207 protein-coding genes, 11 tRNA genes, 1 other RNA gene and 1 pseudogene (1 of these 220 running past the window's edge) are annotated in these 226430 nt (G+C 66.7%); 135 read left to right on the top strand and 85 right to left on the bottom strand.

What is annotated here, in order from left to right; genetic code table 11:
- On the bottom strand, positions 1-121 hold the beginning of the coding sequence (ald, locus tag AC3DEZ_RS08140; protein WP_488387748.1) for an alanine dehydrogenase. 995 nt of this gene lie to the left of the window's left edge; the window shows 121 of its 1116 coding nt (coding positions 1-121); the start codon lies at positions 119-121; its stop codon lies beyond the left edge, outside the window.
- Between the two features lie 78 nt (positions 122-199).
- Positions 200-1576: an omega-aminotransferase AptA gene (aptA, locus tag AC3DEZ_RS08135; protein WP_447102793.1), complete on the bottom strand. Its 1377-nt coding sequence runs from the start codon at positions 1574-1576 to the stop codon at positions 200-202.
- A 418-nt stretch (positions 1577-1994) separates the two neighbouring features.
- Here aptA and AC3DEZ_RS08130 point away from each other — a divergent pair, with 418 nt between their 5' ends.
- Positions 1995-2543 carry a cupin domain-containing protein gene (locus tag AC3DEZ_RS08130; RefSeq protein WP_488387747.1) on the top strand — a complete coding sequence of 183 codons (549 nt, stop codon included), beginning with the start codon at positions 1995-1997 and terminating at the stop codon, positions 2541-2543.
- Between the two features lie 58 nt (positions 2544-2601).
- Positions 2602-4104 (top strand): aldehyde dehydrogenase, encoded by a 1503-nt coding sequence (locus AC3DEZ_RS08125; protein WP_488387746.1) that lies wholly within the window; start codon positions 2602-2604, stop codon positions 4102-4104.
- A 531-nt stretch (positions 4105-4635) separates the two neighbouring features.
- On the opposite strand, the gene AC3DEZ_RS08120 is transcribed toward AC3DEZ_RS08125, so the two are convergent.
- Positions 4636-4920: a hypothetical protein gene (locus tag AC3DEZ_RS08120; protein ID WP_488387745.1), complete on the bottom strand. Its 285-nt coding sequence runs from the start codon at positions 4918-4920 to the stop codon at positions 4636-4638.
- A 414-nt stretch (positions 4921-5334) separates the two neighbouring features.
- Here AC3DEZ_RS08120 and AC3DEZ_RS08115 point away from each other — a divergent pair, with 414 nt between their 5' ends.
- The gene (locus AC3DEZ_RS08115) at positions 5335-6618 is read left to right on the top strand and encodes an MFS transporter (protein ID WP_488387744.1); all 1284 of its coding nucleotides are present in this window, start codon (positions 5335-5337) and stop codon (positions 6616-6618) included.
- Positions 6619-6698: 80 nt separating this feature from the next.
- On the opposite strand, the gene AC3DEZ_RS08110 is transcribed toward AC3DEZ_RS08115, so the two are convergent.
- The 3 genes from AC3DEZ_RS08110 to AC3DEZ_RS08100 form a co-directional block, all read right to left on the bottom strand.
- Entirely contained in the window at positions 6699-7160 is a 462-nt protein-coding gene (locus AC3DEZ_RS08110; RefSeq protein WP_488387743.1) for a bacteriohemerythrin, read from the bottom strand.
- A 99-nt stretch (positions 7161-7259) separates the two neighbouring features.
- Entirely contained in the window at positions 7260-8549 is a 1290-nt protein-coding gene (locus tag AC3DEZ_RS08105; protein WP_488387742.1) for an NAD(P)/FAD-dependent oxidoreductase, read from the bottom strand.
- Positions 8546-9940 carry a glutamine synthetase family protein gene (locus tag AC3DEZ_RS08100; protein WP_488387741.1) on the bottom strand — a complete coding sequence of 465 codons (1395 nt, stop codon included), beginning with the start codon at positions 9938-9940 and terminating at the stop codon, positions 8546-8548. Before AC3DEZ_RS08100 ends, AC3DEZ_RS08105 begins: the two co-directional genes overlap by 4 nt.
- A 210-nt stretch (positions 9941-10150) precedes the next feature.
- Between AC3DEZ_RS08100 and AC3DEZ_RS08095 the strand changes: the two genes are divergently transcribed.
- The 10 genes from AC3DEZ_RS08095 to AC3DEZ_RS08050 all read left to right on the top strand — a co-directional run bounded on the left by AC3DEZ_RS08095 (position 10151) and on the right by AC3DEZ_RS08050 (position 22418).
- A complete protein-coding gene (locus AC3DEZ_RS08095) occupies positions 10151-10930 on the top strand; it encodes a gamma-glutamyl-gamma-aminobutyrate hydrolase family protein (RefSeq protein WP_488387740.1) in 780 nt (259 codons plus the stop codon).
- A gap of 43 nt (positions 10931-10973) precedes the next feature.
- Positions 10974-12365 carry a glutamine synthetase family protein gene (locus AC3DEZ_RS08090; RefSeq protein WP_488387739.1) on the top strand — a complete coding sequence of 464 codons (1392 nt, stop codon included), beginning with the start codon at positions 10974-10976 and terminating at the stop codon, positions 12363-12365.
- A 745-nt stretch (positions 12366-13110) separates the two neighbouring features.
- Positions 13111-14475 (top strand): aspartate aminotransferase family protein, encoded by a 1365-nt coding sequence (locus tag AC3DEZ_RS08085; RefSeq protein ID WP_488387738.1) that lies wholly within the window; start codon positions 13111-13113, stop codon positions 14473-14475.
- A gap of 91 nt (positions 14476-14566) precedes the next feature.
- A complete protein-coding gene (locus tag AC3DEZ_RS08080; RefSeq protein ID WP_488387737.1) occupies positions 14567-15688 on the top strand; it encodes a polyamine ABC transporter substrate-binding protein in 1122 nt (373 codons plus the stop codon).
- Positions 15689-15848: 160 nt separating this feature from the next.
- Positions 15849-16985, top strand: a complete 1137-nt coding sequence (locus tag AC3DEZ_RS08075) for a polyamine ABC transporter substrate-binding protein (RefSeq protein ID WP_488387736.1) — start codon at positions 15849-15851, stop codon at positions 16983-16985.
- Positions 16986-17086: 101 nt separating this feature from the next.
- A complete protein-coding gene (locus AC3DEZ_RS08070) occupies positions 17087-18244 on the top strand; it encodes an ABC transporter ATP-binding protein (RefSeq protein WP_488387735.1) in 1158 nt (385 codons plus the stop codon).
- Positions 18241-19155, top strand: coding sequence for an ABC transporter permease subunit (locus AC3DEZ_RS08065; protein WP_488387734.1), 915 nt, complete (start codon positions 18241-18243; stop codon positions 19153-19155). The genes AC3DEZ_RS08070 and AC3DEZ_RS08065 overlap by 4 nt, the downstream gene beginning before the upstream one ends.
- Positions 19152-19994, top strand: a complete 843-nt coding sequence (locus AC3DEZ_RS08060; protein WP_454570421.1) for an ABC transporter permease subunit — start codon at positions 19152-19154, stop codon at positions 19992-19994. The genes AC3DEZ_RS08065 and AC3DEZ_RS08060 overlap by 4 nt, the downstream gene beginning before the upstream one ends.
- Before the next feature lie 67 nt (positions 19995-20061).
- Positions 20062-21423: an NAD-dependent succinate-semialdehyde dehydrogenase gene (locus AC3DEZ_RS08055; RefSeq protein ID WP_488387733.1), complete on the top strand. Its 1362-nt coding sequence runs from the start codon at positions 20062-20064 to the stop codon at positions 21421-21423.
- 134 nt (positions 21424-21557) lie between these two features.
- Positions 21558-22418, top strand: a complete 861-nt coding sequence (locus AC3DEZ_RS08050; RefSeq protein WP_488387732.1) for a pirin family protein — start codon at positions 21558-21560, stop codon at positions 22416-22418.
- A gap of 194 nt (positions 22419-22612) precedes the next feature.
- On the opposite strand, the gene aqpZ is transcribed toward AC3DEZ_RS08050, so the two are convergent.
- The 4 genes from aqpZ to AC3DEZ_RS08030 all read right to left on the bottom strand — a co-directional run bounded on the left by aqpZ (position 22613) and on the right by AC3DEZ_RS08030 (position 25732).
- The gene (gene aqpZ, locus AC3DEZ_RS08045; RefSeq protein ID WP_447102775.1) at positions 22613-23329 is read right to left on the bottom strand and encodes an aquaporin Z; all 717 of its coding nucleotides are present in this window, start codon (positions 23327-23329) and stop codon (positions 22613-22615) included.
- Positions 23330-23453: 124 nt separating this feature from the next.
- Positions 23454-24314 (bottom strand): pirin family protein, encoded by an 861-nt coding sequence (locus AC3DEZ_RS08040; RefSeq protein ID WP_488387731.1) that lies wholly within the window; start codon positions 24312-24314, stop codon positions 23454-23456.
- Positions 24315-24439: 125 nt separating this feature from the next.
- On the bottom strand, positions 24440-25147 hold the full coding sequence (gene nfi, locus AC3DEZ_RS08035) for a deoxyribonuclease V (RefSeq protein WP_488387730.1): 708 nt from the start codon (positions 25145-25147) through the stop codon (positions 24440-24442).
- A 54-nt stretch (positions 25148-25201) separates the two neighbouring features.
- Positions 25202-25732 carry a SixA phosphatase family protein gene (locus AC3DEZ_RS08030; protein ID WP_488387729.1) on the bottom strand — a complete coding sequence of 177 codons (531 nt, stop codon included), beginning with the start codon at positions 25730-25732 and terminating at the stop codon, positions 25202-25204.
- Positions 25733-25830: 98 nt separating this feature from the next.
- Here AC3DEZ_RS08030 and AC3DEZ_RS08025 point away from each other — a divergent pair, with 98 nt between their 5' ends.
- Positions 25831-27387 carry a phospholipase D family protein gene (locus AC3DEZ_RS08025; RefSeq protein ID WP_488387728.1) on the top strand — a complete coding sequence of 519 codons (1557 nt, stop codon included), beginning with the start codon at positions 25831-25833 and terminating at the stop codon, positions 27385-27387.
- A gap of 101 nt (positions 27388-27488) precedes the next feature.
- Here the strand turns inward: AC3DEZ_RS08025 and AC3DEZ_RS08020 are convergent, their stop codons facing one another.
- The 7 genes from AC3DEZ_RS08020 to AC3DEZ_RS07990 form a co-directional block, all read right to left on the bottom strand.
- Entirely contained in the window at positions 27489-27920 is a 432-nt protein-coding gene (locus AC3DEZ_RS08020; protein ID WP_488387727.1) for a hypothetical protein, read from the bottom strand.
- Positions 27921-28201: 281 nt separating this feature from the next.
- Positions 28202-31687: a transcription-repair coupling factor gene (gene mfd / locus AC3DEZ_RS08015; RefSeq protein WP_488387726.1), complete on the bottom strand. Its 3486-nt coding sequence runs from the start codon at positions 31685-31687 to the stop codon at positions 28202-28204.
- Between the two features lie 122 nt (positions 31688-31809).
- Positions 31810-32082, bottom strand: a complete 273-nt coding sequence (locus tag AC3DEZ_RS08010; protein WP_488387725.1) for a DUF4242 domain-containing protein — start codon at positions 32080-32082, stop codon at positions 31810-31812.
- Positions 32083-32098: 16 nt separating this feature from the next.
- Positions 32099-33148 (bottom strand): class I SAM-dependent methyltransferase, encoded by a 1050-nt coding sequence (locus AC3DEZ_RS08005; protein WP_488387724.1) that lies wholly within the window; start codon positions 33146-33148, stop codon positions 32099-32101.
- A gap of 110 nt (positions 33149-33258) precedes the next feature.
- Positions 33259-33810: a GNAT family N-acetyltransferase gene (locus tag AC3DEZ_RS08000; RefSeq protein ID WP_447102767.1), complete on the bottom strand. Its 552-nt coding sequence runs from the start codon at positions 33808-33810 to the stop codon at positions 33259-33261.
- Positions 33811-33863: 53 nt separating this feature from the next.
- The gene (locus AC3DEZ_RS07995; protein ID WP_488387723.1) at positions 33864-34817 is read right to left on the bottom strand and encodes a DUF808 domain-containing protein; all 954 of its coding nucleotides are present in this window, start codon (positions 34815-34817) and stop codon (positions 33864-33866) included.
- 89 nt (positions 34818-34906) lie between these two features.
- Positions 34907-35764: a 23S rRNA (adenine(2030)-N(6))-methyltransferase RlmJ gene (locus AC3DEZ_RS07990; protein ID WP_488387722.1), complete on the bottom strand. Its 858-nt coding sequence runs from the start codon at positions 35762-35764 to the stop codon at positions 34907-34909.
- Between the two features lie 102 nt (positions 35765-35866).
- On the opposite strand from AC3DEZ_RS07990, the gene creB reads away from it, so the two are divergent.
- The 8 genes from creB to AC3DEZ_RS07950 all read left to right on the top strand — a co-directional run bounded on the left by creB (position 35867) and on the right by AC3DEZ_RS07950 (position 43549).
- On the top strand, positions 35867-36544 hold the full coding sequence (gene creB, locus AC3DEZ_RS07985; protein WP_447102764.1) for a two-component system response regulator CreB: 678 nt from the start codon (positions 35867-35869) through the stop codon (positions 36542-36544).
- Positions 36545-36546: 2 nt separating this feature from the next.
- Positions 36547-37968 carry a two-component system sensor histidine kinase CreC gene (creC, locus tag AC3DEZ_RS07980; RefSeq protein WP_488387721.1) on the top strand — a complete coding sequence of 474 codons (1422 nt, stop codon included), beginning with the start codon at positions 36547-36549 and terminating at the stop codon, positions 37966-37968.
- Positions 37969-38155: 187 nt separating this feature from the next.
- On the top strand, positions 38156-39535 hold the full coding sequence (gene creD / locus AC3DEZ_RS07975) for a cell envelope integrity protein CreD (RefSeq protein WP_488387720.1): 1380 nt from the start codon (positions 38156-38158) through the stop codon (positions 39533-39535).
- Positions 39536-39544: 9 nt separating this feature from the next.
- Complete coding sequence (locus AC3DEZ_RS07970) at positions 39545-39997, top strand: hypothetical protein (RefSeq protein WP_488387719.1); 453 nt, start codon at positions 39545-39547, stop codon at positions 39995-39997.
- Entirely contained in the window at positions 39988-40314 is a 327-nt protein-coding gene (locus AC3DEZ_RS07965; RefSeq protein ID WP_488387718.1) for a hypothetical protein, read from the top strand. Before AC3DEZ_RS07970 ends, AC3DEZ_RS07965 begins: the two co-directional genes overlap by 10 nt.
- 39 nt (positions 40315-40353) lie before the next feature.
- A complete protein-coding gene (locus AC3DEZ_RS07960; protein WP_488387717.1) occupies positions 40354-40959 on the top strand; it encodes a GNAT family N-acetyltransferase in 606 nt (201 codons plus the stop codon).
- Complete coding sequence (locus AC3DEZ_RS07955) at positions 40956-41840, top strand: carbon-nitrogen hydrolase family protein (protein WP_488387716.1); 885 nt, start codon at positions 40956-40958, stop codon at positions 41838-41840. The genes AC3DEZ_RS07960 and AC3DEZ_RS07955 overlap by 4 nt, the downstream gene beginning before the upstream one ends.
- A 137-nt stretch (positions 41841-41977) precedes the next feature.
- Positions 41978-43549: a M28 family metallopeptidase gene (locus tag AC3DEZ_RS07950; RefSeq protein ID WP_488387948.1), complete on the top strand. Its 1572-nt coding sequence runs from the start codon at positions 41978-41980 to the stop codon at positions 43547-43549.
- A gap of 84 nt (positions 43550-43633) precedes the next feature.
- Here AC3DEZ_RS07950 and AC3DEZ_RS07945 read toward each other — a convergent pair whose 3' ends face one another.
- From AC3DEZ_RS07945 to AC3DEZ_RS07905, 9 genes are all read right to left on the bottom strand, one after another.
- Complete coding sequence (locus AC3DEZ_RS07945) at positions 43634-44185, bottom strand: phosphatase PAP2 family protein (protein WP_488387715.1); 552 nt, start codon at positions 44183-44185, stop codon at positions 43634-43636.
- Positions 44163-45305 carry a glycosyltransferase family 4 protein gene (locus AC3DEZ_RS07940; protein WP_488387714.1) on the bottom strand — a complete coding sequence of 381 codons (1143 nt, stop codon included), beginning with the start codon at positions 45303-45305 and terminating at the stop codon, positions 44163-44165. Before AC3DEZ_RS07940 ends, AC3DEZ_RS07945 begins: the two co-directional genes overlap by 23 nt.
- A 381-nt stretch (positions 45306-45686) precedes the next feature.
- Positions 45687-46658: an aldo/keto reductase gene (locus tag AC3DEZ_RS07935; RefSeq protein ID WP_488387713.1), complete on the bottom strand. Its 972-nt coding sequence runs from the start codon at positions 46656-46658 to the stop codon at positions 45687-45689.
- Between the two features lie 76 nt (positions 46659-46734).
- On the bottom strand, positions 46735-47982 hold the full coding sequence (locus AC3DEZ_RS07930; RefSeq protein WP_488387712.1) for an EAL domain-containing protein: 1248 nt from the start codon (positions 47980-47982) through the stop codon (positions 46735-46737).
- A gap of 177 nt (positions 47983-48159) precedes the next feature.
- Positions 48160-49689, bottom strand: coding sequence for an exopolyphosphatase (gene ppx / locus AC3DEZ_RS07925; protein WP_488387711.1), 1530 nt, complete (start codon positions 49687-49689; stop codon positions 48160-48162).
- A gap of 71 nt (positions 49690-49760) precedes the next feature.
- Positions 49761-51851 carry a polyphosphate kinase 1 gene (gene ppk1 / locus AC3DEZ_RS07920; protein ID WP_447102752.1) on the bottom strand — a complete coding sequence of 697 codons (2091 nt, stop codon included), beginning with the start codon at positions 51849-51851 and terminating at the stop codon, positions 49761-49763.
- Positions 51848-53188 (bottom strand): phosphate regulon sensor histidine kinase PhoR, encoded by a 1341-nt coding sequence (phoR, locus tag AC3DEZ_RS07915; protein WP_488387710.1) that lies wholly within the window; start codon positions 53186-53188, stop codon positions 51848-51850. The genes ppk1 and phoR overlap by 4 nt, the downstream gene beginning before the upstream one ends.
- 89 nt (positions 53189-53277) lie before the next feature.
- Positions 53278-53967 carry a phosphate regulon transcriptional regulator PhoB gene (gene phoB, locus AC3DEZ_RS07910; RefSeq protein ID WP_141456251.1) on the bottom strand — a complete coding sequence of 230 codons (690 nt, stop codon included), beginning with the start codon at positions 53965-53967 and terminating at the stop codon, positions 53278-53280.
- Positions 53968-54083: 116 nt separating this feature from the next.
- On the bottom strand, positions 54084-55730 hold the full coding sequence (locus tag AC3DEZ_RS07905; RefSeq protein WP_447102750.1) for a M48 family metalloprotease: 1647 nt from the start codon (positions 55728-55730) through the stop codon (positions 54084-54086).
- A 212-nt stretch (positions 55731-55942) separates the two neighbouring features.
- On the opposite strand from AC3DEZ_RS07905, the gene grxC reads away from it, so the two are divergent.
- The 4 genes from grxC (at position 55943) to AC3DEZ_RS07885 (ending at position 59303) form a co-directional block, all read left to right on the top strand.
- Positions 55943-56227, top strand: coding sequence for a glutaredoxin 3 (grxC, locus tag AC3DEZ_RS07900; RefSeq protein WP_447102749.1), 285 nt, complete (start codon positions 55943-55945; stop codon positions 56225-56227).
- A 59-nt stretch (positions 56228-56286) separates the two neighbouring features.
- Positions 56287-56622, top strand: coding sequence for a carboxymuconolactone decarboxylase family protein (locus AC3DEZ_RS07895; protein ID WP_488387947.1), 336 nt, complete (start codon positions 56287-56289; stop codon positions 56620-56622).
- 195 nt (positions 56623-56817) lie between these two features.
- Entirely contained in the window at positions 56818-57825 is a 1008-nt protein-coding gene (locus AC3DEZ_RS07890) for an isocitrate dehydrogenase (protein ID WP_141456255.1), read from the top strand.
- 152 nt (positions 57826-57977) lie between these two features.
- The gene (locus tag AC3DEZ_RS07885; protein WP_488387709.1) at positions 57978-59303 is read left to right on the top strand and encodes a Na+/H+ antiporter NhaC family protein; all 1326 of its coding nucleotides are present in this window, start codon (positions 57978-57980) and stop codon (positions 59301-59303) included.
- A 45-nt stretch (positions 59304-59348) separates the two neighbouring features.
- Here the strand turns inward: AC3DEZ_RS07885 and AC3DEZ_RS07880 are convergent, their stop codons facing one another.
- Entirely contained in the window at positions 59349-60113 is a 765-nt protein-coding gene (locus AC3DEZ_RS07880; RefSeq protein ID WP_488387708.1) for a Bax inhibitor-1/YccA family protein, read from the bottom strand.
- Positions 60114-60262: 149 nt separating this feature from the next.
- Here AC3DEZ_RS07880 and AC3DEZ_RS07875 point away from each other — a divergent pair.
- The 12 genes from AC3DEZ_RS07875 to AC3DEZ_RS07820 all read left to right on the top strand — a co-directional run bounded on the left by AC3DEZ_RS07875 (position 60263) and on the right by AC3DEZ_RS07820 (position 67847).
- A tRNA-Pro gene (locus AC3DEZ_RS07875) sits at positions 60263-60339 on the top strand.
- A gap of 43 nt (positions 60340-60382) precedes the next feature.
- Positions 60383-60459, top strand: a tRNA-Arg gene (locus AC3DEZ_RS07870).
- Between the two features lie 43 nt (positions 60460-60502).
- Positions 60503-60579, top strand: a tRNA-His gene (locus AC3DEZ_RS07865).
- 75 nt (positions 60580-60654) lie between these two features.
- A tRNA-Lys gene (locus tag AC3DEZ_RS07860) sits at positions 60655-60730 on the top strand.
- 87 nt (positions 60731-60817) lie between these two features.
- Positions 60818-60903, top strand: a tRNA-Leu gene (locus AC3DEZ_RS07855).
- A 228-nt stretch (positions 60904-61131) separates the two neighbouring features.
- A complete protein-coding gene (tig, locus tag AC3DEZ_RS07850) occupies positions 61132-62424 on the top strand; it encodes a trigger factor (protein ID WP_488387707.1) in 1293 nt (430 codons plus the stop codon).
- A gap of 94 nt (positions 62425-62518) precedes the next feature.
- Positions 62519-63145 (top strand): ATP-dependent Clp endopeptidase proteolytic subunit ClpP, encoded by a 627-nt coding sequence (gene clpP / locus AC3DEZ_RS07845; protein WP_141456259.1) that lies wholly within the window; start codon positions 62519-62521, stop codon positions 63143-63145.
- A 126-nt stretch (positions 63146-63271) separates the two neighbouring features.
- Positions 63272-64555 carry an ATP-dependent Clp protease ATP-binding subunit ClpX gene (gene clpX, locus AC3DEZ_RS07840; RefSeq protein WP_488387706.1) on the top strand — a complete coding sequence of 428 codons (1284 nt, stop codon included), beginning with the start codon at positions 63272-63274 and terminating at the stop codon, positions 64553-64555.
- A gap of 138 nt (positions 64556-64693) precedes the next feature.
- Positions 64694-67138, top strand: coding sequence for an endopeptidase La (gene lon / locus AC3DEZ_RS07835; protein ID WP_488387705.1), 2445 nt, complete (start codon positions 64694-64696; stop codon positions 67136-67138).
- Positions 67139-67357: 219 nt separating this feature from the next.
- Positions 67358-67630: an HU family DNA-binding protein gene (locus tag AC3DEZ_RS07830; RefSeq protein ID WP_141456262.1), complete on the top strand. Its 273-nt coding sequence runs from the start codon at positions 67358-67360 to the stop codon at positions 67628-67630.
- Between the two features lie 38 nt (positions 67631-67668).
- Positions 67669-67743: transfer RNA gene (locus AC3DEZ_RS07825), tRNA-Val, on the top strand.
- Between the two features lie 27 nt (positions 67744-67770).
- Positions 67771-67847: transfer RNA gene (locus AC3DEZ_RS07820), tRNA-Asp, on the top strand.
- Between the two features lie 175 nt (positions 67848-68022).
- Here AC3DEZ_RS07820 and AC3DEZ_RS07815 read toward each other — a convergent pair.
- Positions 68023-69018: a WG repeat-containing protein gene (locus tag AC3DEZ_RS07815; protein WP_488387704.1), complete on the bottom strand. Its 996-nt coding sequence runs from the start codon at positions 69016-69018 to the stop codon at positions 68023-68025.
- A gap of 466 nt (positions 69019-69484) precedes the next feature.
- On the opposite strand from AC3DEZ_RS07815, the gene AC3DEZ_RS07810 reads away from it, so the two are divergent.
- Both AC3DEZ_RS07810 and AC3DEZ_RS07805 read left to right on the top strand, forming a co-directional pair.
- A tRNA-Asp gene (locus AC3DEZ_RS07810) sits at positions 69485-69561 on the top strand.
- A 155-nt stretch (positions 69562-69716) separates the two neighbouring features.
- Complete coding sequence (locus AC3DEZ_RS07805; RefSeq protein ID WP_488387703.1) at positions 69717-71693, top strand: peptidyl-prolyl cis-trans isomerase; 1977 nt, start codon at positions 69717-69719, stop codon at positions 71691-71693.
- A gap of 54 nt (positions 71694-71747) precedes the next feature.
- Here the strand turns inward: AC3DEZ_RS07805 and AC3DEZ_RS07800 are convergent, their stop codons facing one another.
- The 3 genes from AC3DEZ_RS07800 to gloB all read right to left on the bottom strand — a co-directional run bounded on the left by AC3DEZ_RS07800 (position 71748) and on the right by gloB (position 74302).
- Positions 71748-71897 carry a hypothetical protein gene (locus tag AC3DEZ_RS07800; protein ID WP_488387702.1) on the bottom strand — a complete coding sequence of 50 codons (150 nt, stop codon included), beginning with the start codon at positions 71895-71897 and terminating at the stop codon, positions 71748-71750.
- Between the two features lie 405 nt (positions 71898-72302).
- Positions 72303-73529 (bottom strand): lytic transglycosylase domain-containing protein, encoded by a 1227-nt coding sequence (locus AC3DEZ_RS07795; RefSeq protein WP_488387701.1) that lies wholly within the window; start codon positions 73527-73529, stop codon positions 72303-72305.
- Complete coding sequence (gloB, locus tag AC3DEZ_RS07790) at positions 73526-74302, bottom strand: hydroxyacylglutathione hydrolase (RefSeq protein WP_488387700.1); 777 nt, start codon at positions 74300-74302, stop codon at positions 73526-73528. Before gloB ends, AC3DEZ_RS07795 begins: the two co-directional genes overlap by 4 nt.
- Before the next feature lie 54 nt (positions 74303-74356).
- Here gloB and AC3DEZ_RS07785 point away from each other — a divergent pair, with 54 nt between their 5' ends.
- Genes AC3DEZ_RS07785 through dnaQ form a run of 4 tightly spaced genes read left to right on the top strand, consistent with a single transcriptional unit; the run spans position 74357 to position 76784 of the window.
- On the top strand, positions 74357-75019 hold the full coding sequence (locus AC3DEZ_RS07785) for a hypothetical protein (RefSeq protein WP_488387699.1): 663 nt from the start codon (positions 74357-74359) through the stop codon (positions 75017-75019).
- Between the two features lie 18 nt (positions 75020-75037).
- Positions 75038-75490, top strand: coding sequence for a ribonuclease HI (gene rnhA / locus AC3DEZ_RS07780; protein ID WP_488387698.1), 453 nt, complete (start codon positions 75038-75040; stop codon positions 75488-75490).
- A 4-nt stretch (positions 75491-75494) separates the two neighbouring features.
- Positions 75495-76028 (top strand): GNAT family N-acetyltransferase, encoded by a 534-nt coding sequence (locus AC3DEZ_RS07775; RefSeq protein ID WP_488387697.1) that lies wholly within the window; start codon positions 75495-75497, stop codon positions 76026-76028.
- A 15-nt stretch (positions 76029-76043) separates the two neighbouring features.
- The gene (dnaQ, locus tag AC3DEZ_RS07770; RefSeq protein WP_488387696.1) at positions 76044-76784 is read left to right on the top strand and encodes a DNA polymerase III subunit epsilon; all 741 of its coding nucleotides are present in this window, start codon (positions 76044-76046) and stop codon (positions 76782-76784) included.
- 136 nt (positions 76785-76920) lie between these two features.
- Here the strand turns inward: dnaQ and AC3DEZ_RS07765 are convergent, their stop codons facing one another.
- Positions 76921-77625, bottom strand: a complete 705-nt coding sequence (locus AC3DEZ_RS07765) for a PP2C family protein-serine/threonine phosphatase (RefSeq protein ID WP_447102733.1) — start codon at positions 77623-77625, stop codon at positions 76921-76923.
- A 210-nt stretch (positions 77626-77835) separates the two neighbouring features.
- Here AC3DEZ_RS07765 and AC3DEZ_RS07760 point away from each other — a divergent pair.
- Positions 77836-77926 (top strand) — tRNA-Ser (locus AC3DEZ_RS07760).
- Positions 77927-77985: 59 nt separating this feature from the next.
- Here the strand turns inward: AC3DEZ_RS07760 and AC3DEZ_RS07755 are convergent.
- Entirely contained in the window at positions 77986-78675 is a 690-nt protein-coding gene (locus AC3DEZ_RS07755) for an SDR family NAD(P)-dependent oxidoreductase (protein WP_488387695.1), read from the bottom strand.
- Between the two features lie 101 nt (positions 78676-78776).
- Here AC3DEZ_RS07755 and AC3DEZ_RS07750 point away from each other — a divergent pair, with 101 nt between their 5' ends.
- Positions 78777-79184, top strand: coding sequence for a DUF6165 family protein (locus AC3DEZ_RS07750; protein ID WP_488387694.1), 408 nt, complete (start codon positions 78777-78779; stop codon positions 79182-79184).
- A 45-nt stretch (positions 79185-79229) separates the two neighbouring features.
- Here AC3DEZ_RS07750 and AC3DEZ_RS07745 read toward each other — a convergent pair whose 3' ends face one another.
- The 3 genes from AC3DEZ_RS07745 to AC3DEZ_RS07735 form a co-directional block, all read right to left on the bottom strand.
- Positions 79230-79505, bottom strand: a complete 276-nt coding sequence (locus tag AC3DEZ_RS07745; protein WP_447102730.1) for a DUF2798 domain-containing protein — start codon at positions 79503-79505, stop codon at positions 79230-79232.
- 185 nt (positions 79506-79690) lie between these two features.
- The gene (locus tag AC3DEZ_RS07740) at positions 79691-80755 is read right to left on the bottom strand and encodes an NAD(P)H-dependent flavin oxidoreductase (RefSeq protein ID WP_488387693.1); all 1065 of its coding nucleotides are present in this window, start codon (positions 80753-80755) and stop codon (positions 79691-79693) included.
- A gap of 52 nt (positions 80756-80807) precedes the next feature.
- Positions 80808-81845, bottom strand: a complete 1038-nt coding sequence (locus tag AC3DEZ_RS07735) for a glycosyltransferase family 9 protein (RefSeq protein ID WP_488387946.1) — start codon at positions 81843-81845, stop codon at positions 80808-80810.
- A 28-nt stretch (positions 81846-81873) separates the two neighbouring features.
- Between AC3DEZ_RS07735 and AC3DEZ_RS07730 the strand changes: the two genes are divergently transcribed.
- The 7 genes from AC3DEZ_RS07730 (at position 81874) to AC3DEZ_RS07700 (ending at position 86646) form a co-directional block, all read left to right on the top strand.
- Positions 81874-82617 carry a 3-deoxy-D-manno-octulosonic acid kinase gene (locus tag AC3DEZ_RS07730; RefSeq protein WP_488387692.1) on the top strand — a complete coding sequence of 248 codons (744 nt, stop codon included), beginning with the start codon at positions 81874-81876 and terminating at the stop codon, positions 82615-82617.
- A gap of 1 nt (position 82618) precedes the next feature.
- Positions 82619-83377, top strand: a complete 759-nt coding sequence (locus AC3DEZ_RS07725) for an MBL fold metallo-hydrolase (RefSeq protein WP_488387691.1) — start codon at positions 82619-82621, stop codon at positions 83375-83377.
- Positions 83374-84399, top strand: a complete 1026-nt coding sequence (gene moaA / locus AC3DEZ_RS07720) for a GTP 3',8-cyclase MoaA (RefSeq protein ID WP_488387690.1) — start codon at positions 83374-83376, stop codon at positions 84397-84399. Before AC3DEZ_RS07725 ends, moaA begins: the two co-directional genes overlap by 4 nt.
- Positions 84400-84462: 63 nt before the next feature.
- Positions 84463-84954 (top strand): cyclic pyranopterin monophosphate synthase MoaC, encoded by a 492-nt coding sequence (gene moaC, locus AC3DEZ_RS07715; RefSeq protein WP_488387689.1) that lies wholly within the window; start codon positions 84463-84465, stop codon positions 84952-84954.
- Complete coding sequence (locus AC3DEZ_RS07710; RefSeq protein ID WP_447102724.1) at positions 84951-85193, top strand: MoaD/ThiS family protein; 243 nt, start codon at positions 84951-84953, stop codon at positions 85191-85193. Before moaC ends, AC3DEZ_RS07710 begins: the two co-directional genes overlap by 4 nt.
- Positions 85194-85196: 3 nt before the next feature.
- Positions 85197-85625 (top strand): molybdenum cofactor biosynthesis protein MoaE, encoded by a 429-nt coding sequence (locus tag AC3DEZ_RS07705; protein ID WP_488387688.1) that lies wholly within the window; start codon positions 85197-85199, stop codon positions 85623-85625.
- Positions 85626-85647: 22 nt separating this feature from the next.
- Positions 85648-86646, top strand: coding sequence for a YncE family protein (locus AC3DEZ_RS07700; RefSeq protein ID WP_488387687.1), 999 nt, complete (start codon positions 85648-85650; stop codon positions 86644-86646).
- Between the two features lie 362 nt (positions 86647-87008).
- On the opposite strand, the gene ffs is transcribed toward AC3DEZ_RS07700, so the two are convergent.
- The 3 genes from ffs to AC3DEZ_RS07685 form a co-directional block, all read right to left on the bottom strand.
- Positions 87009-87105: signal recognition particle sRNA small type (ffs, locus tag AC3DEZ_RS07695), an RNA gene on the bottom strand.
- Positions 87106-87158: 53 nt separating this feature from the next.
- Positions 87159-87251: transfer RNA gene (locus tag AC3DEZ_RS07690), tRNA-Ser, on the bottom strand.
- Between the two features lie 82 nt (positions 87252-87333).
- Entirely contained in the window at positions 87334-88182 is an 849-nt protein-coding gene (locus tag AC3DEZ_RS07685) for a hypothetical protein (protein ID WP_488387686.1), read from the bottom strand.
- Positions 88183-88281: 99 nt separating this feature from the next.
- Between AC3DEZ_RS07685 and dnaX the strand changes: the two genes are divergently transcribed.
- The 5 genes from dnaX to AC3DEZ_RS07660 all read left to right on the top strand — a co-directional run bounded on the left by dnaX (position 88282) and on the right by AC3DEZ_RS07660 (position 92147).
- Positions 88282-90114 carry a DNA polymerase III subunit gamma/tau gene (dnaX, locus tag AC3DEZ_RS07680; RefSeq protein ID WP_488387685.1) on the top strand — a complete coding sequence of 611 codons (1833 nt, stop codon included), beginning with the start codon at positions 88282-88284 and terminating at the stop codon, positions 90112-90114.
- Positions 90115-90120: 6 nt separating this feature from the next.
- The gene (locus AC3DEZ_RS07675; RefSeq protein ID WP_141456287.1) at positions 90121-90441 is read left to right on the top strand and encodes a YbaB/EbfC family nucleoid-associated protein; all 321 of its coding nucleotides are present in this window, start codon (positions 90121-90123) and stop codon (positions 90439-90441) included.
- Positions 90442-90469: 28 nt separating this feature from the next.
- Positions 90470-91036 carry a hypothetical protein gene (locus AC3DEZ_RS07670; RefSeq protein WP_488387684.1) on the top strand — a complete coding sequence of 189 codons (567 nt, stop codon included), beginning with the start codon at positions 90470-90472 and terminating at the stop codon, positions 91034-91036.
- Positions 91033-91629, top strand: coding sequence for a recombination mediator RecR (recR, locus tag AC3DEZ_RS07665; RefSeq protein WP_488387683.1), 597 nt, complete (start codon positions 91033-91035; stop codon positions 91627-91629). Before AC3DEZ_RS07670 ends, recR begins: the two co-directional genes overlap by 4 nt.
- 155 nt (positions 91630-91784) lie before the next feature.
- Positions 91785-92147, top strand: coding sequence for a histidine triad nucleotide-binding protein (locus AC3DEZ_RS07660; protein ID WP_488387682.1), 363 nt, complete (start codon positions 91785-91787; stop codon positions 92145-92147).
- 228 nt (positions 92148-92375) lie between these two features.
- Here AC3DEZ_RS07660 and AC3DEZ_RS07655 read toward each other — a convergent pair whose 3' ends face one another.
- From AC3DEZ_RS07655 to AC3DEZ_RS07640, 4 genes are read right to left on the bottom strand one after another with little or no spacing between them, the layout of a single operon-like run.
- Positions 92376-92897, bottom strand: coding sequence for a Slp family lipoprotein (locus tag AC3DEZ_RS07655; RefSeq protein WP_488387681.1), 522 nt, complete (start codon positions 92895-92897; stop codon positions 92376-92378).
- An 11-nt stretch (positions 92898-92908) separates the two neighbouring features.
- Positions 92909-94861 (bottom strand): transglutaminase TgpA family protein, encoded by a 1953-nt coding sequence (locus tag AC3DEZ_RS07650; RefSeq protein ID WP_488387680.1) that lies wholly within the window; start codon positions 94859-94861, stop codon positions 92909-92911.
- Complete coding sequence (locus AC3DEZ_RS07645) at positions 94854-95813, bottom strand: DUF58 domain-containing protein (RefSeq protein WP_488387679.1); 960 nt, start codon at positions 95811-95813, stop codon at positions 94854-94856. Before AC3DEZ_RS07645 ends, AC3DEZ_RS07650 begins: the two co-directional genes overlap by 8 nt.
- 4 nt (positions 95814-95817) lie before the next feature.
- Entirely contained in the window at positions 95818-96744 is a 927-nt protein-coding gene (locus AC3DEZ_RS07640) for an AAA family ATPase (RefSeq protein WP_488387945.1), read from the bottom strand.
- 68 nt (positions 96745-96812) lie between these two features.
- Between AC3DEZ_RS07640 and AC3DEZ_RS07635 the strand changes: the two genes are divergently transcribed.
- Positions 96813-98654 (top strand): ArnT family glycosyltransferase, encoded by a 1842-nt coding sequence (locus AC3DEZ_RS07635; protein WP_488387678.1) that lies wholly within the window; start codon positions 96813-96815, stop codon positions 98652-98654.
- A gap of 93 nt (positions 98655-98747) precedes the next feature.
- Here AC3DEZ_RS07635 and AC3DEZ_RS07630 read toward each other — a convergent pair whose 3' ends face one another.
- Positions 98748-99317: a Maf family protein gene (locus tag AC3DEZ_RS07630; RefSeq protein WP_488387677.1), complete on the bottom strand. Its 570-nt coding sequence runs from the start codon at positions 99315-99317 to the stop codon at positions 98748-98750.
- A 123-nt stretch (positions 99318-99440) separates the two neighbouring features.
- Between AC3DEZ_RS07630 and AC3DEZ_RS07625 the strand changes: the two genes are divergently transcribed.
- The 19 genes from AC3DEZ_RS07625 to AC3DEZ_RS07535 all read left to right on the top strand — a co-directional run bounded on the left by AC3DEZ_RS07625 (position 99441) and on the right by AC3DEZ_RS07535 (position 116752).
- Complete coding sequence (locus AC3DEZ_RS07625) at positions 99441-99947, top strand: YceD family protein (protein ID WP_488387676.1); 507 nt, start codon at positions 99441-99443, stop codon at positions 99945-99947.
- A gap of 65 nt (positions 99948-100012) precedes the next feature.
- Positions 100013-100207, top strand: coding sequence for a 50S ribosomal protein L32 (gene rpmF / locus AC3DEZ_RS07620; RefSeq protein WP_097119893.1), 195 nt, complete (start codon positions 100013-100015; stop codon positions 100205-100207).
- A gap of 90 nt (positions 100208-100297) precedes the next feature.
- The gene (locus AC3DEZ_RS07615) at positions 100298-101290 is read left to right on the top strand and encodes a beta-ketoacyl-ACP synthase III (protein WP_447102709.1); all 993 of its coding nucleotides are present in this window, start codon (positions 100298-100300) and stop codon (positions 101288-101290) included.
- 353 nt (positions 101291-101643) lie between these two features.
- Positions 101644-102588, top strand: coding sequence for an ACP S-malonyltransferase (gene fabD / locus AC3DEZ_RS07610; RefSeq protein ID WP_488387675.1), 945 nt, complete (start codon positions 101644-101646; stop codon positions 102586-102588).
- Between the two features lie 63 nt (positions 102589-102651).
- A complete protein-coding gene (gene fabG / locus AC3DEZ_RS07605; RefSeq protein ID WP_447102707.1) occupies positions 102652-103395 on the top strand; it encodes a 3-oxoacyl-ACP reductase FabG in 744 nt (247 codons plus the stop codon).
- Positions 103396-103542: 147 nt separating this feature from the next.
- Positions 103543-103782 carry an acyl carrier protein gene (gene acpP, locus AC3DEZ_RS07600; protein ID WP_093297108.1) on the top strand — a complete coding sequence of 80 codons (240 nt, stop codon included), beginning with the start codon at positions 103543-103545 and terminating at the stop codon, positions 103780-103782.
- Between the two features lie 119 nt (positions 103783-103901).
- Complete coding sequence (fabF, locus tag AC3DEZ_RS07595; RefSeq protein WP_488387674.1) at positions 103902-105140, top strand: beta-ketoacyl-ACP synthase II; 1239 nt, start codon at positions 103902-103904, stop codon at positions 105138-105140.
- A 273-nt stretch (positions 105141-105413) separates the two neighbouring features.
- Positions 105414-106778, top strand: a complete 1365-nt coding sequence (locus tag AC3DEZ_RS07590; protein ID WP_488387673.1) for an aminodeoxychorismate synthase component I — start codon at positions 105414-105416, stop codon at positions 106776-106778.
- 363 nt (positions 106779-107141) lie between these two features.
- Positions 107142-108206 (top strand): endolytic transglycosylase MltG, encoded by a 1065-nt coding sequence (mltG, locus tag AC3DEZ_RS07585; RefSeq protein ID WP_488387672.1) that lies wholly within the window; start codon positions 107142-107144, stop codon positions 108204-108206.
- Positions 108203-108859, top strand: coding sequence for a dTMP kinase (gene tmk / locus AC3DEZ_RS07580; protein WP_488387671.1), 657 nt, complete (start codon positions 108203-108205; stop codon positions 108857-108859). The genes mltG and tmk overlap by 4 nt, the downstream gene beginning before the upstream one ends.
- An 18-nt stretch (positions 108860-108877) precedes the next feature.
- Positions 108878-109840 (top strand): DNA polymerase III subunit delta', encoded by a 963-nt coding sequence (locus AC3DEZ_RS07575; protein ID WP_488387670.1) that lies wholly within the window; start codon positions 108878-108880, stop codon positions 109838-109840.
- Positions 109841-109865: 25 nt separating this feature from the next.
- Positions 109866-110225 (top strand): PilZ domain-containing protein, encoded by a 360-nt coding sequence (locus tag AC3DEZ_RS07570; RefSeq protein WP_141456310.1) that lies wholly within the window; start codon positions 109866-109868, stop codon positions 110223-110225.
- A 188-nt stretch (positions 110226-110413) separates the two neighbouring features.
- On the top strand, positions 110414-111646 hold the full coding sequence (locus AC3DEZ_RS07565) for an SIR2 family protein (protein ID WP_488387669.1): 1233 nt from the start codon (positions 110414-110416) through the stop codon (positions 111644-111646).
- Entirely contained in the window at positions 111643-113517 is a 1875-nt protein-coding gene (locus AC3DEZ_RS07560; RefSeq protein ID WP_488387668.1) for an ATP-binding protein, read from the top strand. The genes AC3DEZ_RS07565 and AC3DEZ_RS07560 overlap by 4 nt, the downstream gene beginning before the upstream one ends.
- A 3-nt stretch (positions 113518-113520) precedes the next feature.
- Entirely contained in the window at positions 113521-113730 is a 210-nt protein-coding gene (locus tag AC3DEZ_RS07555; RefSeq protein WP_488387667.1) for a KTSC domain-containing protein, read from the top strand.
- A gap of 285 nt (positions 113731-114015) precedes the next feature.
- Positions 114016-114288 carry a hypothetical protein gene (locus tag AC3DEZ_RS07550; protein WP_488387666.1) on the top strand — a complete coding sequence of 91 codons (273 nt, stop codon included), beginning with the start codon at positions 114016-114018 and terminating at the stop codon, positions 114286-114288.
- A gap of 318 nt (positions 114289-114606) precedes the next feature.
- Entirely contained in the window at positions 114607-115383 is a 777-nt protein-coding gene (locus AC3DEZ_RS07545; RefSeq protein ID WP_488387665.1) for a hypothetical protein, read from the top strand.
- A complete protein-coding gene (locus AC3DEZ_RS07540; protein WP_488387664.1) occupies positions 115373-116089 on the top strand; it encodes a hypothetical protein in 717 nt (238 codons plus the stop codon). The genes AC3DEZ_RS07545 and AC3DEZ_RS07540 overlap by 11 nt, the downstream gene beginning before the upstream one ends.
- A 468-nt stretch (positions 116090-116557) precedes the next feature.
- Entirely contained in the window at positions 116558-116752 is a 195-nt protein-coding gene (locus AC3DEZ_RS07535) for a hypothetical protein (protein ID WP_488387663.1), read from the top strand.
- 42 nt (positions 116753-116794) lie between these two features.
- Here AC3DEZ_RS07535 and AC3DEZ_RS07530 read toward each other — a convergent pair whose 3' ends face one another.
- Together AC3DEZ_RS07530 and arsH are read right to left on the bottom strand one after the other, a co-directional pair.
- Positions 116795-117868: a serine hydrolase domain-containing protein gene (locus AC3DEZ_RS07530; RefSeq protein WP_488387662.1), complete on the bottom strand. Its 1074-nt coding sequence runs from the start codon at positions 117866-117868 to the stop codon at positions 116795-116797.
- A 210-nt stretch (positions 117869-118078) separates the two neighbouring features.
- Positions 118079-118780, bottom strand: a complete 702-nt coding sequence (gene arsH, locus AC3DEZ_RS07525) for an arsenical resistance protein ArsH (protein ID WP_488387661.1) — start codon at positions 118778-118780, stop codon at positions 118079-118081.
- Between the two features lie 38 nt (positions 118781-118818).
- On the opposite strand from arsH, the gene AC3DEZ_RS07520 reads away from it, so the two are divergent.
- The 3 genes from AC3DEZ_RS07520 to arsB are packed head-to-tail and all read left to right on the top strand — an operon-like array spanning position 118819 to position 120738.
- Positions 118819-119145 carry an ArsR/SmtB family transcription factor gene (locus AC3DEZ_RS07520; RefSeq protein ID WP_488387660.1) on the top strand — a complete coding sequence of 109 codons (327 nt, stop codon included), beginning with the start codon at positions 118819-118821 and terminating at the stop codon, positions 119143-119145.
- 14 nt (positions 119146-119159) lie between these two features.
- Positions 119160-119678 (top strand): arsenate reductase ArsC, encoded by a 519-nt coding sequence (locus AC3DEZ_RS07515; protein WP_488387944.1) that lies wholly within the window; start codon positions 119160-119162, stop codon positions 119676-119678.
- Between the two features lie 13 nt (positions 119679-119691).
- Positions 119692-120738 carry an ACR3 family arsenite efflux transporter gene (arsB, locus tag AC3DEZ_RS07510; RefSeq protein WP_488387943.1) on the top strand — a complete coding sequence of 349 codons (1047 nt, stop codon included), beginning with the start codon at positions 119692-119694 and terminating at the stop codon, positions 120736-120738.
- Positions 120739-120872: 134 nt separating this feature from the next.
- Here arsB and AC3DEZ_RS07505 read toward each other — a convergent pair whose 3' ends face one another.
- Positions 120873-122060, bottom strand: a complete 1188-nt coding sequence (locus tag AC3DEZ_RS07505) for an alpha/beta hydrolase (protein ID WP_488387659.1) — start codon at positions 122058-122060, stop codon at positions 120873-120875.
- Positions 122061-122231: 171 nt separating this feature from the next.
- Here AC3DEZ_RS07505 and AC3DEZ_RS07500 point away from each other — a divergent pair, with 171 nt between their 5' ends.
- The 4 genes from AC3DEZ_RS07500 (at position 122232) to AC3DEZ_RS07485 (ending at position 125345) form a co-directional block, all read left to right on the top strand.
- A complete protein-coding gene (locus tag AC3DEZ_RS07500; RefSeq protein ID WP_488387658.1) occupies positions 122232-122594 on the top strand; it encodes a bleomycin resistance protein in 363 nt (120 codons plus the stop codon).
- Positions 122595-122914: 320 nt separating this feature from the next.
- Entirely contained in the window at positions 122915-123181 is a 267-nt protein-coding gene (locus tag AC3DEZ_RS07495; protein ID WP_488387657.1) for a hypothetical protein, read from the top strand.
- Positions 123182-123275: 94 nt separating this feature from the next.
- Positions 123276-124019 (top strand): hypothetical protein, encoded by a 744-nt coding sequence (locus AC3DEZ_RS07490; RefSeq protein ID WP_488387656.1) that lies wholly within the window; start codon positions 123276-123278, stop codon positions 124017-124019.
- A gap of 813 nt (positions 124020-124832) precedes the next feature.
- On the top strand, positions 124833-125345 hold the full coding sequence (locus AC3DEZ_RS07485) for an HIT family protein (protein WP_488387655.1): 513 nt from the start codon (positions 124833-124835) through the stop codon (positions 125343-125345).
- A 264-nt stretch (positions 125346-125609) separates the two neighbouring features.
- Here AC3DEZ_RS07485 and mddA read toward each other — a convergent pair whose 3' ends face one another.
- From mddA to AC3DEZ_RS07455, 6 genes are all read right to left on the bottom strand, one after another.
- The gene (gene mddA / locus AC3DEZ_RS07480) at positions 125610-126344 is read right to left on the bottom strand and encodes a methanethiol S-methyltransferase (RefSeq protein ID WP_488387654.1); all 735 of its coding nucleotides are present in this window, start codon (positions 126342-126344) and stop codon (positions 125610-125612) included.
- 13 nt (positions 126345-126357) lie between these two features.
- Positions 126358-126630, bottom strand: coding sequence for a DUF4242 domain-containing protein (locus tag AC3DEZ_RS07475; protein WP_488387653.1), 273 nt, complete (start codon positions 126628-126630; stop codon positions 126358-126360).
- Positions 126631-126697: 67 nt separating this feature from the next.
- Positions 126698-127072 carry a DUF4242 domain-containing protein gene (locus AC3DEZ_RS07470; protein WP_488387652.1) on the bottom strand — a complete coding sequence of 125 codons (375 nt, stop codon included), beginning with the start codon at positions 127070-127072 and terminating at the stop codon, positions 126698-126700.
- 105 nt (positions 127073-127177) lie between these two features.
- On the bottom strand, positions 127178-129763 hold the full coding sequence (locus AC3DEZ_RS07465; RefSeq protein WP_488387651.1) for an ATP-binding protein: 2586 nt from the start codon (positions 129761-129763) through the stop codon (positions 127178-127180).
- Between the two features lie 121 nt (positions 129764-129884).
- On the bottom strand, positions 129885-130277 hold the full coding sequence (locus AC3DEZ_RS07460) for a RidA family protein (RefSeq protein WP_488387650.1): 393 nt from the start codon (positions 130275-130277) through the stop codon (positions 129885-129887).
- Between the two features lie 26 nt (positions 130278-130303).
- Positions 130304-130714, bottom strand: a complete 411-nt coding sequence (locus AC3DEZ_RS07455; protein WP_488387649.1) for a RidA family protein — start codon at positions 130712-130714, stop codon at positions 130304-130306.
- 131 nt (positions 130715-130845) lie between these two features.
- Between AC3DEZ_RS07455 and AC3DEZ_RS07450 the strand changes: the two genes are divergently transcribed.
- Positions 130846-131784 (top strand): LysR family transcriptional regulator, encoded by a 939-nt coding sequence (locus AC3DEZ_RS07450; protein ID WP_488387648.1) that lies wholly within the window; start codon positions 130846-130848, stop codon positions 131782-131784.
- A gap of 19 nt (positions 131785-131803) precedes the next feature.
- On the opposite strand, the gene AC3DEZ_RS07445 is transcribed toward AC3DEZ_RS07450, so the two are convergent.
- Together AC3DEZ_RS07445 and AC3DEZ_RS07440 are read right to left on the bottom strand one after the other, a co-directional pair.
- Positions 131804-132151: a response regulator gene (locus tag AC3DEZ_RS07445; RefSeq protein ID WP_488387647.1), complete on the bottom strand. Its 348-nt coding sequence runs from the start codon at positions 132149-132151 to the stop codon at positions 131804-131806.
- Positions 132117-133301 (bottom strand): two-component system sensor histidine kinase NtrB, encoded by a 1185-nt coding sequence (locus tag AC3DEZ_RS07440; protein WP_488387942.1) that lies wholly within the window; start codon positions 133299-133301, stop codon positions 132117-132119. Before AC3DEZ_RS07440 ends, AC3DEZ_RS07445 begins: the two co-directional genes overlap by 35 nt.
- 517 nt (positions 133302-133818) lie before the next feature.
- Between AC3DEZ_RS07440 and AC3DEZ_RS07435 the strand changes: the two genes are divergently transcribed.
- From AC3DEZ_RS07435 to AC3DEZ_RS07415, 5 genes are all read left to right on the top strand, one after another.
- Entirely contained in the window at positions 133819-134124 is a 306-nt protein-coding gene (locus AC3DEZ_RS07435; protein WP_488387646.1) for a hypothetical protein, read from the top strand.
- 104 nt (positions 134125-134228) lie between these two features.
- Positions 134229-134498, top strand: coding sequence for a hypothetical protein (locus AC3DEZ_RS07430; RefSeq protein ID WP_488387645.1), 270 nt, complete (start codon positions 134229-134231; stop codon positions 134496-134498).
- Between the two features lie 235 nt (positions 134499-134733).
- The gene (locus AC3DEZ_RS07425) at positions 134734-135366 is read left to right on the top strand and encodes a hypothetical protein (protein ID WP_488387644.1); all 633 of its coding nucleotides are present in this window, start codon (positions 134734-134736) and stop codon (positions 135364-135366) included.
- 46 nt (positions 135367-135412) lie between these two features.
- Positions 135413-135712, top strand: coding sequence for a DUF6959 family protein (locus AC3DEZ_RS07420; RefSeq protein ID WP_488387643.1), 300 nt, complete (start codon positions 135413-135415; stop codon positions 135710-135712).
- Between the two features lie 393 nt (positions 135713-136105).
- On the top strand, positions 136106-136249 hold the full coding sequence (locus AC3DEZ_RS07415; protein ID WP_488387642.1) for a DUF4279 domain-containing protein: 144 nt from the start codon (positions 136106-136108) through the stop codon (positions 136247-136249).
- A gap of 254 nt (positions 136250-136503) precedes the next feature.
- On the opposite strand, the gene AC3DEZ_RS07410 is transcribed toward AC3DEZ_RS07415, so the two are convergent.
- Positions 136504-137322, bottom strand: coding sequence for an aminoglycoside phosphotransferase family protein (locus tag AC3DEZ_RS07410; RefSeq protein WP_488387641.1), 819 nt, complete (start codon positions 137320-137322; stop codon positions 136504-136506).
- A gap of 203 nt (positions 137323-137525) precedes the next feature.
- Positions 137526-139589 (bottom strand): 3-hydroxyacyl-CoA dehydrogenase NAD-binding domain-containing protein, encoded by a 2064-nt coding sequence (locus tag AC3DEZ_RS07405; protein WP_488387640.1) that lies wholly within the window; start codon positions 139587-139589, stop codon positions 137526-137528.
- A 331-nt stretch (positions 139590-139920) separates the two neighbouring features.
- On the opposite strand from AC3DEZ_RS07405, the gene rpoE reads away from it, so the two are divergent.
- From rpoE to recO, 9 genes are all read left to right on the top strand, one after another.
- Entirely contained in the window at positions 139921-140541 is a 621-nt protein-coding gene (rpoE, locus tag AC3DEZ_RS07400) for an RNA polymerase sigma factor RpoE (RefSeq protein WP_447102668.1), read from the top strand.
- Complete coding sequence (locus AC3DEZ_RS07395; RefSeq protein ID WP_488387639.1) at positions 140538-141467, top strand: sigma-E factor negative regulatory protein; 930 nt, start codon at positions 140538-140540, stop codon at positions 141465-141467. The genes rpoE and AC3DEZ_RS07395 overlap by 4 nt, the downstream gene beginning before the upstream one ends.
- A gap of 90 nt (positions 141468-141557) precedes the next feature.
- Positions 141558-143084: a DegQ family serine endoprotease gene (locus tag AC3DEZ_RS07390; protein WP_488387638.1), complete on the top strand. Its 1527-nt coding sequence runs from the start codon at positions 141558-141560 to the stop codon at positions 143082-143084.
- 136 nt (positions 143085-143220) lie between these two features.
- Positions 143221-145029, top strand: coding sequence for a translation elongation factor 4 (gene lepA, locus AC3DEZ_RS07385; RefSeq protein WP_183637515.1), 1809 nt, complete (start codon positions 143221-143223; stop codon positions 145027-145029).
- 101 nt (positions 145030-145130) lie between these two features.
- Positions 145131-145925: a signal peptidase I gene (lepB, locus tag AC3DEZ_RS07380; protein WP_447102665.1), complete on the top strand. Its 795-nt coding sequence runs from the start codon at positions 145131-145133 to the stop codon at positions 145923-145925.
- Between the two features lie 36 nt (positions 145926-145961).
- Entirely contained in the window at positions 145962-146348 is a 387-nt protein-coding gene (locus tag AC3DEZ_RS07375; RefSeq protein ID WP_447102664.1) for a DUF4845 domain-containing protein, read from the top strand.
- Positions 146349-146351: 3 nt separating this feature from the next.
- Positions 146352-147029 carry a ribonuclease III gene (gene rnc, locus AC3DEZ_RS07370; RefSeq protein ID WP_447102663.1) on the top strand — a complete coding sequence of 226 codons (678 nt, stop codon included), beginning with the start codon at positions 146352-146354 and terminating at the stop codon, positions 147027-147029.
- Positions 147026-147949: a GTPase Era gene (era, locus tag AC3DEZ_RS07365; protein WP_488387637.1), complete on the top strand. Its 924-nt coding sequence runs from the start codon at positions 147026-147028 to the stop codon at positions 147947-147949. Before rnc ends, era begins: the two co-directional genes overlap by 4 nt.
- An 89-nt stretch (positions 147950-148038) precedes the next feature.
- The gene (gene recO, locus AC3DEZ_RS07360) at positions 148039-148770 is read left to right on the top strand and encodes a DNA repair protein RecO (RefSeq protein WP_488387636.1); all 732 of its coding nucleotides are present in this window, start codon (positions 148039-148041) and stop codon (positions 148768-148770) included.
- A gap of 13 nt (positions 148771-148783) precedes the next feature.
- On the opposite strand, the gene AC3DEZ_RS07355 is transcribed toward recO, so the two are convergent.
- Positions 148784-149446 carry a response regulator gene (locus tag AC3DEZ_RS07355; RefSeq protein ID WP_488387635.1) on the bottom strand — a complete coding sequence of 221 codons (663 nt, stop codon included), beginning with the start codon at positions 149444-149446 and terminating at the stop codon, positions 148784-148786.
- Between the two features lie 45 nt (positions 149447-149491).
- Here AC3DEZ_RS07355 and AC3DEZ_RS07350 point away from each other — a divergent pair, with 45 nt between their 5' ends.
- From AC3DEZ_RS07350 to AC3DEZ_RS07305, 10 genes are all read left to right on the top strand, one after another.
- Positions 149492-151501, top strand: coding sequence for a translocation/assembly module TamB domain-containing protein (locus tag AC3DEZ_RS07350; RefSeq protein WP_488387634.1), 2010 nt, complete (start codon positions 149492-149494; stop codon positions 151499-151501).
- Positions 151502-151519: 18 nt separating this feature from the next.
- Positions 151520-152152, top strand: a complete 633-nt coding sequence (locus AC3DEZ_RS07345; protein WP_488387633.1) for a YdbL family probable chaperone protein — start codon at positions 151520-151522, stop codon at positions 152150-152152.
- Positions 152153-152240: 88 nt separating this feature from the next.
- Positions 152241-153605: a 23S rRNA (uracil(1939)-C(5))-methyltransferase RlmD gene (gene rlmD, locus AC3DEZ_RS07340; protein ID WP_488387632.1), complete on the top strand. Its 1365-nt coding sequence runs from the start codon at positions 152241-152243 to the stop codon at positions 153603-153605.
- Between the two features lie 89 nt (positions 153606-153694).
- A complete protein-coding gene (locus tag AC3DEZ_RS07335; RefSeq protein WP_488387631.1) occupies positions 153695-154213 on the top strand; it encodes a CYTH domain-containing protein in 519 nt (172 codons plus the stop codon).
- A gap of 10 nt (positions 154214-154223) precedes the next feature.
- Positions 154224-155228 (top strand): beta-N-acetylhexosaminidase, encoded by a 1005-nt coding sequence (gene nagZ / locus AC3DEZ_RS07330; RefSeq protein ID WP_488387630.1) that lies wholly within the window; start codon positions 154224-154226, stop codon positions 155226-155228.
- Entirely contained in the window at positions 155228-155803 is a 576-nt protein-coding gene (locus tag AC3DEZ_RS07325; protein ID WP_488387629.1) for a hypoxanthine-guanine phosphoribosyltransferase, read from the top strand. The genes nagZ and AC3DEZ_RS07325 overlap by 1 nt, the downstream gene beginning before the upstream one ends.
- On the top strand, positions 155800-156546 hold the full coding sequence (locus AC3DEZ_RS07320; protein ID WP_488387628.1) for an S-methyl-5'-thioinosine phosphorylase: 747 nt from the start codon (positions 155800-155802) through the stop codon (positions 156544-156546). Before AC3DEZ_RS07325 ends, AC3DEZ_RS07320 begins: the two co-directional genes overlap by 4 nt.
- Before the next feature lie 91 nt (positions 156547-156637).
- Positions 156638-156844 carry a cold-shock protein gene (locus tag AC3DEZ_RS07315; RefSeq protein ID WP_141456387.1) on the top strand — a complete coding sequence of 69 codons (207 nt, stop codon included), beginning with the start codon at positions 156638-156640 and terminating at the stop codon, positions 156842-156844.
- Positions 156845-156915: 71 nt separating this feature from the next.
- Entirely contained in the window at positions 156916-158142 is a 1227-nt protein-coding gene (locus tag AC3DEZ_RS07310) for an FAD-dependent oxidoreductase (RefSeq protein ID WP_488387627.1), read from the top strand.
- A gap of 72 nt (positions 158143-158214) precedes the next feature.
- A complete protein-coding gene (locus tag AC3DEZ_RS07305; protein WP_488387626.1) occupies positions 158215-159840 on the top strand; it encodes an acyl-CoA dehydrogenase family protein in 1626 nt (541 codons plus the stop codon).
- Between the two features lie 118 nt (positions 159841-159958).
- Here the strand turns inward: AC3DEZ_RS07305 and AC3DEZ_RS07300 are convergent, their stop codons facing one another.
- Positions 159959-160369 (bottom strand): hypothetical protein, encoded by a 411-nt coding sequence (locus AC3DEZ_RS07300; RefSeq protein WP_488387625.1) that lies wholly within the window; start codon positions 160367-160369, stop codon positions 159959-159961.
- A 166-nt stretch (positions 160370-160535) separates the two neighbouring features.
- On the opposite strand from AC3DEZ_RS07300, the gene AC3DEZ_RS07295 reads away from it, so the two are divergent.
- A complete protein-coding gene (locus AC3DEZ_RS07295; protein ID WP_488387624.1) occupies positions 160536-161003 on the top strand; it encodes a L,D-transpeptidase family protein in 468 nt (155 codons plus the stop codon).
- A 25-nt stretch (positions 161004-161028) separates the two neighbouring features.
- On the opposite strand, the gene fabR is transcribed toward AC3DEZ_RS07295, so the two are convergent.
- Positions 161029-161673, bottom strand: coding sequence for an HTH-type transcriptional repressor FabR (fabR, locus tag AC3DEZ_RS07290; protein WP_447102648.1), 645 nt, complete (start codon positions 161671-161673; stop codon positions 161029-161031).
- Positions 161674-161781: 108 nt separating this feature from the next.
- Between fabR and AC3DEZ_RS07285 the strand changes: the two genes are divergently transcribed.
- Both AC3DEZ_RS07285 and AC3DEZ_RS07280 read left to right on the top strand, forming a co-directional pair.
- Complete coding sequence (locus AC3DEZ_RS07285) at positions 161782-162888, top strand: ferredoxin reductase (RefSeq protein WP_488387623.1); 1107 nt, start codon at positions 161782-161784, stop codon at positions 162886-162888.
- A complete protein-coding gene (locus tag AC3DEZ_RS07280; protein ID WP_488387622.1) occupies positions 162888-164054 on the top strand; it encodes a fatty acid desaturase family protein in 1167 nt (388 codons plus the stop codon). The genes AC3DEZ_RS07285 and AC3DEZ_RS07280 overlap by 1 nt, the downstream gene beginning before the upstream one ends.
- A 12-nt stretch (positions 164055-164066) precedes the next feature.
- Here the strand turns inward: AC3DEZ_RS07280 and AC3DEZ_RS07275 are convergent, their stop codons facing one another.
- The 7 genes from AC3DEZ_RS07275 to AC3DEZ_RS07245 all read right to left on the bottom strand — a co-directional run bounded on the left by AC3DEZ_RS07275 (position 164067) and on the right by AC3DEZ_RS07245 (position 169688).
- The gene (locus AC3DEZ_RS07275) at positions 164067-164639 is read right to left on the bottom strand and encodes a hypothetical protein (RefSeq protein WP_488387621.1); all 573 of its coding nucleotides are present in this window, start codon (positions 164637-164639) and stop codon (positions 164067-164069) included.
- On the bottom strand, positions 164630-165226 hold the full coding sequence (locus AC3DEZ_RS07270) for an HAD family hydrolase (protein WP_488387620.1): 597 nt from the start codon (positions 165224-165226) through the stop codon (positions 164630-164632). Before AC3DEZ_RS07270 ends, AC3DEZ_RS07275 begins: the two co-directional genes overlap by 10 nt.
- A 55-nt stretch (positions 165227-165281) precedes the next feature.
- A complete protein-coding gene (locus tag AC3DEZ_RS07265) occupies positions 165282-165515 on the bottom strand; it encodes a hypothetical protein (RefSeq protein ID WP_488387619.1) in 234 nt (77 codons plus the stop codon).
- A gap of 64 nt (positions 165516-165579) precedes the next feature.
- Positions 165580-167376: an ABC transporter transmembrane domain-containing protein gene (locus tag AC3DEZ_RS07260; protein ID WP_488387618.1), complete on the bottom strand. Its 1797-nt coding sequence runs from the start codon at positions 167374-167376 to the stop codon at positions 165580-165582.
- Between the two features lie 94 nt (positions 167377-167470).
- On the bottom strand, positions 167471-168067 hold the full coding sequence (locus AC3DEZ_RS07255; protein WP_488387617.1) for an IMPACT family protein: 597 nt from the start codon (positions 168065-168067) through the stop codon (positions 167471-167473).
- Entirely contained in the window at positions 168064-169173 is a 1110-nt protein-coding gene (locus tag AC3DEZ_RS07250; protein WP_488387616.1) for a hypothetical protein, read from the bottom strand. Before AC3DEZ_RS07250 ends, AC3DEZ_RS07255 begins: the two co-directional genes overlap by 4 nt.
- Positions 169170-169688 carry an RNA polymerase sigma factor gene (locus AC3DEZ_RS07245; protein WP_488387941.1) on the bottom strand — a complete coding sequence of 173 codons (519 nt, stop codon included), beginning with the start codon at positions 169686-169688 and terminating at the stop codon, positions 169170-169172. The genes AC3DEZ_RS07250 and AC3DEZ_RS07245 overlap by 4 nt, the downstream gene beginning before the upstream one ends.
- A 355-nt stretch (positions 169689-170043) precedes the next feature.
- Between AC3DEZ_RS07245 and AC3DEZ_RS07240 the strand changes: the two genes are divergently transcribed.
- Positions 170044-172887: a bifunctional diguanylate cyclase/phosphodiesterase gene (locus tag AC3DEZ_RS07240; RefSeq protein WP_488387940.1), complete on the top strand. Its 2844-nt coding sequence runs from the start codon at positions 170044-170046 to the stop codon at positions 172885-172887.
- Between the two features lie 36 nt (positions 172888-172923).
- Here the strand turns inward: AC3DEZ_RS07240 and AC3DEZ_RS07235 are convergent, their stop codons facing one another.
- The 4 genes from AC3DEZ_RS07235 to AC3DEZ_RS07220 all read right to left on the bottom strand — a co-directional run bounded on the left by AC3DEZ_RS07235 (position 172924) and on the right by AC3DEZ_RS07220 (position 178647).
- Positions 172924-174705 carry a vWA domain-containing protein gene (locus AC3DEZ_RS07235; protein WP_488387615.1) on the bottom strand — a complete coding sequence of 594 codons (1782 nt, stop codon included), beginning with the start codon at positions 174703-174705 and terminating at the stop codon, positions 172924-172926.
- 82 nt (positions 174706-174787) lie between these two features.
- A complete protein-coding gene (gene xseA / locus AC3DEZ_RS07230) occupies positions 174788-176116 on the bottom strand; it encodes an exodeoxyribonuclease VII large subunit (protein WP_488387614.1) in 1329 nt (442 codons plus the stop codon).
- Between the two features lie 768 nt (positions 176117-176884).
- Positions 176885-177427 carry a response regulator transcription factor gene (locus AC3DEZ_RS07225; protein ID WP_488387613.1) on the bottom strand — a complete coding sequence of 181 codons (543 nt, stop codon included), beginning with the start codon at positions 177425-177427 and terminating at the stop codon, positions 176885-176887.
- Complete coding sequence (locus tag AC3DEZ_RS07220; RefSeq protein WP_488387612.1) at positions 177424-178647, bottom strand: ATP-binding protein; 1224 nt, start codon at positions 178645-178647, stop codon at positions 177424-177426. The genes AC3DEZ_RS07225 and AC3DEZ_RS07220 overlap by 4 nt, the downstream gene beginning before the upstream one ends.
- 116 nt (positions 178648-178763) lie before the next feature.
- Here AC3DEZ_RS07220 and ispG point away from each other — a divergent pair, with 116 nt between their 5' ends.
- Positions 178764-180029 carry a flavodoxin-dependent (E)-4-hydroxy-3-methylbut-2-enyl-diphosphate synthase gene (ispG, locus tag AC3DEZ_RS07215; RefSeq protein WP_488387611.1) on the top strand — a complete coding sequence of 422 codons (1266 nt, stop codon included), beginning with the start codon at positions 178764-178766 and terminating at the stop codon, positions 180027-180029.
- Positions 180030-180033: 4 nt separating this feature from the next.
- Positions 180034-180717 carry a phosphatase PAP2 family protein gene (locus AC3DEZ_RS07210; RefSeq protein ID WP_488387939.1) on the top strand — a complete coding sequence of 228 codons (684 nt, stop codon included), beginning with the start codon at positions 180034-180036 and terminating at the stop codon, positions 180715-180717.
- Here AC3DEZ_RS07210 and AC3DEZ_RS07205 read toward each other — a convergent pair.
- Positions 180702-181052, bottom strand: a complete 351-nt coding sequence (locus AC3DEZ_RS07205) for a VOC family protein (RefSeq protein WP_488387610.1) — start codon at positions 181050-181052, stop codon at positions 180702-180704. The two genes, AC3DEZ_RS07210 and AC3DEZ_RS07205, sit on opposite strands and share 16 nt — an antisense overlap.
- A gap of 169 nt (positions 181053-181221) precedes the next feature.
- Between AC3DEZ_RS07205 and AC3DEZ_RS07200 the strand changes: the two genes are divergently transcribed.
- The 4 genes and pseudogenes from AC3DEZ_RS07200 (at position 181222) to AC3DEZ_RS07185 (ending at position 184805) form a co-directional block, all read left to right on the top strand.
- Positions 181222-182202: a DedA family protein/thiosulfate sulfurtransferase GlpE gene (locus AC3DEZ_RS07200; RefSeq protein WP_488387609.1), complete on the top strand. Its 981-nt coding sequence runs from the start codon at positions 181222-181224 to the stop codon at positions 182200-182202.
- Between the two features lie 281 nt (positions 182203-182483).
- Complete coding sequence (locus tag AC3DEZ_RS07195) at positions 182484-183653, top strand: DmpA family aminopeptidase (protein WP_488387608.1); 1170 nt, start codon at positions 182484-182486, stop codon at positions 183651-183653.
- A gap of 85 nt (positions 183654-183738) precedes the next feature.
- Positions 183739-184239: pseudogene (locus AC3DEZ_RS07190) on the top strand (serine hydrolase); the annotation flags it as partial.
- A gap of 26 nt (positions 184240-184265) precedes the next feature.
- On the top strand, positions 184266-184805 hold the full coding sequence (locus AC3DEZ_RS07185; protein WP_488387607.1) for a serine hydrolase: 540 nt from the start codon (positions 184266-184268) through the stop codon (positions 184803-184805).
- A 116-nt stretch (positions 184806-184921) separates the two neighbouring features.
- Here the strand turns inward: AC3DEZ_RS07185 and AC3DEZ_RS07180 are convergent, their stop codons facing one another.
- A complete protein-coding gene (locus AC3DEZ_RS07180) occupies positions 184922-186028 on the bottom strand; it encodes a helix-turn-helix transcriptional regulator (RefSeq protein ID WP_488387606.1) in 1107 nt (368 codons plus the stop codon).
- 325 nt (positions 186029-186353) lie between these two features.
- Between AC3DEZ_RS07180 and AC3DEZ_RS07175 the strand changes: the two genes are divergently transcribed.
- From AC3DEZ_RS07175 to AC3DEZ_RS07165, 3 genes are all read left to right on the top strand, one after another.
- On the top strand, positions 186354-187376 hold the full coding sequence (locus AC3DEZ_RS07175) for an N-acetyltransferase DgcN family protein (RefSeq protein WP_488387605.1): 1023 nt from the start codon (positions 186354-186356) through the stop codon (positions 187374-187376).
- A gap of 10 nt (positions 187377-187386) precedes the next feature.
- Positions 187387-188367 (top strand): N-acetyl-D-Glu racemase DgcA, encoded by a 981-nt coding sequence (gene dgcA, locus AC3DEZ_RS07170; protein ID WP_488387604.1) that lies wholly within the window; start codon positions 187387-187389, stop codon positions 188365-188367.
- Between the two features lie 133 nt (positions 188368-188500).
- Positions 188501-189802, top strand: coding sequence for a dicarboxylate/amino acid:cation symporter (locus AC3DEZ_RS07165; RefSeq protein ID WP_488387603.1), 1302 nt, complete (start codon positions 188501-188503; stop codon positions 189800-189802).
- Between the two features lie 107 nt (positions 189803-189909).
- On the opposite strand, the gene AC3DEZ_RS07160 is transcribed toward AC3DEZ_RS07165, so the two are convergent.
- Entirely contained in the window at positions 189910-191052 is a 1143-nt protein-coding gene (locus AC3DEZ_RS07160; protein WP_488387602.1) for a serine hydrolase domain-containing protein, read from the bottom strand.
- Positions 191053-191564: 512 nt separating this feature from the next.
- Between AC3DEZ_RS07160 and AC3DEZ_RS07155 the strand changes: the two genes are divergently transcribed.
- On the top strand, positions 191565-194441 hold the full coding sequence (locus AC3DEZ_RS07155; RefSeq protein ID WP_488387601.1) for a TonB-dependent receptor plug domain-containing protein: 2877 nt from the start codon (positions 191565-191567) through the stop codon (positions 194439-194441).
- Between the two features lie 108 nt (positions 194442-194549).
- On the opposite strand, the gene AC3DEZ_RS07150 is transcribed toward AC3DEZ_RS07155, so the two are convergent.
- Positions 194550-195437: a GGDEF domain-containing protein gene (locus AC3DEZ_RS07150; protein ID WP_488387600.1), complete on the bottom strand. Its 888-nt coding sequence runs from the start codon at positions 195435-195437 to the stop codon at positions 194550-194552.
- 98 nt (positions 195438-195535) lie between these two features.
- Between AC3DEZ_RS07150 and AC3DEZ_RS07145 the strand changes: the two genes are divergently transcribed.
- A complete protein-coding gene (locus tag AC3DEZ_RS07145; protein WP_488387599.1) occupies positions 195536-198247 on the top strand; it encodes a serine/threonine-protein kinase in 2712 nt (903 codons plus the stop codon).
- Positions 198248-198330: 83 nt separating this feature from the next.
- Here AC3DEZ_RS07145 and AC3DEZ_RS07140 read toward each other — a convergent pair whose 3' ends face one another.
- From AC3DEZ_RS07140 to AC3DEZ_RS07110, 7 genes are all read right to left on the bottom strand, one after another.
- A complete protein-coding gene (locus AC3DEZ_RS07140) occupies positions 198331-199239 on the bottom strand; it encodes a DMT family transporter (RefSeq protein WP_488387598.1) in 909 nt (302 codons plus the stop codon).
- A 187-nt stretch (positions 199240-199426) separates the two neighbouring features.
- Complete coding sequence (gene murB / locus AC3DEZ_RS07135; protein WP_488387597.1) at positions 199427-200467, bottom strand: UDP-N-acetylmuramate dehydrogenase; 1041 nt, start codon at positions 200465-200467, stop codon at positions 199427-199429.
- Positions 200464-201519, bottom strand: a complete 1056-nt coding sequence (locus AC3DEZ_RS07130) for a quinone-dependent dihydroorotate dehydrogenase (RefSeq protein ID WP_488387596.1) — start codon at positions 201517-201519, stop codon at positions 200464-200466. The genes murB and AC3DEZ_RS07130 overlap by 4 nt, the downstream gene beginning before the upstream one ends.
- Complete coding sequence (locus tag AC3DEZ_RS07125; RefSeq protein WP_488387595.1) at positions 201519-202289, bottom strand: class I SAM-dependent methyltransferase; 771 nt, start codon at positions 202287-202289, stop codon at positions 201519-201521. The genes AC3DEZ_RS07130 and AC3DEZ_RS07125 overlap by 1 nt, the downstream gene beginning before the upstream one ends.
- 10 nt (positions 202290-202299) lie before the next feature.
- Positions 202300-202584, bottom strand: a complete 285-nt coding sequence (locus AC3DEZ_RS07120) for a DUF4190 domain-containing protein (protein ID WP_488387594.1) — start codon at positions 202582-202584, stop codon at positions 202300-202302.
- Between the two features lie 25 nt (positions 202585-202609).
- Positions 202610-204142, bottom strand: a complete 1533-nt coding sequence (gene amaB, locus AC3DEZ_RS07115) for an L-piperidine-6-carboxylate dehydrogenase (protein WP_488387593.1) — start codon at positions 204140-204142, stop codon at positions 202610-202612.
- Positions 204143-204450: 308 nt separating this feature from the next.
- Positions 204451-204527, bottom strand: a tRNA-Arg gene (locus AC3DEZ_RS07110).
- A gap of 602 nt (positions 204528-205129) precedes the next feature.
- Between AC3DEZ_RS07110 and AC3DEZ_RS07105 the strand changes: the two genes are divergently transcribed.
- The 8 genes from AC3DEZ_RS07105 (at position 205130) to AC3DEZ_RS07070 (ending at position 215874) form a co-directional block, all read left to right on the top strand.
- Positions 205130-207247, top strand: coding sequence for a TonB-dependent receptor (locus AC3DEZ_RS07105; protein ID WP_488387592.1), 2118 nt, complete (start codon positions 205130-205132; stop codon positions 207245-207247).
- A gap of 351 nt (positions 207248-207598) precedes the next feature.
- On the top strand, positions 207599-210106 hold the full coding sequence (thrA, locus tag AC3DEZ_RS07100) for a bifunctional aspartate kinase/homoserine dehydrogenase I (RefSeq protein ID WP_488387591.1): 2508 nt from the start codon (positions 207599-207601) through the stop codon (positions 210104-210106).
- 11 nt (positions 210107-210117) lie between these two features.
- The gene (locus AC3DEZ_RS07095) at positions 210118-211053 is read left to right on the top strand and encodes a homoserine kinase (RefSeq protein ID WP_488387938.1); all 936 of its coding nucleotides are present in this window, start codon (positions 210118-210120) and stop codon (positions 211051-211053) included.
- 85 nt (positions 211054-211138) lie between these two features.
- On the top strand, positions 211139-212434 hold the full coding sequence (gene thrC, locus AC3DEZ_RS07090; protein ID WP_488387590.1) for a threonine synthase: 1296 nt from the start codon (positions 211139-211141) through the stop codon (positions 212432-212434).
- Between the two features lie 5 nt (positions 212435-212439).
- The gene (locus tag AC3DEZ_RS07085; RefSeq protein ID WP_488387589.1) at positions 212440-213459 is read left to right on the top strand and encodes a L,D-transpeptidase; all 1020 of its coding nucleotides are present in this window, start codon (positions 212440-212442) and stop codon (positions 213457-213459) included.
- Positions 213460-213515: 56 nt separating this feature from the next.
- Entirely contained in the window at positions 213516-214229 is a 714-nt protein-coding gene (locus AC3DEZ_RS07080) for a murein L,D-transpeptidase catalytic domain family protein (RefSeq protein WP_488387588.1), read from the top strand.
- A 20-nt stretch (positions 214230-214249) separates the two neighbouring features.
- On the top strand, positions 214250-214726 hold the full coding sequence (locus AC3DEZ_RS07075; RefSeq protein WP_488387587.1) for an OsmC family protein: 477 nt from the start codon (positions 214250-214252) through the stop codon (positions 214724-214726).
- Positions 214727-214806: 80 nt separating this feature from the next.
- The gene (locus tag AC3DEZ_RS07070) at positions 214807-215874 is read left to right on the top strand and encodes a LacI family DNA-binding transcriptional regulator (protein WP_447105270.1); all 1068 of its coding nucleotides are present in this window, start codon (positions 214807-214809) and stop codon (positions 215872-215874) included.
- 31 nt (positions 215875-215905) lie between these two features.
- On the opposite strand, the gene AC3DEZ_RS07065 is transcribed toward AC3DEZ_RS07070, so the two are convergent.
- Entirely contained in the window at positions 215906-217579 is a 1674-nt protein-coding gene (locus tag AC3DEZ_RS07065) for an alpha-amylase family glycosyl hydrolase (RefSeq protein WP_488387586.1), read from the bottom strand.
- Positions 217579-218970 (bottom strand): MFS transporter, encoded by a 1392-nt coding sequence (locus AC3DEZ_RS07060; RefSeq protein WP_488387585.1) that lies wholly within the window; start codon positions 218968-218970, stop codon positions 217579-217581. Before AC3DEZ_RS07060 ends, AC3DEZ_RS07065 begins: the two co-directional genes overlap by 1 nt.
- A 377-nt stretch (positions 218971-219347) precedes the next feature.
- On the opposite strand from AC3DEZ_RS07060, the gene AC3DEZ_RS07055 reads away from it, so the two are divergent.
- Both AC3DEZ_RS07055 and AC3DEZ_RS07050 read left to right on the top strand, forming a co-directional pair.
- Entirely contained in the window at positions 219348-220964 is a 1617-nt protein-coding gene (locus tag AC3DEZ_RS07055; protein ID WP_488387584.1) for an alpha-glucosidase, read from the top strand.
- 262 nt (positions 220965-221226) lie between these two features.
- The gene (locus AC3DEZ_RS07050; protein WP_488387583.1) at positions 221227-223977 is read left to right on the top strand and encodes a TonB-dependent receptor; all 2751 of its coding nucleotides are present in this window, start codon (positions 221227-221229) and stop codon (positions 223975-223977) included.
- Between the two features lie 480 nt (positions 223978-224457).
- Here the strand turns inward: AC3DEZ_RS07050 and AC3DEZ_RS07045 are convergent, their stop codons facing one another.
- Positions 224458-226212, bottom strand: a complete 1755-nt coding sequence (locus AC3DEZ_RS07045) for a PDDEXK family nuclease (RefSeq protein ID WP_488387582.1) — start codon at positions 226210-226212, stop codon at positions 224458-224460.
- Between the last annotated feature and the right edge of the window lie 218 nt (positions 226213-226430).

Genomic DNA, 226430 nt, shown 5'->3' with positions numbered 1-226430 from the left:
TGCCGCCATCCTTCTGCACCATCACCTGGTGGCCATGGGCGATCAACTCGCGCGCACCGGCCGGGGTCAGGCCGATGCGGTACTCATGGTTCTTGATTTCCTTGGGAACGCCGATCAGCATGTTTCTCTCCGTTGCGTGAGGATGGATGCGCGTGGGGAGCGCCGGGGCGTGCAGGAGGCGGGTGACGGAATCCGGTGGTCAGGCGGTGGTGCGGATGATATCGGCCAGGGTGGCGAAGATGCGATCGATGTGGCCGCGTTCGACGATCAGCGGCGGCGACAGGGCGATGACGTCGCCGGTGACCCGGGTCAGCAGGTTGCCCTCGTGGAAGGCACGGTTGAACACGTCGTAGGCGCGGGCGCCGGGCGCCCCCGGACGTGGCACCATCTCGATCGCGCCGATCAGGCCGAAGTTGCGGATGTCGGCCACGTTGGGCAGATCGCGCAGGCCATGAATGGCGTCCTCCCAGTAGTCGCTCATCTCCAGTGAACGCTGGAACAGGTTCTCCTCGGCATAGGTGTCGAGTGTCGCCAGCGCGGCGGCGCAGGCCAGCGGATGGCCGGAATAGGTGTAGCCGTGGAACAGGTCGATGGCGTTGTCCGGGCCGTGCGAGAACGCGTCGTGGATCTTCTCCGAGACGAACACCGCGCCCATCGGCACGCAGCCGTTGGTGAGGCCCTTGGCGGCGGTGATGATGTCGGGGGTGACGTCGAAGCGTTGCGCACCGAAGGCGCGGCCGAGGCGACCGAAGCCGGTGATGACCTCGTCGAAGATCAGCAGGATGCCGTACTTGTCGCAGATCTCGCGGATGCGGCGCAGATAGCCTTCCGGCGGGATGATCACGCCGGCCGAGCCGGAGATCGGTTCGATGATCACCGCGGCGATGGTGGAGGCGTCGTGCAGCGCGACCAGGCGCTCCAGATCCTCGGCCAGTTCGATACCGGATGGCGGCAGTCCGCGCGAGAACGCGTTGCGCTCCAGATCCAGGGTATGGCGCAGGTGATCCACGCCCGGCAGCAGGCTGCCGAACCACTTGCGGTTGTTGGGCAGGCCGCCGACCGAAATGCCGCCGAAGCCTACACCGTGGTACGCCTTCTCGCGGCCGATCAGGCGGGTGCGCTGGCCCTCGCCGCGCGCGCGGTGATAGGCCAGCGCGATCTTCAGCGCGGTGTCGACAGACTCGGATCCGGAGTTGGTGTAGAAGACGTGGTTGAGATCGCCCGGGGTCAGTTCGGCCAGCCGCTCGGCCAGCACGAACGGCAGCGGCGAACTCATCGAAAAGTTGGGCGCGAAGTCGAGCGTCTCGATCTGCTTCTTCACCGCCTCGACGATGCGCGGTCGCGCATGGCCGGCGTTGCAGCACCACAGGCCCGCCGTGGCATCGAGAATCTCGCGGCCATCGACCGATCGGTAATGCATGCCGGAAGCGCTCGCGAGCAGGCGTGGCGCCGCCTTGAACTGCTTGTTGGCGGTGAACGGCATCCAGAACGCATTGAGCGATTCGGGCGCCTGCAGGGCCTGGGTCTGGTAGAAATCGGCCAGCGCGCGGGAGGAGGAGGGGGCGTCGGCGCTCATGGCGGCTCCTGGCTGCGGGGGTAGGGCCGCAGCTTACCGCGTTGAATAAACTTTACAACTGCCGTTGATATGGCCTGGCTCCGGCTTTTGCTTCTGTGCTTTAGGGCCCCCTTTCAGGCCGGCGGATGGCGCGGGTCAAACCCCGCAGGGGCGGCGCGCAGGAAGCGCGCCGTTTCCGGCAGGCACATGGATGTGCCTTCCGGAAATTCCCGCGCTGTCCGCGAACCCGGCGCCTCTGGCGCCGGGCGGCCGACCGGGGGAGTGCTTTCTTTGGTTACTTTCTTTGCACGGGCAAAGAAAGTGACCCGCGCGCAGCGCGGAAGCTTTTCGAGTGGGACGACAGGGGGCACCCCAAATTGACGCCCTCCTCACCGGGTGTAAAGTATCCGCAACATCCGCCACCGGTACGCCCACGGGAATGGACATCGGCGCCCGCCTGCAACTCGTCCGCAAATCAAAGCACCTCAGCCAGCGCGAGCTGGCCAAGCGCGTGGGCGTCACCAACAGCACCATCTCGCTGATCGAACAGAACAAGGTCAGCCCTTCGGTCAGTTCATTGAAGAAGGTGCTGGACGGCATTCCGATTTCGCTGGCCGATTTCTTCACCCTGGACCTGGAAGCCGGCCTGCCCGACAACCCGTTCTATGGCGTGGACGATCTGCCGGACGTCGGCAGCAACGGCATTCACTACTTCCTGGTCGGCCAGCATCGCCCGCAGCGGCAGATGTGCATCCTGCGCGAGGTGATGCCGGCCGGCACCGACACCGGCGAGGCGATGCTGCGCCACGAGGGCGAGGAGGGCGGGGTGATCATCGCCGGCCGCCTGGAAGTGACCGTGGGCGACCAGGTCCGCGTGCTCGGGCCCGGCGAGGCCTACTATTTCGAAAGCCGGGTCCCGCACCGCTTCCGCAGCGTGGGCGAGGACGACGCGGTGATCGTCAGCGCCAACACCCCGGCCACATTCTGATTCTCCGCCGCCGCCCGCGTGGCGGCGGCGTCGCCACCCATTCCCCCAGGAGCCGACGATGAACGCACCCCGCACCCGCGAAGACTGGCTGGCGATGGCCGGCGGCCTGTCCATCCGCAGCCAGGCCTTCATCGACGGACGCTACGTGGACGCGGCCAGCGGCAGGACCTTCGACTGCGTCAGCCCCATCGATGGGCGGGTGCTGGCGAAGGTGGCCGAGGGCGCTGGCGAGGACATCGATCGCGCGGTGGCCGCGGCGCGGCGCAGTTTCGAGTCCGGTGCGTGGGCCAATGCGAAGCCGACCCACCGCAAGAAGGTGCTGCTGAAGTTCGCCCAGTTGATCGAGAAACATGGCGACGAGCTGGCGCTGCTCGAGTCGCTGGACATGGGCAAGCCGGTCACCGACGCGCGCCAGGTGGACGTGGCCGCGACGATCCGCTGCGTGAGCTGGACCGGCGAGGCGCTGGACAAGGTGTATGGCGAAATCGCCGCCACCGGCCCGGACGAACTGGGCCTGGTGACCCGCGAGCCGCTGGGCGTGGTCGGCGCGATCGTGCCGTGGAATTTCCCGATGCTGATGGCGGCGTGGAAGTTCGCGCCCGCGCTGGCGACCGGCAATTCGATCGTGCTGAAGCCTTCGGAGAAATCCCCGCTGAGCGCGATCCGGCTGGCTGAACTGGCGATGGAGGCGGGCATTCCCGCCGGCGTGTTCAATGTGGTGCCCGGATTCGGCAAGGAAGCCGGCGAACCGCTGGCACTGCACATGGATGTGGACGGACTGGTGTTCACCGGTTCCACCGCGGTCGGGAAGCGCCTGTTGCAATGCGCCGGCCTGTCGAACATGAAGCGCGCCTACATGGAATGCGGCGGCAAGAGCCCGAACCTGGTGTTCGCCGACGCGCCGGATCTGGACAAGGCCGCCGAGGCTGCGGCCGGCGGCATCTTCTACAACCAGGGCGAGGTGTGTACCGCCGCCTCGCGCCTGCTGGTGGAGCGTTCGATCAAGGATGAGTTCGTCGCCCGCGTGGTCGAGGCGGGACGGAAGATGCAGCCGCGCCACCCACTGGATCCCGGAGCGCCGATGGGTGCGATGGTCGATGAAACCCAGACCGCGCGCGTGCTGGGCTACATAGAGAAGGGCGTGGCGGAGGGCGCGAAGCTGGTGCTGGGCGGCGGGCGCGCCGAGGTGGTGTCCGGCGGCTGCTACATCGAGCCGACGGTGTTCGACGGCGTCGCCCACGAGCACACCATCTCGCGCGAGGAAATTTTCGGCCCGGTGCTGTCGGTGATCGCCTTCGACACCGAGGAACAGGCGCTGCGCATGGCCAACGACACCGAGTACGGTCTGGCCGCCGGCGTGTGGACGCGCGACATCGCCCGCGCCCATCGCGTCGCGCGCAGACTGCGTGCCGGCAGCGTGTGGGTGAACTATTGGGACGGCGGCGACATGACCGCCCCGTTCGGCGGCTACAAGCAGTCCGGCAACGGTCGCGACAAATCGCTGCACGCCTTCGACAAATACACCGAGGTCAAGGCGACCTGGATCAATCTGGCGGATTGAGGCGGTCCGGCAACTTTCCCTGTGGGAGCGACGTGAGTCGCGATGCTCTCGCTCCGGAACACGTGAGACTTCGCGAGTTTTCGCGACTCACGCCGCTCCCACAAGAACGTTTGCCCGGTTCACGGTCGCGACTGGCGTCGCTCTCCTGCAGGTACACCGAGGTCAAGACGACCTGGAACAACGTGGCGGATTGAGGCGGTCCGGCAACCTTCCCTGTGGGAGCGACGTGAGTCGCGATGCTCTCGCTCCGGAACACGTGAGACTTCGCGAGTCTTCGCGACCCACGCCGCTCCCACAAGAACGTTTGCCCGGTTCACGGTCGCGACTGGCGTCGCTCTCCTGCAGGTACACCGAGGTCAAGACGACCTGGAACAACGTGGCGGATTGAGGCGGTCCGGCAACTTTCCCTGTGGGAGCGACGTGAGTCGCGATGCTCTCGCTCCGGAACACGGGAGACTTCGCGAGTTTTCGCGACTCACGCCGCTCCCACAAGAACGTTTGCGCGGTCCACGGTCGCGACTGGTGTCGCTCCTACAGGTCCGGGTCTTCGGGAGTGAATGGCCGATGGGTGCGCGGCGCATCGGGTAGTTGCTGGTCCAGCGATTGCCGGTAGCGGATGCAGCCGCGCAGGAACTGTGGCCACTCGGGGACTTCCGGCTGCGGATCGCTTTTCTCGGGCAGCAGGCCCCACAGCGCGGGATGGTGCCAGCACAGATCGTGCCCGGTGCTGTCGCGGTGCTCGCGGATGCCGGCGCGCAGCCGGCGTACTTCTGAAATCAGTTCGTCGCGCGAGAGCGTGTCCAGATCTTCATCCATGGCGGGGCTCCTGCATGAAGGGGGAACGTGGGGAGGATCGCATGAAAGCGGGGAGGAGGTGTGTGGAATGGCGCCAGGAGCAAATTCCCCGTCGCCTGCTTCGCAGTCGCCCGCCCCCTTTTGCAAAGGGGGAAAGGGGGGCTGTCTTTCACTATCACGACAGTCCGCGATGACCTTCCCCTTTGCAAAAAGAAGGACCGAGGGGGATTTGCCCTTTGCGTCGGAGGCAAGCCAATCGAACGGCTGGTCCTCCCCCCTTGAAAAGGGGGACCGAAGGGGATTTACCCTTTGCATCAGAGGCAGGCCAATCGAACGGTTGGTCCTCCCCCTTTGAAAAAGGGGGACCGAGGGGGATTTGCCTTTGCTCACCCCCGGATCTGCCAGAATCGGGCCGTCACCCCCCTCCGCGCTCCCATGACCGCCACCGCCGTTGCCGATCCCGCCCTGCCGGGCAATTCTCCCCGTCGCGTCCTGTTCGCCAGCCTCATCGGCACCACCATCGAGTTCTTCGATTTCTACATCTACGCCACCGCCGCGGTGCTGGTGTTCCCGAAACTGTTCTTCCCGGAAGGCGATACCGGGGCGGCGACGCTGCAGTCGCTGGCGACCTTCGCGCTGGCGTTCTTCGCCAGACCGATCGGTTCGGCGATATTCGGCCATTACGGGGACCGGATTGGCCGCAAGGCCACGCTGGTGGCTGCCCTGCTGACCATGGGGCTGTCCACCGTCGCCATCGGGCTGCTGCCGACCTACGCCAGCATCGGCATCTTCGCGCCGCTGCTGCTGGCGTTGTGCCGGTTCGGCCAGGGACTGGGGCTGGGCGGAGAATGGGGCGGCGCGGTACTGCTGGCGACCGAGAACGCGCCGCCGGGAAAGCGCGCCTGGTATGGCATGTTCCCGCAACTGGGTGCACCGATCGGTTTCCTGTGCTCGACCGGCATCTTCCTGCTGCTGACCGAATTGATGACCGACGCGCAGTTCCTGGCCTGGGGCTGGCGCATTCCGTTCCTGGCCAGCGCGGCGCTGGTGATCGTCGGCCTGTGGGTGCGCCTGCGCATCACCGAGACGCCTGATTTCCAGAAGACCCTGGACCGCGACGAACGCGTGCGCCTGCCGATGATCACCGTGCTGAAGCAGCACCCGCGCGCGCTCCTGGCCGGCACCTTCGCGGCGATGGCGACCTTCGTGCTGTTCTACCTGATGACGGTGTTCGCGTTGAGCTGGGGCACCTCGCGGCTGGGCTATTCGCGCGAGCAGTTCCTGCTGCTGCAGATGGTCGGCGTGCTGTTCTTCGCCATCGGGATTCCGGCGGCCGCGCTGTACGCGGACCGGCGCGGGCGGCGGCGGGCGATGATTCTCGCCAGCGTCGCCATCTTCGCGTTCGGGCTGGCGTTCGCGCCGCTGTTCTCTTCCGGCAACGCCGCCGGCGTGTTGCTGTTCCTGGCGCTGGGCCTGGGCATCATGGGCCTGACCTACGGACCGTGCGGCACGATCCTGGCGGAGATGTTTCCCACCGAGGTCCGCTACACCGGCGCGTCGCTGGCGTTCAACCTGGCCGGCATCTTCGGCGCATCGCTGGCGCCCTACGTGGCGACCAAGCTGGCCGAACAGTTCGGACTGGCCTACGTGGGCTATTACCTCTGCGCCGCCGCGGCGCTGACCCTGCTGGCGCTGTGGCTGATGCCGCGTCCGCGTTGAGGCGCATGGCTTCGCCGCCATCGCGCAGCGGGGCAAAGCTCCGCTTTACGGGCAGCGGAACCGGCGGGGCAAGCCCCGCTCTACCGGAACAGCCGCTTGAGCGTGCGGCCCAGCCAGCCGCCTTCCTGGTGCTTCCGGGCGAACAGGTTGAGGTGGTGCTTCACCGCGTCGGCATAGTCCTTGTCGTCGCTGCGGATGTGGTTGTACAGCCACCGCGCGAGCATGGATCGCAGTTCGTCGCCGATGTCGTCGCCGGCCTCGAAGCGCAGCCGGTACTCGCCCACGCGCTTGGCGAACAGCTGATGCACGCGCTTGTGCGCGGCCGAGAACGGATAACCGGCCTCTTCCATCAGCTCCTCCTCGAAGGCGAAATGGGAGAGGGTGTAGTCGACCAGTTCCTCGATCACCTCGGCGACCGCGATCCGTTCCATCGAACGGTTGGCGATGTGCAGCCGGTTGATCATCTCGACGATGCGGCGGTGCTGGGCGTCGATCACGTCCACGCCGGTGTTCAGGTCGTCCTGCCAGACGAGTAGGGCCATGTCGGTACTTCCCGCACGCCGGGGTGTGCGTGCCTGGAAAACACTCTAGGAAGGGCCCGCCCGCGGGGCATTGATTCCGATCAAACCGGCGGGAAATGCCTACCAGAGTGCGTCGCGCAACTTGTACCAGGCCATCGCCGCCACCAGCATCGGCGTGCGCAGCAGGCGGCCGCCCGGGAAGGGGCGGTGGGGGATGCGGGCGAAGGCGTCCAGGCGTTCGGCCTGTCCACGGATGGCTTCGGCGATGACCTTGCCGGCCAGGCCGGTGGCCGCCACGCCGTGTCCGCTGAAGCCCTGGGCGAAGTAGACGTTGGGCGCCAGCCGCCCCCAGTGCGGCGCGCGGTTGAGCGAGATGTCGACGTAGCCGCCCCAGACGTACTCGATCCCGACCTCGGCCAGTTGCGGGAACACCCGCCGCATCCGTCGCGCCATGGTCCCGCGCAGGTTGGGCGGGGGCAGGGTGGAATAGCTGGCGCGGCCACCGAACAGCAGGCGGTGGTCGCGGCTCAGGCGGAAATAGTCCAGCGCCCAGTTCACGTCGGCCACCGCCATGCCGTTGCGGATGAGCGCGCGGGCGCGTTCCTCGCCCAGTGGCGTGGTGGCGCCGATGTAGGTGCCGACCGGCATGATCCGCGATTCCAGCTCCGGCGCGACGCCGCGCAGCCAGGCATTGCCGGCCAGCACGGCGAAATCGCAACGGACCTGCCCGGCGTCGGTGTGCAGGATCGGGGCGGCGCCACGTTCCATCCGGGTGACCCGCGAATGCTCGAAGATGCGCACGCCGGCCGCGAGCGCCGCGCGGGCCAGGCCGAAGGCGTATTCGAGCGGATGCAGATGGCCGCTGAGCGGGTCGTAGATGGCGCCGAGATAGCGATCGCTGGCCAGTTGCGCGCGCAGTTGTTCGCGGTCCCACCATTCCATCGGATAGTCGTAGTGCTCGGCCATGTGCGCCTGCCAGCGCTTCAGCGCCTGCTCCTGGCGCGGCTTGATCGGCACACTGGCGTGTCCATCGCGCCAGTCGCAGGCGATGGCGTGGCGATGGATGCGATCCCGCATCAGCGCCATGCCGTCGCGCGAGAAATCGAACAGGCGGCGCGCGTCGGCGCGACCGACCAGGCGCTCCAGGGTGTCCTGCTCGCAGCCGTAGCCGACGATCGCCTGGCCGCCATTGCGGCCGCTGGCGCCCCAGCCGATCCGCTCGGCTTCCAGCACCACCACGCGATAACCGGCTTCGGCCAGTTCCAGCGCCGCCGACAGGCCGGTGTATCCGGCGCCGAGGATGCACACGTCGGCCCGCAGTTCGCCTTCCAGCCGCGGCTGCGGCGGCAACGGCGCGGCGCTGGCCGCGTACCAGGAGGGCGGATAGGCGGCGGCGTCGCGCCGGCTCATACCGACCGCAGGTACCAGTCGTATTCCAGATCGGTGACCTGGGTGTTGAAGCTGCGCATTTCCTTGAGCTTCTGCTGGCCGTAGATATGCCGGAACGGGGCGCCGAACCATTCGGCGACGAAGTCGCTGGCGAGAAAGTCGTCGATGGTGTCACGCCAGAACGGGGTCAGGTTCTCGGTCTGCTCGTAGGCGTTGCCGACGATCGGTGGGCCGGGATCGAAGCCGTTCTCGATGCCGTGCAGCATGCCCGCCAGCACCGCGGCGGTGACCAGGTAGACGTTGGCGTCGGCGCCGGCGATGCGGTGTTCGACCCGTGTATTGGCCTCGCTGCCGTGCGGGATGCGCATGGCGACGGTGCGGTTGTTGTAGCCCCAGCAGGTATTGAGCGGCACGAATGCGTTGAGCACGAAGCGCCGGTAGCTGTTGGCGTTGGGCGCGAACAGCAGCAGGCAGTCGGCGGCGCTGCGCTGCAGCCCGCCGATGGCGTGGCGTAACGCATCGGCTGGCTGTCCGACCGGCGAGGCGAACACGTTGCGGCCCTCGCCGTCCAGCACGCTGACGTGGATGTGCATGCCGCTGCCGGCCTGATCGACCAGCGGCTTGGCCATGAAGCTGGCCAGCGCGCCCTGCTGCTGGGCGATCGCCTTGATCGCGCGCTTCAGGTAGATGGCGTCATCGCACGCCAGCAGGGCGTCGTCGCGATGCTTGAGGTTGATCTCGAACTGCCCGGGCGCGTATTCGGCGACGGCGGTGTCGGCGGGAATGCGCTGGACGCGGCAGGCGTCGGCGACCGCGTCGGTGAAGCCGCGATAGTCGTTGAGGTCTTCCATGTAGTAGACCTGCGTGCTGCGGTTGGGCGCGCCGGTGGCGGGATTGCGCGACGCCACCGGACGGCCGTCGGCGTCCGGGCGCTGCTCGAACAGGTAGAACTCCAGTTCCACCGCGACCACCGGCTTCAGTCCGCGCGCGGCGTAGCGCGCCAGCACCCGCCGCAATACCTCGCGCGGATTGGCCTCGAACAGGCCGCCGGCCGCGTCCTCCATCGCCAGCAGCAACTGCGCCATCGGCCGCGGCGCCCACGGCACGAATCGCAGCGAGCCCGGCACCGGCCGGCAGATGCGGTCTTCGTCGCCGATGTCGTAGCCCAGCCCGGTTTCCTCGACCGTGTTGCCGGTGATGTCGGTGGCGATCAGCGACATCGGCAGGCAGACCCCATCGGTGTAGACCTTGTCCAGCGCATCGCGGGTGATGCGCTTGCCGCGCAGCAGCCCGTTCATGTCCGGCAGGATCAGGTCGATCAGTTCGCAGCCGTGGATGCCGCGCAGGGTGGCGGCGTCGTCCTCGGGCAGACCCGCGGCGGCGGGTGATTCGGGGTGGGAAGGGAGGTTCATGCAGGCGCTCCGGAAGGCCGGAGCCAGCTTAGCAGAGGAGATGCATTGTCAAGAATACTCAACGATGCTCCCGGCGTCGGGTACGAAAAAATGCCCGAAACCGGTGCTGCTGCGCACCATTCAGGGGCGTGTGGCGGCTGATTGGCGCCCCGTGTTGTAAAAATAAAACGGCCGGGCTAAGGTGAGTCCAAGCCATCCCGAGCCCCCTGCATGACCAGCCAGCCGCTGGTCGGCCTGCCGACCGATCACAAGCAAATCGGCGCGCATCCCTTCCTCGCGGTCGGGGAGAAATACATCCGCGCGGTGGTCGACGGCGCCGGCGCGATGCCGGTGCTCCTGCCCACGCTGGACCCGGCGTTGCCATTGCGCGAGTTCCTGCGTGGCGTGGACGGCATCATGCTGACCGGCTCGGTCAGCAACATCGAACCGCATCATTACAGCGACGAATCCAGCTACGAGGGCAACCTGCTGGATCCGCGCCGCGACGCCACCAATCTGGCGCTGATTCCGCTGGCGATGGACATGGGCGTGCCGCTGCTGGCGATCTGCCGCGGTTTCCAGGAAGTCAACGTCGCCCTCGGCGGAAGCCTGTACCAGAAGGTGCATGAGCAGCCCGGCTTCATGGATCACCGCGAACGTCCTGACGATCCAGTGGACGTGCAGTACGGTCCCGCGCACGCCATCACGCTGGCGCCGGACGGCCTGCTGGCGCGCTGGGCGGGCGTGGAGCGGGTGAAGGTCAATTCGCTGCACGGGCAGGGCGTGCGCCGGCTCGGGCGCGATCTGATCGTGGAGGCGACCGCGCCGGACGGGCTGATCGAGGCCTTCCGCCACGACGGCCCGGGCTTCCTGCTCGGCGTGCAATGGCATCCGGAATGGCGGGTCACCGAAAACCCGTTCTATCTGTCGATCTTCCAGGCCTTCGGAACCGCCTGCCGGGAGCACGCCGATCGGCGCGCACGGGAACGCCCGCCGCCCCGCGCGGCGTGAAGCGATTGCGTCCTTCCCGTTCCCCTTTCCGAACCGTCTTCCCATGAGCCAGAAAAAAAACGCCCGAAAACAGACCACGCCGCAGCAGACCGAAGAGAGCGCGCTGCGGCGCTGGCTGAAGGAACGCCGCATCACCGAGGTCGAATGCCTGGTGCCGGACATCACCGGCAACGCACGCGGCAAGATCATTCCCGCCGACAAGTTCTCGCATGATTACGGCACCCGCCTGCCCGAAGGCATCTTCGCCACCACCGTCACCGGCGACTATCCGGACGACTACTACGAACTGACCTCGCCCTCGGACTCGGACATGATGCTGCGCCCGGATCCGGACACCGTGCGGATGGTGCCGTGGGCGGCCGATCCCACCGCGCAGATCATCCACGACTGCTACACCAAGGCCGGACAGCCGCACGAACTGGCGCCGCGCAACGTGCTGCGGCGCGTGCTGGCCGAGTACGAGAAGGCGGGCCTGCGCCCGGTGGTGGCGCCGGAGCTGGAATTCTTCCTGGTGCAGAAGAACACCGATCCGGATTTTCCGCTGCTGCCGCCGGCCGGCCGCTCCGGGCGCCCGGAGACCGCGCGCCAGTCGTACTCGATCGACGCGGTCAACGAGTTCGACCCGATCCTGGACCTGATGTACGACTACTGCGACGCGATGGAACTGGACGTGGATACGCTGATCCACGAATCCGGCGCGGCCCAGCTGGAAGTCAATTTCACCCACGCCGGCGCGATGTCGCTGGCCGACCAGGTGTTCCTGTTCAAGCGCACCATGCGCGAGGCCGCGATGCGACACGGCGTCTACGCGACCTTCCTGGCCAAGCCGATGGAGAACGAGCCCGGCAGCGCCATGCACATCCACCAGAGCGTGGTGGACGCGAAGAAGGGGCACAACGTGTTCAGCGGCAAGGACCCGGGCAGGTTCAGCCCGGTGTTCGGGCACTACCTGGCCGGCCTGCAGAAGTACGTGCCGATGGCGATGGCGTTCTTCGCGCCGAACGTCAATTCCTACCGTCGCCTGATGTTCGGCGAGGTCTCGCCCAGCAACGTGCAGTGGGGTTACGACAACCGTACCTGCGGCCTGCGGGTGCCGATGGACACCCCGGAGAACATGAGGGTGGAAAGCCGCTTCGCCGGTTCCGACGCCAATCCCTACCTGGCCATGGCGGCGACCCTGGCCTGCGGCCTGCTGGGCATCCGCGAGAAGCTCAAGCCGACCGCGCCGACTTCCGGCAGCGCCAAGGAAATCGGCTACGACCTGCCGCGTTCGCTGGGCGAGGCGCTGGACGGGCTGGAGGCCTGCAAGCCGTTGCAGGAGATGCTGGGGCCGCGGTTCGTGCGGGCGTATGTGTCGGTGAAGCGCAAGGAGTACGAGACCTTCTTCCGCGTGATCAGTTCGTGGGAGCGGGAATTCCTGCTGTTGAACGTCTGAGTGTTCATGGTGCGAGATCTTTTGGGCCATCGTGGGATGGGGCGTCGGGCGCTGGCGCGCGTGGGTGGTGCCGGCCGCCGGCCATGGCGCGCTTGCCGCGGGGCATCACTTTTCTTTGCTTGTGCAAAGAAAAGTAACCAAAAGAAAGCACACCCCGGTCCTCGCGCCCCAGCCGCTGCGCGGCCGGGGTCCGTGTCACCGATGGGAATTTTGGGAAGGCACATCCCTGTGCCTGCCCAAAACGCCGCGCGTCGTGCGCGGCGCCCTGAAGGGTTTACCCACCGATGCCACCGCTGCGGATGGGGGCCCAGGAGCAAGGGCCAAAGCCGAAGCCGAAGGGCCTCTGTGCTAGGTAGGAGTGGCCTCCGGCCGCGAACTCCTCGCGACTTTGCCTTTGCCTTTGCCTTTGCCGTTGCTTTTGCTTTTCGGGCCCCCGTTGAGGTGTGGCAAGCGGGCCGGGTAAACCCGCAGGTCGGCGCACAGGACGTGCGCCGTTTTCGGCAGGGGCAGGATGCCCCTTCCGAAAATTCCCGGACCGATTGCGGACCCGGAGCGAAGCGGAGGGTACGCCGTCAGGGGTGTGTTTCTTTGGTTCCTTTCTTTGCACAAGCAAAGAAAGGGACGCCTCGCGGCGAGCGCGCCATCGGTGAGCACCGACGACGCCATCATGCGCAAGCGCCCTGAGCGCTTCAGTTCGAATCCAGCGCTAACAACAAGCCATAAAGAACGTTATCCCGGAGTCCTCATGGAACACCTCGACATCCGCACTCTCCAGAAGCTCGACGCCGAACACCACCTGCACCCTTTCAACGACAACGCCGCCCTGGCGAAAAAAGGCACCCGCATTCTCACCCGCGGCGAGGGCTGTTATGTGTGGGACGCCGAAGGCAACCAGTTGCTTGATGCCTTCGCCGGCCTGTGGTGCGTCAACATCGGCTACGGGCGCAGGGAACTGGGTGAGGTCGCGTCGAAGCAGATGACGCAACTGGCGTACTACAACAGCTTCTTCCAGTGCACCACCGAACCGACCATCGAACTGGCGGCCAAGCTGGCCGAACTGGCGCCTGGCGACATCAACCATTCCTTCTTCGTCAATTCCGGCTCCGAGGCCAACGACACCATCCTGCGGCTGGTGCGGCACTTCTGGGCCGTGCAGGATCAGCCGCGCAAGAACATCTTCATCGGCCGCCACGACGGCTACCACGGCACAACCATGGCCGGCGCCAGCCTGGGCGGCATGAAGGGCATGCACAAGCAGGGTGGCCTGCCGATTCCGGACATCCACCACATCGATCCGCCGTTCTGGTTCGCCGACGGCGGCGAGTTGTCCGAGGACGAGTACGGCCGGGTCGCGGCGCGCCGGCTGGAGGACAAGATCCTGGAGCTGGGTCCGGAACGGGTGGCCGCCTTCATCGGCGAACCGATCATGGGCGCCATCGGCGTGTACATCCCGCCACGCACCTACTGGCCGGAAATCGAGCGCATCTGCCGCAAGTACGACGTGCTGCTGATCGCCGACGAGGTCATCTGCGGCTTCGGCCGCACCGGCGAGTGGTTCGGCTCGCAGTACTTCGGCTTCCAGCCGGACATCATGCCGGTGGCCAAGGGCATCACCTCCGGCTACATCCCGCTGGGCGCGGCGATGTTCAACGACCGTGTGGCGAACGTGCTGAAGGCGCAGGGTGGCGAGCTGGCGCACGGCGCCACCTATTCCGGACATCCGGTGTGCGCGGCGGTGGCGCTGGAGAACATCCGCATCCTGCAGGAAGAGAAGATCGTCGAACGCGCCAGGACCGAGATCGCGCCGTATCTGGCGCAGCGCTGGGCCGAACTGGGCGAGCATCGGCTGGTCGGACAGGCGCGCATCGCCGGCCTGGTCGGGGCGCTGGAACTGGTGCCGGACAAGGGCCAGCGCGGGTTCTTCCCGGATCGTGGTTCGGTCGGGGTGATGTGCCGCGACTTCGCCCTCAAGCGTGGCCTGATCCTGCGCGCCACCTGGGATGCGATGCTGCTGTCGCCGCCGCTGGTGATCACCCGCGAGCAGGTCGACGAGTTGTTCGACAAGGCCTGGAAGGCGCTGGACGACACCGCCCAGGCGCTGGGTCGCTGACGTTGGAGACGGCGGGCGGTCAACGGGTTCCCAGGCTGGCGGCGGGGCGTATCATGTCCGCCATCACCTTTCTGCTTCCAGGAGAAGCCCCATGAAGTTCCGAGCATTGACGATTGCGCTGGCCGCGGCCGGTGCGCTGGCGGCCTGTGGCGGCGCCGAGGAGAAGAAGGCGGCCAAGGCGGCCGACGAGAAGGTCGTCAACGTCTACAACTGGTCGGACTACATCGCCGAGGACACCATCCCGAACTTCGAGAAGCAGACCGGAATCAAGGTCACCTACGACGTGTTCGACAGTGACGAGATGGTCGAGACCAAGCTGCTGGCCGGATCCAGCGGTTACGACGTGGTGATTCCCTCGCTGAGCTTCCTGGGCCGGCAGATCCAGGCCGGCGTGTTCCTGCCGCTGGACAAGTCGAAGATTCCCAACCTGAAGAACGTCGATCCGAAGTTGCTGGAGCGCATCGCCCTGCAGGATCCGGGCAACCAGTACGCCGTGCCCTATCTGTGGGGCACCAGCGGCATCGGCTACAACGTGGACAAGGTCAAGGCGGCATTCGGCAACACCGACGTCACCGGCAGCTGGGACCTGGTGTTCAAGCCGGAGAACCTGTCCAAGCTCAAGGATTGCGGCGTGACCGTGCTGGACACCCCGTCGGAGCTGATCCCGATCGCGCTGAACTACCTGGGCGAGGATCCGCACAGCTTCGATCCCAAGGTCATCGACAAGGCCGCGGCGCTGCTGAAGGGGATCCGGCCGTATGTCCGCAACTTCCACTCCTCGTCCTACATCAACGATCTGGCCAACGGCGACGTGTGCCTGGTGGTGGGCTGGTCGGGCGACGTCATCCAGGCGCGCGATCGCGCCGACGAGGCGGACAACGGCGTGCACATCGGCTATTCGATTCCGAAGGAAGGCGCTCCGCAGTGGTTTGACATGATGGCCATCCCCAAGGACGCCAAGCATGTGGAGAACGCGTATGCCTTCATCAACACCATGCTGGATCCGAAGGTGGCCGCGGCCAACACCAACTTCGTGACCTATCCGAACGCGGTGCCGGCGTCGAAGCCGATGGTCGATCCGTCCATCGTCAACGATCCCACCATCTATCCGCCGGCGGAGGTCGACGCCAAACTGTTCACCTTCGCGGTGCTGCCGCCGGAAGTGGACCGCCAGTACACCCGGATCTGGACGGAGTTGAAGACGGGCAAGTAACCGGAGCAGGGCCGCCACGCGCGGCCCTGCTCTTTGGGGGGGATGGCCGGAACCATGGTTCCGGCCGGGAACAGGGCACGCCTTCGGGATGCCTGCAATCGAGATGCAAGAACGCACCACTCATCACTGCCATGCCTGGCCCAACTCTGGAGAGAGCTTGATGAAACTGCGAACCCTGGCCACCGCTGTCCTCCTCTGTACCACCCTGGCCGCCTGCGGTGGCAAGTCCGATGCCGACAAGGGCGCGGCCGGCGCCGCCAAGGCCGACGGGGCCAAGGAAGTGAACGTCTACAACTGGTCCGACTACATCGCCGAGGACACCATCCCGAACTTCGAGAAGCAGAGCGGGATCAAGGTCACCTACGATGTGTTCGACAGTAACGAAGTGGTCGAGACCAAGCTGCTGGCCGGGTCCAGCGGTTACGACATCGTGGTGCCGACCCTGAACTTCCTCGGCCGGCAGATCCAGGCGGGCGTGTTCATGCCGCTGGACAAGAGCAGGATCCCCAACTACGCCAATCTCGATCCGGAGTTGATGAAGCGCATCGAGCGGCAGGATCCCGGCAACCAGTACGCCATTCCGTATATGTGGGGAACGACCGGCATCGGTTACAACATCGACAAGGTCAAGGCGGCGTTCGGCAACACCGACATCGCCAACAGCCTGGACATCGTGTTCAAGCCGGAGAACGTATCCAAGCTGAAGGAGTGCGGCGTGACCCTGCTGGACACCCCGTCGGAGGTCATCCCGATGGCGTTGAACTACCTGGGCGAGGATCCCAACAGTTTCGATCCCAAGGTCATCGAGAAGGCGGCCGCGTTGCTGAAGTCGGTGCGTCCGTACATCACCAACTTCCATTCCTCGCAGTACATCGACGCGATGGCCAACGGCGATACCTGCCTGGTGGTCGGCTGGTCCGGCGACATCATCCAGGCGCGCGATCGCGCCGAGGAAGCCGGCAACGGCGTCAAGATCGCCTACGCCATCCCGAAGGAAGGCGCGCCGCAGTGGTTCGACATGCTGGCCATTCCCAAGGACGCCAAGCACGTCGACGGCGCCTACGCCTTCATCAACTACCTGCTGGATCCGCAGGTGATGGCGAACAACTCCAATTTCATCCATTACCCCAACGCCATTCCCAAGGCCAAGGCGCTGATGGAAAAGGCCATCGTCGACGATCCGACGGTGTATCCGCCGCCGGAAGTCGAGGCCAAGCTGTTCACCTTCGCCATCCTGCCGCCGGAAGTGGATCGCCAGTACACCCGGATCTGGACGGAACTGAAGACCGGCAAGTAGTCCGCGCGAAGGGGTGGGCGCTGCGCCCGCCCCGGATCGTCTCCATACCATTTTCCAAAGAAGCCAGGCGCCGCCCGCACGGCGCCGCACAGGGGAACCCGATGGCGGCTGACAACCCACCTCCCGGCAACGGCAAGGACACCACGAACGCAACGACCGCCAAGGCCGGGGCCGATGCCTATCTGCGCATCGTCGACGTGCGCAAGGAGTTCGACGGCTTCGTCGCCGTGGACGACACCAACCTGACCATCCGCAAGGGCGAAATCTTCGCCCTGCTGGGCGGTTCGGGCAGCGGCAAGTCCACCTTGCTGCGCTGCCTGGCGGGGTTCGAGAAGCCGACCGCCGGCAAGATCTACCTGGACGGGCAACTGCTCAACGATCTGCCGCCCTACGAGCGGCCGCTCAACATGATGTTCCAGTCCTACGCGCTGTTCCCGCACATGTCCGTCGAGCAGAACATCGCCTTCGGTCTGAAGCAGGACGGCCTGTCCAAAGAGGCCATCAGGAAGCGGGTCGAGGACATGCTGGCGCTGGTGCAACTGGGCAAGCTGGCCAAGCGCAAGCCGCACCAGTTGTCCGGCGGCCAGCAGCAGCGCGTGGCGCTCGCGCGGTCGCTGGCCAAGGGCCCGAAGCTGCTGCTGCTGGACGAGCCGATGGGTGCGCTGGACAAGAAACTGCGCTCGCAGATGCAACTGGAACTGGTCAACATCATCGAGAAATCCGGGGTGACCTGCGTGATGGTCACCCACGACCAGGAAGAAGCCATGACCATGGCCACCCGCATCGCCCTGATGGACCAGGGCTGGATCCGCCAGGTCGGCACCCCCGATGAAATCTACGAACAGCCGACCAGCCGTTTCGCCGCCGAGTTCATCGGCTCGGTCAATCTCATCGACGGCGTGATCGACGAGGACGAGTCGGACTACGTCACCATCCGCAGCCCGCAGCTGCCGGTGCCGGTCTACGTGGGTCACGGCATTTCCGGCTTCGAGGGCCAGGAAGTCTCGTTCGCGGTGCGTCCGGAGAAACTCGGCATCGGCAAGGAGGAACCGGCGCAGCAGTACAACAAGGCCAAGGGCGTGATCGAGGACATCGCCTACTTCGGCAGCCACTCGGTCTACCACGTGCGCCTGCCGGGTGGTTACAAGTTCATGGCCAACTTCGCCAACGTGCAGCGCTGGGCCAGCGAGGGCCTGACCTGGAACGACGAGGTCTGGGTGTGGTGGGGCGACAACGACGGCGTGGTGCTGACCTCATGAGATTCCGCGACCTGATCAGGAAAGCCACGCCGGGCCCGCGCTGGGCGGTGATCTCGGTTCCCTATCTCTGGTTGCTGCTGTTCTTCGCGATCCCGTTCCTGATCGTGCTGAAGATATCGTTTTCCAAGCTCGCCATCGCGATGCCGCCGTACACGCCGATCCTGGAGTACGTGGACGAGGCGCTGACGCTGAAGCTCAACCTGGGCAACTACGCGGCGCTGTTCACCGACTCCCAGTACGTGCAGGCCTACCTGAGCTCGATCCAGATCGCGGCCATCTCCACCTTCTTCGCCCTGCTGATCGGCTATCCCATCGCCTACGTGATCGCGCGCCTGCCGCCATCGAGCCGCAACATCGCGATGATGCTGGTGGTGCTGCCGTCCTGGACCTCGTTCCTGATCCGCATCTACGCCTGGATCGGCATCCTCAAGAACAACGGCCTGCTCAACAACCTGCTGATGAAGCTGGGCATCATCAGCGAGCCGCTGCAGATCCTGTACACCCCGATGGCCGCCTACATCGGCATCGTCTACGCGTACCTGCCATTCATGGTGTTGCCGCTGTACACCAACCTGGTCAAGCACGACCAGCGCCTGCTGGAGGCCGCCTACGATCTGGGCGCCAAGCCGTGGAGGGCGTTCTTCACCATCACCCTGCCGCTGTCGCGCGCCGGCATCATCGCCGGCTGCATGCTGGTGATGATTCCGGCGGTGGGCGAGTTCGTCATTCCCGAGCTGCTCGGCGGCCCGGACACGCTGATGATCGGCCGGGTGCTGTGGAACGAGTTCTTCAACAACCGCGATTGGCCGGCGGCCTCGGCGGTGGCGATCGTCATGCTCATCCTGCTGATGATCCCCATCCTGATCTTCAACCGGGTGCAGCAGCGCGAGCTGGAAGGGAGGCTGACATGAGCCGCCTGCGCCAACGCAGCCTGACCTGGCTGGTGCTGGGTTTCGGCTTCGCCTTCCTGTACCTGCCGATCCTGATCCTGATGGTGTACTCGTTCAACGAGTCGCGGCTGGCCACGGTGTGGTCGGGATTCTCGGTGAAGTGGTACGGCGAGCTGTTCCGCGATCAGCAGATGCTGGAAGCGGCCTGGATCAGCCTGAAGATCGCGTTCTGGACCGCGAGCGCGGCGGTGGTGCTGGGCACGCTGGCGGCGCTGGTGATGACCCGGATGCGACGCTTCCACGGCAAGACCTTGTTCGGGGCGTTGATCACCGCGCCGCTGGTGATGCCCGAGGTGATCATCGGCCTGTCGATCCTGTTGATGCTGGTGTCGATGGGGCAGGTGCTGGGCCTGCCGTCGAAGGGCGTGATCGCCATCTGGATCGCCCACGTCACCCTGACGGTCTCGTTCGTCACCGTGGTGATTTCCTCGCGCCTGTCGGAACTGGACAAATCGCTGGAGGAAGCGGCCATGGACCTGGGCGCCAACCGGCTGAAGGTGTTCTTCCTGATCACCCTGCCGATCATCATGCCGGCGCTGGTGTCCGGCTGGCTGCTGGCCTTCACCCTGTCGCTGGACGACGTGGTGATCGCCAGTTTCGTCGCCGGCCCGAGCTCGACCACGCTGCCGATGAAGGTGTTCTCCTCGGTGCGGCTGGGGCTGAGCCCCAAAATCAACGCCCTGGCCACCCTGATGATCGCGATCGTGTCGCTGGCCGCGCTGGTCGGCTGGTGGCTGATGTACCGCGAGGAAAAACGCCGCCAGCGCGACATGCAGCTGGCGCTGCAGGAGAACGGCTGACCGGGCCTACCCGGCACTAACACCGCGGGCGCCAGAATGGGCGCCTGCACGCGCATGCGAGATCGTCATGAAAGTAGATACCGTCAACCCCGCGACCGGCCAGGTCGAACATTCCCAGATCCTGATGGACGCCACCGCGGTCGAGGCCGTGCTGGCCGCATCGCAGCCGGCGTTCCACGCCTGGTCCGCGCGCCCGCTGGGCGAACGCGGCGAACTGCTGCGCCGGGTCGGTGGCGAGCTGCGCCGGCGTCGCGACGACATCCAGCGGGTCATGACCGCCGAAATGGGCAAGCTGCGCAAGGAGGCCCTGGCCGAAGTGGACAAGTGCGCCGGTGCCTGCGGCTACTACGCCGATCATGCCGGGGATTATCTGCGGGACGAACCAATCGCCACCGATGGCAGCCGCAGTTACGTGCGCTATGAACCGATCGGCTGCGTGTTCGCGGTGATGCCCTGGAACTTCCCGATCTGGCAGGTGTTCCGCTTCCTCGCGCCGGCGCTGATGGCCGGCAATGTCGCCGTGCTCAAGCATGCCTCCAATGTGCCGCGCTGCGCCGACATCATCGCCGAGGTGCTGCGTGATGCCGGGATTCCGGCCGGCGTGTTCGGCGTGCTGCATATCGACAACGACCAGGCCGCCGAGGTCATCCGGGATCCGCGCATCGCGGCGGTCACCCTGACCGGCAGCGAACGCGCCGGGCGCTCGGTCGCCGGCAACGCCGGCCAGCAGCTCAAGAAGAGCGTGATGGAACTGGGTGGCAGCGACGCCTTCGTGGTGCTGGCGGATGCGGATCTGGACAAGACCGTGGCCGGCGCGATTGCCTCGCGCTTCGGCAACGCGGGCCAGACCTGCATCGCCGCCAAGCGCTTCATCGTGGTCGAGGCGATCGCCGATCGCTTCGTGCAGCGTTTCACCGAGGCCGCGGCGAAGCTGAAGCTCGGCGACCCCGCCGACGACACCACCACGCTGGCGCCGATGGCGCGCCGGGATCTGCGCGACGAACTGCATCGCCAGGTGCAGGCCAGCATCGCCGCCGGCGCGCGGCCGCTGCTGGGGTGCGAACCGGATGCGTCGCACGCGGGCTACCCGGCGTCCCTCCTGGACAATGTCGCGCCCGGCATGCCGGCCTATGCGGAGGAACTGTTCGGCCCGGTCGCCAGCATCCTGCGCGTGCGCGACGAGGCCGAGGCGATACGGGTCGCCAACGACACCAGCTTCGGCCTCGGCGGCAGCGTCTGGACCGGGGATCCGGAGCGGGGCAACCAGGTCGCGCGGCAACTGCAGGTCGGCGCGGCGTTCGTCAACGCGATCGTGCGCAGCGACGTGCGCCTGCCGTTCGGCGGCACCAAGCGTTCCGGTTTCGGCCGCGAACTGGCCGGACACGGCATCCACGAGTTCATGAACATCAAGTCGGTCTACGTGGCCTGACACATCCTCGCGGCGCGGGTCTCCTGCAGGTCGACGGCCCTGTGGAGCCATCGCTGGAACAGAGGGTTACGGGCGCCGCCATTCCGAAAGCGGCGTCGCGCTGCCATCTTCCGGGCATTGCCCAGGAGGTTGCCATGAACACATCCGTCGATACCCATCCCGCCCGCGTCATCCGCAAGGTGCGTGGCAGCGCCACGTCCGACGGCGCCGGCGTCAAGCTGACCCGCGTGATCGGTGGACCCGACCTGCCGGATCTGGATCCGTTCCTGCTGCTGGACGAGTTCGGCACCGACCGCGCCGAGGACTACATCGCCGGCTTTCCCGAGCATCCGCATCGCGGTTTCGAGACCGTCACCTACATGCTTGACGGCCGCATGCGCCACCGCGACAACCACGGCAACGAAGGCCTGCTGACCCCGGGTTCGGTGCAATGGATGACCGCCGGGCGCGGCCTGGTGCACTCGGAGATGCCGGAGCAGGAATCCGGTCGCATGCGTGGTTTCCAGTTGTGGGTGAACCTGCCGGCGCGGGAGAAGATGACCGAGCCGAAGTACCAGGAATTCGCCCCGGAGCGCATTCCGGTCACCTCGCCCGCGCCGGGCGTGGGCATCAAGGTGATTGCGGGTCGGGTCGGCGACGTGGTGGGGCCGATCTCGCAGCCGGCCACCGATCCGGTCTACCTCGATATCGCGCTGGATGCCGGCACGACGTGGGACTACGTGCTGCCCGAAGGTCACAACGCCTTCGTGTATGCCTTCGAGGGTGCCTTGACCCTGGGCGAAGGCGAGGATGCCCGCGCGCTGGAAGTCCATGAATTGGCCGTGCTCGGTGGCGGCAGCGGCCTGGCCCTGCGCACCGGCAACCAGCCGGCCCGCGCGATCCTGGTCGCTGGCCGTCCGCTGCGCGAGCCGGTGGTGCGGCATGGCCCGTTCGTGATGAACAGCAAGCAGGAGATCATCCAGGCCTTCGTCGATTTCCAGGAAGGCCGGTTCTGATCCACCCCCATCTTGTGGGAGCGACGTCAGTCGCGATTCGGTAAGGGTACCGAAGTCGAATGGTGAGAGCGGGATTCCTGCTGATCGCTGCAACTGATCGTCATCGCGACTGACGTCGCCCCCACAGGGAAGAGAGGAAGGGAAAAAAAAGCCGGGCATCGCCCGGCTTTTTTCGTGTTGCAGGCAGGGCGAAGTCAATCCTTGCCCAGCGCCTTGTAGATCACGCCGCCCAGCAGGCCGCCGAGGATCGGCGCCAGCCAGAACAGCCACAGCTGGCTGATCGCGGTCGGGCCGGCGAACAGCGCCACGCCGGTCGAGCGTGCCGGATTCACCGAGGTGTTGGTCACCGGAATGCTGATCAGGTGGATCAGGGTCAGGGCCAGGCCGATCGCGATGGGCGCGAACCCGGCCGGCGCGCGGCCGTGGGTGGAACCCATGATGACGATCAGGAAGAACGCGGTCAGCACCACTTCGGTCAGGAACGCCGCCGCCACCGTGTAGCCACCGGGCGACATCGCCCCGTAGCCGTTGCTGGCGAACGCGCCCGCCGCGTTGGGATCGATGGCGAAACCGCTGGCGCCACTGGCGATATGGAACAGGATGAACCCGGCCGCGATGCCGCCCAGCACCTGGGCGACGACGTAGGGCACCAGTTCCTTGATCGAGAACCGGCCGCCGGCCCACAGGCCGAAACTGACCGCCGGATTGAAATGGCCGCCGGAAATGTGGCCGAACGCATAGGCGCCGGTGAGCACGGTCAGGCCGAAGGCAAGGGCCACGCCGAGGAAGCCGATGCCCAGTGGATTGGCGTCGCCGCCGAATTTGGCCGCCAGCACCGCGCTGCCGCAGCCGCCCAGCACCAGCCAGAAAGTACCCAGGAACTCCGCCGCGAGTTTCTTTCCAAGACTCATCTGTAATCCCCCAAGGAATGGATGGAACCGTCGTCCGACGGGCCGCACGCGCACGAGGATCGCCCGGGTGCGGCACCAGTATGCCTTGGGTGACTCAAAAAAGTGTGACGAACATCACCTTTGATTAATGATCGGGCAAGGGAATGAACTCGGTCTCGCCGGCGATCCGGCCGAACCGTCCTTCGCGCCAATCGTCCTTGGCCTGTTCGATCCGCTCCTTTGAACTGGACACGAAGTTCCACCAGATGTGACGGTGCGCGTCCAGCGGTTCGCCGCCGAGCAGCAGCGCCTTCACCGGCGTCTTCGCGCGCAACACCGGCCGGGTGCTGGGATCCAGCACCACCAGGTGCTTGTCGGGAATGTCGGCGCCGTCGAGCTGCGCATCGCCTTCCAGGATGTACAGGGCGCGCTCGGCATGGCGATCGTCGATGGCGTGCTCCGCATCGGGTTCCAGATCCAGCGCCACGTTGAAGGTGTCGGCGAATACCCGCACCGGCGATTCCTCGCCATACGCGCGCCCGGCGATCACCCGCAGCCAGGTGCCGTCCCGGCGTTGCTGCGGCAGGGTGTCGGCCTTGTGGTGGTGGAACTCCGGCGCGACTTCCTCGTACGCCTTTGGCAGCGCCACCCAGGTCTGCATGCCATGCAGCGGATGCGGATGCGCGCGCACGTCGGACGGCGTGCGCTCGGAATGGGCGATGCCGCGGCCGGCGGTCATCCAGTTGACATCGCCGGGCAGGATGACCTGCTCCGACCCCAGCGTGTCCTTGTGGTTGATCGCGCCGCTCCACAGGAAGGTCACCGTGGCAAGACCGATGTGCGGATGCGGACGCACGTCCACGCCGCGCCCTTCGTCGAAGGTCGCCGGTCCCATGTGATCGACGAACACGAACGGGCCGACGCTGCGCGCCTGCAGGCTGGGCACCGCGCGACGGACCTGGAATCCGCCCAGGTCGTGGGTGCGGGGGGAGATGATGGTGGTCATGGCGTCCTCCGGGGTAGCTGCGCGCAGGATGGCACAGCGCCATGGCGCGCGCAGGAGCGGCGCAGGCAACGGATTGTTTCCTCCACGTGATGCATCGGCGCTTGCGCGGCGCCATTCCGCCGTCGCTACGGCGGCGGCTCGCCCGCCGGCACCGGTGTCACCTCGCCGCGCCGCGAAGCCAGCCGGTCGGCCAGACGGGTGGGTTCCGGCAGGCGATAGCCGCGCAGGCAACGCAGGGTCCAGTCGAGCGCGCCGGCCATGGAGACCCGATGGCCGGGAGAAACGATCAGGGGCAGGCAGCGTGCCTTGCTGCGCAACGCCCAGCCGATCTGCTGTCCCTTGTCGAGCAGCGGCGTGCGGTCACCGGGATGATCGCCGGGCGGATCGAACCGGCCGCACAGCGGTTTCTTCGCCACGCCGATGCTGGGCAGACCGGTGACCACGCCGAAATGCGCGGCGATGCCGAGCCGGCGCGGGTGGGCGACGCCCTGGCCATCGACCATCGCCAGATCCGGCACCTGCCGCAGCAGCGCCAGCGCGGCCAGCAGCGCGGGCAGTTCGCGGAAACTGAGCAACCCGGGCACGTACGGCATCGAGGTCGGCACGCGGGCGACGTGGGTTTCCAGCGGGGCGAGATCCCGCGCATCCAGCAACACGACCGCCGCGCGCGTCGTCGCCCCGTCGTTTTCGAAGCCGACATCGAATCCGGCCAGATAGCGCGGCGCGTCGAAATCGTCCTGGAGCCGGACCTGACGGGCCAGTTCGGCCTGCAGTTGGCGCGCGCCGCGGACGCTGCCGTCCCAGGCGCCGAACACGGGCGTGGATTCGTTCATCCGGTCAGGTTAACCGAACCCGCTGCCGGGTTCGTGCAGACCGTGCGGGAATGCTCAGTAGCGCGTGACGTCGACCCGCGCGCGCCCATCGGCATCGAAACGGATGCGGGTCACCCGGTCGTATTCGGTCTCGGGCATCGGCGTGGCCGGTTGTCCCGACAGGGCGGCCACCAGATCCGGCACGGTGTTGCTGTGGCCGACGATCAGCACGGTGCCGTGATCATGATCGTGGCGCCAGCGCGAGGCGTTCTCGTTGGCCGGTCCACGCGAGAAGTACGCCGAGAGTGGAACCCGGTGAGCTTCGGCGGTGGGTTGCGCGGTTTCCCGGGTGCGCCTGAACTCGGTGGTGTAGATCGCGACGACCGGCGCGTCGGCCAACAGCCTGGCCAGGCGTTGCGCGCGCTGCAGGCCGACTTGGGACAGGCGGGGATCTTCCGGATCGTCGGTGGCCTTTTCCGCATGCCGCACCACCACGAAGGTCAACGCACCCGCGTCCCCGCCCGCACGCGGTGTCGCACAGCCAGCCAGGACGGTCACGGCGGCGAGCAGCAACAGGCCCAGGAAACGGTTCATCGATGTGGTCATGGCGGCCTCCGGAAGACGGCGCAGGATACCGCAGGCGCCATCACCGGGCGGGATGGCGGGCCGGCTAGAATTGGCCACGGCCTCACTGGAAAAGACGCATGGCCCGCAAGCTCCGCCTGCTGGGTTTGATCCTGCTGACCCTGGTGATCGCCAGCGTGGCGTCGCTCTACAGCTATGGCCGCTTCGCCGCGCGCGTGCAGGGGGAGTGCTCGCGGGCCCTGCCAATCACCGCCGAGGTGACCGCGCTGGACCGCGCCATCGCGCCGCTGACCGATGCCCATCCGCATCGCAGCGGTCTGGGCCTGGTGGCCGACAACCTCGATGCGTTCGCCATCCGCGCGCTGACCGCGCAGGCGGCGGCCCGCAGCCTGGATCTGCAGTACTACATCTGGCATGACGACCTCACCGGGCAGCTGCTCGACCGCGAACTGCTGCTCGCCGCCGATCGCGGTGTGCGGGTGCGCCTGCTGCTGGACGACATGAACGCCCACGGCCGGGATTCGGTGCTGGCTGCCTTGGACCAGCATCCGAACATCGAAGTGCGGATGTTCAATCCTTCGCGCAACCGCGCTGGCTTCCTTGGCCGTGGCATGGAGCTGCTGCTGCGGGGCATCAGCCTCAACCGGCGCATGCACAACAAGGCATGGATCGCCGACGGACGCATCGCGGTGGTCGGAGGACGCAACATCGGCGACGAGTACTTCGACGCCGCCACCGACACCAATTTCCTGGATCTGGATGCAGCGCTGCTGGGACCGGCCGTGGCCCAGACCGAGACCCTCTTCGATGGGTTCTGGAACAGCCATTCGGTGATTCCACTGCATGCGCTGGCCCGCGCGGATGCCGTTGCGCTGGATGGATTGCGGATTGAACTGGACAAGACCCAGCGCTCGCGGCGCGCGCATCCCTACCTTCAGCGCGTTGCCCAGGCGCCCGGTGTGCGTGGCTTCATGGAAGGCCGGATGCCGCTGCATTGGCCCGCGTGGGCGCAGGTGCATTCGGACCCGCCGGAGAAGGGGCAGGGGAACGGCAGCGAGGATTGGCTGATTACCCGGCTGGTACCGGCGATCTCCAAGGCGCGGAAGAAGGTGTGGTTGATTTCGCCTTACTTCGTGCCCGGACGCGAGGGCGTGGACTGGCTGCGCGGGCTGCGTCGGCGTGGGGTCGAGATCGGCGTACTGACCAATTCACTGGCGGCCACCGATGTGACCGCCGTGCACAGCGGCTATGCACCCTACCGGATACCGCTGCTGCGTGAAGGCGTGGCGCTGTACGAACTGATGTCGCGGGGGGCGCCGGAGGACGGCAGCCTGTTTGGATCCAGCGGAGCCAGCCTGCACACCAAGGCGTTCGTGGTCGATGGGGCGGCGGGCTTCGTCGGTTCCTTCAACCTGGATCCGCGCTCGGTCAGCCTCAACACCGAAATGGGTGTGTTCTTCGAGGATGCCGACACGGCCGCCGAACTGGCCCAGCGTTATCGCGACAAGACCTCCCCCGCGCACAGCTACCGGTTGCGGCTGGCGGACGGCCAACTGCGCTGGGACGATGGATCGGTGACGCCCACGCGGGTGTGGGAACACGAACCCGGCGTGGGGCTATGGCGGCGCGGTACGGTCAAGCTGCTGGAGTGGCTGCCGATCGAATCGCAGCTGTAGCGGAGCCGGTGACACGGAAGCCGTCAGATAGTCGTCCGGCTTGGGGGTGACCGTTTCCATTGGTTCGGAAATGTCGGGCAGTGCGGTTCCGAGGTTGCGAATCAGTCGTCAAATGCGGTCTGGAGGACGTCGGATACGTAGAAATTGACGACCCAGCCGTCCGCACCACGATAGAGAAAGAACCGCCAGACCAGGCCGTGTTTCTCCAGCCGCTGTAGATAATCGATGCGGATCAGGGATTCGCCGAGGGCCTGGGTGCGCAGCCGTTCATGGCCGATGCTCTTCCCGTAGCGGGTGTTCATCGCCGGAATCCGCAGCTCGGTCTGCTCGATGGCTGTTTCCAGTTCGGCATCCGGTATCTGGATGTAGGGCCGCGCGAGGTTGTAGCCTCCTCGCATGTCGCCCGCGGCAATCTTCTGCATGACCTGTTCGGCCATGGCCACCGCGGCTTCACGGGTCTGGAGCGCAGCGCCATGGGAGCGAAACGGGAAGAGCAGCACGGTGGCCAGCGTCAGCATCGCGATTCGCATCATTGTTTCTTTTCGTCCAGATGCCACCTAGGGAGAAGGCATCTTCCAGTCGAAGAAATGGAGCGCGAATAGGATTGTTCTGAAAAATGCGCGTGCGGGAACACGAACCCGGCGTGGGACTATGGCGGCGCGGTACGGTCAAGCTGCTGGAGTGGCTGCCGATCGAATCGCGGCTGTAGTTGACAATGATTCCTGCTGTGGGAGCGACGTGAGTCGCGAATGCTCTTGGAGGAATCCATCAAAAGCGTTCGCGACTCACGTCGCTTCCACAGGAAACTCGGTGATCAGGAGCTCTGCAGGGTGGTCAGCAGTCCCTTGGCCGCGTTGAAGCGATCCGCGGGTTCGACCATCGGCAGCTTGACCCGCAGCTTGTCCGGACCGTCCATGCTGAAGGTACGCGGCTGCTTCTGGATCAACTGGATGACCGCCATCGGATCGATGTTCGGCTTGGCCTCGAACACGATGCGGCCACCGGCCTCGCCCAGATCCAGCTTGCGGATGCCCAGCGCGTTGGCGTCGAGTTTCAGCTCGGTGGTCGCGAACAGGTACTTGACCGGATCCGGCAGCAGGCCAAAGCGGTCAACCATCTCCACCTGCAGGTCGCGGAGTTCATCGCGATCGCGCGCGCTGCTGATGCGCTTGTACAGGGTCAGGCGGGTATGCACGTCGGGCAGGTAGTCGTCCGGAATCAGCGCCGGCACATGCAGCTCGACCTCCGCGCCACGTGCCTCCTGGCCGAGATCCGCGTCCGGCAGCTTGCCCTGGCGGATCGAGCGCACCGCGCGTTCCAGCAGTTCGGTGTACAGGCTGAAGCCGATTTCGGCCATCTGGCCGCTCTGGTCCTCGCCCAGCAGCTCGCCGGCGCCACGGATTTCCAGATCGTGGGTGGCGAGCAGGAAGCCGGCGCCCAGTTCGTCCATCGCCGCGATTGCATCCAACCGGCGCCCGGCGTCGGCGGTCATGCTGCGTTTGTCGGGCACCACCAGGTAGGCGTAGCTGCGGTGGTGCGAACGGCCGACGCGACCGCGCAACTGGTGCAGCTGGGCCAGGCCGAAGCGATCCGCGCGATGGATGACGATGGTGTTGGCGTTCGGGATGTCGATGCCCGATTCGATGATGGTCGTGCACAGCAGTACGTTGAAGCGCTGCTTCTGGAAGCCCAGCATCACCTGTTCCAGCTCGCGCTCGGGCATCTGCCCGTGGGCGACGCCGATGCGCGCCTCCGGCACCAGTTCCTGCAGGTCGCGCTGCATGCGCGTGATGGTCTCCACGTCGTTGTGCAGGAAGTAGACCTGGCCACCGCGCGAGAGCTCGCGCTGGAAGGCCTCGCGCAGCAGCGTGCCGTCCCACGGAGTGATGAAGGTCTGCACGGCCATGCGGTTGGCCGGCGGCGTGGCGATGATCGAAAGATCGCGCAGGCCCGCCATTGCCATGTTGAGCGAGCGCGGAATCGGTGTGGCGGTGAGGGTCAGCAGGTGGACGTTGGCGCGCAGCGCTTTCAGTGCTTCCTTCTGGCGCACGCCGAAGCGCTGCTCCTCGTCGACGATGACCAGGCCCAGATCCTTGAACTTCACGTCCTGCTGCAACAGCCGATGGGTGCCGACGATCACGTCCAGTTTTCCCTCGGCCAGTTTTTCCAGCTCGGCCTTGATTTCCTTGGCGGTCTTGAAGCGCGACAACACTTCCACCCGCAGTGGCCAGTCGGCGAAGCGATCACGGAAATTGCGGTAGTGCTGTTCGGCCAGCAGCGTGGTCGGCACCAGCACAGCGACCTGCTTGCCGGCGCTGGCTGCGGCGAACGCGGCACGCACCGCCACCTCGGTCTTGCCGAAGCCGACGTCGCCGCAGACCACTCGGTCCATCGGCTGGCTGCTGCCCAGATCGCGCAGCACCGCTTCGATGGCAGCGTGCTGATCCGGGGTTTCCTCGAACGGGAAGGCGGCGGCGAACGGCTCGTACATCGCCCGGTCCACCGGCAGCGCCAGGCCGGCGCGGGCCTGGCGGCGGGCCTGGATTTCCAGCAGTTCGGCGGCCACGTCGCGGACTTTCTCGGCGGCCTTCTTCTTGGCCTTGGTCCAGGCCTCGCCACCCAGCGAATGCAGCGGCGCGGTCTCCACCGAGGCACCGGAGTAGCGGCTGATCAGGTGCAACTGCGCCACCGGCACGTACAGGCGATCGCCCTTGGCGTATTCGATTTCCAGGTATTCGCCGGGCAGGCCGCCGGCTTCCAGCACCACCAGTCCGCGGTAGCGGCCGACGCCGTGATCCTCATGGACGATCGGCGCACCTTCGCTCAGTTCGCCGAGGTCGCGGATGATGCTGTCCGGTTCGCGGCCGGTGCGCTTGCGGCGATAGGGCTGGGTGGCGCGCTCGGGGAACAGCTGGCGCTCGGTGAGCACCGCGATCGCCGGCGCGTCCAGGGCGAAACCGTCTTCCAGCGGCGCGACCGCGATGCCGAAGCGTTGGTTGTCGGCGAGGAAGGCGGGCAGGTCATGCAGCACCGCCGGTTTCAGTTCAGCCGATTGCAGCACTTCCAGCAATGCTTCGCGGCGGCCGGCGGAATCGGCCGCGATCAACACGCGACCGGGATAGTGATCCAGGAACGAACGCAGCGCCTGGCCGGGGGGCTGATCCTTCTGTGCCAGCGGCAGCGTCGGCGAAGGCTGATCGCCCAGCGGCGCCGCGTCGGCGTGGCGCGGGTGCTCCGGACCGCAGACTTCGATGCGTGGCGAATGGTTGAGGCGTTCGCGCAGGCTGTCCGGCGGCAGGTACAACTCGTCCGGCGGCAGCAGCGGCCGTTCTATGTCATGGCGGCGCTGCTCGTAGCGGCCCTGCGTCTGCATCCAGAACGCGTCGGCCGCCGCGCTGGCGCCGTCGGCCAGCAGCGGCAGGGCGCGGTCGCCGAGATAGTCGAACAGGGTGGCGGTCTGCTCGAAGAACAGCGGCAGGTAGTACTCCACGCCGGCGGGCGCCAGCCCGGACTTCAGATCCTGGTACAGCGCGCTGCGGCGGGTATCGACGTCGAAACGATCGCGCAGCAGGTTCATCGCCCGCGTCAGCGACGCGTCGTCCAGCGGCACTTCGCGGCCGGGCAGCAAGCGCACCGCGCCGGTCTTCTCCAGCGAGCGCTGGCTTTCCGGATCGAACTCGCGGATGGAGTCGATGGTGTCGTCCAGCAGTTCGATGCGCAGCGGCGCGTCAGCGCCCATCGGATACACATCGAGCAGGCCACCCCGGACGGCGAAATCACCCGGATCCAGCACCTGCGGCACGTGCCGGTAGCTGGCCGTTTCCAGGCGCCGCTTCTCGGCATCGAAATCCAGTACCTGCCCGACTCGGTAGTCGAAGCTGCCGCCGACCACGTGGCGCAGCGGCGGCAGTCGCTGCATCAGCGTCTGCACCGGCACCACCACGATGCCGCGCTTGAGGGCGGGCAGGCGGTGCAGCGCGGCCAGACGCTGGGAGACGATGTCCGGATGCGGACTGAAGCGGTCGTAGGGCAGGGTTTCCCAGTCCGGGAACGGCAGCACCGGCAAATCCGGATGTCCCCGCTCGCCCAACAGCGTGCGCAGATCGCCTTCCAACTGGTGGGCGTTGTGGTTGTCGCGCGCGATCGCCACCACCGGGCCGTCGTGCGCCAGCGCGGCGCGCATGAGGAACCAGGCCAGCGCGGACGGCGAGGCCGGCGCGCGCCACCAGGCGCGGGTCTGGGTGCCGGTGGGCAGGGGAGGAGCGGGCGTGGAGGAAGCGGAATTCGGGTCGGGAGTCATCGGCGCACAAAACAGCGGCAGCGCCGGAGGCGTCGTCGGCCACCAGCGCGAAGGACCGCCAGTTTACCGCGCCGCCGCCGCCGTCCGGGTAAACACCGGCGTCGGCGCGGTCATCATTGCCCTCATTCGGCGGTGATCGGGTCGATCACCGCGTGGACTTCGGCGATGCGGTCGGCGGGGAAGCCGCCCAGGCGCGCGTGCTCGCGAATCAGCGCCTCGTCGGGTGCCAGGTAGATGCAGTAGACCTTGTCGGCGGTGACGTAGCTCTGCAGCCATTGCACCCGCGGCCCGAGTCCTTCCAGCACCTGGCAGGACCTGCGCGAAATGGCTTGCAGTTCTGCCGCCGGGAGCTGCCCGGCGCCGGGGATGTCGCGTTCGATCACATAACGGGGCATGGTCATCTCCCGTGATTCAGGGGCGTGCTTCGAACACCAGGTTGAAGGGCGTCTGCGCCGCGCGCCGGAAGCGGCCGAAGCCACCGGCTTCCATCACCGCGCGCAGGCGCGCCTCGCCGGCCTGCGCGCCCAGCGCCGGACCATGGCGGGCCAGCGATACCGGCACGCAGATCTGCGAGGAGGCGCCGTAGTAGACGCGGCCGACCGGATTGAGGTTGTCCTCGACGTTGTCGCCGGCGAACGGCTCCACCAGCAGGACATGGCCCTCCGGCTTCAGCGCCTGGTGCGCGTGGCGCGCGGCACCGATCGGATCGGCCATGTCGTGCAGGCAATCGAAGAAGGCGATCAGGTCGAAGTCGCGCTCGGCGTAACTCGCCGCGTCGGCGACCTCGAAGCGGGCGTTTTCCAGGCCTGCCTCGCGCGCGCGTTCGCCAGCCACCCGGATCGACTCGGGATGGTAGTCGTAGCCGATGAAGCGCGAGGCGGGATAGGCGCGGGCCATCAGCAGGGTGCTGGCGCCGTGGCCGCAGCCGACGTCGGCGACCTGCGCGCCCGCGGTGAGCTTGGCGATCACGCCGTCCAGCGCCGGCAGCCATTCGCCAAGCAGGTGGGCGTTGTAGCCGGCGCGGAAGAAACGCTCCGTGCCGTGGAACAGGCAGGCGTGGTGGTCGCCCCATTCCAGCCCCGCGCCGGTGCGGAAGTTGTCCACGGTGCGATCCAGCGCGTGGAAAACCGCTTCGATGATGTAGTACGCGCCGGCCAGATCCACCGGGCTGGCCGGGTCGGCCAGGCACAAGGCCTGCTCCGGCTCCAGCCGGTATTCGCCGCTGGCCGGATCGTAGGTGACGTAGCCACCGGCGGCCTGGTTGGCCAACCATTCGCGCAGGTAGCGCTCATGGGTGCCGGTCCGTTCGGCCAGTGCGGCAGGGGTCAGGGGGCCTTCCGCCAGCGCCTTGTACAGGCCCAGCCGGTCACCGGCCAGGATCAGGGTGGCGCTGATCGCCGCGCCGAGATCCTCGACGGCCTTGCCGAGGAAAGTGTTGAGCCGGGTTTCGTCGATGCCCATCGGGGAGCCCTCCGATCGCGCGCGACAGCGCCTGCCGCAGGCCTCCCCAGACAGTCATGATGACGGCGATGCCGGTGGCGGGCGGCCGCCGCCGGTCGGATGTGGCGCGCTCAGGCGCTTTCGTTGAGGTCCAGCACCACCCGCACCAGACCAGGCGCGGCATCGGCTTCGCGGACCTGCTTGAAGCCCAGCGACTGGGCCAGCTGCAGCATCGGCAGGTTGCTGTCGAGGACATCGCCGTAGAGCCGGTCCAGCTTCTTCGAGCGCGCCCATTTCACCAGCCGGCGCATCAGGTGGCGGCCCAGTCCCTGGCCGGCGATGAAATGGCTGACCAGGATGGCGAACTCGGCTTCGCGGGTGCGGTTGACCACCGACGCCCGCGCCACCGCGCCGACCAGGGCATCGCCCGGCGGCAGGGATTCGGCGGCGACCAGGGCGAATTCGGTCTGCGGGTCCGGCTGGCTCAGGCGCTGGGCCATTTCCGGGGTCAGCTCGCGCAGCGCGTACAGGAAACGCTGGCGGATTTCGTCCGGTCCGAGCAGGGTGAAGGCACCCTGGATGGGGCCGGCGTCCTCGGGGCGGATCGGGCGAATCAGCAGCTCGCGCCCACTGGGCAGGCGGAAGTGTTCATGCCAGGGCGGCAGTCGTTTCGGCGCGGTCATGTGATCATGCTCGCATGAAATCCGCCGATCCGGCGAGATGCCTGAACAGCGGTTCAGGCAGCGTGGCGTTTGCCGCGCAGGCGTCCCAGCAGCGTCGTCACCGCCAGGATCACGGCCCCGGCGACGATCCCGACCCCGGCGTTGAACAGCATCGACAGCAGGCCGCCGAACGCACCGTGGGTATAGGGTTCGATGAAGTGGTGCAGCGCCGCGATCCCGTGGACCAGGATGCCGCCACCGACCAGGAACATCGCGGCGGTGCCGGCGATCGACAGGAACTTCATCAGGTACGGCGCGCTGTGCAGGATGCCGCGGCCGAGCGCGCGCTTGAAGCGCGGCCAGCCGCCGCCGCGCTCGTCACGGTTCAGGGCCAGACCGGCGTCGTCGAGCTTGACGATGCCGCCGACCAGCCCGTACACGCCCACGGTCATGATCAGGGCGATCGCCACCAGGGTGAGCAGTTGTTCGGTGAAGGTGCGTCCGGCCAGGGTGCCCAGCGAGATCACGATGATTTCCGCCGACAGGATGAAGTCGGTACGGACCGCGCCGCGGATGCGTTGCTGCTCGAACGCGACCATGTCGATCTGTTCGTCCTGCACCGCGCGCAGACGTTCGGCGTGTTCCTGGTCACCCTCCTGCTTGCCGTGCAGGAACTTGTGCGCCAGCTTCTCCACGCCTTCGTAGCAGAGGAAGGCGCCGCCCAGCATCAGCAGCGGGGTGATCAGCGGGATGTTCAGGCCGCGTCCGTGCAGCCAGGTTTCCAGCGCGCTGATGGCGAGCGCGGCCGGAACCAGGATCGCCTTGTTGACCATCGAGCCCTTGGCCACCGCCCACACCACCGGCAGTTCCCGGTCGGCCTTGATGCCCGAGACCTGCTGGGCGTTGAGCGCCAGGTCATCGCCCAGCACGCCGGCGGTCTTCTTGGTGGCGATCTTGGTCATCGCCGAGACGTCGTCCAGCAGGCTGGCGATGTCGTCGATGAGGGCGAACAGGCTGGATCCGGCCATGGAAGGAGGTGCGGGGAAGGGAAGGCGCGATTCTCGCACAGGCCCCGGCAACGATGCGGATGTCGCGGCGCCGGCCTGGAAGAAGGACGCTAGGATTCCCGCCGGATCCATTCCAGTCGGGTACTGGCGCCATCCTCGCCCAGGCTCGCCTGCAGGGCCGGCAACACCGGCGCGATGGCGGTGTCGAATTGCCAGGGCGGGTTGAGCACCAGCATGCCGCTGCCATTGAGCCGCAGCGGCGATTCGTCCGGGCGAATCTGCAGTTCGGCCACCAACGCCGCCTTGGCCGGCAACGCGGCCGCCTTGCGGAAGAACGGCTGCAGACTGCGGCGCTGCTTGATCGGGTACCACACCGCGTAGGTCGCGTTGGGCCAGCGTTGCAGGCTCTCGCGCAGCGCGCCGAGGATCTGCGGGTACTCCGCGTCCTGCGCCTCGTAAGGCGGATCGATGAGCACCAGCCCGCGCGCGAAGCGGGTTTCGCCGATGCGGGGAGGGAGCAGGGCGCGCATCGCGGCATAGCCATCGCGGGCATGCACCGCGACCCGCGGATCGTGGGCGAACAGCGCCTTGAGCTCGGCCGCCTCCTCGGCCTGGAGTTCGCAGGCGGCGAGCCGGTCCTGCGCACGCATCGCCTGCGCGGCCAGCAGCGGCGAACCCGGATAGGCCACCAGCGCGCCGACCGGGTTGTCGGCCTGCACCGCGCGCAGGTAGTCCTCCACCGGCGCGGGCAGGCGGGCGGCGTCGAACAGGCGGACGATCCCGCCATCGGCCTCGGCGGTCTTGCGGCTTTCGCTGGCGCCCAGCAGGTAACGGCCGCGGCCCGCATGGGTATCCAGCACGAAGAACGGCGCGTCCTTGCGCTTCAGGGCCTCCAGCAGGGCCAGCAGCAGGACGTGCTTGAGGACGTCGGCATGGTTGCCGGCATGGAAGGCGTGGCGATAGTTCATCGGCGCGGTTCGCGCCCCGGGCGCGGTGAGGGACGCACAGTGTATGCCGGGCGGTCGGAACGCGCGTGGCGGGCCGCGCGGGGGGCGACTATCCTGTGCGCCATGCCACTGATCCTGATCGCCGAAGACGAACCCGCCATCGCCGACACCGTGCTGTACGCGCTGCGCAGCGAAGGCCTGGAGACCGAACACTGCCAACTGGGCCGCGAGGTCGTGCCGCGCGTGCGCGCCGGCGGGGTGGACGTGGTGGTGCTGGACGTCGGCCTGCCCGACACCAGCGGCTTCGATGTCTGCCGCGAACTGCGGAGCTTCAGCGATGTGCCGGTGATCTTCCTGACCGCGCGCAACGATGAGATCGATCGGGTGCTGGGACTGGAGCTGGGCGCCGACGACTACGTCGCCAAACCATTCTCGCCGCGCGAACTGGTTGCCCGGGTGCGCGCCCGGCTGCGCCGCCTGCACGCCGCCGCGCCGGAGGCGGGCTGGATCCGCCAGGGCGACTTCGCCGTCGATCGCGACGGCCACCGCATCCACTACCACGACCGGCCACTGGACCTGACCCGCTACGAATACGTGCTGCTGGCCGCGCTGCTGCAACGCCCCGGCGCCATTCTCAGCCGGGCGCAGTTGATGGACCGGGGCTGGGACAGCGATGCCGAGAGCATGGATCGCACCGTCGACACGCACATTAAGACGTTGCGGGGGAAGCTGCGCGCGGCGGGCGCGGATCCGGATCCGATCCGCACCCATCGCGGACTCGGCTACGCCATCGAGATCTGACCGTGCGCCTGGGCGTCCGCCTGTTCCTCGCTTTCTTCCTGATTGTCGGACTCGCCGCATTCTTCGTGATGCGGGTCTTCGTCAACGAGGTGAAGCCGGGCGTGCGCCAGGCGATGGAATCCACCCTGGTCGATACCGCCAACCTGCTGGCGGTGATGGCGGCCGACGATCTGAAAGCCGGCCGCATCGCCGACGGCGAATTTTCGCGCAGGGTAGCCGAGGCGGCCGGGCGCGACCTGCGCGCGCGCATCTGGAGTTTCCCCAAGCGCCACATCGAGTACCGGGTGACCGTCACCGACGCGCGCGGCACGGTCGTCTACGACTCGCAGGGCCGTGACGTCGGCCGCGACAACTCGCGCTGGAACGATGTCTACCTGACCCTGCGCGGGCAATACGGCGCGCGCTCCAGTCCGGAGTCGGGCGGTGATCCGGAGCGCACGGTGATGCACGTGGCCGCGCCCATCCGCGACGGCGATCGGCTGATTGGCGTGCTCACGGTGGCGCAACCCAACCACACCATCGATCCCTTCATCACCGCCAGCCAGCGCAGCATCATGCGCCGCGGCGCCTGGCTGATCGGCCTGTCCGCACTGATCGGCGTGCTGATTACCTGGTGGCTGGTGCGCGGCATCAACCGGCTCAACCGCTACGCCCAGGCGGTGTCGGCGGGCGAGCCGGTGCCGCCGCCCAAGCCGCGTCGCGACGAGATCGGCGATCTGGGCCGCGCGCTGGAGGCGATGAGACGCAAACTGGAGGGCAAGGCCTATGTCGAACAGTACGTGCAGTCGCTGACCCACGAGATGAAGAGCCCGCTCGCGGCGATCCGGGGCGCGGCGGAACTGCTGCAGGAGCCGTTGCCGGAGCAGGAACGGCAGCGCTTCGCACGCAATATCCAGACCCAGGAACAGCGCCTGACAGAAACCATCGACAAGCTGCTCGCGCTGGCCGAAGTGGAACAACACGGCTGGCTGCAGAAGCGCCAGTCGCTGTCGGTGGACGAACTGCTGGAGGCGGCGCGCGAAGCGGGCGAAATGCGCGCGGCCGGCCTGGGCCTGCAGGTGCGGGCGACGCCCGGCCTGCGCCTGAGCGGCGACCCGTTCCTGTTGCGGCAGGCACTCAGCAACCTGCTCGACAACGCCATCGCGTTTTCGCCTTCCGGCATGGAGGTGGAGCTGGCGGCCGAGGCCATCGACGATCGCATCCAGCTGAGCGTGCGGGACCGGGGGCCGGGCATTCCCGATTTCGCGCTGGAACGGATCTTCGAGCGCTTCTATTCGCTGGCCCGGCCGGGAACCGGCCTGCGCAGCTCCGGCCTGGGCCTGCCGTTCGTGCGCGAAGTGGCGCGCCTGCATGGTGGCGACATCGTCCTGCGCAACCGGCCCGACGGCGGCGCCGAAGCCGTCCTTACCCTGCCGGCGGCCTGACCGGAACCCCAGCCTTGTAGGAGCGACGTGAGTCGCGACTCGACCCAGTGAGATGTCGCGACTCACGTCGCTCCTACAGGGGAGAAGGCGCCGGCCACCACTTCACACAGACTTCAAATCCGCTTCCACACCTGCCCACCGGCCGTCATCAGGCTATGCCCATCTCCACACCCGGATGGGCGAAGACATGAAGTCGTTGAAACTGTTGTTGCGGTTCCTGACCGTGGGCGGTCTGGTGCTGCTGTTGATGATTCCCCTGCTGATGGTGCGCGGCGTGATCAGCGATCGAGAACGCTATCAGGCCCAGGCGGTCGAGCGGATTGCCGAAAGCATGGCCGGCCCGCAACAGGTGATCGGGCCGCTGCGGGTGGTGCCCTGGCAGAAGAGCAGCAACACCACGGTGGTCAACGCCGAAGGCAAGCCGGAGATCCGCCAGGAAACCGTGCGTGGCTACGTGCTGCAGACGCCGAAGCGCCTGCAGGCCGGCGGCGGCCTGAAGCCTGCGCTGCGGCGCATCGGCCTGTACGACGTGCGCACCTACCAGTGGTCGGCAAGGATGAGCGCGCACTTCGAACCGCTGGCGCTGGAGCAGGCGGACGGCCGCACCTACGGTGAACCGACCCTGGTGATGGGCTTGAGCGACGTGCGCGGTCTGGTGGGTACGCCCGTCGTCAAGGTCGACGGGCGCACGCTCGCCTTCGAGGGCGGCACCGGCGCGATGTCCGCGCGGATGAGCGGTGTTCATGCGCCGCTGGGCGGCGAGGGCGGCATGCCCCTGCCGGCCAGCGACGTGCAACTGGAATTCGGACTGGCCGGCACCGAGTCGCTCGGCATCAGCCCGATCGCCGACAGCAACCGCATCGACGTGCATTCGGAATGGCCGCATCCGCTGTTCGGCGGACGCTTCCTGCCGACCCAGCGCACCGTCGAGGCCGACGGCTTCACCGCCAACTGGGAAATCTCCTCGCTGGCCAGCAACGCGCAGGCCCAGCTGGCCGGCGCCGAAGGCGATTTCACCCGGCGCATGCCGCTGACCGGCCAGGCCGCCATCGACACCTCTTCCGAAGGCCCCTCGCTGACCCGCATCGACAGCGCCGACATCCATCTGGTCGATCCGGTGGACATCTATACCCAGGCCGATCGCGCCAGCAAGTACGGCATCCTGTTCGTCGTGCTGACCTTCGTCGGCTTTGCCCTGTTCGAACTGATCAAACGCTTGCCCATCCACCCGCTGCAGTACCTGCTGGTCGGCCTGGCGCTGGCGATCTTCTTCCTGCTGCTGCTCAGCCTGTCCGAACACATCGCCTTCTGGAAGGCGTACCTGGTATCGGCGCTGGCGTGCATCGGCCTGCAGTTCTTCTATCTGTCCGGGGTGCTGCGCAGTTGGCTGCGCGCGGCCGGGTTCGCGGCGATGCTGACCGCGCTGTACGGCGTGCTGTACATGCTGCTGCTGTCGGAAACCAATGCGCTGCTGATGGGAACCTTGCTGCTGTTCGGCATCCTGGCGGTGATCATGTGGGTGACCCGCAAGGTCGACTGGTACGACCTGGGTTCCGGGTTGCGCTGAGGCCCCGCCATGCTGGATCCGCAGACCCTGCATCGCCGCGCGTGCCGCGTGCTGCCCGCCTGCCTGCACACCGAGACCGTGATCGCCCTCGACGGGGACGAGGGTCAGGTGCTCGGCACGAGCGAACGCACACTCGCCGCGCTGCTGCTGCCGCTGCGGCATGTGCGCCGGGGTCGGCTGGGATTCCGGCTGGCGGCGGACACGCGGGACGCGCTGCGCACCCGGGCGATGATGTTCCTGCAGGACGCGACGGAGGCCAGGGAAGGCCTTTCGCGGCATGCCGTTCCCATCCTCTGGGGACCCTGGCGGACGACAGCGGATTCACCGCGTGCCCATCGTTACACGGCGTGTTCGCGCGATGGGCACGCGCGCCTGTGGGTGCTGCCCGAACCGGGCATCGTGGTCTACGCCTGGGACGATCGCCGACACCTGTCGCCGGGGGACGTCGACCGATGCCGGTGATGCTGCTGGGGACGATCCTGGCCGTCCTGTTCTATGTCATGGCCGCGGTGATTTCGTGGCGCCTGTACGCCGCGTTGTTCCTGTTGCCGCAACTCCTGTTGTCGCTGCTCTGGTTGCAGCACTGCCATGCCTCATCGCAGCCGGGCCATGACGGTGGTCCCGGAGAAGCCCTCGGCGTACTGATGGTGATGGCGGCGCACGTGATGCTCGTGGTGGGCGGCCTGCTCGCCGGCGCGGCGGTGGCGGTGGGCCGCAGGATTGCCCGCGGGGGTGTCGAGCGGCCGCGGGACTGGCCCGGTGACGACCGCGCGCCGTGATCCTGCGTGGCCCTGCCGGCGCTGCGGTAAAGTTCGCGGATGGATTCTTCCCTCGACATCCGCGTATTGCGCGGGCCGGACATCGGTCCGTGGCTGGCCGACGTGGCGCGCCTGCGCGTGGCCGTGTTCCGCGACTGGCCCTATCTGTACGAGGGTGATTTCGACTACGAGCGCGACTATCTGGCGGCCTATGCGGCATCGCCGCGCAGCGTGTTCGTGCTGGCGACGGATCGGGATCGGGTGATCGGCGCATCCACCGGGCTGCCGCTGCTGGACGATGGCGAGGCATTCCGCCAGCCGTTCCAGGGATCGGACATCGCGCCCGGCGACGTGTTCTATTTCGGCGAATCCGTGCTCTTGCCGGATTACCGCGGGCACGGCATCGGCCACGCCTTCTTCGACCATCGCGAGGCGCATGCGCGCGCGCTGGGAAGTTTCCGCTGGACCGCATTCTGCGCGGTGGATCGCGAAGCCGATGACCCGCGTCGGCCGGCCGCGCATCGGGGCAACGACGCGTTCTGGCACAAGCGTGGCTACCGGCGCAGCGCGGGAATGACCATGCAACTGGACTGGAACGAAATCGGTCGAGGCGAAATCCCGCATGCGCTGACGTTCTGGCTGCGTCCATTGGAGGCCACGCCATGAAGGTCGCCGTCGCCAGGTATCCGATCCAGGCACCCGATCATTTCGACGTCTTCGCCGAGCGCGTGGCGCGACTGCTGGGCGAGGCGGCCGGGCGGGGCGCCAAGGTGGCGGTGCTGCCGGAATATCTGTCGCTGGAACTGGCCGCGAGCTTCGCGGCGGAGGTTCGCGGTGATCTGGTCGCCTCCCTGGCGGCGACCCAGGCCTTGCATGCGGACTGGATGAACCTGTTCCCGCGGTTGGCGGCGGAACTGCGCATGCACGTCGTGGCCGGATCGTTCCTGCTCGCGGTGGGCGAGCAGCGCTACCGCAACCGCAGCTACTGGTTCGCGCCCGAGGGCACCCACGGCTGGCAGGACAAGCTTCAGCTCACGGGTTTCGAGAAGGCGATCGGTGTGATCGAGGGCGGCGATGCGCTCAGGGTGTTCGATGTCGAAGGCGTGCGCGCCGGCATCGCGGTCTGCTACGACAGCGAGTTTCCGCTGCCGGTGCGCGCGCAGTACGAAGCCGGCGCACGCCTGCTGGCGGTACCCAGTTGCACCGACACCGACGCCGGCGCCACCCGTGTGCGCGTGGGGTGCCTGGCGCGCGCGCTGGAAAACCGTTTCTTCGTGGCCCAGGCGGTCACCGCCGGCATCGCCGACTGGAGCCCGGCCCTGGACGTGAACACCGGCGAGGCGGCGCTGTTCGCACCCGTGGATCGCGGTTTTCCGGCGGACGGCGTGCTGGCGCAGACCCGGGGTGACGAGGTCTGGGCGATCGCCGAACTCGATTTCGACGCGCTGGAAGCCAGCCGCGGCCAGGCGCAGGTCGCCAATGATCGCGACTGGGCCGGACAGGGCGTTCCCGCATTGCAACGAGCCCGCCGCGAGCCGTTCCGCTGAGCCAGGCTCTCGCTGGCTCTCCTCCGGACCATGACTGATGGCAGGGGGACCATGACCTTTGGCCGGGGCAGACTCGATCCTTTGTGCACATTCGGGGACAACCCGGGGAGAGCAGGGGCGTGTTGAAGCGGAGCGTGATGGCGTTGTGCCTGGGCCTGGCCGGAATGGCGCAGGCGAATGAGCCGGTGGACCTGGACATGGTCAACCGCATCCGCCAGGAGGCATTCCACCGGTCGCAGGTGATGGCGACCTTCGGCCACCTGACCGAGGAAATCGGGCCGCGCCTGACCAATTCGCCGGGCATGGCGCAGGCCAATGCCTGGTCGCGCGGCAAATTCACCGAATGGGGCCTCGCCAATGTCCATGACGAGGCCTTCGACGATTTCGGCCGCGGCTGGACGTATCGCTCCGCGAGCGTGGAACTGCTGGCGCCGCGGGTGACCTCGCTGCGCGCGGTGCCCAAGGCCTGGACGCCCGGCACGCAGGGTCCGGTGGAGGGCGAGGCGGTGGTCGTCACCCTCAAGACCAAGGCGGACCTGGACAAGTACAAGGGCAAGCTGAAGGGCAAGATCGTCCTGCTCAGCGAAGTCCGCGAGTACAAGCCCGGCACCGAGGCGGACTCGCGCCGCTACGACGAAGCCGGACTCACCGAACTGCTGTCCTTCAGCGTACCCAAGGACACCAACCCGGCGGATCGCGGCAAGCGTCTGGCCGAGTACCGGCAGCGCCAGGATCTGGTGCAGGCGACCAACCGTTTCCTGACCGAGGAAGGCGCGCTGGCGGCGCTGAGCATCAGCGGCTGGGACAACGGCATCATCCGGGTCGGCGGCGGCGGTTCGCGCCGCGCCGGCGAACCGGCCGGCATTCCCGAACTGGCGGTGGCGGCGGAGCACTACAACCCGCTGCTGCGCGCGATCGAGCGCAAGCAGGACGTGCGGCTGCGCATCAACGTGGATGCGCAGTTCACCAGCGAGACCAACGATCCCGGCTACAACACGATTGCCGAGATCCCGGGCAGCGGCAAGGCCGACGAGATCGTGATGATCGGCGCGCACATGGATTCCTGGCACGCCGGCACCGGCGCGGCCGACAACGCCGCCGGCGTAGCGGTGATGATGGAAGCCATGCGCATCCTCAAGGCGGTGGGCGCCAAGCCGCGCCGCACCATCCGGGTGGCGCTGTGGAGTGGCGAGGAGCAGGGACTGATCGGTTCGGCCGCCTATGTCGCCAAGCATTTCGCCGACTACCCGGAAGCCACCGATCCGGAACAGAAGAAGCTGCCGCGCTACTTCCAGGAACGCACCGGCCCGCTGCAGCGCAAGCGCGATTACGACAAGTTCTCGGCCTATTTCAACCTGGACAACGGCTCCGGCAAGATCCGCGGCATCTATGCACAGGAAAACCAGGCGGCGATGCCGATCTTCGAAGCGTGGCTGAAGCCGTTCAACGACGTGGGCGCCACCATCGTGACGGTGCGCAACACAGGCAGCACCGACCACGTCTCGTTCGATCGCGTCGGTCTGCCGGGCTTCCAGTTCGTGCAGGACGGTCTGGACTACTTCAGCAACGTCCACCACAGCGATCTGGACACCTACGATCACGCGTCGCCGGAGGATCTGAAGCAGGCCGCGGCGATCCTGGCCTCGTTCGCCTACCACGCCGCGATGCGCGAGCAGAAACTGCCGCGCAAGCCGCTGCTGGAAAACTGAGCATCATCCTCGTGATGTGAAGAAGGCCGGATTCTCAGGAATCCGGCCTTCTTCTTGCGTGTTGCGTGGATCGCGGCGCGCGATTCAGCCGAACAGCGACACGCCCGGCACCAGCCACAGCGACAGCCCGGCCAGCGCCGAACCGATCGCGGTGGCCGCCAGTACGTCGCTGGGATAATGCAGGCCCAGCACCACCCGCGACACCGCAACGCAGGCCGCGAACGGAATCAGCAGTATGGCCAGCGCGGGATAGTGGGCCAGCGCGACCACGGTGAAGGCGACCGCGTGCAGGGTGTGGCCGGACGGAAAGCTGAATTCGTCCAGCGGCGCGATCCAGGCGCGGATCCGCACGTCGGACGCGAACGGACGCGGCCGGCGGGTCCAGCGCTTGAGCAGCTTGTACAGGGTCAGCGCGATCACGCCGGTGGCGGCCAGATGCGCCGACGCGGCCAATCCGTCCAATCCGTCCACCACGATCAGCGCGCCCATCAGCACGTACCAGAACACGCCGTCGCCCAGCCGGCTGATCACCGCGAAGAAGCGTCGCACGCCGTGCCATTCGCCCCAGCGGTTGGCACGCAGGCACCAGCCCGCGTCGCGGCCCCGCAGCGCGTTACGCGGTAGCGACGTTCTCATGCGGCCTCCTTTGCGCGGCCAGACCGGCCAGCAGGTTGTCGAAATCGATGGCCACCTGTTCCGGCCGCAGCGGGCGCACGGCCTCGCAGGCGTTGGCGCCCAGGCGCTTGCGCAGATCATCGTCGGCGCCCAGTTGCATGGCCGCGTTCACGAAGGCATCGTCGTCGCGGACCGCGAAACCGTGCAGGCCGTTGCGCAAGTGTTCGCGCGCGGCGCCGTAGTCGAATGCGATGGTGGGCACACCGCTGGCCATCGCCTCCAGGGTGACGTTGCCGAAGGTTTCGCTGTGGCTCGGAAACAGGAACAGGTCGCCGCTGGCGAAATGCCGCGCCAGCGCCAGGCCGCGCTGCACGCCGCAGAACACGAAATCCGGATTGGCCGCCGCCAGCCGTTCCCGCGCGGGACCATCGCCGACCCACACGAAGCGGGCGTCGGGACGTTCGCGCTGGAGGGCGCGGAATGCCTGCACCGCCAGTGCCAGGTTCTTTTCGGCGGCGATGCGGCCGACGTAGATCGCCACCGGCGTGTCCGCATCGACGCCCCATTGCGCGCGCAGCGCCGGGTCGCGATGTCCGGGAGAGAACTGCGATGTGTCGACCGCGCGGGCCAGCCGTACGACCCGGGCGAATCCCTGCGAGGCCAGGAATTCCTGCAGTTCGCGGGTCGGGACCAGAGTGGCGTTGGCGCCGTTGTGGAAGCGCCGCATCCAGCGCATCGCGGTCTGTTGCAGGAACGCCGCGCCGTAGTCGCGCATGTACTCATCGAAGCGGGTGTGGAAGCCGGTCGCGACCGGAATGCCCAGGCGTCGCGCAGCGCGCAGCGCCGACCATCCCAACGGGCCTTCCGTGGCCACGTAAATCGCGTCCGGTGCCGATTCGCTCCACAGCCGGACCAGGCGCCGCGCCGCCGGCAGGCCGAATTTCAGTCCGGGATAGCGGGGCAGCGCCGCGCCGCGCACCAGGGTGACGTCGTCGAGCTCGCGCAGGTCGCCTTCCTGGCGTGGCCGGACCAGCGAAACCCGGTGCCCGCGCGCGCGCAGGCCCTGCTCCAGCCCCTGCACGGTCAGGGCAACGCCATTGACCTCGGGCGGATAGGTTTCGGTGACGATGGCGTACCGCATGCGCGACTCCACGTTTTGCGCATGGTGGAGAGCGGCGATGAAACCCGCATTGCAGTTACATGGCGTTCGCGTGACAGCGGCCGACGGGATTGGATTTCCGGGAAAGTGCCTTCAAGAAGCCAATGTGGACTCGCATATGGCGTCGCCGTTCCAGGTAGCCCCCTTTGAAAAAGGGGGGGCACCTGCGAAGGCAGGTGACGGGGGATTTTTTGCTTTTGGCGCAAAGAGCAAATCCCCCTCAATCCCCCTTTTTCAAAGGGGGGAGGCAAAAGCGGAAGATCCTGCCAATCCCCAATCCCCAATCCCCAATCCCCAATCCCCAATCCCCAATCCCCAATCCCCAATCCCCAATCCCCAATCCCCAATCCCCAATCCCCACGCTCAAGGCACCGGCCCGCCCCGCGCCGCGGTGAACAGCGTGTACCACTCCTCGCGGCTGAGTTCGATGCCATCGGCCGCGCAGGCCGCGGCCAGGCGATCGGGCCGGGTGGTGCCGATGACCGGCTGGATGCCGGCCGGATGGCGCAGCAGCCAGGCCAGCAGGACGGCTTCTGCGGAAACGCCGTGGCGCGCGGCGATCAGAGCGACGGCTTCGGCGGTGGGGCGCAGCGCGGGTTCGGCGGTTTCGGGATGCGACAGCCGGCCACCGGCCAGCGGTGACCATGCCTGGAGCAGGATCCCTTGGCGCCTGCATTCGTCCAGCGTATTGGCCGAAGCGGTGTATGCGGTGCCGGTGGTGGCGGCGATCACGCCTTCGTTGATCAGGTGGTGGTGCAGTAGGCTGATTTCGACCTGGTTGACCACCAGCGGCTGATCCACATGCGCCTGAAGCAGCGCGATCTGGCTGGCGGTGTGGTTGCTGACACCGAAATGCCGCACCTTGCCGCTGCGGTGCAGATCATCGAACGCGCGAGCGACTTCTTCCGGTACGCCCAGCGGATCCGGCCGGTGCAGCAACAACAGATCCAGGCGATCCGTGCGCAGCCGGCGCAGGCTGCCTTCGACGGAGTCCATCAGGTGCGCGTGGCTGAAATCGTATCGGCCGGGCGAATCCGGTTGCGGATCGTGGGCGAAGCGGATGCCGCACTTCGATTGCAGGATCAGCCCGTCGCGGCGCGAGGGCGAGGCCGCCAGCCAGTCGCCGAACAATCGTTCCGACTTGCCGCGCGCGTAGATGTCGGCGTGATCGAACAGGTTGATGCCCTGCTCCAGCGCCGTTTCAATGAGCAGCGCGGTCTGCCGCCGTTCCTCGGGAGTGGGATCGCTGTCGTCCCAGACGCGGCTCAGCTGCATGCAGCCACAGGCGATGCGCGAGGCGCGCAGGTCGGTGTGGGGAATCGGGTGGCGCCGCATGTCGTGGATTCCGGAAAGGATGCCGGATCATGCCAGAGCCCTGCGCGGGCCCGACGGGATCAGGGACGGGATGGAGTCAGTGGACGCGCTTGCCCGGCGGATGCAGCAGGGCGATCAGGGCCGCCAGCGATAGCGGCCGCGACAGGAAGTAACCCTGTGCGTCGGGTACCCCCAACGCGCGCAGCGCGGCCAGTTCGGCGGCGGTTTCCACGCCCTCGGCGATGATGCCGCTGTGGGTTTCGCGGGCGAAGGCGATCAGCGCCGCCGCCAGTGCGCGGCGGGGGGAATCGCTGTCGATGCCGCGGGTCAGGGTCATGTCCAGCTTGATGATGTCCGGGCTGGTGGCCAGCACGTGGCGCATGCTGGCATACCCCGCGCCGGCGTCGTCGATCGCGACGCGGACGCCCTGGCGCCGCATCGGCGCCAATTGCTCGCGCAGGACCGCGTAGTCCTCCACATAGGCGTGCTCGGTGATTTCCAGCACCAGCCGATGCGGCGGAAGCTCATCCAGATAGCCGGCGATTTCGCCGCTGATGATGGTCTGCGGGGAGACATTGACCGACACATAGAAATCACCGGGCACGTGGCGCAGGCCATCGAGCGCGGTGAGGATGGCGTTGAGTTCCAGGCGCACGCCCAGACCAATCTCGCGCGCTTCGTTGAACCACAGATCCGGCGGACGTGGGGGATTGATGTCGAACCGGGACAGGCATTCGATGCCGACGATGCGCTCCTCGGCCAGGTGGTAGATCGGCTGGTAGACGATGCTGGGCTGGCCCATTTCCAGCACCGAGGTGACCCGTTCGACCTTCTCCTGGTGTTCGCGCACGGCCTCCAGGTTGCCGTCGATCTGGTAGGCCAGCAGGTCGGCGAAGGCGCGCATCATGTGCAGGTCGCGATCGCCCAGTGACGGCTGCGGGCGCAGGCTGAAGCAGCAGAAGGTACCGTAGACGCGTCCGTCGCGCAGCCGGATTGGAACGCTGATGTGCGAACCGATCGGGACCTGCGCGGTTTCCGGGATCGCCGCCAGCGCGGGCACCGCGCCGGTGTCGGGAATCAGTTGCGGGATGCGGCCCTCGACCACCCGCAGGCAATAGCCTTCGTCGAGCGGACTGGTATCGCCGGGGCGAATCGGCATGGGATCGGCTGAACCGACCACGTGTCGGAAGGTCCGGTAGCGGCCGCCGAATTCGGAGATGAAGGCCACGTCCATGTCCAGATGGGTGCGTACCGCATCGAGCACGCGATCGACGTTGCGGCCGATGGCCAGCGCGCCGGGGCCGCCATCGGCCAGGATCGCATTCCAGGGACTGTCGTTCCGCATGACTTCCTCCTGAAGGCAAGGGCGGGAAACGATCGATCGGCGGACGCGACGGACGCATGGCGCAACGGAACGGTTCCCGCCCGGTCCGGCGTCGTCCGGCATGGCCTCGATGGATTCCCGGGCGGAGTCTAGCGCGGCCGGTTCAGGTTTGCAGAGGGGAGGGCCCCGGGCCGGGGCTCAGGCGACGAAGGGCTTGAAGGCGATGCCCAGGCCCTGCATGTCTTCCGGTTCGCCGACCAGATCCGATTTCAGCAGCGGGCGCGCCTCGATCCAGCGGCGGTCCACCACCAGCCGCAGTTCGTCGCCGTCGGCAGCCAGTTCGAGCCGTGGAATCGGCGCGGCCTCGTGGGCGCGGTGCAGCAGCACCGCCAGCCGCAGCAACGCGGCCTTGCGCCTGGCCGACACCAGCAGGCGGTCGGGCAGGGCATCGAACGCGGTCTTGGGAATGTTGCGGCGGTGCGTGCGGACCAGCGCCGCCAGGACCTGCTGCTCCTGCCGCGAGAAGCCCGCGATGTCCGAGTTCTCCAGCACGTAGGCACCGTGGGCGTGGTACTGGCTGTGCGCGATGACCAGGCCGATCTCGTGCAGGCGCGCGGCCCAGCCGAGCATGCGGGCGTCGTCGTCGTCCAGTTTCCAGGCTTCGGCGACCTGCTGGTGCAGGCGCAACGCGGTGGCCTCCACCCGAGCGGCCTGGATTTCGTCGATGCCGTAGCGCTGGATCAGCGCCGCCACCGACAGGTCGCGCGGATCATTGTCGCTGCCGCGGCCGAGCATGTCGTACAGGATGCCTTCGCGCATCGCCGCCTTGCTGACCATCAGGCGTTGCAGGCCCAGCGCCTCGAAGGCGGCCTCCAGCACCAGCACGCCGCCGGCGATGATCGGGCGGCGGTCGCTGGACAGGCCGGGCAGGTCGATTGCGTCGATGCGTTCGGCCTGCAGCAGTCGCTCGCGGACCTGCGGCAACGCCTCGGCGGTGACCGCGCCCTTGGTGAGTTTCATGGCGGCGCAGATCTCGCCGATGGCCTTGTTGGTGCCGGAGGAACCGATGGCTTCCTGCCAGCCGAGCGCGCGGTACTGGCCGGCGAACTGCTGGAACTCGGCGGCGATCTCGGTGAGGGCTTCCTTCCAGCGTTTCTTGGAAATCTTGCCGCCGGGAAAGAAGCGGCGGGTGCTGGCGATGCAGCCGGCCTGCAGGCTCTCGCGCTCCAGGGTCTCCATGCCGCGGCCGATGATGAACTCGGTGGAACCGCCGCCGATGTCGATGACCAGGCGCAGCTGTCCCGGCTTGGGCGGCTGCGCGTGGGCCACGCCAAGGTAGATCAGGCGCGCCTCCTCGCGGCCGGACACCACTTCGATGGGCTTGCCGAGGGCGGCTTCCGCCGGCACCAGGAAGGCTTGCGGATCGGCCAGCTGGCGCACGGTATTGGTGGCCAGCGCACGCACCCGGGTGGCGGGAACGTCGCGGATGCGCTGGCCGAAGCGCGACAGGCAGTCCAGCGCGCGTTCGCGCGCGGCCTGCGAGAGTCCGCCCTTGCCGTCCAGGCCGTCGGCCATGCGCACGGTCTCGCGCAGACGATCGACCACGCGCAACTGGCCCAGCGTGTAGCGCGCCACGATCATGTGGAAGCTGTTGGAACCGAGATCGATGGCGGCGAGCTGTTCGCCGTCATGAGGCGGCGGCGAGACGTGGGCGGAAACGGGCGGCATCGGAAAAGCCTAGAGGCAGGAGCCGCGGGTTGGCAACGCGGTTCCTGCCATTTCAGGCACTTGCATCACGCTCAGACCCCGGCCAGCAGGGTCGCCTGCGCCGAATGCGGGGCCTCGCCGTCGGCCGGCGCCACCTTGCGGTAGGTGCCGTCGACATCCAGCACCCAGGCGTTCTGGTTGTCGTCCAGATAGTTCTGCAGACCCTCGCGGAACACCCGCTTGGCCAGATCGGCGTCCAGGACCGGAAAGCAGGTCTCGACCCGGTTCAGCAGGTTGCGTTCCAGCCAGTCGGCGCTGGCGCAATACAGTTCCGGATTGCCGTCGTTGCCGAACCAGTAGATCCGGCTGTGTTCCAGGAAGCGGCCGACGATGGAACGGACATGGATGTTGTCCGATACCCCGGGAACGCCGGGTCGGAGCGCGCACGCGCCCCGCACGATCAGATCGATGCGCACGCCCGCTTGCGAGGCGGCGTACAGCGCGCGGATCAGGCGGGGTTCGTTGAGCGCGTTGATCTTGGCGATGATGCGGGCCGGCTTGCCGGCCTTGGCGAGTTTCGCTTCGCGTTCGATCTTGCGGATCAGGCCGGCATGCAGGGTGAAGGGGGACTGCAGCAGGCGCTTGAGCTTGGTGGACGGGGCCAGTCCCGACAATTGCTGGAACAGCAGATGCACGTCGCTGCCGATGTCCGGATCGGCGGTGATCAGGCCCAGATCGGTATAGGCGCGCGCAGTGCCGCTGTGGTAGTTGCCGGTGCCCAGATGCACGTAGCGGCGCAGCTTCTTGCCCTCGCGACGCACGATCAGCAACATCTTTGCATGGGTCTTGTAGCCCACCACGCCGTACACCACCTGCGCGCCGGCTTCCTGCAGGCGATCGGCCACTCCCAGATTGGCGTCCTCGTCGAAGCGCGCGCGCAGTTCCACCACCACGGTGACGTCCTTGCCATTGCGCGCGGCCTGAACCAGCGCGTCGACGATCGCCGAATCCTTGCCGGTGCGGTACAGGGTCTGCTTGATCGCCAGCACGTTGGGATCCACCGCCGCCTGCTTCAGCAGTTCCAGCACGGGAGTGAAGGCGTCGAATGGGTGGTGCAGCAGCACGTCGCCGTCATCGACCTTGTCGAAGATGGCATCGCTGTCGCGCAGGGTGCGCGGCGTGAATACCGGGTACTTCAATTCCGGGCGCTGGACCAGGTCGTACACCTGGATGACCCGGTTGAGATTGACCGGCCCGTCGATCAGGTAGACCGCGTTGTCGGGGAGGGCGAAGTTCTGCAGCAGGGTGCGGATGATCGGCTTCGGGCAATCCTGTGCGATCTCCAGGCGCACCGCGGGGCGGTAGCCGCGCCCGACCAGTTCGTCGCGCAGGGCCAGAGCCAGGTTCTCCACTTCCTCTTCGTCGACCACCAGTTCGGAGTTGCGGGTGACGCGGAACTGGTAGGAACCCTTGACCTCCATGCCCGGGAACAGTTCGTCCACGAACGCCGACAGCACCGAGGACAGCAGCACGAAGTCGTTCTCGCCGCCGGACACCCGCGATGGCAGGTGGATGATGCGGGGCAATGAACGCGGCGCGCGCACGATCGCCAGATGGCCGGCGCGACCGAACGCGTCCTTGCCCTTCAGCACGACCACGATGTTGAGCGACTTGTTGAGGATCTTCGGAAACGGATGCGCCGGATCCAGGCCCAACGGCGACAGCACCGGCATGATCTCGTTGCGGAAGTACGCGCGCAGCCAGCGGGTCTGGCGCGCGCTCCACGCGCCGCGGCCGAACACCCGAACGCCGGCTTCGTTCAGGGCCGGGCGCAGTACCTCGTTCCAGCACTTGTACTGCGCGTCCACCAGTTCCGCGGCGCGGTCGTGGATGCGGTTGAGCACGACCGTCGGGCTGAGCCCATCTGCCGCCGGCGGCAGACCGAAATCCTGCGCGTGGCGGACGGTGGCCGCACGGATTTCGAAGAACTCGTCCAGGTTGGTGCAGGAGATGCACAGGAAGCGCAGCCGCTCCAGCAGCGGAACCTGGGGATCCAGCGCCTGTGCCAGCACGCGGAAATTGAAATCCAGCTGCGACAGTTCGCGGTTGAGGTAGAGCGAGGGATCGCGCAGGGCGTCTTCGTTGCTCAGATGGTCCGGCGTCGTGTCGATGGCGGCGTTCATGCGATCTGGCTGTGCGGGAGGGAAGGAGGAGGCGCGGGCGTGCGCGAATGCACGCGCTCGCCACCGAAATGCACCGAGAACACGCTACCGTGGCCGACCTCGCTCTGGATGTCCAGCCGCGCCTGGTGCAGGTTCAGCACGTGTTTGACGATCGACAGGCCCAGGCCGGTGCCGCCACTTTCGCGCGAACGGCTGGTGGACACGCGATAGAAGCGTTCGGTGATGCGTGGCAGGTGCGCGGCGGGAATGCCGTAGCCGGTATCGCGCACGCTCAGCACGGCGCCGTCACCTTCGCGGGCGAAGCGCACGCTGATGGTGCCGCCGGCCGGGGTGTAGCGGACCGCATTGCTGACCAGGTTGGAGAACGCGCTGTGCAGTTCCTTGTTGGAGCCCCACAGATCCACGCCCGCGTCGTCTTCCACCGTCACGATATGGCGTTTCTGGCTCAGCGCCTCGGCTTCGCGACGCAGGGTGGCCAGCATCGGCGCCATCGCCACGCTTTCGTCCGGCAGGCTGTCCTGCGCTTCCAGCCGCGAGAGCGTCAGCAGATCCTCGACCAGCTGGGTCATGCGCTGGGACTGCTTCTGCATTTCCGCCAGCATCGGCGTCCATTCCGGGAAATCCTGCGGATCCAGCATGTCCAGGTAACCATGGACCACCGTCAGCGGCGTGCGCAGCTCGTGCGAGACGTTGGCGACGAAGTCGCGGCGCATCTGTTCCAGCCGCAGCATCTTGCTGACGTCGCGCGCGACCAGCAGCCAGTACTGATCGGAATAGGGAATCAGGCGCAGATTGAGGCGCAACTGCGGATCCACCGGCGAGGCGGCGTCCAGCATCGGCTCGGCGTTGCGGCCGGCGGCCAGCCAGTGCGACATCGGCAGCGGTTGCAGGCGATCGCCGACCGCCGCGCCGATATCGGTCGGATACTGCAGGCCCAGCAGACTGGTGGCGGCCTTGTTGAACCACTGCACGCGCTGGCTGTTGCGCTCCACCACCACGACCGCGTCGGGCAGCGCTGCGGCGGCGGCGCGGTAGGCGCGCAGCATGTCCAGCAGCCTGCGCTTGCGCGCGCGCATCTCCGCATGGCCGCGGAACAGCAACCGATCCAGTTCGTTCCAGACCCCGTTGCCGCGCGCGGGTTCCAGGCGCTGGCGGGCGGTCAGGCGCACCAGCACCTTGCGCAGCCGCCAGTAGTGCCAGGCGACCACGCCGAGCGCGGCCAGGGTGACGACCGGCCAGACATGGCCGATCAGCAATCCGATCACCACCGCAAGGGCCAGCACACCCGCCAGTTGACCGAGCGTCTTGAACCAGGCGGAGCGTATGTATTGAGGCATGGGCCGATTGTAGGCAGTTATTTATGACAGCCAGCGGGAGCAGGCGAGGGAAACATCGAATCCCGGATCCCCACCGCCGAATCCCATGCTCAGACCGATGCCGAGAACCGGTAGCCCGAACCGCGCACGGTCTGCACCATGTTCTCCAGGCCGTGCGGTTCCAGGGTCTTGCGCAGGCGGCGGATGTGCACGTCCACCGTGCGCTCTTCTACATACACGCTGCCGCCCCAGACGTGGTCCAGCAGCTGCGTGCGCGAATACACCCGCTCGGGGTGGGTCATGAAGAAATGCAGCAGGCGGTATTCGGTCGGGCCAATCGGCACCGGCGTGTCGCCGGCGAACACCCGATGGGCCGCACCGTCGATGCGCAGCGGACCGATGCCGACGCTGCCGTCCTCGTCGTCTTCGCGCGAGCGGCGCATGACCGCGCGGATCCGGGCGAGCAGCTCGCGGGCCGAGAACGGCTTGACCACGTAGTCGTCGACTCCGGCTTCCAGCCCGCCGACCCGGTCGTTCTCCTCGCCGCGGGCGGTGAGCATGATGATCGGAACGTCGCGGGTCATCGCGTCCTTGCGCCAGCGCCGCGCCAGTTCCAGTCCGCTGGTGCCCGGCAGCATCCAGTCCAGCAGGATCAGGTCCGGGACCCGGTCGGCGATGGCGTTCTGGGCCTCGCGGGCGTCGCCCGCATGCACCGGCTCGTAATCACCCTTGCGCAGGGCAAAGGCGACCATGTCGCGGATGGCGGGCTCGTCGTCAACGATCAAGATGTGCTTCTGCACGCGTTTACCGTCGTCTGTGGGGTACGGCTCCAGTAGACGACAATTTTATGACGGAAACGTGACATGCCGCGCGCCCGTCATATGACAGCCGGGTCCGCCAAGGCGCCGGACGGGACCTAGCGCCGCTCGATATCCGGGTCGCGCACGCCCTGGCGGCGCAGTTCCAGCACCTGGGGGGTGATGACGGCGATGCGGGCGTCAATGCGGGCGCGGGCGTAATAATCCAGGTCGCTGCGCTTCTTGAGATTCTGCAACTGGATCAGGGCCTGCTCCGGCCGCCCGTTCAGGAACGCCGCCTCGGCGAACGCTTCGCCGGCGCGCACCGGATCGCCGGCCAGCTCGTTGGCCCGGCCGAACTCCCGCTGGAACACGGGGTCGTTGCCGGCCCGGGAAAGCAATGGCCGCAGGACCGCCTGGGCGTGCCGGCCGGCCTCGGCGCCGCCCTGTTCGTTCAGCACGCGGGCGAAGGTCAGGGCGACAGGACGGTTGTTCGGCATTTGCTGGAGCAGGCGGGCCAGCCGCTGGTTGGCGGCGGCGGTGCGGCCGCCCCGGGACTCGGCCTCGGCGATCGCCAGCTCCAGCCAAAGGTTGCCCGGATGCTCGGCCAGCAGCGGCGCCAGTTCGGACAGCGCCACATCCGGGCGGCCGGCGCCCAGGTGCGCCAGGGCCAGGCCGTAGCGCTGGGCGTCGGTCAGCGCCTTGCCGGTCTCGCGCCGGATGGTCTCGTAATCGCGGGCGGCGCTGTCGGCGGTGGTCGCGCTGAGTACCCGCAGGCGCTCGCGGGCCCAGTCGAAATCACCGGTGGGGCCACGGCTGAACAGATCGCCCGGCAGGCGCACCGATAGTGGCAGCAGCGGGTTGTCGCTGTCCTTTTCCGGCGGAACCACCCGCTTGGGATCGAACTGCTCGACCCGCTCGCCGCCTCCCGGCACCCGGGTGATCAGGGTCAGATTGTCCTTGCGCATCTGCTCGGCCCGCTGCTTGGCTTCGCTGATGCGGGTGGTGGTGACCGGGTGGGTCATCAGGTAGTCGGGATAGGCCTCGCGGCCGCTGCCGCGGTTGGCCCGGGTCGCCTGGGCCATGCGGGCGAAGAAACCGGCCATGGCGTCCACGTCGTAGCCCGCGCGCGACAGGGTGCGGATGCCGAGGCGGTCGGCTTCCGACTCGTTGGAGCGGGTGTAGTCGATCTGGCGCTGCTGCATCAGGCCCATGCCGCTGGCGACCGCGGCCATCGAGGCGTCGCCACTGGAATTGCCACCGGCGCTCTGCGCCAGCACGATCGCCCCCAGCATGCCGAGCAGGATCGGAATCTGATCGCGCTCGGCCCGCTCGACGCCGCGCAGCACGTGTTGCTGGGTGACGTGGGCGATTTCGTGCGACAGCACCGCCGCCACCTCGTCCTCGCGTTCGGCGGTCAGGATCAGGCCCGCGTTGGTGCCGATGTAGCCGCCCAGGGTCGCGAACGCATTGATCTGCCGATCCTTCATCAGGAAGAAGGTGTAGCTCTGGCGCGGCGAATCGCTTTCCGCGCCCAGCCGGGTGCCGACCTTCTGCAGCCACTCGTCCAGCAGCGGGTCTTCCAGCAGATAACCGTAGTTGCGCAGCTCGCGCAGCATCATCCCGCCGTACTCGGCCTGGCGTGCCGGGCTGAGCACCTCGCCGGCGGAGGACCCGATGTCCGGCAGGCGCACCTCCTGTCCCTGTGCCAGCGGAGCGGCCAGGAGCAGGGTGAGCACGGCGGTGGAGAGCGGCGAAAGGCGCAAACGGAACTCCGTTGTCGGACAATGGCGGCAGGCTTGCGAGCGGCAGGATGACGCTTTGCCGATGGCAACGAGTGAACATGCGGTTAACCGGACCCCGGGCCGCACTGTTCCACGCGGTCGGCTGGAAAGCGGTCGATCCGCGACCCATATTGCCCGTGGCCCCATCTTCAATGACCTGATTCGGACCACTTGGTTCCATCCCGGAGGATTCCTTGAGCGACACCGCAACCGATGGCCCGGCCATCACCCTGTACACGACCGCGATCTGTCCCTATTGCGTGGCCGCGAAGAATTTCCTGAAGAGCAAGGGCCGGAGCTGGAACGAAGTCCGCATCGACCTGGATCCGGTCGAGCGCGATCGCATGGTCGCGCGCGCGCGCCGCACCAGCGTGCCGCAGATTTTCGTCGGCGAGACCCATGTCGGTGGCTACGACGACATGATGGCCCTGCATCGCGCCGGCAAGCTGGAGCCGTTGCTGGCGGGAGAGGGCGCGTGAGCGGCGGTGACGTCGACGGCAAGGATCGGGTGCGCGAATTCACCGAGTTCCGCCAGCGCATGAACGAGCGCATCCTGGCCGAACCCAACCAGGTGGTCCGTCGTTTCTTCGCACTGGATACCCAGACCTACCAGCCCGGCGCGCTGGATCTGAAGACCAAGGAACTGCTGGGACTGGTGGCGTCGATGGTGCTGCGTTGCGACGACTGCATCAGCTATCACGTCGCCCAGTGCAAGGAGGCGGGGGTCAATCGCGACGAGTTCTTCGAGGCGTTTTCGGTGGGCCTGGTGGTCGGCGGCTCGATCGTGATCCCGCACCTGCGCCGGGCGGTCGATTTCCTTGACCAGCTGGAAAACGGCGGCACCGGGGCGCCGCAGGCGCACGACCACGGTTGAGGCGTCCATCCGGCGCTTTCCGCGGCGCCGGGCCCCCTCCCGGGGCGCCCGACCGGCCCCCCGTACCGCCTCTCCGACCATGGTCGATTTGGGACCGTACGGGGGGTTCAGGCATAATTGGCGGACTTGAAACCCCCTCGCGCCTGCATCCCGGCTCCCGGCCCGCATGGCGCCCCTGTTCGGAATCCCAAGCAAATGACCCAGACGATTACGGTCATCCGCGGCGACGGTATCGGCCCGGAGATCATGGACGCGACCCTGCACGTGCTCGAAGCCCTGAAAGTGGGCCTGAGCTACGAGGAAGCCGATGCCGGCATGGTCGCGCTGGAAAAGCACGGCGACCTGCTGCCGCAGGCGACCCTGGACTCGATCCGCAAGAACGGCGTTGCCCTGAAGAGCCCGCTGACCACGCCGGTGGGCGAGGGCTTCAGCTCGATCAACGTCGCCCTGCGCCGCCATTTCGACCTGTACGCGAATGTCCGCCCGGCCAAGTCGTTCCCCAACACCAAGTCGCGCTTCCCCTCCGGCGTGGATCTGATCACCGTCCGCGAGAACACCGAAGGCGCCTACATCGGTGAAGGCCAGTCCATTTCCGAGGACGGCGAAACCGCGCTGCTGACCCAGAAAATCACCCGCAAGGGTTCCGAACGCATCGTCCGCTACGCCTTCGACCTGGCCCGCAAGACCGGCCGCAAGAAGGTCACCGTGGTGCACAAGGCCAACATCCTGAAGACCACCTCGGGCCTGTTCCTGAAAGTCGCCCGCGAAGTGGCCGCGCAGTATCCGGACATCCAGTGCAACGAGATGATCGTGGACAACACCTGCATGCAGCTGGTGATGCGTCCGGAGCAGTTCGACATCATCGTCACCACCAACCTGTTCGGCGACATCATCTCCGACCTGTGCGCCGGCCTGGTCGGCGGCCTGGGCCTGGCCCCGGGCGCCAATATCGGCGTCGATGCGGCGATCTTCGAGGCCGTCCATGGCTCGGCGCCGGACATCGCCGGCAAGGGCATCGCCAACCCGTGCGCGCTGCTGCTGGGCGCGGCGCAGATGCTCGACCACCTGGGCCAGCCGGACAAGGCCGAGCGCCTGCGCGCGGCGATCATCGACACCCTGGAAGCCAAGGATTCGCTCACCCCGGATCTGGGCGGGGAGGGCACCACGATGTCCTTCGCCAAGGCGATCGCCAGCCGGGTCTGATTCCGCCGCTCGCCGGGATTTCACTGGCCGCAAACACGAAAACGGGACGTCCAGCGTCCCGTTTTTGTTTGCGTTCGTCCCACCCGCGGGGCTTGGACCGGGTCGTGGCAAGCCGGACAATCGCGGGTTTTCCGCACCCCGCCGCTCCCACGATGACCGTCCGCCCCAGCGCGCTCGCGCTGACGCCCCTGCTGCTGTTCCTGGCCCTGTTCTTCGGCGCCGGCCTCTATTACACGTCCCAGGGCGACGCCATGGGGTTCTATCAGCTGCATGCGCCGGTCGCGATTCTGCCGGCCATCGCGCTGGGGCTGTGGATTGCCAGCCGTTCCGGCGCCCGTGCGATGGACACGCTGCTGCACGGCATCGGCGACGCCAACATCATCCTGATGTGTCTGATCTTCCTGCTGGCGGGCGCGTTCGCCATGGTGACCAAGCAGATTGGCGCGGTCGACGCGGTGGTGGCGCTGGGCGTGGGAGCGCTGCCGGCGGCGCTGATCCTGCCGGGCCTGTTCCTGGTCGCGGGTTTTCTGTCGCTGGCCGTGGGCACATCGATGGGCACGATCGCCGCGGTCACGCCGATCGCGCTGGGCGTGTCGGATGCCGCCGGCATCGACCGCGCGCTGGTGGTCGGCGCGGTGATTGGCGGCGCGACGTTCGGCGACAACCTGTCGGTGATTTCCGATACCGCAATCGCGGCTGCCCGCACCCAGGGCTGCAGTGTGCGCGACAAATTCCGCGAGAACGCCAGAATCGCGCTGCCCGCCGCATTGCTGACGCTGCTGGTGCTTGCGCTGGTCGGCGATGCCTCGCCGGTGACCACCAGCGAAGGCACTTCACCCTGGCTGGTGCTGCCTTACCTGCTGGTGCTGGTGCTGGCGGTGATCGGGCTCGACGTACTGGTCGTCCTCAGCATCGGGTTGATCGCCGCGGGCTTGTTTGGTTTCTTCCTCGGCGACCAGGACTACACATTGGCCACCTTCACCGGCGACATCTATGCCGGTTTCGAGAGCGTGGTGGAAATCACCCTGCTGGCGCTGTTCATCGGCGGCCTGGGCGCGCTGATCAAGGCCAGCGGTGGCCTGGCCTGGCTGGCCGCGCAGATTTCCCGCATCGCCCGCGGCAACACCGGACGCAGGACCGGCGAATGGAGCATCGCGGCATTGGCGACGGTGACCGACATCTTCACCGCCAACAACACCGTGGCGATCCTGATCAGCGGTGGCGTGGCCCGCGATATCGCCGAACGCCACGATGTGCCCGCCGCGCGTGCGGCGAGTCTGCTGGACATCTTCGTGTGCAGCGTGCAGAGCCTGCTGCCCTACGGCGCGCAGATCCTGCTGGCCGCGTCGCTGGCCAGCCTGTCGCCGCTGGCCTTGATCGGCAAGGCCCACTACTGCTGGATGCTGGTCGGCATGACCATCCTCTTCATGGTCTGGCCCTCGCGCCGGCACCGCGAGGAGCCGTTCCGGCAGGCATGAAAAAAGGGCGCCATGGGCGCCCTTTTTGGGGTCGGTGATGCCGACTCAGTTGCGTGACTGCAGCTTGGACAGCAGGCGCAGGAACTCGATGTACAGCCAGATCAGGGTGACCATCAGGCCGAACGCCGCGTACCACTCCATGTACTTGGGCGCGTTCTGCTCCACGCCGGTCTCGATGAAGTCGAAATCCAGCACCAGGTTCAATGCCGCCACCACCACCACGAACAGACTGAAGGCGATGCCGATCAGGCCGGATTCGTGGATGAAGGGAATGTTGATGTTGAAGAAACCCAGCACGATGGTGGCCAGGTAGATCAGGGCGATGCCACCGGTGGCCGCGACCACGCCCAGCTTGAAGTTCTCGGTGGCCTTGATCCAGCCCGAGCGATACGCCATCAGCAGCGCGAACAGGGTGCCGAAGGTCAGCAGCACGGCCTGCAGCACGATGCCGTTGAACTTGACTTCGTACATCGCCGAGATGGCGCCCAGGAACAGGCCTTCGGCCAGCGCGTACAGCGGTGCGGTGACCGGCGCCCAGGTTTTCTTGAAGATGGTTACCATCGCCAGCACGAAGCCGCCGATGGCGCCGCCCAGGATGTACAGCATGGCGCCCGGCGCGAGCTCGCCGGCCGGGGTGAGGGCGGTGTTCCAGGTGTAGGTGGCGGTCAGCACGCACAGCAGGAGCAGGATGCCGGTCCGGTTGACCGTGCCGTTCAGCGTCATCGCGCCGGCGTCGCGCGATACCACCGCGCCGCTGCCCAGATCGAGGAAGGTGGACTCCTTAAGAGCCGGATTGCCGCTGCGTATCATGGTTCCCTCATGGTTGATTCGGACTTCTGTCCCCAAGCCCGGAGCATAGCCGATGCCGGCGACCGCACGCGGCGTTTGACAGAAAGCCGGCAGATTCCGACAATACATGGCCTTGTCGACGCTGCCTGGCGCCGACGCCGGGCCCTCGTCGGGGTATAGCGCAGTCTGGTAGCGCATCTGCTTTGGGAGCAGAGGGTCGGGGGTTCGAATCCCTCTACCCCGACCAGTCTGGTTCGTCCCGACCTCCGGGATGCGACAATCCGGTCCGGGCGCCCGTAGCTCAACCGGATAGAGCACCGGCCTTCTAAGCCGGCGGTTACAGGTTCGAGTCCTGTCGGGCGCGCCATCCGGCGCAAGCGGCGGACGAAGCGGTAGAAGAAGTTTCAGTGGTGGCTGTAGCTCAGTTGGTTAGAGTACTGGATTGTGATTCCAGATGTCGGGGGTTCGAGTCCCCTCAGCCACCCCACCAAGCAAGGCCTCCGCGCATGCGGGGGTTTGTAAGAAAATAAGGATGCGGTTACACTACGCGTCCGGTTTTTTGGGGCCGTTAGCTCAGTTGGTAGAGCAGTTGACTCTTAATCAATAGGTCCAAGGTTCGAATCCTTGACGGCCCACCAAACAAGACGCCCGACCGCAAGGTCGGGCGTTTTTCTTTCCGGCGGTGCCCCGGGGCCATCCTGGCTGGGTAGAATGCCGGCGCACCTGCGAAAGTGGCGGAATTGGTAGACGCACTGGATTTAGGTTCCAGCGGGTAACCCCCGTGAGGGTTCGAGTCCCTCCTTTCGCACCACGCCTTCCCGGGCCGCTCCGGGAACCGCAGGGGATTCCCGGCGTCTCGCGGCGGATTCCCCTGGATTCCCCGCATTTTCCATTCCCCCGGCGCCTGTGGTTGGCAGGCAAGCCCGGAATAGGCGAAACTATTCCGTTCCGCCGGTCGACACGTCACGTGTTCGCGGGCGACCCGAATTCATCAACATCTTGCCCGGGCATGGGACCCGGGCAGCAGGAGCCAGTGAGTATGCAAGTTTCGGTCGAATCGGTCGGCAATCTCGAACGCCGCATGACCTTCAGCCTGCCGGCTGAGCGTCTGGATACCCATATCGGTGGTCGCCTGCGCGAAATCGCGCGCACCGCCCGCATCAAGGGTTTCCGCCCCGGCAAGGTGCCCGCCAAGGTGATCGAGCAGCGCTTCGGCCAGCAGGTCCGTGCCGAGGCCCTGGACGGCCTGCTGCGCGAAACCTTCAACAACGCCGTGCGCGAGAACGAGCTGCAACTGGCCGGCAATCCGCGCATCGAGAAGAATGGCGAAGGCGAACTGGATTTCGTCGCCATGTTCGAAGTGGTGCCGGACTTCGGCGACATTGACGTCGCCAAGCTCAACGTCATCCGCCACACGGCCGAAGTGGCCGACGCCGACATCGACCAGATGGTCGAGAACCTGCGCCTGCAGCGTCGCACCTTCGAAGTGGTGCAGCGTGGCGCGAAGGAAGGCGATCGCGTCGAACTGGAGACCTGGTCGCAGGCCGGCGACGAGCGCCTGCCCGCAGAAGGCGCGGAAAAGGGCGCCACCCTGATCGGTTCGGGCGTGATGTTCGCGGACATCGAGAAGGGCCTGATCGGCTTGGCCGCCGGCGAGGAAAAGACCATCCAGGTGCAGTTCCCGGCTGACTGGCGTGTGCCGCAGCTGGCGGGTCGCCAGGTGGACGTGTACGTGAAGGTCACGGAAGTGGCCGAATCCGTGATGCCGGCGGTGGACAAGGACTTCATCCGCAGCTTCGGCGTGAAGGGCGGCGACGCCGAACAGTTCCGCCGCGACATCCGCAGCAACCTGGAGCGTGAGCTCAAGGGCGCCCTGATGGGCCGCCTGCGCCGGGAAGTCGGCGAGCAGCTGATCGCCGCCTGGTCGCACGTGGAAATGCCGCCGCGTCTGGTCGAGAACGAGGCCCGCGCCATGGTCCAGCAGACCGCCGAGCAGGCCGCCCGCAATGGCCAGCAGGTGCAGATTCCGCCGAATGCCCATGAAGGCTTCATGGACGCCGCCCGCAAGCGCGTTCTGGTCGGCCTGCTGGTGGGCGAGGTCGCCCGTCGCAACCAGCTCCGCCTGGATCCCAAGCGCCTGAACGAGACCCTGCGCCTGATCGCCTCGACCTACGAGGAGCCGGAGCAGGTCATTGAGTTGTACCGCAACGACCCCCAGTTGATGGGAGGACTGCAGTCCCGTGTGATGGAGGAGCAGGTGATCGACTGGATCGCCGAGCGCGCCGAGCATACGGAGCAGTCGCTGAGCTTCCAGGAAGCCATCCGGAACTAACGGCGGTTCGCCGGGGTCGATGAGGTCCCAGCCCGCCCCGGTCCGGCTATCCTAGGCCGGACCCCTCCACGACAATTTGGGCGCGAATAAGCCGATGAGCATTGAAACCAAAGCCTTGAACCTGGTGCCGATGGTGGTCGAACAGACCAGCCGCGGCGAGCGCGCCTACGATATCTACTCGCGCCTGCTCAAGGAACGCATGATCTTCCTGGTTGGCGGTGTGGACGACCAGGTGGCGAACGTGATCGTGGCGCAGATGCTGTTCCTCGAGGCCGAGAACCCCGAGAAGGACATCAGTCTGTACATCAACTCGCCCGGCGGCGTGGTCACGGCCGGCATGGCGATCTACGACACCATGCAGTACATCAAGCCGGACGTCAGCACCGTCTGCATCGGCCAGGCCGCCAGCATGGGCGCGCTGCTGCTCGCTGCCGGAGCCAAGGGCAAGCGTTACGCCCTGCCCAACTCGCGGGTGATGATCCACCAGCCGCTGGGCGGCTTCCAGGGCCAGGCCACGGACATCGACATCCATGCCCGTGAAATCCTGACCCTGCGTTCGCGTCTGAACCAGATCCTGGCCAAGCACACCGGCCAGGCACTGGAGACCATCGAGCGCGACACCGAGCGCGACAACTTCAAGAGCGCCGCCGACGCGCAGGCCTACGGCCTGGTCGACCAGGTGCTGGAACGCCGTCCTGAAGAGACCATCCAACCGGCGTGAACCCCGGGCGCGGGGCCTGTTTTCCGCGTCCACTACCCCCTCCGCGGACCCGGCTGCAAGGCCGGGGCCGTGTGCTATTCTCCGACCGAGTCCGCCTAGCGGGCAGGGTGACCGAGTAATCGAAGCATGAGCGAAGACCGTCAGGGCCGTACCGGCGACAGCAGCAAGATCCTGTATTGCTCGTTCTGCGGCAAAAGCCAGCATGAAGTCCGCAAGTTGATCGCGGGTCCCAGCGTGTTCATCTGCGATGAATGCGTGGAGCTGTGCAACGACATCATCCGCGAGGAACTCGAGGAAAAGGCGCAGTCCGCCCGCAGCCACCTGCCCAAGCCGCGCGAGATCCTGGAGGTCCTGGATCAGTACGTGATCGGCCAGCAGCGCGCCAAGCGCACCCTGGCCGTGGCCGTGTACAACCACTACAAGCGCATCGAGAGCCGCCAGAAGAACGACGAAGTCGAACTGGCCAAGTCGAACATCCTGCTGGCCGGTCCGACCGGATCCGGCAAGACCCTGCTGGCCGAAACCCTGGCCCGCCTGCTCAACGTGCCGTTCACCATCGCCGACGCCACCACGCTGACCGAAGCCGGTTACGTGGGCGAGGACGTGGAGAACATCATCCAGAAGCTGCTGCAGAAGTGCGATTACGACGTCGAGAAGGCGCAGCAGGGCATCGTCTACATCGATGAAATCGACAAGATTTCGCGCAAGAGCGAAAACCCGTCGATTACCCGCGACGTGTCCGGCGAGGGTGTGCAGCAGGCATTGCTGAAGCTGATCGAAGGCACCGTCGCCAGCGTGCCGCCGCAGGGCGGTCGCAAGCACCCGCAGCAGGAATTCCTGCAGGTCGACACCAAGAACATCCTGTTCATCTGCGGCGGCGCGTTCGCCGGCCTGGACAAGATCATCCAGCAGCGCTCCACCGAGGCCAGCGGCATTGGTTTCGGCGCCAAGGTCCGCAGCGCCGAGCGCAAGACCGAGACCGGCAAGCTGCTGTCCGAGGTCGAGCCGGAGGATCTGATCAAGTTCGGCCTGATTCCCGAGTTCGTCGGGCGCCTGCCGGTGGTCGCGACGCTGGAGGAACTGGATGAGGTCGCCCTGGTCAAGATCCTGACCGAACCCAAGAACGCCATCACCAAGCAGTTCAAGAAGCTGTTCGACATGGAAGGCGTGGAACTGGAATTCCGGGCGGACGCCCTTTCGGCGATCGCCCGCAAGGCACTCAAGCGGAAGACCGGCGCCCGCGGCCTGCGCACCATCGTCGAATCGGTCCTTCTGGACACCATGTACGACCTCCCGTCGCTGGAGAACGTGAGCAAGGTGGTGGTGGACGAATCGGTCATCGAGCACAAGTCCGAGCCGTATCTCATTTACCAGAATCCGCCGGCCCAGAAGGTCGCCGCCGCGGAGTGAAGCGGGGTCGGCCATTTGGCCCAAGCTTTTGATTCAAATGACATTTCAAGGTTGCACTTGCATCCTCCTGCCAATGGCCCCATAACGGGGCCATTGGCTTTTTCAGCCCCCGTAATTCCGTAATCCGCTGGAGCCCCCATGCCCCGCCGTACCCCCACCGAAGTCCTCGACCTGCCGGTCCTGCCGCTGCGCGACGTAGTGGTGTTCCCGCACATGGTCATCCCCTTGTTCGTCGGCCGCGACAAGTCCATGCGCGCGCTGGAGCAGGCCATGGAAGCGGACAAGCGCATCCTGCTGCTCGCCCAGAAATCGGCCGAAACCGACGACCCGGTCGCCGCCGACCTCTACAGCATCGGCACTCTGGCCCAGGTCCTGCAGTTGCTGAAGCTCCCCGACGGCACCATCAAGGTGCTGGTCGAAGGCGTTTCGCGCGTGAAGGTGTCCAACGTCGTCGAGCGCGACGGTTCGCTGTATGGCGAAGGCGAGGAAATCGAGTCCACCGAAGGCCGCGAGCCACGTGAGATCGAGGCCGTGGCGCGCTCGCTGATGGGGCTGTTCGAACAGTACGTCAAGACCAATCGCAAGCTGCCGCCGGAGCTGTTGCAGACGCTGGCCGGCATCGATGAGCCCGGTCGGCTGGCCGACACCATCGCCGCCCATCTGGGCGTGCGGCTGAGTGACAAGCAGCGGCTGCTGGAAACCATCGGCATCGGCGAGCGGCTGGAACTGCTGGTCGGTTTCGTCGACGGTGAGATCGATGTGCAGCAGCTGGAAAAGCGCATCCGCGGCCGGGTCAAGTCGCAGATGGAGAAGAGCCAGCGCGAGTACTATCTCAACGAGCAGATGAAGGCCATCCAGAAGGAACTGGGCGAGCTGGACGACGCGCCGAACGAGCAGGAAGAGCTGGCCCGCAAGATCGCCGAAGCCGGCATGCCGAAGGCCGTCGAGACCAAGGCCAAGAACGAACTCAACAAGCTCAAGCAGATGTCGCCGATGTCCGCCGAGGCGGCGGTCGTGCGCAACTACCTGGATTGGCTGCTGGGCGTGCCCTGGAAGAAGCGCAGCAAGGTTCGCAAGGATCTGAAGGTCGCGCAGGAAACGCTGGACGCCGATCACTACGGCCTCGACAAGGTGAAGGAACGCATCCTCGAGTACCTCGCCGTGCAGTCGCGCGTGCAGAAGATGCGTGGACCGATTCTCTGCCTGGTCGGACCGCCGGGCGTGGGCAAGACCTCGCTGGGCCAGTCGATCGCCAAGGCGACCAACCGCAAGTTCGTGCGCATGTCGCTGGGCGGCGTGCGCGACGAGGCGGAGATCCGTGGCCACCGCCGTACCTACGTCGGTTCGATGCCGGGCCGCATCGTGCAGAACCTCAACAAGACCGGCAGCAAGAACCCGCTGTTCGTGCTGGACGAAATCGACAAGATGTCGATGGACTTCCGCGGCGATCCGTCATCGGCGCTGCTGGAAGTGCTGGATCCGGAGCAGAACAGCGCCTTCAACGATCATTATCTGGAAGTGGATCTGGATCTGTCCGAAGTGATGTTCGTGGCGACGTCCAACTCGCTCAACATCCCCGGTCCGCTGCTGGACCGCATGGAAGTGATCCGCATTCCGGGTTACACCGAGGACGAGAAGCTCAACATCGCCCTGCGCTACCTGCTGCCCAAGCAGATCAAGGCCAATGGCCTGAAGCCGGAAGAACTGACGATCGCCGCGGACGCCATCCGCGACCTCGTGCGCTACTACACACGTGAATCCGGCGTGCGAAACCTGGAGCGCGAAATCGCCAAGATCTGCCGCAAGGTGGTCAAGGAGATCGCGCTGGCCGGTCCGCAGGTGGCCAAGAAAAAGAAGAAGGGCGCGCTGGTGCAGGTCAGCTCGAAGAACCTGGACAAGTATTCCGGCGTGCGCCGCTTTGACTTCGGCCGTGCCGAGGAACAGAACGAAATCGGTCTGGTGACCGGCCTGGCCTGGACCGAGGTGGGCGGCGACCTGCTGCAGATCGAAGTCGCGCTGGTGCCGGGCAAGGGCCTGCTGACCCTGACCGGCCAGTTGGGCGACGTGATGAAGGAATCCGCGGCCGCGGCGATGTCGGTGGTGCGCGCGCGCGCCACCGCGCTGGGTATCGACGCGGAGTACCTGCAGAAGCACGACGTGCATCTGCACGTGCCCGACGGTGCGACGCCGAAGGATGGTCCGAGCGCGGGCGCCGCGATGGTGACCGCATTGGTCTCTACGCTGACCCGTACGCCGGTGCGCGCCGACGTGGCGATGACCGGTGAAATCACCCTGCGCGGACGCGTGTCCGCGATCGGCGGCCTGAAGGAGAAACTGCTGGCAGCGCTGCGTGGTGGCATCACCACGGTGATCATTCCGGAAGAGAACCGCAAGGATCTTGCAGACATTCCCGCCAACGTCACCCAGGGGATGAAGATCGTTCCGGTGCGCTGGATCGACGAGGTACTTGATCTGGCGCTGGAACGGCCGCTGGCGCCCACCGCGACGCCGGCGGAGGGGGGCAAGGCACGACGGGTGCCAACTCGCCGCAAGACGCCCGTACAGCCCGACGTGAAGCACTGAAACGCAGCTGACGCGCAAGTTAAAAAAGCCGCAAAACCCGCGCCATTATTGGGTTTTCGGCTTGCGTGCCTGTATACCCACTGGTATAACGGCGTCACCCGTGAGCGTGGCGGGCAATGTGCTCCCACGTTCGTGGAAGACGATCGGAAGCGCCGCGACCACAGGTCCGGCGCATTCCGGTTACACATTCCGCGGTTGTTCCGCAAAAGGAGTTTTTACATGAACAAAACCGAATTGGTTGATGCCGTCGCCGACGAAGCCGAAATGTCCAAGGCTGAAGCTGGACGCGCCGTCGACGCCGTGATTTCCAGCATCACCAAGGCCCTGAAGAAGGGCGACAGCGTGACCCTCGTGGGCTTCGGTACCTTCCAGGTGCGCAAGCGTGCCGCCCGTACCGGCCGCAACCCGAAGACCGGCGACACCATCAAGATCAAGGCTTCCAAGAATCCCGCCTTCAAGGCTGGCAAAGCCCTGAAGGATGCCGTAAACTAATCGGCTCGCTGCTGCCGAGTGAGTCCGATCGGTCGAACGGGTGCTTAGCTCAGCGGTAGAGCGTCGCCCTTACAAGGCGAGGGTCGGGGGTTCGAGCCCCTCAGCACCCACCAAACCGGATCAATGGTTTCAGTTTCCGCGGAGTGGTAGTTCAGTCGGTTAGAATGCTGGCCTGTCACGCCGGAGGTCGCGGGTTCGAGTCCCGTCCACTCCGCCACGAACATGAAAAACCCCCGAGAAATCGGGGGTTTTTTGTTGCCCGCAGTGCTGGGGCTTTTTGTCGATGCGCCGGTTTCGATCCACCGGAGCGATGCGGATGGCGCGGAACGGCCGCGTCGCTCATCAAGCCGCCGGCCTCCGGCGCCGTGGATGCGTCTTCATCTGAAACTCCGTCAGTCAGACGGGGATGATGCGCGGTACTCGCGCCCCCGCAAATCGACGTAGAACTCACGACCGCCAGCACGCACACGCGCGAGCCCGTCGCGGAACCTGAACTCGCCGTCATAGCGGAAAGGGATGACCAGTTGTCCGCGCGTATCGAGGGCTCCCCATTGCTTTTGCTCGTTGCTGGCCGCGATCAGACTTTCTCCCCAATTCGAAACATCGCCCAGACCACAATGGAGTTCCGCCCCCGCTCGATCGAGGAGGCATCGAGTGCCGTCGTCGCGCCGGACAACCAGTAGACGGGGAGAGAGATCAGGAGAGGTGTATCCCAGGTATTCGAAGCTTGGCCGATCCGCGCTCACGATCTCCACATTGCGCGCCGCATCCAGGATGCCCCAGCCTCCCGCGCGGTGAACCACGAAAAGGCCGTCATCCTGATATCGCAGGTCGTCATAGATGCCGAACGGGACGATTTGCCGGCCATCGGCATTGAACACGCCGGTGCTTTCGCCGGCCGCGGCCTGCACAACACGGAGTTGCCGGGAATCCGACGACTGCTCGCGGACGCGCTTGGATGCCACGTCATGGCGATCCGGATAGTCGCCGCCACAGGATCGTGCATGGCCGTCCGGAGAGATGAGATAACACTTCCGGCTTTCCGGGGAATGAAAAGGATTCAGATCGATGAATCCACTCCGGGTCGACGGTTTGACGATGGCGGCCCGGGCCTCGCCGTCTCTGAACGGATGGGCTTCGGTGAACCGGGGACGCATGATCCAACGTCCCCGGAGATCGATATAGCCCCATTTTCCCTTCGACTTCACTGCGGCCCGGCCTTCGGAAAACGGCTGCGCATCCTCGAAGGTTTTTACGAACGGCGTCTGCCCGTGGCCATCGATAAAACCGAACCGCCCATCGGCATGGAGGTAGGGGATCAAGGAAGTCGCGGCGTTCACCACATGTCCGGTCCTGGCGCCGTCGACGGGATAGCCGAAGACGAGCATCGGGATGGGCAGGAGTAGCCAGGTGAGCAGTCGAAGCAGGCGAGATGTTTTGACACAACGCATTTGCAGCGCGATCCATTTGCAGCGTGATCAGGGGTTGATTCTATCGGGATGATTCCAGGAGGCATTTGCGTTGTTCACGCTCAGGAGGACTGATGAGCGTTGGTTCTACCCGGGGAGCGCGAAGGATTCCGCGATCGCCTGCCGGATGGCGGGGGCAGCGTTCCGTCGTGATGGCTGAATCCGGGAGGGGAACCGGTGACGACCGGAATCCCGGGAGGGAAGAGTGTTTCGCGAGCAGACCAAGGGGATGACGGGATGTCCCATGTTTCCGTGGACGCCGGCAGCCGCGAGCCGAGGCGGCTGCCCCTTGGTTCGAAGCCGTCACGGGGCATCAAACCTGAAAAATCTGTTCGGCCGGTCTAGCGCAATTCCCGGAACCCCCGTACACTATCTGTCTCAGCGCGGAGTGGTAGTTCAGTCGGTTAGAATGCTGGCCTGTCACGCCGGAGGTCGCGGGTTCGAGTCCCGTCCACTCCGCCATTTATCCCGGAAAGCCCGCGAAAGCGGGCTTTCTGCTTTTCCGGGGACCAGCGGTCCGGCATAGATGAACGGGCGTGGCCAATCCGGAGGGATGGAGGCGGACCTCCCCGAAGCACGGTAAACTGCTTGGCTAACCGAAATCGAGCCACGCATCGATGCTGCAAAAACTCCGCGATAAGACATCCGGGTGGATCGCCACCCTCATCCTGGGCCTGCTGATCATCCCGTTCGCCTTCGTTGGCGTGAACGAGTACATGACCGGTGGCACGGCCAACGATGTCGCGACCGTCGAGGCGCCGCCCACCTGGTGGCAATCCGCGCCGCACTGGTGGCCGATGTCCAGGCTCTGGCAGCGCAAGGAAATCACCATCGACGAGTTCCGCAACACCTTCGAGACGGCGCGGCAGCAGCAGCGTCAGGCGTTGGGCGAGAACTTCGATGCGCGCGCGTTCGAGACCAAGGAAAACAAGCTCAAGATCCTCGAGCAGCTGATCAACCAGCGCGTGCTGGCATTGGCTTCCGAGCGTGCCGGAGTGGTGATCGGTGATGCCGCCGTGAACCAGGCGATTGCCGCCGAACCGGCGTTCCAGGTCGACGGCAAGTTCAACGCCGAGCGCTACCAGTTGGTGCTGGCCTCGCAGGTGCCGGCCATCCAGCCGCTGAAGTTCCAGGAGCAGGAACGCGAGCGACTGAAGATGATGGTGATGCCCGAAGGCATCGGCATGTCCGACTTCGCCACCCAGGGCGAGCTGGACCGCCTGTTCAAGCTGCTGGCGCAGACCCGCGACGTGGGTCTGGCGCTGGTGCCGCCGGCCGCGCCGGATACCGCGCCGGTGACCGATGCGGACATCCAGAAGTGGTACGACGGCCACAAGGCCAGCTATCGCCAGCCGGAGACGGTGTCGCTGGAGTACGTGGAGGTCAATGGCGCCAACCTGCCGGGGACCGCGGCGCCGGACGAGGCGACCCTGCGCAAGCGCTACGAAGCCGAAAAGAACCGTTTCGTGTCGCCCGAGCAGCGCGTGGTGTCGCACATCCTGATTTCCGCTCCCGCCGGTGCCGACGCCGCCACCCTCAAGAAGGCCGAGGACAAGGCCGCCGCGCTGGCCGCGCAGGCCAGGCAGGGAGCGGATTTCGCCGCCTTGGCCAAGGCCAATTCCGAGGACCCGGGTTCCAAGGACACCGGCGGCCTGCTGCCGGCGTTCGCGCGCGACGGCTCGATGGTCAAGCCGTTCGAGGATGCCGCGTTCGCGATGCAGTCCGGCGAGATCCGGGGACCGGTGAAGACCGACTTCGGCTATCACGTGCTCAAGCTGGGCGAGATCAAGCCGGGCCATGGCAAGAGCTTCGAGGAAGTGCGCGACGAGCTGGCCCGCGAACAGGCATCCGCCGATTCCGAGCGCGCCTACAACGAGCTGGCCGGCAAGCTGGTCAACGAGGTGCTGAAGAACCCGACCGCGCTGGAGCCCGCCGCCAAGGCCGTGGGGCTGCCGGTGCAGAAGGCGGGCCCGTTCTCCCGCGCCACCGCCGGCGGCATCACCGCCAATCCGGCGGTGCTGCGCAGCGCGTTCTCCGATACCTTGGTCCAGGACGGCACGGTCAGCGATCCCATCGAGATCGCCCCCAGCCACAGTGTGGTGATCCGGGTGACCGGACATACGCCCGAGCAGCCGCAGCCGCTGGCGCAGGTGCGTGATGCGGTGATTGCCGCGATCCGCGCCGACCGCCAGGAAAAGGCGACCGCCGCGACCGCCGACGCGATCCTGGCGCGCATCGGAAAGGGCGAGACGCTGCAGGCCATCGCCACCGCCGACAAGCTGCAGTTCAACGAAATGCCGGGCATGCCGCGCGGCATGCCCGTCCCGACCGCCGAGGGCAACGAGGCGATCTTCGCGGTGCCTCGCCCGGCCGCGGGCAAGGCTTCGGCGGGCAAGGTGGCGCTGGGCGGCGGCGCGTTCGCGGTGTTCGCGGTCACCAAGGTCACCGATGGCGAGGCCAGCAAGGTACCAGCCGAGCAGCGCGACGGCATGAAGCAGCAGCTGATGCAGCTGGGCGGTGGCGTTGCCACCCAGGCGTTCATCGAATCCATGCGCAAGCAGTACAAGGTCACGGTGATGGAAGATCGCCTGTAAGGCGTTCGACCCACACGTTGTCTGAAAAAAGCCCGGCATTGGCCGGGCTTTTTTTCATGCGCGCAGCGGGCGCCGCATGACGTTGGCTCGCGGGGGCATGCCGGCCAGTTGCAGGACCCGCGTGGGCGTCAGTTGTTCGAAGCCCTTTTTTTCGTAGGCCGGAACCAGCGCGTCAGAGCACTCCAGATAGAGGTGAGCCGCCATGTTCCCTGCGACCGGAATGGATGGAAGCACGGCGAGCGTCGCGTGCACCAGACGGTGTTCGACGCCCGGCGTTGATGAGCCTGGCTGGACCGCCAGGCATCCCAGGCAGGGACGAAGAAGCCGCTGCCACAGTGCACGGCCGTGCGGGTCCGGCGGGAACACCAGAACGGGGATAGCCGACGACTACCCGGTCCGACACGGCCACGTGGTTCAGGACGAAGTTTGCGTCCCGGCCCAGATTGTCCACGTAGCGGTATGGCTCATCGGGCAGGGCCCGGTCCAGCAGAAGGGCGATGTCGAAATGGTCCTGCTGACCGGCGCGACGCACCTCGAGTAGGGCCTGTTACCCCGGCACGGGGTCGTTTTCGCTGGATGGCCGCGCGTCCATGCAGCGTCCGACACCTGTCAGGGGTTCTTCTCATCCAGGGCCAGGACCATGCCTGGCCGCAGCACCGAATCGGATTTCAGGCCGTTGCGCGACAGCAATTGCTGGGGTTTCAGACCGTAGCGGCGGGCGATGGTCCAGACGGATTCGCCGCTGCGGACGGTGTGCGAACGACGGGCGGCCGCGGCCACGCGGGGCGTGGTCGCGGCGACCGTGGCGGCGCCGATTCCGCTGTCCATGGCGGAATCCTCGTCCGCGGGAACCGGGGCAGTGACCACCAGCAGGGACATCGGGGAGCCGGAGCCCGCGTCGATCGGCGTGGGCGCGAGTATCCGGACGGGTTTCTCCAGCCTGGGGATTCCCTGGCCCAGTCCGGGGTTGAGACGTTTGAGCAGCAGACTGTCGTGGCCGTTGGCGTTCGCCCAGCGCTCCAGGTTGATCGCGTCGCGGGGCAGGGCATGCGCGGCCAGACGGGGGACCGGACGGTCCAGCCGCTTCAGCCATTCACCGCGGTCGTCGGCCTGTTCGAAGATGCAGGCAAGCGCATGCAGCTTCTCCACGTAGGCGTAGGTGATGCTGGACAGGCCGGGCAGTTCGGCGGGGCGCGCGTTCTGCGCATTCATGCCCGCGCGCCGCATCGATTGCAGCACGCGGTACTCGCCCGCGTTGTAGGCCATCACCGCCAGCCGCCAGTCGCCGCCGAACATGCCGTGCAGGGTCTTGAGATAGCGCACCGCCGCCTGGGTCGAATCCACCGGCGAAAGCCGGCCGTCGTAGCCCGCGCGTACCGGCACGCCGTGGTTGCGCGCGGTCACCCCGATGAACTGCCACAGGCCGGCGGGGCCGCTGCTGTTGCGGGCACCGGGCTTGTAGCCGCTTTCGACGAACGGGATGAGGGCGAATTCGGTGGGCAGGTGCGCTTCACGCAATGCATCCACGACGTAGCCGAACAACGGCAGCACGTCGTCGGACTTCACCAGCTGGCCGGGCGCGTGGGCGAACTGCTTTTTCCAGCGCGGTCCGGTAGCGGCCGCATCGCACTGCGGTTCCGCCAGTCCGGCGCGGAAGCGCTGGTAGATCTCCAGCCCGCTTTCCCGCTGGCTGGGCGGCACGCTGACCAGTTCGATGGGCGGCTGCGCCGGCGGACGCGCGCTGGCGGGGGATGCGTGCACCAGCCCCACCGCCAGGCTGCAGGCCAATGCCAGCAAACCCGCGCCCCGGCCGCGTTGCGGGCGGCATCGGTTCATGCGCGGAACTGGTCCTTCCAGCGCCGCAGTTCGGCGAAGGTTTCGACCCGGTCGACCGGTGCGCGGCCCAGCCGATGGGTGACGGCCGCGCGTACGGCATCGCTGTCCACACGCAGGAACGGGTTGGTGGCGGCTTCCTGGGCCAAGGTCGACGGCAGGGTCGGGCGGCCGGCTTGGCGCATGGCGTGGACTTCCTCGGTTCGGCGACGCAGAGCGTCGTTGGCGGGGTCCACCGTGCGGGCGAACGCGGCGTTGGCCAGCGTGTACTCATGGCCGCAACAGACCGCGGTGGGGCCGGGCAGGGCGGCCAGGCGGTCCAGCGACGCCAGCATCCGGGACGGCGTACCTTCGAACATCCGCCCACAGCCCAGGCTGAACAAGGTATCTCCGCAGAACAGGTGGGCCTGGTCCTGGCCGCCCCCCAGATAGGCGATATGGCTGCGGGTATGGCCGGGAACCGCCAGCACTTCCAGATTCCAGTTCTTCAGCGCCAGCCGATCGCCGTCGCCTACCCGGTCGCAGGCAATGGCGATGCGGTCGTCCTCCGGCGCGTATACCGGCAGGGTCGGCCAGCGGGCGCGCAGGGCGGCCACGCCGCCGATGTGGTCGTTGTGGTGATGGGTCAACAGGACCGCGGCCGGCCACAGCCCCTGGCCGGCCGCGGCCAGCACCGGCGCGGCGTCGCCCGGATCCACGATGAGCGCGTCGCCGTCGTCGTCGGCCAGCGCCCAGATGTAGTTGTCGTCGAAGGCGGTCAGGGCGGTCAGGCGCATGGGCGATGATGGGTTGGGAGGGACGCTGGCGGGGTCGTCCACTACAATTTGAACATGCCTGCCTTCGCATTCCGCCGTCAACCCGACGCCCTGACGTGGTTCGGTGCCGGCCGTGGCCAGGCGCTGCTGGCCGCCGAGCTGGCAACGGCGGGGCTCTGGCTGGCCCGCAGGCCCACCCAGCCGGCGCTCTGGCTGACTCCCGCCGCCGCGCCGCAACCGCCCGTCGTCCTGCACGGTTTCAGCCGTCAGCTGTGGCTGTGGCGGCATCCGGAAGGCTTCAGCGGCGATCTGCGCTGCGAGCTGCCGCTGCCGCTGCCGAGCGAGGCCTTTGGCAGCATGGTCATCCAGCATGCCGTGGAAGGCCCGGCGGCTTCGGACCTGCTGGGCGAATGCGCACGCACCCTTGCCCCCGGCGGACGCCTGCGCCTGTACGTGCTCAATCCGATGAGTCCGTACCGGCTGCGCTGGCGCGGTACCGCCCTGCGGGTGCGCGACACCACCGGTTGGCAGGCTGCGCTCCGCCAGGCCGGTTTGCACCCGATCGCGACCGGGGCGACCTACCTGGGCCCCATCCTGCGCGGAACCGCGGCGGCCTCCCCGCCTTCCGCCAACCGGCTTCGCGCGGTCTGTGTGCTGGAAGCCGAAAAACGCGTCGCCGCCCTGATTCCCCCCGCGCCGGCCCGGCGCCACTGGAACACGGGCGCGGCCCCCGCCTGAAATCGACAACAGGAAGCAATGAAAGAGATCACCATCCATACCGACGGCTCCTGCCTGGGCAATCCCGGCCCGGGTGGCTGGGCCGCGCTGTTGCGTTACCAGAACAAGGAGCGCGCGCTGTCCGGCGGCGAGGCGCAGACCACCAACAACCGCATGGAGTTGATGGCGGCCATCGTGGCGCTGGAGACGCTGACCGAAAGCTGCAACATCGCGCTGTACATCGACTCCCAGTACGTACGCCAGGGCATCACCGAATGGATGCCGAACTGGGTGCGGCGAAACTGGAAGACCGCGGCCGGCGAGCCGGTCAAGAACCGCGACCTGTGGGAGCGCCTGCACGAGGCAACCCGCCGCCATCGCATCGAATGGCATTGGGTCAAGGGCCACAACGGCGATCCCGACAACGAGCGCGTGGATCAGTTGGCGCGTGCCCAGGCGCTCAGGTTCCGGGATCCGGCCGCGGTAAGGTAGCCGCATGAACCTGTCTCCCGTGCTCGAGACCGAGCGCCTGCGCCTGTACGAACTGTCGGAACACGCTCCCGGCGATACCGCGTTCGTGCTGGAACTGCTCACCGATCCGGACTTCCTCCGCTACATCGGCGATCGTGGCGTGCGCAACCTGGCGCAGGCGGCCGACTACCTGCGCGACGGCCCCGTGGCGAGCTACCGGCTCAACGGGTTCGGCCTGTATCGGGTGGAACGGCGCGAGGACGGAGTGGCGGTTGGGCTGTGCGGGCTGATCAAGCGACCACCGCTGGCCCACGTCGATCTGGGCTATGCCCTGCTGCCGAGGTTCCGCGGGCATGGCTATGTGGCCGAGGCGGCGCGGGCGGTGCTCGCGTCGGCGGGCGCGCAGGGCATGGCCATGGTGCTGGCGGTGGTGGACCCGGACAACGCGGCCTCGATCCGGACCCTGCAGGGATTGGGTTTCGAGTACCGTGAGATGATCCGGCTCTCGGCGGACGACATCGATCTGAAGTTGTTCGCCTGGCAATACGACAAGCAATAGGCAAGACAGGGAACCATGCGACAAATCATCCTCGACACCGAAACCACCGGCCTGGAATGGAAGAAGGGCAACCGCGTCGTGGAAATCGGCTGTGTCGAACTGCTCGAACGCCGACCCACCGGCCGCACCTACCACCAGTACATCCATCCGCGGCGCGAGTTCGAGCAGGGCGCGGCGGAAGTCACCGGCCTGAGCCTGGACTTCCTCTCCGACAAGCCCCTGTTCGCGCAGATCGCCGACGAATTCCTCGCCTTCATCGACGGCGCGGAACTGATCATCCACAACGCCGCGTTCGACGTGGGCTTCCTCGACTATGAATTGTCGCTGCTGGGCGACGGCTACGGCCGCCTGCTGGATCGGGTCACGGTGGAGGATTCGCTGTTGCTGGCCCGCCAGCGCTTCCCCGGCCAGCGCAACTCGCTGGACGCGCTGTGCAAGCGCCTGGGCGTGGACAACACGCATCGTCAGTTGCACGGCGCGCTGCTCGACGCCCAGTTGCTTTGCGACGTCTATCTGGCGTTGACCGCCGGCCAGCGTGAAATCGGATTCGCCGGGCTCGACGAACAGGCGTCCGGCGCGGTGGCGGCGGTGGCGGATTTCAGTGGCCTGGCCAGCGGACCGCGCCCGCGCGTGCGGATCGACGAAGCCGAACAGGCCGCGCATGAGGCGCGCCTGGAAAAGCTGCGCAAGAAAGCCGGCAAGGCGTTGTGGGACGACCTCGAGGCCCCGGCGATGACGGAAACCGCCGTCGCCTGAATCTCCGGGGCGGAGCAGGCGGCATACGCCCATGGCGCCGAGCTTGCGCGGCGAATCGGAGGTGGGGAATCCGAGGGCAGCGGAGCACGCTCCGCTCCGCGCGTGGTGCCGGGCGGCCCGGCGATGGGAAGCCGCGTCAGTGGCAGCGGACGAGGATCGCGGTGACGTTGTCGGAGCCGCCACCGTCCAGCGCGGCCGCGACCAGGCAGTCCACGCATTCCTGCGCGCTGCATTCGAGCAGACGCAGGGTCTCGGCGATGCTGCGATCGTCCACTTCCTCGGTCAGCCCGTCGCTGCACAGCAACAGCTGCATGCCCGGGCGCAGCTCACCGGTGAGGGTTTCCACGTTGAGGTGGGTCGGATCGGTCACGCCCAGCGCCTGCGTCACCACGTTGCGGTGCGGATGGGTACGCGCCTGCTCGCTGGTGAGCGAGCCCTGGGCGATCAGTTCCTGCACGTAGCTGTGGTCCTGGCTGAGCTGGGCCAATTGGCCGTCGCGCCACAGGTAGGCCCGGCTGTCGCCGACCCAGGCGACTTCGAACCGGTTGCCCTGGACCCGCGCGGCCACCACGGTGGTGCCCATCGGCAGAGTGTCGTTGCGGCGCCGGGAGGTACGGATGATCTCCTCGTCGGCGATGCGGATGGCCTGGTGCAGAGGCGTCCCGTCGCGAATTTCGCGCACGATGGTTTCGCGCGCCAACGCGCTGGCCACCTCGCCGCAGGCGTGCCCCCCCATGCCATCGGCCACCAGCCACAGCCCCAGCTCGCTGTCGCCGTAGTAGGTGTCCTCGTTCAGCTCCCTTCTGAGGCCTACGTGGGTGATATGCCCGAATTCGATCATTGAAGTCCTGAAAGTGGGAGCAGGGGTGTGTCCCTGCTGGTTGATACGGAATGATCCGGACGAAACGGACAGCCGGCAAGCAAAAGCGAGCCGCCGAGAGTTTCCATTCAGTGGGAGAGCACGAAACCTGCCGGGATTTTCAGCTTCGGCTTGTCGGCGGAGGGCCCGACCCGTATCATTCACGCCCCCGGCCACGCGCCGGGGACCACCGGAGAGGTGGCAGAGTGGTTGAATGTACCTGACTCGAAATCAGGCATACGTTAATAGCGTATCGGGGGTTCGAATCCCCCCCTCTCCGCCAGATACGCAAGGGCCCCCGCAAGGGGGCTTTTGCGTATCTGGATTTCCCGGACGTTCCCCTCAGACCCGGCCGGTCACCGGAATCAGCGCGCCGGTGATGGCCGCGGCCGGCTCGGACAGCAGGAAGCGGACCACGCCGGCCAGTTGCTCCGGAGTCACCCAGCGCGAAGCGTCCGCGTCCGGCATGTCGGCGCGGTTGGCCGGCGTATCGATGATGCTCGGCAGCAGGGCGTTGACGGTGATGCCGCGGTCCTTGAACTCCTCGGCCATGGCCTCGGTCAGGCGCGCCACGCCGGCCTTGGACGCCGCGTAGGCGCCCATGCCGGTACCGGCCTTCACCGCGCCGGCCGCGCCGATGTTGACGATGCGGCCACCGCTGGCGGCCAGAAGGAACGGCAGTGCCGCCTGGCTGGCGGCCACGGCGGTGCGCAGGTTCAGCCGGTACAGCTGATCCCAGGTGTCCAGGTTGCCTTCGGCCACGGTTTCCCAGCGGAAACCGCCGGCGATGTTGACCAGCGCGTCGATGCCGCCCAGCGCCTGGTTCGCCTGGTCCAGCGCGGCCCGCGCCGCCGCGCCGTCCGCCAGGTCGATGCCGCCGAAGGCATGCACGCCCGCGCCCGGTTCGATGGGTGCCGGTGCGTGATCCAGCGCCGCGACATTCGCGCCCGAGGCAGCCAGCGACCGCACGACCACGCGCCCGAGCGCGCCGAAGGCGCCGGTGACGACAACACGTTGGACCGATGAATTCATGGAGGACATCCCGGTGCGGAAAACGCCAATGGTAGCGCCGTGCGGCGGGGCGTGTATCCGCCTTCCGGTACACTGGCGACCCCGTTCCGCGGTATCGCGTCATGTCCGAAATCCTCGTCCCCGTTTCTTTCGGCGAACTGCTCGACAAGATCGCCATCCTGCAGATCAAATCGGAGCGGATGAGCGACCCGGCCAAGCTGGCCAACGTGCGCAATGAACTGAGCGCACTGGAAAAGACCTGGATGGCGCACCCGGCGGCCGTCGGCAACATCAGCGAACTGCGTGCGCAGCTCAAGGCGGTCAACGAACGCCTGTGGGTGATCGAGGACGACATCCGCCTCAAGGAAAAGGCGCAGGCCTTCGATGAGGAATTCGTCCGCCTGGCGCGCAGCGTCTATTTCGAGAACGACGAGCGCGCCCGCATCAAGAAGGACATCAATTTGGCGCTGGGTTCCAGCTACGTGGAAGAGAAGTCCTATCAGGACTATCGGACCGGCGCGGCGCCGTAAGCCTTGCCGGCGCACCGGGACGCCCGAGGCGTCCCGGTGGCTTGCTCACATGCGCGGACTCTCGACCATCCACGCGGTCAGGCGCCGCACCAGCGGCAGCATGACCAGCAGCGTCGGGAAGGCGACCAGCCAGGACAGGCCCCAGGCACTGAGCCACAGCCATCCCAGATGCGGATGCAGACCGGCGCTGCGCAGGGTGCTGATCATCGAGACCACGCAGGTCATCAGCACGGACAGCAGCAACGGCATCATCCATTGCGCGCAGCGGGCGGGGAGTTTGCGCGGGAGGCCGCGCTTGAGGGGTGTTGCGTCGGGTTTCATGACATCTCCGTAAGCCGGTCGATCAAAGGCGCCACCCGGCATGCACCGGGACAACAGCCCCGGACGTATCCGGCGGCTATGGCGCGTTGATTGACGTGAACGCTTACGGCGGGGCCCGACATGGACAACGCACGCGGGATGATAGCGATCTCCCCGGTGCCTGTCGCCTGCCGGCGAGGTTTCGATCAGACCAGGCAGGGCGGTTCCTGCGGCCCGAACCCGCGCGCCAGATCCCAGACCCGTCGCGCGGCCGGTATCGGGCGGGCGCCCGCGACGTTCTGGCCCGCCCACAGCGGCGAGTAGTCGTCGCTTCCGCGCGCTTCGGCGGCCTGCCGCAAGGGCGCCATCGCGGCGGTGGCCAGTGGAAACGCCGGCGCGTCATCGGCCATCGACCCCAGCGTGCGCATCGCATGGTTGACGATTCCGCGCGCGGGGCGACCGGTGAACACGTTGGTCAGCGCGGTGTGCGCCGCCTCCGGACGCAGCAGGGCCGCGCGGTGGAGCGCGCCGGTGTCGGCTTCCGGGCACAGCAGGAAAGCGGTGCCGATCTGCACGCCTGCCGCGCCCAGCGCCATCGCCGCCGCCACCCCGGCCGCATCGGCGATGCCGCCGGCGGCAATCACCGGACAGCGCACCGCGGCGACTACCTGCGGCAGCAACGCGAAGGTACCGATCTGGGTGGTGAGGTCCTCGCTCAGGAACAGTCCCCGGTGTCCGCCGGCCTCCAGGCCCTGGGCGATGACCGCGTCGACGCCATGGGTCTCCAACCAGCGCGCTTCGTCCACCGTGGTCGCCGAAGACAGCACCTTGCAACCCCATTCGCGCAGCGGCGCAAGCAGGGATTCTTCCGGCAGGCCGAAGTGGAAACTGATCACGGGCGGCCGCAACTCGCGTACCAGCGCCAGCATGTCGGCGTCGAACGGCCGGCGTCCCGGACCCGCCGGCATCGTCGAGGGATCCAGGCCGAAACGTGCATAGTCACCGGCCAGCTTCCGCCGCCAGGCCTCCTCGCGCACCGGATCCGGCGACGGTGGCGCATGGCAGAAAAAATTGAGATTGAAGGGATGGGTGCCCTGCGCGCGGATGGCGGCGACTTCCGCGTGGATGGCCGCCGCCGACAACATCGCGCAGGGCAGGGCGCCGAGGCCGCCGGCCTGGTTCACCGCGATGGCGAGGCGGCTGCCCTGCACGCCGGCCATCGGCGCCTGCAGCAGCGGCAATTCGGTTCCCAGCAACGTGGCGAGTGACATGGAAACGGGACCTTCCGGACGCGATGGCCGGAATTATGCGCCCGTGATCACGTCAGCGCGCCGTATCGGCGCGGTAGCGTTCGAACGCGGCGATCGCGTCCTCGACCGTGACCAGATTCATCACGTCGTCGAATTCGATCTTGGTACCCCATTTCAGCGCGTCGGCGGGCTTGCCCAGGTATTTGCGGGCGGCGTCGTCGTAACGATCCACGCAATACCGGATATCCGAATAGGGACCGCTGCGGCGCGGGTTGCTGGCCGCATGCAGGCCCAGCACCTTGGCGCCGACCGCGTTGGCGATGTGCATCGGGCCGGAATCCGGCGTGACCAGCAGATCCGCGCGTTCCAGCAGCGCGGGCAACTGCTTGAGGGTGTCCTTGCCGACCAGATCCAGCGCCGGTGCGCGCATCGCGGCTAGAATCGCGTCGGTGGTGCTGCGCTCCAGATCGCTGCGGCCACCACACAGGACCACCCGCCAACCCTGCGCGGCGGCGTGATCGGCCAGCGCGGCATGGCGATCGGCGTACCAGTTGCGACGCACGTGGCTCGAGCACGGAGAAATCATCAGCACCGGCGCGCCGTCCTCCGGCCACTGCGCGGCAGCCCAGTCGCGCGCGTCCTGCGGATAGGGCAGATCCCAGATCACCTGGTCCTGCTTCAGTCCCAGCGGTTCGCAGAAGCTGCCAATCGCGTCCAGCACGTGGATGCCCGGCCGATCCGGGATGCGTTCGTTGATGAAGAGGCCATGCAGGTCCTTGGACCGTGCGTGGTCGTAGCCGATGCGGCGCCGTGCGGGGATGAAGGCCGACAGCACGTTGGCGCGCAGCGCCACCTGCATCTGCAGCAGCACGTCGAAGCCATCGGCCGGCAGTTCCCGGCGCAGGACGCGCATGCCGGCCAGCCCGCTGCGCTTGTCGTAGGTGTGGAAGGTGACGCCTTCCAGGCCGTCCAGCAGCTTGTGCCCGGCCTTGTCGATGACCCAATGCAGGCGGGTCCGCGGCCAGTGCCGCTGCAGGGTGCGCACCAGCGGCACCACGTGGGTCACGTCGCCCAGCGCCGACAGGCGCAGCAGGCAGATCGATTGGGGGATGGCGGACAAGAGTTGTTAGACTCGCTGGATGGTCAGTTTCGACGCCACGGAATCCCTGACGCCGTTCCGCGAAGGCCGCGGATACGGTGCGATTCTGTTCGACCGCCAGTACCTGCGGCAAGCCAATCCGGACTGGTTCGTGCCGGAGAAGTGGGGCGAACGCGCCCAACCGGTGGGTGATGGCGGGCGCGGCGGAGCCTGGTTCATCGATGCGCCGTCCAGCCAATGCGTGCTCCGGCGCTATCTGCGCGGCGGCCTGGCCGCGCGCGCCAGCCGTGACCGCTACCTGTGGCGGGGACCGGACAAGACCCGCAGTTTCGCCGAGTTCCGGCTGATGCGCGCCCTGCTGGCGCGCGGCCTGCCGGTGCCGCAGCCGGTCGCGGCCCAATACGTCCACGAGGGCATGTTCTATCGCGCGGCCCTGCTGATGGAGCGGCTGGCGGGCGTGACCTCGCTGGCCACGCTCGCGCAGGAACTGCGCGCGCCCTGGGAAGAGGCCGGCCGGCTGATCGCGCGCTTCCATCGGGCCGGGCTCCAGCACGCCGATCTCAATGCCCACAACATCCTGTTCGACGAGCAGGGGAAAGGCTGGCTGATCGATTTCGATCGCGGTCGCCTGCGCATCCCGGCGACCGGCTGGCGCGAGCAGAACCTGGCGCGCCTGCTGCGCTCGCTGCTGAAACTGCGCGGTGCGCGGTCCGGCGAGGACGTGCGCCAGGAGTTCGGCCGCCTGCGCCGCGCCTATGACCAGGCCTGGGCACGGGGCGTCTGAGATGGACTGGCGGCTGCGCTTCCACGGGGTCGGCAGCGCGAGCGCGGTGGCGCTGGGCTCGGCCATGGCCACGGTGGAACGCGACGGCCGGCCGTGGCTGACCGTCGACTGCGGTGGCGAAGGCCTGACCGCGTTCCTCGAACACTACGGCGAATGGCCGCAGGCCCTGTTCGTGACCCATGTGCATCTGGATCACGTGGCGGGCTTCGAGCGCCTGTTCGTCGGTCACTATTTCGAGCCGGAACGGCGTGGCCGCGTGCGCCTGTACGTGCCCGCGCCGGTGGTGCCGCTGCTGCACCAGCGGGTGGGCGAATACCCGAACGTGCTGGCCGAGGGCGGCGCCAATTTCTGGGACGCGTTCCAGCTGATCCCGGTCGGCGGCGCGTTCTGGCACGAGGGTGTGCGCCTGGAGGTGTTTCCGGTGCGTCACCACTGGCCGGAAACGGCGTTCGGCCTGCGCTTGCCCGGCAGCGTGGTGTGGACCGGCGACACCCGTCCGATTCCCGAGATGCTGGCGCGCTTTGCCGATGCCGACGAACTGATTGCCCATGACTGCGCACTGCACGGCAATCCATCGCACAGCGGCGTGGAGGATCTCGAACGCGAGTATCCGCCCGCGTTGCTGGCGCGCTGCGTGCTGTACCACTACGCCAGTGCCGCCGACGGCGCGGCGATGCGCGCGCGCGGGCACCGGGTCGCCGAGCCGGGCCAGGTCCTGCCATTGACGCCTCCGCTGGAGATCGCGGAGGTGACGCCGTGAACGCCGTGCCCGGATTGGCGCCATTGCCGGTGGATCGCCTGGGACGCCCGCTGCACGATCTGCGGCTGTCGGTGATCGAGGCCTGCAACTTCCGTTGCGGCTACTGCATGCCGGCCGACCGGGTGCCGGACGACTACGGGCTGGATGCGGCCTCGCGCCTGTCCTTCGATCAGATCGAAATCCTGGTGCGGGCATTCGTGCGGCTGGGCGTTTCCAAGCTTCGCCTGACCGGCGGCGAACCGCTGCTGCGCAAGGGCCTGCCGGATCTGGTCGCGCGCCTGTCGGCGCTGCCCGGCCTGGACGACGTGGCGCTGACCACCAACGGCGCATTGCTGAGGGCACAGGCCGCGGCATTGAAACAGGCGGGCCTGCGCCGGCTGACGGTAAGCCTGGATGCGCTGGACGCGGACGTGTTCGGCGCCATGTCCGGCGGTCGCGGCCGCGTGCAGGACGTGCTGGCCGGCATCGACGCCGCGACGGCGGCCGGCTTCGAGCGGCTCAAGATCAACTGCGTGGTCCAGCGTGGCCTCAACGAGCGGCAGGTGTTGCCGTTGCTGGAGCATTTCCGCGGCAGCGGCCACGTGGTGCGTTTCATCGAGTACATGGACGTCGGCACCCGCAACGGCTGGCGGCGGGACCAGATGGTGCCGTCGGCGGAACTGCGCGAGCGCATCGCCGCGCGCTGGCCGCTGCACCCGGTGCAGGCCAACTACCGGGGCGAGGTAGCCGAACGCTACGCCTTCGACGACGGACAGGGCGAAATCGGCTTCGTCAGTTCGGTCAGCGCGCCCTTCTGCGGCGACTGCCATCGCGCCCGGGTCTCGGCCGACGGCCACCTGTACACCTGCCTGTTCGGCAGCGAGGGGGCGGACCTGCGTCCGGCGCTGGCGCAGGGCGAACAGGCGCTCGCCGCACACGCCGCCGCGCTGTGGCGGCAGCGCGAGGACCGCTACAGCGAACAGCGCGACGAAGCCGGCGCCCGCCACGGGCGCCCGGTCGAGATGTACCTGATCGGCGGATGAGCCCCGATGGGCGCGGCGCGCGCGGGACGCTACCATGAGCGGCCTGGACACTTCGCCGGCCCCATGAAGAAACCGAACCCCTCGCTGACCCATCTCGACGCCGACGGACGTCCGGCGATGGTGGACGTGTCCGCCAAACCGGTGACCGCGCGCGAAGCGAGCGCGGAATGCCGGGTGAAATTTCCGGCCGCTGTCGCCGATCAACTGCGCGCCAGCGGTCTGCGCAGCGCCAAGGGCGGCATCGTCGATACCGCGATCATTGCCGGCACGATGGCGGTGAAGCGCACCCACGAACTGATTCCGTTCTGCCACCCGCTGCCCATCGATGGCTGCCGCATCGCCATCGACTGGCACGACGGACGCAGCCTGGACATACGCTGCACGGTGCGCACCACCCATCGCACCGGCGTGGAGATGGAGGCGCTGACCGGCGCGACCGTGGCCGCGCTGACCGTGTACGACATGTGCAAGGCGCTGTCGCACGCGATCGTGCTGGGACCGGCGCGGCTGCTCGGCAAGCGGGGCGGCAAGCGTGACGTGGGGACGACGTCATGACCCGGCTGACGGTGCGCTACTTCGCCAGCCTGCGCGACGCCGCCGGCGTCGGCGAGGAAATCCTTCAGACGGCGGCATCGGATCTGCGCGGGCTCTATGCCGAACTGCAGGCGCGCCACGGCTTCGCGTTGCCGACGGCGCATCTGCGGGTCGCCGTCGACGGCGATTTCGCGCGCTGGGACGAAGCGCCGCGCGAGGACAGCGAGGTTGCCTTCATCCCGCCGGTAAGCGGAGGCTGAGCGATGCCGCGTTTTGCATTGAGCGAGAGTCCGTTCGATCCGACGCCGCTGCGCGCGGTCCTGCTGGACGAACGCGCCGGCGCCTTCGCCGCGTTCGAGGGCTGGGTGCGCAACCACAACGATGGCCGCGCCGTGGACGGTTTGCGTTATGAAGCCTATGTGGAACTGGCGGAGAAGGAAGGCGAGCGGATCCTGGCCGAAGCCTGCGCGCGGTTCGCCATCCATGATGCGCGCTGCGTGCACCGGATCGGCGAGCTGGCCATCGGCGAACTCGCGGTCTGGGTCGGGGTCAGCGCGGGCCACCGCGATGCCGCCTTCACGGCTTGCCGCTGGATCATCGATGAAGTGAAATCACGCGTTCCGATCTGGAAGCACGAACGCTATGTCGCCGGTGATGCCGGCTGGCTGCACCCGTCGCCCACGACGGATTGAGGAAAGGATGCACAAGCGGAACATGGGAAAGGGACGTCTGTTGTTCTTGTTGGCGCTGTGCGCGCCGCTGCCCGGATGGTGTGCGGACCTGCTGGTGAGCAATCAGGCCGCCGACAGCGTCTGGCGGCTGTCCGCCCAGGACGGGCGCAAGCGCGGGGAGTACCGCACCGGCGATTCGCCGCACGAGATCGCGGTCTCTCCGGATGGACGCACGGCCGTGGTCAGCAACTACGGCAGCGAAGTGGCCGGCAGCAGCCTGTCGGTGCTGGATCTGCAGCGCGGGCGCCCGACCCGCACCATCGATCTGGGCACCCACGGCGCCCCTCATGGCCTGCACTTCCTGGACGCCGACCGCGTGGCGGTCACCACCGAAGGCAGCGCCAGCCTGCTGCTGGTGGATGTGGACGAGGGCAGGATCACGCGGGCAATAGACATCGGCGACGGCATCGGGCACATGCTCGCGGTGAGCGCCGATCGTCGCATCGGCTACGTCAGCAAGTTGGGCCGAGGGACGATCAGCCGCATCGATCTGGTCGCCGGCAAGGTGCTGCTGGAGCGGCCGGCGGGCAAGGGCGCCGAGGGCATCGCGCTGCGTCCCGACGGACTGGAGCTGTGGGTCGCCAATCGTGACGAAGGCACCGTGACCGTCCACGATCCCAATACGCTGGCGGTGCGGCGACGGATGTCCAGCCGCGGTTTCCCGCTGCGCGTGGCCTTCACCCCGGATGGTCGCCACGCCTGCGTGGTGAACGCCCGCAGCGCCGAGCTGCAGATCTTCGACGCGCGCACCCGGCTGGCGCTGACCCGTGTGAAGTTGACGCGTGAAGACTTGGAGATCCGCGATACCGCACTGGGACGTGGCGCACTGCCGATTGGCATCACCATCGATCCGGTGAAGCCCCGCGCCTATGTCGCCCTCAGCGGCGGCGATCGCGTGGCCGTGGTGGACACACAGAAATGGAAGGTCGTGGATTACTGGGTCACCGGCCGCGAACCCGGCGCGGTTGTCCTGTTCCCGTAAGAGGGGCGCCTCGCGATAACTCTACGTCGACGGAAACGACGCCGTCGCGACCGGAATAAGCAATGAATGGCCGGGATGCTCTTTTTCCGCATCCCCCAAAGGGTGATGACCCCGCCGGTTGACCTCGGCGCCGCGCCCCGCGATAGCTCGCCGCCAATGGCAATGATGCCGTCGCAACGGGAGGAAGCAATGAATGGCTGGGATGCTCTTTTTCCGCATCCCCGAAAGGGTGATGACCCCGCCGGTTGACCTCGGCGCCGCGCCCCGCGATAGCTCGCCGCCAATGGCAATGATGCCGTCGCAACGGGAGGAAGCAATGAATGGCTGGGATGCTCTTTTTCCGCATCCCCCAAAGGGTGATGACCCCGCCGGTTGACCTCGGCGCCCGCATCAGTCGATACCGTTGCTGCCTTCCGGCCCTGGCGGAGTTTTCAACCTAGCGTCGCGAGGGACCGACGGGGTCACCATAGACGAGGGCCGCGCTGCGCGCGGCCCGTGCATTGCTCGAAATCTGGCGGAGAGAGGGGGATTCGAACCCCCGAAGCGCGGTTTAGACGCTTACACACTTTCCAGGCGTGCTCCTTCAACCACTCGGACACCTCTCCGGGTCCCCATGGACCGGCCGGTCCGCGGGGAGTCGGGCATTCTACGGAATTTCGCCGGGCAGGGCAAAAACATCCGGAGGGCTCATCGAGGGCCGCACTGGACGTCGTAGGCGGACACCGTGGGTGGTTCGTCGCCCACCGTGGTCACGTGCAATCGCGCGCCGCCGGCATGCGCATAGTTGACCGCGCAGAAGCCGTACCCTGTGCCGGAGCAGGTCTCGAATTCCGGCATTCCCTCGGCGCGGTAACCGGCGGCGGCGTCATATCCCTCTTCCTCGGGCGCTTCGGGCGGAGCGGGGCGCCAGCCTTCCCGGGCCAGGATCTTGCGGACCTCCGGAATGTTCTTGCCGCGCAGATTGGGCACCTCCACGCGGCCGCAGAACGTTTCCCGTTCAGCGACCGGCACCACCGCGATGACGTCGGCGCCGAAGCGCAGATCGGCCTGGGCGAAATCAGGAGGCGTCCGGTCCGTGATCCGGACCCGGTCCGGCAGCGTCGTTTCGGCGACGCCCCCGATCAGGCCCCCGCTGTACTCGTCCTCGGGAGGATCGCCGTAAACGATGGCGGCCAGTGCCTGGCCGCGAAAGACGAAAATGTTGCCGTCGGCGATGAAGCAGGTGCCGCTGGTGCCTTCGCCACCGCGGCTGAACGCACCCACGCTGGTATGGCCGGCGCGCTGGACCTCGCTGGTGACGTACCAGCCCCGGGCGGCGACGGCGCGGCCGGCGGCGGTCGTCGGCGTGATCACCTGCATCCGGCAGAAATGGCCGTCTTCCAGCACCTGCGGGTCGCGTGGCGGAGGTAATTCGTCGCGGGCGGCGATGTGCAGATCCTTGACCTGGCTGCCGACCGCCGGGCCGGCCGCGTCCGCGGGTGATGCCGCGAGCAGCAGGCAAAGGGCGGCCGGAACGGCCCCGAATCGATGAAACATGCGGATCCTTGTCATGGACGCGTCCCGCGCCCGTCCTGGCCGCCAGTGTAGCGGCCGGGAAGCGGCCTTGGCCGCGACCGGGTGTGGCAAAATCCACCGATGAGCTATCTCGTCCTCGCCCGCAAGTGGCGTCCGAAGCGCTTCGCCGAACTGGTGGGGCAGGAACATGTGGTCCGCGCGCTGACCAACGCGCTGGATACCGGCCGCGTCCATCACGCCTTCCTGTTCACCGGCACCCGCGGCGTCGGCAAGACCACCATCGCCCGCATCTTCGCCAAGTCGCTGAACTGCGAGAAGGGCACCAGCGCCGATCCCTGCGGCCAGTGCGCGGCCTGCCTGGACATCGACGCCGGCCGGTACATCGATCTGCTGGAAATCGACGCCGCGTCGAACACCGGTGTGGATGATGTCCGCGAGGTGATCGAGAACGCGCAGTACATGCCCTCGCGCGGCAAGTTCAAGGTCTACCTGATCGACGAAGTGCACATGCTGTCGAAGGCGGCGTTCAACGCGCTGTTGAAGACGCTGGAAGAGCCGCCGGAGCACGTCAAGTTCCTGCTTGCCACCACCGATCCGCAGAAGCTGCCGGTGACGGTGCTGTCACGCTGCCTGCAGTTCAATCTCAAGCGACTGGAAGAGCCGCAGATCGCAGGCCAGATCACCAAGATCCTGGGCGCGGAAGGCATCGAAGCCGATGACGGCGCGATCCGCCAGATCGCCAGGGCCGCCGACGGCAGTCTGCGCGATGGCCTGTCGCTGCTGGATCAGGCCATCGCCTATGCGGGCGGAGCGCTGCGCGACGAAGGCGTGCGCACGATGCTCGGCACCGTCGATCGCACCCAGGTCGGGGCGATGCTGGAGGCGCTGGCCGAAGGCGACGGCGAACGCCTGCTGCAGGTGATCGCGGCACTCGCCGATTTCTCGCCCGACTGGGACGGCGTACTGGAAGCGCTGGCGGAGGCGCTGCATCGCATCCAGGTGCGCCAGCTCGTGCCCGGCGCGGGTCAGGACGGCGAAGGCGTGGACGCGGATCGCTTCGCTTCGCAACTGCGTCCGGAAGTGGTGCAGCTGTGGTACCAGATGGCACTCGGTGGACGCCGCGACCTGCCGCTGGCGCCCAGCGCGCGCGCCGGTTTCGAAATGAGCGTGCTGCGCATGCTCGCGTTCCGTCCGGCGCCCGCGGGCGAGGGCAGGAGCGAGCCGCTCCCGGCAACCCAATCCGCGTCGACGCCCGCCGCGGCCTCCGCCGCTCCCGCTTCGAGTGAAACCGCGCCGGCGAGGCCCGCGGCACCTGTCGCGGCTCCGAAGCCCGAGCCGACACCCGTCAACGCGACCGCATCGGCGGCGGACGACGACACGCCGCCATGGCCGATCGAGACGCCGCGTGCGGCCCCATCCGCCGGACCGGTCGCCATTGCGCCGTCCCAGGCGATGACGCCGCCACCTCCGGCACCGACGCCTGTCAGCAGCGTGGCGCAACCGGCGCCGACGCAGGAAACCCATCCCGCCGATCGCGACTTCGCCTTCTCTTCCGATATCGGCATCACCAACGCCGACGTCTGGATGCATTTCGCCGGCAGCAGCGAATTGAAGGGCGCGACCCGGCAACTGGTCGAGAACGCGGGGTTCGTCGGCTACGACAGCGGCGTGCTGCAACTGTCGCTGGATCCCGGGTTCGACTACCTGCGCTCGGAACGCTCCCTCCGGGATCTGGCGGATGCCATCGCCCAGCGCTATGGCACGGCGCCGAAGATCGTGTTCCAGTCCGCGCCCGCCGCCGCGGAAACGCTGCGCCAGCGCACCGACCGCGAGCGTGGCGAACAGCAGAACGCCGCCGAGCAGGATTTCATGAACCACCCGGACGTGCAGCGCCTGATCCAGCAACATGGCGCGAAGGTCGTACCGGATTCCATCCGTCCATTCGAAGAGTAAGCAAACATGCGTGGAAACATCGCCCAACTCATGCAGCAGGCGCAGAAAATGCAGGAGAACCTGCAGCGCGCCCAGGAAGAGATCGCCAAGCTGGAAATCACCGGCAATGCCGGTGGCGGCATGGTCAGCGTGACCCTGACCGGCGCCAAGGAATGCCGCAAGGTCCGCATCGATCCGTCGCTGCTCGGCGATCAGGAAATGCTGGAGGATCTGGTGGCCGCGGCCTTCAACGACGCCTCCAACAAGATCGATGCCGAATCCAAGTCGCGCATGGGCGCGCTGACCGCGGGCATGCCGATGCCGCCGGGCATGAAGCTGCCGTTCTGAACCATCGAATCATCCGCAGACCGTCCCCATGTCCGCCCAGGCAACCTTCGTCTATGCGCGCTTGAATGCCCGTCTTCTTCCGCTTGATCGCGTGGAACTGTACGAAGATCCATTGCAGGAAGCCCTGCAGGCCTCCGGAGTCGCCGAGGTGACGGGAGGCGGAACGATGCAGCGGCAGACCGGTGAAATCGAGTACTGCGGCATTGATCTGGACGTGTACGACATGGACACGGCCGTGCCCGCGCTTTGCGACCTGTTGGAACGGATGGGCGCCCCACGGGGATCCCGGCTGGAATTCGAACAGGATGGCGAGCGGCGGGAGGTCGCCTTCGGCAAGCAGCAGGGACTGGCGATCTACTTGAACGGCACGGAGCTGAAACCCGAGGTCTATGCCGAATCCGACGTCAATCATGTCTGGTCGGAAATCGAGCGGCTGATGGATGGCATCGGCAGCATCCAGAGCTACTGGGAAGGGCCGACCGAGACGGCACTGTATCTTTACGGCGATTCGATCGACGCGATGCGGGAACGCATCGCGTCCTTCATGGCCGCATATCCGCTCTGCGAACGGGCCCGCTACGAAGTCATCGCGTGACAACCTCCCTGCTCGAACAACTGATCGAATCCCTGCGCGTGCTGCCGGGCGTGGGCCAGAAGACCGCCCAGCGCATGGCCTATCACCTGCTGGAGCGCGAGCGCGACGGCGGCAAGCACCTGGCCGGGACCCTGGCGGTCGCGCTGGAGCGGATTGGGCATTGCGGCCAGTGCCGTGATTTCACCGAGAGCGGGACCTGCGCGATCTGCGCCAGCGGCAGCCGGGACCGGCACCTGCTCTGCGTGGTCGAATCACCGGCGGATCGTCTGGCCATCGAGCAGGCGACCGGCTATCGCGGGGTGTATTTCATCCTGCAGGGCCGGCTGTCGCCGCTGGACGGCATCGGCCCGCGCGAGCTGGGCCTGGAGCAACTGGGCGAACGCCTGGCACAGGGCGAGGTCAGCGAACTGATCATCGCCACCAATCCGACCGTGGAAGGCGAGGCCACCGCGCACTATCTGGCGCAACTGGCGCGCCAGCACAGCGTCAAGCCGAGCCGACTGGCCCATGGCGTGCCGCTGGGCGGTGAACTGGAGTACGTGGATCGCGGCACGCTCTCGCATGCGTTCGGCTCGCGCAGCGAAATGCCCTGAGGCCTCCCCCTTCCTTGTGGGAGCGACGTGAGTCGCGATGGCTTCCGCGCTGACTTTTCCTCCGGCGTCCGCCATCACGACTCACGTCGCCCCACAGCGCCCCGGTGCCACCCGGCAGGCACTATGCTTGCACCCACCCCATTCCGGACCGCGCCATGACCCAGAACGACACCCTGTTCGGCAAGATCCTCCGCCGCGAGATTCCCGCCACCATCGTCTACGAAGACGACGACGTGCTCGGCTTCAAGGACATCGCGCCGCAGGCGCCGGTGCATGTGCTGTTCATTCCGAAGCATGTGTTGATTCCCTCCATGGACGACCTGCTGCCCGAACAGGCCGCGCTGGTCGGCAAGCTGGTGCTGGCGGCGGCCGAATATGCGCGTCGAGAAGGCTTCGCCCAGGACGGTTACCGGGTGGTCATCAATTGCCGCGAGCACGCGGGCCAGACGGTGTTCCACCTGCACCTGCATCTGCTGGCCGGCGCCCCGCTGGGCCACTTCGGCGTCCCGGGACGCTGACCGCTCACGCCGCCACCGAACCTTGCATCGTCACTCCAGCGCAAGCTGGAATCCATGTGGGCGCGGAGCTTCGCCTTTCACGTAGGTTCGCCACCACGGGAGAACGGATTCCGGCCTTTGCCGAATGACAGAGAAAAGAACAGGGCACGGAAGCATTCGCAAAAAAGAAAACGCCGCTCATCGAGCGGCGTTTTCGCATCACGGCGACCGGTCAGGCCGCGGGCCGGTTCACCACCAGCCCCAGTAGCCCCATCGCGGTCCCCAGTAGGGACCCCAGAACGGGTCGTAGAACGGCGACGGCCGGACTTCGACCTCGCGCACTTCCGGCCACAGGTAGACCACCTCGGCGTCCATCTTCGGCAGGCGGTAGTCGTACTCGCCGATACGGGTGTTTTCGTAGCTGTTGATGCGGCCCACGAAGGTCACTTCGCGGCCCGGCGCGAACACGGCCGGATCGTAGAAGCCGGAACGGCAAGCGATGAAACGCCCGTCGGTCGCATCCGGCGCCGATTCCATCGGCCGGCCGGTGGCGTTGAGCGGCCGCGAGACCAGTTGGAAGCAGGTGCTGTCCTGGCCGGGCTTGGTCTCGATGATGCGACCGCCCCAGCGGACCTGCGAACCCACCTGTGCGCCGGCGACGGCGTCGCGCGGGGTAACCGGGGTGAACGTCCCCTGCAGCGGCTGCGGGGCGGTGGCGCAGGCGGCGAGGGTAGCCACCGCGCCGGCAAGCATGAGGTGACGAAGCTTCATGGAAATCTCCTTCAGGGCCGATGGCGGCGCAGGTCGCGGACCAGCGCGGGAATATCGCTCACGGCGGCAGCGTAGCGCGCTTCGGCGAAACGTTGGCTGAGCGGAACCAGGGAAGCGCCCGCGGCGGGATGGCTGGCTGCCACCCGCTGCGCCCAGGCCAGCGCAGGCTCGTGTGGCTGTCGTGCCAGCCCGAGCCGGGTGTAGCGCACGCCCAGCGCATGCCAGGCCCGCAGCAGCGGATCGCGCTCGCGTTCGCCCCGGGCCAGCAGCCAGGCCATACCACCCAGGGCCAGCAATGCGGCCAGCGCGAACACCGTGCCCAGGCCCGTCGTGTCCAGGCGCGACAGGCCGACACGGCGCAACAAATCCTGCTGCCGGCGCGCGTCGAATCCCAGCACGAAGTCGTTCCAGCCGCGTCGCAGCCAGTCACCGGCATCGAACAGCGGATTGCGCTGCAGGGTTCCACCGCCCGCCGCGCCCATACGGTCTTCCAGGGTGTCGAAGATGCGCTCGGGGGCGACCGCGGCGGTGGGATCCACCCGCACCCAGCCGCGCTGCGGCAACCACACCTCGCTCCAGGCGTGCGCGTCCATCTTGCGCACGATCCAGTAGTCGCCGAAGCGGTTGCGATAGCCGCCCGCGTAGCCCACCACTACCCGCGCCGGCACGCCGGCCGCGCGCATCAACGTGGTGAACGAGGAACTGAAATGCTCGCAATAGCCACGCTGCTGGTCGAACAGGAACTCGTCGACCGCGTGGCGCCCCGGCAGCGGCGTTTCCAGCGTGTAGGCGAAATCGCGGCGTATCCACGTCATGGCGCGACGCACGATGGCCAGATCGTCGGTACCGGCCTCGCGGCGCCACTGTGCCGCCAGCACGCGGGTCCGTGGATTCAGGCCTTCCGGCAGCATCAACGCGCGCTCACGCAGGAGGGGCGGCAGGGCGACATCGAAGTCGGCTGGCGGCGTCGATTGCACGCGCCAGCGGGTCACGCCGTTCATGCGCTGTCGGGCCGTCAAGGTCCGATCCCGATCCAGGCGGGCATCGGCCGGTGCCGCCAGCGGCAGATCCAGCGCGACCAGCCAACGCTGTTCGGTTGGCTCCATCATCATTTCGTAGTCCCAACGCGGCGGAAGCGCGGGAGCGGCACGGTCGGGCAGCGGCGGCATCCCGCGCGCGCGCGTCCAGTCGCGGCCGTCGAAATCCCACAACACCAGCCCGCGCCAATACATTTCGTCCGGCGTCGGCGTGGCGCCGAAAAACTGCACGCGCAGGGCCGGATTGTCGTCGGCCATCAGATCCAGCCAACCGCCGGGCGACATCCGATCCGAGAGGCCCGGTTGCGCCAGGGCGCGTTCCGGCACGCCCCACAGCGGGGTGGGAAAACGCGGAAAAAGCCAGAACGTCGCCAGCATCAACGGCAGCCCGAGCAGAAGCAGGCGTCCCACCGTCCACAGGTGCTGGCGGGCGGGGAGCCGCGGTGCGTCGCTGGCGGGCACCTCCGTGTCGGCCAGCCGCGACAAGGCCAGCAGGGCGGTACTGACGCCGAGCGTGGCCAACAGCAGGGTCAGCGGCCCCTGATCCAGCAGGAAGGCCGAGAATGGCGCAAACAAGGCGAAGCCGAGCAGGCTGCGCGCATCGCGCAGGCTGACGGTTTCGGCGGGCTTGAGCGCGAGCATCGCCGCCAGCAGCGCACAGCCGGTGTCGCGGCCGAAACGCATGCCCATCACCGTCAGCACGCCACCAATGATCGCGACGGCCAGCAGCAGGCGCAGCGGGCCAGGCACTGGGCGGCGCCAGGACAGCCCGGCCATCGCCACGGCGAGCGCGGCGGTGCCCCATGCCAGCCCGGCCGGCAACTGGAGCAGCAACACCAGCAGGCACACGCCGGTGGCCGCCAGCGCCCACAGGCGACTGGTGGCATCCAGCGACGGCGCGGCGTGGGTGTTCCCGGCGCTACGCATCGGGCAGCAGCGCCAGCGCGCGCAGGCAGGCGTGCCGGTGCGCGGCTCCCTGCGAAGGGCCGAGCACGGTGTCGCCCGGCAGGCGCAACCGGTAGCGCCGACCTTCGCGTTCGGCCAGGTCCACCCAGTGCGCCAGCCGCCGGATGCGTTGTTCGCCGGGTAGCGCGGTCAGCGCACTCCATGCGAGTTCCACTTCCACGCCCACCGGCTGCTCGAACTCGCGCACCAGCAGCTGATCGCGACGCGCGGAAGGTTTCCAGGCGATCGCGCGCAGCGGATCTCCCGCGCGGTAGGCGCGCAGGTGATGCACATCCTCGCCGCTGGCCTGCTGCCGGGCGCGGGTGCCGCCGCCACCGGTCTCGGGCAGCGGTGGCCCATGCGATTCCGGCGCCGGATAGACCAGCAGGGGCTGGCGGGGCCAGAACCAGGCCCACGCCCGTGCCAGGCCCAGCGGCTGCGTGGTCCAGATCCGCAGGCGACCGGGATCCAGCCAGCCGCGCCGATGGGTGGGCAGGTTCAATTCCGCGACCACCGCATCCGTCGTCATGGGAGGCGCCACCCCGGACACTTCCTTGCAGGCCAGGCGCAGGCCTCGGCGCGCGCGGTGATCCCGCGCCGACAGTGCGATCTGCACCCGCATCGGTTGTCCGGCCGGCACCGGTTCGGCGGACAGCGCATCCAGGCGCAGGCCGGACAATTGCAGGTGCGCGACGATCAGGCTGGCCAGGCCCGCCGAAGCCAGCAGCAATGCCAACAGCAACGCCGGGTTGTTGTTGTAGTTCAGCGCGCCGACCAGCATGGCGCCGACCAGCACCGCGTAGAACAGCCCGAATCCGGTGGGCAACACATAGACGCGGCGGCGATCCAGCCGGATCGGCAACGGCTCGGGCTGGCGCGGCCGCGCCAACCGCTCCATGCGCCGGTCCACGCGTTGCCGCAGTGTCGTCGCCATGGACTCAGTCCACCGCCACCGCGTGCAGGATCGCCTTGGCCAGCGCGGCGGTGGAATCGGCTTCCGCCTCGGCGACCAACCGATGCGCGGCCACCACCCCGAACAGCGCCTGGATGTCTTCCGGCAGCACGTGCTGACGGCCGAGCAGCAGCGCATGCGCGCGGGCGGCGCGCAGCAGTGCGATGCCGGCGCGCGGCGACAGGCCCACCCGCACGCCCGGGTGATGCCGGCTGCGCGCCAGCAATGCCTGCACGTAGACGATCAGGGCGTCGCTGGCGTGCACCTGGCTCACCGCCGCGCGCAGGGCGATCACATCGTCCGAACTCAGCAGCGGCATCGTCTGCGCGATCAACGCGCGCCGATCCTCGCCGGCCAGCAGCGCACGCTCGGCGTCCGCACCCGGATAACCCAGGTTGAGCCGCAGCAGGAAGCGATCCAGCTGCGAGTCGGGCAGGGGATAGGTACCGGACAGATCCACCGGATTCTGGGTGGCGATCACGAAGAACGGATCCGGCAGGCCATGGGTGACGCCGTCCAGCGTCACCTGATGCTCCGCCATGGCTTCCAGCAACGCGCTCTGCGTGCGCGGCGGCGCGCGGTTGATTTCATCGGCCAGCAAGACCTGGGTGAACACCGGTCCGGGATGGAACTGGAACTGCCGCGCCGCGCCGTCGTAGACCGACACGCCCAGCACGTCGGCAGGCAGAAGATCCGACGTGAACTGCACGCGCTGGAACCCCAGTCCGAGCGTGGCCGCCAGCGCGTGCGCCAGCGTGGTCTTGCCGAGTCCCGGCAGGTCCTCGATCAGCAGGTGTCCGTCGGACAGCAGCGCCACGAACGCCAGCCGCACTTCGTATGCCTTGCCCAGCACCAGTGCATTGACTTGTTCCTGCGCGCGCTTCAGGGCTTCGCGCAGGGCATCGGATAGCATAGGCGGCGTGGGGATGGGCATCGCGTGCTCTGGACCTGACCGTTGAGATGAAGAGGAAGTGTAGCGGCATGCACGACGCAGCAAGTGCGAGAAAAGTGTTTCTGGCCGTGTGGCTGGTCGCATCCGTGATCAAGGTCGTGATCGCGGCCCGGCTGCCGTTGTTCGTCGACGAGGCGTTCTATTGGCAGGAAGGCCGCCACCTGGCCGCCGCCTATTCGGATCTGCCCGGGCTGACCGCCTGGCTGACCCGGCTCGGCACCGAACTGGGTGGCCAGCATCGCCTCGCCCTGCGCGCGCCGTTCCTGATCATGGCGGCGCTGATCCCCTGGTTGATCGCCCACATCACGCGCCGCTGGTTCGACGAGGCCGCCGGCTGGCGGGCCGGCACCCTGACCGTGCTGATGCCGCTGTCCGGCACCCTGGGATTGTTGGCCCTGCCGGACGTGCCGATGGCGCTGGCGGCGGTGCTGTGCCTGGATGCGGGCGCTCGCCTGCTGCGCGAGATCGACGCGACCTCGGCCGCCGAGCTCGCGCTCGGCCTGGCCATCGGCGCGCTCAGCCACTACCGCTTCCTCGGCGTGATCGGCGTGGGCTTCATCGCGCTGCTGTGTCTGCCGGAAGGGCGGCGGATCCTGCGCGATCCGCGGATCTGGATCGCGTTGGCGGTCGGCGTCGCCGCGTGGGCGCCGCTGCTGGCATGGAACCTGGAGTATGCCGACGCCGGACTGCGCTTCCAGTTGGTGGATCGCCACCCCTGGTCGTTCCAGCCCACCGGCGCGTGGTTCCTGATCATCCAGGCCTTGACGGTCACGCCATTGCTGTTCGTCGCGTTGATGGGCGCGGGCGTTCGCGCCAGCCGCGGAACCGCCGACGTGCCGTCGCAATGGCGCTACTTCGGCCTGCTCGGGATGGCCTCCACGCTGGGTTTCTTCGTGCTCGGCTTCTTTGCCGACGTCGAGCGGGTGAGCTTCCACTGGCCGCTGCCCGGCTACCTGGCGCTGATCCTGGCGGTGCCCGCGCTGATCGCCACCTGGCCACGCTTCTGGCGGCGCGCGCTGTGGGCGCTGGCCGGCGTGGGCATGGTGGCGATGCTGGCCTACTACCTGGTGGCCTCGGTGCCGTCATGGCGTGAACGTTTCGCCGCCGAGAAGTACTACCCGTACAACTTCGCCGGCTGGTCGCATCTGGCCCGCGCCGTGCGCGAGGAACGCGAGCGCCTGCCCGCCGACACCACGTTGCTGGCGGGCAGCTTCAAGGTCGGTGCGGAACTGGGTTTCGCGCTGGATGATCCGGATATCCGGGTGCTCGATCACCCGCTCAACCGCAAGCATGGCCGCGCGCCGCAGCTGAAACTCTGGAACCTGCAGGACGATGGCACGCGCACCACGCCGGTGCTGCTGGTGATCGGTCATGGCGACGTGCAGTACAAGCACCTGCTGGACTACTACCACACGCTGTGCAGGCAGGTGGGACCGCTGCCGCCGCCGCGCGTGGTCAACATCGATCACGGCCATCAGCGCTTCCTGCTGTTCGCCTTGCCGAAGCAGAAATCGGATGGCGCCTGCGTGGCGCCGGCGATGGCCTGGATCGACACGCCCGTATCGCGCGCCGGGGTTCCGCCGCGCTTCCCGGTGCAGGGCTGGGCATTCAAGGAAGGCGTGGGCCTGAAGGGGGTCGACGTGATGATCGATGGCAGACCGGTGGCCAAGGCCGGGTACGGAAAACCCGAACCGGGCGTCGCCGTGTTCTGGCGCATCTCCAACGATCCGCAGCATCCGCGGGTCGGATTCCGCGCCGAGGTGGATGCCTCCGGACTGCCGCCGGGCCGTCACTGGCTGGGCCTGCGCCTGCACGGCAACGATGGCAGCGTCGAGGATTGGGAAGAACGTCCGATCGATATCACGCCTTGACGCGCCGTCTGTTCGACGAGGGTGGGCCAGGACTCACCCTTGCGGCATCGGCGGCATCGCGACGTGAAGGATGCCGCCGTCGTCCACGCCCATTCAGGGCAACTGGAACCCCGCCTCGCGCAACAGCCGCGACAGCGCGATCAGCGGCAATCCGATCAGCGCGGTCGGATCCTGCGAGTCGATGGCCTCGAACAGGGTGATTCCCAGGCCCTCGCTCTTGAAGCTGCCGGCGCAGTCGAACGGCTGCTCGGCGTCCACGTAGCGCTCGATTTCCTCCGCCGACAGGGCGCGGAACCGCACCGTCGTTACATCGCTGGCCTCGTGGCGGACCTCGTCGCGCAGCAGGCACAGCGCGGTATGGAAACGGATGGCCCGGCCCGACATCGCGGTCAGCTGGGCGATGGCGGCGTCCCGGTGGCCCGGCTTGCCGATGGCCTGGCCGTCCACCTCGGCCACCTGGTCGGCGCCGATCACCCACGCTTCGGGGTGGTTGGCGGCGATCGCAGCGGCCTTGAGACTGGCCAGCCGGGCGGCCAGGAACGCCGGCGGCTCGTCCGGCCCGGTGGTCTCGTCCACGTCCGGGCGGGCCACATGGAACGGCAAACGCAGCCGTTCCAGCAGTTCGCGGCGGTAGCGGGAGGTCGAGGCGAGCAGGAGGGGCATCGTGGCGAGCCTGGGGGAGGGGCGGGCAGTCTGCCGAGCGGGGCCGCGTCCGGCAATCCCTTATCCTGCGATGACGGGACAGGTTTGACAGCTCGGCGCGCAGTCCTTAACATTCAGCGGCTTATGTCCGCGAATACGCCCGAGATGTTGGATGCTTGGCGCATGGTCGCGGCACGGCGCAGTTTCGAAGGTCGCCTGCCGCTGTCGTCCATGACGCGCCTGCAGGATCTGCTGAACGATACCGATGGCGAAGCACGCTACACGATCGAGTTCGATCAGGACGCGCTGCGGGTGCCGTACGTGGAGTTGAGGATCGAGGCGCAGTTGCCGCTGGTATGCCAGCGCAGCCTGCAACGATTCCTGCTTCCGGTCAGTCTCGTGCAGCGACTGGGTCTGGTGCGCGACGAGGCCGACGAGGCCGGGTTGCCACCGGACTACGAAGCGCTGCTGGTGCCGGAGGACGGCATGTTGCACCCGGCGGATCTGGTGGAGGACGAACTGGTCCTCGCCGTTCCGGTGGTTCCGGTGAATCCGGAGTCCGACGCGGTGGAACGTGACTGGCCGGCGCAGGAAGAAGAATTGGCAAAGGCCAACCCGTTCGCGGCGCTGGCCTCGCTGAAAAAGAACTAGCCGCTTCGGCGGTCTGGCACTACGAATCGCAGATTCATTTCAAGGTTTATAGCTGGAGCAATCCCATGGCTGTGCAGAAATCCCGAGTCACCCCGTCCCGCCGTGGTCAGCGCCGTTCGCACGACGCCCTGACCGCCAAGCAGCTGTCCACCGATCCGACTTCCGGTGAGACTCACCTGCGTCACCACGTGACCGCCGACGGTTACTACCGCGGCAAGAAGGTCATCGCGACCAAGACCTCGGCCGTCGAAGAAGATTGATGCGCCCCCGGCGCGTCCGCCCAGCGGACGCGCCCGCCATCATCGTCGTGGTATCCAGGGCCCCGTTGCGGGCCAGCAACGGGAGCAGGCATGAGCCAGCAATCCAACGGGCGTATTTACGCGCGTATCGCCGGAACCGGCAGCTACCTGCCTGAAAAGGTGCTGACCAACGACGACCTGGCCAAGATGGTCGACACCAGCGACGAATGGATTCAAAGCCGCACCGGCATCCGCGAGCGCCACATCGCCGCGGAAGGCCAGACCGCGGGCGATCTCGGCTACCAGGCCGCCCTGCGCGCGCTGGAAGCCGCCGGCGTCGACCCCTCCGAAATCGACATGATCGTGGTGGGCACCACCACCCCCGATCTGATCTTCCCGTCCACCGCCTGCCTCATCCAGGCCCGCCTGGGCGCCGAAGGCTGCGCCGCGATGGACGTCAACGCCGCCTGCTCGGGCTTCCTGTACGCCTTGAGCGTGGCCGACAAGTTCATCCGTTCCGGTGACGTCAAGACCGCCCTGGTCATCGGCACCGAAACCCTCAGCCGCATCGTCGACTGGACCGAGCGCACCACCTGCGTGCTGTTCGGCGACGGCGCCGGCGCCGCCGTGCTCAAGGCCGACACCGAGACCGGCATCATCAGCACCCACCTGCATGCCGACGGCAGCAAGAAGGAACTGCTGTGGAACCCGGTCGGCGTGTCCGCCGGCTTCGACGAGAGCGCGCCGAACAACGGCAGCCGCATCCACATGAAGGGCAACGACGTGTTCAAGTACGCCGTCAAGGCGCTGGACTCGGTCGTGGACGAAACCCTGGAAGCCAACGGCCTGGACAAGCGCGATCTGGACTGGCTGATTCCGCACCAGGCCAACCTGCGCATCATCGAGGCGACCGCGCGCCGCCTGGAGATGTCGATGGACAATGTCATCGTCACCGTCGACAAGCACGGCAACACTTCCTCCGGCTCGGTGCCACTGGCGCTGGACGAAGCGATTCGTTCCGGTCGCGTGCAGCGCGGTCAGCTGGTGCTGCTGGAAGCCTTCGGCGGTGGTTTCACCTGGGGCTCGGCGCTGCTGCGTTATTGAACGCAAGCGACGTCCCCCGTTCCGCAGTATCGCAAGGGCGCTCTTGGGAGCGCCTTTTGCTTTTGGAGAAGAGGCAACCCGCCGCGCGTGGAAACACCGCGTCATCGCGCATCCTGCCGCGCGTGTTGCCCATCGATGAATTCGCCATCGTTGCAGGCCGGCGAGGTGACTACATCGAGTGGCGTCATCGGGGCGTGGCGGGTTCGCGCAGGAAGCTCGCGACTGAAGCGAGGCGTATGGGGGCGATGGTTCCGGAGGCGCGGGGCCGGGGCGCGCAATACGCCTGGGTACAGACAATCCGGCGCTTTCGCACGTATCATCCCCGCTCGTTTTTTTTCACCGGATCCCCCCGCGTGACTTCCACCCCGCTCGCATTCGTTTTCCCCGGCCAGGGCTCGCAGTCGCTCGGCATGCTGGCCGAACTGTCGGAACTGAATCCGATCGTGCGCGAAGCGTTCGCCGAAGCCTCCGATGGCGCCGGCGTGGATCTGTGGGCGCTCTCGCAGGGCGGCCCGGAAGAGATGCTCAACCGCACCGAATACACCCAGCCGGCGCTGCTCGCCGCGGGCGTGGCGGTGTGGCGCGCGTGGCAGCAGCAGGGCGGCGCCAAGCCGGCCGTGCTCGCCGGCCACAGCCTGGGTGAATACACCGCGCTGGTCGCCGCCGGCGCGCTGACGCTGCGCGACGGCGCGCACCTGGTGCGCCTGCGTGGCCAGCTGATGCAGGAAGCCGCCCCCCAGGGTGTCGGCGCGATGGCCGCCGTGCTAGGCGCCGAGGACGCCGTGGTCGCCGAAGTCTGCGAACAGGCCTCCGATTCGCGCGTGGTCGTGCCGGCCAACTACAACTCGCCCGGACAGATCGTGATCGGCGGCGATACCGAAGCCGTGGATCGCGCCATCGCCCTGCTGGGCGAGCGTGGCGTGCGCAAGGTGGTCAAGCTGGCCGTCAGCGTTCCCTCGCACACCCCGCTGATGCGCGAAGCCGCCAACCGCCTGGCCGATGTCATGGCCGGCCTGAGCTGGCACACCCCGGCGCTGCCGGTGGTGCAGAATGTCGACGCGCGGGTGCATGCGGATCTGGACGGCCTGCGCGATGCGCTGGTGCGCCAGCTGTACCTGCCGGTGCGCTGGACCGAATGCGTCCAGGCGCTGGCCGGGCAGGGCGTCACCCGGGTCGCCGAATGCGGCCCCGGCAAGGTGCTGACCGGTCTGGTCAAGCGCATCGACAAGGCGCTGGACGCGCGCGCTATCGGCGGCGTCGGCGACTTCCAGGCCGCGCTGGCGGACTGGGCCGCCTGAGTCCCGCCGTACCATCCTTCCGGCGCGCGCTCCGCGCGTGCCCCTGATTCCGAGGACCCCGCAATGAGCAAACCCCTGCAAGGCGAAATCGCCCTCGTCACCGGCGCCAGCCGCGGCATCGGCGCGGCCATCGCCGATGAGCTCGCCGCCCAGGGCGCGACCGTCATCGGCACCGCCACCACCGCCGGCGGCGCGCAGGCCATCGGCGAACGCCTGGCCGACCGCGGCGGCCACGGCCGCGAGCTCAACGTCACCGACGCGGCCGCCGTCGAGGCGCTGATCGACGACATCGCCAAGCAGTTCGGTCCGGTCTCGATCCTGGTCAACAATGCAGGCATCACCCGCGACAACCTGCTGATGCGCATGAAAGACGAGGACTGGCAGGCCATCCTCGACACCAACCTCACCAGCGTCTACCGCACTTCCAAGGCGGTGATGCGCGGCATGATGAAGGCGCGCAAGGGCCGCATCGTCAACATTGCCTCGGTCATCGGCGTCACCGGCAACGCGGGGCAGGCCAACTACGCTGCCGCCAAGGCCGGCATCATTGCCTTCTCCAAGTCGCTGGCCAAGGAAATCGGCAGCCGCGGCGTGACCGTGAATGTCGTCGCGCCCGGCTTCATCGACACCGACATGACCAAGTCGCTGCCGGAAGACGCCAAGAACGCCATGCTCGGCCAGATCGCGCTGGGACGCTTCGGCGAACCGGCCGACATCGCCCGCGCGGTCGCGTTCCTGGCCGGCCCCTCGGCCGGCTACATCACCGGCGAGACCTTGCACGTCAACGGCGGCATGTACATGCCGTAACAAAAAATAGCGGTAAGTGGTTGATTTGGTGACGGATCCGGGCATCTGCCCGCCGCCGCCGGTTTCCACTACACTATGCACCGGTTTGCCATCGCCAAGCGTGGCAATATCAACTAGTCACCCAATCTCCGTCTGGAGCGATATCCAATGAGCAGCATCGAAGAACGCGTCAAGAAAATCGTCGTCGAACAACTCGGCGTGAAGGAAGAAGAAGTCACCAACAGCGCATCGTTCGTCGATGACCTGGGCGCCGACTCGCTGGACACCGTTGAACTGGTGATGGCGCTGGAAGAAGAGTTCGAGTGCGAAATTCCGGACGAAGAAGCCGAGAAGATCACTTCGGTGCAGCAGGCCATCGACTACGTCAAGGCCCACGTCAAGGCGTAAGCCCGGCGTTCTGAAGTCTTCGTGTCGGGGCCGCGCATGCGGCCCCGCGCGTGTCCGGGGTCGCACCGCCCGGCAAGCAAAACGGGCGTACCGAAACAAATGCATTTGAGGAGCGTGTTATGAGCCGGCGTCGCGTCGTCATTACGGGAATGGGTTTGGTGTCGCCGCTGGGCAACGACATGGCCACCAGTTGGGACGGCATCGTCAACGGCCGTTCCGGCATCGGTCCGGTCACCTCGTTCGATGTCTCCGCCTACACCACCCAGATCGCGGGTGAAATCCGCGACTTCGATCCCACCACCTTCGTCTCCCCCAAGGATGCGAAGAAGATGGATCCGTTCATCCACTACGGCATCGCCGCCTCGTTCATGGCGCTGGACGATTCCGGACTGGAGATCACCGAAGCCAACGGCGAGCGCATCGGCGCCATCATCGGCTCGGGCATCGGCGGCATCCACGGCATCGAGGAACAGACCATCAAGCTGCACGAAGGCGGCCCGCGCAAGGTCTCGCCGTTCTACGTGCCCAGCACCATCATCAACATGCTGCCCGGCCAGCTCTCGATCCTGAAGGGCATCAAGGGCCCCAGCTTCTCCGTCGTCTCGGCCTGCGCCACCTCCAACCATTCCATCGGCGTGGCCATGCGCGCCATCCAGTACGGCGATGCCGACGTGATGGTGGCCGGCGGCGCCGAACTCGGCTCCTCGCCGACCTCCATGGCCGGCTTCTGCACCATGAAGGCCATGTCCACCCGCAACGACGATCCCACCCGCGCCTCGCGCCCATGGGATCGCGATCGCGACGGCTTCGTGCTGGGCGACGGCGCGGGCGTGCTGATCCTGGAAGAGTACGAACACGCCAAGGCGCGCGGCGCGCGCATCTACGCGGAACTGGCCGGCTTCGGCGCCAGCTCCGACGCCCACCACATGACCGCCCCCAGCGAAAACGGCGAAGGTCCGGCCCGCTGCCTGGTCGCGGCCATGAAGGACGCCGGCATCACCGCCGAACAGGTCGAATACCTCAACGCGCACGGCACCTCCACCCCGCAGGGCGATCTGGCCGAAACCCTGGCCATCAAGCGCGCGCTGGGCGACCACGCGTACAAGATCATGGTCAGCTCCACCAAGTCGATGACCGGCCACCTGCTGGGCGCGGCCGGCGGCGCGGAGGCCATCTTCTCCGTGCTGGCGATCCACCACGGCATCATTCCGCCGACCATCAACCTGGACAACCCGAGCGAAGGCTGCGATCTGGACTACGTCCCGCACACCGCGCGCGCGAAGAAGATCGACATCGCCGTTTCCAATGGTTTCGGCTTCGGCGGAACGAACGGCACGCTGGTGTTCAAGCGCATCTGACCCCGGGCGACATCACGCGACACACGAACCCCTCGCTGGAAGGCGAGGGGTTTTTGTTTGCTCTCTAGGAAAAGCGCCCCATCCGCCCTCCGGGCACCTTCCCCCGCAGGCGGGGGAAGGGCCATGTATCAACACCTCTTTGAGTCCAGACGAAAGTTCCTTCCCCCGCACAGCGGGGGAAGGTGCCCGAAGGGCGGATGGGGGCAAGCCCGCAATGCCTCCCTCCACCACATCCGGCACAATGCACCCTGCTTCCCCGCGCCCTGCAAGACCATGATCGAAACCCGCGCGCTATCCCCCGACACCGATCTGCTGGCCCTGCACCGGCGCGATCCCGCGCGCTATCCGGTGCTGCTGGAATCGGTCGCTTCCGGCACCGTGCAGGGCCGCTGGGACATGCTGCTGATGGCCGCCGAAGGCGAGGGCTTCACCCTGCATCACGACGGCCGCGTGCGCGATCTGCGCGGCGCGCAACAGGACACCGGCTTCCTCGACACCCTCGACGCCCACTGGCAAGCCGCGCGCCTCGATCGTGAAGAACCGCGCTGGCCGTTCCGTGGCGGCTGGGCGCTGCTGCTGGCCTACGAACTGGCCGGCGAAGTCGAGTCCGTCCTGCAACTGCCCCCGCGCGACGACGACGCGCGCATGCCGATCGCCATTGCCCTGCGTTGCCCCGCCGCCATCCTGCGCGATCGCGGTACCGGCGACTGTGTGGCCATCGCCGAACGGGGCCACGCCGCGCTGCTCGAACACATCGCCGCCGACCTCGCTTCACCCGCACCGGAACCGCCCGCCTGGCACCCGCCGCTGCGCATCGACGAAGACGCCCCCGAACGCTTCACCGACGGTGTCGTCCGCATCCTCGACTACCTCGCCGCCGGCGACGTCTTCCAGGTCAATCTCTCGCGCGCCTGGAAGGCCTGGTTCGACGGCATCCTGGAACCGTCCGCGCTGTACGCGCGCCTGCGCACCGCCAATCCCGCACCCTTCGCCGGCCTGTTCGCGGGGCAGGGCTGGGCGGTGGTCAGTTCCTCGCCCGAACGCCTCGTGTCCGTGCGCGGCGACGTGGTCGAAACCCGCCCCATCGCCGGTACCCGCCCGCGCTTTCCCGGCGACGATGACGCCGCCCGCATCCGCGAACTCGTCGGTCATCCCAAGGAACGCGCCGAGCACGTCATGCTCATCGATCTGGAACGCAACGACCTGGGCCGCGTCTGCCTGCCCGGCAGCGTGCAGGTCGACGAACTGATGACGGTCGAAAGCTACGCCCACGTCCACCACATCGTCAGCAACGTGCGCGGCCACCTCAAACCCGACGCGACACCCGGCCAGGTCATCCGCGCCACCTTCCCCGGCGGCACCATCACCGGCTGTCCCAAGGTGCGCTGCATGCAGATCATCGCCGAGCTGGAACAGGTCGCCCGCGGCGCCTACACCGGCGCCTTCGGCTGGCTCAACCGCGACGGCGACCTGGACCTCAACATCCTCATCCGCAGCGCCGAAGTCCTCCCGCGCGAGGGCGGCACCGAAGTCCGCTTCCGCACCGGCGCCGGCATCGTCGCCGACTCCATCCCCGACCGCGAACTCGACGAAACCCGCGCCAAGGCCCGCGGCGTCCTCAAAGCCCTCGAAGCCTGACCGACTCCGTTCTCCGCTTTGGCGGGAAGGGACCAGCGTTGGGACTTTTGGCCGTCATTCCGGCGGAAGCCGGTAGGTGGGGCGGGCGCGGAGCGTGCCCCCGTCCGCCCTTCGGGCACCTTCCCCCGCTTTTGCGGGGGAAGGGGGGCGTCTCGGGATTTGGGGTCGTCATTTCGGCGGAAGCCGGCGTGACGATCCTGGATATCCGCAAAGAAAACTCCCTTCCCCCCCAACGCGGGGGAAGGTGCCCGAAGGGCGGATGGGGGCGCTCTTCCCACAGCCCCCAACCCCACCTGTCAACCCATCGCCCCCTTAACACCGAGCGGTTATCCTCCCCAGCTTCCGTCCCATTCCGAGACCTACGTGGCTTCAGGTTGCAAACGCGGGTGCCGCAACATCGTCATCGTCCTGATTCTGCTGCTGGCCGCGGCCGCCGGCGGCGCCTGGCTGTACCAGCGCTACCACGGCTTCGCCGATGACCCGCTCACCGGCCTGAAGGGCGATCAGGTCATCGAAGTCGCCAGCGGCGACGCCTTCGGCACCGTCCTGCGCAAGCTGCGCGCCCAGGGCGTCAACGACGGCCAGAACATCGAATGGCAACTGCTCGCCCGCGAACTCGATGTCGCCGGCAAGCTCAAGGTCGGCGAATACGCCCTGCAACCCGGCACCACCCCGCGCGACCTGCTCACCCGCATGCGCGACGGCAAGACCGTGCAGTACCGCTTCACCCTCGTGGAAGGCTGGAACATCCGCCAACTGCGCAACGCGCTGAAAGCCGCCACCCCGCTCAAGCAGGAAACCAGCCAACTCGACGATGCCGCGCTGATGAAGGCGCTCGGCCACGCCGGCCAGCACCCCGAAGGCCGCTTCCTGCCCGAGACCTACGTCTACACCCGCCGCGAAACCGACCTCGACGTGCTCAAGCGCGCCTACGCCGCCATGGACAAGGCGCTCGCCAGCGCCTGGGCCGAACGCGACCCGCAGGCGCCGCTGGCCTCGCCGGAGGAAGCGCTCATCCTCGCCTCCATCGTCGAAAAGGAAACCGGCATCGCCTCCGAGCGTCCCGCCATCGCCGGCGTGTTCGCCCGCCGCCTGAAAATCGGCATGCGCCTGCAGACCGATCCCACCGTCATCTACGGCCTGGGCAGCGGCTACGACGGCAACATCCGCAAACGCGACCTGCTGGCCGACACGCCCTACAACACCTACACCCGCACCGGTCTGCCGCCCACGCCCATCGCCATGCCCGGCGTGGACGCACTGCGCGCGGCGGTCAAGCCCGAGGCCGGCGACGCGCTGTACTTCGTCGCCGTCGGCGACGGCAGCGGCAAGCACGTGTTCTCCGCCTCGCTGGACCAGCACAACGCCGCCGTCGCCCGTTACCTCGTCACCCGCCGGGAAACCCTCGACAAGGCGGCCAAGCAATGACCCGGTCCGTCCTCAGCCATCCGCACTTCATCAGCCTGGAAGGCGGCGAGGGCGCCGGCAAGACCAGCGCCATCACCGCCCTGCGCGATCTGCTGCAGGCGCGCGGCCACGAAGTCGTGCTCACCCGCGAACCCGGCGGCACCCCGCTGGCCGAGCGCATCCGCGAACTCGTCCTCAACCCGCAGAACGAACCGCTGCACGCCGACACCGAACTGCTGCTCGTGTTCGCTGCCCGCGCCCAGCACGTGCGCCAGGTCATCCGCCCGGCGCTGCAACGCGGCGCGTTCGTGGTGAGCGATCGCTTCACCGACTCCAGCTACGCCTACCAGGGCGCCGGCCGCGGCCTGGACGCGCGCTGGATCGCCGAACTGGAACGCCAGGCCGTCGGCATCAAGCCCGGCCTTACCCTGCTGCTGGATCTGGACGTGCGCGAAGGCCGCGCCCGCGCCGCCGGCCGCGACCTCTGGCCCGATCGCATCGAGAGCGAGCAGGACGACTTCTTCGAACGCGTGCGCCACGGCTTCCGCCAGCGCGCCGCCGAGGAACCGCAGCGCTTCCGCCTGATCGACGCCAGCCAGACCCCGGCCCAGGTCGGCGCCGCCGTGCGCGACGCCCTCTGGCAGTGGCTGGAAACCCTAGAAACCCTGGAATGATGTGGAAGTGACCCCGGCATGACCGAGTTTTCCCCCTGGCAGCAACGCGCCTACGATCACGCCGTCGCCGCGCTGGACGGAGGCCGCATGGGCCACGGCCTGCTCATCTGCGGACCGGCCGGACTGGGCAAGCGCGCCGTCGCCGAGCGGCTGGCCTTGCACGTGTTGTCCGGTGGCAACGCCGCCCACGCCCAACGCACCGCCGCGCTGATGGCCGCCGGCACCCATCCGGATTTGCAGGTGGTGTCCTTTGGCTTGACCAAGGACGGCAGCAAGCTGCGCACCGAGATTGTCATCGACCAGATTCGCGAGCTCTCCCGCAAGCTCGCGCTCACCCCGCAATACGGCACCGCCCAGGTCGCCCTCATCGACCCGGCCGACGCCATCAACCGCTCGGCCTGCAACGCCCTGCTCAAGACCCTGGAAGAACCCGCGCCCGGCCGCTACCTGTGGCTGCTCAGCGCCCAGCCCGCGCGCCTGCCGGCCACCATCCGCAGCCGCTGCCAGCGGCTGGAATTCCGCCTGCCGCCGCGTGCCGAAGCACTGGCGTGGCTGCAAGGGCAGGGGCACTCCGCAGCTGTCGCGCAGGAAGCCCTGGACGCCGCCCGCGGCCATCCCGGCCTGGCCGACCAATGGCTGCGCGAGGACGGCTTGGTCCTGCGCAAGCAGATCGCCAGCGACCTGGACAAGCTCGCCCGCGGCCAGCTGGGCGTGGTGGAAACCGCGCAGAAGTGGGCCAACGACGATCTGGCCGACGCCCGCCTGCGCCACGCCGCCGATCTGGCCCTGGCCCGCGCCAGCGACGCCGGCTTGACCGACACCGCCCGATTGACCAAGCTGGCCGCGTGGTTCGACGCCGCCAACCGGACAAGGGATTTGCTGCGTACCACCGTCCGGGGGGATCTGGCGGTGGCCGAACTGCTGCTGCTGTGGACGCGACAGATGGGCGAACCGCGCCCCACCCGCGCCGCACGCGGCTGACGTCACAAGGAGCAAGGGGACACCGATGAACACACCCGCCGCCACCGGTCGCCAGGGCATCCTGTCGCTCGCCGTCAAGGACAAGGCCGCCCTCTACAACGCCTACATGCCCTTCATGAAGGGCGGCGGCATCTTCGTCCCCACGCCCAAGCGCTACTTCCTGGGCGACGAAGTCTTCCTCCTGCTCACCCTCCCCGAATCCACCGAACGCCTGCCCGTCGCGGGCAAGGTGGTGTGGGTGACCCCCGCCGGCGCCCAGGGCGCCCGCACCGCCGGCATCGGCGTGCAATTCCCGGACAACAGTGATGGCGAAGCCATCAAGAACCGCATCGAGACCATTCTAGCCGGCACGCTGAACGCGGATAAGCCGACGCATACGATGTAGCAAGGAACGCAATTAGTCGCTTAAGGAGGGCGACAGAACTGAGCATAGGAGAATCTGCGACGACCACCAGTCCTCTTTGAGAGCTGGTGTCGTCTGCATTAACTGCGTTCAAGCAAAGTGATATCTCCAATTGGCCGAAACGTGCAGAGAATGTCCTGAATGCGCAATGGAAAATCTGAGGAAAGGGAATGGCAGATTTCGCAAATACCAATCAACTGATACGGCAGCTATCTAGCATTCTTAGTATAGAGAAGCTTCCCGTTGGGTTCTTTGTCGGCGCAGGATGCCCCGTATCGATACGGGTTCCAATCGTAGTAAACGAGAGCGATGAGATGGGAGTCGGGCCCCTCATTCCCGATGTTGCCGGTCTAACAAACATTGTTAAGACTGAACTGGCGGGTGTAGAGGAAGTAAAAGATTCCTTTGCCAAGGTTATGAAATCTATCGAGGAAGATGGAAAAAAAGATCCCAACATAGAAGTCATCTTGGGGTTTGTGCGAACACTAGCCGCCGCCGCCGGAAACGGAGAGGCAAGGGGTCTTACGAAGGAGCAATTAGCTGGAATCGATAGGAGAATTTGTGAGTCAATCTCCGATAAAGTTAGTAAGAAGCTCCCGGAATCAGAAAGCGCCTATCAAAATCTTGCCTCATTCATTGAGCCAAGACGAAGTTGTGCAACAGAAATTTTTACGACGAATTATGATCTTCTTATGGAGCAGGCCTTGGAAAGGGCGGGAGTTCCATATTTTGATGGATTCGTAGGAAGTCATGAGCCTTTTTTTGATTTGGTTGCGATAGACCAGGATTTGCTTCCTTCACGCTGGGCGAGGCTTTGGAAGCTCCACGGGTCAATAAACTGGCGAAAAAATGAGGAGACTAAAAGGGTTTGCAGAACCATGTCTCCAGATTCTGGTGTCGAATTACTCATACACCCATCTCATCACAAGTACGACGATAGTCGTCGAATGCCGTATTTCGCATTGATAGACAAGCTAAAGGCATTTCTTAGGAATGATGGGAAGCCTGTCGCATTGTTCCTTCACGGGTTCTCTTTCTCGGATGAGCATTTGAATGCTGTTCTGGAGGAGGGTATGAGGGCAAACCCACAAGCCGCTTGCTTTGCTATCCAGTACGCTGCTCTTGATTCATATCCGGATGCAGTAAAGCTGGCAAATCGTTGCCCAAATCTGACCGTTTACGCGCGGGACGCGGAGTACTCTAAAGGGCAGAGAAAGACTTGGATGATATCCCCATCCCCGCAGAATTTTTCGCTCAAAGATATCTTCTCTTGGGATCAGGATGCGCTTGAGAAGACGGGTGGGGATGTGGTGGCTGCTCTAGAACTAGGGGATTTCAAGAAGTTCGGATCGTTCCTAAAGTCGCTTTCTGGCGTCGAACCTGAAATGGACAAGACGAAATGAATCGGGATGCAACGGCTCTTGGGCGTGTCGCCGATGTTGCAGGATCTACCGTAAGGGTAAGACTATTTCGCTCGACATCATCTGGCCTTAGCTTCATAGAAGGAAAGCCCTACCGAATTGGACAAATAGGTGGTTTTGTTAGAATTCCTTTGGGGTATGTAGACCTTTACGGAGTTGTGTCCAGCGTCGGTGCAAGTGCGGTTCCAGACAAGCTGGCTAACGAAGATGCGGATTCAAAATGGATGGAGGTGCAACTAGTAGGGGACGGAACTCCGCGAGAAGGATTTCAGCGGGGCGTATCCCAGCATCCAACGGTAGGTGATGTTGTTCATCTGGTTACGGAGAATGATCTAAAGATTCTGTATGGAAGGCCGGCGGATCCGGCATATGCAAGAATAGGATCTCTCGCGGGCTCGGAAACGATTCCTGCATTGGTGGACGTCAACAAACTCGTCAACAGGCACTGTGCGGTAGTTGGGACAACTGGTTCGGGTAAATCAACCACTGTCGCCGGCCTTCTATCGATACTTTCCGATCCTGAGAAGTATCAGTCATCCAGGATATTCGTGGTCGATGTACACGGAGAATATTCGAGGGCGCTTGCAGATCGAGGGAAAGTATTTCGGGTTGGAGCTGAAGAAGGACAGAGTGAACTTAGCATTCCTTACTGGGCATTGAGCTTTGATGAGCTCTGTGCTGCTGTCTTCGGTCAAGTAGACGAGCCAAGACACAGGGCTCTTTTAGTAGACAAGGTCGTAGACCTTAAGAGGCAGGCAAGTGCTGGTAAAGATGGTTTTCCAACGGAAGACCAAATTACCGCAGATACCCCCGTTCCGTTCAGCATACACAAGTTCTGGCTTGACCTTCATACAGAGGTCTATGCCACGCATGCGGTGAAATCCGGTGAAGTTCAGACCGATGAGAACATTGCCTACGTATCGAGTGCAAACGGGGTTCCCGTCCAAAAAGGCGATGCGATGGCGGGTATTCCTCCAAAGTTCCGCCCTGTGAAGGACGTCAAGGAGGATCCGGACAAGGTTAGATACCGGCAATCGCCATTCGGGGCTCTGTCAAAAGTGATTGATACGCTTGGTGCTAGATTGCGTGACAAGCGTATGGACTTTTTGCTGAGGCCGGGGGAATTTTGTCCGGACATAGAGGGGCATGCTGAGTCGGATCTGGATGTTTTACTTGAGAAATGGATTGGTCATGAGCAAGCAATAACAGTTCTTGACCTTTCAGGCACTCCGCCTCAGATCCAGTCGGAACTAGTTGGCGCACTGATTAGGTTGGTCTATGACGCTCTGTTCTGGTCTAGGAATCTCCCGGAAGGTGGGCGAGAAAGACCTGTCTTATTCGTCTTGGAAGAAGCGCATTCCTATCTTTCGGGGAGTTCTTCTGCGGTTGCCGTTAAGCGCATTGCAAAGGAAGGAAGAAAGTACGGTATATCAATGATGCTGGTTACACAGCGGCCGTCTGAAATAGATTCAACAATCTTGTCTCAGTGCGGGACAGTTTTCGCCATGAGACTAACAAATTCCTCTGATCGAGGGCACGTGAGTAGCGTGGTGAGCGACAACATGAGCGATCTGATGTCTATGCTACCAGTCCTCAGAACGGGCGAGGCGATTGTTGTAGGGGAAGCGGTTAACCTCCCTATGCGCGCACTTATTACACCCCCGCCGTTAAGTCGACGCCCGGAGAGCGGGGATCCCGTCGTTGCTGTTATGGTTACAGAGGAAGGTCCGATCGGTAATGCGGGATGGAACCAGCCAAGATTGAATGGGCGATATGATCTGGTCCTTCATGCTTGGCGTATGCAAGACGCAAAACTCATAAGCTTTAAGGCAGAGCAGATAAAAAAGGAGTGATGTATGGAACGGATGGCGGTTAGCTCAACCAATATAGCTTCAGTTGGGTACGATGAAGGGAGTCAAACACTTGAGATCGAGTTCGTCAGCGGGCAAGTATACGAATACTATGATGTGCCAGCTTCAGTGTATGCAGAATTCTTGGATGCTGGATCCTTGGGGAATTATCACCATGCGAATATCCGAGGAGTTTATAGATATCAGCGGATCTAACACTTGGGTGTGGTGATGTGAGTTTCAATGTTAGTCGACTCCAATCCCACCCTGTAGCAGACTCCTTCTCCGGAGTTTAGAAGCTCCTCTTACAGCGGAAGCCACCACCGAAACGCGGTGGCTTTTCCGTATTGCGTGTCACAATACGGGCCGACGCAAAGCTCTGCGTCGGGAGGGTGGCTAATACAACACCCGTCAGGGAAATACGCCCACCGTCTGTAAGCGGCTTCTAACCTCCCGACAACCACGCACATCCCGTGCGTGGAGAGCAGAAGGAGTGTTTGCATGAAAGGGAAGAAGAAGCCCGCCGCCGCCATCCCCGACGGGGACTGGGCCTACCTGTTCACCGAGGAAGCCGTGGCAAGCCTGCGCCGCATGCACGAACAGGTGCAGATGGCCGCCGTTCTGATCGCCCCGCGCAAGCACCTGGACGACGACCTCCACATCCCCGTCCACATCCTGCCCCTCACCGAACTGCTCTACGACCACGCCAGCCGCCTGCGCGAAGCCCTGCACGCCGCCCGCCGCATCCGACGCAAAGACCTCAATCCGCGCTGACGCAGCCCCGGACTGGCCGCGCCAACGCGTGGGCCGGCCAGTCCACCACGCGGCGCGCGCCGGCACCGGAACAGCGCCGCGCACGCACGGGCCGGATTCTCGCGCCGCCGAATGTTTCAGACGATTCCTATGGTGAGGGGCTTCTCCAGTAGGGCCACTTCGTACCCACTGTCTGTGTTGTCGAACCATTGCCGATGACCGTACTTGGCCATCGAGTCCAGCGACAAGACAGGTTGAGTGGAGCGCGCGCCTTGGGGGTCTTGATTCCAGGCACGCAGAAACGGCGAATCTCGAACAGGGGGCGGTATGAAGACTCCAATGGCGTTGGCCTTGCTGTTGCTCGTGGGCACCTATGCGGAATGCGCAATTGCGGGACAGACGTGTGTGACGGTTAGTGTGCAAGTGAAGGACCCGAAGACCGGTGATATGCAAATCTCCCAACAGCTTGTCTGCTGGGATAGTTCGGAGCCTGGGGGATGGGATGGCGGAAATCCCTTGTTCCCGGATCACCCGGAGAGAGGTCCGTACTGCAACAATCTCATGTTGAAAAAGCCCGAGAGCTGCCTGGGAGAGGAAGCGATAGTGGGGGCGCCCTTCGGAACGGGGCGATACCATCCGGGCTCCGGCTTGGCGGCCGCGATTTTCAACTCGACCAATAGCACCCTTGCGCTGCAAACGCGCACGCTGATATCCAATGCTCTTTCGGCTCATACTGCGTCTCTGGCGAGAGGCACGATCCCTGTCCAAACCGCAAACACCAATCTTCTCGGGGCGATGAGGTTGGCTTGCAGCTCTCAGGCCGCCCACGATGAACGAAATCCTCCACTGACGCCGTGGGTCGGAGGCATATCACCCGCCATGCGGGCCTGCTTGGGAATGCTGAGCCGTCTTAGTGGCGAAGCCGGCTTATCTTTTGGCGCGTTCTACCTGGACTGGTTGCATACGCTGGGAATAAATCTGGCGGACCTGAAAGTCCCCCAGACGTTGATCAATTGGTTGGCGCCCGAGAATTCGCTGCGGGTCAAGTATGAGCTCATCAATGGGCAGGTGAAATGCAACGCTTGGTATAAGGAGGTCGTCAGAAATGGCTGCTAACAAGAGAATTGCGATGTTGGTGGTGATGGCCTTTCTCGTCGGATCCGGCTACTGGTTTTTATTTCGCGGGTATGGCGAGCAGGCAGCGCCGACGGCCTCCTCGTTGGAGCAGGAATTCGAGCAAAAAATGACTGCACCATTGGAAGCCACCTCAAGAGTGGCAAGCGCCTCAATGCCGGCCGGATCTTCCAGTGTTTTCCTGCGCTACCAATGCCCGCCTGAAACGAAGGACTGCGAGCGCAATCCCAATGTGGCCTCCACTCCGGAGGAAGCCCAATGGTTGCTGACACACGGCTATCCCACGGTCAAACAGATTGAGGATCTCCGTACGCGTTCCACGGCGGACTACAGGGAGGAATACATGCGGACAGGCAGCAAGGTTGCCCAGTCGCTCTACGCGATGAGCTTGGCGCTGAATGGTCAGGCAAGAACCGCGATCGGCCTACTTTCTGACGGGGCGAAACAGGGAAACATCTACGCGTTTCATTTGCTGTCTGACATCTACCGCCTCACCGACGAGTTGGCCAACCTGACGACCAGCGCGGCTTACCTGCGTGCGGCCTACCTGGCAGGCGATTCCCGTGCGGCGGACCGATACGCCTACCAGTTCGGCATTCTTTCGCCACCGGAAAACCTGGTCGCCGACAAGGAGGCCTTCCAGCTTTTCAAGATCTTCGGGCGGGGACGCAACTATCTGCGTCCCTGACGGCGCATCAATGGGGACACGGGGTCACCACCTGCTTTCAAGAAAAAAAGCGTCACCGATGAGAAGGCGTGACCGTTGGATAGCGGTTGCCGCGACGGTTGTGGTGTAGTGGATGCTGTTCAATCTGCTGAGGTCGGTTGAACCCGCGGCGGGGCCAGGCATGGATTCCACGCCGTTGCGGGTGCGATACATCGCACGTGCGGAGCCACCGCCGCCCAGTCTTCGTACCGAAGTGCGGGTGATCCGGGCGTCCGCACAACAGGGCAGCATCCTTCTGTCCTGGTCAGACGCCTGCCTGATACGTCGGCGCGGCCGGAAACGGGCGAGGACATCGACACGACAGGGAAAGAGTCATTGACACCGCTCCGTCTTGAACTTTCGAGCGCACACGTTCCCGACTTTTCCCGGCAAGTCTTGAAAGGCGACACTCGCCTGGACCGCTTCGCCGCTCCTCCCGAGCGCATCCCCATGCGCAAACCCCTCACCGGCAAGGACGTCATCGAGGGTGCCGCCCAGATACTCGGCTTCTGGCCGCCGGGTTACACCACCGACCCCTGTCCTCGTATCCGTCGCAACATCGATGAGCTGAAGACGGATGCCAGCGCCGCTGGTCGCGAGCGTCTGGATCAGGAAATGGCGCGACAGGCGCGGTATTGCCCGTAGCCTTTCAGACTGGCCGCGCCAACGAGGGAATGGAACCATCCCTCACGGCGACGCCGGCTCCTCGTAGCTGGCGTCCAGCAGCGCGGTCGCCATGTCGCCGATGCGCATATGGTCGAAGCTGGTGTTGTTGGCGAGAATCACGCTGTGCCCGTCTTCCAGCACCCGCCAGGCGAGTACCCGGAACGCGCCGTTGGATCCGTATTCCCACGCCACCTGGCGCGGCTTTCCCGCCACCGGCAACGTCTTGACGCGACCGCCCAGCGCGTAGCTTTGCGCGGGCCGAACCACTTCCATCAACGTGACGACGCTGGCGGCGGACAGGACGCGATGGTCGAAGACCGCGTCCATCAGCCGTTGCAGGTCACCGATGCTGGTGTAGTAGCCGCCGGCCAGCATCATGAAATCGGGCACCGGATTGAGCCGGGGCGTCACGACCGGTTGCAACGCCGCATAGCCCACGGCCATGCCGGTGACGTTGATCGAGTCGCCGGAGAAGGTGCCGCTGTCACGCAGTGCCAGCGGGACGGTCAGCAGGGTTCGCACGAGCGCGGCATAGGGTTGCCCGCTGACGCGTTCGACAATCGCCTTGACGATCAGCCAGTTCGAGTGCGAATAGTCCCAGTCGGTCCCCGGCTCGAACGCCAGGTCGCCGCTGGCGTAGGTGCGTACCGCCGTAGCGTTGTCCAGTGACCGCTGTTTGAGCGAAGGGTCGCCCTTGACCGCGGCATCCCACTGGTTGGGCACGCCACTGGAATGGCTCATCAGCCAGCGCAGCGTGAGCTTGCGACCGGTATCGGGCCGGTAGTCCGGCAGATACGTGGTAATCGGCTCGTCCAGCGCCAGGCGCCCCTGTTCCACCATCCGCAGCGTCACGATGGCCGCGATCCACTTGGAAATCGAACCGGCCTCGAAGCGCGTCAGCGGCGTCATCGGCGTTCCGGCCTCCGCGTCCGCCGTGCCGAAGGTGCCGCTGTAGATTTCCTGGCCATCCCGCGTGACCAGCACGGTGCCGTTGAAGCCTTCCTCGCGGGCGAATTTCTCCGCGATTTCCTTGCATTTTCCGCAGTCGGCGCGGACTTGGCCGGGCAGAAGAAGGGTGAACAGGGCAACCGCCAAACCTGTCAGAACGCGGGGTGGAACACCGATGACGGACGAGGGCATGGGCGCGGCAAGGTGAGGAAGACTGGCATTGGATGCCGAGGGGGCGTCGAGGGTTTAAGAGCCCGTTGACGACCTTCGCCGCGTCAGTGTCGGAAAGGCCGGGTAGACGCATCGCGAGCCGGCCCGTCCGGCGCCATCCGGGTATGTCGGTGTCACCGCACGCCGCTACATGTTCCGGTTGATTTCCCGCACGTCCGGAACCGCACTCTTGCGTTCACTGTACCGATCGACCAGATAGTCGCTCCGGTCCCTGACCAGCAGGGTGAACTTCATCAGTTCCTCCATGACATCCACCACGCGGTCATGGAAGGGCGATGGCTTCATCCGACCGTCGTCGTCGAACTCCTGCCATGCCTTGGCGACCGAGGATTGATTGGGAATGGTCACCATGCGCATCCAGCGTCCCAGCACCCTCAGCGCATTGACCACGTTGAACGACTGCGAGCCGCCGCAGACCTGCATGACCGCAAGGGTCCGCCCCTGTGTGGGTCGAACGCTGCCATCCTCCAGCGGCAGCCAGTCGATCTGGTTCTTGAACACGCCGGTGATCGTGCCGTGGCGCTCCGGGGAGACCCAGACCTGTCCCTCCGACCATCGGGACAACTCGCGCAGTTCCCTGACCTTGGGATGGTCTTTCGCCACGCTGTCGAGCATCGGCAGGTCATGCGGATCAAAGACGCGGGTCTCGGCGCCGAGATGGCGCAGGATGCGTTCGGCTTCCAGGGCCAGCTTGCGGCTGAAGGATTGCGGCCGCAGGGAGCCATAGAGCAGCAGGATGCGTGGTGGGTGGCCTTGGGCCGCGCCCAGCAGCTCATGACGGGGAAGGGGCAGGAGGTGATGGGCGATGTGGGGGAGTTCGGAGGTCATGGCTTGTTCTGCCCTATTTATTCGATTATTCTAGAAATATGGAAACTAAACAAGCAATAGCCGCCCTGACCGCACTGGGGCACGCCTCGCGCCTTGCCGCGTATCGCCTGCTGGTGGAAGCCGGGCCGGCCGGCCGCATGGCGGGGGAGATCGCCGAGGCGCTGGCGATTCCGAACGCCACGCTGTCTTTCCATTTGAAGGAACTGGTCCAGGCGGGCCTGGCGGAAAGCGAGAACCGGGGCCGGAATGTCTGCTACCGGGCCAACTTCGACGCCATGAACGGGCTGGTCACCTATCTCACCCACAACTGCTGCGCCGGTTCGAATGACGATGCGTGCGCCCCTTCTCCCGGCTGCGATTGCTGATTCCAGAGGTCCCCATGAAACGTCGTGTTCTTTTCCTTTGCACCGGCAATTCCGCGCGCAGCGTTCTGGCCGAGGCCACGCTGCGGGCCTGGGCGGGCCACCGGTTCGAGGTGTTCAGCGCCGGCAGCCAGCCCGCGGGCGAAGTGAATCCCCATGCGCTGTCGCTGCTGTCGGCCGAAGGCATTTCCACGGCCGGACTGCGGAGCAAATCGTGGGACGAGTTTGCGGGCGAAGGCGCGGCACCGATGGATCTGGTGGTCACGGTGTGCGATTCGGCCGCCGCTGAAACCTGTCCGGTGGTGTTCGGCGACTTCCTGCGCGTTCATTGGGGGCTGCCGGATCCGGCGGCGGCGCAGGGGAGTGACGAAGAGAAGCGCGAAGCCTTCAGACAAGCGCATCGCGTCATCAAGGCCAGGTTGCTGGCGTTTCTGGCGTTGCCGGCGGACGCATGGAATGACCGGCAAGCGCTCAAGGCTCAACTGGATCGGATCGGCTTCGTGGAGCCCGAGGACGAGGTCATTCCTCATGGCTGAGGCCGCCCCGCGCATCGGCTTCTTCGAGCGCTACCTGACGATCTGGGTGGCGCTGTGCATCGTGATCGGCACGGGGCTGGGGCACTTCTTTCCCGCCGTATTCGCGCGGCTGGGCGCGATGGAAGTCGCCAAGGTCAATCTGCCCGTCGCCGCGCTGGTCTGGACGATGATCATTCCGATGCTGCTGAAAGTGGATTTCAGCGCGATGAAAACGGTGGGACGGCACTGGCGCGGTATCGGCGTCACGCTGTTCATCAACTGGGCGGTCAAGCCGTTCTCGATGGCGCTGCTGGGCTGGATATTCCTGCGCCACGTGTTCGCGGATGCATTGCCGGCCGGGCAAATCGATTCGTACATGGCGGGCCTCATCCTGCTGGCGGCCGCGCCCTGCACCGCGATGGTGTTTGTCTGGAGCAACCTGTGCCGCGGCGATGCGAACTTCACGCTGAGCCAGGTGGCGCTGAATGACGCCATCATGATCGTGGCGTTCGCTCCGCTGGTGGCGCTGCTGCTAGGGCTTTCCGCCATCACGGTTCCCTGGGACACGCTGGTGATTTCGGTGGGGCTCTACATCATCGTCCCCGTCGCCATTGCCGTCGTGATGCGCCGCTGGCTGCTGGGGCGGAGCGGGGAGAAAAGGCTGGAGAAGGTGCTGCATGCGCTGGGGCCGTACTCGCTGGCCGCGCTGCTGCTGACACTGGTTCTGCTCTTCGGCTTCCAGGGCAGGCAGATCATCGAACAGCCGCTGGTGATTGCCATCCTGGCCGTTCCCATCCTCATCCAGGTCTATTTCAATTCCGGGCTGGCCTACCTGCTGAATCGTCGCCTTGGCGTCGCCCACAACGTGGCGGGTCCTTCGGCGCTGATCGGGGCGAGCAACTTCTTTGAACTGGCGGTGGCCACCGCGGTGGGCCTGTTCGGCGTCCACTCCGGCGCGGCGTTGGCGACGGTCGTCGGTGTGCTGATTGAAGTTCCCGTGATGCTGTCCGTCGTCGCCATCGTGAATCGTTCGCAGGCGTGGTACTGCCTCGGAACTGGCCGCGCTCTTCAAGCCAGGTGAAACCGGATGCGCAGGGACGCGGCTGCCACGTTCATTGCGCGGCGAGCACGGGATGTTTTCTTCAGGGGGAGCGGCAGGAGGCTTGGCATCGCTCACGGGCAGCGTTTCCAGACGCGCCAGTCCTGCCTCGTTTGCTATGAACCGCTGATCACGGTCGGTTCTGGCGTCCCGTGCTCCAGAACGCCGATATCCAGCAACCACGCCTTGAGCAGGGCGGGCCACATTCCGACCACGGGATGAACCATGCGCCGCAACCCGAACGCGTGGCCGCCCCTGGCGAACAGATGCACTTCGGCGGGGACGCCCGCGGCATTCAGGGCGCGGGCGTACAGGGTGCTGTTGCAGACGGGATCCACGTCGTCGTCCCAGGCCTGCAGCAGGAAGGTGGGGGGCGTGTCCCGGGTGACCCGGATGCTGGTTTCCAGGGTGTCGCCATCCCGGCACAGGTGGCCGGGATAGAAAGCGATGGCGAAATCCGGACGACTGCTCAGCTTGTCCACCGCATCGACGGGTGGGTAGGCGGGCACAACGATGTTGCTGGTCTGCGCCACCAGGAATCCGCCGGCGGAGAAACCCATGACGCCGATCTTGCCCGGGTCGAGACGCCGTTCTTCCGCCTGGGCGCGCACCAACCGGATCGCGCGTTGCGCGTCCTGAAGTGGAAAGCACGGGCATTCCGTGGGCCAGTGATGGTTGTCCCGCGTCGGCACCCGGTACTTCAGCAGGAAGCAGGTGATGCCTTGCGACGTCAGCCAATCGCAGATTTCGGTGCCCTGCTTGGTGACCACGACGGCCCGGAAGCCACCGCCGGGCAACACGATGACGCCGACACCCGTGTTCTTTCCTTTGGGCGGAAAGACGGTCAGGGTTGGGCGAGAAACATCCCACGCCGCTTCGGAGGTGGTCCCATGGAGCGCGTCGGGCGTCCGGGCGATCTCGATGCGTTCCGGCGCGGGTGCGCCCGGTTTCATGTCCGGCGCGGCGCCGGGCCATATCGGGATTTGCTTCAGCCCTTCCGGCGGCTGCCACGGACCGGATGCCCAGGTGCTTTCATCTTTGGAATCCGGGGACGCTTTTGTCGCCTTGGCGGCGTCCCGCGTGCTTTGAGCCAGCGCGGAAGAGGCCATGAGGGCGGCGACCGTCAGCGTGCAACAGAAGAGCATGAGATTACGCAGCACTTTCCATTCTCCATGGGAGCGGGCAGTGAGTCGGCGCGAAATGGACTCGATGCAGCCGGAGCAACATCGCGCCGGAAACGGTGCGTCGGGATTCTGGAGTCCTCCATGACAACACGTCAACGCATCCCGGAACGTCGCGCGCAAGCAGCAACGCTTCTTCGAAGAAGCCAATGACCGGCACCTGTAGTTTGATGAAGCGGGCGAGCATCCGAGTCCTGGACGCCCGCCGGAAGCGTGCGATTGACGAGCTGGCGAGGGCATGTCCAGAATCCGCGTAGTAGGGGCAATCGTAGTTCGCCAGCATGGAGGGACGTCATGACCCAGACCGTTGTTCCCGTTCTTCGCGCGACCGACGCGGCGATCAGCCTCCCGTTCTATACCGAAGGCCTGGGGTTCACTGTCGACTGGGAGTATCGGCACGAACCAGGCTTTCCCGTCTTTGCGCAACTCACGCGGGAGGGGCAGTCGATCTTCCTGACGGAACACGCAGATGACTGCCAGGTCGGTGGCGCCGTTCACTTCATGGTTCCGGCGGTGGACGAGTGTTATCGGGCGTTTCAGGCAACGGGACTTGTCAAGGCCAAGCCGCCCCACAACACCGCGTGGAAGACGCGCGAACTCCAGATTGTCGACCCGGATGGCAACCGGCTTACCTTCTCCACCGAGCTTGCCGGCTGAATCTTCATTCGAGCCGGAGCCGCTTCCGGGTCTGGCTTGATTCACGCGTCGGGAGAAAGGGCGGTGTGGTTCGAGGTGCCCGCTATCGACCCGAAGCCGGCATTACACGCGGTGCGGTAGCGATGGGGACGAGACCCTGTCGACCGCCCGGAGGCATTGGAACCGCGGTTTTTGATGGCGACGGACGGAACCGGGCCGCAACGCTCGCGGGTTGACGCATCTTCACAGTCCATCCACATACGCCAATGTCGCCTGAAGGCTACTGATGACTCCGCCAAAAAGGCCGCTATATTTCGAGCTCCCAGACGAAGGAGGTTGGAATGTTTATGACCCAGCAACATCTGAAAATGGCACGTGCGCTCGGCGTGGCGATCGTCGCTCTGAGTCTTGGCGCCTGCGCCACCTACAAGGACGAGTTCGCAACGATCAACTCGCGCCTCGATCAACTCGACACGAAGGTGCAGGGTGCGGCTCAAAGCGCCGAATCCGCCAATCAATCCGCGCAGCAGGCCAACCAGCGGTTGGATCAGATGGAAGGCCGTCTCCAGCGGCTGGAAAGCGCGCCCCGCCGTTCGCCGCGCGGTTGATCGCGCTTGCACCGTTTGTGACGAACGGTTTGCATCCGGGACCCGGCGGCCTTGCTGGCCGCCGGTCTCCTTTCTTCCCCCAGTTTTCGTTCTGATGAGCCGTCCTATCCGTACGTATCTACATCCTGCGATCCGGGCCGCCTGTGGCGCGCTGGCGCTGACGCTGGCGTTCACGAGCGTTGGCGTGGCCAGCGCCAGGGATGCCGCCGCGCAACCGATAACCGCCGCCGATCAGCTTCCGCGAGGACAGGAAGTGTCCGATACGGTGATTGAGCTCGCGGGCTGGGTGGTCGCAAGCAAGGACAACCTGGGCTATCCGTTCGCGATCCTGGACAAGGCCGCCGCGCAGGTCCTGGTGTTCGGCGGAGACGGCCGGCTTCGCGGCGCCGCGCCCGGGCTCTTTGGCTCGGCGATCGGCGATCACACGGCCCCCGGTATCGCCGGCCTCGCGCTTCGCGAAATTCCGGGCCGGGATCGCACGACGCCTGCTGGCCGCTTTGTCGGGGGCTTCGGCCCGTCGATCGATGCGGGGCGCGTGTTGTGGGTGGACTACGAGTCCGCGGTCTCCATCCACCCCACCGCGACCGGCGTCCCGGCCGAGAAACGCCCCGAACGCCTCGCATCGCCTTCGCCGGACGACAACCGCGTCACCCATGGCTGCATCAACGTCTCGCCCGAGTTCTACGAGCAGATCATCGGTCCGACGTTCGAGCGGGGCGGGGTGTTCTACATCCTGCCGGAGAAGGAATCGCTGGCGGAGACTTTCCCCGAGTTCGCGCAAAGTCGCGCGACTGCGCAAGGCAACGATGGAAAACGCGCACGGCGCGCCCGCAAGTGAAGGACGCGTCAGCGCGTTTCCTTTGATGTGCGGCACATGCGTTCTTGACTCAGACATCCATGTCCTCGACATCGCTTCGCCCCGTTCGCCCCGTTCGCCCCGTTCGCCCCGTTCGCCCCGTTCGCCCCGTTCGCCCCGTTCGCCCCGTTCGCTCAGTGAACGGGGCTGACCATTCATTCAAGTCGAAGCGTCTTCGCGGGTCAGCTTGATCCCGGAATGGGGCCGTGTCCGTTCGAGGTCGGAAGCGGACATCAACCAGCGATTCCGCTGTCGTTCCCAAGGTTGGCGTCGTCGCATCTCCCGCACCGCGTTCCGGTCCGCTTCGCGCCATGTTGGCCGCGTCCGTCATCCGTCGGCTTGCTGGCCTGCCCCTGCGCCCCTAAGATCGACACCTTGTTGCGTTGTAGGCGGACCACGGGGGCCGTCATCGGGCCGTTGGGCGAAAGGAAGCATCGTGCGGAAGGACAATTATTGGTTTCCAGCACGGAAATACGGCTGGGGCTGGGGTCCGCCGGTCCGGTGGCAAGGCTGGGTGGTCTATGGCCTGGCCTTGATACTTCTGGTTTCCACCTTCTTCGTGTTTCCACCCGCCACGGATCTCGTGCCATTCCTGACCAGCACATGGGGCGTTCTCCTGGTACTCGTTGCCATATGCTTCATCAAGGGCGAACCTCCGCGCTGGCGTCAGGGCAAGTAAAAGCCGGCTACATCCATCTGAAACCGAATCAGCGGCTCGCCGAAGGCGGGGCGGCAGGTCAACAATGAATGGGTGGGCCATACGGCTCTGCAGCCAGAAGTGTTTGGAGATGACCGATGATTGAACTGCCCGTAAGAGATCCCTGTGACCTGTGTGAAACGGCGGGCCGCGAAGACAGGTGGGCGATTATCGATGAGAGCGAACATACGCTCACCGTGATCAATCCATGGCAGTTCGAAGTTGGCCAGTGTTGCGTCATCACGCGTCGACATATCGCGACGCTGCTCGATCTTTCCCGCCAGGAATGCGAGGAAATACTGATCTCCGCCAAGCGGGTCGCCGAGGCGCTCGTCAGAACGTATCAGCCCCTCGGAATCCTGACGTTCCAGAACAACGGGGTCTACAGCGGACAGGAAACACCACACTTCCATTTTCACGTCGTGCCCCGGCAGAAGGGGAGCGACTGGGGCATAGGCCCGCCGCAACTTGCGACATTCGATGGTGCCGGGCGTCAAAGGGGCACACCCCATGATTCCGGCGGAGATGCGCAGCGTTTGGCGCGCGTTCGGGTTTCCGCCGGACAACTGGCTGAAACCGCGGGCCTGATTCGTTCGAATCTGCCGAAGTAGGCCGGTGTAGCCGCGCTGCGGATTCGATGTTCGTCTTCCAGGGGGGGCGGCCCGTGGAGAGTCTCGCCAAGGTGTTCGTCAAAGACGGCAACGGATACTTCGGGTGAGATTGAAGGCCAGTTCATCCCATTGCCCTGAAAGGGACGTCGCCCGATTCAGGTGTTGGCGTTGCATACGCCACGCTGCTGCTTGTCGCATCCGGAATGAGGTGCGGCGGGAAATCCCCGCCGCACCGGAACGGAACCAGGCTTGTACCCCACGGGCTCAAACACGCTTCCGCAGAGGCAACAGCATCGGGACCCTGCGTTGGTAGTCGCGATACGCATCACCGTGGATGGCAACCAGATCGCGTTCCTCCAGGAACTTGACCGCGACCACGATGTAAGCGGTGACCACGACGGCGAACAGCAGATGTCCCAGGCTCATGCCGGGCGTGACCCAGAACGCGATCAGGAATCCCAGCATCAGCGGGTGGCGCACGATCCGGTACATGGCGCGCAGGACGAAGGGCTCGTCCTTCGGGGAACGCCGCCGCGCGTGAAGCCACACTTGCCGCAGGCCGAACAGTTCGAAGTGATTGATCGCGAACGAACTGGTCAGCACCAGCAGCCAGCCCAGCAGGGAGATCGCCCATAGCAATCCCCTCGCCAGACCGTTGTCCACCTGCCAGATGACCTGCGGCAGGGGACGCCACTGCCAGAACAGCAGCGCCAGCACCAGGCTGCTCACCAGCACGAAGGTGCTGCGTTCAATCGGTTGCGGCACGAAACGCGTCCACCACCGCTTGAACGCGGGCCGCGCCATGCCGCTGTGCTGGACGGCGAACAGGGCCAGCAAGGCGATATCGATCATCAGTGCGGTCGCAAGGGGCGTGGCCGCCCCGTTGTCGATGTGTTTCGGCACGCCCATGCCGGCGACAAAGGCGATGGCGTACAGAAACGTCACCAGGAATGCCGCGTAGCAGACGCCGCCGTACAACACGGCCAGTGAACGGGACATGGTCGGTTTCCTCCTAGCGGTAGAAGTAGGGGGCCAGGACGTTCACCTGGGTGATGCGTTCCAGCGGCAGGTTGTTGTCGCCCGCGGCCCGGCGGATGGCTTCGGGATCCGGACCGTCGTAGATGCAGAACGTCTTGCTCTTGTCGGCACTCACATAGGAGTGCACCCAGGTCACGCCTTCCCTGGCGTTGGTGGCGACCACGCCGAGGCAGGCGCGGGCGCCCACTTCGGTCATGGGGATGTTGAGGCCTGTGGGGAAATTGCGTTCGATGACGTAACGGGGCATGGGAGTTTCTCCGGAAGGATGGCGAATGCCGTGGTGGCGCGACCGTGCGGCCGCGCACCTGGCGGGCTCAGTGGGCTTCGAGGGTGACGGGCACTTCGGTGATGGTGTCGACCGGCAGGTGGTTCGCCTGCGCCGCCTGGCGGATGGCGGCTTCGGTCGGACCTTCGTAAACGCAGAAGGTCTTGGTCTTGTCGCCGTTGGCGAAGGACATCAGCCATTTGACGCCGAACCGGGCATTGGTCTGGTTGACCTTGGCCTTGGTGTCGGCGTCCAGACCGTCAAGCGCGCCCTTGGGGAAGGAACGCTGGATGAGATAGCGGTGGTTGGCGCCGGTCGCGCCGCTCTTGGCGCTCGTGGCGTTCGCCGCCGCGAAGCCGGTCAGGGCCAGGGCGCACAGGGCGGCGACGGCCAGCGCGTGCAGGGGATTGAGGGCGGTTTTCATTTGGGGATTCCGTAGTGGGCACAGCGGATTGCTGTGCTGGAAAGGTTACGGAGCCCCCTTGCGCGCCGCGTCGGCGAGCCTGCCCAGATTGCGCGGGGCGATTGCCTATTTTCTGGCGCGGATGCCCATCGCCAGCGCGGCGGCCACGGCTTCGGTGCGGGTGCCGACGCCGAGCTTGGCGAAGGCGGCGGCGACGTGGTGGTCCACCGTGCGCACCGAACGCGACAGGCGCTGGGCGATCTGGGCGTTGCGCAGGCCGCCGCACAGCAGTTGCAGGACTTCGATTTCGCGTGAGGTCAGGGCGCAGGGATTGGCCTGGGTGGAGGCGCGCTGGCCGCGCGGGACGCCGCGGACGCCCGCTTCGCGCAACGCGCGGCGCAGGCGCGCGACCATCGGGTTGGCACCGAGGCGCTCGAAAATCACCAGCGCGGCGCGCTGGTCCGCTTCGTCACCCTCGGCCAGTGCACGCGCCTGCTCGTACGGGCAACCGAGTTCGCGCCATGCCTCCGCAGCCTCATGCCATCGGCCGGCGAACTGCAGGGCAAATGCCGGCGTATGCGCGGAGGATTCGTCCCGGCTCTCACCCAGGCCGCGGTAATACGCGATTTCATCCATCAGGTCACGGTGATAGCGCGACCGGGTATGCGTCGATACCAGCGCGGCCATGGCCGCATTGGCGCGTGGCTCATCGCCTTGCAACCACGCCGCTTCCAACTGCGCGGCCACCACCGGCGCGATGCGAAGGAAGGATTGCATGGGCAGCGCGAGTTGCAGTGCTTCCTCCAGCACCACCGAAGCGTCCGGATCCCCACGGCGTACGCGCACGTGACCCAGCACCGTGAGCGCGATGACGCGGCTGATGGGCGCGAGGTTGGGAATCCGCAGGAGCTGCGTCGCCTGGCCGGCGGCCCGATCCCACTGGCCTTCGGCGAACCAGGCGCAGGCCTGCATCGCCGCCAGATAGCCTCCCCATGCATCGAGGTCGCGTGCTTCGCAGTAAGCCAAGCCGTGCGTGAGCCAGTCCTGCGCGGCGGGCAGGCGTCTGCACATGACCGCGTCGTACGAAAGGTTCACGTAGGCGCGCGCCGCGTGTTCCTCGAAGCCCCGGGCCAGAGAGGTCTTCAGGCTCTGCTCCAGGGTGAGCGCGCCGGCCGCGTCGCCGCTGTCGAGTTGCGCGGTGCCGATGTTGTTCAGCGCATGCGCCTCGATTTCCCCGTCGCCGAGTTCGCGGGCCAATTGCAGTGCCCGACCGCCCCAAAGGATGGCGTCCCCGTTTTCGCCTTGCAGCATGTGCAGTTGCGCGCGATTGCTGTAGGCCATCGCCAGTTCGCGGCAGGGTGGCTGGTCGCCCAGCAATTGGATGGCTTCATCCGCATACGCCTGCGCGGGCACGGTCTGGCCGTTGTACCAGCTCAGGCGCGAGAGCCAGCGGGTGGCGTCCCCTTGCTGGACGGTCGCACCCAGACGGCGCCAGAGATCGCGCGCCGCGTCACGCGCGGTCAGGGCTTCGCCGATCTGCTCGGTCAGGTAGCACTCGTAGGAGAGGCGTTCCAGCAGCGCGGCACGGACCGCGTCCGGTTGCGCGTCGGCGAACGCCAATGCGGTCCGGAAGTGCGCGGCGGCCTCGCGATGGGCGCCGCTGCGCTGCGCCTCGCCGGCGGCGGCGGGTGCCAGGCGCAACACCGCTTCGGCGTCGCCGGCGCGGGCGGCATGGTGCACGCGCCACGCCAGTGGCGCACGGCTCGCGGGTACGTCCTCCAGCGCCGCGAGAACGCGCGCGTGGAGCCGCTGCGCACGTGGACCCGACAGCGACTGCTCGATCGCCACACGCGCCAGTTCATGCCGGTAGGCGAACACCTCGCCATGGGCGACCAGCAGCCCGGTATCCAGGCATTCCTCGATCGTATCGACCGAAGGCGCGAGCACGGCTTCCAGCAACCAGCCCTGGATATGCCGGGGCACGATCGCCGCCAACTGCGCGAGTTCCTGGGCCACGGGGCCGAGCCGGGCGAAACGCGCCAGCACCAGATCCTCCACGCCATGAGGCACGGTCTCGGTGCCTCGCCGCAGCATTTCGCTGACGAAGAAGGGATTGCCCTGGGTGACCTCGTACAAACCCTCGTGTGAGTGCAAGGAGTCTTGGGCCATGGCCTTCACGGCCTGCGCGGTCAGACGCGGCACCTGCATGCGGGTGAGGGATGCCCGCGGGAGATCTCCCATCAGTCGACGCAAGGGATGCTGTGCGGACACTTCGTCGTCACGGTAGGTCACCACGAGCAGGCAAGGCACCTGCTCCAGGCGCCTGCCCAGGAATCTGAGCAGATCGAGTGTCGCTTCGTCCGCCCAGTGCGCATCTTCGACCACGAAAAGCGTGGGCGCCGCCTGCAGCTCGGAGAGGACGACACCGAAGAGCTGCATGCGCTCCAGCTGATCGACGCGGGCACCGAAAGAGACCGGGTTGTTGCGGATGATGTCGTGCAGGGGGGCGAGCGGATGTGGTGTCTGCAAGGCATCGCAGGCTCCCCGCCAGAGGTTCATCGTGTCCCGTCGCTGGCGCAGCGCGGTCACCAGACTGGTCTTGCCGATGCCCGCTTCGCCGCCAACGAGCGCAATGCTGCCGGTGCCGCCCCGCGCTTTCTGGAGCAAGTCCGCCAGGGCGTCCAGCTGCGATTCGCGTTCGAACAGATTCATCGTGGGCGGCGGGGGCCATCCGGACAGGGATGCCCTGGAATAGTCCTGTCAACGCATTGCGCGCGTCGCGCAGGACAGGCCCCGGCGACCGCCGACCGCCGGCCCGAAGCGGGATCCCCCTTCAGCCGGGAATCCGCGCAATCACCTTGATCTCGAAGTCGAAGCCCGCCAGCCAGTTCACGCCGACCGCGGTCCAGTTCGGATAGGGGGCCTTGGGGAAGATTTCGCCCTTGATCTTCATGACGGTGCCGAATTGACGCTCCGGATCCGTGTGGAAGGTGGTGACGTCGACGATATCGTCCAGCCCGCCGCCTCCGGCTTTCAAGGTCGCTTCGAGGTTGACGAATGCCAGCCGGACCTGCGTCTCGAAGTCCGGTTCGGGCGAGCCGTCCTCGCGGCTGCCGACCTGGCCGGACACGAACAGCAGATCCCCAGATCGGATCGCGGCGGAATAGGTCTGGGACGCATAGAGGTCGTGCCGGCCTGCGGGAAATACGGGATCACGCGGTGCCATGGGGAATGCTCCTGTTGTCGTTGAGGTCACGCGGCCCGGCGCGGGACGTCCGGCAGCCTGGCGGTGGCCTTGATTTCGAAATGGAAGCCGTACAGCCACGTCACGCCAATCCCGGTCAGCGCGGGATACGGCGCCTCGCCCCAGAACTCGGGCACGATCTTCCATGCCCGTTCGAAGTGTTTCTCCGGGTCGACGATGAAGACCGTGACGTCCACGATGTCGTCGAAGGTGCAGCCGGCTTCGGCCAGGATGGCGTTGAGGTTGCGGAAAGCCTGCCGCACCTGTTCCTCGAAGTCAGGCTCCGGCGAGCCGTCCTCGCGGCTGCCGACCTGGCCGGACACGAACAGGAGGCCGTTGGAACGCACGGCCGGGGAATAGCGGTTGCGCTCGTACAGGGCGCGGCGGCCCGGGGGGAAAACGACATCACGGGTATTCATGGGAATCTCCTGGCGGGGGATGACCCCGGGTTCTGCCGATCACTCTAGGCAGCCGCGCCAAGGCGATAAACACGCCGAACGCGGGATCACTGTTTGTAGAATCCAAACAATCCCAACGTCCGGAACCCCCCATGGACCGTCTCGATGCGATGCAGGCCTTTGTCCGCGTGGTGGAAACGGGCAGCTTCACCAGGGCGGCCGAGACCTTGCTGGCCAGCAAGACCCGCGTCACCCAACTGGTGCAGCAACTGGAGACCCATCTGCGGGTGAAGCTGCTCCACCGCACCACGCGCAAGGTCAACGTCACCGCCGATGGCGCCGCGTACTACGAGCGGGTGGTGCGCCTGCTAGGTGACCTGGACGATGCCGAAACCAGCCTGTCCGCGGCCTCCGCATCGCCGCGCGGCCGGCTGCGCGTGGACGTGCCCGCGCCGCTGGCCAGTCTGGTGCTGGTGCCCGCGCTTCCCGATTTCCACGCGCGCTATCCGGAAATCCAGCTCGATCTGGGCGCGAGCGATCGCAAGGTGGATCTGATCGACGAGAACGTGGACTGCGTGGTGCGTGGCGGCGAACTCACGGATCCGTCGCTGCGCGCCCGCCATGTCGCCGATCTGCCGCTGGGCGTGTATGCCGCACCGTCCTACCTCGCGCGTGCGGGTACGCCGGCGCATCCGCAGGCGCTGGAAGACGGTCAGCACCGCATCGTCAGTTACCGCAGCTCGCGCATTCGCAGCACGTTGATGTCCCCGCTGCACCGGGGCGGGGAAGAGGTGCGTGTGCAGGGACGCCACGCGCTGTCGGTGGACGATGGCAACGCCTATCTCGCGGCGGGCGTGGCGGGTCTGGGCGTGCTGTGGCTGCCGCACTACATGGCGCACGCACCGCTGGCCCGCGGCGAACTGGTGCGGCTGTTCGAGGACTGGCGGCTCGACGCGATGCCGTTGTACGTGGCATTCCCGCCCAACCGGCATGTCAGCCGCAAACTGCGCGTGTTCATCGACTGGATCGTGGCGCTGATGGCGCGGCACGCGCCGGCCATCCAGCCACCGCGGGTGCCCGCGCAGACCTGAGGCGCCGCGGCCGCGCAACTCAGCCGATCGCGTTCAACAATCCCGCCAACCGGTACGGCTTGGGAATGAACTGGAAGCGATCCGGCAGTTGCGGCAAGTGACCGAGTTGATGACCTGAGGCGACGATGATTCTGGCTTCCGGGTTGAGCCGTGCAGCCTCATGCGCGACGTCGATGCCGGAGACGCCGTCCGGCATGCTCACGTCGGTAATCACGGAGTCGAACGGGATGCCCGCGCGGAGCAGTTCCAGTGCGTCGTGGCCGTTGGATGCGACGCGGACTTCATAGCCTTCGGAAGCCAGGGCGTCCGCCACGACCTCCGCGATGTCGACCTCATCCTCGACGAAGAGCACCCTGCGAACGTTCACCAATCTCCTCCTCCCCGTGTGCGGGCAACCAGATGCGGAGCACCGCACCCTGGCCCGGATTGCTCACCAGTTGGACAAAGCCACTGGACTGCGTGGCCAGCCCGAACACCTGGCTGAGCCCAAGGCCGCTTCCCTTTCCTACTTCCTTGGTCGTGAAGAAAGGGTCGAATACCTTGGCCTGCAGTTCTGGCGGGATGCCGGGTCCGTCATCGGCGACCTCCGCGCAGACGTGAAGGCATTCGCTGGCGTCGGCCCGCAGGGGATTTTTCATCGGACTGGCGAACGTCCGGACGACGATGTTGCCGGTTCCCTCCAGGGCATCCCTGCTGTTGGAAACGAGATTGAGGATGGCGGCCTCCAGTTGGGCCCGGTCCACGAGCACGCGCGGCAGACCGTCGGCGAGCTCGAAACGCAGGCAGATCTGTTCGGCGCAGGCCCGTTCGAACAGATCGCCGGATTTGCGAATGAGTTCGCCGAGATCGGTGGATTGCGGAAGCAGGTCCTGCCCGCGGCCGAAGGTCAGCAGCTGGCGGGTGAGCAGCGCGCCCCGATCGCAGGCCCGGATCGCGGCTTTCAACGGGGAAGTGATGTTGTCGTTGCCCGCGGTCCTGGCGGCGATCACGTCCAGGCTGTTGAGGATGACCGTGAGCAGGTTGTTGAAGTCATGCGCGAGACCGAGGGTGAGCTTGCCGATGGCTTCCATCTTCTGCGCCTGGAGCAGCGCATCCCGGGCCTCCTCCAGGCGCTTCTGGGAGGAGTGTCGCTCGGTGACATCACGGGTGACCTTGGCGAATCCGATCAGATTTCCGTTTTCCCGGATGGGCTCGATGACGATGCTCGCCAGGAACCGGCTTCCATCCTTGCGCACGCGCCAGCCTTCCGCGGAAAGGCCGCCTTTCTCCGCGGCGGCCAGAAGATTGTTCCGCGGAACACCGGCGACGGCATCTTCGGGCGTGTAGAACCGGGAGAAGTGTTCGCCGATGATTTCCTGGGCGGTGTAGCCCTTGATGCGTTCACCGCCGGGATTCCAGGAGCAGATGTAGCCATCCGGATCGAGCATGTAGATGGCGTAGTCCGTGACGCTTTTGATCAGCAGCGACAACTGCCGGGATTCATCCTCGAGCGTTTTCGGTTGACTGAGTCTCAGCATGTGGATATCCCGCAGCCCTGAGTCCCACGCTAGGGCGCGGTTTGTTAAAAGACGGTGAGTCCGGACGCCTCGTTCTTGCAGGACCCGCGCCAAGAGCGTATATGTGTAGGACTTGCTGAGCGGCAGCTCATTCTCGCCATTCGTCCAAGGCGACCACACTTCCTTTCGGCACACACGCATAGCCCTGTGGCTAAGGATGCCTCGTGTCCCAAGGTCGTCGCCAGGTGTTTGTCCTGCATGTAGGTGCCGCCCAATCCGTCGGTCCCGATGAACTTCGGGTCATGTGGGCGACGGCGTGCGGATCGTTGGATATCAACGTGACGCGGCAAGTGCGTGGAGGTACCGAACCTGCCCGCCCGAGTTACGGGTTATGGGTGGGGGAGGCGTTCGACAGGCATGGGGCGGAGGCCAGGATGCGGCAACTCCTCATGACGCGTGGCTATCTGTTCACGCTTAGACATACTGCCCAGTAGGAGGCTGCATGGCGTTCGATATTGGAATCGGGAAGTGCCGTTCGATGACGGACGACACCGTGGATGTCTGGGTCGACAGTTCCGTCGTCCGCAGGATTCTCCCCGACGTGGCGTGGAAACAAGCCGGCATCAGCGTGCTGCGGATTCCGCAGGCGGTGTGCAGTACGGTCAGGCCGCTGGTCGTGGGCGAAGAAGTGTTTCTCGGCAGCGATGCGCTGAATGCGAAGAGTTTCGGCCAGCTTGATTTCCATGGCACGGGCGAGTTCAGCCGTGTCGGCCTGGGCAAGCTGGTGCCCGTCATCGACGAGAATCTGGCCCCGCCACCCAGTCGCAAGAACACCTGGCGCTGAGAGGATGGGGATGGTCCTTCGCGGGTTGCCGACGGAATCGAAAGGGATTGCGGACGGGACAGGCTTCGACATCGCGCCGACGGTAGCGGGATCTGGAGATGATGGTGCGGCATAGACACGAACTTACTTTCACGCTGCACGTGGGACACCGACAGTCGATCGGGCCGGCCGAACTCCAGGCCATGTGGCAGGAGGCCGCGCAGTCCTCCGATGTGAGCGTGACCAGACGGACACCGGTCTACAACCAGGCCAAGCAACCCTACTACGAGTTGTGGTCGTGGCGGCTTCGCGACAAGGATGCGGCGGAAAAGCGCCTGCGTGGTCTGCTGGAGGCGAAAGGCTATCTGTTTGGCCTCGCCGACATGACCACGTGACCGACTGGCACCGAGTGGGACAGGCATTCGGGATCCTCATCCGGATCATGTAGTTCTTCCGTGGACTCGTGTGTTTTTTGCGTCGCCGCCGGGATCTGGATGGGGAACGGCAAGTCTCCGGAAGCAGGCCATTTGACCCGGGCGAATGACTGCCCGTGCGGGAAATGTCCATATCGGCTCCACGCATTGTCTGCCTGTTCCGCGTCGGCTAGAGTGCCGCGATGGAGGACGGGCGATGACATGGGCGTTGGAGAGACGGATCATCGGACTGGCTTGCCTGCTGGCCGTCCTGTGTGGCCCGGCATCGGCGCGGGCACTGGACAGGATCACCCTCAACGCACGTGAGCTGTCCTCGGGGGGCTACACGTGGGAAGCACCCGCCGCCCGCATCGAAGAAAGCCTGGATCTGGGTGACGAAATCTACGGAGGCACCCTGAATCTGATGCCCAAGGGGCAGCAGGGGCAGTATCGCGTGCGGGTGCAATTCGAAACCAGTCTGGGCATCAGCGGAGAAGGACCGCATGTGGATCTGGTCGATTTCCACCATTGCGTATCGGAGTGGCATCCCGCCGAGACCGATGATGGCGGCAGCTTCATCGTGCCCACGCCGACCGAAGCCGAAGCCAACTGCGTGCCCCGGGCCACCATGGGCGAAGTCCGCAACGCGACCCGCAAGGCATTGACCGGCTGGGAGGACTCATCGGAAGCCGAGGATTACTGGCTGGGTCTCATCAAGGATCTCAAGTCACCGGCGGATTTTCCGATGTATTCCACCATCAGCGAGATCCGCATCCAGGTGGAAGCGCAGGTCGGCGACCGGTGGATACCGGTGACACTGCTGGTCTTTGAAGTGCCGATGGGATGTTGACTGGAGCAACGCGGGCGCCTGGAACGTCAGGACCTTGGGAGGGGGAATGTACGAAGAACGAGTGGAAATCTATTCCGATCGCACCAATGCCGTCGTGCTGCGCCACCAAGGACGCAAGCATCCCGGCATACTGGTGCAGGGCGACGCATTGTTCACGCTGTTCCAGCGCGCCGACGCCGTCTGTGAAGCCGCGCGCGGCGCGCTCCCTGTCGATGCGTACCAGGGGCTGACCGATCTGCGTGACACACTGCTTGCTTATCTGGACCACTATCGGACGGTGCTCTGTGAGCATGGACTGGGGCTTCCATTCCATGAATCCACCGGATTCGATACATCGCATGGGTGAGTCTTTTTTACATCCCCTTTGCGTGTATGCCTTCATTTAGGCGGACACCTGGTTGTCACAATTGCTGTGGTTGCTCTTCTGACGGCCGTAGTGGCGTTGGTGGAGGGAAGCCTTTCATGAGAATCGGAACGCTGCTGGCGATATCACGCAGGATTTTTTCGCTATTTTGAGATCGAGAACGAGCAATGAGCAGGCTGGACGAGACTCAGGTATCGGTTCGACGGAATCCTGCCGAAAGGGACAGCCTGTCCATTGGGCTGGGCAGGACGCGAATCGCGAAGGGCGGAAGCTGGCGGCGGCGAGCTGTGCACCGTCAGCCAGGGGATATGAAGGCCCGGATTCTCGAGCTGTTATCGGGACTGACGCAGGACATGGCAATCTGGCAGGAACTGAGTGAGCTACGATCCGGACGTTTTCTGCGGGTTGTTCATGGCCAGCGGAAATGATGAATTCGATTTGTCGAACGCCGTGCTCGATGCCTTGGCTCGACGCGGTTTGAGACTGAGGTTCGATCTCTATGATCACATCGAAGAATGAGAGTGGGTGCAGATGGCTCGGCTTGTCTGCGAAATGAAAGCGCAAGGGATATGGCGGTTGCATAGATGAGGGAATAGGACATGCGGATGGCAGGTTTCTGCTTTCGCTGCATACCGCGCAAGCGCAGGCCGCGGATGCGTTGATCAACCATGCCATTGCGATGGTCAATGAAAAAGGCGATCAATGCATGTGAGCTGGATTGGCCAGCGGTATGAGTTCAGCGGACGCCCTGCTCCCTCCGCAGGCCTCGCCCCTCAACCCTCCAGCATCGCCTGTGCCAGATCCGCTACGGCGAAATCAGAGGCGACGCCTTCCTCGTCCTGGTCTTCCAGGAACCAGGCGGCCGAAAGGCCGGCAAAAGCGACCACCCAACGCAGCAGGCGCCGTGGCTCCAGGTGCGCGGCCTCGGCAATCACGCCGACCTGGTGATGGAAACGGTCGGGTCGGGTGACGGTGGGCAGGTCCGGGTTGGTCAGCAGATTGGCGTAGTCGAAACCACGCTCCCCGGTGACGCATTTGGGATCGACGGCGAGCCAGCCGCGTTCGCCGAAATCCAGCACATTGCGATGGTGCATGTCGCCGTGAAGGACCACCGGATCGCGCGGATCCTCCAGTAGTTCCCGCGCGGTGGCCCAGGAGCGGGCGAAGCGCGCTCCTTCTTTCGACGTCGCTTCCAGTGATCGGAACCACGGCCCCAGCGGCACCAGATGCGCGGGCGGTGGGGCGGCACGCGGCGCATGCAGGCGGGCGAGGGTGGCGCAGAGGATGCGACTGGCCTCGTCGTCTCGACCGTCCAGCGCCATCGCGAACAGGTCACGCGATCCGGTGGCGCGCTCCATCAGCACGGTGTCGCCTTCATGCGCATACACCTGAGCGGCGCCGTCGCCATTCCACCAGCGCAGCAGCGCGCCGCCGGATTTTTCCTCGGGTGTCAGTGCCCGCTTGAGCATGGCGGGACGGCCCTGCGAGCGCACCGGCAGCAGCTGACTGCCCGGCGTGGCGAAAGCGTCGCCGTCCACGGTGAGTCGCCACTGGTCGAGCAGGGGCCGCCAATTGAAGGGAGGATGGTTCATGCAATGGAATCATAGCCAAACTCGTCGACACTGCCGGAGCCCGAGGCGGTATCCCTGTGGGAGCGACGTCAGTCGCGAACCTGTCAATCCGGTTCGACTGACGCCAAGGCGCGTTTGACATCGCGAATCGCGACTGACGTCGCTCCCACAAGCGGGCTTGAGGGTTGAAAAGAAAAAGGCCGCATCGCGGCCTTTTCTTCCATTCACGCGGCCGGCTGCCGCAGCGCCTCCGAATCCCAGCCGGGACGTGGTGCGAAGCGATCGCCATGGCGCGATTGCAGGGCCTCGAGTCTGGCCAGCAGCGCGTCGGCGCCGGCGCTGCGAATGCACTGGATGGGGCCGCCACGGAACGGGGCGAAGCCGGTGCCGAAGATCACGCCAGCATCCAGCAGATCACCGTCGGCGACCACGCCGTCGTGCAGGCAGGCCACGGCTTCGTTGAGCAGCGGCAGGATCAGGCGATCTTCCAGATCTTCCGGCGCCTTGTAGTCCTGCGGCACCTCTGGCTTGACCGCCTTGCCGTTCTCCCACTTGTACAGGCCCTGGCCGTCCTTCTTGCCGCGCTTGCCGTTTTCCACGTTGCCGAGCGCGGCGGGAACGGTCAGGCCGAGGAACGGGGCCAGTTCCTTGCCCACGCCGGCGGCGACGTCCAGGCCCACCGTGTCGATCAACTCGATCGGTCCCATCGGCATGCCGAACTTCACCGCGGCCTTGTCGATGACCGGACCGGGAATGCCTTCCGCATACGCGTTGGCCGCTTCCAGCATGTACGGGAACAACACGCGGTTGACCAGGAAACCCGGCGTGCCGGCGACCGGCACCGGCAGCTTGTCCAGCGCCTTGCAGAACGCGGCCAGGCGTTTTTCGGTTTCCGGCGCCATCGCATCGTGGTGGATGATTTCCACCAGCGGCATCAACGCGACCGGATTGAAGTAGTGCAGGCCGGCGAACTGCGCGGGACGCTGAATGTGTTCGCGCAGCTCGGTCAGCGGAATCGAAGAGGTATTGGTGGTCAGCAACGCGTCGGGCTTCAGGCGCGGTTCGACCGATTGATACAGATCGCGCTTGGCTTCCGGATTCTCGATGATCGCCTCGATCACCAGATCGGCTTCCAACACGCCGTCGCCGGCCAGATCACTCTTCAACCGCGCGGCCACCGCCGGACGCTTGGCGTCGTCCTTCACCCGCTTGGCGAACAGCTCCTGCGCGCGCGTCATCGCGCCGTCGATGAAGCGTTGCTCGCGATCCTGCAGGGTGACCTCGAAGCCCTTGTAGGCCGACCACGCGGCGATATCGCCGCCCATCACGCCGGCGCCGACCACATGCACGCGCTGGATGCCGTGGTCCTTGCCACCCAGGCTCTTGAGCCGTTCGGTGAGGAAGAAGATCCGCACCAGGTTGCGCGCGGTCGGGGTGGAGGCCAGCTTGACCACGGCCTTGCGCTCTGCGTCCAGCCGGCCCTGGATGCCCTTGCCGCCGGAATGCAGCCAGGTGTTGATGAGGGCATAGGGGGCGGGGTAGTGCGCGCGCGGCGCCTTGCGGGCAACCTGCTTGGTCATCTGCGGCGCCAGGATCCGGCGGGCGATCCAGGTGTTGCTGATCCAGCCCAGGAAGCGTTGCTGGAAGGGACGCTGCACGCCGTTCTGGATCAGGCCCACTGCCGTATCCAGCAGCACCGCCGGTTCCACCACCTTGTCGACCAGGCCCATCGCGCGGGCAGCGCTGGCGGACAGCGTGCGGCCGGTGAGCATCATGTCCATCGCCTTGGGCGAACCGACCAGCCGCGGCAGGCGCGCGCTGCCGCCCCAACCCGGGAAGATGCCCAGCTTCACCTCGGGCAGGCCGATGCGGGTGGATGCGTCGCTGGAGGCCACGCGGTACCGGCAGGCCAGTGAGATCTCGGTGCCGCCGCCCATGCAGAAGCCATGGATGGCGGAGACGGTCGGGCAGGGCAACTCGGCCAGCTTCTGGAACACGCTCTGGCCACGACGGATCGCGTCGTTGACGGTGCCGCGGCGATCGAATTCCTGGAACTCCTTCAGGTCCGCGCCGGCGATGAAGCCGGAGGCCTTGGCCGAGCGCAGCACCACGCCCTTGGGCGGGTCGATGGCGAGGCGTTCGAGCAGGTCGGACAGCTCGATCAGGGCGTCCTGGGAGAACGCGTTGACGCTGGCACCCTGGCGGTCGAAGCTGAGGACGACGATGCCGTCGCTGCGCAGTTCGGTCTGCCAGTGACTGAATCGAAGCCCATCGAAGTTTGCGGCCATGATCGGACCATCCGTTTACGTATGGACAAGACCGCTATCATCCCGAGGTTGTTTAACCCGCGTCAAATCCGCATATCCGGGAGAGGGGTTGATCGGCGGCCGGGGAAATGATCCCGTGCCGGCGGTTAAATTCTTGATATCCCGCCGGTTTTTCCCGGCTGATGCGCCGGTTCCGGTCGCCGTTGTCCGGAACCGCGCGATGGTCCGGCCGGGAGTGGCGGCGGGACGGGAGACGGGGCTGGTCGGGCCCGCGACCCACTCGTGAACTTTTTTCCGCGGATGCGGTCACATTGCCCGGCTGATGGCCGAGCTCACAGGAGTGCAGCCCGGCATGGCCGGAACCGATTCAACACAGGAGTTGGACCTCGAACTGGTCAGGCGGGTGCAGCGCGGCGACAGCGCGGCCTTCGATCTGCTGGTGCGCAAGTACCAGCATCGGGTGGTGGCCCTGATCGGGCGCTACATCCACGACTGGAGCGAATGCCAGGACGTGGCCCAGGAGACCTTCCTGCGCGCCTACCGCGCGCTGGGGAACTTCCGGGGCGATGCCCAGTTCTATACGTGGCTTCATCGGATTGCAGTGAATACCGCCAAGAACCACCTCGTAGCCCACAACCGCAGGCCGCCGACGGATGACGTCGACGCCGCCGACGCCGAACAGTACGACGCCGGCAGCCGCCTTCGCGACACGGACACCCCCGAACGCGAATTGATGCGCCAGGAACTGGAACGCACGGTGATGAAGGCGGTGGATGCATTGCCCGAGGAATTGCGGACCGCCATCACCCTGCGCGAGGTGGACGGCCTGAGTTACGAGGAAATCGCGCAGAAGATGGATTGCCCCATCGGCACCGTGCGTTCCCGCATTTTCCGTGCGCGTGAAGCCATCGATGCCGAATTGCGACCCTTGCTCGATACAGACAGTGCCACCCGGGAGCGTAGCCGCCCATGACCGTAGAACTCGACAAACTGGACATCCACAACCGCCAGCAGCTTTCGGCGTTGATGGACGGCGAGTTGTCGCCCGATGAAGCCCGTTTCCTGCTGCGCCGCCTGCGGCACGACGGCGAACTGAACGCCTGCTGGGAACGCTGGCAGCTGTGCGGCGATGTGCTGCGCGGACAGACCCAGGCGCCGGCGCCGGAAGGTTTCGCCGCGAAGGTGGCGCTGGCCGTCGCGGCTGAAGCGCGGCAACCGGCGGCCCACCAGGATTCGACGGGCGCGTCGCGCGGTCGTCTGGCCCGTTGGGGCGGTGGCGCATTGGCCGCTTCGGTGGCGTTGGTCGCCTTGTTCATGGCCCGTCAGCAGGTGCCGCAGGAAGACGCGGCGTCCGCCGCTCCGTCGGTGGCGTCGGTGCCGAGCGCGCCGGCCGAAGGAAATGGTGTTCCCGCGACCGCCGAGACCGGCACCCTGGCCGATGGTGCCGGGGCGGCAGAACAGGCCCTGGCTTCGGCGGCGACCGCCGCGGTGGCCGTGGCCAGTGTGCCGCGCCGCACCGACACCGCTTCCCGCCGCAGCGCCACCCGCACCCAGCAGGCGGCCCGCAGCGCCGCGACGCGGGTAATGCGTGAACCGGTCCGCGCGGTGGCCAGTGCCGGCAGGCCGCCGGTTGCGATCCCCCCGAGCACGGCAGTCGGCGCGCCGGTGAACGCACCGATCGCCACGTTGGCCCGCAATACCGATCCGTTCTCGCAGACGCCGGCGGTCACCCCGCAGGCCCGGCCGTGGCCGCGCTCCACGCTGTCGCAGTACCCGGCCAGCGGTGCGTTCAATGCCGGTTTCTCCAGCGATTCGGGCGGGCGCACGTTCTACCCGTTCGAACCTTCGCCCTCGTCGGTGTCGCCACCGGCCGAGCCGGCCCACGCACCGCAGCGCTGAACCGCGGTCGCATCGTCATTCCCCGGCGCGGTCCGCGCCCGGGGTTCCACTCCAAGATCCGTCACCACCTGTAATCGAGGCCCGCATTCGATGAGCCTGAGTGCCCGTTCCAACGTGTTGTCCCTGTTGTTCCTCACCGTGCCGCTGGCCGCCTGCGCGCGTCCCGCCGACCCAGCGCCGGCGGGGCCGGCCGCCACCACCGTGCCCGCGGTGACGCAGTCGTCCGCCCCGCAGCTTGTGAGCGGCCTGCCGGATTTCACCAATCTGGTGGAGCAGGTCGGTCCCGGCGTGGTCAACATCGAAGCCCAGATCGGCAGCCGTCGGACCGCCGATGCCGGCGAGGCGATGGGGGAGGACGAGATCCCGGAATTCTTCCGTCGCATGCTGCCGCCGGGCTTCCAGATGCCGGGCCCGGGTGATCGCGGCCGCGGACCGCGCGGTGTCTCCGCCGGTTCGGGCTTCATCATTTCCGCCGACGGCTACGTGCTGACCAACCACCATGTCATCGATGGCGCCGACGAGGTGAAGGTGAAGCTGCCGGATCGCCGAGAGTTCACCGCCAAGGTGATCGGCAGCGACCAGCAGTACGACGTGGCGCTGCTGAAGATCGAGGCCAAGGGCCTGCCGGTGGTGCGCCTGGGCGACTCGAAGACGCTCAAGCCGGGCCAGTGGGTGGTGGCGATCGGTTCGCCGTTCGGCCTGGACCATTCGGTCACCGCCGGCGTGGTCAGCGCGGTCGGCCGCAGCACCGGCGGTCAGGAACAACGCTATGTGCCCTTCATCCAGACCGACGTGGCGATCAACCAGGGCAACTCCGGCGGCCCGCTGCTCAACACGCGCGGCGAAGTGGTCGGCATCAACTCGCAGATCTTCTCCGCCTCCGGCGGCTACATGGGCATCAGCTTCGCCATCCCGATTGATCTGGCGATGGGCGCGGTGGACCAACTGAAGTCGACCGGCAAGGTAAGCCGTGGGCAACTGGGCGTGGTGGTCGAGCCACTGACGACGGAAAAGGCACGCGGCATGGGGGCCGCCGACTCGCGCGGTGCGCTGGTCAACCAAGTGCTGGAAGACAGCCCGGCGGCAAAGGCAGGCCTGGTGCCGGGCGATATCATCACCGGCTTCAACGGCGCGCGTATCAATGATTCCTCGGACCTGCCGCCGCTGGTGGGGGCGCTGACCCCGGGCACCAAGGCCACCATCACGGTCATACGTGACGGCAAGTCCAAGGATCTGAGCGTGACCCTGACCGAGCTCAACGAGGAATCCGCTTCGGCCAGCGGTCTCCCGGCCGTCCCGGGCAAGCCCGCGCAGACTGTCGGCAACAATCCGCTTGGCATTGTCGGGCAGGACCTGGACGCGAATGCGCGCAAGCAGATGGGTCTGAAGGCGGGTGAGGGCGTGCTGATTTCCCGCATCAACGGCAATGCCGCCCGCGAGGCAGGGCTGGCTCCGGGTATGGTGGTGCTGCAGGTCGGACGCACTCCGGTCGGTTCGGCGGCGGCGCTCAATGGTCAGCTCAAGGACGTCAAGTCGGGCCAGACCGTGATGCTGCTGGTCCGGCAGGGCGGGGTGACGCGTTTCCTGGCGGTAACCGCCGGCGACGACAAGCCGTAAACCCGTTTACACCTTTTCCTTGACGCCCGCCGGAGCTCCCGGCGGGCGTTCATGTTTGTGGGGTGGAGGTCGGGATTGCCCCAGCCATGCGATAATGCCCCGTTATCCTGACGACGGCCGTGGCCGCCGCCCCCTCATGTCCTCTGATTCCATGCGGAACATCCGCAATTTTTCCATCATCGCGCACGTCGACCATGGCAAGTCGACCTTGGCCGATCGCATCATCCAGCTTTGCGGCGGCCTCCAGGCCCGCGAAATGGAAGCGCAGGTGCTCGACTCCAATCCGATCGAGCGCGAGCGTGGCATCACCATCAAGGCGCAGTCCGTGTCCCTGCCGTACAAGGCCAAGGACGGACAGACCTATTTCCTGAATTTCATCGACACCCCCGGCCACGTCGACTTCAGTTACGAAGTCTCGCGTTCATTGGCGGCCTGCGAAGGCGCGCTGCTGGTGGTCGATGCGGCACAGGGGGTGGAGGCGCAGTCGGTCGCCAATTGCTACACCGCGGTGGAGCAGGGGCTGGAAGTGGTGCCGGTGCTGAACAAGATCGACCTGCCGACCGCCGATATCGAACGCGCCAAGAGCGAGATCGAGGCGGTCATCGGCATCGACGCCGAAGACGCGGTGCCGGTCAGCGCCAAGACCGGCCTGAACGTGGATCTGGTGCTGGAAGCCATCGTCCAGCGCATTCCGCCGCCGCAGCCGCGCGATACCGACAAGCTGCAGGCGCTGATCATCGACTCCTGGTTCGACAACTACCTGGGCGTGGTCTCGCTGGTGCGGGTCATGCAGGGCGACATCGTCCCGGGCAGCAAGATCCTGGTGATGTCGACCGGCCGTACCCACCAGGTCGACAGCGTTGGCGTGTTCACCCCCAAGCGCAAGGTGCTGTCGAAGCTGGGCGCGGGCGAGGTGGGCTGGATAACCGCATCCATCAAGGACGTGCACGGTGCGCCGGTCGGCGACACCCTGACCCTGGCTTCCGATCCGGCGCCCAAGCCGCTGCCGGGTTTCCAGGAAATGCAGCCGCGCGTGTTCGCCGGCCTGTTCCCGGTGGACGCCGAGGACTATCCGGCGCTGCGCGAAGCGTTGGAAAAGTTGCGCCTCAACGACGCCGCGCTGCGCTTCGAGCCGGAAAGTTCCGAAGCGATGGGGTTCGGTTTCCGCTGCGGCTTCCTGGGCATGCTCCACATGGAGATCGTGCAGGAGCGCCTGGAGCGCGAGTACGACCTGAACCTCATCAGCACCGCGCCGACGGTCGTGTATGAAATCCTGAAGACCGACGACACGGTGATGCCGCTGGACAACCCGGCCAAGTTGCCGCCGGTCAACCAGATCGAGGAAATCCGCGAACCGATCATCCGCGCCAACATCCTGACGCCACCGGACTACGTGGGCAGCGTGATTACGCTGTGCGAGGAGAAGCGCGGCAGCCAGATCGGCATCACCTACATGGGCAGCCAGGTGCAGATCAGCTATGAACTGCCGATGGCGGAGGTGGTGCTGGATTTCTTCGACAAGCTCAAGTCGGTGAGTCGCGGTTACGCTTCGCTGGACTACCACTTCCTGCGTTTCCAGGCCGGCCCGTTCGTGCGGGTGGACACCCTGATCAATGGCGACAAGGTCGATGCGCTCTCGCTCATCGTCCATCGCGGCCAGGCCGACCGCAGAGGCCGCGAGCTGACCGAGAAGATGCGCGAGCTGATTCCCCGGCAGATGTTCGACGTGGCGATCCAGGCCGCGGTCGGCTCGCAGATCATCGCCCGCAGCACGGTCAAGGCGATGCGCAAGAACGTGCTGGCCAAGTGCTATGGTGGCGACATCACCCGCAAGAAGAAACTTCTGGAGAAGCAGAAGGAAGGCAAGAAGCGGATGAAGCAGGTCGGCCGGGTGGAAATCCCGCAGGAGGCCTTCCTGGCGGTGCTGCAGGTCGACAACAAGTAAGCTGGGCGTCGGGGACGCGGTGAGGAACCGGGCCGATGGTGGGCCCGCTCCAGACGAATCCCCACTCCCGAATTCCCAATCCCGTTCCGAAGGAACACTAGATGGTCTGGTTCGAAACTATCCTGGTCGTGTTGACGCTGCTCACCGGCGTTATCTGGCTGCTCGACAAGCTGTTCTTCGCCAAGCGCCGTGCGGCGCGCGGCGGACTGCTGGACGAGGAACCGGTGCTGGTGGACTACTCGCGGGCGTTCTTCCCGGTACTGGCCATCGTGCTGGTGCTGCGCAGCTTCGTCGCCGAGCCGTACAAGATCCCGTCCAGTTCGATGATGCCGAACCTGCTGATCGGTGACTTCATTCTGGTCAACAAGTTCGCCTACGGCCTGCGCCTGCCGATCAACAACCGCAAGTTCGTCGCCATCGGCGAACCCAAGCGTGGCGACGTGGTGGTGTTCAAGCCGCCGCACGATCCGGAAAACAACTGGATCAAGCGCGTCATCGGCCTGCCGGGCGACCGCATCGGCTTCCAGGGCAACACCGTTTCCATCAACGGCCAGCCGCTGGCCTACCAGACCCTCGGCACCTACGCCGGGCGCGGCCTGCCGATGGGTGCCGAGAGCGCGACCCTGCTGGAGGAACAGCTGCCGGGCCGCCCGCACAAGGTGCTGGAAGTGCTGGACCGGGCGACCGGCGAGGGCGAGTGGATCGTGCCGCCGGGCCACTATTTCGTGATGGGCGACAATCGTGATAATAGCGAGGACGGCCGGCTGTGGACGCAGACCCACTTCCTGCCGGAGGAGAACCTGCGCGGCAAGGCCTTCCTGATCTGGCTGAACTGCGAGGACTGGTTCTGCAAGGGGAGTTTCGAACCGTCCCGGATCGGCAACAGCATCCAGTGACGGCAACATCCAGGGCGTGCTAACGGGGGAATGGCAATGAACTACAAGCGTCAGGGCGGCATCACCTTGATCAGTTTCCTGATCGTGCTGGGCGTGGTCGGTTTTGCGGCCTTCGTCGGCATGAAGCTGTTTCCGATGTACCAGGAGTACTACTCGGTCAAGAGTTCGATGAAGGGCCTGGAGAGCGAGCCCGGCATCGGTGACATGGATCCGTCCAAGATCCAGGACCTGTTCTTCCGTCGCCTGTACATCAACTACTCCGAGAACGTGAAGCCGAACAACGTGAAGTTCGAGCGCACCGATGGTGGTTGGCTGATGCGGGTGAACTACGAGGTGCGCCGTCCGCTGGTGGGCAATCTCGACGTGGTCGGCCGGTTCGATACCACCCAGGAGCTGACTCGTCGCGGCGGCGGTCTGGAATAAGGTTTGAGCGCGCTCCGGCTCACGCACGCGTTCGTCAATCAGGGTTTGCTGGGGCAGGCCCTGACCCATCGCAGTGCTGGAGCGCCGCACAACGAACGACTGGAATTCCTCGGCGACGGCATCGTCAACCTGCTGGTCGCCGAGGCGCTGTTCCAGCGCTGGCCCAAGGCCGATGAAGGCGCCTTGACCCGCGCGCGCGCCGAACTGGTGCGCGAAGCCTCGCTGGCCATCATCGCCCGCCGCCTGGATCTGGGCGCGCAGCTGACGATGGGGCCGGGGGAAATGAAATCCGGCGGCCATCGCCGGGACTCGATCCTCGCCGATGCGCTGGAGGCGCTGGTGGCGGCCATCTACCTGGATGCCGGCTTTGAAGCCTGCCGCGAAGTGGTGCTGCCGTGGTTCGAGGAATCGCTGGCCGCGCTGCCGGTCGGCAAACCGGAAAAGGATGCCAAGACCCGCCTGCAGGAATGGCTGCAGGCACGCCAGCGCCCGTTGCCGCTGTACGAGCTGGTGTCCGAGAGCGGCGACGATCACGCCAAGCAATTCCTGGCCCGTTGCAGCATCCAGGAGCCGCCGCTGTCGGCCGAGGGCGAGGGCACGTCCCGCCGCATCGCCGAACAGGCCGCGGCCGCCGCGGTGCTGGACCGGCTGGCCGAGACCAAACGGATTACCGTCGAATGAGTGACACCCCCCAGACGCACAGCGGCAGCGTTGCCGTGATTGGCCGCCCCAACGTGGGCAAATCAACCCTGACCAACGCCCTGGTCGGTGCCAAGGTCAGCATCGTTTCGAGCCGACCGCAGACCACCCGACATCGGCTGCTGGGCATCGCGACGTTCCCGGAAGGGCAGATCGTGTTGGTCGACACGCCCGGATTGCACAAGCAGCAGGGCAAGTTCTCCGCCTCGGCGATGAGCCGGGTGATGAACCGCGCGGCACGCGGCGCGCTGGAAGGCGTGGACGCCGGCCTGCTGGTGATCGAGGCGGGCCGCTGGGAAGACGAGGACACGCTGGCCTACAACGTGCTCAGCGACGCCGGTATTCCGGTGGTGCTGGTGATCAACAAGGTCGACCGGTTGCGTGAGAAGAGCGCGCTGCTGCCGTTCCTCGCGCAGGTGTCCGAGGGCCGCCAGTTCGCCGCCGTGCATCCGATCTCCGCGCTCAAGCGCAATGGTCTCGACGCGCTGGTGAAGGATGTCCTGAAGCTTCTGCCGGAAGCGCCGCCGATGTTCGGCGAGGACGAGATCACGGACCGCAGCGAACGCTTCCTGGCCGGCGAGCTGATCCGCGAGCAGCTGATGCGCCAACTCGGCGCCGAGCTGCCCTACGCGACCACGGTGGAGATTGAACGCTTCACCGAGGAAGTCTCGCCCAAGCAGGGCGAGCTGCTGCGCATCGGCGCGGTGGTGTGGGTCGAGCGCGAAAGCCAGAAGGCGATCGTCATCGGCAAGGGCGGCGCGCGGCTGAAGGAAATCGGCAGCAAGGCGCGCATGCAGATGGAACACCTGTTCGGCCGCAAGGTTTTCCTGGAAACCTGGGTACGCGTACGCGAAGGCTGGTCCGACGATGAAACCGCCCTCAAGGCGTTCGGCTATGAGTGAGCCTGAGCGACTCGCGCAGGCAAGTCCCGATTCGCGTCCCTCCGCTTTCGCGAATCCCCACTCCCCACTCCCCAATCCCGGCCCCTGAAATGCGCATCACCGGCGAACATGCGTTCGTCCTGCATGCGCGGCCCTGGCGCGAGACCAGTCTGCTGGTCGAGGTGCTGAGCGAGGACCACGGTCGGTTGGGCCTGGTGGCGCGCGGGGTGACCGGACCGAAGAAGCAGGCACTGCGCGCCGCGCTGCAACCCTTGCAGTACATCCGGCTCGACGCGGAGCCGCGCGGCGAACTGGCGAGGCTGGTGGCGGCCGAGGCGCTCGACACCGCGCCGCGGCTGGGCGGCGACACGATGCTGGCGGGCTTCTATCTCAATGAACTGGTGCTGCGGCTGGCGCCGCGGCATGACCCGCTGCCGGAACTGTTCCAGGCCTATGCCGGGGCGCGCGAGCGGTTTCGCCTCGGCGACGCGCTGGCGTGGACGTTGCGGCAATTCGAGCGGGATCTGCTGGAGGCGCTGGGGTTCGGTTTCGCGCTGGACCAGGACAGCGATGGCCGGCCCATCGATCCGGCGGCCCGCTACCAACTGGATCCGGAACAGGGGCCACGCCGCCTGCTCAGCGATCGCGGCCATGCCGAGCGCAGCGCGGCGGCCACCGGCCGCGCATTGCTGGCGTTGGCCGCCAACCAGCCGCCCCCCTCCGAGGATCTGGCCAGCCTGCGGCTGGCGCTGCGCGGTGTGCTGGCGCACCACCTCGGCCCGCGTGGCCTGAAATCGTGGGAACTCATCGGCGAACTGGGGCGGCTGAAGCCACGCCCCTGACGCGTGAGGCGGATCAGGCGCGGAGCGCGTCGGCCGCGGCGCGGAAATCCATCAAGGCTTCCAGCGAGGCGGGGGCTCCGTGCAGTTGTTGCGCCGCGCTCGCCAACCGGCTCGCGCCGACGAAACCGCAACTGGCGCGGAGCTTGTGCAGGACCGCGCGCAATGCCTCCTGATCGCCGGCCCGGAACGACTGTTCGACCGCGCCGATGCTGCCGGGGAGCTCGTCCAGGAACAGGCGGCGCAATGTGTCCACGTGTTCGCGGCTGCCATTCAGGGCCCTCAGCGCGGCGGCTTCATCCCAGTCCTGCGCGGGCGCCGCAAGGAGGGGGAGGTGCGCGCGCACGGCGGATTGCAGATCGGCCGCGGACAGGGGCTTGACCAGCACCGCGGTGAAACCCGCTTCCAGCAGCGACCGGTGCATGTCCGGCGACGGATCGGCGGTGTGGGCCAGCGTGGGTGTCCGGGCGCGCAGGCGCCGCAGGCCCGCCAGCAGTTGCGCGCCGCTGCCGTCGGGCAGGTTGGCGTCGATGAGCCAGAGATCGTGCTGGTCTTCCGCACGCAGGGCCTGCGCGATGGAACCGGCGCTGTCGACCCGGGCGGGCAGGGCTTCCAGCGCGGCCAGCATGAAGGCGTGGCTGATCGGATCGTCCTCGACCAGCAGCAGGCGTGGCTTCATTCCTTCGTCCCGGGACATCGTTATGCTGCCTCCATGTGCGTCCGCATGTTAACGCTGCTGGTGCTGCTCGGGTTGACACCGGTTGTCCCCGCGCATGCGCGCGCCGCCAGCGCGCACATTGCGCGGATAAGCACGCCCGTGGCGGTGCTGGAGGATGTGGAGGTGCGCCTGGACTGGCCCGCCGGTGCGGACACCGGTGCGCTGTCCCTGCGGGCGCGCCGGGTGCGCGCGGATGATCTGGGCTATCGCTGGCGTGACCTGCGTTGGACCTGTCCGCTGGAGCATGGCGAGCAGGGACGGTGGCGATGCGACGGCCAGGTGAGCCAGGCTGGCGGCGCACCCCTGCGGCTGGCAGTCGCCATCGATGTCGCGCACACGGAAGCGCGTCTCGCGACCGGGCAATCATCACTGGCGCTGTCGCGCAACGCGGCCGCGCCGGACCTGACCCGGGTGGATCTGGTGCAGGTACCGGTGAGCTGGGCGCAGGCGCTGGTCGCGCAGGCCTGGGCCGATGCGCGCCTGAAGGCGGGGCGGCTGGATGGTCGGCTGGAACTGCGCGTACCCGAAACGGGACCGCTCCAGGTATCCGGCCCGCTGCGATTGGGCGGTCTCTCGCTCGACACCCCGGATGGCACGCTCGCGGCCGAAGGTGTTTCAGCCGCGATGCGGCTCGACTACCGGCAGTTCCCGCGTCAGCGCCTGATCACGCTGGAAGGCGAACTGCGCGGGGGCGAAATGCTTGCGGGCAATGCCTACATCGCGCTGCCGGCCACGCCGGTGGGCGTGACCGTGGCCGCGCGTCGATGGCCGGACGGCACCTGGGAATTGCCGGAACTGAGCTGGGACGATGGCACGGCGCTGCAGGTCCGGGGCGGCCTGAGCCTGGATCCGGCAATGAACCCGCGTGAGGCCACGCTGCAACTGCGCAGCGAGGATCTGGCGCCGCTCCAGGCCCGCTACCTGTCCGGCTGGCTCGGCCTGGCCGGATTGGCGGATCTGCGCATGAGCGGAGCCATGGTGGCGGACGTGGACCTGCGAGCCGGAGCGCTGCGCGAGATCGGGATGACGCTGGACGAAGTGGATCTGCGTGATGGCCGCGATCGTTTCCAGCTGCTTGGCGTCAGCGGACATCCCGTACTGTCCGGCGACGGCCGGCACGACAGCACCCTGGGTTGGCGCGGCGGGACGCTGCATGGCCTGCCGTTCGGCGCCGCGGTGTTCCCGTTGCGAAGCGAAGCCGGCGAGATAGCGCTGAGTCGGCCGGTCACGGTGCCCGCGCTGGGCGGTGGCCTGACCTTTGAAGCGCTGAATCTGCGCCCGCCACGGCAGGAACGCGGATTGGCATTCGATTTCGGCCTGAGCGTGGACAATCTGGACATCGGCCAACTGGCCGCCGCCATGCATTGGCCGGCGTTCCAGGGCAACCTCAGCGGGCGGATCCCGCGTGTGCGCTATGCAGAGGATCGCCTCGACTTCGACGGTACCTTGACCGCGCACATGTTCGCTGGCCGCGTCGAAGTCTCCGGCCTGTCGATGGAACGCCCGTTCGGGACCGCTCCCACGCTGTCCGCGGACATCGTGCTGGAGGATCTGGATCTGCAGGCGCTCACCGGCGTATTCGGCTTCGGCGAGATCACCGGCGCGCTGGATGGCCACATCCGCAGCCTGCGCCTGGTGGACTGGAGCCCGCAGGGCTTCGACGCGGACCTGCATTCCGATCCGCAATGGCGCGGACGCCAGCGGATCAGCCAGCGCGCCGTGCAGGATCTTTCCAGCGTTGGCGGCGGCCAGGGACTGGGGAGCAGCCTGCAGGCACAGGCGCTCAAACTGTTCGACGACTTCGGCTATCGCCGCATCGGCATCCGCTGCCACCTGTCCGAGGAGGTCTGCCGGATGGACGGGCTGGGTTCAGCCGGAGCCGGTTTTATCATTGTCGAAGGCCAGGGCCTGCCGCGCCTGACCGTGGTGGGATTCAACCACCGGGTCGACTGGCCGACCCTGGTCAAACGGCTGGGCGATGTGACCCGCGGCGAAAGCAAACCGGTATTCCAGTAGCCATCAGGAGAAACACACATGCATCGTTGGTTGGGAACCTCTGTCGCCGCCGCGCTGCTGTTGACCGCGTGCGTCACCATCAATGTCTACTTCCCGGCGGCCGAGGCCAAGGAAGCGGCGCGCGAGTTCGTCGAGAAGGTCATCGGAGACGATGCGAAGGCAACACCGGCCAAGCCGGCACGGCCCGATTCCAGTGTGCCGGCCACCCCGGGCGGCAGCGCTTCGCTGACGCCGGTGTCGCGTCGCGGTTTCGACTGGCTGTCGCTGGTCGGCATCGCCAGCGCGCACGCGCAGGAAAACGCCGACATCAACATCAAGACGCCCGCTATCCAGGCCATCCAGGGCCGCATGGCCGAGCGTTTCCGCAGCCAGCTGCAGGCCGGTTTCGATGCCGGCGCGCTGGGCCTGACCCGCGACGGCATGATCGAAGTGCGCGACGCCGGCAAGCTGGCGCTGAAGGACCGGGTCACGACGACCCAGGCCGTGGCCGACGACAACCGCGACCGCAAGGCGGTCTATCGGGAGATTGCCGTGGCCAACGGCAATCCGGAGTGGGAAGCGCAGATCCGCCAGACCTTCGCCCAGCAGTGGATCGCCAGCGCCCGCAGCGGCTGGTGGTACCAGGATGCGGGTGGCTGGAAGCAGAAGTAGCTCGCGACCCCTGGGCGGGAAGGCGGGAAAGGCCCGCCCCCGCTCATGCGACAATGGTGCCCCGCAACCCGCACGCAGCTTTCGCCACGTGGCCCGCAGCCGTTCTCCCCGCATTGACAAGACCCCCTTTGAAGCCGACATCCTCGACCTGACCCATGACGGCCGGGGCGTGGCACGCCGCGCCGCCGCGCCCGGCGAGAGCGGCAAGGCCGTGTTCGTTGCCGGCGCGTTGCCGGGCGAGCGGGTGATGGCCGAACAGACCGCCAAGAACCGCCATTTCGACGAAGCCCGCGCGCTGGAAGTGCTGCAGGCTTCCCCGGACCGGGTGCCGGCGCGCTGCGCGCATTTCGGTACCTGCGGCGGTTGCGTCCTGCAGCACCTGGACGAGGACAAGCAGATCCACGCCAAGCAGCGCGTGCTGATGGAAAACCTGGAGCGCATCGGCCACGTCTCGCCGACTTCGGTGCTGGCGCCTCTGGTGGACGCCAGTTGGGGATATCGGCGCAAGGGCCGTTTCTCGGTGCGCCGGGTCGACAAGAAGGACAAGACCCTGGTCGGTTTCCGCGAACAGGATCCGCGCTTCGTCGCCGATCTGTCCGAGTGCCATACCGTCATCCCCGAAATCGGCGGGCGCATCGCCGATCTCGCCGCGCTGGTGGATGGTTTGCACGCGCGTGCCGATATCCCGCAGATCGAATTCATCGCCGGCGACGCCACCGACGCGTTCAGCGGCATCGCGCTGGTGTTCCGGCACCTCAAGCCCCTGGACGAGGCGGATCGCGCCGCGCTGATCGCGTTCGGCCGGGCACATGCGTTCGCTATCTTCCTGCAACCCGGCGGTGTGGACAGCGTGCATCCGCTGTGGCCGGAGGCGCCCGCGTTGGCCTTCGCCCTGCCGCAATGGAATGTCGAACTGGCGTTCCAGCCGCTGGACTTCATCCAGGTCAATGCCGGGCTGAACCAGAAAATGATCGCGCGGACCTTCGAGCTGCTGGATCCGCAGCCGCGGGACCGGGTGCTGGATCTGTTCTGCGGCCTGGGCAATTTCACCCTGCCGATGGCGCGGCTGGTCGGCGAGGTGGTCGGCGTGGAAGGCGATGCCGGCCTGGTGGCGCGGGCGCGCGGGAACGCGCAACGCAACGGACTGGCGAACGCGCAGTTCCATGCCGCCGATCTGACCGAGGATCAGCGGGGCACGAGCTGGATGCGCCAGGGTTTCGACAAGCTGCTGCTGGACCCGCCGCGCTCCGGCGCGATCGAGGTGCTGAAGCAACTGCCGTTGAAACAGTTCGACCGTATCGTCTACGTCAGCTGTCATCCCGGCTCACTGGCCCGGGACGCCGGTTTCCTGGTCAACGAGCAGGGTTACGAACTGAAGTCGGCCGGGGTGATGGACATGTTCCCGCACACCGCCCACGTCGAATCGATTGCGTTGTTTGAACGGCGGGAATAGGGAATAGGGAATCGAAAGCCAATGCGCTTGTTCCCCGCTCCTGCTTCAACGATTCCCGATTCTCCACTCCCCATTCACGGCTCCATCCCATGCCTATAGAAATCGAACGCAAATTCCTGGTCACCGGTGACGGCTGGCGCGAGGCCGCGCACGAGGTCGTGCCGATGGCGCAGGGCTACATCAACGACATGGCCGTGATGGACGAGGGCCGGCAGAAGGCGTCGGTGCGGGTACGCATCCAGGGTGATGCGGCCTATCTCAATCTCAAATCGCGCGAGCTCGGCCACACCCGGCAGGAGTTCGATTACTCCATTCCCGTGGAAGAAGCGCGCGCGCTGCTGGACCTGTGCGTCGGCGGGCTGATCGACAAGCGCCGCCACCATGTCCGCGATGCAGGCCATCTATGGGAGGTGGACGAGTTCCTGGGCGGGAACGCCGGCCTGGTGGTGGCGGAAATCGAACTGGAAAGCGCCGATGAAGCCTTCGTGAAACCAGACTGGGTCGGCAAACAGGTCACCGACAGCCCGCGCTATTACAATCTGGCCCTGGCATCGCGCCCGTACGCGCAGTGGTCCGCGGACGAACGCGACGCCAACGACATTCCCTGAGGACCCCACCATGCTCGTCATCGGCATCGCCGGCACCGAACTCAGCGCACAGGAGCGCGACTGGCTGCAGCACGACGCCGTCGCCGGCGTCATCCTGTTCACCCGCAATTTCGCCTCGCGCGCGCAGGTCACCGAACTGTCCGCCGCCATCCGCGAAGCGGCGCCGCGTCCGCAGCTGATCTGCGTGGACCAGGAAGGTGGCCGCGTGCAGCGCTTCCGCGAGGGCTACAGCGCGCTGCCGCCGCTGGAAGGCTTCGGCAAGCGCCATGCGGAAGACCCGCAGGGCGCGCTGCAACTGGCGCGGGAACATGCCTGGCTGATGGCCAGCGAAATCCGCGCCAGCGGCATCGACCTGAGTTTCGCCCCGGTGGTGGACCTGGCGCGTGGCAACCGCGCGATAGGCGACCGCGCGTTCGACGCGGATCCGCAGGTGGTCGCCGCCTTCACCCGCGCCTATGTGCAGGGCATGCACAGCGTGGGGATGCCGGCCACGCTCAAGCATTTCCCGGGCCACGGCACGGTGCTGGAAGACACACATTTCGACGATGCGGCCGATCCGCGCACGCTGGAGGAACTGCGCGGGCAGGATCTGCTGCCGTTCGCCGCCGGCATCGAGGCCGGTGCGGACGCGGTGATGATGGCGCACGTGAAGTATCCGGCGGTGGCGCCCGAGCCGGCCGGCTATTCGCCGCGCTGGATCCAGGACATCCTGCGCGATGGCATGGGATTCCGGGGCGTGGTGTTCTCCGACGACATCGGCATGGCCGCGGCGTTCTCCGCCGGTGGCGTGAAGGCGCGCATCGAACTGCATCTGGACGCCGGCTGCGACGTGGTGCTGGTGTGCTCGCCGAAACTGGTGGAAGAGTCGCTCAAGGCGGTGGAAGGGCGCGCCCTGAACACCGCGGCGCTGCTGGGCCTGATCGGCCGTGGCGCATTGGGCTGGGATGGCCTGCTGGCCGATCAACGTTATGGGCAGGCGCAGGCGCGCGTGCTCGGCAATACAGGAGTGGTGTGATGAGCAAACTGGGAACGACGCGTCCTTCGCTGGCCGATGCGCTGGCCAATGCCGAACTGCTGGTGGACCGCGCCACCCTGGACCATGCGATCGCGGGCATGGCCGCACCGATCGCGCGCGACTATGCCGGCGAAGTGCCGGTCTACCTGACCATCATGCATGGCGCATTGCCGTTCGCCGGCCAACTGGCGCTGGAACTGGGCGCGCGCGGCCTGGATCTGGAATTCGACTACCTGCACGCCACCCGTTATCGCGGCGAGACCGCCGGCGGCGAACTGGTGTGGAAGCATCGCCCGGCCACCGCGCTGTACGGCCGCCGTGTGCTGTTGGTGGACGACATCCTCGACGAGGGTCACACGCTGCTGGCCGTGCGCCAGTGGTGCCTGGAACAGGGCGCCACCGACGTGCGCATCGCCGCGCTCAGCGTCAAGCGCCACGACCGCTGCGTCGAAGGCGTGCAGGCCGACTACATGGGCGTGGAAGTCGCCGACCGCTACGTGTTCGGTTTCGGCATGGACTACTACGAACAGGGCCGCAACCTGCCGGCCATCTACGCGCTGAAGGAAGACGCATGAGCGGGATCGCGCTGGCCGTGATCGGCGGCACCGGCGTCTATCGCCTGGCCGCGCTGGCCGATGTCGAAACCCGCGAAGTCGAGACCCGCTTCGGCAAACCCTCGGGTCCGATCCGCATCGGCCATCTGCTGGGGCAGAAGGTGGCGTTCCTGGCCCGCCATGGCGAAGGACATTCGGTGCCGCCGCACCAGGTGAACTACCGCGCCAACCTGGCCGCGTTGAAGGATATCGGCGCCACCCGGGTGCTGGCGCTCAATACGGTGGGCGGCATCACCGAACGGTTCGGGCCACGCGTGCTGGCATGCCCGGACCAGATCATCGATTACACCTGGGGACGCGTCTCCACGATCTGCGAGGAGCCGGGCAGCGAGGTGCTGCACGTGGACTTCGGCGATCCCTATACGTCGCTGCTGCGGCACAAGATCATCGCCGCCGCGCGCGTGACCGGCGTCAAACTTGTGGCCGATGGCTGCTATGGCGCGACCCAGGGGCCACGCCTGGAAACCAAGGCGGAAATCGCGCGGATGCGCCGTGACGGCTGCGATCTGGTGGGCATGACCGGCATGCCGGAGGCGGGCCTGGCGCGCGAGCTTGGCCTGGATTACGCCTGCCTCGCCATCGTCGCCAACTGGGCGGCCGGCTGCGGCACCGGCGAGGAGATCACCATGGCCGAGGTGCTGGCCAACGTCGAAGCGGCCTCGGCGGGCCTGCCGGAACTGATTGGCGAACTCGCGCGCGGGTGATTGTCAACACGGCAAAGCCTTTGCATACTCCGCGGGTGCGGTTGCCGCCGCACGTTAACCACCCGCACCTTACAAAGGAAACGCAAGCGCTATGCCGTACGGTACCGTGAAATGGTTCAACGATGCCAAGGGCTTCGGATTCATCGCGCCAGAAGATGGCAGCGCCGATGTCTTCGTGCATCACTCCGCGATCAACTCCAAGGGCTTCCGCAGCCTGAAAGAAGGCCAGCGAGTGACCTATGAAGTGACCCAGGGCCCGAAGGGCGCACAGGCCGGCAGCGTCACGCCGTCCGACTGATTGCAACGCTGCGAGATTTCTCGAACCCCGCTTCGGCGGGGTTTTTTATGAGTCACCGGGGGCACACAGGGATGCGCAAGCGACACATCGCCATCGCCGGATACGGCACCGCGGGCCAGGCGCTGGCGCTGCTGCTGTCGCGCGACGGGCACGCGGTGGAGGTGTTCGAGCGCGCACCGCAACTGGGACCGGTGGGCGCGGGATTCCTGCTGCAGCCCACCGGTCTGCAGGTGTTGTGGGAGCTGGGATTGCTGGATGCCGCGCTGGCGCATGGGCGGCGGGTGCGCCGGCTCTACGGGGAAACGCCGTGTGGCCGCGCGGTGATGGACATGCGCTACACCCGGCTGGATGCGGGATTGTTCGGCCTCGGCATGCAGCGCGGCGCCTTGTTCACCCTGCTGGCCGACGCCTGGCCGGGAAGGGCCGACGTGCGTCAGGGCGTGTCCGTCGCGTCGGTGCAGGAGGACACCGGCTGGCTTGTCGACGAGCAGGGCGCGCGTCATGGTCCCTACGACCTGGTGATCGCCGCCGACGGCGCGGCTTCGCGCCTGCGTCGGCACACGGGTGCGGTGAAGCTGGACGCACCTTATCGATGGGGCGCGCTGTGGTGCCTGGTGCCGCAGGCCGACTGGCCGTTTCCGGACGAACTGCGCCAACGCTATGTCGCCGCGCGCAAGATGATCGGCATGCTGCCGGTGGGTACGCGACCGGATGACGACACGCCGCGGCTGAGTTTCTTCTGGAGCCTGCCGGCGGCCACCTTCGAGCAGTGGCACGGCGGCGGCATCCAGGGCTGGAAACGGGAGGTGGCCGCGATCTGGCCCGAGATCGAACCGCGGCTGGCCGACCTGCGGGAGCCGGGGCAACTCGCGCGCGCGAGCTATCGCGACGCGGCCCTGCGCCGATGGTCGCGTGGCCGGTTGGTGCTGGCCGGGGATGCCGCGCACGCGATGAGTCCGCAGTTGGGCCAGGGCGTCAACATGGCGTTGATGGACGCGCTGGCATTGCGCGATGCGCTGCGCGCCGAAACTGATCTGGAGGCCGCGCTCGCGCGCTATCAGGACGAGCGCGAGGCGCATGTTCGCATCTACCAGTTCTGGAGCCGCTGGCTGACTCCGGTGTTCCAGTCCGAGCACGACGGGATAGCGCGCCTGCGCGACATCGCCTTCCTGCCGTTGGGCCGCATGCCCTGGGGAAGCCGGCACATGCTGCGCGTGCTCAGCGGCACCCAGCACGGTGTGCTCGGCCAACTGGCGTTGAATCCGGAATTCCTCGCCGCACTCGCGGCGCGCGGCTGAAGTGGGCGCGGCGGCCACACCGGTGCCGCTTTGGGCGAGAATCGACGGGCAACCACCGACCGGAGCCCCGCGATGAATGGACTGCCGCCCTTTGAAACCCATCTGGTCGAAAACCAGCCGCCGCCCTTCGAGCCGCGCGATCTGTGGGAGGACGACGCCGCGCTGCGCGAAGCGGTCGCCCGTGAAGGCGCCGGAGGCTTCGCACCGCGACTGGCGGTGTACGGCGCGCTGGCGGGTGACGAACTGTATCGCATCGGCTTCGACGCCAACCGGGATCGGCCGCGCCTGCGCACGCATGATCGCTTCGGCCATCGCATCGACATGGTCGAATTCCATCCGGCCTATCATCGGTTGATGGAGGTCGCCAAGACGCATGGCGTGGCCGGGCTGTCATGGCATGAACCGGAGCCCGGCGCGCACGTGGCGAGGGCGGCGTTGAGCTATCTGCACCATCAAGCCGACGCCGGCACGAGTTGTCCATTGACGATGACCCACGCGGCGGTGCCGGTGCTTCGACGCGAACCGGCGCTCGCGGTCTGGGCGGAGCGGGCCGCGACCCCGCTGTACGACCCGCGTGATCTGCCGTTGGCCGAGAAGGCCGGCATCACCCTGGGCATGGGCATGACCGAGAAACAGGGCGGCTCGGACGTGCGCGCCAACACCACCACGGCGACGCCGGAGGGCGATGGCTACCAGCTGGTCGGACACAAATGGTTCTTCTCGGCGCCGATGTGCGACGGTTTCCTGGTGCTGGCGCAGGCGCCGGGTGGATTGACCTGCCTGTTGATGCCGCGTCGCCTGCCTGACGGCGCGCGCAACCGGTTCGCGCTGATGCGGCTGAAGGACAAACTGGGCGATTGGTCCAATGCCTCCAGCGAGGTCGAGTTCCGTGGCGCGTTGGCCTGGCGGGTCGGAGAAGAAGGACGCGGCGTGGCGACCATCATCGAGATGGTGATGTTGACCCGGCTGGACTGCATGCTGGGGTCGGCGGCTGAAATGCGCATGGCGCTGGCGCAGGCGCTGCATCACGCGCGTCACCGGCGCACCTTCGGCAAAACTCTGGTCGAGCATCCGCTGATGGCGAACGTACTGGCGGATCTGGCGATTGAATCCGAGGCGGCGACCACGTTCGCGCTGCGGGTGGCGCGCGCGGTCGATGCCGCGCCGCGTGATCCGGCCGAAGCCGCGTTCGCGCGGATTGCCACCGCCATCGGCAAGTACTGGATCTGCAAGCGCACGCCTGCCTTCGTCAACGAGGCGCAGGAGTGCCTGGGCGGCGCGGGCTACGTCGAGGAATCCATCCTGCCACGGCTGTATCGGCAAGCGCCGCTCAACTCCATCTGGGAAGGCAGCGGCAACATCCAGTGCCTGGACGTGTTGCGCGCGCTGGCACGCGAGCCGGAAACCCGCGCGGCGCTGGTCGCCGAACTGGCGTCGATGGCGGGCAGGGAGGCGGGTTTCGATGCCTTCATGGCGGAGTTGATGGCGGATCTGGCGCGTGCCGGCGAAGCCGGCGCGCGCAACCTGACCGAGCGGCTGGCGCTGGCCCTGCAGGCGGCGGTGTTGATGCGCGCCGGCAGTCCCGCCGCGGGCGCTTTCGTCCGCGGGCGGCTCTCGCGGGAACAGGGATGGGCGTTCGGAAGCCAGCCGGGCATCGATGTGGCCGACATCCTGTTGGCACGCGCGCTCCCCGCATAGGCCGGCCTGGTTCGCCGGCATCATCCGGGAACGTACCGGCAAAAGGGTGGGCAGACGAGGCGGCGGAAAGAAAAGCCGCCGGCTCCTGCCATCGCGACGTGGCGGGCGCCCGCCCGCGCTAGTCGAACGCCGACCAGTCGCAGGACAGGGCGAGCCGGCGTGTCGGTGATGTCAGTATTCCCCGGGCGGCCTCCGCTCGCAGTTCCAGCACCTCGTTGCGTGGGGTGTCGCCATTGCGCGCCCGCAACGAGAGAATCTGCGCGCGCGGGTCCACGCGGGCACGCTCCACCCGCCAGGTCTCCGTGGATCGGAGAGCGGGGTGATCGATGCGCAGGCCATAGACACCATCGCCCGCCGCCTCCTGCGTCAGGCTGATCGCGACGGTGACCTCGGCGCCCGTGTCGGTATCGCGGCAGACGATCGCCTCGGTCGCAACCGCTTGCCGCGACAACCCCGAAAGCGAGAGCAACGCGAGCGACACAAGAGAGGCGGGAATCTTCATCGCGTCATTGATGCCGGTGGAATCCATGGAATGCAATCGCGGCGGAGCCATCTGGCAAGAAGGGCAAAACAGACGAGGGGGAGACGCCGCGTTCCCCGCCATTGCCTGCGCTAGGATGGCTTTCATGATGGCATCGACTCGGACAGGCCCGCGGTTGGCCGGCTTTCGCGGCCGCGCGGGACTTTGGCTGTGGATGTGGTTCGCATTCGCCGGGAGCGCGATGGCCGTCGAGCCGCCGGATCTGCTGCCCACGGCGCAACGGGCGGACGCCATCCGGGTGTACAAGGCGCAACGACGCATGGACCTGCTGCGCACGGGTCGGGTGATCGCCACCTACCGGATCGCACTGGGCGACGCGCCGGTCGGACACAAGCGCCAGCAGGGCGACGAGAAGACCCCGGAAGGCGACTACCGCATCACCTACCGCAATCCGCGCAGCCGTTTCCATCTGTCGCTGCGCGTTTCCTATCCGGACGAGGCGGACCGCAGGCAGGCGCGGGCGCGTGGCGTGGATCCGGGCGGCGACATCATGATCCATGGCGCGACGCCACCGGGTTACCGCAGCGACTGGACCGATGGCTGCATCGCCGTGACCGACGCGGAGATGGACGAGATATGGCGCCGGGTGCCGGTTGGCACACCGATCCGGATCGCACCCTGATTGAGGCTGTGCCCGGGTGTTGGTGTCAGCGGCCGGCGGCGAGCGCGCGCGAGCCGGTGATGATCATGCGCACCATCTGCGACATCTGCTCGATCAGCTCCGGGTCCTTCTCCGGCGGCAGGTCCATCGCGGTGGCGCCCATGGCGAACACCAGGCGGGTGATGGCCTTGGAGACCAGCGCCGGCTCGTGCAGCGGCGCATGGTCGCGGATCGCCAGCCGGATCAGATCGATGCGCAGTTCTTCCTCGAAGAACTCCAGTTCGCGGTCCACCGCCTGCTTGAAGGCGTCGGAACCCACGGTACCTTCGCGCAGCAGCACATGCAGCAGCTTGTCGTCGGCGCGCAGCTGTTCGATGAACGCCTCCACCGAACTGCGCACCACGCTGCGATCGCTGCTCGCCGCACGTTGGCGGGCTTCACCGATGATCTTGCGCAGTGAGCTGCCGGCCACGTCGATCAGCGCCACCGCCAACTCGTCCATGTCGCGGAACTGGCGGTAGAAGCTGTTCGGCGCGATGCCGGCCTCGCGCGCCACCTCGCGCAGGCTGAGGGTGGAGACGCCGCGATGCGGGCCCAGCAGTTTCAGCGCCGCGGCCAGCAGATCCTCCCGTGAGATCGTCGCCTTGCGGCCGGGGCCGTGGTCGTCGTGGGGGAGGGCGGTCGATGACATGGATTGGAGCGTACGGGGCTGAATGGCGGGAGACTGGCCCGCATCATAGCGGCAAGAATTAATATACGGTTGTATACACGACTGTATCGATATCGGTATAGTGCCCCCATGAACGCCCGTGTCCTCCCCGCCCCGCGCCGTCCCGCCGGTGCGCTGCGCCGGTTGATCAGCCCGCTGGTCGCCGCCGATGTCTTTGATTTCTGGGCCGGACGGCTCAATCGCAACTGGACCTGGGACCGGCCCCGCGCCCGCCTGGTTGCCCGCGAGGAGGCCGCGAAAGGCGCGGTGACGCTCTGGCTCCGGCCCAACCGGCACTGGACCGGTTTCCGGCCGGGCCAGCACGTCAACCTGGGCGTGGAAATCGAGGGCGTCCGCCATACCCGCAGCTACAGCCTGACCGAGCCGCCGCGCGCGGACGGCCTGCTGGCGATCACCGTCAAGGCGGTCGAAGCGGGGCGGGTCAGCCAGTACCTGCACGGGCAGGCACGGGCCGGCGAAGTGTTCGAGCTGGGTCAGGCCTTCGGCGAGTTGTGCCTGCCGGCGCGTCCCGAGGGTGGCTGGCTGTTCCTGGCCGCCGGCAGCGGCATCACTCCGCTGATGGCGCTGACCCGGCAACTGGCGGCCGCGGGCATGCCGGTCGATCTGGACCTGGCGTACTGGGCGCGCACCCGCGAAGAGTTGTGCTTCCTCGGCGAACTGCGCGCGCTGGCGGCCCGTCACCCGGGCTTCCACCTGCATATCGGCTTGACCGGCGAAGCCGCGCGCGATGCCGGGGAGCGCGCCGGCCGCATCGATGCCGATTGGCTGGCGGCACGGATTCCAGCGCTGGCCGGGCGCCGGGTGATGGCCTGTGGTCCCGGTGGTTTCGTCGAGACCGCACGCCAATTGCTGGAGGGCCGCGTGGCGGGCTTCCAGGCCGAAGCCTTCAGCCCGCCGCCGCATGCGGTGGAGGACGATGGCGAAGTCGAGGTGCGCCTGACCCGCAGTGGCCGCCGCCTGCAGGTGGCGCGCGGGCAGTCGTTGCTGGTGGCGCTGGAAGACGCGGGGCTCAAGCCCGCCTCCGGCTGCCGCATGGGCATCTGCAATACCTGCGCCTGCGGCAAGGCCGCCGGCAGCACCCGTCACCTGCCCAGCGGCGCGCTGGCGCATGCTCCCACCCAGGCGCTGAAGCTGTGCATCAACAGCGCCGTGACCGATCTGGAACTGGATCTCTGATGAGCGCTTCCCGCAACCGGGCCCTGACTCCGGCCGAACTGGATCGCTTCGGCGAAGAACTGGACGCGCTGCGCGCACGCACGGTGGCCATGGTGGGCGACCGCGACGCGCGCTACATCCGCCGCGTCATCACGGCGGTGCGCTATACCGAAGTGGCGGCGCGCGCACTGCTGTTCGCCTCCGCGCTGCTGGGCGGCCTGCTGGTGGCCGGACAGGCCTGGGCGTGGCTGTTCTGGCCGTGCTGGATCCTCGGTGCGCTGCTGCTGGGCGGGGCCAAGATCCTGGAGAACATGGAGCTGGGCCACAACGTCATCCATGGCCAGTACGACTGGATGGGCGATCCGCAGATCAACGGGCGCAGCTACGAGTGGGACATCGTCGCCACCAGCGAGAACTGGCGGCACACGCACAATTTCCGCCATCACACCTACACCAACATCCGGGGCCTGGACGACGACATCGGATATGGTCTGCTGCGAATCTTCCCGGAACAGAAGTGGAAGCCGTTCTACCTGGTGCAGCCGATCGTCGCGATTGTCTTCGCGCTGTATTTCCAGTGGGGCGTGGCGATCCAGGATCTCAAGCTGGGCCGCTGGTGGCACGGCAAGATGACCGGCGCGCAGCTGCGCCGCAAGGCGCGTCCGGTGCTGCGCAAGATGTCGCGCCAGCTGATCAAGGACTATCTGATTTTTCCGGCACTGGCCGGCCCGTTCTTCCTGCCGGTGCTGCTGGGCAACCTGGTCGCCAACGGCATGCGCAACGTGTGGACCTACGTGATCATCTTCTGCGGCCACTTCACCGCCGATGCCGAGACCTTCCCGAAGGAATGCATCAAGAACGAGTCGCGCGGCCACTGGTACCTGCGCCAGTTGCGAGGCTCTTCCAACATCGGCGGCGGCCGGTGGATGAACGTGATGTCCGGCAACCTGAGCCACCAGATCGAGCACCATTTCTATCCCGATATCCCGGCCAACCGCTACGCGGAAATGGCGGTGGAAGTGCACGAGATCTGCACGCGCTATGGCCAGCACTACAACACCGGTTCGTTGCCGCGCCAGTTCGGACAGGTGATCTGGCGGATCCTGCGGCACGCGTTTCCGAGCCGCGCGCGCATCAAGGTGCCACTGGTGCTGCCGGAACCGGAACCCGCGCCGGAAGCGGCGTGAGCCTTCGCCGGTTCAGGCCGGCCGGGTGAATCGCAGCCAGAGGCGCGTGCACAGGAAAGCCGGCAGGCCACCCAGCACGGCGGCGATTCCGAGGGCGAACAGACTGCCCCACCCGTTCGGGTCCGGCTCATGCAGGACCGGCGTGATCCACGCCAACCCGGTGACGATGATGCCGATCGGTACCATCCACAGCTGGGCTTTCCAGTTGCCGAGCCAGGGTTTCAGGATTCCCGCCAGCACGCCGGTGAGCAGGGCCGGGATGCCGCCAAACAGGTAACCGAAAATGGCCATGCCGATGTGGGCGGCGGGATGGAAGGGGTTGCGCAGGTCTTCGGACATCAGCAGCAGGGCGAATACCTGCAGGTATCCGAGCAGTGGTCCGACCAGCAGGAACGCGACACCGCCCAGGAACGCATCGCGCGCCGTATCAAACGTGGCGATCCGCCAGTCCGGATGGGGATCCGGATCGTGGCGCAGGATCCAGCGGACCCGCACCCGGCCCGCGACGAGCAACAACACGAGTACGGCGAGGACCGGCAGCAGGTAGAGCGGCATGGTCCCGGCCTGCATGGGGTTCAGCGCCACCAGGGCTCGCCGCGGTACCACGCCTCGTGCGCCAGCCCGAGCATCGCGTGATCCTCGCGGGTATCGCCGTAGGCGTGGATGCGTTCGTAGCGCGGGAGATCGTAGCGTTCGCGGATGCGACGCACTTTTTCTTGGCCCACGCACTGCGCGCCGCGGTAGCGGCCGGTCATGCGTTCCTCCCGGACCTCCAGGCGTGAACAGAGCAGATCGACTCCCTGCGTTTCGCACCAGTGCGAAAGGTAGATGTCCAGTCCGCCGGACACCACGGCCACCGTATCGCCACGATCGCGATGCCATTGCAGTCGCGCCATCGCATCCGCGCGCAGCACCCCGGGCAGCACATCGTTCGCGAACGCCATGCCCGCCGCCTGCAAGCGGGCTTCCGGCACGCCACGGAAGCCGAAATCCACGATGCCCGCGCGTACCCGGTTGCCCGACACCCAGCCGGCCCGATAGCCGAGCACCAGCGGCGCCAGCACGACCCTGCCGATGGCCAACCGCGTCGGCGCGACGGCGGCGTACATGAAGCCCGGCATCATTTCACGGACCGTGAGGGTGCCGTCGAAATCGAACAGGGCGAGGTTCATGGCCGCACCGCGCAGGCGGCGGGATTCGACCCGCGCGACCGTACAGGCAATGCGCTCAGCGACAGGCGTAGACGGGTTTGTCCGGCGTGCTGTCGGAACGGCAGGACGGGCACCAGGACTGCACGATTTCCTGGCCATCGGCCATCGTCCGCCTGCCGAAGCTGGCAAGCGCATGGAAGATATGCCGGCCCGCCTGCACCGAGCAGCGCGGGCAACTCTTCAGTGTCTGTCCGCCCCGTTCCATGTATTGGGAATCGTTGAGGGGATGGTCGCAGGTGCAATCGGTCATGGCAGGTCCTTCGCGATGGAATCCGGATCCGGATGTTAGCCGGCATGCCCCGGCGAAGACAGCGTCAGTCGAGGAACTGCAGCCGCGCCAGTTCCGCGTACAGGCCGTCCTGCGCCAGCAGTTCTTCATGCGTGCCCTGGGCGATGATGCGGCCGCGATCCATCACCACGATGCGATCGGCCTTGAGCACGGTCGCCAGGCGGTGGGCGATGACCAGGGTGGTGCGCCCACGCATCAGGCGCTCCAGCGCATGCTGCACCGCCCGCTCGCTCTGCGCGTCGAGGGCGCTGGTGGCCTCGTCCAGCAACAGGATCGGTGCGTCCTTGAGCAGTGCGCGGGCGATCGCGATGCGCTGCTGCTGTCCACCGGACAGGCGTGCGCCGCGCTCGCCCAGCTGGCTGTCGAATCCCTCCGGCAACTCGTCAAGGAAGTCGTCGGCCTCGGCGGCGGCGGCGGCGGCGCGCACCTGCTCGTCGCTGGCTTCCAGGCGGCCATAGCGGATGTTGTCGGCGGCGCTCGCGGCGAAGATGGTCGGCTGCTGAGGCACCAGCGCGATCTGTTCGCGCAGCGCCGTCGGGTCCAGTTCGCGCACGTCGACGCCATCCAGCCGGATGGCGCCGGACTGCACGTCATGGAAGCGCAGCAGCATGGAGAACACGGTGCTCTTGCCGGCGCCGGACGGACCGACCAGGGCGACGGTCTCGCCGGGCCGGATGGTCAGGTTGAAACCATCGAGCGCGGGCAGGTCCGGACGCGAGGGATAGTGGAACGCGACCTGTTCGAAGCGGATGTCGCCGTGCAGCGGCGCGGGCAGGGCGAGCGGATGCGCCGGCGCGGTGACGCGCGGCGATTCCTCCAGCAGTTCGGCGATGCGCCCCATGCCGCCGGCCGCGCGCTGCAGTTCGTTCCAGACTTCCGCCAGCGCGCCCACCGAGCCGCCGCCAATCAGCGCATAGAGGACGAACTGCGCCAGCGTGCCGGCGGTCATCGAGCCTTCGACCACGTCATGCGCGCCCATCCACAGCACCGCGACGATGGTGCCGAAGATCAGGGTGATGGCCGCGGCGGTCACCCAGGCCTGGGCCCGGATGCGTCGGCGCGAGGTATCCACCGCGACCGCCACCGCCGCGTCGAAGCGTCCGGTTTCATAGCCTTCGCGTGCATGGGACTGCACGGTGCGCACGGCGCCGAGGGTTTCGCTGGCCAGGGTATTGGCATCGGCGACCCGATCCTGGCTGGCGCGCGAGGCCTTCCCCAGCTTGCGTGAGCCGAGCACGATCGGCAGCACGGCCAGCGGAATGCCCAGCAGCGCGAACGCGGCCAGGCGCGGGCTGGTGACGAACAGCATCGCCAGGCTGCCAATCACGGTCACGCTGCTGCGCAACGCCACCGACATGCTGCTGGCGACCACGCTGCGCAGCAGTTCGCTGTCGGCCGACAGTCGCGATATCAGTTCGCCGCTGCGGTTGCGATCATGGAATTCGGCGTCCAGTCCGATGAGATGTGCATACAGGCGCTGGCGCAGATCCGCGACCACCTTTTCGCCCAGCAGTGAAACGAAGTAGAAGCGCGCCGCGCTGGCCAGGGCCAGCACCACCACCACCACGAACATCGCGCCGAAGGCCTGGTTGATGCCGGCGCCGCCGGCCCCGAAGCCCTGGTCGATCATCTGCTTGAAGGCGGTCGGCAGGCTCAGGGTGGCTGCCGACGCGAGCGCCAGCGCGATCAGCCAGGCGGTGAACAGTCCGGAGTGCTGGCGGATGAACGGCCACAGGGCGCGCAGGCTGCCCAGTTTCGCCTTGGGGCGGGGCGCGCGGGTGTCATCGGTGCCGGCATCGGCCGGCGCTTGGGCGGCAGTCATGAAGGTTCCATCGGAAATGCTGTGGAAGCGGTCCGGCACCGGGCCGCTTCCACAGTTCTTCCGGGTCATGCCTCTTGAAACCGGTACGTCCGACTCAGGTGTCCGGATCCTGCTCCGACCAGCGCACCCGGTTACGGGTGGCGTCGCGCAGATGGATTTTCAAGGCGTCCCCCTGTTCCGCCGGCAGACGCAGACGCAGGAGGGCGCCATGCTCGTCGAAGGATTCGTCCAGTTTTTCGGCGCCGAATCCCGACAGCGCGGCGTGCACCGCGCCCAGATCCTCGAACGGCGCGGTCAGCGCCAGTGTCCGCATCACGATCAATGGGCGGCGTTCGGCCAGCCGCAGGCATTCGGCGGCGGCTCCGCCGTAGGCGCGGACCAGGCCGCCCGCGCCGAGCTTGATGCCGCCGTACCAGCGCGTGACCACCACCATCACCTGGTCGTAGCCCTGGCCGTCGATCGCCGCCAGGATCGGGCGGCCGGCGGTGCCCGCGGGCTCGCCGTCATCGCTGGAGCGGTATTCGGCGCCGATCCGGTAGGCCCAGCAGTTGTGGGTGGCGGCCGGGTCGGCCATCCGGCCCAGGAACGCCAGCGCGTCCTCCGGTCCGGCCGTCGGCGCGGCGGCGACCAGAAACCGGCTGTGCTTGACCTCCAGCAGATGAGAGGCCGGGGCGGCCAGGGTGTGGCTCATTCGCCCAGCAGTTCCTTCAGATCGTCCGGAATCTTCTGGAAGGGGTGGTTCTGCCTGAAGCGCACCAGGCTGTCGGCGGCGCTGGCGCGATCGCCCAGATCCCGGCGCAGGCGGATGCGTTCCAGCCAGTCTTCCGGAGGCAGCTTGGTGTCCTCGACGACCGGCAATTGCAGGTCGGTGCGCTTGAGCGCGTTGCGGGTGGCGCTGGCGGGCGCCGGCGCGACGGGGGCCGAGGCGGTCAAACCGCCGGGTGGAAGCGGCGCGGGCTGGGCCGTGGCCTTGGGGGGAGCGGGACTGCGCACGCGCACGTCCGCGACGCTCCGGGCGGCCTCGGCAGCATCCGCCGCATCGCGGGCCAGTTCGGCGCGCGCCTTCTCGCGCCTCGCGGCAATCGCGGCGGTGGTTTCCGGCGCGGCGACGAAGCCCGGGCGATCCTCGTCGCTGGTGACGATGCCGTAGGCGGCGGCCGATGCGGGCGCCGCGACCGAGTCCAGCGAATCGGCGTCCGCACGGATGGCCGCCGGTGCCGGAGGAGCGGGCGGCGCCGGCGCGGCGGCCACCCGACCCGATTCAACGGCGAGGGTATCCGCCGCTTCCGCCGCCGGGGGCTGACGCGGAACGGGGACGGAATGCGGCTTCACCGGCGTGGCCGGCTGGCGACGGGCCGCCGCGGTCTCCGGCTTCGGCATCCTCGCCGACTGTGGCGCCGCGATGGATTCGAGGGGGGCCGGCTCGGCGGGGGGAGGCGGCAGGGGTGCCGCCGTCGGTGTCTGCGCCGCCGCCGCCGCATCGGCCGCGGCGGGTTCGTCGAGAATGACGCGTGCGACCATGGGGCCACTGGTTTCGCTGGCGGCGGGGAGTTCATCCACCGGACGCAACTGCCAGGCGATGCCGACCGCCAGCAGGGCGCTGGCGGCCAGGCCCATCGCCACCGGCCAACGCGGTTTGCGCCGGACGGCCGGACGCGCGGCCACGGCGTCATGCGCGGCGGCCAGGATGCGGGCATCCAGGGTGGGCGAAGGCTCGCCGTGCGGCCCCAGCCGCGCCAGCTGATCGGCCAGCAGGCGTTCTTCGGAATCCAGTGGTTCGGTGGGACGGCGGTTCATTCGTTCAGTCTCGCGCGCAACTTGTCCATCGCGTAACGCAGCCGCGATTTGACGGTTTCCCGACCCACGCCGGTGATGTCGCCGATTTCCTCCAGGCTCAGTTCCTGCTCCAGCCGCAACTGCACCACCTGGCGCTGCTCTTCGGGCAGTTCGGCCAGCGCCAGCTGCAGGCGCCGACGCTGCTCGAATTCCGACAGCTGCCGCTCCGGCGTGTCCGGATCCGGCACCTTCGCGGTGCGTTCGTCCGCGTCCTCGGGAGCCGGCGGACGATGACGGGCGGCCCGCCAGTGGTCGTTCAAGCGATTGTGGGCGATCCGGAACAGCCAGGTGGTGAAGGCGGCCTCCGGCTTCCAGCCCTGGCGTGCGGTGATGACCCGTTGCCAGACATCCTGGAAGAACTCGTCCGCCAGCGCGCCGTCACGCAGGTTGCGCAACAGGAAGCGGTAGAGGGGACCCCGATGGCGGGCGTAGAGGTGCTCGAAAGCCGATGCATCGCCGGCGGCGTAGGCCAGCATCAACACTTCATCGGCGGGTTCGGCGGCATCGTTCACTGCGATCAGCGTAAGGGCTTCGCGCTTTTCCGGGAAGCGGGCGGCCGTCAGATTGCTGAACGAAAACGCGGGCTGGCCGGGGCGATGCACGGCGGGAACCAGGGCGGGCGAGGGCGCGGGATGCATGACCCGACAAACGGATGGGCGGGAAATCCGGGGTTTGCGTGATGGGCATGCGGGATCGCGGCGTGGTTTGCCGTTCATGGACCGCATTGGCGTTATGCTCGGCACGGGGAACTTTCATCAGAAGCCAATGTTGTCCGGAACCGGGGTGCCCAGCCAGAACGAGCGTGTCGGCACCTTGCCCGGTGAAGGAGAGGTGGCCGCGCCCGAGAGGATCCTGAGCGTGTTGCTGGAGGGCTTGCCGCCCGGGGCGGAACTGGCGGTCAGCTGGCGCGACTGGGCCCTGGGCGCGGGCGGCATCGCCTCCGTGGACGCATCGACAGGCCTGCGCCGCCGCGCCGAACAGGCGCTGGGCGAAAGCACCCCGGGCGACCCGGAGGACGGCTGGCTGCTGGCCTGGGAAAACACCGACGGCAACGCGCGGATGGCGCTGGCGGTGGCGCTGCCGCAGGCGGTGCCGGAAGCGCGGCGCGAATCCTGGTGCCGGCTGGCCAAGGCGATGATCGGCGCGACCCTCGACACGGCGCGCGCGCACGCCCGGATCGTGTCGCTGGAGAAATCCAAGCGGCTGCAGCAGGCCTTGTACGAGATCGCCGATCTGGCCGGGACCGGACTGGAGATGAGCGAGATGCTCCGCCGCATCCACGCGGTGGTGAACTCGCTGATGTACGCGGAGAACTGCTACATCGTCTCGTACGACGATCAGCGCCGGACCATCCGTTTCCTGTATTTCGCCGACCAGAAGGATCCATACGTCGCCGAGCCGGAACGGGAATTCACCGAAGAAGAAATGGTCAACAGCATGACCTTCTCGCTGCTGCGCCACGGCCAGCCGCTGCGGGGGCCATCGACGGTCATCCGCCAGAAACTGGGGGTGATCCGCGACCCCAGCCATGGCCCGGACAGCCTGGACTGGCTGGGCGTCCCGATGCGCCGCGACGATCGCGTCTGCGGAGCCATCGTGGTGCAGAGCTACGATACGCCGGCCAGTTACGCGGACGAGGATCGCGCGCTGCTCGGCTACGTCGCCCAGCACATCCTCACCGCGCTGGACCGCAAGCATGCGCATGCGGATCTCGAACACCGGGTGGAGGCGCGCACCCACGAACTGCAACGCGCCAACCGCGAGCTGCAGGCGGAAATCATCGAGCGCAAGCGCGCCGAGAAGCTGCAGAGCGCGCTGTTCCGCATCGCCGATCTGGCGATCACTTCCGAAAGCCTGGAGCGCTTCTACGCGGATCTGCATGCGGTGGTGGACGAACTCATCGACGCGCGCAACTTCTACATCGCGCTGCGCAGCGAGGATCACCAGACCCTGACCTTCCCGTATTCGATCGACGAGCGCGACCCGATGCGGCGTTCGCGCCGGAGCGGCAACGGCCTGACCGAGTACGTCATCGAGACCGGCAAGCCGCTGCTCGCCGATCGCGGCGTCATCGCCCAGCTCAGCGACGAGGGCAAGGTGGTGCAGCACGGGCCGCCGGCGTACAGCTGGCTGGGCGTGCCGCTGTTCCAGGGCGACCAAGTGCAGGGCGCGGTGGTGGTGCAGAGCTACTCGCCGGAGGTGAGGTTCACCGTGCACGACCAGAGCCTGCTGAACTTCGTGGCCCACAACATCGGCAACGGCCTGGGCCGGCAGCGCGCCCAGGAAAATCTGCGCGCCGCCCACGCGGAACTGGAACGCCGGGTGGACGAGCGCACCCGCGAGCTGGCCGACGCCAATACCCAGCTGCGCGCGCAGATCAACGAACGCCTGCGCGCCGAACAGCGCTTGACCTACCAGGCCACCCACGACGCCCTCACCGGCCTGCCGAACCGGCCGCACCTGCTGGATCGGCTTTCCGCGGCCATCGAGCGCGCGCGCCACGGCGACGGACAGGCGTTCGCGGTGCTGTTCCTGGATCTGGATCGCTTCAAGCTGGTCAACGATAGCATCGGTCATGCGGCGGGCGACGAACTGCTGATCGAAGTGGCGCGCCGCATCACCATGACCGTGCGCGGCAACGACGTCGTCTCGCGCCTGGGCGGCGACGAATTCGCGATCCTGATGGAATACGTCGACGGCGAGGAGAATGTCCGCGAACTCGCGCAGCGCCTGCTCGCGGTGCTGAGCCGTCCGATGTGGGTGGCCGGGCGCGAACTGTATCCCTCCGCCAGCCTCGGCATCGCGGTGTGGCATCCGCGCTACCGCAACGGCGAGGAGCTGCTGCGTGACGCCGACGCGGCGATGTACCGCGCCAAGGAACAGGGCCGCGATCGCTGCGCCATGTTCGACGAGGCCATGCGCGAGGCGGCAATGCAGAGCCTGGATCTGCAGGCCGACCTGCGGCGGGCGATCAACAACCGCGACTTCGTGCCGTACTACCAGCCCATCCTGCGACTGGACGATGGCGAGGTGGTGGGTTACGAGGCGCTGCTGCGCTGGCAGCATGAGCGGCGCGGCCTGCTGGCGCCGGCGGAGTTCATCAGCCTGGGCGAGGACAGTGGCCTGATCGAGCAGGTCGACTGGTTGATCTACGAGCAGGTCGTGCGCCAGATCGCACGGGGCGGCGAGGGCTACGTGTCGGTGAACGTGTCGCCACGGCATTTCCGTTCGCCGGACTTCGCCGACCGCCTGCTGGCGCTGTTCGATTCACTGGGTGCGGATCCCGCGCGCTTGCGGGTGGAGATCACCGAGGTCGCGCTGCTCGACGACGCGCCGCGCACCCTGCGCATCCTGAGCACGCTGCGCCAGCATGGCATCCTCGCGCAGCTGGATGATTTCGGTACCGGCTTCTCGGCGCTGTCTTACCTGCATCGCTTCCCGATTTCGGTGCTGAAGATCGATCGCAGCTTCGTTGCCGGCATCGGTGACGAGACCCGTCCGGAAAGTCCGGGCCTGGTCCGCGCCATCCTGGCGCTGGCCGGCACGTTGGGCATCGATACGATTGCCGAAGGCATCGAGACCGAGGAGCAGCGCAGCGCGTTGCTCGAGCTGGGCTGCAACTTCGGCCAGGGCTACCTGCTGGGGCGGCCCGGCGCGCAGATGGGCGCGCGCTGAGACGCTGGACGGCTGGCGCCGTCCAGCGCCCGTACCTCATTCACCGCCCGCGATGGCCGGCGTGCTGCCCTTTTCCCGCGCGTCCCGCGCCGTCAACTGTCGCGCCTGTTCAACCAGACCGGTGAACTCGCGGCGCAGGCCGAAACGGTCGTCGCCCTGGGCGCCACGGGCCGCCGCCGCCACTTCCGGCCAGCCCCAGCCGTCGATGTGCTTGCCACCGCGCAGTAGATCGGCGTATGCGGCCACCGCGGTGGCGAAGCGGAAGCTCTCGCCCGGCGTGCGGGTGAGCGTGTCGGCCTTGATCGGGGTTTCGATCAATCGGCTGCGCTCCTGTCCGGGCGCCTTGTAGCGCAGTGCGAGGTGGGCGATCTCGCCGTTCCCGCGCGTGGCGTCGCCGCCGGTGGCGGCCTGCCCGTAGCGTAGCGACGGCAGGCGATCGGCACCGGACCCGGTGGGCGTGATCTCGTACAGCGCGGTGACCTGGTGGCCGGCGCCGATATCGCCGGCATCCACCTTGTCGTTGGCGAAATCCTCGCGGTTGAGCAGGCGGTTCTCGTAGCCGATCAGGCGGTATTCGGAAACGTAGGCCGGATTGAATTCGATCTGGATCTTCACGTCGCGGGCAATGGTCAGCAGGGTCGATTGCATCTCGTCCACCAACACCTTGCGTGCTTCCTGCGGGGTGTCGATGTAGGCATGGTTGCCGTCACCCACGTCGGCCAGCCGCTCGGCCATGGCGTCGTTGTAGTTGCCCTGGCCGAAGCCCAGGGTGGTCAGGGCGATGCCGGACTCGCGCTGATCGCCGACCAGTGTTTCCAGCGCGCCCTGATCAATCGTGCCGACATTGAAATCGCCGTCGGTGGCCAGGATCACCCGGTTGACACCGTCCTTCACGAAGGCCTGCTTCGCCATCGAATACGCCAGACGGATGCCGTCGCCGCCGTTGGTGGAGCCACCGGCCTGCAGGCGCTCCAGCGCACCCAGGATGTCGTCGTGGCGGTCGCCCGGCGTGGGCGGCAGCACCAGGCCGGCCGAGCCCGCGTAGACGACGATGGAGACGCGATCCTGCGCGCGCAGTTGCGGCACCAACTGGGCGAAGGCCTGCTTCAGCAACGGCAGTTTGTCCGGTGAATCCATCGAACCGGACGTGTCGATCAGGAAGACGAGGTTGGCCGGCGGCAGCGTCGCCTTCGCCACGTCGTAGCCTTTGATGCCGATCATCAACACCTGGCGCGCGCCGTTCCAGGGAGCCGGCGCGAGTTCGGTGGTGACCCGGAACGGGGTGTCGCGATTGGCCGGTGCGGGATGCCGATAGTCGAAGTAGTTGATGAATTCCTCCGCGCGCACGGCATCGGCCGGCGGACGGACACCGTCGCGCAGCATCCGCCGCACGTTGCTGTAGCTGCCGGTATCCACGTCGATGGAAAAGGTCGACACGGATTGTTCGGTGGTGCGATGGACCGGGTTGTCGTCGCGGGCGGCATAACGCTCGGTGTTCGCCACCTCGGCGGGCATGGAGAGGAGTCCCGGGCTCTGCATCGCTGCATACCCGGCCGTCATCATGGGGGCGGGAGGCGGCGGCGCGGGGGCCGCGGCGGGCATGGCGCGAGCATGCTCGGTGCGGGTCCTGGCTTCGGCCTTGCGCCGGGTCTGGACCGTATCGAGCGTGGTGGCATCGGCCGCGGCCGCATCGGCGGCCGCCATGTTCGCGGCGACCTCGGCTTCGTCGGCAGCGGAGGATTTGGCCGCCGGCTGCGACTGGCAGGCGGCGAGCAGGGCGACGGCGAGCAGGGTGAGGGTAGGACGTAGGTGGCGCATGGCGGTTCTCCCGATGGGTCGGAAGGGCAAACGCGCATGGCCGGGAAACGGGGTTGAACGATGGCGCGTTGGCGCCGTCGGGTCATTCCACCCGCAGTTTCAGTTCGCCGTCGGCCAGCCGGGCCTGTACGGCGTCGCCGGGAGCCACCTGATCCACCGAGCGCACCAGCGCGCCGTCGGCGCGGGTGACGATGGCATAACCACGAGCCACCGTCGCCAGCGGGCTGACCGCTTCCAGCGAACGCGCCAGCCCGCGCAGTTTCAGCGCCTCGCGCTGGAGCTGCCGGGCCACGGCCGCCTGGGGGCGGGCGCGCAGGGCTTCCAACCGCGCCTGCAACTGCGCGAGCCAGCGTTGCGGCTGCGCCGCGCGCAGGATGGCGGCGGCATGGCGCAGGCGCGCGCGCCGTTGCTCCGACTGCTCGCGCCACAGTGCCTGCAGGCGACGCATGGCATCGTCCTGGCGGCGGCGGATGAGGGCCAGGCGCGCCTGCGGACGCAATGCATTCAGACGCAGGGCCGCGCGGTCGGCGCGCTGCATGGCCTGGCGAAGGTGGTGGCGCTGCAACTCGTGCAATCGCCGTTCAAGCGTGCGCAGGCGGGTCGAAAGATCGCGTGCGTCCGGCACCAGCAGTTCAGCGGCGACCGATGGCGTGGGCGCGCGCAGATCGGCGGCGAAGTCGGCGAGGGTGAAGTCGGTTTCGTGGCCGACCGCCGATACCACCGGCACCGGTGACGCGGCGATCGCGCGCGCCAGCTGTTCGTCGTTGAAGGCCCACAGATCTTCCAGCGAACCGCCACCGCGGGTCACCAGGATCACGTCGTAGCGGCCACTGTCGGCGGCGCGCCGGAGCATCGATACGATCTGCGCCGGCGCGGCTTCACCCTGGACCTGCACTGGAAGAATGTCGACTTCGAGCAGGGGAAAGCGTCGCCCGAGCACGCTCACCACGTCGCGTACGGCGGCGCCGCTGGGCGAGGTGATGACCGCCAGCCGGCGTGGGTGCGCGGGCAGGGCGCGCTTGCGTCCTTCGTCGAACAGGCCTTCAGCCGCGAGTTTGGCTTTCAACGCCTCGAACGCCCGCCGCAGCGCGCCTTCGCCGGCTTCCTCCAGATGATCGATGACCAACTGGTAGTCGCCGCGCGCCTCGTACAGGGTCAGGCGACCGCGCGCGAGCACCCGCAGGCCTTCGCGCGGAACGAAGCGCAGCCACTGGCTCTTGGGTTTGAACATGGCGCAGCGGACCTGCGCGCGGGCGTCCTTGAGGGTGAAGTACAGGTGGCCGGAGGCGGGGCGGGTGACGTTGCCGAGTTCGCCTTCCACCCAGATCAGCGGGAATGCGCCTTCAAGGAGGTCGCGGGCCAGGGTGTTGAGCTGGCTGGGGGTGAGGACGTCGCGGGTGGGGTCTTGCATGGGGCATACCGTAGCGCAGTGGGGCGGTTTCATAAACCCGACATAGAGCGGAACTCGTTCCGCTGCGGCGGTTTGGGTTTCTGGCTTCTATGCGTGACCGGGGATTGGGCGCCGACGCGCGTTGTTGCTATCGGTTGGCGTAGATGGCGCGCTCGCCGCGGGGCGTCCCTTTCTTTGCTTGTGCAAAGAAAGGAACCAAAGAAACACACCCCTGGCGGCGTGCCCTCCGCGCTACGCGCTCCGGGTCCGCAATCGGTCCGGGAATTTTCGGAAGGGGCCTCCTGCCCCTGCCGAAAACGGCGCACGTCCTGTGCGCCGCCCTGCGGGTTTTACCCGGCCCGCTTGCCACGCCTTCAAGGGGGCCCGAAGGGCAAGGGCAAGAACAACAGCAACGGCTCAGCGGGCAATTGCCTGCCTCTGCTCTTCGCTTTGGCATTTACTCTCGGGCCCCTTCCGCAGCGGTGGCGACGGTGGGCAAACCCGAAGGGCGCCGCACAAGGATGTGCGGCGTTTTGGGTCGGCACAGGGATGTGCCGTCCCAAAATTCCCGCCGGCGACACGAACCCCGGCCGCGCAGCGGCTGGGGCGCGAAGGCCGGGGTGTGCTTTCTTTTGGTTCTTTTCTTTGCACAAGCAAAGAAAAGAATGCCCGCGGCAGCGAGCCGTCAAGGAGCGCCGATAGCGACCCCGCGCGGCAGCGCCCGATACCGATGATGTATAGAAGCCAGAAACTAGAAGCAAAAAACAATGCAGCAGAGCAAGCTCCGCTCTACTCGTCGACCTGTCGACGCTCGGGACCGGGACGCTTCAGCAGCTTGCGCTGCAGGGAGCGGCGATGCATCCCCAGCAGCCGGGCCGCGGCCGAGATATTGCCGTCCGTCTCCGCCAGCGCCTGCTGGATATGTTCCCACTCCAACCGGTGCAACGGTGTCATCGTGTCTTCCGGCTCCAGCGGCTCGCTCTTCTGCTCGATGCCCAGCGCGCGCAGGATCGACGTGAGCGAGGCCGGCTTGGGCAGATAGTCGTCGGCCCCGCGCTTGATCGACTCCACCGCCGTGGCCACGCTCGCGTAGCCGGTCACCAGCAGGATCCGCATGTCCGGACGCAACGCGCGCAGGGGTTCGATCAGGGTCAGTCCGGAGGACTCGCCCAGCTTCAGATCGACCAGCGCGAAATCCGGCGCCTGCTCGCGGGCCAGGCGCAGGGCGTCGCTGCCGTCCAGGGCGATGCGGGTTTCGATGCCGCGCCGCGCCAGGCTGCGCTGGAGCGTGCGCGCGTACAGTTCGTCGTCGTCGATCAACAGGCCGTTCATGGGAAATCCTTGGCGCCGCGCAGCGGCAGGCGGAATCGGACCCGTACGCCGCGCGGCGACGCGGTCTGCAGGGTCAGCGAACCGCCCAGGCGTTCGACCGTCGCGTGTGACAGCGCCAGACCCACGCCCATGCCATCGGGCTTGCTGCTGCGGAACAGGGTATCCGAATGGAAACGCAGGGTGTCCTGGAAGCCGTCGCCCTCATCGCGGACTTCGCCGATCAGTTCGCGGCCATCGCTGCGCAGGTGCAGTTCGACCCGGGTGGAGCCGGCCTGCTGGCTGGCGTCGGCGGCATTGTTGAGCAGGGCCTGCAGCAGGTGCCCGATCGAGGGATCCACCCGCAGCCGCGCCGGCAGTTCGCCTTCGCGCTGAAGTTCGATGGTCGGCCGCACCAGTTGCCAGCGATGGATGACCCGTTCCAGATCGACGCCGGTGTTGTGGCCCATCTCGGCCGAGGCGGCCAGTTCGCGCACGCGGTCGCGGCAGATGTCGACCAGTTCGCGCAGGGTGGTGGCATCCTCGCGGATGGTTTCATCGTCGCATTGCTCGGCGATGTCCTCGCTGAGCAGGGTCATCGTCGCCAGCGGCGTGTTGAGCTCGTGCGCGACCGCCGCGGCGTGTGTGGCCAGGGCGACGATGCCTTCGTTGCGCGCGAAGCGTTCGCGCAGCACGGCCAGCTCGCGTTCGCGCTGGCGCAGGGCGGCCACCAGCCGGGTGGAGAAATACAGCACCACCCCGACCGAGAGCAGGAAGTTCACCGCCATGCCCCAGAGATGCAGGTTGAAGGCATTGCCGTGGAAGGCGGGCAGCGGCCGCCCGAACACCGCCATCAGCGCGTATCCGATCAGCGAGGCGCCGGCGGTGGCCAGTACCCAGCGCAACGGCAGCGCCAGCGCGGCCACCGCGATCAGCAGCAGGAACATCGGGCTGAACGGGTTGGTGATGCCGCCGCTCCAGCCCACCAGCCAGGCCAGCACGGCCACGTCGACCAGCATATGCAGGAACGCCACGCCGGCCGAATCCGGCGCCAGCCGATGGCTGCGCCAGGTGGCATAGACGTTGAATGCGGCCAGCAGGCCGATGCCGCCCCACAGCGGCACGGTGGGCAGCGGGATGTGCATCAGCTCGGTGGCGACCAGGACGGCCACCGCCTGGCCGATGATGGCGACCCAGCGCAGGTTGCACAGGGTCCGCAGGAAGCTGGGGGAGGAAATGGGCATGCGTACATGCTAGACGATGCGGCAAGACCGGCCGCCCGCGCGGATTGGACCGCGCGTGAACGGGGAGGCCGCCGGTCGCCGCAGCGGGACGGGGTTCCCGGTCTAAAATAGGCGCCATGCACGACGCCGTCAGCCGCCCCACGCCCCCCGCCAACGCCGCCGCCTGGCCCCGCCGCATCACCCACGCCGTCGGGATCGGCGGGGTGAAGGTCGGTGGCGGGCAACCGATGGTGGTGCAGTCGATGACCAATACCGACACCGCCGATATCGCCGCCAGCGTCCGCCAGGTGGCGGAGCTGTGGCGGGCCGGATCGGAGCTGGTCCGGCTGACCGTCAACAATCCCGAATCCGCCGCCGCCATCCCGCGCATCCGCGAGAAGCTGGAGATGATGGGCATCGCGGTGCCGCTGATCGGCGACTTCCACTACAACGGGCATCAATTGCTGGCCGGTGAACCCGCCTGCGCCGAGGCCCTGGCCAAGTACCGCATCAACCCGGGCAACGTGGGCTTCGGCAAGAAGAAGGACACCCAGTTCGCCCAGTTGATCGAATTCGCCATCCGCTACGGCAAGCCCGTGCGCATCGGCGCCAACTGGGGGTCGCTGGATCAGGCGCTGGCCGCGCAGCTGATGGACGAGAACCACCAGCGCGAGCAGCCGTGGGACGCCGGCCGGGTGCTGCGCGAAGCGCTTATCCGTTCCGCGGTCGACTCGGCCGAGCGCGCGGTGGAGCTGGGCCTGCCGCGCGATCGCATCGTGCTGTCGGCCAAGGTCAGCGGCGTGCAGGAACTGATCGCGGTCTATCGCGACATGTCCCAGCGCACCGAGTTCGCGCTGCACCTGGGCCTGACCGAGGCCGGCATCGGCAGCAAGGGCATCGTCGCTTCGGCGGCGGCGTTGTCGGTGCTGCTGCAGGAAGGCATCGGCGACACCATCCGCATCTCGCTCACCCCTGAGCCGGGCCAGTCGCGCACGCAGGAAGTGATCGTCGCGCAGGAACTGCTGCAGACCACCGGCCAGCGCGCTTTCACCCCGATGGTCACCGCCTGTCCGGGCTGTGGCCGCACCACGTCGGAGTTCTTCCAGGAGCTGGCCAAGGTGGTGCAGAACCATGTCCGCGGCAGGATGCCGGAATGGAAGATCAGCCACCCCGGCGCGGAGAACATGACCCTGGCGGTGATGGGCTGCGTGGTGAATGGTCCGGGCGAATCACGCCACGCCAACATCGGCATTTCCCTGCCGGGCACCGGCGAGGCGCCGGCAGCGCCGGTGTTCATCGATGGCGAGAAGGCGGTGACCCTGCGCGGCGAGAACATCGCCCAGGAGTTCATCGCCCTGATCGACGGCTACGTCGAGCGCAAGTACGCGCGTGGCGCCCTCTGAGGTCCTGGCCCAGGGCCTGAACGCCCTGTTCGCGCTGTTGCGTGAGCGCGCCCTGCGGATGCTGCTGCTGTTCGCCGGCGTGCTGGCGCCGCTGTGGCTGTTCGTGGAACTGGCCGACGAAGTCCACGAGCTGGAGGACTTCTTCTTCGACGATCCGCTGCTGTGGCGGATGCACGCGCTGGCGTCGCCGGCGCTGGACCGGTTCTTCATCGGGGTGTCGGCGGCCGGCTACCAGTACGGGGTGATTCCGGTGGACATCGCCATCGTGCTGGCGCTGCTGGCCCGGCGGCGCTGGCGCGAGGCGCTGTTCGCGGCGTCCTCGTTCATCGGCTCGGCATTGCTGAACCTGGCGACCAAGCAGTTCTTCCAGCGTGACCGCCCGTCGCTGTGGGATTCGGTCGCGCCCGAGCACACCTTCAGCTTTCCCAGTGGCCACGCGATGGGTTCGATGACCCTGGCGATGGTGGTGTTCCTGCTGGCCTGGCGGACCCGCTGGCGCTGGCCGGCGGCGCTGGCCGCGCTGGCGTTCGTGCTGCTGGTCGGCCTGTCGCGGGTCTATCTGGGCGTGCACTACCCATCGGACATCCTGGGCGGATGGGCCGCCGGCATGGTCTGGGTGGCCGGCCTGTATATCGTGCTGTACCGCAATGGCGGGCCGTGGAAGCGTGGCGCTCAGGCGAATTCGTAGAACTGGAAGCACACCCCGGGTGGCACGATCAGGTGGAATTCCCGCCGCCCCCATGGCTTCATTTCCAGGGGCCCGACCTGGGCGGGCAGGTCGCGGTACTCCGCGTACAGCGCGTCCAGCCCGGCCACGCCGATGCTGAAACTGGCGTTCCGTGCCCACAGGGGTTCGGCGTTGCGGACCAGGTGGAAGCCGACACCGTCGCGTTCGATGCCGGCCATGTCGCCTTCCTGCCAGAGCGCGTGGAAACCCATCCGGCCGACGTAGAAATCCAGGGCTTCGGCCAATGAGGGGCCGGCGGGCACCATCGGCGTCACGCTGGCGAATCGACTGGTCATCGGCGTCTCCCTGCTGCGGGTCCAGCGTAGGAGAACCGCCGCCGACGTCGCAAGACCGCCGCGTGCAAACGTAACGGATTGTTGCGAGCCGGCCGGCTTGTCGCGGGCGGCCCGTGGCGGGAGGATTACCGCGGGTGGATGGGGCGCGCCGGGCGCCCACGGTGAGGACATGCAGGATCTGGTCGAGCGGTATGGAATGGCGCTGGTGTTCGTCAACGTGCTGGCGTTGTCGCTGGGCCTGCCCGTGCCGGCGATGCCGACCCTGATCCTGGTCGGGGCGGGCATCGCCCTGCACGCGGATCCGGCCTGGCCGGCGTTGCTGGGCGTATTGGCGGTGTCGGTCTCGGCCAGCCTGCTCGGCGACACCGCCTGGTTCTACGCCGGTCGCCGTTATGGCGGCCGCACCCTGCAGTCGCTGTGCCGGTTGTCGCTGTCGCGCGACAGCTGCATGAAGCAGACCGAACGCGTCTACGGCCGCTTCGGCATCCGTGTGCTGGCGGTGGCCAAGTTCGTTCCGGGCCTGTCGATGGTGGCGGTGCCGATGTCGGGCGCGATGCAGGCGGGTCTGCCGCGCTTCCTGCGTTACGACGGCTTGGGCGCGGCCCTGTGGGCGGCGGTCGGATTGGCGCTGGGCGTGATCTTCGCCCGCCAGGTGGAAGGGCTGCTGATGGCGCTGTCGCAGCTGGGCATCGGCGCGGCGCTGCTGGTGGCGTCGGCGCTGGTGCTGTACGTCGGCCATCGCTGGTGGCGCCGGCGCGCGCTGTTCCGGATGCTGGAGTCCACGCGCATCGATCCATCCGCACTGGATGCGCTGATGCGGGCGGGGACGGCACCGGCGGTGCTGGATATCCGCGCGCCGGGTTTCCGCGACATCGATCCCTTCGTCATTCCCGGCGCGGTCTTCGCCGACGAGCGCCGGCTGGACGAGATCGCCGCGATGTTCCCGCGTGAACGCAAGATCGTCATCTACTGCGCGTGCCCGGACGAAGTCTCCGCCGCCTGGCTGGCGCGCCAGTTGCGCCTGCGGGGATACGGCGATGTGCTGCCGCTGAGGGGGGGCATCGATGCCTGGCGGGCGGCCGGGTTGCCGGTCGAGGGCATCGCTGGAAACGCGGAAGCCGCGGGCGGACTGCTCGCCGCGGGACGCTGACGCGTCTTCCACTTTTTCGCGCAGGGTCGAATCCTCCGCGGTCCACGCGTCCGATTCGCTCCTGGACTCCCGCATGCGTGTCGCCATCCCGTGCCGGGGCTGCGCGGCAATCCAGACAAGAAGCAGGGTTTTCCCCGATGCGCCATCGGGGAGGCTGGCCCAGCATCGCCGACGCACATCCGCCACCGGCGGGTTCACTGGCAAAGGCAGCCGGCGTCAGGGGGGGAGATGTTTCCGCACTCATGGCAAGGCTCGCCTCTTTGATGAAAGGTCGTTCATTGATGAAATGCTGGCATGTCCTGTTCGTCCTGTTGGCCGCCGGGCTGGTGTCGACGGCGACGGCCTCGGACCCGCGGCCGCGCGCGCGCGCGGCCGGCGTGGTGATCGGCACGTTGCCGACCGGCGCGCGCAACGCGATCACCGATGTCGCGGGCGTGGGTGTCGGCCATGCCACGCTGGCCGAAGGCCAGCGCCTGCACACCGGCGTCACCGCGATCCTGCCGCATGCCGGCAACCTGTACCGGCAGCGGGTGCCGGCGGCGATCGTCGTCGGCAATGGTTTCGGCAAACTGGCCGGGATCACCCAGGTGCAGGAACTGGGCGAACTCGAGACGCCCATTCTGCTGACGGGCACGCTCAGTACCTGGAAGGTCGCGGATGCCACGGTGGACTGGCTGCTGCGGCAGCCGGGCATGGAGGAGGTGCGATCGATCAACCCGGTGGTGGGCGAAACCAACGATGGCTACCTCAGCGACATCCGTGCGCGGCCGTTGAACCCGGCACTGGTGGAGCAGGCGTTGACCCATGTCTCCTACGGTGATGTCGCGGAAGGCGACGTCGGCGCCGGCGCGGGCACGGTCGCCTTCGGCTGGAAAGGCGGTATCGGCACGAGTTCGCGACGACTGGCCACGATCGATGGCGGATACACCGTCGGCGTGCTGGTCCAGAGCAACTTCGGGGGAGAGCTGACCATCGCCGGTGTGCCGGTCTGGAAGGTGCTGCCTGACCCCGCCGAATACGCACGCAGCCAGGCCGTGCCGCCCCCGAGCACCGGCGATGGCAGCATCATGATGGTGGTGGCGACCGATGCGCCGTTGGACGCGGCGCAATTGCAGCGCCTGGCGCGACGTGCGCTGGTAGGGCTGGCAAGAACCGGATCCGTGATGTCGAACGGATCGGGCGACTATGTCATCGCGTTCTCCACGGCAAAGGACAACCGGCGCGATCCGGCGGTCCCGGTGCAGCCCGCGCGCAGTGTCAGCGGCGAAAGCCTGTCGCCACTGTTCCAGGCCGCCGCCGAGGCGACGGAGGAAGCCATCGTCAACTCGCTGTTCCGCGCGCGCACCGTGCGTGGCCATCGCGGCACCGCCGCGGCGCTCCCGCTGGAGCCGGTGCTCGACGCGATCAGGCGGACGCGAGCGCAGGAACGAGCAACGCCGGCCGCGCCGTAGGCGACACACCTCCACGCGAGGAAGCCGGAACCGCTCCCGCGAGGCCGCCACGAATGGCGGAGATGAACCACCGACGGAGAACCCCATGCGTGAATCCGCCCCATCGCCTCCACGGCGCCCTGTGATCGCCTGTTTGACCGCGCGTTTTCCGATGCGGGCGGCCATTGCCGCCCTGATCCTCCTCCTGTTCTGCGCCACGTCCATCGCGGCGGATCTCCCGCGCACCCGCGCCGACGGCTTGCAGCGGGAACTGGAGCGCCTGACGTCGTCGTTCGACGGAACGGTGGGTTTCCATGCACTCGATCTCCGCAGCGGGCGGACCGCGCAACTGAATCCGGATGTCGGCTTTCCGATGGCCAGCACGGTCAAGGTGCCGGTCGCGGTGCACATCCTCGGGCTGGTCGATGAAGGCAGGCTGGACCTGCGCCATCCGGTGTTGCTGCGGGAGGGCGACATCTATCCCGCGATGGGAGGGCCGCTGGATACACACCTGACGCCCGGTTCGGCCGTGACCATCCACGATCTGCTGCACATGATGCTGACCGTCAGCGACAACAACGCCACCGACATCCTGATCCGGCTGGGGGGGGCGCCGAAGCGGTGGACGCGCGGATGCGAAAGCTGGGCGTGGCGGGAATCCGGGTCGACCGCTACATATGGGAAATGCTCTCGCACTATCTGGGGAACCTGGAAGCCTCTCCCCGAAAGCCGGTCAGCCCGGCGGACTACGCCCGGCTGGATGTGGCGGAACGGAGCGCGGACGAGCGTCGTCGATTGACCCGGCTGTACCACGAGGATCCCCGTGATACCAGCACGCCAGCGGGCATGGCGTCGCTGCTCCGGCTGATCTGGGAAGGCAAGGCGCTTGGGCCCGACACCACCGCCGTGATCAAGGCGATCCTGCTGGATTGCCGCACCGGGCAGGGACGGATCAAGGGCCTGTTGCCCGACTCCACGCCGGTGGCGCACAAGACCGGCACGGTCGGCGAGGTCATCAACGACGTGGGCGTGATCACGCTGCCGGAAGGCGAGGGGGATGTCGTGGTCGTGGTGTTCCTGAAGTCGGGCGAGAGCGATCAGGCCAGGGATCGGATGATCGCGCAGATGGCGCGCGCGGCGTACGACTATTTTCTGTTCGTGCCCGGCGGCTGAGCCCGTCGCGGGCTGTCCACGGGTCATTCAGTGGCTTTTCCGTTTCCACCCGAACTGGCGTGATCGCCGCGCCACCGCGGGATGCGCGACGACGGACTCGGGCAACCGCGGCGGTCTCAGTTGAGGAGGCGTGCCAGCTGGGTGCGGTTGGCGACATCGAGCTTGCGGAAGATGGAGCTTATCTGGCTTTCGATCGTCTTGCGGGAACGGCACAGTTGCTGCGCGATCGCCTCGTTCCTCAGGCCCGCGGCGACCAGGCCGGCGACCTTTCTTTCGCTGGGCGAAAGGCATTTCAGCAGCGGCAACACGCGTGGTGAATCGATGTCGACCTGCGCATTTTCGTCACCATCGGGCGCCAGTATCAGCAGGTGCTGGGCGTGGCGGGAGGTGTTTGCCGGTGCGGAACTGATTTCCAGGCGTAGGCGCTGGCCGGGGCGGCGCGGATGCTCGAGCGTGAACGTGGCGCGGTTGCCGGGTGGCGGCGGCGCGGCCGGCACGCCGTCCATCCACCGGCGCAGGGGCGCCTCCAGCACGCGCGGCAGATATCCGTTCCTGTCGGTGTCCTCGCTCCAGAGGCGACACACGCGCTTGGCTTCCCGCGACATGTAGGACGGCACCAGGTTTCCGTCGACAAGCACGGCGGCGAGCGGCAGATCGTACAGAAGCGCCTCGATGGCCTTGTGCCGCACGCGATCGGATTCCAGCAGGCGGATGCGATGCAGGCTGGCATCCAGCAGCGTGTACAGGTCCGTCAGGAACGACAGTTCGGGCTCCGAAAGGCCGGTGTGTTCGGGAAGCAGGCGGATGCTCAGTACGGCCTCCAGGCGGGTGCCGTCCCAGAACGCGAGATGGATGAAATCGCGCCAGCCCGGAGTGGGGTTCTGCGCCCGGAGCCGTTCCGGCGCAAGCGCATCCTGCGACGCGATCTGCGAGAACGTGTACCAGCGGATCCGGGGGTTCGCATCCAGATAGGGCGCCGCGACATCGAGGCTGGTGACCAGGCGGGCGCCGTCGTCGCGGGTCTCGGTCAGGTGATGGCGGCCCTGGTTCGGCTGGTAGCCGTCGATATCGAACAGCAGGCTGCAGGAATGGCAAGGCAGCGCCTTGTTGATCAGGGACGAACAGGATTGCCACAGCGCCCCCATGTCGAGCGACTTCACCAGCGCCGCGCGTTCCATCGCCATGCCGTCGATGGGCGTCGGCGGGCTGAGGGAATCAAGCATCAACATGTCGTCTCCTTGAGGCGGGCTGTCGTACGCGGGACAGGCAAAACACTTGTTCCGGACACGATCGCGCCCCGTCCCCCGTGATGGCAATCGTCGTTCTTTTAACACCCTGTCACCAGACCGGCAAGCCACGGGAATGCCGGGATGACGGAACGCCGGAACGCGGGAATATCCGGGTTTTTTCTGATTCCAGCGCGTAGCCGCTGTGGTCGAATGACATGGATTCCGGGACGGCCGGGCAAGGGCAAGCAGGATCATGGACTACACAAGTGCGGAACGGGATCAGCAGCGGTCCACGGGGAGCGGGAAGGGCGAGGACGCGATGGGCCGGTCATCCGGCAACGTGATCCTGCGCCAGCCATATCTGCTGTTTCTGGGCGAGGAGACCAATCCGCTGAAGGCGAAGACCGCATTCGGATTGCGTGACTGGGCCGCGGAAAGCTGCATCGGCCAGACACGGATGCCCGGTGGCACGATCGATCTCGGATTGCCGGAACTGGATCCGGCCAACGCCGCGGCGGCCGGTGTGCGCTCGCTGGTGATCGGTGTCACGCCGCCAGGCGGTCGGATTCCTCCGCATTGGAGCCGGTTGCTGGTCGTCGCGGCGGAAGCCGGACTGGATATCGTGAGCGGCCTGCACACGCCGCTGGAGTCGGTTCCGGGCCTGGTGCAGGCGACAGCCGGAACGGGCGCGCGACTGGTGGATGTACGGCGTCCACCGGAAAACCTGCCGCGCGCCACCGGCAAGCGCCGCAGCGGCAAGCGCGTGGCGATGGTCGGCACGGATTGCGCGCTGGGCAAGAAGTACACCGCGCTGGCGCTGGCCAGGGCGATGCGCGGACACGGCGTTGACGCCGACTTCCGCGCCACCGGCCAGACCGGAATCATGATCGCCGGCGCAGGCATCGCGGTCGACGCGGTGGTGGCCGACTTCATCGCCGGTGCGGCCGAGTGCATCTCGCCGGCGGCGGCGGCGGATCACTGGGACGTCATCGAGGGCCAGGGTTCGCTGTTTCATCCCGCCTACGCCGGCGTCACGCTGGGCTTGCTGCACGGCTCGCAACCGGATGCGTTGATCCTGTGCCACGACCCGGAGCGCACGCACGTGGTCAGTTGGCCGGAGTATCCGCTGCCCGGCCTGCGGGAGGCCCGCGATTTGTATCTGCGCATGGCCCGGATGACCAATCCGGATGCGCGGTTGGCGGGCATCAGCCTGAACACCGCGGCGCTGGACGAGACGGCGGCGCAGGATGCGCTGGCCCGGGCCGAGCGTGAACTCGGCGTACCCGCGTTCGATCCCTTGCGTACGCCGCTGGACCGCGCGATCGACGCGATCCTGGGCTGACGCGGTGACGGTGCGCACGCTGCGTGCCAGGCAGCACGCCTGGAAGCTGAAAGAGCCGTTCGCCATCGCGCGGGGTGTGCGCAGCGAGGCGAGGGTGGTGATCGTCGAACTGCACGAGGCCGGCGAGATCGGCCGGGGAGAGTCCAGCGGTGTCGCCTATCACGGCGAGACACCGGAAAGCATGCTCGCCCAGATCGAACAGGTGCGTCCCGAACTGGAACGCGGCTGCGACAGGCAAGCGCTGCTCCGGCTGTTGCCGGCCGGCGGAGCGCGTCACGCCCTGGACGCGGCGCTGTGGGATCTCGAGGCCCGACTTACCGGCGTGCCGGTCTGGCAGCGTGCGGGTGTCGCCAACTGGAGACCGGTCGAAAGCACCGTGACCATCGGCATCCGCGATATCGCGGCCTACGAGGCCACCGCGCGGCTGCATGCGGATCATCCCTGGCTCAAGGTGAAGGTAGGGCGGGAATCACCGCTGGAAGCGGTGGCGGCCGTGCGCCGGGGAGCGCCCAACGCGCGCCTGATCGTCGATGCGAACCAGTCGTGGAGCGTCGAGGATCTGCTGCGCCACGTACCGGAGTTGCAGCCCTATGGCGTGGACATGCTCGAACAACCGGTGGCCGTGGGCCACGATCGGGGCCTGTCCGGGTATGCCGGGCCCATTCCGATCTGCGCCGACGAGTCGTTGTCCACACGGGACGATCTGGCGGGACTGGTCGGGTGCTACCAGTTCGTCAACATCAAGCTGGACAAGACCGGCGGCCTCACCGCAGGACTGGAACTGGCGGCCGCGGCGCGCGCGGCGGGCTTCCGCCTCATGGTGGGCTGCATGCTGGGCGGATCGGTTTCCGTCGCGCCGGGCATGGTGCTGGCGCAGCAGTGCGAAATCTGTGATCTGGATGGTCCCTGGCTGCAGTCCGAGGACTGGCCGCGGGGCATCCTCTACCGGCAAGGACGCATGTCGCTGCCGGCACCGGTGATATGGGGCTGACGCCCGCAAGCAACCGCGATACGCCGCTCATCCGTGATCCGGGACCGCACCGGTTTTCCGCACCGGCCCGGTCACTGCACGCTGCGCGCCGTCCGTTGTCCTCCAGTCGATTCCAGCCACAGCCGGGTATGCCATGGCCGAAGCAGCCGCACATCAGTTCAAGGGCTTTCCCCTCCACTGGAAGATGGCGATCGGCTTCGCGCTGGGCCTGGTGCTGGGCTTGCTGGCCCACGCCACCTCCGGTGCGGACAGCGCCTGGGTACAGTGGCTGACCCACTACGTCACCCAACCCGCGGGAACCCTGTTCCTGCGCCTGATCTTCATGCTGGTACTGCCGTTGCTGTTCTCCGCGCTGATCGTGGGCGTGGCGGAGATGGGGGATGTCCGCGCGTTGGGCCGCATCGGCATCAAGACCCTGGCCTACACCATTGTCGTTTCCGGCATCGCCGTGATGATCGGTCTGTTGCTGGTCAACCTGCTGAAGCCTGGCGCAGGCGTCGATCCGGCCGTCGCGCAGCAACTGCTGTCGCAAGGCAGCGAACGCGCGCAGGCAATCGTCGGTGGAACCCTGCAGAAGCCGGGCGCGATGGATCTGCTGCTGTCGCTGGTGCCCGACAACGTGATCCGCGCGGCGGGCAGGAACGAGATCCTGGCGGTGATGTTCTTCGCCCTGATGATGGGCGTGGGGCTGGTGCTGACGAAGCGCAACGAGGCCACGGCCACGTTCCTGGGGGCGATGGAGGGCCTGCTGGGGATTTCGATGACCTTGATTGGTCTGGTCATCCGGCTGGCGCCCTACGCGGTGTTCTGCTTCATGTTCAACCTGGCCGCGCTGTTCGGCTGGGACTTGCTGGCCCGGCTGGGATCGTATGTATTCGTGGTCGTGCTGGCGCTGGTCCTGCACATGGTCGTGGTCTACTCGGCGGTGCTGAAGCATGCCGGATGGTCGCCGCTGGACTGGTTCTCGCGGGCGCAGGAATCGATGGTGATGGCCTTCTCCACCGCGTCCAGCAATGCGACGCTGCCGACCTCGCTGCGGGTGGCGGAAGAGAAGCTGAAGCTGCCCAACAAGGTCTCGCGCTTCGTGTTGACGGTAGGCGCCACCGCCAACCAGAACGGCACCGCCCTGTTCGAGGGGGTGACGGTGCTGTTCCTGGCCCAATTCTTCGGCATCCAACTCGACATCGGCCAGCAGCTGCTGGTGATGTTCGTCTGCATCCTCGGCGGCATCGGCACCGCGGGCGTGCCGGCGGGCTCGCTGCCGGTGGTCGCGCTGATCTGCGCGATGGTGGGCGTTCCGCCGGAGAGCATCGGCATCATTCTCGGCGTTGACCGGTTTCTTGATATGTGCCGAACCACCTTGAACGTCACCGGCGATCTGGTGCTGGCGACGGCGGTATCCAAGGGGGAGCGGGACGAACACCCGTCCGGCTGAACAGGTGCGATCCGGAAGCGTCGGGATTGCGGGTCCGGCAGGCGATCATGGAACCGCCGCACCGCGTCCCGCGCGGCGCGGCGTCGACTCGCGGCACGGGGAATCGCTCAGCTCTGCGCGCGTGCCCAATCAATGGCGGGGTAATCGTTTTCTCCCAGGAACAGTTCCAGCACCTCCCGGTAGGTCTCGAGCCCGTTCTCGCTGTTGGTGAACAGGACGATGCTGTCGCCGGTGGCGGGATCCAGCATGAAGAGCGCCTTGAATCCGGGATTGTCGCCCCAGTGCCATACGAACTGCCGGCCGTTCGCGGACTGGATGCCCACACCCAGTCCCCAGTCGAGGAAAGGATCCGCGGGACTGGGAATGGATTGATCGTCAGCGTCGCTCGAGGGGGCGAACATCATCCGGTGCGTCGACGGTTCAAGTCCTTCGCCCCTGTACAGGGCCGACTGGATGAAATTGTTGTAGTCGTGGGCATTGGTGACCAGCGTCCAGGCGGTGTTCGCCCATGCGAATACCCGATCCGGCCGGGTGGAACCATCCTTCTCGTGGCCCGCGGCGTTGAGCGCATCGAAGGTCGGGTCGGTCAGGTAACGGCTGCTTGGCATGTCGAGTTTCGCGAAGACTTCCCGTTCCGCCAGCGCGTTCCAGCCCAGTCCCGTGACATGCTCGAGCGTTCGCTGGAGCAGGTAGAAACCCTCGCCGGAGTAGGAGAATCGCGCGCCGGGATCGAACTGGCTGACCAGCGGCGTGCTGTCGATCACCGGATTCGAAGGGGAGACCTGCCAGTTCGGCAACCCGGTGGTGTGGTTGAGCACCATCCGGGCGGTGATTTTCCGGGCGGCCGCGTTGCCTTCCGTCCGGTTCGAGTGCCAGTAGTCCCATAGCGGGGTATCGAGATCGATCCTGCCCTGGTCGACCAGCCTGAGCGTGATGTAGGCACCTACCACCTTGGAAAGCGAAGCCGCCTGGAACACCGTCTGATCGGTGACTTTCAGGCCGGTGCGATTGCTCATCACTCCATGGACGTATGCGTCGTATGCGCCATCATGGGCATGCGTCAACTGGGCGCCGGGGATGGCGTGGCGTCGCATGATCTCGTCGAACTTCGCCGAAACGGTGGCGGTGCCTGCGGAATGCGGCGATGCCGATGCGATGCTCCGTTCCTCACTTCCCGCCGCGCGACCTTCCGGTTGCGACCAGGCCGCGCACGTGGACGACAGGGCAATCGCGAGAACGGTGGAACGCAATACGTGAATCCTCATTTCTCCCCCGGATGATGGACGCGGAGTATTCGAACATGGCGTCGAATCACGGCACCGCGATCATGAAATGGATCAGATTGTTTTGCCCGTGATTCCGTGGCGCTGGCCGATCCGGACGCCGGAACGATAACCGATCCCATGCCAAAGTGAAGCTGCCTTCGCAACGCGGAGCATGGTCGCGACTCGGGCACCATCGCACCGATCGAGAATCGGGGTTTTTACCGATGCATCGGAAGATTCCCGCCGCCTAGCATCGCCGGTGTCATTTCGTGAGCGTCTGGACGTTCCCGGCATGACGATGTCCGGTGCGTTCATCGCATGACGGACATCGCGCCTGGACGGTCATCGAATGGGGACACATGACCGCCGTCCGCACGAATGCATCGCCAGCGATGGCCGCGTTCGCTGCGGAAGCAGGCGATCCTTCAAGCGCTTGACCGCATCGCCGCATCGCCATCCACCACTCCCTGCCGAGCAAACCGGAGAGACGAGCCACCATGTCCATTCGCCATACCCAACCGCAGCGGTGCCGCCTGCGAGCCGCGGTCCTCCTGGCCCTTGCCCTGCCGGCCACGGCATTCGCAGACGATCGCGCCGGTGGGCAGGAAGCCGTTCCGGCCTCGCAGCCGACCGCCGACGCCGGTCCGGCCAAGACCCTGGACAAGGTCGAAGTCACCGGTTCGCGCATCAAGCGGGCCGAGGTCGAAGGGCCGTCGCCGATCGTGATGATCACCGCCGAGGAGATCCGCAAGCAGGGCTACAGCACGATTTCCGAAGCGCTGCAGACGCTTACCCAGTTCAACGGCGATGTCGTCGCCGGCGAATGGAACGCGGACTCCTCGCAGCCGGATGCCTCATTCCTCAACCTGCGCGGACTGGGTGTCGGCTACCAGTTGATCCTGCTCAACGGCAAGCGCATGACCGAGTACGCGGCAAGCTCCGGCGCCGCCTCCACGGGTGTCAGCATCGGCAGCATTCCCGCCGCGGCGGTCGAGCGGATCGAGGTGCTCAATGGCGGCGCATCGGCCATCTATGGTTCCGACGCGATCGCCGGCGTGGTCAACATCGTGACCAAGGACAACTGGGAAGGGCACCATCTGCGCGTCCGCGGAGGAGGCACCACCCGCGGCGGCGGCGACACGGGGCAGATCCAGTTCAGCGGCGGCAAGGCCTGGGAACGAGGAAGCGTCACCTACGCGTTTGAACAATTGAACCGCGAGCCCATCCTGTCCGGCCAGCGCGGCAACATCATCCGCACCGGCATGGACGCCCCGGGCAACGCCGGCACGAACCGTCCCACCTTCGGTCTGGATACCGCGCTGATGGATGGTGGCTACAACGGCAACTACTGGATGGATCGGAGCGGCGAGCTGGTCTATTCGGGCGACATCGACCCCTCAGCCGCAGCCGCGGCACTGGAATACTCCTGCAGGAATGCCGACCCGGCGTACTTCCCGATGTACTGGTCCGCCGACGATGCCCTGCCAGGCGCGTGCGGAAACGCGAACTACTACGATGGCGACACGCTGGCGAACAAGTACAACAAGACGTCGGCCTACGTTGCGGGTCACTATCGCTTCACCGACGACATCGAAGGTTACGGGCAGGTGCTCGTCCAGCGCTCCAGGAGCGAGGCCGCGCACAGGACAAGCATGTACCTGTACAACGCCGGCAGCGCGTATGACGTGGACATCGGGCAGTTCGAGTACTGGCGCGCACTCAACCCGAACAGCATCGGGGGCGCGCCGATGCGGCTGTGGGAAGAAACCACCATCAGCGCCAACGCGGGGATACGCGGCACCCTGGGTGGTCGTTTCGACTGGGACGCCAGCCTCAGCATATCGCGCGATGAAATGAAGAGCAGTTGGAAACAACTGCTCACCGACCGCGTCCATCGCTACCTGTTCGGCACGCCGGTGGGCACCATCGACGGTTCGCCGGTGTACGACATCGATCCTTCGGTGTTATTTGGCCCGGTGGGGCCCGCGCAGTATGCGGGGATGGTGGATACCATCCGCAACAGGAACCTGTCGCAGACCTCGCAGGCGCAGTTCGTGTTCAGCGGACCGCTGTTTTCCCTGCCGGCAGGCGACGTTCAGATGGCGGCGGTGATCGAGGCCTCGCACTCCAAGTACGAGCTTCGCCCCGACAGGCGCAGTGTCAGCACCTACCAGGGTGCCGACAGGACGTTCAACCACACCGGCGTCATCGGCGGCGGACCACGGGATCGCTATGGCGCGGGTGTCGAGTTCCGCGTTCCGTTGCTGGATAGCCTGACCGCCAACGTCGCCGGACGCTGGGACAAGTACGACGACATCTCCGACGTCGGCGACGCCACCACCTGGCAGGCCAGCCTGGAATGGCGTCCCCTCGACAGTCTGCTCGTCCGCGCCAGCCACCAGACCAGTTTCATGGCTCCGAACATCATGTGGCTCTATGGCGAGCCGGTCACCAATTACGACGACTACGTGACCAATGAATACCTGTGCCGGGTGAACGGACTGGACCTGACCACCACGGCGGGCATGAGCCAGTGCGGCAGCGACTACACCCAGGGCGCCTGGTACGTCGAAGGCGGCAACAATACCCGTCTGCACGAGGAAACCGCGGAGTCGAACGGATTCGGCGTTGTCTGGGATGTCACCGATGGACTGTCCTTGAGCGCCGACTACTGGGAAATCGAGCTCAAGGGCAAAAGCCAGTACCTCGACAAGGCGACGCTGCTGAGCGCCGATGCGGATTGCCGGCTCGGCCGGCGCGTCGATGGCTCCGCGGTGAATCCGGATTCGGCGGCCTGCGCGCTCTATGCCAGCTATGTGCGCAGGGATGCGGACGGCAAGGTCACCGAGTACTTTCTCGACGCCATCAACCAGGCCGGTGTCCGTACCCGCGGTTTCGATGCGAGCCTGAGGTATGCCTGGGACTGGGGGACGCTGGGCCGGTTCAGCCTGAATGCCGGTCTGAGCCGCACCCTGGCCTACGACGTCAAGATCACCGCCGGTGATCCCTGGCAGGACTACATGGCCTGCTCCTACTCATCCACCTACAGTTGCGGAAGCCAGCCACTGGCATTCCGCAGCCGCACCAACTGGACCCTGAGCTGGAATCGCGGCGACTGGTCGGGCAGCCTGTACGGCTATCGCAACGGCGCGCGCGTCAACTACCAGGCGACCAGCCATCTGCCATCGTACATGCAGTGGAACGCCAACCTGTCGAAGCAGATCACGGAGAAGCTGCGCCTGGGCGTGGACGTGACCAACCTGTTCGACAAGTACGGCTCGCGCGACGCGACCATGACCTGGTATCCGTTCTATCAGAACATCTACGGAATCCAGGGCCGTGCGATCTACGTGAACCTGGACATCGGTTTCTAGCGCGCAATCACGCGCGGCGGGTCCAGCGCCAGGGTCCGGCATCTCCGGCCCTGGCCGATGGCCAACACCACATGGCGGGCAACCGGGAGCGGTCGGCGTGCGCCGACCTCAGTATTCGATGCAGACCCGGTTGCGACCTTCGCTCTTGGCGCGGTACAGCGCGGCATCGGCGGCCGCCATCATCCGGCTGCAGGTGTCGCGATGGGGCATGAGCGCGGCGATGCCGATGCTGACGGTGATGGACTGCTCGTCGCCACCCGGCTTGAACACCGCATCGGCCACGGCCTGGCGCAGGCGCTCGGCGAAGCCGAACGCGGCATCGACGTCGCACTCGGGCAGCAGCACCGCGAACTCCTCGCCGCCGATGCGGGCGGCCGAATCGTCGTTGCGGACGTGCCGGCGCAGGATGCCGGCAATCTGGCGCAGTACGTTGTCGCCGGAGATGTGGCCGTAGCGATCATTGATTGGCTTGAACAGATCAACATCGATGATGCACATCGCCAGTGGCCGCTGGTGACGCATGGCGCGTGCGATCTCGCGATCGACCGCCTCGATGAAATGGCGGCGGTTGTAGAGATCGGTCAGCGCGTCGTGGGTGGCGAGCTGATAGATCTCCTCGTGATAGTGCGCTTCGACGCTGGCGTGGCTGATGAACTTGAGGATGCATTCGCCCAGGGTCAGGTGATCGCCATCGGCCAGCACCGCTTCCTGGATCGGACTGTCGTTGAGGCGGGTGGGGTTGGTCGCGTCCAGATCGCGCACCCGATACAGATCGCCTTCGCGCCAGATCTGGCAATGCAGGCGCGACACGCTCCGGTGCGGAATGTGCAGGTCGGCCTCGCGCGAGCGTCCGACCACCACCGGCTGCGCGTCGATGTCGGCCCGCCGGCCCAGGCCTTCGCCCTGGATCACCACCACGCAGGCCGAGCGCGAGCGGGACGGACGCGGTCCATCGCTGAGGATCGTGCGCTGGGTGGTCTCGTGTTCGGGGGCCATGCATCCGGCCGCGGGGAAGGAGGTTGCCGAGTGTAGCGGTTCCGTGCCGCGCCTGCCGACGCTTCCGCTACCATGGTGGCACTCCAGGGGGACGTGCCATGAATCCAGTACCGCCATCGGCGGACCCGGAAGCCACCGAGCTTCTGGCGACACGGTTGTCCGGACAGATGCCCGCCGACGGCCAGGTGTTCCCGTCCGGCGCGCGGCTTGGCCGCTATCGCCTGGACACATTGCTGGGACGCGGCGGCATGGGCGAGGTCTATCGCGCCGAGCAACTGGAACCGGTGCGCCGCGTCGTGGCGCTCAAGCTGCTGCGCGGCCATCGCGTGGAAGCGCGCCACCTGGCCTACTTCGAGATCGAGCGCCAGTTGCTTGCACAGATGCGGCATCCGGCCATCGCCCAGATTTACGACGCCGGCGCCACCGACGACGGCGTGCCGTTCTTCGCCATGGAATACAGCGAAGGCCGGCCGGTCACCGTGTTCTGCACGCAGGAGGGGCTGGACCTGCGCGAACGGCTGGCGCTGTTCATCCGCATCTGCGAAGGCGTCCAGCACGCGCACCACAAGGGCGTGATTCACCGGGATCTGAAGCCGGGCAACATTCTGGTCGATCGCATCGACGGCCGCGCGTCGCCCAAGATCATCGATTTCGGCATCGCCACCGCCACTTCGCGCGCGCTGGCTGGCGTGCAGGAGCGGGCCGGCACGCCGGATTACATGAGTCCGGAACAGGCCGAAGGCGATCTGGCCACCCTCGACACCCGCAGCGACGTGTACTCGCTGGGGGTGCTGCTGCATGAACTGCTGGTCGGCGGCCGTCCGTGCGTACGCGAAGGCGGCACCGCCGACAGCAGTGTGCTGCAGTTGCCTTCCGAACAACTCGCCACCCAGCAGATGGCGGCGACGCCCGCCCATGCCCCGCGCGATGACCGCGGACTGCGGCGCGCGCTGCGCGAGGAGCTGGACTGGGTCGTGGCCAAGGCGATGTGCCACGATCGCGATGGCCGCTACGCATCGGTCGCCGAATTGGCCGCGGACCTGCAGCGCTTCCTGGATGGCGCGCCGCTGGCGGCGGTGCCGCCTACCCGTCGCTATCGATGGTCGCGCTTCTTCGCCCGCCATCGCACCGCGCTGGTCGCCGCGGCGGTGGTCGGACTGGCGTTGCTGGGCGGCCTGGCGGTGTCCCTGTACGGATTGATGCAGGCGCGCCAGCAGCGCGCCATCGCCGAGCTGCGCAGTGTGGAACTGGAAAAGATGGCGGGCTTCCAGCAATCGATGCTGGAGGACATCGACATCGAGGCCATGGGCAGCGGCCTGGCCAGCGGACTGCGCGGGCAGATCGCCGAGGGCGACCCGGCCAACCGCGCTTCGCTGGAACCCCTGCTGGCCGAAGTGAACACCGCGGATCTGGCGCGCGGCATGATCGATCGCGAACTGCTCGCCAATGCCGAAGCCGCCATCACCCGCGACTTCGCCGGCCAGCCGGCGCTGGCCGCCAACCTGCGCGAATCGGTCGCGCGCGTCTACGCGGCGCTGGGCATGAGTCCGCAGGCGGCGAAGGAGTTCGGCAAGGTCGCCGACTACCGCGCCCGCCAGGCGGGCGAGGCCGCATCCTCCACGCTCGCCGCGCGCCTGGCGCAGGCCGAGGCGCTGCTGGGCGCGGCCGACGTGGATGCCGCCGCCGCGCTCGTGGACCGCGCGCGCCCGCTGGCGCAGCCGTTGCCGCTGAACAATCCCACCCGCGCCGGCCTGGAGATCGCCCAGGCCAGCGTGTTGTCCGCGCGCGGCGAGCGCGAGCGCGCCAAGACCCTGCTGCAATCGCTGTACGAGCGGTTGTCGAAGCAGGCCAGTGACCGGGATCCGGCGGCGATGGACGCCCTCAACGCGCTGGCCGACATGCAGCGTGCGGTCGGCGAGATGGCCGAGGCCCGCGCCAACATGGAGAAACTGCTGCCGCTGCGGGTGGCGGTGCAGGGCGCCGAGCACAAGGACACCCTGGCAGCCACCAGCAACCTGGCGGTGATGCGCATGCTCACCGGCGAGAAGGAAGGCGCGGTGAAGCTGCAGCGCGAACTGGTGGCGACCCAGATCCGCCGGCTCGGCAACGACCATCCGCTGACCCTGCACGCGCGCGGCACGCTGGCGAGCATGCTGGCCGATTCCAACGCCGCCGAGGAGGCCCTGCCGATGATGAAGGCGGTGCTGGCCGGGCGCGAACGCGTGCTTGGTCCCCTGCATCCGCAGACCATCCGCGCGCGTCTGAACCTGGCGACCACCTATGCGCGGCTGGACGACTACGCCGCCGCGTTGCCGCTGGAGCAGCAGGTGCTGGAGCAGCGGACCCGCCTGCTCGGCGCCAGTCATCCGGACACGCTGTCGATCCTGATCAACCACGCCGGCACGCTGCTGCGCGACGGGCATCCGCAGCAGAGTCTGGCGCTGCTGCGCGACGGCCTGCCGCTGGCGCGCGACGTGCTCGGGCTCAAGCATCCGCAGACCCAGCGCGCGCTGCTGATCCGCGGCGATGCCGCACGCACGCTGGGCGACGCCGCGGTGGCGCTGGCCTCCTATCGCGAAGTGGTCGAGGCGCGCAGCCGCCTGCTGGGCGAAGGGCACCCCGAGACCCTGCAGGCGATCTGGGCCCTGGCCACCGCGGAATCGGGTTTTGGCCATGAAGCGCAGGCGCAGGCGTTGCGCCGGCAGTACCTGGAACCGCTGCTGGCGGCCAAGCCCGAAACCCTGAGCGAACCGCTGGCCGCCCTGGCCGACGCCATCCGCGAAGGACGCCCGCCGACCGGATTCAAGTAGGCCGGTTTGCGGTGGCGGCGCGCGCGGACACGCGCGGGCGCGCGGAGCCGGAAGCCCTCGGCGTTCCGGATTCAGGCGCTTGCTTACTCGCCCGGCTTGGCGGCCGAGGTCGCCGCCTCGGAGGCGGCCTTGCGCGACAGCACCGCTTCGCGGTGGGCGATGTAGGCGTTGGCGCCGAAGATGATCGCCGCGCCCAGCAGGGTCCAGCGATCCAGGCTCTCGTCGAACAGCACCCAGCCGAACACCGCCACCACCGGCAACTGCATGAAGCTGATCGGCGTCAGTGCCGAGACCTCGCCCAGTTTCAGCGCGCGGGTCCACAGCATGTGCCCGCCGGTGCCCATCACGCCGGCCGCGATCACCCACAGCCAGGTGATGCCCCGCGGCCATTCCCACACGCTCAGCGCCGGCACCAGCGACATCGGCACCCACAGCAGGGTGGTGTAGAGGACGATGCGATCGGCCGGCTCGGTCTGCGACAGCTGCTTGATCTGGATCGCCACCAGCGCGCTCATCACCGCGGCCAGCACCGCGATCATGGTGTCCATGCTGAACTCCGCGGTGCCCGGGCGAACGATGATCAGCACGCCCAGGAAACCCAGCCCCACCGCGGTCCAGCGGCGCGCGCGGACCTTCTCGTTGAGCATCGCGGCAGCCGCCAGGGTGACGAACAGCGGCGTGGAGTAGGACAGCGACACCGCCTGCGCCAGCGGCAGATGGCCGATCGCCCAGAAGCCGGCCAGCATCGAGCAGATCCCGATCACGCAGCGGAACAGGTAGCGCGGGAAATGCTGGGTCTTCAGCAGGCCCGGACCGTGTTTGATCAGCAGCGGCAGCGCCGCGAGCAGGCCGAAGAAGTTGCGGAAGAACGCGATCTCGAACGTGTGCAGGCTGGCCGAGGCGAGGCGGATGGCGACCACCATCAGGGCGAAGAACATCGTGCTGGCCAGCATCAGCGCGGCGGCGCGGAAGTGGACGGGAATGGCGGGCATCAGATTTCCACGGAGGACGAACACACCCGGCCGGGCGCCGGCATGCGGAAGAAAAGGCGAAGGGTGCGCATCCGGCGCGCGGCGACGCCGCCGGCGCGCCGGGCACGGATGCCGTCCCGCCCTCCGCTCCGCGCGCTCCGGGGGAGCGGGCGAGGACGATGCGGGGCGGAAACGGGGGCGCGCATGGCTACCAGCGCGCTCCGATGATGCGGGGCTCGGGTTCGATGGCGACGCCGAACCGCGTCGCGACCGATTCCGCGATGCGCCGGGCCAGCACGAGCAACTGCATGCCGCTGGCGTTGCCATGGTTGACCAGGACCAGCGCGTGCGAGGCGGCCACGCCGGCATCGCCGTCGCGATGGCCTTTCCAGCCGCAGGCATCGATCATCCAGGCGGCGGAAATCTTGCGGGTATCCGCCGCGTCGCCGCGGAACACCGGGAGGCCCGGGTGCGCGGCCTGCAGGGATTCGGCCAGCGCCACCGGCACGATCGGATTCTTGAAGAAGCTGCCGGCGTTGCCGATGACCACCGGATCCGGCAGCTTGCGGCGACGGATGGCGATCACTGCTTCGGCGACATCGCTCGCATCCGGATCGGCGATGCCCATCGCCGCCAGTTCCTCGCCGAGACCGGCGTACTCCAGCCGTGGCGCGGGGGCGCGCAGCAGATCCAGCTCCACCGCGGTGACGATGTAGCGATCCGGGGCATGCTTGAATACGCTGTCGCGGTAGCCGAATGCGCAGGCGGCGCGATCCAGGCGTTGCAGGACGCCTGCATCGCGATCCCAGGCCTCGACCGCGTGCACGAATTCGCCGACTTCCACGCCGTAGGCCCCGATGTTCTGGATGGGCGCGGCGCCGGTCGTACCGGGAATCAGCGCCAGGTTTTCCAGCCCGCACAGGCCTTGTTGCAGCGACCACATCACCAGGGCGTGCCAGGGCATGCCGGCTTCGGCGCGCACACGCGCGTGGGTCGAATCCTGCGCCAGCACGCGGGTGGCCGCGTTGGCCAGCGCCAGCACCGGACTTTCGGCGTCACCGGCGAACAGCAGATTGCTTCCGCCACCCAGCACCAGCGGCGAGGTTCCTGCCAGTTCCGGCCGCGCCAGCAGATCCGCCAGGGCGGCGGCATCGTCCAGTTCGAACAGCCACGGCGCGCGCGCCTCCACACCGAAGGTGTTGCGGTTGCGCAGCGAGGCGTCGCGGGTCAGGCGCCAGGGAAGACTCATTCCGGCGCCACCGCGCCGCGGCTGGGCGCCTCGCGGCGGCGGCGGATCGCATCGACGCATTCGCCGATCAGTTCCGGACCGCGATAGACCAGTCCCGAATAGACCTGCACCAGCGATGCGCCCGCGGCCATCTTGGCCACCGCATCGGCTCCGGAGAGGATGCCGCCCACGCCAATCAGCGGGATCCGGTCGGGCAGGCGCGTGCGCAGGCGGCGCAGCACCAGGGTCGACTGGCCCATCAGCGGAGCGCCGGACAGGCCGCCCGTTTCATGGGCCAGCGGGTCGTCCTGGACGCTGATGCGCGAGACCGTGGTGTTGGTGGCGATGACGCCGTCCACGCCCAGATCGCCGAGCACCCGCGCGACCGCGTCGATGTCCTCGTCGGACAGGTCCGGTGCCAGTTTGACCAGCATCGGCACCCGCCTGCCATGCTGGGCGGCCAGATCCTCCTGCGCCTCGCGCAGGCTGCCGATCAATTGGCGCAGCGCCTGTTCCTCCTGCAGTTCGCGCAGGCCGGCGGTGTTGGGCGAGGAGATGTTGACGGTGATGTAATCGGCCAGCGTATAGACACGCTCCAGGCAGAACAGGTAGTCGGAAGCGGCCCGTTCGTTGGAGGTGTCCTTGTTCTTGCCGATGTTGATGCCGAGCACGCCGGTGCGGCGGCGAAGCCGCTCGATGTTCCGCACCAGCGCGTCGACGCCTTCGTTGTTGAAGCCCAGCCGGTTGATCACCGCCTGGTGGGCCGGCAGCCGGAACATGCGCGGCTTCGGGTTGCCCGGCTGCGGACGCGGAGTGACCGTGCCCACCTCCACGAACCCGAAGCCCAGCCCGAACAACGCCTCGACATGGGCGCCGTTCTTGTCCAGGCCCGCGGCCAGGCCAACCGGGTTGGGGAAGGTCAGGCCCAGCAGCTTGGTCGGCAGCGGCTGCGGCGGACGCGCCAGCAACGGCATCGTGCCGGTCCGATAGGCCGTCTCGATGGCGTTGAGTCCCAGGCCATGGGCGCGCTCGGCATCGAAACCGAACAGGAAGGGGCGAGCGAGTTTGTACATCAGTGCAGGGTGCCGACGAACACGCGGGTCAGGTAGTCGAAGCGGATCATGCCCTGTTCGGCGTGCTTATCGAATACCCGGCGCAATTCGGCCAGCATGGGGGCATGCCGGGGATCGCCAGGTGGCGGTGTGGAGGACGAGGAACGCAGGCGCCCGCGGAGCGCGTCGAAATCCAGCGGCTGGGCATGCGCGAAGCGCGCCATGGCGCGGAAACCGGGCCCGAACCAGGCCTGCACGGCCGCGTCGTCCGGATGGCGTTCGGCGACCCGCGCGTAGTCCTCGCCGTAGGCGTGCAGGAGGGCCTCGTAGTCACGCAGGAACGGCGAAGCATCGGGGACGCGGCTGTTCCAGAACACGCAGGCCAGTCCGCCGGGGCGCAGGATGCGCGCCCACTCGCGGTGGGTGGGGCCGGGGTCGAACCAGTGGAAAGCCTGGGCGCTGGCGGCCAGATCCACGCTGGCCGTCTCCAGTCCGGTGGCCTCGGCGCTGCCATCGGCCACGCGCAGGCCGGATTCCCCGGCCAGATCCGCCACCAGCGCCTCGCGCATCGCGGCATTGGGTTCCACCGCGATGACTGGGTGGCCGCGCCGCAGCCAGGGCCGGGTGGCGATGCCGGTACCGGCGCCGATATCGGCGACGACGGCGTCGGGCGGCACGCCCTGTTCGCGATGCAGCCAGTCGAACAGGGCGTCGGGATAGCCGGGCCGGTAGCGGACGTAGTCCGCGACCCGGTTGCTGAAACGCCGTGCGCTGTCGCGGGCGTCCGTCACCGCGCCGGGCTCATTGGCTCATCGCGCCCAGCCAGACCAGTCCGCCGAAGAACAGCACGAACACCAGGATGCCGATGATCCACAGGGCGACCGACACCCAGCCCAGGATCAGTCCGGCCACCGCGAAGCCATCGCCATCCAGGCGCTGGGGCTCGCGGCGGATCTCGGCGCGGGCCATGTGGCCGGTGATGATCGCGCCGATGCTGCCCAGGAAGGGCAGCAGGGTCCAGCCGAGGATGCCGGCGATCAGGCTGATGATGGCCAGGGTGCTGGTCTGGCGGGCGGGTGCGTTCATTGGCGTCCTTTTCCCTGCATCGGGCTCAGAGGTCGAACTTTATACCCTGCGCCAGCGGCAGCGAGTCCGAATAGTTGATGGTATTGGTCTGCCGGCGCATGTAGACCTTCCACGCGTCCGAACCGGACTCGCGGCCGCCACCGGTTTCCTTCTCGCCGCCGAACGCGCCGCCGATCTCGGCCCCGCTGGTGCCGATGTTGACGTTGGCGATGCCGCAGTCCGAGCCGGCCGCCGACAGGAACTGCTCGGCCGCCTTCAGGTTCTGGGTGAAGATCGACGAGGACAGGCCCTGCGGTACGCCGTTCTGCATGTCGATCGCTTCGTCCAGGGTCTTGTACTTCATCACGTACAGGATTGGCGCGAAGGTCTCGTGCTGGACCACTTCGTCCGAGTTCTTCAGGCCGGTGATGATGGTCGGCAGCACGAAGTTGCCGGCCCGGTCGATCGCGGTGCCGCCGGTCTCGACGGTGCCGCCGCTGGCCTTGGCCTTCTCGATGGAGGCGAGGAACTGCTGCACCGCGCCCTGGCTGTTGAGCGGGCCCATCAGGTTGGTCGGATCGGTGGGATCGCCGATCTTGCCCTCGACCTGCTTGTACGCCTTGACCAGGGTGGACAGCACGGTGTCGTAGATGGATTCGTGCACGATCAGGCGGCGGGTGGTGGTGCAGCGCTGGCCGGCGGTGCCGACCGCGCCGAACACGATGCCCGGGATCGCCAGCTTCAGGTCGGCGGTTTCGTCCAGGATGATCGCGTTGTTGCCGCCGAGTTCCAGCAGGCTGCGGCCCATGCGGCGGGCCACGCGCTCGCCGACGGTGCGGCCGACCTGGGTCGAGCCGGTGAAGCTGATCAGCGGGATGCGCTTGTCGTCGACAAACTGCTGGGCCAGTTCGATGCCGGCGTCGTTGATGAGGAAGAAGATGTCCGGGAAGCCGGCGGCCTTCAGCGCGTCGTTGCAGATCTTCATCGACGCGATCGCGGTCAGCGGGGTCTTGTTGGACGGCTTCCAGATGCAGACATCGCCGCAGATGGCGGCCAGGAACGAATTCCACGACCACACCGCGACCGGGAAGTTGAACGCGCTGATGATGCCGACCAGGCCGAGCGGCTGGTACTGCTCGTACATCCGGTGGCCCGGACGCTCGGAGTGCATGGTGTAGCCGTACAGCATGCGGCTCTGGCCGACCGCGAAGTCGGCGATGTCGATCATCTCCTGCACTTCGCCATCGCCCTCGGGCTTGCTCTTGCCCATTTCCAGCGCGACCAGCGAACCCAGCGCGTCCTTGTGCTTGCGCAGCGCCTCGCCGCACAGGCGCACGGCTTCGCCGCGACGCGGTGCCGGGGTGGTGCGCCAGACCTTGAAGGCTTCCTGCGCCCGCGCGACCACGGTCTCGTAGTCGGCCTGGCTGCTGGCATGGACCTCGGCAATCACCTCGTTGGTGGTCGGATTGATCGACTGCAACAGGCCGGCGTCGGTGGTCGTCGACCATTCGCCACGGCCCAGGTAGGTGCCGGAATTGGTCTGGCCAAGGCCGAGTGCCTTGAGGATGTCTGCGGACATGCGGTGCTCCAGGAAAGATCGATGAAGGCGCGGCGCGACGTGCGCCGGCGGAACGCCGATTTTAGCAGAGCGATCCGGCCCGACCGCCCGGAAAGCCCCGTACCGTGGATGTGCTGCTCGGCTTGTTCGATTCGCCGAGAACCCGGCCTGCTGGCCGCTCGGGTTTCGGCGATTCGCCGATCGCGATCCGGAGCGGGGAGCGTGGAAGACGGCTTCGAGCCACGGGGCCGCGGCAGCGCGGGCCGTGGCCGCGGAATGCGTCCCCGCCGCCGGGTCTGACCCGACAGGGTCGCTAAGTGATTGAAAAATGGCGGCCCCGGCGCGATTCGAACGCACGACCTTCCCCTTAGGAGGGGGACGCTCTATCCAGCTGAGCTACGGGGCCCTGGCCGGCATTCTCGCATGAAGGGACAGAGGGGGCGACCGGCTCCCGAGGCGGCGCGGTCACCGCGTGCCGTGGCGACGAGGCCGCATGGATCCAAGGGCGCCGGCCGGTGATTCATGGCGCACGCGCTGCGCGGCGGGTCCTGCGCGGACATTCCAGATGCGGGCATTTCAGAAATGACGTCCTGCTTCGTCTCAATACCCAGCGACTCCCTGACGGAGGAGGAGTGGGGCACGCGCATGGCATGACCGCCGATGTCGCGGATGTCCGGATGTCCTTCTGCCTCGTCGAGTGCCGCGGTTTTCCCGCGCATGGATGTGGAGGTACGGGAACAGGTTCTTCCGCCTCGCAGTGAACGAATTTTCGCTGCGAGGCGAAGCCGTGTCTGGATAAAAATTGATCACATCGAATTGTGCCGAATTCCGTGTGCAATCCCGTCATCGATGACTAGATGTCGAATGCGTGCCGCAAAGAATATTGAAGACGGGGCAGCGCAATCCGCGCAGAAAAGAACGCACACGCCCTGCGCCGGATTCCAGGATTCGTGATCGGTTCCGGACGCCTTCCCGTTCTTCCATTCGATATTCCAGGAGAGAGTCGCCGTGGTATCCCTTTGCCATCCGTCATCAGGAACGCTTCGCCATGGACCGGCGCTCACCCGCATCGCCGTCGCGCTGGCGATCGCGCCATTGTCGGCGCTGGCCCAGGCGGCCGATGTCCCGCCCGCGCCCACCGACGCGCAAGCAGACGTCGCCCGGGCGGACGAACAGGCCGTGGACCTCGGTTCGGTGACGGTCACCGCGCGCAAACGCGACGAACGCAGCCTGGACGTGCCGATCGCGGTTACCGCGATCTCCGGCGAACAGATCGATGCGATGGGCATCGACAACGTCGGTGACGCGATTTCATTTTCCCCCGGCGCGGCCGCCTACGATGCGGGCGGCGCGTTCACCTACATCCAGATCCGCGGCGCGTCCGCGCGCCAGGGCAGCAACGAGAACGGCTACTACCTGGACGAAGTGCCGTTCAACGGGGTGACGGTGCCGTGGTATCCGGAGACCCGCTCGTTCGACATCGAGCGCATCGAAATCCTCAAGGGACCGCAAGGCACCCTGTTCGGCGAGGGCTCCATGGGCGGCACCGTGCGGGTCATCACCCGCAAGCCGGAGTTCAACGCGTTCCGGGCGGGCGTGGAAACGTCCTTCAGCAACACCGAAGGCGGCACCGACGGCTGGGGCGTCAAGGCGATGGTGAACGTGCCACTGGTGGATGACACGCTGGCGATGCGCTTCGGCGTCACCGACGAGTCGTTGGCGGGCTGGTTGAAGAACCGCCAGACCGGCGAGGAGAACATCAACGAGCAGCGCATCAGGACCGGGCGCGCCAAGCTGCGCTTCGCACCGAACGAACGCTTCAACCTGGACCTGTCCTACTGGAAGTTCAAGGCGCATTCTCCCGGCGGGTTCGAAGCGGCGTACGACGACATGAGCGTGGATGCCTACTACGACGTGCGCAACGAATGGGATTCCGGCAGCCTGACCGCCAGCTACGCCTTCGATGATTCGCAACTGCTGTACGTGTTCTCGGATGGCAGTCTGTGGCGTGGGTTGCGCGGCATGATCAACCCGACAACGGCCTATGCGGGCACGGTCGATATCGGTGTGCGCACCCATGAATTGCGCTGGTCCTCCAGCGGCGACCGCGCGGTGGACTGGACGGTGGGCTACTACCTGCGCAAGGCGATACGCCGGGATTCGTCCGCGATGACCGGCCTGTCGCCGACCCGTTCCTCGCAGACCAATGATTCGTTCTCGGTGTTCGGCGAGGCGACCTGGCACATCAACGGGAAATGGGCGGCCACCGCCGGCGTCCGCTACTTCGAGGACAAGGTCGATTCGATGGATGTCAGCGACACCAAGCGAAACACGCTGCAGAAGACCTTCACCAACACCAGCCCCCGGTTCAGCCTGTCCTACGCGCTCGACGAAAACTCCACGATCTACGCCAGCGCCGCCAGTGGCTATCGCTCCGGCCAGCTCCAGCCGATCACCTCGATCGAACTGGCCGAGCAGTACGGGATCGATCTGCCGGTCGGCACCAAGCCGGATGCGATCTGGAGTTACGAGCTGGGCTACAAGGCGGTGTTCGACGAAGGACGCCTGTTGCTGGAAACCGCGGTGTTCTACAGCGACTGGAAGGACGTGCCGGTCTACATGTCGCTGGCCGACGGCCTGTACAGCGGCATCCTCAATTCCGCGGGTTCCACCCAGAAGGGTGTGGAGCTGGGGATCACCTGGATGCCGAATCGTTCGTGGGCGTTCAACTTCGGCGGCAGCGTGATTGAAGCGGTCTACAAGGAGGATCTGGAAGGCACCCAGTTCCACAAGGGCACGCCGGTGTTCAACGTGCCCAGGACCACGCTCAGCGGCGGGGTGGCCTACAACTGGCCGGTCGGCGATTCGCTCAAGGGCATCGCCCGCAGCGACCTGATGTACCACTCGCGGCGCGAGACCTCGGCCACGGCGGGTACCGAAGGCGGCGATGCGATCACCCGGCTGGCGGCGCGGGTGGGCCTGGAATCGCCCAGCGGCTGGGCCGCCTACCTGTTCGGCGAGAACCTCACCGACGAAGACGGCGCCACCGACGCCCGCAGCATGACCGGCGCGGCGACCCGCCTGCGGCCGCGTACCTTCGGCGTCGAGTTCCGCTACAACTATTGATGGGAATCGCCCCTCCCGGTCTGACCGGGAGGGGCTGGCTGGTCCGGTCGACGCGATTGATGCAACGCAGCACTTGACAGCCCGCCCGGACTTCGTGTCCTCTACGGGCATGCGCCCGAACGCCCCGTCCACCGTCGATTCCGCACGCCCGGCCCCATCGCCGGCGGTGGTCTTCGCCTGGACCGGCGCCGCGTCGGCCGCCACCACTACCACCACCATTACCACCCCGATTAGCAGGGTGCGGCTGGTTGTGTTCGCGTAATTCGCAAACCACGGCCCCGCACCCGAATCAGGATGCGGGGGAGCCCAAAGCCTGATCCGTGTACCGGGCCTCCTACCGAGGTTCCGTCCATGTCGTCCAGCGTCGCCGCTCCGCCCCAGCTCCCATCCAGAACGCCGCAAGCTCCCACGGTCGTCCACAAGTTCGGTGGCACTTCCGTGGCCGATGCGGAACGTTACCGCCATGTCGCCCAGTTGCTGCTGGCGCGCGGGGAGACCCAGCAGGTCACCGTGGTCTCGGCGATGAAGGGCGTCACCGATGCGCTCATCGCGCTGGCCGAACTGGCATCCGGCAATCGGGCCGAGTGGCGCGACCGCTGGCACGAACTGCGCGCCCGCCATCGTGGCGCGGCGGTGGCGCTGCTGGCCGAGGATGCCGGCGCGACCCTGGAATGGATGGATGCGCGTTTCGACGAACTGTCCGAAATCCTGGCGGCGCTGGCGGTGATCGGCGAGCTGCCGCGCGAAGTACTGGACCGCGTCCAGGGCCTGGGCGAAGTGTTTTCCGCGCACCTGCTGGGCGAGTACCTGCGGGTCCGGGGCGAGGATTGCGCGGTGCTGGACGCGCGCGACGTGCTGGTGGTGGACCGCGGCGACCTGGGCGTGGACGTGGACTGGCTGCAGAGCGCGCAGCGGCTGTCGGACTGGCGCGCCGGGCACCCGCAGCGACGGCTGGTGGTCACCGGTTTCGTCGCCCGTGACCGTTCCGGCCGCATCACCACCCTCGGCCGCAACGGCAGCGACTACAGCGGCGCGATTTTCGCCGCCCTGTTCAATGCCGACGAACTGCATATCTGGACCGACGTGGACGGCGTGCTGTCCGCCGATCCGCGGGTGGTGCCGGAGGCGGTGCAGCTCAGCGCGCTCAGTTACGACGAAGCCTGCGAACTGGCGTACTTCGGCGCCAAGGTCGTGCATCCGCAGACGATGTCGCCCGCCATCGAGCGCGGCCTGCCGATCATCATCCGCAATACCTTCCATCCCGAACATCCGGGCACCCGCATCACCGCCACCAGCGACGCCCATGGCCCGGTCAAGGGCCTGACCCTGAGTCCGGAACTGGCGATCCTGAATCTGGAGGGCACCGGCCTGATCGGCGTGCCGGGCACCGCCGAACGCGTGTTCGCCGCGCTGCGCGACGCGCGGGTGTCGGTGGTGATGATTTCTCAGGGTTCCTCGGAGCATTCGATCTGCTGCGTGGTCAGGAGCGCCGAGGCGCAGCGGGCGCAGAACGCACTGCTCAACGCGTTCGCCCACGAGTTGACCATCGGCCAGGTCCAGCGCGTGCAGCGCACCGACGGGGTGAGCGTGCTGGCGGCGGTCGGCGACGGCATGGCCGGCCAGCCGGGCGTGGCCGCGCGCCTGTTCGAAGCGTTGGGGCGCGCGCGGGTCAACATCCTGGCGATTGCCCAGGGTTCGTCCGAGCGCAACATCTCGGTCGCCATCGACAGCGCCGACGCGACCAAGGCATTGCGGGCGGCGCACGCGGGATTCTGGCTGTCGCCGCAGACCTTCTCGGTCGGCGTGATCGGGCCGGGCAATGTCGGCGCCACCCTGATCGAGCAACTGCGCGCGGCCCAGCCGCAACTGCTGGGCAAGGCCAATCTCGACCTGCGCCTGCGCGCGATCGCCTCCAGCCGCCGGATGCTGCTCGACGAGCGCGGCATCGGCGCGGACTGGCGCGAACGTTTCGACACCAGCCACGAGGAGGCCGATCTGGATCGCTTCACGACGCACCTGCTGTCGGCGCATCTGCCGCACGCGGTGATCGTGGATTGCAGCGCCAGTCCGCAGGTGGCCGAGCGCTATGCGGACTGGCTGGCCGCCGGCATCCACGTGGTCACGCCCAACAAGCAGGCCGGCGCCGGTCCACTGGCGCGTTACGACGCCATCCGCGAAGCCACCGCCACCAGCGGCGCGCGCTTCCGCTACGAGGCCACGGTCGGCGCGGGGCTGCCGGTCATCTCGACCCTGCGCGATCTGCTGGACACCGGCGATACGGTGGTGTCGGTCGAAGGCATCTTCTCCGGCACGCTGGCGTGGCTGTTCAACAAGTACGACGGCAGCGTGCCGTTCTCGCAACTGGTCATCGAAGCGCGCGCGCTGGGCTACACCGAACCGGATCCGCGCGACGATCTGTCCGGCACCGACGTCGGCCGCAAGCTGGTGATCCTCGCGCGCGAGTCCGGTCGCGCCCTCGCGCTGGAGGATGTGGACGTGGAAAGCCTGGTGCCGGAGGCGTTGCGCAATGCCAGCGTCGAGGACTTCATGGCGCGGTTGGGCGAGGTCGACGCGGCGTTCGCGGCCCGGCTGGCGGAAGCGAAGGCGGCCGGCCAGGTGCTGCGCTACGTGGCCCGGCTGGATGGCGAAGGGCGCGCGCGGGTCGGTCTGGTCGCGCTGCCGGCGGCGCACGCGTTCGCCAACCTGCGGCTCACCGACAACATCGTGCAATTCACCACCCGCCGTTACTGCGACAATCCGCTGATCGTGCAAGGGCCGGGCGCCGGTCCCGAAGTGACCGCGGCCGGCGTGTTCGCCGATCTGTTGCGGGTGGCGGCGGGACAGGGAGCCAGGCTGTGAAGGAGGAAAGGGTGCAGGCAGTGGCGGTGGTGGAGACGGCGAGCGCGTTCTCGCCGGCCTCGGTGGGCAACGTCGGCGTGGGATTCGACATCCTGGGCCATGTGATAGAGGGCGCGGGCGATACCGTGCACGTGCGGCGCATCGCCGCGCGGGAAGTGCGCATCGCCGACATCCGCGGCGCCACGGTGGATCTGCCGCGCGACGCGGCTGGCAACACCGCGGGCGCGGCGCTGATTTCGCTGCTGGAAGCGGAGCGCCCGGGATTCGGTTTCGAAATCGAGATCGAGAAGGGCATTCCATTGGGTTCCGGCATGGGCGGTTCGGCGGCGTCGTGCGTGGCCGCGCTGGTGGCCGCCAATGCGCTGCTGCCGCAGCCGCTGTCGCGCGAGGCGTTGTACCCGCACGCGTTGGTCGGCGAAGCGGTCGCCAGCGGCGGACGCCATGGCGACAACCTCGGGCCGATGCTGCTGGGCGGCCTGGTGCTGTCGACGGCGGATCGGCTGGTGCCGATTCCGGTACCCGATGCCTGGCATTGCGTGCTGGTGCACCCTGACGCGGTGCTGGAAACCCGCCGCGCCCGCGCGGCGCTGGCCGGCACCTACGAACTGAAGGAATTCGTCGCCCAGAGCGCGCATCTGGCGCTGCTGCTGGCCGGATGCCAGCGCGGGGACGCGGCGCTGGTGCGCGAAGGCCTGAACGATGTGCTGGTGGAACCGCGCCGCGCGCCGCTGATTGCCGGTTTCGGCGCGGCCAAGGCGGCGGCGCTGACGGCGGGTGCGATGGGGGCAAGCATTTCCGGCGCCGGTCCCAGCGTGTTCGCCTGGTTCGAAACACGGGCGCAGGCGGAAGCGGCCGCGCCGGGTATCCAGGCGGCATTCTCGGCGGCGGGTTTCGACAGCCAGGCCTGGGTATCGCCGATCGGAGCCCCGGCGGCGCGCCTGCTGTAGGCCTCTCCGCCCGCGCCACCCGCCGCGTTCGCATCCCGAATCCCGCCGGGCCGCATCGGCCTGGCACTCCCACGATGGATCACCGATGAATTTCATTTCCACCCGCAATGCTGCTCCTCCCGCAGGCCTGGGCGCCGCGATTGCCGCCGGCCTGGCGCCCGATGGTGGTCTGTACGTGCCCGCGCAACTGCCGCCGCTCCGCGCGCTGCAGGCCGGTCCGTCCCTGGCCGAAACCGCCGCCGGCCTGCTGGCCCCGTTCTTCGCCGGGGATGCGCTGGCGCCGGCGTTGCCGGCGATCTGCCGCGAAGCCTTCGATTTCCCGGCGCCGTTGCGTGCGCTGGCGACGCCGCACGATCACGTGCTGGAGCTGTTCCATGGACCGACCGCCGCCTTCAAGGATTTCGGCGCGCGTTTCCTCGCCGCCTGCCTGACCCGTCTGCGAGGTGGTGATGCGCGGGCGCTGACCATCCTGGTGGCGACTTCGGGCGATACCGGGGCGGCGGTGGCCGCGGCTTTCCATCGCCAGCCGGGCCTGCGGGTGGTGGTGCTGTATCCGGACGGGCGGGTGTCGCCGCGGCAGGCGCACCAGTTGGGCTGTTTCGGCGAGAACATCACCGCCTTGCGCGTCGCCGGTTCGTTCGACGATTGCCAGGCCTTGGTGAAGCGCGCGCTCAACGACGGCGATCTGCAATCGCAGGCGCCGCTCAGTTCGGCCAACAGCATCAGCCTGGGCCGCTTGCTGCCGCAGATGGGCTACTACGCCGATGCCGCGCTGCGCCACCACGCCGCGAACGGGCAGGCGCTCAACCTGGTCGTGCCGACCGGCAATCTGGGCAACGCGCTGGCCGCGATCCTGGCGCGTGCGCTGGGCCTTCCCCTGGGCAGGATCGTGCTGGCGACCAACGCCAACCGGGTGCTGCCGGACTATTTCGGTGGCGGCGATTACATGCCGCAGGCGAGCCTGGCGACCCTGGCCAACGCGATGGATGTCGGCGCGCCGAGCAATTTCGAACGACTGCGCTGGCTGTATCGCGGGGACGACGCCGCGCTGCGCGCCGGCTTCACCGCGCGCAGCGTGGACGACGCGGCGATCCGCGAGACCATCGCGCGCCGGCACGCCGACTTCGGCGAGGTGTTCTGCCCGCATACCGCCACCGCGATCAACGTGCTGGAACAACTGCGCGCCGAAGGCGAGGGCGGCCACTGGGCGGTGGCCGCGACCGCGCATCCGGCGAAGTTCGAGAGCATCGTCGAGCCGTTGATCGGCCGGGCGGTGGACGTGCCGCCGGCGCTGGCGGACCTGCTGGCGCGACCGGCCCGCGCCGAAGCGATGGCGCCGGACTATCATGCCTTGCGCGATCGGCTGGCAGCCCTATCCTGAGCGGCATGAAAAAGATCCTTGTCGTGTCCGTGGCCCTGGGCATCGCCCTCGGCCTGGCTGCCACCGCCACCGCCCAGACCGCCCAGGACGCCAGCCGGCTGAAGCCGGGCGAATACGTCTGGGCGCCGCAGATCGCGCCGGAAGGCCCGGTGGTGCTGGTGGTCAGCCTGGACGAGCAGCGTGCCTACGTGTATCGCAACGGCATCGCGATCGGCGTGTCCACGATCAGTTCCGGCAAGCCGGGCAAGGACACGCCGACCGGCGTGTTCACCATCCTGCAGAAGAACAAGGATCACCGCTCCAACCTCTACAACAACGCGCCGATGCCGTACATGCAGCGGCTGACCTGGGACGGCATCGCCCTGCATGGCGGCCATCTGCCCGGCTATCCGGCCTCGCATGGCTGCGTGCGCCTGCCGCAGGCCTTCGCAGAACAGCTCTTCGGCATCACCCAGCGTGGCGATACGGTGGTGGTGGCCAACGCCAAGGCGTCGCCGGCCAGCGTGGTGCACCCGGCCGTGCTGGCGCCGGTGACCCGCAGCGGCCAGACAGTGACCGCGCCGCTGGGCGAGTTCGAGGTCTACTGGGACGAGGCGGCCGCGCCGCAGGGGCCGGTCAGCATCCTGGTCAGCCTGTACGACCGGCGGGTGTCGGTGTTGCGCGACGGCGTGCTGATTGGTTCGGCGCCCCTGCAGCGGGTCGGCGATCTGGAACTGAACGGCACCGTGCTGTTCGTGATGACCACGGAGATGGAAGACATTCCCAGTCTGCTGGATCCGCAGCGGCGCCAGCATCGCTGGGTCGCGCATCGGGTACTGGGCGAGAACGGCGCGGCCATGCCCACGCTGCAGGCGCTGGGCCAGTCCTTCTGGGTGCCGGAGGCGTTCTCGCGCCGCCTGTATGGCATCCTGCAGCCGGGCACCACCGTGCTGATCTCGGATCTGCCGGGGGTGCGCGCAACGCCGGCCGAACAGCCGGCCGAGCCCGTCTTGGAATCGGATCCCGGCGGCCCCATCCAGCCCTGACGCGACGGCCAGCGGAACGGCACTCGCATCTTTCCTCCGTTGCCCCGTGGTTCCGTATGCCGCCCCGTTTCCGCCTGCTCTCCCTCGCCAGCCTGCTCGCCAGCGTCGCCCTGCCGGGGCACGCGCAGAACGCACCCGCCGCCGGCCTGGTCGACCAACTCGCGCGCACCGCGCCAAAACTGGATCGCAAGGTGCTTTCGCTAGCCACCCAGGCGATGTCCTGCGCACTGCGTGGCACCGCGCTGCCGCCGACCCTGAGCGTGATCGACTATTCGCGGCCATCCACGCAGCCGCGCCTGTGGGTGTTCGATCTGGCGCGGCAACGCCTGCTGTTCGAGGAATGGGTGGCGCATGGCCGCAACACCGGCGAGAACCTGGCCAGCCGTTTCTCCAACGAAAACGGCAGCTACATGTCCAGCCTGGGTGCGTTCCGTACCCAGGAAAGCTATGTCGGTGGCAACGGCTACTCCCTGCGTCTGGAAGGGCTGGAGCCGGGCATCAACGATCGCGCGCGCGACCGCGCCATCGTCATCCATGGCGCGCCCTATGTCAGCGAAACCCTGATCCGCCAGCAGGGCAGGCTCGGCCGCAGCCTGGGCTGCCCGGCGGTGCGCACCGCGGTGGCGCGACCGCTGATCGACACGATTCGCAACGGTTCGTTCGTGTTTGCCTACTATCCGGACCAGGACTGGTTGCGTCATTCCCGGTTGCTCGGCGCGGGCTGCGATGGCGGCACGGCCGGCGCGACAGCCGCGCGCGCCCAACCCTGATTTCCTTCCGGAGCCTTTCGATGAGCGAGAACCCGCGCCTGACCATCACCCTGCACCAGGAGCAGGATTTCCAGTTCCGGGTCCGCTTCGACGGTACCGCCATTCCGGAACTGCTCACCGACGAATCCGAACCGCTGGGGCAGGGCGCCGGTCCCAGCCCGACGCTGATGCTGACCACCGCGATCGCCAACTGCCTGTCCGCCAGCCTGTTGTTCGCGATGCGCAAGTTCAAGAACCAGCCCGGTCCCCTGGTGACCACCGCGACCACCGAACTGGTGCGCAACGAACAGGGACGGTTGCGGGTCGGCCATGTGCAGGTGGACATCCAACTGGCGGAAGCCGCGGCGGCGTATCAGTCGCTGGAACGGCTGCTGGCCCAGTTCGAGAACTTCTGCACGGTCACCGAGAGCGTCCGCCACGGTGTCGAGGTCTCGGTCAGCGTCCGCGACGCCGACGGCATGCAACTGCACGGCATCGAGGCTCCCGCCGGCGCCTGAACGCCGGAGGCGCATGGTCCCGGCGCCCGCGCGGACGGTCCCGCGGGCTTCCGCTGCCGTCGGCGCGGTCGCGTGGCATGATGCCGGGGTATGCCGACCACGCCCCGTTCATCGTGATTGCTCCCATCAAAGGCAAGGCCACGTCCCTGGACATCGCCCATCTGGCCGGCGTGTCGCAGCCGACCGTGTCGCGCGCGCTGCGCGGCAGTCCGATGGTCAACGAGGAAACCCGCAAGCGCATCCAGGCGATCGCCGCGGAGCTGAACTACAAGGTCGACAAGAACGCCTCCAATCTGCGCCGCCAGCACTCGGGCACGATCGCGTTGCTGTTCTTCGAGGACCCCACGCCCGACGACTCCCAGATCAATCCGTTCTTCCTGTCGATGCTGGGCTCGATCACCCGCGCCTGCGCGCTGCAGTCCTATGACCTGCTGATTTCGTTCCAGCAACTGTCGACCAACTGGCAGGCCGACTACGAGGACAGCAACAAGGCCGACGGCCTGATCCTGCTGGGCTACGGCGACTATCTGGAGGCGCAGTCGCGGCTGGAGCAACTGGTCCAGCAGGGCACGCATTTCGTGCGCTGGGGCGCGGTGCTGCCCGGACAACCCGGCATCTCGATCGGTTGCGACAACTTCCAGGGCGGGCACGACATCACCGTGCACCTGATCGGGCAAGGGCGGCGCGACATCGCCTTCCTCGGCCACGCCTCCAACCACTATCCCGAATTCTTCGAGCGCTATCGCGGCTACGCCCAGGCCTTGCAGGACGCCGGCAGCCCGGCGCAGCCATCGCTGCAGGTGGATGCGGTGACCAGCGAACAGTCCGGCTACGAGGCGGTGCAGGAGCTGCTGAAGCGCAAGGTCCGCTTCGACGCCATTTTCGCCGCCAGCGATCTGATCGCGATCGGTGCGATGAAGGCGCTGCACGAGCATGGCCGGCGGGTTCCGGACGACGTGGCGGTCGCCGGCTTCGACGACATTCCGTTGGCCGCGTTCGTCACTCCGGGGCTGTCGACCGTGCAGCAGGACACCAAGCGGGCGGGACAGATCCTGGTGGACAGTCTGCTCCGGCTGATCAATGGCGAGGCGGTGGAAAGCCAGTCGATTCCCGCGCGGGTGATTCCGCGCGGCTCCACCGGCGCCTGAACGCACGCGGGTCCCGCGCGACCAGCGTGCGTCAGTCGGCTTTCGGCGCCTTGCGCATCATCAGATCCCGCAGGCGGGCAAGGGTGTCGGCGCGGGTGATCGCGCCATCGAAGAAGAACACCCGCACGCCGTGAGCGGGCACGTCCGCGCGCAGCTCGCCGTCCACCCGCACCGGTGTGCCGTCGAAGCCATCGCGCCACTCGCCATCCTGCAGGTATTCGTTCACGCGCATGGTCGCCGGCCGATCCGCCTTGTTCAGCAGCACCAGCGCGGTCTGTCGTTCGCCACCATGGTCGTGGATCCGGTAGAAAACGGCTTCGTCGCCCTTGAGCGACACATTCAATTGCAGGCCGCGTTGCAGGGCGATCGAATCACGACGCAGCGTGGCGATGCGTTTCAGCCCCGCATGGATGGGATGCGCCTTGGCCGCGTCGATGCGGGCCTGGCCGAAGTAGTTGCGATTGCCGGCGTGCTCGGCGCGCCCGCGCATGAATCCGGTCTCCGAGCCGTAGTAGATCACCGGGATGCCGCGCGCGGTGAACAGCCAGTTGTGCGCGTCGATGAAACCCGTGTCCGGGGCGTTCATGCGCGCCATGTCGTGGTTGTCGTAGAAAGTCATCAGTTCGTACGGGTTCGCATACGGGCCGTCCTCCAGATACAGCGCCTTGCCCAGCTCGGCGAAATCGCTGCCGGGTTTCTCGAACACCTCGACCAGTTTCGCCTTCAGCGGAAAATCGAGCACGCTGTAGCCACCATTGCGGCGCCAGGTATGGCCGGCGATGCTGGCGGCGTCGTAGTTGAAGTTCTCGCCGAACATGAAGAACCCGGGCCGCCTGGCGCGGATGCGATCGGCGAAGCGCTTCCAGAAGTCATGCGGCATCCACGCGATGGTGTCGACCCGGAAGGCGGCCGCGCCCTGATCGATCCACTGCTCGTAGGCGCCCACCAGATAGTCGAGCACCGCCGGATTGTCCTGGTCGAAGTCGGACAACTGGGCCAGGCCGCCGCCGGTGTTGTAGAAGGCATGCAGCGGATTGCCCCTGGGGTCCAACCGCTCCGGTCGCAGGTTCTGGTGATCGGCGACCAGTCGGCCGTCGCGATCCCATAGCTTGCCGTACTGCGCCTGCGGCGCGGGCATGGTGTAGGAAGGCGAACCGTGGTTGGCGACGATGTCCAGCACCACATCGAGCTGCTGCCCCTTCATCGCGCGGGTGAAGCCCGCGAAGTCCAGCCCGGGACTCGGAAGATGTTCGTCGAGGCGATAGAAATTGATGCCCCAGTAGCCGTGATAGCCGGTCTTGCCGCGATCGGTGAAGGCGCCATTCCAGGTCACCGGATCGCCACCGGTGAAGGCTTCGTCCGGGTTGTCGACGATGGGCGTGACCCAGACCGAAGTGAAGCCCAGGTCGCGGATGTAGCCGGCGTTGTCGACGATGCCCTGGAAGTCGCCGCCCAGGTAGCCGACGTTGTCGGATTCGCCGGCGGGCGCGCCGGGTGTCGGCAGGTTGAAGCTGCGATGCGCGCCGCCCTGATCGCGATGATCGTTGGACGGGTCTCCGTTGACGAAGCGATCCGTCAGCACGAAGTACACGGCCTCGCGGGCGAAAGGTTCGGTGGTGCCGTAGAGATCACCGGCCTGGCCGACGGCGGGAAACAGGAGGCCGGGCAGCAAGGTGGCCAGCAGCGTGCGTACGGGAACTCGCATCAGTGCACCTGCGGAGTGAAGGGCGCCGTCGCCGGCGGTGCGGAGTGTTCATGCACGCGCGCCAGCGAGAGCGCGGCCAGCAACAGGCTGGCACCGCTGATCACCAGTGCGAAGATCGGCTGGTTGCCGAAGAACGCGCGCAAGACCGGGCCCAGCAGGGTGGCCGCGACGATCTGCGGAATCACGATGAACATGTTGAAGATGCCCATGTAGATGCCCATGCGATCGCCCGGCACGTGGCTGGACAGCAGCGCGTAGGGCATCGACAGGATGCTGGCCCAGGCCACGCCGACCAGGGCGAACGACAGGATCAGCCAGCCCGGTTGCGGCACGAACCACATCGACAGGAAACCCAGTCCGCCGAGCGCCAGCGATCCGGCATGCACCGCCTTGCGGTTCAGCGGCAGGCGCGCGGCATAGAGCGACAGCAGCAGCGCGATCAGCATCGACGACAGTCCGTAGTAGCCCATGTAGGAACCCACCAGATCGGCGGCGTTCTGGAACGCGGCGTTCGCGCCACGGAAGGCGGCGGCCTGCGCGGGCACGGCCATGTCGAAGGCGGCTGGATCCGGCGCGGGGGCCTGGAACACATGTTCGGTCAGACCGGGCGTGGCCATGCTCCACATCGCGAAGAACGCCAGCCAGCTGAAGAACTGGACCACGCCCAGCCGGCGCATCTGCGCGGGCATGTGAATCACGTGGTGCAGGATTTCGGCGAACAGTCCTCCCTGCGCGCTCCGATGGGCCCGGAACCGCGCTTCGTCTTCCGGCGGATATTCCCGCGTGCTCAGCACCGTGACCAGGATGCTGACAAGGAACACGAACGCGCCGATCGCGAAGGCGATCTTCACCGAAGGCGGAACCACGCCCGGGCCGGCCTCGTTGGAAACGCCGAGGCGGGTGACCAGCCAGGGCAGGTTGCTCGCCAGCCAGGTACCGATGCCGATGATCAGGGTCTGCAGCACGAAACCATAGGAACGCTGGCTGTCCGGCAGTTTGTCCGCCACCAGCGCGCGGAACGGCTCCATGCTGATGTTGATGGAGGCGTCCAGGACCCACAGCAGGCCCGCCGCCACCCACAGGGTGGGCGAGTGCGGCATGAACACCAGTGCGACCGAACTGAGCACGGCGCCGGCCAGGAAGTACGGGCGGCGACGGCCCAGTCGGGGGTGCCAGGTGCGGTCGCTGAAGTAGCCGATCACCGGCTGCACCAGCAGACCGGTCAGCGGCGCGGCGATCCACAGCAACGGCAACGAGTCCTTCTCGGCGCCCAGGGTCTGGAAGATGCGCGACATGAAGCCGCCCTGCAGCGCGAAACCGAACTGGATGCCGAGAAAGCCGAATGACATGTTCCAGATCTGCCAGAAGGACAGGCGCGGCTTCGGGGTCATGCGGGGTACCTGGAGAGAGTCGGTGCGGGTATCGCCGGAAGGCGCGCGGTCGTGGTGCCGGAGAATCTTGACGCATCGCGTGGCGATTCCATGCTGCACCGCAAACAGGATTTCGCGAGGATTCGACGGGTGAAAACCGCTTGTCCGGAGTCGATGGGTGGCGAAAAAGACCTTGTTTTTGGCTGCGCGGAAGAGTTTGCGCATCCGGCGGCGGATGCGCGTTGCCGGCGAAGACACGCCGGCGTATTCGCTTCCATGCATACGTATTCATGCCCATGCAAACCCTTGGCGTCGCGCCGGCGATGCGCGGGCATGGAATAGTGACGCCCGTTGCGTGACCGGCCGGCACGCCGAACCAATCGAAATCCGGGGAAGCGATGGACAACAAGCACTGGTGGCGTGGCGCGGTGATCTATCAGATCTATCCGCGCAGCTTCCTGGATACGAATGGCGACGGCGTGGGCGATCTGCCCGGCATCGTCGACAAGCTGGACTACATCGCCAGCCTGGGCGTGGACGCGATCTGGATCTCGCCGTTCTTCAAGTCGCCGATGGCCGACTTCGGCTACGACATCGCCGATTACCGCGACGTGGATCCGCTGTTCGGCAATCTGGCCGACTTCGATCGCCTGCTGGACAAGGCGCACGCGCTCGGCATCAAGGTGATGATCGATCAGGTGTTGAGCCACTGCTCGGCCGAGCATGCGTGGTTCAAGGAGAGCCGCGAGAGCCGCGACAACCCGAAGGCCGACTGGTATGTCTGGGCCGATCCGAAGGAAGACGGCACCGCACCCAACAACTGGATGTCGCTGTTCGGCGGCGTGGCGTGGCGCTGGGAGCCCCGGCGCGAGCAGTACTACCTGCACAATTTCCTGGCCGCGCAGCCGGACCTCAATTTCCATCATCCGGAAGTGCGCGCCGCCACCCTGGACAACGTGAAGTTCTGGCTGGACAAGGGCGTGGATGGCCTGCGCCTGGATGCGATCAATTTCTGCTTCCACGACCGCCAACTGCGCGACAACCCCCCGAAGCCGAAAGAGATGCGGGTCGGACGAGGGTTCAGCGCCGACAATCCCTACGCCTACCAGTATCACTACTACAACAACACCCAGCCGGAGAACGTGGCCTTCCTGGAGGAACTGCGGGCGCTGATGGACCGCTACCCGGATGTGGCCGCGCTTGGCGAGATTTCGTCCGAGGATTCGCTGGCGACCACCGCCGAGTACGTGACCGGGCGCCGCCTGCACATGGGCTACAGCTTCGAACTGCTGACCGACGATCACAGCGCAGGCTACATCCGCGGCACGGTCGAACGGCTGGAAGCGGCGATGAGCGAAGGCTGGCCCTGCTGGGCGGTGTCCAACCACGACGTGCAACGCGCGGTCACCCGTTGGGGTGGAGGCGAGCCGTCGCCCGCGCTGGCCACTCAACTGGTGGCGCTGGTGTGCTCGCTGCGCGGCTCGGTGTGCCTGTACCAGGGAGAAGAGCTCGGCCTGCCCGAGGCCGACGTGCCTTACGCGGATCTGCAGGATCCGTACGGCAAGACCTTCTGGCCCAACTTCAAGGGCCGTGACGGCTGCCGCACGCCGATGCCCTGGACGGCGCAGGAAAGCGCCGGATTCAGCGCCGGCAGGCCATGGCTTCCGATTCCCGGGGAACACCGGGCGATCAGCGTGGCCCGCCAGGAACAGGACACGGGCTCGGTGCTTGGCCAGGTGCGCCGCTTCCTCGCCTGGCGCCGCGACCAGCCGGTACTCCAGACCGGCGCCATCGCATTCCTCGATGCGCCGGAACCGGTGCTCGCATTCCGCCGTGATGGCGACGGACCATCGCTGCTGGCGGTGTTCAACCTGTCCGCGCAAGCCGTGCGATGGTCGCTTCCCGGGCACATGTCGGTGCAATCGATCGAGGGCCCCGGGTTGGCGTCGGGGCATCTCGAAGATCGCCAGGTGGTGCTGCCGGCGCGCGGTGTCTACTACGCGCGTATCGACTGATCCGGGACATTTTCCGGAAAACGGATTTCCAGCGAACGTGTCGGGCGCGCGGCGCATGCCGTGCGCGCTACGCGCGCGCGGAACATGGGTTACATGCGTCGGAAAAACCGGATGAATACGTATGCAGGGCGATTTGTGCAGCGGTTCCGGCCACTACCATTGCCGCACGTTCCAGCGCAATCCAGCGTGCTGGCGCGACAGACCCGGACGATCTCATGCGACGCATCCGGATCGAGCACACAACGTCCTTGGAGAGGGGAACATGTTGCAACACAAGCGCAATCTGCTGAGTGCGGCGCTGGCATCGGCCATCGCACTGACCGCGACCGGCGTGCAGGCACAGACCACCACCACCACCGAACCGCAGCCGCAGGCCGAGGCCACCGAGCTCGATACGGTCACCGTCACCGGCATCCGTCGCGGCATCGAGGAAGCGATCTCGGTCAAGCGTGATTCCACCTCGATCGTCGAAGCCATTTCCGCCGAGGACATCGGCAAGCTGCCCGACATCAGCATCGCCGAGTCGCTGGCGCGCCTGCCGGGTCTGGCGGCGCAGCGCGTCGCCGGTCGCGCCCAGGTGATCAGCGTGCGCGGCCTGTCCCCGGACTTCTCCACCACGCTGCTCAACGGCCGCGAGATGGTCAGCACCGGCGACAACCGCAGCGTCGAATTCGATCAGTACCCGTCCGAACTGATGAGTGGCGTCACCGTCTACAAGACGCCGGACGCGGGCCTGGTCGGACAGGGCCTGTCGGGCACGCTGGACATGCAGACGGTGCGTCCGCTGAGCTTCGAAGAACCGGTCGGCGCCGTCGGTTTCCGCGGCCAGCGCAATTCGCTGGGCAAGTCGGCCGACGCCTCCGCCTATGGCGAGCGCATCAACGCCAGCTACATCACCCGGTCCAAGGATCGCCGCTTCGGCTTCGCCATCGGTTATTCGCATTCGAAGACGCCGATCCAGGAAAACCAGGTCGGCCTGTACGAGCCCTGGCAGGCCGTGGGTGACAACTGGCGTCCGGGCGTGCCGGCAGGCACCTTCTACTCCGACGGCATCAAGGCGCTGCGCCGCACCGGTGAAACCAAGCGCGACGGCGTGATGGCGACCTTGCAGTTCCGTCCCTCCAACGCCTGGACCAGTACGCTGGATCTGTTCCACTCCGAGGCCGAGCAGGTCAACACGGCCAACCAGTTCGAAGTGCATGTCGGCGACTACAACGGTGGTTATGGGCGGTTGAACGTCACCAACCCCGTCATCAATGGCAACAACACCTTCACCGGCGGCACCGCCAACAACGTGTATCCGTTGGTCCGCGGCATGTACAACCACCGCGAAGACGAGATCAACGCGTTTGGCTGGAACAACGAATTCAATGTCGGCCAGATCCGCCTGGTCGCCGATGTCAGCTATTCCAAGACCAAGCGCGACGAGATCAACCTGGAGAACAACACCCAGCTGTTGCCGGCTCCGCAACTGGACTCGGTCGCGCTGGCCTATCGCAAGAACAACTTCTCCCAGCTCAATCCGGGGCTTGATTACTCCAATCCCGCATCTCTGTTCCTGACCAACACCATCTACGGATCCGGCTACGGCAAGACCCCGAAGGTCGAGGACGAGCTGAAGGCGATCAAGCTGGCGGCGTCGCTGCCGCTGCCCGAATCGTGGGGTTGGTTCTCGGATCTGGACGTGGGCCTGAACTATGCCGACCGCCACAAGTTCAAGCGCCAGCCGGAGGGCAACATCAATCTGGGCGCGCAGGGCATCACGGCGATCGGTTCCGATCTCCAGTACGGCCTGGTGGACCTGAATTTCGCCGGCGTCGGCTATATTCCCTCCTGGAACGTGCCGGCCGCGGTCGCGCGCTACATGGTGTTCAATCCGGTCGACAACCTGTCCTACCTGATCCCGAAGGCCTGGGATGTGGACGAGGAGATCTCCACCGCCTTCGTCCGTGCGAACATCGACACCGAATGGGGCGGGGTGCCGGTGCGCGGCAACATCGGCGTGCAGGTCCAGCATGTCGACCAGGCATCGCAGGCACGCTACTGGGACAGCACCCAGCCGGCCGGCAGCAACATCCAGCCGCTGGACGGCGGCAAGACCTACACCGACGTGCTGCCCAGCCTGAATCTGGCGTTCTCCTTCCCGCATGAGCAGACCCTGCGCGTGGGTCTGGCCAAGCAGGTCGCGCGCCCGCGCGTGGATGAGCTGCGCTCCTCGCTGGAATTCGGCGTCAACACCGCCACCGGCGAGCCGGGGGCCAGCGGCGGCAATCCGAATCTGGATCCGTGGCGCGCCTACGCGTTCGATCTGTCCTACGAGAAGTACTTCGGCACCAAGGCGTATGTCTCGGCCGCGTTCTTCTACAAGGATCTGCGCACCTACATCTTCACCGAGAAGCGCTACGGCTACGACTTCACCGATTTCCTGGTGGACTACGTGCCGGGCCCGAACGAGCCGCCGACTCTGACCACCGGTCCGTTCACCGCGCCGTACAACGGCACCGGTGGCACCCTGAAGGGCCTGGAGCTGACCGCCTCGCTGCCGCTGGATCTGTTCAGCGACGCGTTGCGGGGGTTCGGCATCATCGCCAGCGCCGGCTTCAACGACAGCGACATCACCATCCCGCCGCCGCCGAACGCACAGAGCAGCGTGGGCAGCCAGAACATCATGCTGCCGGGCCTGTCCAAGCGGGTGTACAACCTGACCGCGTACTACGAGCGCAACGGGTTCGAGGCGCGCGTCAGCCAGCGTCGCCGTTCCGACTTCATCGGCGAAATCGGCAACTTCGATGGTGACCGTTCGCTGCGCTACGTGGTCGGCGAGGACATCACCGACGCGCAGGTCGCCTACAACTTCGGCGACGGCAGCGCGCTGGCCGGCCTGAGCATCCTGTTCCAGGTCAGCAACCTGACCAACTCGCCGTACCAGACCTACGCCGGCAGCAAGGACCGGCCGCTGGAATACATCGAGTGGGGCCGCACCTACCTGTTCGGGGTGAACTACCGGTTCTGATGCCGGTACCCGTCGAAGGAAAACGGAGATTGCCGGCGCGAGCCGGCAGTTTCCTTTTGGGGGCGGAAGGAAGCAACGGAATTCCGTTCCGGATGATGGCGAAATTTTAGCCAACCACCTTGACAGCCTTGCCACGACAGGGCGCGCGAGGGTTATCCACATCTTTGTGCGGATTTCATCCACACGGTTTGTGGACAAGCACGACGAGGCGGGTTCGGCGGAGGATCATGCCGTGGCCGGCACGCAATCCAAAAAGAAAGGGCCAGACTCGCGTCTGGCCCTTCCGGTATTTTTGGTGGAGAGGATGGGGATCGAACCCACGACCTCGTCATTGCGAACGACGCCTAACCCATTGATCAATTAGGGGTTAAGTCCTTTGGGATCATCAGGTTGGCCGATCTAGCTTGGACTCTACTAACCCTTGTAAGCGGGCCGGAAGCCTTCAGCAGAAGGCGCGCCGCACTTGCTAAGGTATGCGCGTCAGGGGAGGGGAAGGGCTTCGTCGCCTTCCGCACTGTTAGCGCCCGTTGCCAGTTCAGCCAGAACCAAGGGAATGTACTTCGAGTGCGCGCGTTTCAGGTAGCCAAGTTCACTGTCGGAGTCTGCTTGGTAGTCGAGCTGTTGACTAAAAAAATGCAGCCGTGCCCGAGCATCGTTCAGGATTTCGGACCAAGTTTTAGCCCAGACCGTGATGTTGAGTTCATCGCTGTCGAAAACGAGGCCATTCGGACGATTCTTCTGCCGAGCTTTGAGTTGGGCGTGCTCGTCCATGTCGTTGCCTACGATCATGAACGTCCACTTTGTCTGCTTCTGGTGGAAGCGATGGTCCTTTGCTACTGCGATGGCATAACTTTCGATCTGGGCCATCACCTCAGAGTTGGTCTTTTGCTTTGGGCGTTTCAATTCCACAACAAGATATTCATGGCTTCCTTGCGTCGGTCGGATTGACCTGGCAAGCATCAGGTCAATGCGGCCTCCTTTGTCATCCTCACGTAGGACGGGATCCTCGGTTGTCTCCCCCTCGTCGTCGGAACGCTTTCCAAGCTTGTCGATGTAGATGTCCAACACATCCTCCAGCGCCTTCTCAGAACCGGCTAGGTTGAAATCTTCCTTGAAGATCCATGATTCGACTTCCAGCGCTTTGTGCAGTTGATCTCTTTCCAACAACTTTTTCTTGCTCCCCTTGTTGAACAGAAGGTCACTAAGCGCTTCAACGAAGTTGAGGCGGTCAGCCACGATCTTGGCAGACGTAATGATCTTGGAAAGTGTTGTCTTTTGAAGCAGTGTCGCCAGATCGTCCTGTTCATCCTTTCGGAGGTTTAGAACCTCATCCATGATTGTGCGGACTGAGTCGGGGTTCTCCCGGATCGCCTGTGCAAGCAGTCTAAATGTGAACCTCCTCGACTTGGAGGGAGCTTCATCGAAGGCGGGTAGGTGATCCTCAACGTTGAGTGCGAGGATGTCGAACACTTGGCGCTCGATCTGCTCAGAGGCGTGGACTTCAGTCTTGTCCTCGTAAGGGTAGATTTTTTCGTCCTTCCATCGCTGGATAGTCTCGCTTCGATGTTGCAGGATGCGACGACGAAAGTTTTCGCGGACCCTCCCTTTGACAGCCTTGAGGATGTCGGCAACGTCTTGGCTCAGATCGGAAAGGGCAAGTGATCCCGTGGCATCAAGGTCCCTGAAATGGTCGCTCTTCACGTAGACCGTGAAGTTGTATCCCGGTGCTTTAATCTGCGAAGCAACTGGAATCTCGTGAAGTGAAACGCCCGCCTTGTCGCAAAGTTCGAACATGCGGTCCGTCGGTACAGACCATTCAATGATGGAAACGGCGACCGGCACGCGCATTCCGTTCTGAAGCTCTACATCCCCGAGGTGGATGTCCTCCTTGTGCGTTTGAACGGTTGATGGGTCAATCTTGACCCCATCGTAGTACAGGGTCAGTCCGGGTGACTCTGTAAGGTACGCCGCGAACTGTTTGGTGATTTCGATTGGCGCTTTGCCGTTAGTAAGGGAAGGTAGGCTTGATTCAAGGTTCTCGACAACAACTTCCGTTCCCAGGAATTTGGTGTCTGCATCCCTCGATGGCGAGGCCCGAAACCCCGTCATGTGACTGGCGCGACCGGTAATAGTGTAGGACTTGAAATCTGCGCCATCGCGATAGGTCGTGCGCCACTCGACGCTTTCGCCAAGCGCAAAGGCGCGGAAACGCCCTTTGCCCTTCTTTCCATGCAAGGAGCGGCCTTTGTAGCGATGGGTTTGAGCCTTCCAAGAGTCGCCCAGTCCTCCAAACAATGCATCCAGCTGGCTTCGATCAATACCGTCTGGGTTCTACCCCGCTAACACGGACACTTCAAAGAAGCCTCATCATGGGGCAGGAGGAGTGTCATGGCACAACGAAGAAAGTTCAGCGAAGAGTTCAAGCGTGAGGCGGTTGGCCTGACGCGGCTTCC

It is taken from the genome of Pseudoxanthomonas sp. 134C1 (assembly GCF_057773065.1).
Note: the sequence above shows the minus strand (reverse complement) of the source record. Positions and strands in the feature narration are given on the sequence as shown.

Bases quoted from the DNA above. Each gene is read 5' to 3' on its own strand.
- aptA (WP_447102793.1), bottom strand. From the start codon at position 1,576: ATGAGCGCCGACGCCCCCTCCTCCTCCCGCGCGCTGGCCGATTTCTAC.
- AC3DEZ_RS08130 (WP_488387747.1), top strand. From the start codon at position 1,995: ATGGACATCGGCGCCCGCCTGCAACTCGTCCGCAAATCAAAGCACCTC.
- AC3DEZ_RS08125 (WP_488387746.1), top strand. From the start codon at position 2,602: ATGAACGCACCCCGCACCCGCGAAGACTGGCTGGCGATGGCCGGCGGC.
- AC3DEZ_RS08120 (WP_488387745.1), bottom strand. From the start codon at position 4,920: ATGGATGAAGATCTGGACACGCTCTCGCGCGACGAACTGATTTCAGAA.
- AC3DEZ_RS08115 (WP_488387744.1), top strand. From the start codon at position 5,335: ATGACCGCCACCGCCGTTGCCGATCCCGCCCTGCCGGGCAATTCTCCC.
- AC3DEZ_RS08110 (WP_488387743.1), bottom strand. From the start codon at position 7,160: ATGGCCCTACTCGTCTGGCAGGACGACCTGAACACCGGCGTGGACGTG.
- AC3DEZ_RS08105 (WP_488387742.1), bottom strand. From the start codon at position 8,549: ATGAGCCGGCGCGACGCCGCCGCCTATCCGCCCTCCTGGTACGCGGCC.
- AC3DEZ_RS08100 (WP_488387741.1), bottom strand. From the start codon at position 9,940: ATGAACCTCCCTTCCCACCCCGAATCACCCGCCGCCGCGGGTCTGCCC.
- AC3DEZ_RS08095 (WP_488387740.1), top strand. From the start codon at position 10,151: ATGACCAGCCAGCCGCTGGTCGGCCTGCCGACCGATCACAAGCAAATC.
- AC3DEZ_RS08090 (WP_488387739.1), top strand. From the start codon at position 10,974: ATGAGCCAGAAAAAAAACGCCCGAAAACAGACCACGCCGCAGCAGACC.
- AC3DEZ_RS08085 (WP_488387738.1), top strand. From the start codon at position 13,111: ATGGAACACCTCGACATCCGCACTCTCCAGAAGCTCGACGCCGAACAC.
- AC3DEZ_RS08080 (WP_488387737.1), top strand. From the start codon at position 14,567: ATGAAGTTCCGAGCATTGACGATTGCGCTGGCCGCGGCCGGTGCGCTG.
- AC3DEZ_RS08075 (WP_488387736.1), top strand. From the start codon at position 15,849: ATGAAACTGCGAACCCTGGCCACCGCTGTCCTCCTCTGTACCACCCTG.
- AC3DEZ_RS08070 (WP_488387735.1), top strand. From the start codon at position 17,087: ATGGCGGCTGACAACCCACCTCCCGGCAACGGCAAGGACACCACGAAC.
- AC3DEZ_RS08065 (WP_488387734.1), top strand. From the start codon at position 18,241: ATGAGATTCCGCGACCTGATCAGGAAAGCCACGCCGGGCCCGCGCTGG.
- AC3DEZ_RS08060 (WP_454570421.1), top strand. From the start codon at position 19,152: ATGAGCCGCCTGCGCCAACGCAGCCTGACCTGGCTGGTGCTGGGTTTC.
- AC3DEZ_RS08055 (WP_488387733.1), top strand. From the start codon at position 20,062: ATGAAAGTAGATACCGTCAACCCCGCGACCGGCCAGGTCGAACATTCC.
- AC3DEZ_RS08050 (WP_488387732.1), top strand. From the start codon at position 21,558: ATGAACACATCCGTCGATACCCATCCCGCCCGCGTCATCCGCAAGGTG.
- aqpZ (WP_447102775.1), bottom strand. From the start codon at position 23,329: ATGAGTCTTGGAAAGAAACTCGCGGCGGAGTTCCTGGGTACTTTCTGG.
- AC3DEZ_RS08040 (WP_488387731.1), bottom strand. From the start codon at position 24,314: ATGACCACCATCATCTCCCCCCGCACCCACGACCTGGGCGGATTCCAG.
- nfi (WP_488387730.1), bottom strand. From the start codon at position 25,147: ATGAACGAATCCACGCCCGTGTTCGGCGCCTGGGACGGCAGCGTCCGC.
- AC3DEZ_RS08030 (WP_488387729.1), bottom strand. From the start codon at position 25,732: ATGACCACATCGATGAACCGTTTCCTGGGCCTGTTGCTGCTCGCCGCC.
- AC3DEZ_RS08025 (WP_488387728.1), top strand. From the start codon at position 25,831: ATGGCCCGCAAGCTCCGCCTGCTGGGTTTGATCCTGCTGACCCTGGTG.
- AC3DEZ_RS08020 (WP_488387727.1), bottom strand. From the start codon at position 27,920: ATGATGCGAATCGCGATGCTGACGCTGGCCACCGTGCTGCTCTTCCCG.
- mfd (WP_488387726.1), bottom strand. From the start codon at position 31,687: ATGACTCCCGACCCGAATTCCGCTTCCTCCACGCCCGCTCCTCCCCTG.
- AC3DEZ_RS08010 (WP_488387725.1), bottom strand. From the start codon at position 32,082: ATGCCCCGTTATGTGATCGAACGCGACATCCCCGGCGCCGGGCAGCTC.
- AC3DEZ_RS08005 (WP_488387724.1), bottom strand. From the start codon at position 33,148: ATGGGCATCGACGAAACCCGGCTCAACACTTTCCTCGGCAAGGCCGTC.
- AC3DEZ_RS08000 (WP_447102767.1), bottom strand. From the start codon at position 33,810: ATGACCGCGCCGAAACGACTGCCGCCCTGGCATGAACACTTCCGCCTG.
- AC3DEZ_RS07995 (WP_488387723.1), bottom strand. From the start codon at position 34,817: ATGGCCGGATCCAGCCTGTTCGCCCTCATCGACGACATCGCCAGCCTG.
- AC3DEZ_RS07990 (WP_488387722.1), bottom strand. From the start codon at position 35,764: ATGAACTATCGCCACGCCTTCCATGCCGGCAACCATGCCGACGTCCTC.
- creB (WP_447102764.1), top strand. From the start codon at position 35,867: ATGCCACTGATCCTGATCGCCGAAGACGAACCCGCCATCGCCGACACC.
- creD (WP_488387720.1), top strand. From the start codon at position 38,156: ATGAAGTCGTTGAAACTGTTGTTGCGGTTCCTGACCGTGGGCGGTCTG.
- AC3DEZ_RS07970 (WP_488387719.1), top strand. From the start codon at position 39,545: ATGCTGGATCCGCAGACCCTGCATCGCCGCGCGTGCCGCGTGCTGCCC.
- AC3DEZ_RS07965 (WP_488387718.1), top strand. From the start codon at position 39,988: ATGCCGGTGATGCTGCTGGGGACGATCCTGGCCGTCCTGTTCTATGTC.
- AC3DEZ_RS07960 (WP_488387717.1), top strand. From the start codon at position 40,354: ATGGATTCTTCCCTCGACATCCGCGTATTGCGCGGGCCGGACATCGGT.
- AC3DEZ_RS07955 (WP_488387716.1), top strand. From the start codon at position 40,956: ATGAAGGTCGCCGTCGCCAGGTATCCGATCCAGGCACCCGATCATTTC.
- AC3DEZ_RS07950 (WP_488387948.1), top strand. From the start codon at position 41,978: ATGGCGTTGTGCCTGGGCCTGGCCGGAATGGCGCAGGCGAATGAGCCG.
- AC3DEZ_RS07945 (WP_488387715.1), bottom strand. From the start codon at position 44,185: ATGAGAACGTCGCTACCGCGTAACGCGCTGCGGGGCCGCGACGCGGGC.
- AC3DEZ_RS07940 (WP_488387714.1), bottom strand. From the start codon at position 45,305: ATGCGGTACGCCATCGTCACCGAAACCTATCCGCCCGAGGTCAATGGC.
- AC3DEZ_RS07935 (WP_488387713.1), bottom strand. From the start codon at position 46,658: ATGCGGCGCCACCCGATTCCCCACACCGACCTGCGCGCCTCGCGCATC.
- AC3DEZ_RS07930 (WP_488387712.1), bottom strand. From the start codon at position 47,982: ATGCGGAACGACAGTCCCTGGAATGCGATCCTGGCCGATGGCGGCCCC.
- ppx (WP_488387711.1), bottom strand. From the start codon at position 49,689: ATGCCGCCCGTTTCCGCCCACGTCTCGCCGCCGCCTCATGACGGCGAA.
- ppk1 (WP_447102752.1), bottom strand. From the start codon at position 51,851: ATGAACGCCGCCATCGACACGACGCCGGACCATCTGAGCAACGAAGAC.
- phoR (WP_488387710.1), bottom strand. From the start codon at position 53,188: ATGCCTCAATACATACGCTCCGCCTGGTTCAAGACGCTCGGTCAACTG.
- AC3DEZ_RS07895 (WP_488387947.1), top strand. From the start codon at position 56,287: ATGAACGAGCGCATCCTGGCCGAACCCAACCAGGTGGTCCGTCGTTTC.
- AC3DEZ_RS07890 (WP_141456255.1), top strand. From the start codon at position 56,818: ATGACCCAGACGATTACGGTCATCCGCGGCGACGGTATCGGCCCGGAG.
- AC3DEZ_RS07885 (WP_488387709.1), top strand. From the start codon at position 57,978: ATGACCGTCCGCCCCAGCGCGCTCGCGCTGACGCCCCTGCTGCTGTTC.
- AC3DEZ_RS07880 (WP_488387708.1), bottom strand. From the start codon at position 60,113: ATGATACGCAGCGGCAATCCGGCTCTTAAGGAGTCCACCTTCCTCGAT.
- tig (WP_488387707.1), top strand. From the start codon at position 61,132: ATGCAAGTTTCGGTCGAATCGGTCGGCAATCTCGAACGCCGCATGACC.
- clpP (WP_141456259.1), top strand. From the start codon at position 62,519: ATGAGCATTGAAACCAAAGCCTTGAACCTGGTGCCGATGGTGGTCGAA.
- clpX (WP_488387706.1), top strand. From the start codon at position 63,272: ATGAGCGAAGACCGTCAGGGCCGTACCGGCGACAGCAGCAAGATCCTG.
- lon (WP_488387705.1), top strand. From the start codon at position 64,694: ATGCCCCGCCGTACCCCCACCGAAGTCCTCGACCTGCCGGTCCTGCCG.
- AC3DEZ_RS07830 (WP_141456262.1), top strand. From the start codon at position 67,358: ATGAACAAAACCGAATTGGTTGATGCCGTCGCCGACGAAGCCGAAATG.
- AC3DEZ_RS07815 (WP_488387704.1), bottom strand. From the start codon at position 69,018: ATGCTCGTCTTCGGCTATCCCGTCGACGGCGCCAGGACCGGACATGTG.
- AC3DEZ_RS07805 (WP_488387703.1), top strand. From the start codon at position 69,717: ATGCTGCAAAAACTCCGCGATAAGACATCCGGGTGGATCGCCACCCTC.
- AC3DEZ_RS07800 (WP_488387702.1), bottom strand. From the start codon at position 71,897: ATGGCGGCTCACCTCTATCTGGAGTGCTCTGACGCGCTGGTTCCGGCC.
- AC3DEZ_RS07795 (WP_488387701.1), bottom strand. From the start codon at position 73,529: ATGAACCGATGCCGCCCGCAACGCGGCCGGGGCGCGGGTTTGCTGGCA.
- gloB (WP_488387700.1), bottom strand. From the start codon at position 74,302: ATGCGCCTGACCGCCCTGACCGCCTTCGACGACAACTACATCTGGGCG.
- AC3DEZ_RS07785 (WP_488387699.1), top strand. From the start codon at position 74,357: ATGCCTGCCTTCGCATTCCGCCGTCAACCCGACGCCCTGACGTGGTTC.
- rnhA (WP_488387698.1), top strand. From the start codon at position 75,038: ATGAAAGAGATCACCATCCATACCGACGGCTCCTGCCTGGGCAATCCC.
- AC3DEZ_RS07775 (WP_488387697.1), top strand. From the start codon at position 75,495: ATGAACCTGTCTCCCGTGCTCGAGACCGAGCGCCTGCGCCTGTACGAA.
- dnaQ (WP_488387696.1), top strand. From the start codon at position 76,044: ATGCGACAAATCATCCTCGACACCGAAACCACCGGCCTGGAATGGAAG.
- AC3DEZ_RS07765 (WP_447102733.1), bottom strand. From the start codon at position 77,625: ATGATCGAATTCGGGCATATCACCCACGTAGGCCTCAGAAGGGAGCTG.
- AC3DEZ_RS07755 (WP_488387695.1), bottom strand. From the start codon at position 78,675: ATGAATTCATCGGTCCAACGTGTTGTCGTCACCGGCGCCTTCGGCGCG.
- AC3DEZ_RS07750 (WP_488387694.1), top strand. From the start codon at position 78,777: ATGTCCGAAATCCTCGTCCCCGTTTCTTTCGGCGAACTGCTCGACAAG.
- AC3DEZ_RS07745 (WP_447102730.1), bottom strand. From the start codon at position 79,505: ATGAAACCCGACGCAACACCCCTCAAGCGCGGCCTCCCGCGCAAACTC.
- AC3DEZ_RS07740 (WP_488387693.1), bottom strand. From the start codon at position 80,755: ATGTCACTCGCCACGTTGCTGGGAACCGAATTGCCGCTGCTGCAGGCG.
- AC3DEZ_RS07730 (WP_488387692.1), top strand. From the start codon at position 81,874: ATGGTCAGTTTCGACGCCACGGAATCCCTGACGCCGTTCCGCGAAGGC.
- AC3DEZ_RS07725 (WP_488387691.1), top strand. From the start codon at position 82,619: ATGGACTGGCGGCTGCGCTTCCACGGGGTCGGCAGCGCGAGCGCGGTG.
- moaC (WP_488387689.1), top strand. From the start codon at position 84,463: ATGAAGAAACCGAACCCCTCGCTGACCCATCTCGACGCCGACGGACGT.
- AC3DEZ_RS07710 (WP_447102724.1), top strand. From the start codon at position 84,951: ATGACCCGGCTGACGGTGCGCTACTTCGCCAGCCTGCGCGACGCCGCC.
- AC3DEZ_RS07705 (WP_488387688.1), top strand. From the start codon at position 85,197: ATGCCGCGTTTTGCATTGAGCGAGAGTCCGTTCGATCCGACGCCGCTG.
- AC3DEZ_RS07700 (WP_488387687.1), top strand. From the start codon at position 85,648: ATGGGAAAGGGACGTCTGTTGTTCTTGTTGGCGCTGTGCGCGCCGCTG.
- AC3DEZ_RS07685 (WP_488387686.1), bottom strand. From the start codon at position 88,182: ATGTTTCATCGATTCGGGGCCGTTCCGGCCGCCCTTTGCCTGCTGCTC.
- dnaX (WP_488387685.1), top strand. From the start codon at position 88,282: ATGAGCTATCTCGTCCTCGCCCGCAAGTGGCGTCCGAAGCGCTTCGCC.
- AC3DEZ_RS07675 (WP_141456287.1), top strand. From the start codon at position 90,121: ATGCGTGGAAACATCGCCCAACTCATGCAGCAGGCGCAGAAAATGCAG.
- AC3DEZ_RS07670 (WP_488387684.1), top strand. From the start codon at position 90,470: ATGTCCGCCCAGGCAACCTTCGTCTATGCGCGCTTGAATGCCCGTCTT.
- AC3DEZ_RS07660 (WP_488387682.1), top strand. From the start codon at position 91,785: ATGACCCAGAACGACACCCTGTTCGGCAAGATCCTCCGCCGCGAGATT.
- AC3DEZ_RS07655 (WP_488387681.1), bottom strand. From the start codon at position 92,897: ATGAAGCTTCGTCACCTCATGCTTGCCGGCGCGGTGGCTACCCTCGCC.
- AC3DEZ_RS07650 (WP_488387680.1), bottom strand. From the start codon at position 94,861: ATGCGTAGCGCCGGGAACACCCACGCCGCGCCGTCGCTGGATGCCACC.
- AC3DEZ_RS07645 (WP_488387679.1), bottom strand. From the start codon at position 95,813: ATGGCGACGACACTGCGGCAACGCGTGGACCGGCGCATGGAGCGGTTG.
- AC3DEZ_RS07640 (WP_488387945.1), bottom strand. From the start codon at position 96,744: ATGCTATCCGATGCCCTGCGCGAAGCCCTGAAGCGCGCGCAGGAACAA.
- AC3DEZ_RS07635 (WP_488387678.1), top strand. From the start codon at position 96,813: ATGCACGACGCAGCAAGTGCGAGAAAAGTGTTTCTGGCCGTGTGGCTG.
- AC3DEZ_RS07630 (WP_488387677.1), bottom strand. From the start codon at position 99,317: ATGCCCCTCCTGCTCGCCTCGACCTCCCGCTACCGCCGCGAACTGCTG.
- AC3DEZ_RS07625 (WP_488387676.1), top strand. From the start codon at position 99,441: ATGTCCGCGAATACGCCCGAGATGTTGGATGCTTGGCGCATGGTCGCG.
- rpmF (WP_097119893.1), top strand. From the start codon at position 100,013: ATGGCTGTGCAGAAATCCCGAGTCACCCCGTCCCGCCGTGGTCAGCGC.
- AC3DEZ_RS07615 (WP_447102709.1), top strand. From the start codon at position 100,298: ATGAGCCAGCAATCCAACGGGCGTATTTACGCGCGTATCGCCGGAACC.
- fabG (WP_447102707.1), top strand. From the start codon at position 102,652: ATGAGCAAACCCCTGCAAGGCGAAATCGCCCTCGTCACCGGCGCCAGC.
- acpP (WP_093297108.1), top strand. From the start codon at position 103,543: ATGAGCAGCATCGAAGAACGCGTCAAGAAAATCGTCGTCGAACAACTC.
- fabF (WP_488387674.1), top strand. From the start codon at position 103,902: ATGAGCCGGCGTCGCGTCGTCATTACGGGAATGGGTTTGGTGTCGCCG.
- AC3DEZ_RS07590 (WP_488387673.1), top strand. From the start codon at position 105,414: ATGATCGAAACCCGCGCGCTATCCCCCGACACCGATCTGCTGGCCCTG.
- tmk (WP_488387671.1), top strand. From the start codon at position 108,203: ATGACCCGGTCCGTCCTCAGCCATCCGCACTTCATCAGCCTGGAAGGC.
- AC3DEZ_RS07575 (WP_488387670.1), top strand. From the start codon at position 108,878: ATGACCGAGTTTTCCCCCTGGCAGCAACGCGCCTACGATCACGCCGTC.
- AC3DEZ_RS07570 (WP_141456310.1), top strand. From the start codon at position 109,866: ATGAACACACCCGCCGCCACCGGTCGCCAGGGCATCCTGTCGCTCGCC.
- AC3DEZ_RS07565 (WP_488387669.1), top strand. From the start codon at position 110,414: ATGGCAGATTTCGCAAATACCAATCAACTGATACGGCAGCTATCTAGC.
- AC3DEZ_RS07560 (WP_488387668.1), top strand. From the start codon at position 111,643: ATGAATCGGGATGCAACGGCTCTTGGGCGTGTCGCCGATGTTGCAGGA.
- AC3DEZ_RS07555 (WP_488387667.1), top strand. From the start codon at position 113,521: ATGGAACGGATGGCGGTTAGCTCAACCAATATAGCTTCAGTTGGGTAC.
- AC3DEZ_RS07550 (WP_488387666.1), top strand. From the start codon at position 114,016: ATGAAAGGGAAGAAGAAGCCCGCCGCCGCCATCCCCGACGGGGACTGG.
- AC3DEZ_RS07545 (WP_488387665.1), top strand. From the start codon at position 114,607: ATGGCGTTGGCCTTGCTGTTGCTCGTGGGCACCTATGCGGAATGCGCA.
- AC3DEZ_RS07540 (WP_488387664.1), top strand. From the start codon at position 115,373: ATGGCTGCTAACAAGAGAATTGCGATGTTGGTGGTGATGGCCTTTCTC.
- AC3DEZ_RS07535 (WP_488387663.1), top strand. From the start codon at position 116,558: ATGCGCAAACCCCTCACCGGCAAGGACGTCATCGAGGGTGCCGCCCAG.
- arsH (WP_488387661.1), bottom strand. From the start codon at position 118,780: ATGACCTCCGAACTCCCCCACATCGCCCATCACCTCCTGCCCCTTCCC.
- AC3DEZ_RS07520 (WP_488387660.1), top strand. From the start codon at position 118,819: ATGGAAACTAAACAAGCAATAGCCGCCCTGACCGCACTGGGGCACGCC.
- AC3DEZ_RS07515 (WP_488387944.1), top strand. From the start codon at position 119,160: ATGAAACGTCGTGTTCTTTTCCTTTGCACCGGCAATTCCGCGCGCAGC.
- AC3DEZ_RS07500 (WP_488387658.1), top strand. From the start codon at position 122,232: ATGACCCAGACCGTTGTTCCCGTTCTTCGCGCGACCGACGCGGCGATC.
- AC3DEZ_RS07495 (WP_488387657.1), top strand. From the start codon at position 122,915: ATGTTTATGACCCAGCAACATCTGAAAATGGCACGTGCGCTCGGCGTG.
- AC3DEZ_RS07490 (WP_488387656.1), top strand. From the start codon at position 123,276: ATGAGCCGTCCTATCCGTACGTATCTACATCCTGCGATCCGGGCCGCC.
- AC3DEZ_RS07485 (WP_488387655.1), top strand. From the start codon at position 124,833: ATGATTGAACTGCCCGTAAGAGATCCCTGTGACCTGTGTGAAACGGCG.
- mddA (WP_488387654.1), bottom strand. From the start codon at position 126,344: ATGTCCCGTTCACTGGCCGTGTTGTACGGCGGCGTCTGCTACGCGGCA.
- AC3DEZ_RS07475 (WP_488387653.1), bottom strand. From the start codon at position 126,630: ATGCCCCGTTACGTCATCGAACGCAATTTCCCCACAGGCCTCAACATC.
- AC3DEZ_RS07470 (WP_488387652.1), bottom strand. From the start codon at position 127,072: ATGAAAACCGCCCTCAATCCCCTGCACGCGCTGGCCGTCGCCGCCCTG.
- AC3DEZ_RS07465 (WP_488387651.1), bottom strand. From the start codon at position 129,763: ATGAATCTGTTCGAACGCGAATCGCAGCTGGACGCCCTGGCGGACTTG.
- AC3DEZ_RS07460 (WP_488387650.1), bottom strand. From the start codon at position 130,277: ATGGCACCGCGTGATCCCGTATTTCCCGCAGGCCGGCACGACCTCTAT.
- AC3DEZ_RS07455 (WP_488387649.1), bottom strand. From the start codon at position 130,714: ATGAATACCCGTGATGTCGTTTTCCCCCCGGGCCGCCGCGCCCTGTAC.
- AC3DEZ_RS07450 (WP_488387648.1), top strand. From the start codon at position 130,846: ATGGACCGTCTCGATGCGATGCAGGCCTTTGTCCGCGTGGTGGAAACG.
- AC3DEZ_RS07440 (WP_488387942.1), bottom strand. From the start codon at position 133,301: ATGCTGAGACTCAGTCAACCGAAAACGCTCGAGGATGAATCCCGGCAG.
- AC3DEZ_RS07435 (WP_488387646.1), top strand. From the start codon at position 133,819: ATGACGGACGACACCGTGGATGTCTGGGTCGACAGTTCCGTCGTCCGC.
- AC3DEZ_RS07425 (WP_488387644.1), top strand. From the start codon at position 134,734: ATGACATGGGCGTTGGAGAGACGGATCATCGGACTGGCTTGCCTGCTG.
- AC3DEZ_RS07420 (WP_488387643.1), top strand. From the start codon at position 135,413: ATGTACGAAGAACGAGTGGAAATCTATTCCGATCGCACCAATGCCGTC.
- AC3DEZ_RS07410 (WP_488387641.1), bottom strand. From the start codon at position 137,322: ATGAACCATCCTCCCTTCAATTGGCGGCCCCTGCTCGACCAGTGGCGA.
- AC3DEZ_RS07405 (WP_488387640.1), bottom strand. From the start codon at position 139,589: ATGGCCGCAAACTTCGATGGGCTTCGATTCAGTCACTGGCAGACCGAA.
- rpoE (WP_447102668.1), top strand. From the start codon at position 139,921: ATGGCCGGAACCGATTCAACACAGGAGTTGGACCTCGAACTGGTCAGG.
- AC3DEZ_RS07395 (WP_488387639.1), top strand. From the start codon at position 140,538: ATGACCGTAGAACTCGACAAACTGGACATCCACAACCGCCAGCAGCTT.
- AC3DEZ_RS07390 (WP_488387638.1), top strand. From the start codon at position 141,558: ATGAGCCTGAGTGCCCGTTCCAACGTGTTGTCCCTGTTGTTCCTCACC.
- lepA (WP_183637515.1), top strand. From the start codon at position 143,221: ATGTCCTCTGATTCCATGCGGAACATCCGCAATTTTTCCATCATCGCG.
- lepB (WP_447102665.1), top strand. From the start codon at position 145,131: ATGGTCTGGTTCGAAACTATCCTGGTCGTGTTGACGCTGCTCACCGGC.
- AC3DEZ_RS07375 (WP_447102664.1), top strand. From the start codon at position 145,962: ATGAACTACAAGCGTCAGGGCGGCATCACCTTGATCAGTTTCCTGATC.
- era (WP_488387637.1), top strand. From the start codon at position 147,026: ATGAGTGACACCCCCCAGACGCACAGCGGCAGCGTTGCCGTGATTGGC.
- recO (WP_488387636.1), top strand. From the start codon at position 148,039: ATGCGCATCACCGGCGAACATGCGTTCGTCCTGCATGCGCGGCCCTGG.
- AC3DEZ_RS07355 (WP_488387635.1), bottom strand. From the start codon at position 149,446: ATGAAGCCACGCCTGCTGCTGGTCGAGGACGATCCGATCAGCCACGCC.
- AC3DEZ_RS07350 (WP_488387634.1), top strand. From the start codon at position 149,492: ATGTTAACGCTGCTGGTGCTGCTCGGGTTGACACCGGTTGTCCCCGCG.
- AC3DEZ_RS07345 (WP_488387633.1), top strand. From the start codon at position 151,520: ATGCATCGTTGGTTGGGAACCTCTGTCGCCGCCGCGCTGCTGTTGACC.
- AC3DEZ_RS07335 (WP_488387631.1), top strand. From the start codon at position 153,695: ATGCCTATAGAAATCGAACGCAAATTCCTGGTCACCGGTGACGGCTGG.
- nagZ (WP_488387630.1), top strand. From the start codon at position 154,224: ATGCTCGTCATCGGCATCGCCGGCACCGAACTCAGCGCACAGGAGCGC.
- AC3DEZ_RS07325 (WP_488387629.1), top strand. From the start codon at position 155,228: ATGAGCAAACTGGGAACGACGCGTCCTTCGCTGGCCGATGCGCTGGCC.
- AC3DEZ_RS07320 (WP_488387628.1), top strand. From the start codon at position 155,800: ATGAGCGGGATCGCGCTGGCCGTGATCGGCGGCACCGGCGTCTATCGC.
- AC3DEZ_RS07315 (WP_141456387.1), top strand. From the start codon at position 156,638: ATGCCGTACGGTACCGTGAAATGGTTCAACGATGCCAAGGGCTTCGGA.
- AC3DEZ_RS07310 (WP_488387627.1), top strand. From the start codon at position 156,916: ATGCGCAAGCGACACATCGCCATCGCCGGATACGGCACCGCGGGCCAG.
- AC3DEZ_RS07305 (WP_488387626.1), top strand. From the start codon at position 158,215: ATGAATGGACTGCCGCCCTTTGAAACCCATCTGGTCGAAAACCAGCCG.
- AC3DEZ_RS07300 (WP_488387625.1), bottom strand. From the start codon at position 160,369: ATGGATTCCACCGGCATCAATGACGCGATGAAGATTCCCGCCTCTCTT.
- AC3DEZ_RS07295 (WP_488387624.1), top strand. From the start codon at position 160,536: ATGTGGTTCGCATTCGCCGGGAGCGCGATGGCCGTCGAGCCGCCGGAT.
- fabR (WP_447102648.1), bottom strand. From the start codon at position 161,673: ATGTCATCGACCGCCCTCCCCCACGACGACCACGGCCCCGGCCGCAAG.
- AC3DEZ_RS07285 (WP_488387623.1), top strand. From the start codon at position 161,782: ATGAACGCCCGTGTCCTCCCCGCCCCGCGCCGTCCCGCCGGTGCGCTG.
- AC3DEZ_RS07280 (WP_488387622.1), top strand. From the start codon at position 162,888: ATGAGCGCTTCCCGCAACCGGGCCCTGACTCCGGCCGAACTGGATCGC.
- AC3DEZ_RS07270 (WP_488387620.1), bottom strand. From the start codon at position 165,226: ATGAACCTCGCCCTGTTCGATTTCGACGGCACCCTCACGGTCCGTGAA.
- AC3DEZ_RS07265 (WP_488387619.1), bottom strand. From the start codon at position 165,515: ATGACCGATTGCACCTGCGACCATCCCCTCAACGATTCCCAATACATG.
- AC3DEZ_RS07260 (WP_488387618.1), bottom strand. From the start codon at position 167,376: ATGACTGCCGCCCAAGCGCCGGCCGATGCCGGCACCGATGACACCCGC.
- AC3DEZ_RS07255 (WP_488387617.1), bottom strand. From the start codon at position 168,067: ATGAGCCACACCCTGGCCGCCCCGGCCTCTCATCTGCTGGAGGTCAAG.
- AC3DEZ_RS07250 (WP_488387616.1), bottom strand. From the start codon at position 169,173: ATGAACCGCCGTCCCACCGAACCACTGGATTCCGAAGAACGCCTGCTG.
- AC3DEZ_RS07245 (WP_488387941.1), bottom strand. From the start codon at position 169,688: ATGCTGGCCTACGCCGCCGGCGATGCATCGGCTTTCGAGCACCTCTAC.
- AC3DEZ_RS07235 (WP_488387615.1), bottom strand. From the start codon at position 174,705: ATGCGCCACCTACGTCCTACCCTCACCCTGCTCGCCGTCGCCCTGCTC.
- xseA (WP_488387614.1), bottom strand. From the start codon at position 176,116: ATGCAAGACCCCACCCGCGACGTCCTCACCCCCAGCCAGCTCAACACC.
- AC3DEZ_RS07225 (WP_488387613.1), bottom strand. From the start codon at position 177,427: ATGAACGGCCTGTTGATCGACGACGACGAACTGTACGCGCGCACGCTC.
- AC3DEZ_RS07220 (WP_488387612.1), bottom strand. From the start codon at position 178,647: ATGCCCATTTCCTCCCCCAGCTTCCTGCGGACCCTGTGCAACCTGCGC.
- ispG (WP_488387611.1), top strand. From the start codon at position 178,764: ATGCACGACGCCGTCAGCCGCCCCACGCCCCCCGCCAACGCCGCCGCC.
- AC3DEZ_RS07205 (WP_488387610.1), bottom strand. From the start codon at position 181,052: ATGACCAGTCGATTCGCCAGCGTGACGCCGATGGTGCCCGCCGGCCCC.
- AC3DEZ_RS07200 (WP_488387609.1), top strand. From the start codon at position 181,222: ATGCAGGATCTGGTCGAGCGGTATGGAATGGCGCTGGTGTTCGTCAAC.
- AC3DEZ_RS07195 (WP_488387608.1), top strand. From the start codon at position 182,484: ATGAAATGCTGGCATGTCCTGTTCGTCCTGTTGGCCGCCGGGCTGGTG.
- AC3DEZ_RS07185 (WP_488387607.1), top strand. From the start codon at position 184,266: ATGCGAAAGCTGGGCGTGGCGGGAATCCGGGTCGACCGCTACATATGG.
- AC3DEZ_RS07180 (WP_488387606.1), bottom strand. From the start codon at position 186,028: ATGCTTGATTCCCTCAGCCCGCCGACGCCCATCGACGGCATGGCGATG.
- AC3DEZ_RS07175 (WP_488387605.1), top strand. From the start codon at position 186,354: ATGGGCCGGTCATCCGGCAACGTGATCCTGCGCCAGCCATATCTGCTG.
- AC3DEZ_RS07165 (WP_488387603.1), top strand. From the start codon at position 188,501: ATGGCCGAAGCAGCCGCACATCAGTTCAAGGGCTTTCCCCTCCACTGG.
- AC3DEZ_RS07155 (WP_488387601.1), top strand. From the start codon at position 191,565: ATGTCCATTCGCCATACCCAACCGCAGCGGTGCCGCCTGCGAGCCGCG.
- AC3DEZ_RS07150 (WP_488387600.1), bottom strand. From the start codon at position 195,437: ATGGCCCCCGAACACGAGACCACCCAGCGCACGATCCTCAGCGATGGA.
- AC3DEZ_RS07145 (WP_488387599.1), top strand. From the start codon at position 195,536: ATGAATCCAGTACCGCCATCGGCGGACCCGGAAGCCACCGAGCTTCTG.
- AC3DEZ_RS07140 (WP_488387598.1), bottom strand. From the start codon at position 199,239: ATGCCCGCCATTCCCGTCCACTTCCGCGCCGCCGCGCTGATGCTGGCC.
- murB (WP_488387597.1), bottom strand. From the start codon at position 200,467: ATGAGTCTTCCCTGGCGCCTGACCCGCGACGCCTCGCTGCGCAACCGC.
- AC3DEZ_RS07130 (WP_488387596.1), bottom strand. From the start codon at position 201,519: ATGTACAAACTCGCTCGCCCCTTCCTGTTCGGTTTCGATGCCGAGCGC.
- AC3DEZ_RS07120 (WP_488387594.1), bottom strand. From the start codon at position 202,584: ATGAACGCACCCGCCCGCCAGACCAGCACCCTGGCCATCATCAGCCTG.
- amaB (WP_488387593.1), bottom strand. From the start codon at position 204,142: ATGTCCGCAGACATCCTCAAGGCACTCGGCCTTGGCCAGACCAATTCC.
- thrA (WP_488387591.1), top strand. From the start codon at position 207,599: ATGTCGTCCAGCGTCGCCGCTCCGCCCCAGCTCCCATCCAGAACGCCG.
- thrC (WP_488387590.1), top strand. From the start codon at position 211,139: ATGAATTTCATTTCCACCCGCAATGCTGCTCCTCCCGCAGGCCTGGGC.
- AC3DEZ_RS07085 (WP_488387589.1), top strand. From the start codon at position 212,440: ATGAAAAAGATCCTTGTCGTGTCCGTGGCCCTGGGCATCGCCCTCGGC.
- AC3DEZ_RS07080 (WP_488387588.1), top strand. From the start codon at position 213,516: ATGCCGCCCCGTTTCCGCCTGCTCTCCCTCGCCAGCCTGCTCGCCAGC.
- AC3DEZ_RS07075 (WP_488387587.1), top strand. From the start codon at position 214,250: ATGAGCGAGAACCCGCGCCTGACCATCACCCTGCACCAGGAGCAGGAT.
- AC3DEZ_RS07070 (WP_447105270.1), top strand. From the start codon at position 214,807: ATGCCGGGGTATGCCGACCACGCCCCGTTCATCGTGATTGCTCCCATC.
- AC3DEZ_RS07065 (WP_488387586.1), bottom strand. From the start codon at position 217,579: ATGCGAGTTCCCGTACGCACGCTGCTGGCCACCTTGCTGCCCGGCCTC.
- AC3DEZ_RS07060 (WP_488387585.1), bottom strand. From the start codon at position 218,970: ATGACCCCGAAGCCGCGCCTGTCCTTCTGGCAGATCTGGAACATGTCA.
- AC3DEZ_RS07055 (WP_488387584.1), top strand. From the start codon at position 219,348: ATGGACAACAAGCACTGGTGGCGTGGCGCGGTGATCTATCAGATCTAT.
- AC3DEZ_RS07050 (WP_488387583.1), top strand. From the start codon at position 221,227: ATGTTGCAACACAAGCGCAATCTGCTGAGTGCGGCGCTGGCATCGGCC.